This window comes from Streptomyces sp. TRM70350, from assembly GCF_019219825.1.
Classification (GTDB): Bacteria; Actinomycetota; Actinomycetes; order Streptomycetales; family Streptomycetaceae; genus Streptomyces.
On record NZ_JAHUXH010000004.1, the window covers coordinates 1 to 230,686 of the forward strand.

Genomic DNA, 230,686 nt, shown 5'->3' on the forward strand with positions numbered 1-230,686 from the left:
TACACCCGGCGGTGGCCTCACCATGGTCCTCACCCTCCGCGCGGGAACGCGCCCCGAGTTTCTCTCCGTACCTTCAGAAAGGCAGGCCTCATGGTGAGTCTCACTGGGGGTGCTCCCCAGGCCCCCAGAGTGCTCGTGGTCGACGACGAGCCACAGATCGTGCGCGCTCTCGTGATCAACCTCAAGGCGCGCAAGTACGTGGTCGAGGCGGCCTACGACGGGGCCACCGCCCTCCAGCTCGCCGCCGCCCGCCACCCCGACGTGGTCGTCCTCGACCTGGGGCTGCCCGACATGGACGGCGTCGAGGTGATCAAGGGGCTGCGTGGCTGGACCCGGGTGCCGATCATCGTGCTGTCGGCCCGGCACTCCTCCGACGAGAAGGTCGAGGCGCTCGACGCGGGCGCCGACGACTACGTCACCAAGCCCTTCGGCATGGACGAACTGCTCGCCCGGCTGCGGGCCGCCGTCCGCCGCGCCGAGCCCGCCGGGGCCGGTGAGGACGAGGTGGTCGTGGAGACCGACGAGTTCACCGTCGACCTCGCCGCGAAGAAGGTCAACCGGGGCGGGAGGGACGTACGGCTCACGCCCACGGAGTGGCATCTGCTGGAGGTGCTGGTGCGCAACACCGGCCGACTGGTCAGCCAGAAGCAGTTGTTGCAGGAGGTGTGGGGGCCGTCGTACGGGACGGAGACGAACTATCTGCGCGTGTACATGGCACAACTGCGGCGGAAGCTGGAGGCGGATCCGTCGCATCCGAAGCACTTCATCACCGAGCCCGGGATGGGTTACCGATTCGAGAAGTGAGTCGCGCCGGGGTCGGTTCGGACCCTGGCACCGGGGTACGTGACGGGGGGTACGTTGCTGTCGGTCCACCCCGGTAGGCTTCAGACATGAGTGCTGTTCCTCGTTCCGAAAAGCCGGTGGGCCGGTTCCGGCGCATGCTCGACCGGCTCTCCTCTTCGCAGGAGGACCTGGAGTCCGAGGAGCTGCGGGAGGACGCCGAGACCGCGGGTTGTACGCGCATCGGTGACTGTCATGACCGACAGATCGTCACGGTTACTGGTACCTTGCGCACGGTCACGCTGCGTCCGCGCGCGGGAGTCCCGGCCCTGGAGGCCGAGTTGTTCGACGGCTCCGCCGCACTGGACGTCGTGTGGCTCGGCAGGCGCTCCATCGTCGGGATAGAACCGGGGCGCAAGCTGATCGCATCGGGCCGGATCTCGATGAGCCGGGGCCGCCGGGTGCTGTTCAACCCCAAGTACGAACTGAGACCCCTCGGACGGGAGTAGCCGGTGACGTCGCTCGACAAGCCGACTGAGCACACCGAAGACACGGAGCACGACAACCGGGCAGTGACGGAGGCCGCGCTGTTCGAGGCCTTCGGCGGCGTGCGGGGCATGATCGAGACGGTGCTGCCGGGCCTCCTCTTCGTGACCATCTACACGATCAACAAGGACCTGCACCTGTCGGCGCTGGCCGCCCTGGGTGTGTCCCTGCTGCTCGTGGTGGTCCGCCTGGCGATGAAGGACACCGTCAAGCACGCCTTCAGCGGTGTCTTCGGCGTGGCCTTCGGTGTCGTCTTCGCGATGATGACCGGCAACGCCAAGGACTTCTACCTGCCGGGCATGCTCTACACCCTGGGCCTGGCGCTGGCGTACATCATCACCACGCTGGCCGGTGTGCCCCTGATCGGCCTGATGCTCGGCCCGGTCTTCAAGGAGAACCTCTCCTGGCGCACCCGCAATCCGGGCCGCAAGAAGGCCTACGCCAAGGCCAGCTGGGCGTGGGGGCTGATCCTGCTCGGCAAGTGCGCGATCCTCTTCCCGCTGTACTGGTGGGCCGACACCACGCAGCTCGGCTGGGTGCTGGTGGCGCTGAAGATCCCGCCCTTCCTGCTGGCGGTGTGGCTGACCTGGGTCTTCCTGGCCAAGGCGCCGCCGCCCATCGATGTCTTCGCCGAGATGGAGGCGGAGGAGCGGCGCCGGGAGGCCGAGGCGCGGGCGGGGGAGTAGCGGCTTCCGGGACGGGTTTCCGGGACGGGTTTCCGGGACGGGTTTCCGGGACGGGTTTTCGGACGGGCTTCCAGGACGGGTTTTCGGACGGGCTTCCGGGACTGTACGAGCGAGGGCGCCCCGCGATCGCGGGGCGCCCTCGGTGTCGTAGCCGACCGGCCCTAGTCCGCCGGGTGTTCCCGGCGCACCGACAGCAGGTCCTCCAGCTGCTCCTCACGGGCCTGCGCGGCCACGAAGAGCAGTTCGTCGCCCGCCTCCAGCGAGTCCTCCTGGGACGGGGTGAGGACGCGGGTGCCGCGGATGATGGTGACCAGGGAGGTGTCCTCGGGCCACTCCACGTCGCCGACCTGGGTTCCGGCCAGGGCCGACTCCTCCGGCAGGGTCAGCTCGACGAGGTTGGCGTCGCCGTGGCTGAAGCGCAGCAGGCGGACCAGGTCGCCGACGCTGACCGCCTCCTCGACCAGGGCCGACATCAGGCGCGGGGTGGAGACGGCGACGTCGACGCCCCAGGCCTCGTTGAACAGCCACTCGTTCTTGGGGTTGTTGACGCGGGCGACGACGCGCGGGACGCCGTACTCCGTCTTGGCCAGCAGGGAGACGACCAGGTTCACCTTGTCGTCGCCCGTCGCGGCGATCACGACGTTGCAGCGCTGGAGCGCCGCCTCGTCCAGGGACGTGATCTCGCAGGCGTCGGCGAGCAGCCACTCCGCCTGCGGGACGCGCTCGACCGAGATGGCGGTCGGCGCCTTGTCGATGAGCAGGACCTCGTGGCCGTTCTCCAGCAGCTCACCGGCGATCGACCGGCCGACCGCGCCGGCTCCGGCAATGGCGACGCGCATCAGTGACCGCCCTCCTTCACGGGGCCCTCGGCGAACGACGCCTCGACCTTCTCGACATCGTCACTGCGCATCATCACGTGCACCAGATCGCCCTCCTGCAACACCGTCTGCGAGGTGGGCAGGATGGCCTCGCCGAGCCGGGTGAGGAACGCCACGCGGACGCCCGTCTCCTCCTGCAGCTTGCTGATCTTGTGGCCGACCCAGGCGCTGGAGGCGTGCACCTCGGCAAGCTGCACGCCACCGGTGGGGTCGCGCCACAGTGGTTCGGAGCCGGACGGCAGCAGCCGGCGCAGCATCTGGTCCGCCGTCCAGCGGACCGTGGCGACCGTCGGGATGCCGAGGCGCTGGTAGACCTCGGCGCGGCGGGGGTCGTAGATGCGGGCCGCGACGTTCTCGACGCCGAACATCTCGCGGGCCACCCGGGCGGCGATGATGTTGGAGTTGTCGCCGCTGGAGACCGCGGCGAAGGCGCCGGCCTCCTCGATGCCCGCCTCGCGCAGGGTGTCCTGGTCGAAGCCGACGCCGGTGACCCTGCGGCCACCGAACGAGGAGCCCAGTCGTCGGAAGGCGGTGGGGTCCTGGTCGATCACGGCGACCGTGTGCCCCTGTTGCTCCAGGGTCTGGGCGAGAGCGGAGCCCACTCTGCCGCAGCCCATGATGACGATGTGCACGACCGTCCTTCCGAGGGTCAGGAGTTGTTGACTTGGCTTGAAACAGGGTCTCAGACCGCCGACCAAGCTACACACGCACGGTCTACGGAGGGCACCCCCGTGCACGGTTCGGGCAGATCAACGGCGGCTGATGCTCCAGACGCTGAGGACGGTGAGGATGCCGAGGCCGACGAGGGCGGCGGTGGCACCGATGAGCTCTGCGGTCGCGGGCATGGGACCTCCGGAGAACGGGGCAGGAAGGCCGTACGAGAAGGGTTTTGTCATATAGGCATGCAGATGGTGGTGTCCGCCGGATCCGTGGTCTGACCTGCCGGGTATTTCACTCGGGGGGCAGATGCGAGGAGGCCGGTGGGCGACCTCCTGTTCGAAGGCTTACGATCCTCTGTTGTGTCCAAACTGACCGACGTGCCCAAACGGATCCTGATCGGGCGCGCGCTGCGCAGTGACCGGTTGGGGGAAACACTCCTGCCGAAGCGCGTCGCACTCCCCGTCTTCGCCTCCGACCCGCTCTCCTCCGTGGCGTACGCACCCGGCGAGGTGCTGCTGGTCCTGTCCATCGCGGGCGTGTCGGCGTACCACTTCAGCCCCTGGATCGCCGCCGCGGTCGTCGTGCTGATGTTCACGGTCGTCGCCTCCTACCGGCAGAACGTGCGCGCCTACCCGAGCGGCGGCGGCGACTACGAGGTCGCGACCACCAACCTCGGCCGCAAGGCCGGCCTCACCGTCGCCAGCGCCCTGCTCGTCGACTACGTCCTGACCGTAGCCGTCTCCATCTCCTCCGGCATCGAGAACCTCGGCTCGGCGATCCCGTTCGTCGTCGAGCACAAGGTGTTCTGCGCGATGGCCGTGATCCTGCTGCTGACCCTGATGAACCTGCGCGGGGTCAGGGAGTCGGGCACGCTGTTCGCGATTCCGACGTACGTCTTCGTCACGGGCGTCTTCCTCATGATCGCCTGGGGTTCCTTCCGCGGCCTGGTGCTGGACGACACCATGCGGGCGCCGACGGCGGGCTATGAGATCAAGCCCGAGCACGAGGGCCTGGCCGGGTTCGCCCTGCTGTTCCTTCTGCTGCGGGCCTTCTCCTCCGGCTGCGCCGCGCTCACCGGCGTCGAGGCGATCTCCAACGGCGTCCCCGCCTTCCGCAAGCCCAAGTCGCGCAACGCCGCGACCACGCTGGCGCTGATGGGCCTGCTGGCCGTCACCATGTTCTGCGGCATCATCGGCCTGGCCATGGCCTCCAACGTCCGGATGGCCGAGCACCCGGCCCAGGACCTGCTCGACAAGGGCGTCCCGGTCGGCCCCGACTACGTCCAGAACCCGGTGATCACACAGGTCGCCGAGGCGGTCTTCGGCAAGGGCAGCCTCCTGTTCATCATGCTGGCCGCGGCGACCGCGCTGGTGCTGTTCCTCGCCGCGAACACCGCGTACAACGGCTTCCCGGTGCTCGGCTCGATCCTCGCCCAGGACCGCTACCTGCCGCGCCAGCTGCACACGCGCGGCGACCGCCTCGCCTTCTCCAACGGCATCGTGCTGCTGGCCGGCGCCGCCGCGCTGCTGGTGTGGATCTACGAGGCCGACTCCACGCGGCTGATCCAGCTCTACATCGTCGGCGTGTTCGTGTCCTTCACGCTCAGCCAGACCGGCATGGTCCGCCACTGGAACCGTCACCTGGCCGTCGAGAAGGACCCCGCCAAGCGCCGCCACATGATCCGCTCCCGTGCGATCAACGCCTTCGGCGCCTTCTTCACGGCCCTGGTCCTGGTCGTCGTCCTGGTCACCAAGTTCAGCCACGGCGCCTGGGTCGCGCTGCTCGGCATGGTGATCTTCTACGTGATGATGACCGCGATCCGCCGCCACTACGACCATGTGTCCCGGGAGCTCGCCGCCCCCGAGGGCCCGAGCGACGACAGCGTCCGCCCGTCCCGCGTCCACTCGGTCGTCCTGATCTCCAAGATCCACCGCCCCACGCTGCGCGCTCTGGCCTACGCCAAGCTGCTGCGCTCGGACACCCTTGAGGCACTCAGCGTCAACGTCGACCCGGCCGACACCAAGGTGCTGCGCGAGGAGTGGGAACGGCGTGGGATCGACGTACCGCTGAAGGTGCTGGACTCGCCGTACCGCGAGGTCACGCGGCCGGTCATCGAGTACGTGAAGGGCCTGCGGCGGCAGTCGCCGCGTGATGTGGTGTCCGTGATCATCCCGGAGTACGTGGTCGGGCACTGGTACGAGCATCTGCTGCACAACCAGAGCGCGTTGCGGCTGAAGGGGCGGCTGCTGTTCACGCCGGGCGTGATGGTGACGTCGGTGCCCTACCAGCTGGCGTCGTCGGAGGCGGCGAAGAAGCGCGCCAGGAAGCGGCAGGAGTGGAACGCGCCCGGGTCGGTGCGGCGGGGGCCGGCGCAGGAGCGGCCCAGGGAGCCCAGCGGCCGGGACTGAGGGGTGCGGTGAGCACGTAGACTGGTGGGCTGTTGTCCGGTGGTACCTCTCTCGTAGCCGGTGGTACCTCTCCCGTGTCCGGTCGTACCACTTTCGTATCCGGTCGGACCTTCCCTCGTATATGGAGCGCCCCCGCCATGCAGGCTGAATCGAAGAAACCGCAGGTGGGGTCGCTCGTCGGGGAGGAGTACGAGGTCGAGGTCGGCCCCGTCGCCCATGGCGGGCACTGCATCGCGCGCACCGAGTCGGGACAGGTGCTGTTCGTCCGGCACACGCTGCCCGGTGAACGGGTCGTCGCCCGGGTGACCGAGGGCGAGGAGGGCGCGCGTTTCCTGCGGGCGGACGCGGTCGAGGTGCTGTCGGCGTCCAAGGACCGCATCGAGGCGCCCTGCCCCTACGCCGGGCCCGGCCGGTGCGGCGGCTGCGACTGGCAGCACGCCAAGCCGGGGGCGCAGCGACGGCTGAAGGGCGAGGTGATCGCCGAGCAGCTGCGGCGGCTCGCGGGTCTCACGCCGGAGGAGGTCGGCTGGGACGGCACGGTCATGCCGGCCGAGGGCGACAAGCTTCCGGCGGGGCAGGTGCCGCAGTGGCGGACGCGGGTGCAGTACGCGGTGGACGCCTCGGGGCGCGCGGGTCTGCGTCGGCACCGGTCGCACGAGGTGGAGCCGATCGACCACTGCATGATCGCCGCCGAGGGGGTCAGCGAGCTGGGCGTCGAGAAGCGTGAGTGGCCCGGCATGGCGTCGATCGAGGCGATCGCGGCGACGGGGTCGCAGGACCGGCAGGTGATTCTGACGCCGCGGCCGGGGGCGCGGCTGCCGATCGTGGAGCTGGACCGGCCGGTGTCGGTGATGAGGGTCGGCGAGAAGGACGGCGGCGTCCACCGCGTCCACGGCCGCCCGTTCGTCCGCGAGCGCGCGGACGGCCGTACGTACCGGGTCGGGGCCGGTGGCTTCTGGCAGGTCCATCCGAAGGCGGCGGACACGCTGGTGACGGCGGTCATGCAGGGCCTGCTGCCGCGCAAGGGCGACACGGCGCTCGACCTGTACTGCGGCGTCGGCCTGTTCGCGGGCGCGCTCGCCGACCGGGTCGGGGAGAAGGGCGCGGTCCTCGGCATCGAGTCCGGCAAGCGGGCCGTGGAGGACGCGCGACACAACCTCGCCGAGTTTCCGCGGGTGCGGATCGAGCAGGGCAAGGTCGAGACGGTCCTGCCGCGCACGGGGATCACCGAGGTCGACCTCATCGTCCTCGATCCGCCGCGGGCGGGGGCGGGGCGGAAGACGGTGGAGCATCTGGCGTCGTTGGGGGCTCGGCGGATCGCGTATGTGGCCTGCGATCCGGCGGCGTTGGCGCGGGACTTGGGGTACTTCCGGGACGGGGGGTATCGGGTGCGGATGCTGCGGGCGTTCGATCTGTTTCCGATGACCTCGCACGTGGAGTGCGTGGCGATTCTCGAACCTGCCGCAAAGGGCGTCTGACCTGCTAGTTTCTCCGGTTCCCCGGGGAGGGGCGGGGTAGGCCGACCTGTTTTCGTGGCTGCGTGACGTGGAACTTCTCGCGGAACGTGGGCATGCGGCTGGCGTGCAGTCCCGTGGAATGGCGTACGGATGGCGGGCGAATGCGTTCTCGCGACTCGGAGAGGCAGGAGCGGCAACCGTCGCGACGCTCGTTCGACGCCGGTGTTCGGAGCATCAGATGGGCGGCGGACGGCCGGTAGGTCGACGGCCAGGCACGGCAGGGTGAGGCGCGCGCGGAGACGGACGCGACCACGAGGACCAGGACGGCCACCTGGCGAACCGCCTTCCTTGCTGCCCGAATACGGCTGCCTGCAGTCGTCCGAGGAGCGACGTCGCCTGCGGGGGCGTCCCTGCTCGGTCCGGAGCCCGGGACAACGGCAGACGACCGTGCCCTGGACGGGTGTACAAGCCGCCACCTGGGAGCCGCCCACCACACCTGCGCCATTGCCCCGATGCGACCAGCCGAGGCGCCCGGTACGGTCGTCGACCAGTACGGCCGCGTCCACGGCATTTCGGGGCTCCGTGTGGCCGATACGTCGATTCTCCGGCAATCCCTCGCGGGCCTCGGCGGTGCGGTCACGCCTGGGCCCGGTCAGGCCGGGCTGCCACTGCCGGGCAGGCTCGGGGCGGCGGCGCAGAGCTCGACCCACACGGCGCACGATCTTGGAGGACCTGTTCGCGGGGCCTGGGACTGGGTTGCCCGCGGTCGGGGTCTTGGTGGGCCACAGTACAGGGCCTGGCCGAGGTGGTTGCCGAGTTGAGGGCCATCGTGATCGAGGCCGATCTTCGTCCGGTACCGGCGTGCGCCGTCCAGGCCCCCGGTGTGGGGGCTCGCGGTGCAGGCCGAGCCTCCGCCGGAGCCTGGTGCAGGCTGGGTCTTGACAGGAGGCTGCTCTGGAGCTTCCCTCTTCATGTTGCGTATCACGCTACTGTTGTGTGATGAGCAACCATCAGTCATGGTATGGCTCTGATTCCCTACACCGCGGAGTAGCGCTACAGATGACTCGCAAGCCACCTGTTGAGGACCCGGGCGACGGCCGTCTGAGGGTCGAGCCCCCGAAGGAGTACGCCGCGGGCATCCCCGCGGTGACCTCCTCGCTGCGGCACGCCGGCGAGCAGATGGGGGCCCGCCGCAGCCTGCTCACTCTGCTCTGGGTCAATCAGAAGGAGGGCTTCGACTGCCCCGGCTGCGCCTGGCCCGAGCCGGAGCACCGGCACAAGGCGGAGTTCTGTGAGAACGGCGCCAAGGCCGTGGCCGAGGAGGCCACCGTTCGCCGGGTCACCCCGGACTTCTTCGCCGAGAACGCCTTGGAGGATCTGCTGCCCCGTACCGATTACTGGCTCGGGCAGCAAGGTCGCCTCACCCACCCCATGTACCGCCCGGCGGGAGGCGACCGCTATCAAGCCATCTCCTGGGACGACGCGTTCGCCGTGATCGCCCGCGAACTCGCCGCGCTCGACCACCCCGGCCAGGCCGCCTTCTACACCTCCGGACGGGCGAGCAACGAGGCCGCGTTCCTCTATCAGCTCTTCGTCCGGGGCTTCGGTACCAACAACCTGCCGGACTGCTCCAACATGTGCCACGAGTCCAGCGGTTCGGCGCTGACGGAGACCATCGGCATCGGTAAGGGCAGTGTCCGCCTGGACGACCTCTACGAGGCCGATCTCATCCTCGTGGTCGGCCAGAACCCCGGCACCAACCACCCCCGCATGCTCTCCGCGCTGGAGAAGGCCAAGCGGAGGGGAGCCTGCGTCATCGCGGTTAACCCTCTGCCCGAGGCCGGGCTGCTGCGGTTCAAGAACCCCCAGCGGGCTTCCGGCATCATCGGAGGCGGTACACGGCTTGCGGATCAGTTCCTGCAGATCAGGCTGGGCGGCGACCAGGCGCTGTTCCAGGCCTTCAACCGCATGCTGCTGGAGGCGGAGGACGCGGCGCCCGGCACCTGCCTGGACGCCTCCTTCATCGAGCGGTACACCCATGGCTTCGAGGAGTTCGCCGAGCACGCCCGCAAGGCGTCGTGGGACGAGATCCTTCAGGCCACCGGTCTGCCCGAGGAGGAGATCCGGACCGCGTTCCGCCAGGTGCTGGCCGCCGACAAGATCGTCGTCTGCTGGGCGATGGGACTCACCCAGCACAAGCACTCCGTGCCCACCATCCGGGACGTCGTCAACTTCCTTCTGCTGCGCGGCAACATCGGCCGCCCGGGCGCCGGCCTGTGCCCGGTGCGCGGCCACTCCAACGTGCAGGGCGACCGCACGATGGGCATCTACGAGAAGCCGGACGACGCCTTCCTGGACCGGCTTGGCGCCGAGTTCGCCTTCACGCCCCCGCGCCACCACGGCCATGACGCGGTCGACAGCATCCGCGCCATGCGCGATGGTGACGTACGGGTCTTCGTCGCGCTGGGCGGCAACTTCGTCGCCGCAGCTCCCGACACCGACCTGACCGAGCAGGCGCTGCGCCGGTGCCGCCTCACCGTCCAGATCTCGACCAAGCTCAACCGCTCGCACGTCATCGCCGGGGAGCAGGCCCTCATCCTCCCGTGCCTCGGCCGGACCGAGGCCGATCTACGGCCGACCGGGCCCCAGCTGGTCACGGTGGAGGACTCCATGGGCATGGTGCACCTCTCGCGGGGGCGGCTCGCGCCCGCGTCCGAGCACCTGCTGAGCGAGGTCGCGATCATCTGCCGGATGGCACGGGCCGCGCTCGGGGAAGCGGGCCCGCGGGTGCCGTGGGAGGAGTTCGAGGCGGACTACGACCGTATCCGCGACCGCATCGAACGCGTGATCCCCGGCTTTGAGGACTTCAACGCCCGGGTACGGCGGCCGGGCGGCTTCGCCCTGCCCCACCCGCCCCGCGACGAGCGCCGGTTCACCACCGCCACCGGCCTGGCCAACTTCACGGTCAACCAGCTGGAGAGCCCCGAGGTCCCGCCGGGCCGGCTGCTGCTGCAGACGCTGCGCTCCCACGACCAGTACAACACCACCATCTACGGCCTGGACGACCGCTACCGCGGCATCCACCAGGGCCGCCGCGTCCTCTTCCTGCACCCCGACGACCTCACCGACCGAGGCCTCGCCGAAGGGGACCTCGTCGACATCGTCAGCGAGTACGAGGACGGCGTGGAGCGCAGGGCACCGTCCTTCCGGGTCGTGCCGTACCCGACGCCGCGCGGGTGCTGCGCCGCCTATTTCCCCGAGACCAACGTCCTCGTACCCCTGGACTCCACGGCTGCCGTCAGCAACACGCCCACGTCGAAGTCCATCGTCGTCCGACTGGAACCGGTGTCCGCCGACGCCTAGGCCCAGCCGCCCAACGGCGGGCGCGCATCGGCCCGCCGTTCGCACGTTCCCCTCCGGAAAAGTGGTGACCGATGAGCGGACGCCTGTACGACCTCGCCCCGCTGGCCCGCTTCGGCGGGCTCCTCGCCACCGACCTCCGGGACGTGACCAGCGATCCCGCGGCCCTGGAGTCCACCGGGTTCTGGGCCGTGGTCGCCGGCTTCGAGGGGCGCCTGGTCTGCGCGCGCTTCGGTGACGTACGCCGGGCGCCCGTGCCCGCCGTCGAGCCCGGCGCGTGGCGCGGGCCGGACCCGGACGCCTGGACGTCCTCCCTCGACCGGGCCGCCTACACCGCAGGGGTCCGGCGCATCCGCGAGCACATCGCGGCCGGCGAGGTGTACCAGGCCAACCTGTGCCGCGTCCTGTCCGCACCGCTGCCCGACCCGGAGCGCGCCGATGTCGACGCCCTCACCGCCTTAGGGGTCCTTGCACTATGCCCGCCCGGGTCGCGCGGCCTGGCACCGCACCTCGCCGCGTTGCCGAAACGCCCAGGTAGCTCCGCTACCAGGGCGCTCCGGCGCCTTGCGATGCACGGCACCAGACCACGCGACCTGATCGGACGCTCATAGTGCAAGGACCCCTTACTGGCGCACGGTAACCCCGCGCCGTACGCCGGCACCGTGCGCCTCCCCGCGCACGGCGTGGAGATCGCCACTGCCTCGCCCGAGCTCTACCTCAGCCGGGACGGCCGTACGGTCGAGTCCGGCCCGATCAAGGGCACCGGTCGCACCGCCGCGGACCTCCTCGACAAGGACCACGCCGAGAACGTCATGATCGTGGACCTGGTCCGTAACGACCTGGGACGCGTCTGCGCCACCGGCTCCGTGACCGTCCCCGACCTGTGCGCCGTCGAGGCACACCCCGGCCTGGTGCACCTGGTGTCCACCGTGCGGGGCGAGCTCGCCGAACACGCCGGACGGCCGGAGCTGCTCGCCGACACCTTCCCGCCCGGGTCCGTCACGGGCGCCCCCAAATCCAGCGCGCTGCGCATCATCGCGGCGCTGGAGACCGCGCCCCGCGGCCCGTACTGCGGCGGCGTGGGCTGGGTCGACGCCGACCGCGGCACGGCTCAACTCGCCGTGGGCATCCGCACGTTCTGGATCGACCGCACCGCTCCTGGCGGTCCGTTGCTGTGCTTCGGTACCGGGGCCGGGATCACCTGGGGCTCCGATCCCGAGCGCGAGTGGTCCGAGACCCGGCTGAAAGCGCGGCGGCTGCTCACGGTGGCGTCGGATGCGTACCGGCGCGGCCTGCGCATGCCCTCCCGCGCGGGCAGCTGACGGTTCGGCCGGTGGGCGTCGCCGCGCGCGGCCGTCCGTGGTGACGGGTCGGTTGCGGTCGGACAACTCCGCACGCCGACCCCTTGACAGCCCTCCCCGGGACCCAGATGGTTGTTGCCCATAGTGAATGCCGATGCATTATTCGCAACGACGCACCATGGCGGCCGCTTCGCCTCCACTTCTCTCGTCGTTCTCCCATCCGCTCCGGCGTGCCGGGTCAGGCGGAATCACCGACGAGTTCCCCCGTCGTCGTCCGCGACAAAAACTCCACTGCCGTCTGTGGAAAGGACGAGCTGATGTACAAAACCCTCGAAAGGGATGGGAGTCGTAGTCATCCCGTCGAAGCGGATCCGCCAGAAAGCCCGGCGGCATCCGCCGGGCCTGGGACCGACCTGATCGTCTTCGGTGTCGCCGCGGTCATCACGCTCGCCTTCGTCGTGTGGGGTGCCGTCGCGACCGACACGCTGGAGAGCGTGTCCGGGAAGCTGCTGGACGGGACCATCCGCAACGGCGGCTGGGCCTTCGTCCTCGCCGCCTCGGGCTTCGTGGTCTTCGCTCTCTGTCTGGCGATCAGCCGTTACGGGCGGATCACTTTGGGCAAGGAGGGTGAGCAGCCCGAGTTCCGCACGGTCTCGTGGATCGCCATGATGTTCAGCGCGGGCATGGGCATCGGCCTGATGTTCTACGGCGTGAGCGAGCCGCTGTCCCACTTCGTCACGCCGCCGCCGGGCACCAACCCGGCCGACGCCAACGAGGCCATGGAGACCGCCATGGCCACCACCCTCTTCCACTGGACGCTGCATCCGTGGGCGATGTACGCGGTGGTCGGTCTGGCCATCGCCTACAGCACCTTCCGGCGCGGCCGCCGGCAGCTGATCAGTGCTGTGTTCACCCCGCTGATCGGCGAGAAGCGGGCGAACGGGTGGGGTGGCCGGATCATCGACATCCTCGCCATCTTCGCCACCCTCTTCGGCTCTGCGGCCTCCCTGGGGCTCGGTGCCCTGCAGATCGGCAGCGGCTTCACCGGACTGGGCTGGATGGGATCCGTCGGCACCGGCCTGCTGGTCGCCGTGATCGCGGTGCTGACCGTGGCGTTCGTCGCCTCGGCGGTGTCCGGGATCGCCAAGGGCATCCAATGGCTGTCCAACATCAACATGGTGCTGGCGGTGAGCCTGGCGGTCTTCGTGTTCCTCGTCGGGCCGACCATTTTCATCCTCGACCTGCTGCCCACCTCCATCGGCGCCTTCCTCGGCGACCTGACCCAGATGGCAGGGCGAACCGAGGCGTCGAGCGGCGAGGGCGTCGGCGACTGGCTGGCCGGCTGGACGGTCTTCTACTGGGCCTGGTGGATCTCCTGGACGCCCTTCGTCGGCATGTTCATCGCGCGCATCAGCCGCGGCCGGACCATCCGGCAGTTCGTCGGCGGGGTCATCCTGGTGCCCAGCACCGTCAGTCTGCTGTGGTTCGCCGTCTTCGGCGGCTCGGCGATGCACCTCCAGGACGAGAAGCGCCTCAGCGACGCCTCGACCGCCCAGGGCCAGCTCTTCGACGTGCTCCAGCAGTACCCGGTCGCCACGGTGACGAGCGTGGTCGTGATGATCCTCGTCGGGATCTTCTTCGTCTCCGGCGCCGACGCCTCCTCGATCGTGATGGGTACGCTCTCGCAGCGCGGGTCCCTGGAACCGACCCGTGGTGTCGTCGTCTTCTGGGGTGTGCTGACCGGAGCCGTCGCCGCGATCATGCTCCTCATCGGTGGCGGCAAGGGCGACGCGCTCACCGGACTGCAGAACCTGACCATTCTCGCGGCGGCGCCCTTCACCCTGGTGATGGTCGGCCTGTGTATCGCGCTCACCCGCGATCTGCGCCAGGATCCGCTCATCATCCGTGGGCGCAAGGGCAAGGAAGCCATCGAAACGGCCGTCATCACCGGCCACGAGAAGTACGACGGCGACTTCGAGCTGCGCATCGGCCCCGCGGCGTGCAACGACAGCACGGAGTCCACGCAGTCCCAGCAGTCCACGGAGGCCACGGAGGCCACGGAGACGACATCCTCCTCCCCCCGCTGAGGTCGGCGGGACCCGCGCCCGGCGGGGTCGTGAACCGGCATGTGCGGTCACGGCCCCGCCGGGCGTTCGCGCTGTTCCGCCGGAATCACGCCGGCTGAGGGAACCCCGTCGAGCTGCTTGACCCCCGGTCGGCACTCCACGATGCTGTGTTGCGACACATGAGATGTGTGCCGTAATGAGCAACATCAGATGGGTATCTGATTCAAGTCTCGACCAGCCGAGGAGTGGCCATGACGCACCAGGTCCGTGCTGTCGTCGCGCGGGGCAAGGGCGCCCCCGTCAGCCTGGAGACGATCATCGTGCCTGACCCGGGTCCGGGTGAGGCGCTGGTGAAGATCGAGGCCTGCGGGGTCTGTCACACCGATCTGCACTATCGCGAGGGCGGCATCAACGACGACTTCCCGTTCCTGCTGGGCCACGAGGCCGCGGGTGTCGTGGAGTCGGTGGGGGAGGGCGTCGTCGACGTCGCCCCCGGGGACTTCGTCATCCTCAACTGGCGTGCGGTGTGCGGGCAGTGCCGGGCCTGCCTGCGCGGACGGCCGTGGTACTGCTTCAGCACCCACAACGCGAAGCAGAAGATGACCCTGACCGACGGCACCGAACTGTCGCCGGCCCTGGGCATCGGCGCCTTCGCGGAGAAGACGCTGGTCGCGGCCGGGCAGTGCACCAAGGTCGACCCGACCGCGTCGGCGGCCGCCGCCGGTCTGCTGGGGTGCGGCGTGATGGCGGGCATCGGCGCGGCCATCAACACCGGCAACGTCGGCCGGGGCGACTCGGTCGCCGTCATCGGCTGCGGCGGTGTCGGGGCCGCGGCGATCGCCGGGGCGAACCTGGCGGGCGCGGCGAAGGTCATCGCGGTCGACATCGACGACCGCAAGCTGGAGACGGCCTCGAAGCTGGGCGCGACCCACACCGTCAACTCCAAGTCCACCGACGCGGTCGAGGCGATCCGCGAGCTGACCGGCGGCCACGGGGCGGACGTCGTCATCGAGGCGGTCGGCCGCCCGGAGACGTACAAGCAGGCCTTCTACGCCCGCGACCTCGCCGGCACCGTCGTCCTGGTCGGCGTACCGACCCCGGAGATGAAGCTCGAACTGCCGCTGCTGGACGTCTTCGGCCGCGGCGGGTCCCTGAAGTCCTCCTGGTACGGCGACTGCCTGCCGAGCCGCGACTTCCCGATGCTCATCGACCTCTACCTCCAGGGCCGCCTGGACCTCGACGCCTTCGTCACCGAGACCATCCAGCTCGACGAGGTCGAGAAGGCCTTCGAGCGGATGCACCACGGCGACGTCCTGCGCTCGGTGGTGGTCCTCTGATGGCCGCCCGCATCGAACACCTCGTCACCTCGGGGACGTTCTCGCTGGACGGCGGCACCTGGGACGTCGACAACAACGTGTGGATCGTCGGCGACGACACCGAGGCGATCGTCATCGACGCCGCGCACGACGCCGAGGCCATCGCCCGAGCGGTCGGCGACCGGCGCCTCACCGCGATCGTGTGCACGCACGCGCACAACGACCACATCGACGCCGCGCCCGAACTCGCCGCGCGCACGGGTGCCCCGGTCCTCCTCCACCCGGACGACCTGCCGCTGTGGAAGCAGACCCACCCCGACCGGGCGCCGGACGCCGAACTGACCGACGGCCAGGGCCTGTCGGTGGCCGGCATCGAGCTGACCGTGCTGCACACGCCCGGCCACGCCCCTGGGGCGGTCTGCCTGTACGGACCGGCCCTGGAGGCCCTCTTCAGCGGCGACACCCTGTTCGCCGGCGGGCCGGGGGCGACCGGACGGTCGTACAGCCACTTTCCGACCATCATCGACTCGATCCGGGACCGGCTGCTGACGCTGCCGGGAGACACCGTCGTGCACACCGGACACGGTGATACGACGACCATCGCCGCGGAGGCCCCGCACCTCCAGGAGTGGGTCGACCGCGGCTTCTGACGCCCACCGGCGACCCTTGAGTGCCCGCCGTGTCGGCTCGCGGCCATCGCGAGCCGACACGGCGGGCTTCTGTTGTTCTATGTGAGTTGAGTTTCTTTTGGCGCAACAAAATCCACGGCCCAGTGTGCCCTCTGAACGCCTTGACAAGGGTTCTGGGCGACCTCAGACTGATGTTGCGCTTACCGCAATCCGTTTCGCTATACGCACCGAGGTGTCATGATGATTCCCGCGTGCCGTCTCGAGGATCTCCCCCGAGGTGAGGCCCACCGGCTCGACATCGATCCGCCGGTTTCGGTGTTCCACACCGACGATGGCGAACTCTTCGCCATCGACGACACCTGCACTCACCAGGACGCGTCGCTCGCCGACGGCTGGCTGGAGGGCTGCGAGGTGGAATGCCCGCTGCATGCTTCCAAGTTCGACCTGAGGACCGGCGCGGTCGACGCCCCGCCGGCCAAGCTCCCGGTGCGGACGCACGAGGTCGTCGTCGAGGGCGGCGTGATCTACGTCCGGCTGTCCACCGACGCGCCCAACCTGCCGCCCTGCATCTCGGCCCGGCTCGCCGGGGGTCCCGCGTGAGGACCGTCGCCGTGGTCGGCGCCTCACTGGCCGGTCTGTCGGCGGCGCGCTCGCTGCGGAAGCAGGGCTACGACGGGCGGCTCGTCCTCATCGGAGACGAGCTCCACCGCCCGTACGACAGGCCCCCGCTGTCCAAGGAGTTCCTGTCCGGCACCCTCGGCGAGGCCGAACTCGCGCTGGAGGCGGACGACGAGGACCTTGGGGCGGAGTGGCTGCTCGGCGTCCGCGCCACCGGACTCGACCACGCGCGGCGTGCCGTCCGGCTCGGCGACGGACGGGAGGTGCCGGCCGACGGGGTCGTCATCGCGACCGGCGCCGCGGCGCGTACCCTCCCAGGGTCCGAGGGCCTGGCCGGAGTGCACACGCTGCGCACCCTGGACGACGCCCGCGCTCTGCGGGACGAACTGGCCCGCGGCGGACGCCTGGTGGTGATCGGCGGAGGCTTCATCGGAGCCGAGGTCGCCTCCACCGCCTACGCCCTCGGACTCGACGTGACCGTCGTGGAGGCGGCGGCGACACCGCTCGCCGGACCGCTCGGCGAGACCATGGGCGCCGTCGTCTCCGCCCTCCATGCCGACCATGGCGTACGACTGGAGTGCGGCGTGGGCGTCAAGGGGCTGAGCGGGGAGACCCGCGTCGACGCCGTCCTGCTGGAGGACGGCCGCAGCATCCCTGCCGACATCGTCGTCGTCGGTGTGGGTGCCCGCCCGAACGTCGAGTGGCTGGAAGGTTCCGGCATCGCTCTCGACAACGGCGTCAAGTGCGGCGCGGACGGCCGTACCAGCCTGGCCGGCGTGGTCGCGGTCGGCGACTGTGCCAACTGGTACGACCCGCGCGCGGGCCACCATCGCCGTGTCGAGCACTGGACCGGCGCGCGGGAGCGCCCCGACGCCGCCGTCGCCACGCTGCTGGCGGGCGGTGCGGTGGAACCGGGCGTGCCCCGGCCGCCGTACTTCTGGTCCGACCAGTACGGCGTGAAGATCCAGTTCGCCGGTCACGCGGCCGGCGCGGACAGTGTGTCCATCGAGGCGGGCGCCGCGGACGACCGCGACGTTCTGGCCGTCTACCGGCGGGCCGGCAACCCGGTCGCCGTGCTCGGGATGAACCAGCCGCGGCTGTTCACGCGCTGGCGCAAGCAACTCGCCGCCACCGCATCCTGACACCGCCCCGCATCTTGACACCGCCCCAGTGGCATTCCATGCTGCGGTTGCGTAGAGCACGCAGCGTTGCTCCATACACAACGCCGTCCGGAGTCGCTCTTCCCGGCGCGTGAATGACCCCTCCACGACGTTCTCCCGAGGAGTGCACCGTGACCTCGACCAGCCTGCCGGACAGCCTGATCGCCACCCTCCCCGGCTCCTCCTACACGGACCCGGGGATCTTCACCCAGGAGCAGGAGCGCATATTCGAGACCATGTGGTTCTGCGTGGCGCGCGCCTCCGAGTTGGCGAAGCCCGGTGCCTTCCGCACCGTCGACGTGGGCCGCGAGAGCATCCTCGTCACCCGGGCGAGGGACAACAGCGTCCGTGCGTACTTCAATGTGTGCCGGCACCGCGGTGCCAAGCTCTGCACCGAGGAGACCGGCGAGGTCAAGCGGGCCTTCCAGTGCCCGTACCACGCCTGGACGTACGACCTGAACGGCAAGCTCGTCGCGGCGCCCAACCTCACCAAGATGCCCGACGTGGGCCGCACCGAGTACGGCCTGGTGAGCGTGGCCGTACGCGAATGGCTCGGCTATGTCTGGGTCTGCCTCGCCGAGAACCCGCCCTCCTTCGAGGAGGACGTCATCGGTGAGGTCGTCGCCCGCCTCGGCGACGTCGAGTCGATCGAGCGCTACGGCATCGAGAACCTCTCCGTCGGCAAGCGGATCGTCTACGACGTGAAGGCGAACTGGAAGCTCATCATCGAGAACTTCATGGAGTGCTACCACTGCGCCACCATCCACCCCGAACTCACCGAGGTGCTCCCGGAGTTCGCGGACGGTTACGCCGCCCAGTACTACGTCGGCCACGGTGCCGAGTTCGGCGAGGACGTCCAGGGCTTCACCGTCGACGGCTCCGAGGGCCTGGACCGCATCCCGGGCGTCGCTGAGGACCAGGACCGCCGCTACTACGCGATCACCGTCAAGCCCCAGGTGTTCATCAATCTCGTGCCCGACCACGTGATCTTCCACCGGATGTACCCGGTGTCCGTGGACCGCACGATCGTCGAGTGCGACTGGCTCTACCTCCCGCACGTCGTCGAGAGCGGCAAGGACGTCAGCCGTTCCGTGGAACTCTTCCACCGGGTCAATCAGCAGGATTTCGACGCCTGCGAGCGCACGCAGCCCGGAATGAGCTCCCGCATGTACGCCAAGGGTGGCGTGCTGGTGCCCAGTGAGCACCACATCGGCGCCTTCCACGACTGGGTGAACGAGCGCCTCGGTACCCCTCAGGGGTGATTCAGCCCAGGTAGCCCATCCGGTGGCTGATCTCCTCGGCGCCCTTGAGCAGCACGGGGGAGAGCTCGTGCAGACGCTCCTCGGTGAACCGGTATGCGGGCCCGGAGGCGCTCAGCGCCGCGATGACCTCGCCGTCCCGGTTGCGGACCGGCGCGGCCATGGCGTGCAGACCGATCTCCAGCTCCTCCAGGGTGAAGGCGTAGCCCCGCTCCCGCGCCTCGGCGAGGTTCTTCTCGAGCTTCGTCTTCGCGGTGATGGTGTGCGGGGTGACCTTCTTCATGCCGGCGGCGGACAGCAGCGCGGCGCGCTCCTTCGCGGGCATGTGGGCCAGCAGGATCTTGCCGCTCGACGTGGCGTGCAGCGGCGTCAGCTGGCCGACCCAGTTGTGCGCGGTGACCGCGCCCGGGCCGCGCACCTGATACAGGTTGATCGCGTAGTGCTCCTGCATGACGGCGATGTTGACCGTCTCGCCGATCTCCTCGGCGAGGCGCTCGCAGACGGGGCGGCCCTGCTGGGTGATGTCGATACGGCCGGTGACCGCGCCGGCCAGGCGGACGATGCCGAAGCCGAGCCGGTACTTGCCGCGCTCGCCGGCCTGCTCCACCAGACCGCGCGCCTCCAGGGCGCCGAGCAGGCGGAAGGCGGTGGACTTGTGGACGTCGATCTCCCCCGCCACCTCGCTGACGCCCGCCTCGCCACGCTGGGCGAGGATCTCCAGGACGCTGATGGCGCGGTCGACCGACTGCACGCCGCCTGCCTGCGAATTCGACGTTTCTGTATCAGGGCTGTAGTTGCTCACGGTAAAACTATACGCGTAGTAAACAACGCCCCTGCAAGCAACAGGACCGAAACCAAGATGTTGGAAGTTGCGCTTTCCGCAACCTGGTGCGTATGACGCGACCGGGTTTAGCATGCCTCGCATATCTACGGCGCGAGCGAGACGAGGCACCATGGCTCCTGTGCAGTACGACTTCGTCATCGTCGGAGGCGGTTCGGCCGGCAGTGCGCTGGCGAACAGACTCTCCGCTGACCCGGCCAAGCGGGTGCTGGTCCTGGAGGCAGGCCGGTCCGACTACCCGTGGGACGTCTTCATCCACATGCCCGCGGCGCTGACCTACCCGATCGGCAGCCGGTTCTACGACTGGAAATACGAGTCCGAGCCCGAGCCCCACATGGGCGGCAGGCGCATCTATCACGCGCGCGGCAAGGTGCTGGGCGGCTCCAGCAGCATCAACGGCATGATCTTCCAGCGCGGCAACCCCATGGACTACGAGCGCTGGGCCGCCGACCCGGGCATGGAGAGCTGGGACTACGCCCACTGTCTGCCGTACTTCCGGCGGATGGAGAACTGTCTGGCAGCCGACCCGGACGACGAGTTCCGCGGCCACGACGGCCCCCTCGTCCTGGAGCGCGGCCCGGCGACCAACCCCCTCTTCGGCGCCTTCCTCGAAGCGACCCAGGAGGCGGGCTATGCGCCGACTGATGACGTCAACGGCTATCGACAAGAAGGTTTCGCCAGGTTCGACCGAAACGTCCATCGCGGACGTCGCCTGTCGGCCTCGAAGGCGTACCTCAAGCCCGCAATGAAGCGGCCGAACCTCACCGTCAGGACCCGCGCCCTCGTCACCCGCGTCCTCTTCGAGGGCAAGCGCGCCGTCGGCGTCGAGTTCCAGCGCGGCCGGGGAGCGCGCCAGCAGGTCCGCGCCAGGGAAGTCATCCTCTGCGGCGGCGCCATCAACTCCCCGCAGCTGCTCCAGCTCTCCGGCGTCGGCAACGCCGAGGAACTGCGCGCCCTCGGCATCGACGTCGTCCACGACCTCCCGGGCGTCGGCGAGAACATGCAGGACCACCTGGAGGTCTACGTCCAGTACGCCTGCAAGCAGCCCGTCTCCATGCAGCCGTACATGGCGAAGTGGCGCGCCCCCTTCATCGGCCTGCAGTGGCTGTTCAGGAAGGGCCCGGCGGCGACCAACCACTTCGAGGCCGGCGGCTTCGCCCGCAGCAACGAGGACGTCGACTACCCCAATCTGATGTTCCACTTCCTGCCGGTCGCGGTCCGCTACGACGGCTCGTCACCCGCCGGCGACCACGGCTACCAGGTGCACGTCGGACCCATGTACTCCGACGCCATCGGCTCGGTGAAGATCAAGAGCAAGGACCCGCGCGAGCACCCGGCCCTGCGCTTCAACTACCTCTCCACCGAGCAGGACCGCCGCGAGTGGGTCGAGGCGATCCGCGTCGCCCGCAAGCTCCTCAACCAGCCCGCACTCGCCCCGTACAACGGCGGAGAGGTCTCACCGGGACCGTCGGTGGAGACGGACGAGGAGATCCTCGCCTGGGTCGCGAAGGAGGGCGAGACCGCCCTGCATCCGTCCTGCACCTGCAAGATGGGCACCGACGAGATGTCCGTCGTCGACCCGACCAGCATGCGGGTGCACGGCGTGGAGGGCCTGCGGGTGGTGGACGCGTCGGTGATGCCCTACGTCACCAACGGCAACATCTACGCCCCGGTGATGATGATCGCCGAGAAGGCCGCCGACCTGATCCTCGGCAAGCAGCCGCTGGAGCCGTCGAAGGCTGCGTACTACCGCCACCGCGACGCCCAGAAGCAGACGGGGTAGACGTTGGGCACCGCAGGGCTCCGGGCGCTGCTGCACAGCGTCCGCTACGAGGTACTGCCCGCGAAGGCGACCGAGGACAAGGTCCTCGCCCATGTCCCGCGCGACGTCGTCGTCACCGTGACCGCGTCGCCGGTCAAGGGCCTGGAACCGACCCTCGACCTCGCCGCCCGGCTCGCCGCGCACGGCTACCGGGTCGTCCCGCACGTGCCGGCACGGCTGCTGCGGGACGACGGGCATGTGAAGGAGGTCGTCGACCGTCTCCGCGAGGTCGGCGTGGACGACGTCTTCGTGCCGGCGGGCGACGCGGACCCGCCGGCCGGCACGTACGACGGAGCACTGCCGGTGCTGCGCCGGCTGAGCGAGCTGGGCAGGCCCTTCGCTCACGTCGGCGTCACCGGCTACCCCGAGAGCCATCCCCTCATCCACGACGACGTCACCATCCAGGCGATGTGGGACAAGCGCGAGCACGCTACGTACCTCGTGAGCAACCTCTGCTTCGACCCACGGGTGCTGGGGGAGTGGATCGTGCGTGTACGGCGCCGGGACGTCACCCTGCCTCTGTACGTCGGTGTCGCCGGGCCCGTGCAGCGGGCGAAGCTGCTGGCGATGGCCACGAAGATCGGGGTGGGGGAGTCGACGCGCTTCCTGACGAAGCACGCCTCCTGGTTCGTGCGTTTCGCGGCACCGGGAGGGTATGCCCCCGAGAGGCTGCTGACCCGTACGGAGGAGGCGCTCACCGCACCCTCGGCGGGGGTGGCCGGCCTGCACCTGTTCACGTTCAACCAGATCGCCGAGACGGACCGGTGGCGCCGCGCGCTGCTGGACCGGCTGGGCGGCTGAACCAGGACCTGGGACCGGCTGGGGCAGCCCGGCCGGCCGCCGGTCGTCCTTCTGCACGGCACGCCCTTCTCGTCGTACGTCCGGCGTGCCGTCGCCCTGCGGGCGCACCTGCTGCATGGCGCCCGCTGAGCGCTCCGCCGGGCGCCGCGAGGGGCCGTCCGTCGTCTGCGGACTCGTCGTTGCTGGTCGCGCCCGCGCGACCAGCCACATGTCGATACAGCCCCTCGCCCCTTCAGGGCGCTGCCGAACCGCAGTCGACTTCCCCAGGTGTGCTCAGCGGGTCCTCGGCCGGGCTCGGCAGCCGCTGTGACCGAGGGGCGGCGCGCCCTGGGCCGTATACGACGGGGGCGGGACCGGAGTCCGGTCCCGCCCCCGTGTGGGTGCGGCTCAGCGGAAGACCACCGTGCGGTTGCCGTCCACCATCACGCGGCTCTCGCTGTGCCACTTCACCGCGTGTGCGAGCACCTGTGCCTCCACGTCCCGGCCGACCGTGACCAGGTCGCCGGGATCGAGGGAGTGGTCCACCCTGACCACGTCCTGCTCGATGATCTGCCCCTCGTCCAGGTCCGGCGTCACATAGTGCGCCGTCGCGCCGACGAGCTTCACTCCGCGCCGGTAGGCCTGCTCGTAGGGGCGCGCGCCCTTGAAACTCGGGAGGAAGGAGTGGTGGATGTTGATGGCACGGCCCTCCAGTTCCTTGCACAGATCGTCGGAGAGGATCTGCATGTAGCGGGCCAGGACCACCAGGTCGATGTCCAGCTCACGCACCAGCTCCAGCAGTCGGGCCTCGGCCTCGGGCTTGGTGTCCCTGGTCACCGGGACGTGGTGGAAGGGGATGCCGTACGTCTCCGCGAGCCCTTCGAAGTCCCGGTGGTTGGAGACGATCGCGGGGATCTCGATGTTGAGGGCGCCGGTGCGCCGGCGGAAGAGCAGGTCGTTCAGGCAGTGGCCGAACTTGGACACCATGATCAGCGTTCGGGTCGGCGTGGCGGCGTCGCGCAGGCTCCAGGAGATGCCGTAGGCCTGGGCCACCGGACCGAACCGGTAACGCAGTTGTTCCAGACCGGCGTTCGGATCGGAAACGTCGAAGTGGACCCTCATGAAGAAGCGGCCCTGGAGTCGGTCGTCGAACTGCTGGCTTTCCAGGATGTTGCCGGAGTTCCTGACGAGAAAGCCGCTCACGGCGTGAACCAGTCCAGCGCTGTCGGGACAGGAGAGGGTGAGGACGTACTCACGACCAGGTTGCGGTCGGGGGGACATAGGCGGCCTCCGTCGGTGCGTAATGCACAACATGGTGAGTGATACGCAACATGGTCGGCTCGGCGTCGCTCGCGGTCAAGGGTGGCCGGGTGAGTGATCGCATGGTCAAATCGTCACCGGCCAACCTCTTGACGTCTGTCTGGACATTCGCCAGGGTTCCACCACAAGCAATCGGGTGCACGATGCGCAACGAATTTCGGTGGAAGGCTCGGCGCGTGGCAGACCTGTACGTGGATGGCGAATGGCGGGACCCGGTGGCCGGCGGGCACCGGGAGATCCGATGTCCCGCTGACGGCACGCTCGCGGCGACCGTCTCGGAGGCGACACGCCCCGACACCGAGGCGGCGATCGCCGCGGCCCGCCGCGCCTTCGACGAGGGGCCCTGGCCGAGCACCTCCGAGCGGGAGCGCGGCGCGCTGCTGCTGCGCACCGCCGACCTCATCGAGCGCGACGCCAAGGAATTCGCCCGCGCCGAGTCCCTGGACACCGGCAAGCGGCTGGTGGAGAGCGAGTACGACATCGCCGACGTCGTCTCCTGCTTCCGCTACTACGGCGGGCTCGGCGGCACCGACGCCGGCCGAGTGATCGACACCGGCCGCGACGACGCCGTCAGCCGCGTCGGGTACGAGCCGGTCGGCGTGTGCGGGCTCATCACCCCCTGGAACTACCCGCTGTTGCAGGCCAGTTGGAAGGTCGCCCCGGCGCTCCTCGCCGGCAACACGATCGTCCTCAAGCCCAGCGAACTCACCCCCTCCACCTCGATCCTGCTGATGAAGGCACTGGAGGAGGCCGGACTCCCGGCCGGCGCCGCCAATCTCGTCCTGGGCACGGGACACGAGGTGGGCGCACCGCTCTGCGAGGACCCGGCCGTCGACATGGTCTCCTTCACCGGCGGCCTGGAGACCGGCAAGCGCATCATGGCCACCGCCGCCGCGACCGTGAAGAAGGTCGCGCTGGAGCTCGGCGGCAAGAACCCCAACGTCGTCTTCGCCGACGCCGACTTCGCCACGGCCGTCGACTTCGCCCTCACGGCCGTCTTCCTGCACTCGGGGCAGGTCTGCTCGGCCGGAGCCCGGCTGATCGTCGAGGACTCCCTGCACGACCGCTTCGTCGACGAGGTCGTCCGCCGGGCCCGGCGGATCCGGCTCGGCGGCCCCTTCGACCCCGACGCCGAGACCGGAGCGCTGATCTCCGCGCAGCACCTGGAGAAGGTCGAGGCGTACGTCGCGGGCGGCCTCGCCGAGGGTGCCGTACTGCGCTGCGGCGGCGCACGGCCCGACGACCCCGCGCTGGCGAAGGGCCACTACTACCCGCCGACCGTGCTCGACGAGTGCCGGCAGGACATGCGCGTCGTGCACGAGGAGTCCTTCGGGCCCGTCCTCACCGTCGAGCGCTTCACCGACGAGGACGACGCCGTACGCATCGCCAACGACACCGAGTACGGACTCGCCGGAGCCGTGTGGACGCAGGACGCCGGGAAGGCCCAGCGGGTCGCCCGGCGGTTGCGCCACGGCACGGTGTGGATCAACGACTACCACCCCTATGTGCCGCAAGCGGAATGGGGTGGCTTCGGGCACTCGGGCGTGGGCCGGGAGCTGGGACCGACCGGCCTGAACGAGTACCGAGAGCCCAAGCACATCTGGCAGAACATCCAACCCCGGCCGCAGCACTGGTTCCGCGGCTGAACGCCGAAAGAGGGTCGAACGTGACCACACAGACCGAGGTGCCGCAGCGGCGCGGCACGCCCCAGGACTCGGGCTCCACCCCGGTCATATCCGTGCGCAGGCTGTGGAAGGTGTTCGGGCCGAAGGCCGACCAGGTGCCGGACTCCGAGGAGCTGTGCGGGCTCACCCGCCGCGAGCTCATGGACCGCACCGGATGCACCGCGGCCGTACGCGACGTCCACTTCGACGTCTCGCCCGGCGAGGTCTTCGTCGTGATGGGCCTGTCCGGTTCGGGCAAGTCCACGCTGGTGCGATGTCTGACCCGGCTGATCGAACCCACCGCCGGTGAGATCGTCTTCGAGGGCGAGGACATCCGTCAGGCGGACGACAAGCGCCTGCGCGATCTGCGGCGCCGCAAGTTCTCCATGGTCTTCCAGCACTTCGGTCTGCTGCCCCACCGCCGCGTCGTGGACAACGTGGCGTTCGGTCTGGAGATCCGGGGCATGGGCAGAGGCGAACGCACCAGGCGGGCCCAGGAGGTCGTCGAGCTGGTCGGCCTCGCGGGCTACGAGAACTCCTACCCCGACCAGCTGTCCGGCGGTATGCAGCAGCGTGTGGGCCTGGCCCGGGCGCTGGCCGGTGCTCCGGACGTGCTCTTCTTCGACGAGCCGTTCTCGGCGCTCGACCCGCTGATCCGCCGTGACATGCAGAACGAGGTCATCCGTCTGCACCACGAGGTCGGCAAGACGATGGTGTTCATCACCCACGACCTCTCCGAGGCCCTGAAGCTGGGCGACCGCATCCTCATCATGCGCGACGGCAAGATGGTCCAGTGCGGCACCGGCGACGAGCTCGTGGGCGCCCCCGCCGACGACTACGTACGCGAGTTCGTCAAGGACGTGCCGCGCGGCGACGTGCTGACCCTGCGATGGATCATGCGGCCTCTGGAGGACGGCGACGCCCTGGACGGTCCCGAGCTGGGGCCGGACGTCGTGGTGAAGGAGGCCACCCGGGCGGTGCTCGCGGCCGACAAGCCGGTCAAGGTCGTCGAGAACGGCAAGCTGCTCGGCATCGTCGGCGACGAGGAGATCCTCGCGGTGGTCGCCGGGCAGGAAGGCGGCGCGTGATGACCGTCGCCGTCGAGAAACCCGAGAAGACGCGGACAGTCGAGCCGGCCGCTCCTGTCAAAGAGACACGCAAGGTCAGCCGGTCCATGGTGGTCGGCGCCATCCTGGTCGTCTGGCTGGTGCTGTTCGCCGTACTGCGCGGCAAGCAGACCCTCGCCCTGGCAGCGGCCGATCTCACCGATCTGCACCGGTGGTTCAACGACGTCAACGACTCGATCGGCGCGAACCGCAACTCCAACCCCCTCTTCCTGTACTTCTTCAACGAGATCCGCCTGGTCATCGACTCCCTGGTGACCTTCGTGCAGGAGCTGATCTCACAGCCGTCCGCCGACCGCCCCGTCCCGCAGATCGGCTGGCTCGGTGTCGTCGGCATCGCCGGCTATGTCTCCTGGGCCGTGGGCAACTGGCGGGTCGCGCTGCTGGCCGTGGCCGGCTTCACCTTCCTGGGCCTTCAGGGCCTGTGGCAGGAGAGCATGGACACCCTGGCGCTCACCGTCTCCGCCGTCTTCGTGGCACTGCTGTTCGCGATCCCGTTGGGCGTGTGGGCGGGGCTGTCCGACCGGTTCAACCGGATCGTCACGCCCTTCCTGGACTTCATGCAGACGATGCCGACCTTCGTCTATCTGGCCCCGCTGACCCTGTTCTTCCTCATCGGCCCGGCCTCCGCCACCATCGCCACGCTGATCTACGCGGCACCGCCCGCGATCCGCATCACCGCGCACGCCATCCGCTCCGTACCGAAGACCACGGTCGAGGCGGCTGACTCACTGGGCGCCACCCGACGGCAGACCCTGACGAAGGTACTGCTGCCGATGTCCAAGCGGACCGTGGTGATGGGCGTGAACCAGACCATCATGGCCGCCCTGGCCATGGTGACCATCGCCGCCCTGATCGACGCGCCCGGCCTCGGCAAGACGGTCGTCCAGGCGCTGCAGTCGCTCGACGTCGGCACGGCCTTCAACGCGGGCCTGGCCATCGTCGTCATGGCGATCGTGCTGGACCGGGTCGCCACCGCGGCGAGCGGACGCGAGGAGGCGGCCCGGGGTTCGAAGAACCGCTTCCTGACCTGGCGGCGCCCGCTGCTGGGCGCCGGTGCGGCGGCCACGGCGGTTCTGATCTACCTCTCGCACACCTATGTATGGGCGGCGGAGTTCCCCGGCGAGGGAGGCACCGGCAGTGCCATCTCGAGCGGGGCCGACACCGTGACCACCTGGGCGCAGGACAACCTGTCGGGCTTCACCAACGGCTTCCGCGACGCCCTCACCAACGGTCTGCTCAACCCGTTCCAGACCCTGCTCACCGACTCACCGTGGTGGCTCGTCGGCGCCGTCCTGATCGCGCTCGGCGTCGTCCTCGGCGGCTGGCGCGCCGGCCTCACCACGGCCGTGTGCGTCGGCCTGCTGGTCGGCACCGGAGTGTGGTCGGACAGCATGACGACGCTGGCGTCGACCGTCGTCGCCACGGTGCTCGTGATGCTGCTCGGCATCGTCTTCGGCGTGTGGATGGGACGCAGCGCACTCGTGGACCGGGTCCTGCGCCCGTCCCTGGACGCGGCCCAGGTCATGCCGCCGTTCGTCTATCTCGTACCGTTCCTCGCGCTGTTCGGCGCGACCCGCTTCACGGCGATCGTCGCCGCCGTCGTCTACGCGGCCCCTGTCGCCATGAAGATCATCGCGGACGGCGTACGGAACGTGCCCGCCACCACCGTGGAGGCGGCCACCTCGGCCGGGTGCAACACCTGGCAGATCATCACCAAGGTCCAACTGCCGATGGCACGCGGCGCCCTGACTCTCGCCACCAACCAGGGCCTGATCTACGTGCTGTCGATGGTTGTGGTGGGCGGCCTCGTAGGCGCGGGCGCCCTCGGCTACGACGTCGTGGCCGGTTTCTCGCAGGGACAGCTGTACGGGAAGGGGCTCGCCGCGGGGCTGGCCATCGTCCTTCTCGGAGTCATGTTCGACCGGATCACTCAGGCAGCGGCGCGCCGTACCAGCGCGTAAGGAGCACTGACCATGGCAAGGCAAGCAAGACAGTGGAGAGTCGGCGCGGCCGGCATAGCGGTCCTCGGCCTCACCCTCACCGCCTGCGGCGGTGCGAAGGTCGGTGACAGCTCCTCGGACGCCGGTGGCTCGGGCAGCTCCGGCACGTGCGGCACCTTCAACCTCGCGGTCAACCCGTGGGTGGGGTACGAGGCCAACGCGGCGGTCATCGCGTACGTCGCTGAGCAGGACCTCGGCTGCAAGGTCACCAAGAAGGACCTCAAGGAGGAGATCGCCTGGCAGGGCTTCGGGACGGGCGAGGTCGACGCCGTCGTCGAGAACTGGGGCCACGACGACCTGAAGAAGAAGTACATCACCGACCAGAAGACCGCCGTCGACGCCGGCCCGACCGGCAACGAAGGCCTCATCGGCTGGTACGTGCCGCCGTGGCTGGCCAAGGAGCACCCGGACATCCTCGACTGGAACAACCTCAACAAGTACGCGGCCGAGTTCAAGACCTCCGAGTCCGGCGGCAAGGGCCAACTCCTCGACGGCGACCCGTCGTTCGTGACCAACGACGAGGCCTTGGTCAAGAACCTGAAGCTCAACTACAAGGTGGTGTACGCCGGCAGCGAGACCGCCCTCATCCAGGCCTTCCGCAAGGCGGAGAAGGACAAGGAATGGGTGATCGGCTACTTCTACGAGCCGCAGTGGTTCATGTCCGAGGTGCCGCTCAAGAAGGTGAAGCTGCCCGAGTACAAGGAGGGCTGCGACGCCGACGCGGAGAAGGTCGACTGTGACTACCCGGTGTACAAGCTGGACAAGATCGTCAGCGCGAAGTTCGCCAAGTCGGGCAGCCCGGCCTACGACCTGGTGAAGAACTTCACCTGGACGAACGAGGACCAGAACATCGTGGCCAAGTACATCGCGGTGGACAAGATGACCCCCGAGGCCGCGGCGAAGAAGTGGGTCGAGGCCAACCGGGACAAGGTGGAGGCCTGGATCAAGTAGGCCCTTCACGGATGCCCGGTGGGTGGTGCGCACGGACGCGCACCGCCCACCGGGCATTCCCGTTTTCCAGGCCGTTGTCCAGTGCGTTCTCCGCCGTCGACGGACCTCTTGACACCCACCTGCACGGCAGGCACATTGAGTTGCGCAACCTGAATCACGTTGCGCAGAAAGCAACTCAACCGGAGGTGCGGCGATGGCGGGACCGCGTGTGGTCATCATCGGAGCGGGAGTCGTCGGCGCGGCGCTCGCGGACGAGATCTCGGCGCGGGGCTGGACCGAGGTGACCGTGGTCGACCAGGGGCCGCTCCCGGCCACCGGGGGCTCGACCTCGCACGCCCCTGGCCTGGTCTTCCAGACGAACTCCTCGAAGACCATGACGGAGCTGGCCCGCTACACCGTCGAGAAGTTCTGTTCCCTCGACGTCGACGGCAAGCCCTGTTTCCTTCAGGTCGGCGGACTGGAGGTGGCGACCACGCCGGAGCGCCTCGCCGAACTGCACCGCCGGCACGGCTGGATCACCGCGTGGGGCATCGAGTCGCGGATCCTGACCGCCGACGAGTGCGTCGAGAAGCACCCGCTGGTCGACCGTGACAAGGTCCTCGGCGGCCTCCTCGTCCCGACCGACGGCCTCGCCAAGGCGGTCCTCGCCGTCGAGGCGCAGATCCGCCGGGCCACCGAGCGCGGCGTACGCTTCCTCGCCCGTCACGAGGTCCTCGACGTCCTGCAGGCCGACGGCGAGGTGACGGGCGTCCGCACCGACCAGGGCGACCTGGAGGCCGACATCGTCGTGTGCTGCGCCGGCATCTGGGGCCCGAAGATCGCCCGCATGGTCGGCATGAACCTGCCGCTGACCCCGCTGGCCCACCAGCTCGCCTGGACCGGCCCGATGCCGGCCCTCGCCGGCCAGACGGAGGAGGCGGTCCGCCCGATCCTGCGCCACCAGGACGCCGACCTCTACTACCGCGACCGCTTCGACGGCCTGGGCATCGGCTACTACGGCCACCGTCCGATGCCGATCTCCGCCGACGACATCCTCTCCGTGGACGAGGCCGACCAGATGCCGTCGATCCTGAAGTTCACCGAGGAGGACTTCGAGGACGCCTGGACCGAGACCCAGTCCCTGCTCCCCGCGACGCGCGAGGCGAAGATCGAGGAGGGCATCAACGGCCTGTTCTCCTTCACCACCGACAACTTCCCGCTGCTCGGCGAGTCCCCGGACGTCAAGGGGTTCTGGGTCGCCGAAGCCGTGTGGGTCACCCACTCCGCGGGCGTCGGCCGGGCCATGGCCGAGTGGCTGGTCGACGGCCACTGCTCGTCCTTCGACCTGCACGAGTGCGACGTCAACCGCTTCGAGCCGCACCAGCTGTCCCCGGAGTACGTCCTGGCCCGCGACTGCCAGAACTTCGTCGAGGTCTACGACATCCTCCACCCCCTCCAGCCGTCCGGCGCCCCACGCCCGATCCGCACCAGCCCCTTCCACCCCCGCCAGCAGGAGCACGGCGCCTTCTTCCTGGAGGCGAGCGGCTGGGAGCGTCCGCAGTGGTACGAGGCCAACGCGAAGCTGGTCGAGGGCCGTTCCATCCCCACCCCGAACGACTGGGCCGCGCAGTTCTGGTCGCCCATCGTCGGCGCCGAGGCACAGGCCACCCGCGAGACCGTCGCGATGTACGACATGACGGCCCTCAAGCGCCTGGAGGTCAGCGGGCCCGGCTCCGCCGAGTTCCTGGAGCGCCTGTGCACCGGCAAGGTCGCCAAGTCGGTCGGCTCGGTCACCTACACCCTGCTCCTCGACCACGACGGCGGCATTCGCAGCGACATCACCGTCGCCCGCCTCGCCCGCGACCTCTTCCAGGTCGGCGCCAACGGCAACCTCGACCTCGACTGGTTCAGCCGCCACCTCCCGGCCGACGGCACGGTCCAGGTCCGCGACATCACCCCGGGCACCTGCTGCATCGGCCTGTGGGGCCCGCTCGCCCGCAAGGTCCTGCAACCCCTGACGGACGAGGACTTCTCCAACGACGGCCTGAAGTACTTCCGCGCCAAGCGCGCCTACATCGGCAGCGTCCCGGTGACGGCGATGCGCCTGTCGTACGTCGGTGAACTCGGCTGGGAGCTGTACACCACCGCCGACCAGGGCCTGAAACTGTGGGACACCCTGTGGCAGGCGGCGAAGCCGCTCGGCGGCGTCATCGCCGGCCGCGGTGCCTTCAACAGCCTCCGCCTGGAGAAGGGGTACCGCTCCTTCGGCACCGACATGACCTACGAGCACGACCCGTACGAGGCCGGCGTCGGCTTCGCCGTCAAGCTCGACAAGGACGACTTCATCGGCAAGGCCGCACTGGAGCGCCGCAAGGAGAACGTACGGCGCAGGCTGACCTGCCTCACCATCGACGATCCGCATGCGGTCGTCCTGGGCAAGGAGCCGGTGTACGACGGTGACCGAGCGGTCGGCTACGTCACCAGCGCCGCCTACGGCTACACCATCGACAAGGGCATCGCCTACGCCTGGCTCCCGGCCGAGCTGACCACCCCCGGCACGCCCCTGCAGATCGGCTACTTCGACCAGCGCATCGAGGCCGTCGTCGCCGAGGAACCCCTGTTCGACCCCACCATGTCCCGCCTCCGTGGCTGACACCCCGCGTCGACTCCGAGGGAAGGAACACCGCCGGTGAACGCACAGCTGCTCGACGGCAAGGCGACCGCCGCCGACATCCGCCGCGAACTCGCGGAGCGCGTGGCCAAGTTGACGGCCACCAACGGCCGCCCGCCGGGCCTGGGCACCGTCCTGGTCGGCGACGACCCCGGCAGCCATGCCTACGTCGCCGGCAAGCACCGCGACTGCGCCCAGGTCGGCATCGCCTCCATCCGCCGGGACCTGCCCGCCGACGCCTCACAGGAGCAGGTCGAGGAGACGATCGACGAGCTCAACGCCGATCCGGCCTGCACCGGCTACATCGTCCAGCTCCCGCTGCCCCGCCACCTGGACGCCAACGCCGTACTGGAACGCATGGACCCGGCCAAGGACGCCGACGGCCTGCACCCCGTCAACCTCGGCCGGCTCACCCTGGGCGTCGAGGCACCGCTGCCGTGCACCCCGCGCGGCATCGTGGAGCTGCTCCGCCGCCACGACGTACCGCTCGCGGGAGCCCGTGTCTGCGTGATCGGCCGGGGCATCACGGTAGGCCGCCCCATCGGCCTCCTGCTCACCCGCCGCTCCGAGAACGCCACCGTCACCCTGTGCCACACCGGCACCAAGGGCCTGGCCTGGCACGTACGCGAGGCGGACATCGTCATCGCCGCCGCCGGCTCGCCCGGACTGGTCACCAAGGGCATGCTGCGCCCCGGCGCCGCGGTCCTGGACGTCGGCATCACCCGCACCGACCAGGGCCTGGTCGGCGACATCCACCCGGACGCCGCCCAGGTGGCCGGCTGGATCGCGCCCATGCCCGGCGGTGTGGGCCCCATGACCCGAGCGATGTTGCTGGCCAACGTCGTCGAGGCCGCCGAGAGGAACGCCACCGCCGTATGAACGCTCACGCCCCCGAGCACCCCCAGTATCCGCACGTCGCAGAAGCCCTTTCAGAAGACGGAGACGTCCGATGAGCCCCCGCACCCCCGGCGCCGACCTCCCCGACCACCCCGACTGGCTGTGGCGCAATCCCGAGCCCAAGCGGTCGTACGACGTGGTGATCGTCGGAGGTGGCGGACACGGCCTGGCCACCGCGCACTACCTCGCCAGGAACCACGGCATCACCAATGTCGCGGTGCTGGAGAAGGGCTGGCTCGCGGGCGGCAACATGGCCCGCAACACCACGATCATCCGCTCCAACTACCTGTGGGACGAGAGCGCCGGAATCTACGAGCACGCCCTCAAGCTCTGGGAGGGACTGGCGGAGGAGCTGGACTACCCGATCCTGTTCTCCCAGCGCGGCGTGCTGAACCTCGCGCACAGCCTCCAGGACGTCCGCGACAGTGTGCGCCGCGTGGAGGCGAACCGTCTCAACGGCGTGGACGCGGAGTGGCTCGACGCGGACGGCGTCAAGGAAGTCTGCCCGATCGTCAACATCTCGCAGGACGTGCGCTACCCGGTCCTGGGCGCCACGTACCAGCCGCGCGCCGGCATCGCCAAGCACGACTACGTCGCCTGGGGCCTGGCCCGCTCGGCGGACGCCGCGGGCATCGACATCATCCAGAACTGCGAGGTCACCGGCCTCGACGTGGTCGGCAACCGCGTCGTCGGAGTCCAGACCAGCCTTGGCCCCATCGCGGCCGGCAAGGTCGCGCTCTGCTCGGCGGGCCACACCTCGGTCCTCGCCGCCATGGCGGGCATCGAGCTCCCCGTCCAGAGCCACCCGTTGCAGGCCCTGGTCTCGGAGCTCCTGGAGCCGGTGCACCCGACGGTCGTGATGTCCAACGCGGTCCATGTGTACGTCAGCCAGGCCCACAAGGGCGAGTTGGTGATGGGCGCGGGCATCGACGCGTACAACTCCTACACCCAGCGCGGCGCCTTCCACATCATCGAAGAGCAGATGTCGGCGGCCCTGGAGCTGTTCCCGGTCTTCGCCCGTGCGCATGTGCTGCGCACCTGGGGCGGCATCGTCGACGTCAGCCCCGACGCCTCACCGATCATCGGGCTCAGCCCCGTCGACAACCTCTACCTCAACTGCGGCTGGGGAACGGGCGGTTTCAAGGCCACCCCCGGCGTCGGCTGGGTCTACGCCCACACCATCGCCAACGACACCCCGCACGCCCTCAACGCCCCCTTCTCGCTCGACCGTTTCACCACCGGCGCGCTCGTCGACGAGCACGGCGCGGCCGCGGTGGCCCACTAGGGAGCCGAACCAATGCTGCTCATCCCCTGCCCGTGGTGCGGGCCCCGCGACGAGGCCGAGTTCCACTACGGCGGCCAGGCCCACGTGCCCTACCCGGAGGACCCGGCGTCCCTCTCCGACGAGGAGTGGGCCCGCTACCTCTTCTTCCGCGACAACCCCAAGGGCCCCTTCGCCGAGCGCTGGAGCCACGCGGCGGGCTGCCGCCGCTGGTTCAACGCGGTACGGGACACGTCGACGAACGAGGTCCTGGCGGTGTACAGGACGGGAGAGGAACGCCCGGCGACTGTTGAGCCGAGGCCAGTATTTTCAGCCCGTCCGGCGTTTGAGGACGAGGCCTCTTCAGGGCCGACGGGGGTCCAGGGGGCGGAGCCCCCTGGCGGGGTGGAAGGGGCGGAGCCCCTTCGGGATGGGACGGGTAGGGGCGGCGGGGGCGAGGCAACCCAGCCGTTCCGCCACGCGACCCGCGGCCGAATCCACCGCGAGGAACCCCTCACCTTCACCTTCGACGGCACCGAATACCAGGGCTACCGCGGCGACACCCTCGCCTCCGCCCTCCTCGCCAACGGCGTCATCCAGGCCGGCACCAGCATCAAGCTCGGCCGCCCCCGAGGCATCTTCTCCGCCGGCGTCGAAGAGCCCAACGCGGTCATCCAGATCGAGGAGCCCTTCCCGGAGCCGATGCTCCCCGCCACGACCGTCGAGCTCTACGCCGGCCTGGTCGCCAGCAGTCTCCCCGGCCTGGGCCGCCTCGCCACCGACCCGGATCCCGCCCGCTACGACGCCGTGCACGCCCACTGCGACCTGCTGATCGTGGGCGCCGGCCCGGCCGGCCTCGCGGCAGCGGCAGCGGCAGCGAACAGCGGCGCCCGCGTCATCCTCGCCGACGACCAGCCGGAACCCGGCGGCAGCCTCCTCGGCACGGCCGAACACCTCGACTGGGTGCGGGAGGTGACGGAGCAGCTCGACGCCGCCCCAGAGGTCCGCGTCCTGCCCCGCACCACCGTCTTCGGCTACTACGACGACAACCACCTGCTCGCCGTCGAGCGCCGCACCCATCACCTCGGCGCCGACGCCCCCGAGAACGTCTCCCGCGAACGCGTCTGGCGCATCCGCGCCCGCCGAGTCGTCCTCGCCACCGGCGCCCACGAGCGCTCCCTGGCCTTCGCGAACAACGACCGCCCCGGCGTGATGCTGGCCTCCTCGGCCCGCACCCACGTCAACCGCCACGGCGCCCTGCCCGGCCGACACGCGGTCGTCTTCACGACCAACGACAGCGCGTACGCGGCGGCGCTGGACCTGGCCTCGGCAGGCCTGTCCATCGCGGCGATCGTCGACACCCGCCCCGAACCGGGGGAGTGGGCGGACCGCGCAAGAGCAGCCGGCATCGAAGTCCTCCCCGGCCACGCCGTCATCAGCACGGAGGGCGAGGCCCGCCTCACCGCGGTGACCGTCGCGCCGTACGAAGACTCCCCGGAGCGGCGGGAGTTCGCCGCCGACCTGCTGCTGGTCTCCGGTGGCTGGAACCCGGTGGCGCACCTGTTCAGTCAGTCGGGGGGCAAGCTGCGCTACGACGACACGCTGGGCTCCTTCGTCCCCGACACCACCCGTCAGGCGGTCGAGGTCGTCGGCAGCGCGAGCGGTGTCCTCGACCCGGCCACCGTCCTGGCACAGGGTGCCGCCGCGGGTGCCCGCGCCGTCGAGGCCGAGGGCTACACGCCCGAGGCACCGCGCCTCCCGGACGTGCCCGCCCAGCCGCGGCAGACGCCGCCGATGCACGTGTACGTCGTCCCGGGCGACGCGGAAGGCCCCCGCTTCGTCGACCTCCAGCGCGATGTCACCGTCGACGACCTGGCCCGCGCGACCGGCGCCGGCCTGCGCTCGGTCGAGCACACCAAGCGCTACACCACGGCCGGTACCGCGAGCGACCAGGGCAAGACCTCCGGCATCCTGGCCGGCGGCGTCGTGGCCGACCTGCTCGGCGTGGACATCTCGGCGCTCGGCACCACGACGTTCCGCCCGCCGTACACCCCGGTCTCCTTCGCAGCCCTCGCGGGCCGCGACCGAGGCGCCCTGAGCGACCCGGTCCGCACGACCGCCCTCCACGAGTGGCACGTCGCGCACGGCGCCCTGTTCGAGAACGTCGGCCAGTGGAAGCGCCCCTGGTACTACCCGCAGGACGGCGAGGACATGGAAGCCGCCGTACTGCGCGAGTGCCGGGCGACCCGCGAGAGCGTGGGCTTCATGGACGCCTCCACTCTCGGCAAGATCGACGTACAGGGCCCGGACGCCGGTGTCTTCCTGGACCGGCTCTACACCAACATGATGAGCACCCTGAAGGTCGGCATGATCCGCTACGGCGTCATGTGCCGCCCGGACGGCATGGTCTTCGACGACGGCACGGTCATCCGCGTCGCTCCGGAGCGCTTCCTGGTCACCACGACGACGGGCAACGCCGCCGCCGTACTCGACTGGATGGAGGAGTGGCTCCAGACCGAGTGGCCCGAGCTGAAGGTCCACTGCACCTCCGTGACCGAGCAGTGGGCCACGGTCGCCCTGGTCGGTCCGAAGTCCCGCGCGGTCCTCGCCGCGCTCGCGCCCCGACTCGCCGTGGCCAACGACGACTTCCCGTTCATGGCCTGGCGGGAGACGACCGTCGCGGGCATCGAGGCCCGGGTCTGCCGCATCAGCTTCTCCGGCGAACTCGCCTACGAGATCAACGTGTCACCGTGGCGGGCCCTCGCCCTGTGGGAGGCCGTGTACGAGGCCGGCGCCCCCTACGGCATCACCCCGTACGGCACGGAGACCATGCACGTCCTGCGGGCCGAGAAGGGCTACCCGATCATCGGCCAGGACACCGACGGCACCGTCACACCCCAGGACCTCGGCATGAGCTGGGTGGTGTCGAAGAAGAAACCGGACTTCATCGGCAAGCGGTCCTTCGCCCGCGCCGACACCGCCCGCCCGGACCGCAAGCACCTGGTCGGCCTGCTCCCCGAGGACCCGGGCACCTTCCTCCCGGAGGGCACTCATCTGGTCGCCGAGGGTGTGCTGCCGACCCCGCCCGTCCCCATGCTCGGCCATGTCACGTCCAGCTATCGCAGCGCCGCCCTCGGCCGGACGTTCGCGCTCGCCCTGATCAAGGGCGGCCGGGACCGCATCGGCGAGCGGCTGTACGCCCCCGTGGGCGACCAGCTGGTCCCGGTGACTGTCGCCAGCCCCGTCCTCTACGACCCCGAGGGAGCCCGCCGCGATGGCTGAGACCGCCCTTACCGCCCCGCTCCGCAGCCCGCTGTCGCAGGTCGCGGACCACCTGGCCGCCGCGACACGTACGTCCGGGGGCGCGATCCGGCTGGCCGAACTCCCCTTCCTGGCCCAGCTCAACGTGCGCATGGACGCCAAGGGAGCGGCGGCGGAAGCCGTCGGGCTCGCCCTGGACCTGCAACTACCGCTCCAGCCGAACACCGTGGTCCGCGCCGGGGAGTTGACCGCGCTGTGGCTCGGCCCGGACGAGTGGCTGCTGGTGGGACCGCCGGGCAGCGAGCGGGACCTGGAGAGCCGGATCCGTCAGGCCGCGGGCGACGAGTTCGTCTCCGTGATCGACGTCTCCGCGCAGCGCACCACGCTCCTGGTCACGGGCCCGCGCGCCCATGACCTGCTGGCCCACGGCTGCTCGCTGGACCTGCACCCGCGGGCCTTCGGCCCCGGACGCTGCGCCCAGACGACACTGGGCCGCACACAGGTCGTCCTGGTCGCCCGGGACGAATACAGGGCCGGATTCTGGGTCCTGGTGCGCTCGACGTTCGCCGGCTATCTGGCGGACTGGCTGCTCGACGCGGCGACGGAATACGTCTGACGGAACACGCCCGAGTGACAGGGCGGGTTCGCCCGTCCTCCCTGTGGGAGCTCCGCCGAGGGGCTCCCACAGGGCTTTGCGCAGTACCTCATCGTCGTACGTTCGAAGGCTGGACTCCTGTGACCGTCACGGCTCACGCCACCACCTCTCCCCACCCGGGCACGCCCCGTATCCACCCGCACGGGCTGCCGCGGCCCGGCCGGACGCTGGTCATGGGCGTCGTGAACGTCACCCCGGACTCGTTCTCCGACGGCGGGCTGTCGTTCGCCGCGGACGCGGCCGTCGCACATGGGCTCGCGCTGCTCGAACAGGGCGCGGACATCGTGGACGTGGGCGGCGAGTCGACCCGTCCCGGGGCGGCACGCCCGACGGCCGAGGAGGAGCTGCGACGCGTCCTGCCGGTCGTCCGGGAACTCGCCGCGGCAGGCGCGGTCGTGAGCGTCGACACCATGCGGGCCGAGATCGCCGCCCGCGCCCTGGACGCGGGCGTGCGGCTGGTCAACGACGTCTCAGGGGGGCTCGCCGACCCGGCGATGCTGCCGCTGATGGCCCGGGCGGACCTGCCGTACGTGCTGATGCACTGGCGAGGGCACTCCGCCGGCATGCAGGCGAACGCCCTCTACGCCGACGTCGTCACCGATGTGCTCGACGAACTGAGGCTGAGGATCGACGCGGCGCTGGAGGCCGGGATACGGCCCGGCTGCCTGGTCGTCGACCCCGGGCTGGGCTTCGCCAAGACGCCCGACCACAACTGGAAGCTGCTGGGCCGCCTCGGGGACGTCATGGCCCTGGGACATCCTGTCCTCGTGGGAGCGTCACGCAAGTCGTTCCTGGGCAGCCTGCTGGCGGACCGGACGACGGGAGAACCCCGCCCCGCACGGCTGCGCGATGCCGCGACGACGGCTGTCTCCGTGCTGGCCGCCGCACAGGGTGTCTGGTGCCTGCGCGTGCACGACGTCGTCTCCACGGCTGACGCGGTACGCGTGACGGCGCGCTGGGGAGCCGAGGTGCCGGCGCCGGTGGGGTCGCCGCTGGGCTGAGCGCCCCCGTGGAGCCTCAGCCCAGATAGCCCATCCGGCGACTGATCTCGTCCGCGCCGCTGATCAGCACGGGTGCGACTGCGCGGATGCGTTCCTCGGTGAAGCGGTATGTGGGGCCGGAGGCGCTGAGCGCGGCGAGGACCTCGCCGTCGCGGGACCGGATCGGCGCCGCGACGGCGTGCAGTCCGATCTCGAGTTCCTCCAGCGCCACCGCGTACCCACGCTCCCGCGACTCGGCGAGGTCTTTCTCCAGCTTTGTCCTGGCCGTCAGGGTGTGCGGCGTCAGCTTCTGCACCCCCGACTCCGCGAGCACGCGGGCGCGCCCCTTCTCCGTCAGATGGGCCAGCAGGATCTTGCCGCTCGAAGTGGCGTGCACGGGAGTGAGCTGACCGACCCAATTGTGGGTGCCGACGGCGCCAGGGCCGCGTACCTGATACAGGTTGACGGCGTAGTGCTCCTGCAGGACGGCGATGTTGACGGTTTCGCCGATCTCCTCGCTGAGCCGCTCGCACACCGGGCGGCCCTGCTGGGTGATGTCGAGGCGGCCGGTGACCGCGCCGGCCAGGCGCACGATCCCGAAGCCCAGCCGGTACTTGCCCCGCTCGGTCGTCTGCTCGACCAGGCCGCGCGCCTCCAGTGCCCCGAGCAGACGGAAGGCGGTCGACTTGTGGACGTCGATCTGGGCGGCCACCTCGCTGACGCCCGCCTCGCCGCGCTGGGCGAGGATCTCCAGGACGCTGACGGCGCGGTCGACGGACTGCACACCGTTCACCGCCGTACCCGCTGTTTCGCTATCTGCGGCGTAGTTGCTCATAGCGCAACTATACGCAATCGCCGGTGTGCGGGGAGGGGCCGCAGTGACTCGACAAAGGGCCGGTTGGGCGCTTGACGTCAACGGCCTCCCCGCACCCTAGGGCTGTCTGCTCGTCAGCGGAAGACGACGGTGCAGTGTCCGTTCACCAGCACGCGGCTCTCGCTGTGCCACTCCACGGCACGGGCGAGTACCTGAGCCTCGACGTCGCGGCCGATGGTGACCAGCTCGTCGGGGTCGCGCGAGTGGTCCACGCGGACGACGTCCTGCTCGATGATCGGGCCCTCGTCGAGGTCGGGCGTGACGTAGTGCGCCGTGGCCCCGACGAGCTTCACACCGCGCTGGTGCGCCTGGACGTAGGGCCGGGCGCCCTTGAAGCTCGGCAGGAACGAGTGGTGGATGTTGATGGCCTTGCCGTCGAGCTGCTTGCACAGGTCGTCGGAGAGGATCTGCATGTAGCGGGCCAGCACCACCAGGTCGACGTCCAGCTCGCGCACCAGCTCCAGGAGCCGCGCCTCGGCCTCGGCCTTGGTGTCCTTCGTCACCGGGATGTGGTGGAAGGGGATGCCGTAGCTCTGCGCCAGCGGCTCGAAGTCGCGGTGGTTGGAGACGATCGCCGGAATCTCGATGTTGAGCGCGCCCGTGGACTTGCGGAACAGCAGGTCGTTCAGGCAGTGGCCGAACTTCGACACCATGATCAGCGTGCGCGTCGGGGTCGACGCGTCGTGCAGCTGCCAGGTGATGCCGTACGCCTGGCCGACCGGACCGAAGCCGGTGCGCAGGTCCTCCAGGGAGATGCCGGGGTCCGAGACGTCGAAGTGCACCCGCATGAAGAAGCGGTCCTGCAGCCGGTCGTCGAACTGCTGGCTCTCCAGGATGTTTCCGGAGTGGCTCACGAGAAAGGTGGTCACTGCGTGGACGAGGCCGGCCTGGTCGGGGCAGGAAAGGGTGAGGACGAACTCACGGCCGGGCTGCGGTCGAGGAGACATGCCTTCCTCCGTCGGTCGGTGGCGCGAATTACGCAACACGGTGAGCTATGCGCAACATAATTGAATGGGGGTGGCCGAGTGGTCAAGGGGTGATCCGGCGGAAGTGGCCCAGGCGCTCCGAGATCTCCTCGGCGGCCGCCCGCACCACGGCGGAGACCTCTGGCGGTCGCCGCTCGGTCAGCCGGAGGGGCGGCCCCGAGGCGCTGAGTGCCGCCATCACCTCTCCGCTGAAGGTGAAGACCGGCGCCGCCACCGCGTTCACGTCCTTCTCGAACTCCTCGACGCTGTAGGCGCAGCCGTCCGCGCGGGCGCGCTTCAACTGCGCCCGGAGGGTCTCGGGATCAGTGACGGTGTGCGGTGTGTGGCTTTCCGGCGGCCCGGTGAGCCTGCTCGCGAGCTCTGGCTCGGGCGGATGGGGCCGGAGCACCTGGTTGCCGTGGACTTGTGTACGCCGAGTGCGGCGGCCATGTCCGTGACGCCCGCCTCTTCGCGGCGGCCGAGGAATTCGAGAATGCCCGCGGCCCGGTCGGCAGACTGCACCGGGGACTCCGGCTGGTGCGCGTGCTGAGGCTGGTGCAAGGCGTCTGACATCACGCGACCTCATGCAACCGTCCCCCGTGTACATCTACTTGTGGAGTGGGCCGAGAAGACGCGAGGCCGCACCCTGGCGGAGACCAGTGCCGTACCGGGCTCCGCGCCGCCCGTGACCGTGGGCGTTAGGTGTCCGCTTTCCGCCGGGATGACAACTTCGCTCGACCAACCCCTTGACAGTGGGTGTCCGCAGGGAGACAGTTTGATCGGTCGTTGCATATAGCGAAGAAAGTTGCGTAATCCGCAACTATGGCGGCTCGGCCCGGCCCCCCGGGTCTCACCCAGGCCGGGGTGAAGTTCTCTCCCTCCCTCGTCGATCGCTCCGGGGAGCGATCGACGTCCTCCCGCCATCCAGAACATCAGGCCGAAGATCCCGAAGATCGCATTCGGCCGTCCCCTCGACGAGGAGATCGACCGTGACACACGAGGTACGCGCCGTCGTCGCCCGCCAGAAGGGCGCACCGGTCTCGGTGGAGACCGTCCTGGTGCCGAGCCCCGGCCCCGGTGAGGCGCTGGTGCGGGTGCAGGCCTGCGGTGTCTGCCACACCGACCTGCACTACCGGGAGGGCGGGATCAACGACGAGTTCCCGTTCCTGCTCGGCCACGAGGCGGCCGGTGTCGTCGAGTCGGTCGGCGAGGGCGTCACCGACGTCGCGCCCGGGGACTTCGTCGTCCTCAACTGGCGTGCCGTCTGCGGCACTTGCCGGGCCTGCAGCAAGGGCAAGCCGTGGTACTGCTTCGCCACCCACAACGCCGCCCAGCCGATGACCCTGGCCGACGGCACCCCGCTGTCCCCGGCCCTGGGCATCGGCGCCTTCGCCGAGAAGACCCTGGTCGCCGCCGGGCAGTGCACCAAGGTCGACCCGGCCGCCTCGCCGGCCGCGGCCGGCCTGCTCGGCTGCGGGGTGATGGCCGGGTTCGGCGCCGCGGTCAACACCGGCGGCGTGGGCCGCGGAGACTCGATCGCGGTGATCGGCTGCGGCGGCGTGGGCATGGCCGCGATCGCGGGCGCCAAGGTGGCCGGTGCGAGCCGGATCATCGCCGTGGACGTCGACCAGCGGAAGCTGAATTGGGCCGAGAAGTTCGGCGCCACCGACACCGTCGACTCCTCCCGGACCGACGCCGTCGAGGCGATCCGCACCCTCACCGGCGGCTTCGGCGCCGACGTCGTCGTGGACGCGGTCGGGCGCCCCGAGACCTTCAAGCAGGCCTTCTACGCCCGCGACCTGGCCGGCACCGCCGTCCTGGTCGGCGTCCCCACCCCGGAGCCGGCCCTCGACCTGCCCCTGCTGGACGTCTTCGGCCGTGGCGGGGCACTGAAGTCCTCCTGGTACGGCGACTGCCTGCCCGCCCGGGATTTCCCCGCCCTGATCGACCTCTACCTCCAGGGCCGCTTCGACCTGGGCGACTTCGTCACCGAGACGATCAGCCTGGACGACGTGGAGGCCGCGTTCGCCAAGATGCACCACGGCGAGGTCCTGCGCTCGGTGGTGGTCCTGTGACCGCGCGCATCGAACGCCTCGTCACCTCCGGCACCTTCGTACTGGACGGCGGCCGCTGGGAGGTCGACAACAACGTCTGGCTGATCGGCAACGACGACGAGGTCCTCGTGATCGACGCCGCGTTCCCCCAAGACTCCGACAAGCTCCGTTCCGCGGGGACCCCCATCGCCGACGTGATCGCCGCCGCCGTCGGCGACCGGCGTCTGGTCGCCGTCGTGTGCACCCACTCCCACAACGACCACGTCAACGCCGCTCCGGCCCTGGCCGCCCGCTACGGCGCGCCGATCCTGCTGCACCCGGCCGACGCGGTGCTGTGGAAGACGGTGCACGGCATGGGGGTGCCCGACTTCTGGGAGCTGATCGACGGCGAGGACCTGACCGTGGCCGGCACCGCACTCCAGGTGCTGCACACCCCCGGACACTCGCCCGGCTCCGTCTGCCTGTACGTGCCCGAGCTGGGCGCCCTGTTCTCCGGCGACACCCTCTTCCAGGGCGGCCCCGGAGTCACCGGCCGCTCCTTCTCCGACTTCGACACCATCATCGCCTCCATCCGCGACCGGCTGCTCACGCACTCCCCGCCGACACCACCGTCCACACCGGCCACGGCCCCACCATCTCGATCGGGGCCGAGGCGCCCCATCTCGACGAGTGGATCGCCCGCGGCCACTGGCCCGGCCCGTCACCGCAGTACCAAGGCCCGTCACAGCACTACCAACCTGGAGGAAGACCATGGCGGCACAGCCGAGGGTGGTCATCATCGGCGCCGGCATCGTCGGGTGCGCACTCAGCGATGAACTGACCGCACGCGGCTGGACGGACGTCACCGTTCTGGAGCAGGGCCCGCTCTTCGCCACGGGCGGCTCCACCTCGCACGCCCCCGGTCTGGTGTTCCAGACCAACGGGTCCAAGACGATGACCGAGTTCGCCCGGTACACGGTGGAGAAGTACAGCGCGCTGACCCTGGACGGGCAGTGGTGCTTCAAACAGGTCGGCGGCCTGGAGGTGGCCACCAGCCCCGAACGGCTGGCGGAGATCCGGCGCCGGCACGGCTGGCTGAGCTCCTGGGGAGTCGACAGCCGCCTGCTCACGCCCGAGGAGTCCGCCGCACTACACCCCCTGCTGGATCCCGAGCGCATCCTCGGCGGCTTCCACATCCCCAGCGACGGCCTGGCCAAGGCGCTGCGGGCGGGCGAGGCGCAGGCCCGCCTGGCGACGGCCCGCGGCGCCCGGTTCCACGCCCACCACACGGTGACCGGGATCGAGACGACCGGCGACCGGGTCAGCGCGGTCGTCACCGACCAGGGCACCTTCCCGGCGGACATCGTGGTCTCCTGCGCCGGATTCTGGGGCCCGCGGATCGGGCAGATGGTTGGGCAGCCGGTGCCGCTGGTGCCCATGGCGCACCAGTACGCCCGCACCACCGAACTTCCGCTGCTCGCCGGCCGCAACGACGAGCACACCGAGGCGTCCCTGCCGATCCTGCGCAACCAGGACGCCGGCCTGTACTACCGCGAACTCGTCGACCGCATCGGCATCGGCTCCTACGCCCACCGCCCCATGCCCGTCAGCCCGGACCGGGTGGCGCACCCCAGCGACTCCGCGATGCCGTCCTCGCTGGAGTTCACCGAGGCCGACTTCGAGGGCGCCTGGGCCGACTCCCTCGCCCTGCTTCCCTCCCTGGCCGACACGAAGATCGAGGAGGGCTTCAACGGCATCTTCTCCTTCACCTCAGACGGCATGCCGCTGATGGGCGAGTCGCCGAAGGTCCAGGGCTTCTGGCTCGCGGAGGCCGTCTGGGTCACCCACTCGGCCGGCGTGGCCAAGGCCATGGCCGAGTGGCTGGTCGACGGCCGGCCCGGCACCGATGTCCACGAGTGCGACGTCAACCGCTTCGAGGAAGTGCAGCTGGCACCCTCGTACGTGAACGAGCGCAGCTGCCAGAACTTCGCCGAGGTCTACGACATCCTGCACCCGCTGCAGCCCGCGGAACGCCCGCGCCCCCTGCGGACCAGCCCCTTCCACGCCCGTCAGGAGGCCCTCGGCGCGGTCTTCCTGGAGGGCGGCGGCTGGGAACGCCCGCACTGGTACGAGGCCAACGCCGACCTGCCCGAGGTGGCCCGCGTCCCCGGCCGGGGCGACTGGGCGTCCCGCTACTGGTCGCCGATCGCCGGTGCCGAGGCCCTCGTCACCCGCGAGCGCGTCGCCCTGTACGACATGACCCCGCTGAAGCGGCTGGAGATCACGGGACCCGAAGCGCTCGCCTTCCTCCAGAGGCTGACCACCAACCAGCTCGACAAGCCGGTCGGCTCGGTCACCTACACCCTGCTGCTCGACGCCGCCGGCGGTGTCCGCAGCGACCTGACCATCGCCCGCCTGGAGACCGAGCGCTTCCAGATCGGCGCCAACGGCAACCTCGACCTGGACTGGCTGCGCCGGCATCTCCCCGACGACGGCTCCGTGCAGGTACGGGACATCACCGCCGGCACCTGCTGCCTCGGCGTCTGGGGCCCGCGCGCCCGCGACCTCGTCCAGCCGCTGACCGACACCGACTTCTCGCACAAGGGCTTCGGCTACTTCAAGGCCAAGCAGGCCTACCTCGGCGACGTCCCGGTCACCGCGATGCGGCTGAGCTACGTGGGCGAGCTGGGCTGGGAGATCTACACCACCGCCGACCTCGGCGCCAGGCTGTGGGACACCCTGTGGGAGGCCGGGCAGGAGCTGGGGATCATCGCCGCCGGCCGCAGCGCCTTCAACAGCCTGCGCCTGGAGAAGGGCTACCGCTCCTGGGGTCATGACATGACCACCGAGCACAACCCCTACGAGGCCGGTCTCGGCTTCGCCGTCCGCCGCAGCAAGGAGCACTTCACCGGCAAGTCCGCGCTGGAGGGGATCAGCGACGAGACGGTCACCCGCCGGCTCACCCCGCTGGTCGTCCAGGACGAGCAGTCCGTGGTGATGGGGCACGAACCGGTGTACGTGGACGGCCGCCCGGTCGGCTACGTGACCAGCGCCGCCTACGGCTACACGATCGGCGCGCCCCTCGCGTACGCCTGGATGCCCGCCGAACTCGCCGCCCCCGGAACCCCGGTGGAGATCGAGTACTTCGGCGCCAAGGTCGCGGCCGTCACCGCCGCCGAGCCCCTCTTCGACCCCGAGATGTCCCGCATCCGGCGCTGAACCGGCCCGAGCACCGGCAGCACCAACCCTCATCGGCAAGATTCCCAGGAGATGGACACATGGCCACTTCGTACGACGTGATCGTCGTCGGCCTGGGCGGGATGGGCAGCGCGGCCGCCTGTCACCTCGCCGCCCGCGGTCAGCGAGTGCTCGGCATCGAGCGCTTCGGCCCCGCCCACAACCTCGGCTCCAGCCACGGCGGATCCCGTATCTACCGGCAGGCCTACTTCGAGGACCCGGCCTACGTACCCCTGCTTCTGCGTGCCCGCGAACTGTGGGAGAAGCTCGCCGCCGACTCCGGCCGCGAGGTCTTCACCGAGACCGGCGGTCTCGTGATCGGCCGCGAGGGGAGTGAGGCCTTCACCGGCACCCTGCGCAGCGCCCACGCGTGGGGCCTGGACCACGAGGTCCTCGGCGCAGCCGACATACGGCGCCGCTTCCCCACCTTCAACCCGGCGGCCGAGGACGTCGCCTTCTACGAGCGCAAGGCCGGCATCGCCCGTCCCGAGGCGACCGTCACGGCTCACCTGGACCTGGCCCGCGCGCACGGCGCCGACCTGCACTTCGCGGAGATGGTCCTCGGCTGGGAGGCCGACGGCCGGGGCGGCAAGGCCTGGGTGGTCACCGACCGCGGCGCCTACACCGCCGAGCGGCTGGTCATCGCCCCCGGGGCCTGGGCGCCGAAGCTGCTGTCCGGCCTCGGTGTGGGCGTGACGGTGGAGCGCCAGGTCATGTACTGGTTCCAACCCGAGGGCGGAGTCCGCCCGTTCAGCGCCGAACGGCACCCGGTCTACATCTGGGAGGACCCCGACGGCACCCAGATCTACGGCTTCCCCTCGCTCGACGGCCCCGACGGCGGCGCCAAGGTCGCCTTCTTCCGCAAGGGCGTCCCCAGTGACCCCGACCACCTCGACCGCCGGATCCACCCGGACGAGATCGCGGCCATGGCCGACTACCTGCGCCCGCGCATCCCCACCCTGCCCGGCCGCTTCCTCAGGGCCGCGGCCTGTATGTACTCCAACACGCCGGACGAGCACTTCGTCCTCGCCCGGCATCCCGAGCATCCGCAGGTGATCGTGGCCTGCGGCTTCTCCGGCCACGGGTTCAAGTTCGTGCCTGTCATCGGCGAGATCCTCGCCGACCTGGCCACCGTTGGCGCCACCGACCACCCCATTGCCCTGTTCGATCCCCGCCGCGTGCGCGTCTGACATTTCCGAAGGTGACGAGACGACCATGACGAATCTGCCGCCCAGCCTGATTCCCACGCTGTCCGGTGAGTACTACACCGACCCCACGGTCTTCGCCCAGGAGCAGGAGCGGGTCCTCGAGGCCATGTGGTTCTGTGTGGCCCGCGCCGCCGAGCTGGACAAGCCCGGCGCGTTCCGCACCTACCAGGTGGGCCGCGAGAGCGTGCTGATCTCCCGCTCGCGGGACGGTTCCATCAAGGGCTTCCTCAACATCTGCCGGCACCGCGGCGCCAAGCTGTGCACCGAGGAGTCCGGCGAGGTGAAGCGCGCCTTCCAGTGTCCGTACCACGCCTGGACCTACGGCCTGGACGGCAAGCTGGTCGCCGCTCCCAACCTGACGTCGATGCCGGACATCGACCGCAAGGAGTACGGCCTGGTCAACGTTCATGTGCGGGAGTGGCTCGGCTATGTGTGGGTGTGCCTCGCCGACGAGCCGCCCTCCTTCGAGGCGGACGTGCAGGGCGCGGTCGTCGAGCGGCTCGGCGACCTGGAGTCGATCGAGCGCTACGGCATCGACGACCTGAAGCTTGGCCGCCGTATCACCTACGACGTGAAGGCCAACTGGAAGCTCATCATCGAGAACTTCATGGAGTGCTACCACTGCGCCACGATCCACCCCGAACTCACGGAGGTGCTTCCGGAGTTCGCGGACGGTTACGCCGCCCAGTACTACGTGGGCCACGGCGCCGAGTTCGGTGAGGACGTCCAGGGCTTCACGGTGGACGGCTCCGAGGGACTGGATCGCATCCCGGGAGTCGCCGACGACCAGGACCGCCGCTACTACGCGATCACCGTCCGGCCACAGGTCTTCATCAACCTCGTCCCCGACCACGTGATCTTCCACCGGATGTACCCGATGGCACCCGACCGCACGGTCGTCGAATGCGACTGGCTGTACCTGCCGCGCGTCGTGGAGAGCGGCAAGGACGTGGGCCGTTCGGTGGAGCTGTTCCACCGGGTCAACCAGCAGGACTTCGACGCCTGTGAGCGCACCCAGCCGGCGATGAGCTCGAAGGCGTACGCCAAGGGCGGCGTGCTGGTGCCCAGCGAGCACCACATCGGCGAGTTCCACACCTGGCTGCAGAACAAGCTCGAGGTGCGCCCCACGCACTGACCCCACCCCCAGTACTGCCCGCCCACCCGCTGTTGCGGCCCCTCCGGCAGGTGGGCGGGCCATTGGGCTGTCATGTGGAGATCCGGCAGGACAGGGGGGCTACCAGACAATGAGGGCCAATAAATGAGGGCCAATACTTGAAGCACGGAGAGGTTCGGATCGCGGCGACCCTCGGTACGTCTGCCCTCCGTGCTGAGCGTGCACAGCGTCGCGGGCCAGGTCTTCGTCCTCCAGGTGGCCGTCGTCCTGCTGCTCGTGATCGCCGCCGTGACGGCCCTCGTGCTGCAGGCCCGGAAGGACTCCGGGGTGGCCTACATCATCGCGTTCGACACGAAGGGCATCCGCTGGACCCACCCGGACCCGAACCTGATCGGCAAGCCCGTGGTCGGCTCCTACGCCGAGGCACTCGCGGGCCGTGTGCACCAGGAGACCTACGACACGCCCGGTGTCGGCCGTGCCGTGGACACGATGGTTCCCGTCTTCGACACCGACGGCAAGTCGTCGGACCGGTCTCCGTCGGCATCACGCTCCGGAGCATCGACGAGCGGGTGACCGAGCAGCTGCCACTGCTGTCCGGCTCCGCCGTCGGCGGGCTCGCGCTCGTCACCGGCTGATCGGCACGGCAGCAGCACGTCCCCGCATCTGCGCCGCGCGGCCACCACCGACGAGGGCGGCCGAGGGCTGTTCCTCGTCGCGCAGTTCGCCCGGCGCTGGGGCACCCGGTACACCGATCGCGGCAAGGTCATCTGGAGCGAACAGTCCGTGGAAGCCGCCGAGGCAGGGCTCGACGAAGCCATGGGCGGCCTGCTCCTGGACCAGTGGGACGAGCCGACGCCGTAACCGTGGACGCCTGGGTTTCTCCTCACGCGTAGGTTGCGAATCCCGCAACGTCGAGCATCATCAGAAATTGATATGCGACGCCTCCCTTGACAACGCCCGCACTGCACGGAAAGCATGTTGCGTATAGCGAATGTCGTTGTGTCATGTGAGACAACTCCCCATCTGGAGCCGGCATGAGGAGCATCACCGTCGTCGGAGCGTCGCTGGCAGGACTGAGCACGGTCCGCGCGCTGCGCGCAGAGGGCTATGACGGCGAGATCGTCGTCGTGGGGGAGGAGCGCCACACTCCCTACGACCGCCCCCCGCTGTCCAAGGAATTCCTCAAGGGCGACATCGACGCCGAGGGGCTCGCGCTCGGCGACGCCGACGAGTACGAGGTCCTGGACGTGCAGTGGCTGCTCGGCGAGCGCGCCGTGCGGCTCGACCCCGTCGCCCGCACCGTCACCCTGGCCGGAGGACGGCATGTGCGCACCGACGGCATCGTCATCGCGACCGGTGCCGGCCCCCGGACTCTCCCCGGCGCCGACGGGCTGGCGGGCGTCCACACCCTGCGCACCCTGGACGACGCCCAGGCCCTGCGCGCCGAACTGCTCGACGGCCTGCCCCGGGTCGTCGTCATCGGCGCCGGGTTCATCGGCGCCGAGGTGGCCTCCACCGCACACCGGCTCGGGCTCCACGTCACCGTCGTCGAGGCGCTCCCCGTACCCCTGGAGCGCCAATTCGGGCGCGAGATGGGGCTGGTGGTCTCCTCGCTCCACAACGATCACGGCGTTCAGCTGCTGTGCGGAACCGGCGTGGCGGAACTGCTCGGCGAGGGCCGCGTCACCGGCGTACGGCTGGCTGACGGGCGGGTGCTGCCCGCCGACGTCGTCGTGGCCGGTGTGGGCGTGCGGCCCAACACCGACTGGCTCGCCGGCTCCGGTGTGCAGGTGGACGACGGCGTGGTGTGCGACTCCGGCTGCTCGACCGGTGTCCCGGGCGTGGTCGCCGTTGGTGACGTCGCCCGCTGCCCCCACCCGTTCACCGGACGGCACGCCCGCATCGAGCACTGGAGCAACGCCACCGAGCAGGCGAAGACCGCCGCCCGCACGCTGCTGACCGGTGCGTCGGCCCCCGCCCCGCTCACCCCGCCGTACTTCTGGTCCGACCAGTACCAGGTCCGCATCCAGGTCGCCGGACACGTCGCCCCCGGCGCCGAGCCCGAGGTCGTCGGTGGCGACATCGACAGCCGCACCTTCACGGCCGTCTACCGGCGCGAGGGCACCCCCGTCGCCGTGCTCTCCCTCAACCAGCCGAAGTTCTTCAACCGGCTCCGCCGCACCCTCGTCCCCGCCACCGCGGCCGTCGTGTCATGACCTCCGCGCCTCGACTCCCCCTGGAGTGCGAAGGGGAGACCGCCACGAGCATTCCGCGGCACCTGCGGTACACCTGGGACCACGAGTGGCTCGTCGTGGACGAGGGCAACGCCACCGTCGGCATCACCGCGTTCGCGGCGCGGGCCCTCGGTGACGTGGTCAACCTCCGGCTGCCCGAGGTCGGCACCTGGGTCGAGGCAGGGGAGAGCTGCGGACAGATCGAATCACTGACCGGCGTCAGCGGCCTGTACGCCCCCGCCTCGGGCCGGGTCCTGGAAGTCAACACCGCGCTGGCCGACGACCCCGGCGCCGTCAACGCCGCCCCCTACACCGGCGGCTGGCTGTTCCGGCTGCGGGTCGAGAACATCGCCGGCGCGCTGACCCCCGATGCCTACGCCGCCCACTGTGCCCACACCCAAGGAGACCGCCGATGACCCTGTTCAACCAGCCCCTGCACGAGCTCGACCCGGAGGTAGCCGCCGCGGTCGACGCCGAGCTGGAGCGCCAGCAGTCGACCCTGGAGATGATCGCCTCCGAGAACTTCGCGCCCGTCGCTGTGCTGGAGGCGCAGGGTTCGGTCCTCACCAACAAGTACGCCGAGGGCTACCCGGGCCGCCGCTACTACGGTGGCTGTGAGCACGTCGATGTCACCGAGCAGATCGCCATCGACCGCATCAAGGAGCTGTTCGGCGCCGAGTACGCCAACGTGCAGCCTCACTCCGGCGCTTCGGCGAACCAGGCGGCTCTGTTCGCCCTGGCCCAGCCCGGCGACACCATCCTGGGTCTGGACCTGGCCCATGGTGGCCACCTCACCCACGGCATGAAGATCAACTTCTCGGGCAAGCAGTTCAACGTCGTTCCGTACCACGTGGACACCGAGTCCGGTCTGGTCGACATGGCGGAGCTGGAGCGGCTCGCGAAGGAGCACCGGCCGAAGGTGATCATCGCCGGCTGGTCGGCGTACCCGCGGCAGCTGGACTTCGCCGAGTTCCGGCGGATCGCGGACGAGGTCGGGGCGTACCTGTGGGTGGACATGGCGCACTTCGCCGGTCTGGTCGCGGCCGGGCTGCACCCGAACCCGGTGGAGTACGCGGATGTCGTCACCTCCACGACGCACAAGACGCTGGGCGGGCCGCGTGGCGGCATCATCCTCGCCAGGCAGTCGTTTGCGAAGAAGCTGAACTCCTCGGTCTTCCCGGGCTTCCAGGGCGGTCCGCTGGAGCACGTGATCGCGGCCAAGGCGGTGTCCTTCAAGGTGGCCGCGTCGGAGGAGTTCAAGGAGCGCCAGCGCCGCACGGTCGAGGGCGCTCGCATTCTGGCGGAGCGCCTCACCGCGCCCGATGCCCGTGAAGCCGGGGTGAACGTGCTGTCCGGCGGCACCGACGTGCACCTGATCCTGGTCGACCTGCGCCACTCCGAGCTGGACGGGCAGCAGGCCGAGGACCGTCTCCACGAGGTCGGCATCACGGTCAACCGCAACGCCGTCCCGAACGACCCGCGCCCGCCGATGGTGACATCCGGTCTGCGCATCGGCACCCCGGCCCTGGCCACCCGCGGCTTCACCGCCGAGGACTTCACCGAGGTCGCCGACGTCATCGCCGAGGCGCTGAAGCCGTCGTACGACGCCGAAGCGCTCAAGGCCCGGGTGAAGGCCCTGGCCGACAAGCACCCGCTGTACCCCGGCCTGTAACCGACACCCTCCCACAGGGGCGTGCCGTGACCTTTCGTCACGCCCCACCAATCCCACGGAGTATGGCGTGGCAATCAGCGTCTTCGACCTGTTCTCCATAGGCATCGGCCCGTCCAGCTCGCACACCGTCGGCCCGATGCGCGCCGCCGGGATGTTCGTGGCCAGGCTGAAGCAGGACGGCGTGCTCGCCCAGACCGCCGCGGTACGGGCCGAGCTGTTCGGCTCCCTCGGTGCCACCGGCCACGGCCACGGCACTCCCAAGGCGGTGCTGCTCGGCCTGGAGGGCTACGAGCCGCACACGGTCGACGTCGCCCAGGCCGACCTGGACGTCGAGCGGATCCGCAGCACCGGACGCATCCGGCTCCTCGGTGCCGAGATCGGCCCGGCCCACGAGATCGACTTCGACGCCTCGACCCAGCTGGTCCTGCACCGCAGGCGGTCGCTGCCGTACCACGCCAACGGCATGATCCTCTTCGCGTACGACGGCGACGGCGTGCCGCTGCTGGAGAAGACGTACTACTCCGTGGGCGGCGGCTTCGTGGTCGACGAGGACGCGGTGGGCGCGGACCGGATCAAGCCCGATGGCACCGTGCTGGCCCACCCGTTCAGCACCGGCGACGAACTGCTGCGCCTGACGAAGGAGACCGGCCTGTCGATCTCCGCGCTGATGCTGGAGAACGAGAAGGCCTGGCGCACCGAGGAGGAGATCCGCGCGGGCCTGCTGGAGATCTGGCGGGTCATGGAGGCCTGTGTCGCACGCGGACTGGGCCGCGAGGGCATTCTCCCCGGCGGTCTGAAGGTCCGTCGCCGCGCCGCCGCCGCGGCCCGGGCCCTGCGCAGCGAGGGCGACGCGGCGGGCCGCGCCATGGAATGGGTGACCCTCTACGCGATGGCCGTGAACGAGGAGAACGCCGCGGGCGGCCGGGTCGTCACCGCCCCGACGAACGGCGCGGCGGGCATCATCCCCGCCGTCCTGCACTACTTCCTCGACTTCGTGCCGGGAGCCGACGAGGACGGCATCGTCCGCTTCCTCCTCGCGGCGGGCGCCATTGGCATGCTCTTCAAGGAGAACGCGTCCATCTCCGGCGCCGAGGTCGGCTGCCAGGGCGAGGTCGGTTCGGCCTGCTCGATGGCCGCCGGTGGTCTCGCCGAGGTGCTCGGCGGCAGCCCCGAACAGGTCGAGAACGCCGCCGAGATCGGCATGGAACACAACCTCGGGCTGACCTGTGACCCGGTCGGCGGCCTGGTCCAGATCCCGTGCATCGAACGCAACGGCATGGCCGCGGTGAAGGCCGTCACCGCCGCCCGGATGGCGCTGCGCGGCGACGGCCGCCACCACGTCTCCCTCGACAAGGTCATCAAGACCATGAAGGAGACCGGCGCCGACATGAAGGTCAAGTACAAGGAGACCGCCCGCGGCGGCCTCGCCGTCAACGTCATCGAGTGCTGAGGAGACGGACGGAGCGAGACAGGGACGAAGCAGGAGAAAGGGCCGCAGCCATGCTCATCGACACCCACGGTCGCGTCGCCACCGACCTGCGGGTCTCGCTCACCGACCGGTGCAACCTGCGCTGCACGTACTGCATGCCGGAAGAGGGCCTGCGGTGGCTGGCCAGGCCCGACCTGCTCACGGACGACGAGGTCGTACGGCTGGTCCGGATCGCGGTCACCCGACTCGGCGTCGAGGAGGTCCGCTTCACCGGCGGCGAGCCGCTGCTGCGCCCCGGTCTCGTCGGGATCGTCGAGCGGTGCGCCGCCCTCGCCCCGCGCCCCCGGCTGTCGCTGACCACCAACGGCATCGGCCTGGAGCGGACCGCCGAAGCCCTCGAACGCGCCGGCCTGGACCGGGTCAACGTCTCGCTGGACACACTGCGCCCCGCCGTCTTCAAGGCCCTGACCCGGCGGGACCGCCACCACGACGTGCTGCAGGGCCTGGCCGCGGCTCGCGCCGCCGGGCTCGCCCCGGTGAAGGTCAACGCCGTGCTGATGCCCGGAATGAACGACGACGAAGCACCCGAACTGCTCGCCTGGGCCATGGAGAACGACTACGAACTCCGGTTCGTCGAGCAGATGCCGCTCGACGCCCAGCACGGCTGGCGGCGCGACGGCATGATCACCGCCGGGGACATCCTGGAAAGCCTGAGCACCCGCTTCACGCTCACCCCCGAGCCGGACGAGGCCCGCGGGTCCGCGCCCGCCGAACGCTGGCTCGTCGACGGCGGCTCGGCCCGGGTCGGCGTCATCGCCTCCGTCACCCGCCCCTTCTGTCGCGCCTGCGACCGCACCCGGCTCACCGCCGACGGCCAGGTGCGCACCTGCCTGTTCGCCCGGGAGGAGTCCGACCTGCGCGGGGCATTGCGCTCCGGAGCGCCGGACGAGGAGATCGCGGGGCTGTGGAAGCGCGCGATGTGGGGGAAGAAGGCCGGCTCCGGCCTCGACGAGCCGTCCTTCCTCCAGCCCGACCGGCCGATGTCGGCCATCGGCGGCTGACACCCCGGGCGTACAGCGCAACGACGTCCACAGACAGAACCAGGAGTGAGGCCATGGGACGGGTCACTGAGCGACGGCGCGTGGTCCGGGTGCGGGACGGTGCGGTGAGCATGCGTCCGGACACGCTGGTGGCGGAGGAGCCACTGGAGATCCGGCTCGGCGGCAAGCCGTTGGCCATCACCATGCGCACGCCCGGGGACGACTTCGCGCTCGCCGCCGGCTTCCTGGTGAGCGAGGGCGTCGTGAGCCGGGCCGAGGACGTGTCGAACATCGTGTACTGCGCCGGTGCCACGCAGGACGGCTCGAACACGTACAACGTGGTCGACGTGCAGCTCGCCCCCGGCATACCGCTGCCCGACATCACGCTCGAACGGAACGTGTACACCACGTCGTCGTGCGGACTGTGCGGGAAGACGAGCCTGGACGCCGTACGGACCACGGCGCGGTGGCCGATCGCCGACACGCCCCCGGTCCGGGTCACCCCCGAGCTGCTGGCCGCCCTGCCCGACCAACTGCGGGCCGCGCAGAGGGTGTTCGACCGGACCGGTGGTCTGCATGCCGCCGGACTGTTCTCGCCCGAGGGCGAACTGCTGGACCTGCGGGAGGACGTCGGCCGGCACAACGCCGTCGACAAGCTGATCGGCCGCGCACTGCGCAACGGCGAACTGCCGCTGTCCCGGACCGTCCTGCTCGTGTCCGGGCGGGCGTCCTTCGAACTGGCGCAGAAGGCCGTCATGGCGGGCATCCCGGTGCTGGCGGCGGTCTCGGCGCCCTCCTCCCTCGCCGTGGACCTGGCGGCGGAGACCGGGCTCACTCTTGTCGGCTTCCTGCGCGGCGGCTCCATGAATGTGTATGCGGGCGAGCAGCGCCTCGACCTGGATGCCGGGGCCCCGGACGGAGACCCGGCGAGGTGAGCCAGTTCGTGATCCGTTTCGAAGGGCTCCACAACCGTACCCTCAGCCCCACCCACAGCAGCACCCTCGTTGGCCCGCCGCGATCGCGGCCACCCGGCGCTCACAGCCGCCCCCGCCGCGTCGCCATGCTTAGCGTGCACACCTCACCCCTGCACCAGCCCGGCACCGGCGACGCGGGCGGCATGAACGTCTACATCGTCGAACTGGCCAAGCGCCTCGCCGCCATCGACATCGAGGTGGAGATCTTCACCCGGGCCACCTCCGCCGCGCTCCCGCCCAGCGTCGAACTCGCGCCCGGTGTGTTGGTACGGCACGTGGACGCCGGACCCTACGAGGGTCTGGCCAAGGAGGACCTCCCGGCCCAGCTGTGCGCCTTCACGCACGGCGTCACGCAGGCCTGGGCCGACCACCACCCCGGCCACTACGACCTCGTCCACTCCCACTACTGGCTCTCCGGCCGCGTCGGCCGCCTCGCCGCCGAACGCTGGGGCGTCCCCCTCGTCCACGCCATGCACACCATGGCCAAGGTCAAGAACGCCAACCTCGCCGACGGCGACACCCCCGAGCCGGCGGCCCGCGTTCTCGGCGAGACTCAAGTCGTACGGGCCGCCGACCGGTTGATAGCGAACACCGAGAAGGAGGCGGAGGAACTCCTCCGCCACTACGACGCCGACACCGGACAGGTCGCCGTCGTCCACCCCGGTGTCGACCTGGAGCGCTTCCGGCCGGCCGCCCGGGGTGTCGAGGCCGGACGGGCCGCGGCCCGGTCCCGCCTCGGCCTGCCGCAGGACGCGCTGATCCCGCTGTTCGTGGGCCGCATACAGCCGTTGAAGGCGCCGGATGTACTGCTGCACGCGGTGGCTCAGTTGTTGGCGGAGCGGCCGTGGCTGCGTGAGCGGGTCGTGGTGCCGGTCGTGGGCGGGCCCAGCGGCAGCGGCCTGGCCACGCCGGAAGGACTGCAGAAGCTGGCGGCCCGCCTCGGCATCTCCGACGTCGTGCTGTTCCGGCCGCCGGTCGGCCAGGACCAGCTCGCCGACTGGTATCGGGCGGCGTCCGTCCTGGTCATGCCCTCCTACAGCGAGTCCTTCGGCCTGGTGGCTGTCGAGGCGCAGGCCTGCGGCACCCCTGTGATCGCTGCTGAAGTCGGCGGCTTGCTGGTGGCGGTGAAGGACGGGGTGAGCGGCGTTCTCGTACCAGGGCACGACCCGGTGGACTACGCGGAAGCGCTGTCCGGCTTCGCCGACGATCCCGCACGCTCCACCCGGATGGGCGAGGCCGCAGCCCAGCACGCCCGCTCCTTCGGCTGGGATACGGCCGCGGCGACGACGGCGAACGTGTACGCCGCGGTCCTGCAGGAGCGCAGGCTCCGCGCGCCGGCGTGACGCGCACCGGCTGCGGGCGGGCGACTCGCTGGACTTCTGGCGGGTGGAGGAGATCGAGCGGGGGCGGCTGCTGCGACTGCGGGCCGAGATGCGGCTGCCCGGCCTGGCCTGGCTGGTAGACGGCGACGTGGCCAACAACCAGCTCAACTGGCAGTGGGTGGCCGGCACCGGCACCGACAGCCGGCCCAACCGGGTCCTCAACCCCGTCACCCGGGCCAGGCGGTACGACCCCGACGGCACCTACGTCCGCCGCTGGGTGCCCGAACTGGAAGGCCTCGACGCTCCGGCGGCGCACGAGCCGTGGAAGCTGCCCGGCCCGGACCGTGCCGCGCTCGGCTACCCCGATCCGGTGGTGGGGCTGACCGAGGGGCTGGACCGGTTCCGGCGCGCCCGCGACCGGCGGGGCTGAGGGCGGGGCTTCGCCGCGGCCCGACGCACCGCCCCGCTGCTGCGGCCCCTGATGCGAGCCGCTGCGGGCCGGCTGGGGCGCGACGATCTGGCCTACGCGGAGCGCCGCTGGGCCCTGCGCTCTACGGAGCGCTCTCCCGGCTGACCGGCACCTGAGCACACGACCGGGGCATCATCGGCGGGGCCCGGCGCCGCACCGCCCGGCACATCCAACGCTCTGGGCGCCCGTACGCAGGGCGATGAGCCTGTGCGAAAGGGCATCCGCCAGGGGGAGGGCGGCCTCCAGCAGCTCCTTGACATGACCGGCTATCTGGCGGTCGAGATGCAGCGCAACACCCTGCTGCGGGCCGGTGTCCGGCTGGCGGTCGAGCAGGGGTTGGTGGGCAAGCAGGAGTACTCGATATACGAGTGGTGGGCCGACCGCTTCCACCAGGATCTCGTCGTCGCGCGGCAGAAGGGACAGCTGATCGACGGCGTGGACGAGGCCGCCTTCGCCCAGCTCCTGGTCGCCGCGTACACCGGTACGCAAGTCATGTGCCAGCTCTCCACCGGGCGTGCCGACCTGCCGCGCCGGATCACCGACATGTGGCGCTGCCTCCTGCCGGCCCTGGCCCCGGCCGACGTCATCTCCGGCCTGCGGATTCCCGCGGCCGACCCGGATGGCGTCGGGTGAGCCGTCCCCTTCGGGCCGTACTGACCGGGGCCACGGGCTTCGTCGGCTCACGGGTCCTGCACAGACTGGCGGCGTCCGCTCGTGAGACCGGTCGCGAAGTCTCGATACGCGCGCTCGGCCGTTCCGCGCCCCACTCCGCCCCGCCGGGCGTGACGTGGACGGTCGTGGACCTGACGGACCCAGGGTCGCTGCGTACGGCGGCGAGCGGAGCGGACGTCCTGATCCACCTCGCCTCACGCGTCTCCGGCGACGAGGCCCAGCGCGCGGCGGTCAACATCGAGGGCACGACGGCCCTGGTCGACGAGGCCGTCCACTGGGGCGTGGACCGCATCGTCCACCTGTCGACCGCCGCGGTCTACGGACCGGGCCCGCACCGCGGGATCACGGTGAACGAGATCACACCCGCGCCGGTCTCGCCAGCCAGCCGCACCCGGCTGGCTGGCGAGACCCCCGGTGCTGGCCGCGGGCGGGACCGTGCTGCGCTCGGGACTGGTCCTGGGGGCGGGCGACCGCTGGGTGGTGCCCGCTCTCGCGGAGCTGCTGGAGCGGGTTCCGGCCCGGTGGGACGGTGGCCGCGGACTGCTGTCCCTGGTGGACGTGGACGACCTGGCCCGGTTGATCACCACCCTGGCGACGGCTATCGACGCACCGGCGCCCGGCGTGTACCACGCCAGCCATCCCCGCCCCGTCAGCAACGGTGACCTGATGGCGGAGCTGGCGGCGCTGGACGTGCTGCCCGCCGCCGAGGAGGACTGGCCCTGGGAGACCTGCCTCGACCGCCTGCGGAGCACCCCCGGCCGCATGAGCGAGCGTCAGTTCTCGCTGCTCGCCCAGGACCACTGGTACGCGGGCGAGGAGATCTGGCAGGCCACGTCCTGCCCGCCGGGCCCGGGCCCGCTGTCGCGCCTCGCGGCCGCGGCGCCCTGGTACCGCTCGTTCCTCGCGGAGCGGTAGGGGAGCGACGGCGGCAGCGGCCAGTCAGGGGGCACGGTCTCGCGGAACGGGCTCCCCGGCACCTCCGGGAAGAAGACGAAGCCCTCGTTGGCCAGGACGTGTTTGTCGTACGGCTCCGTGTTGTTCGCCGTTCTGCGTCACGATTCGGGCGATCCTCGCAGTCGGGGCCCGGCCTGGTTCCCCAGTGGCTCAGACCTGCGCTGTGTCTTTTGGGTCTCGTGCCAGTCGTTGCAGGGTGCAGAAGACGTGGGCGGCGGAGACGAGGGGTGACGTGGTGGTGCCGGCCGGTCCTGGTACGGCCCTCCAAGTGGGCCAGGCCCAGAGCCTGTCTGATCTCTCGGTAGTCGTGCTCGATGCGCCAGCGGAGCATGGCCAGCCGCACCAACGTCGCCAGGGGCATCCCAGAGGGCAGGTTCGACAGCCAGAACCGCACCGGTTCGCTCTCGCCGGCCGGCCACTCGGCCAGCAACCACCGCTCGGGCAGCTCCGGATCGTCGACGGCCTTGCGGACGCCGCGACCGGCCGCGCGGCCGTCCGGCCAGCCGCGATGACCAGGTCTTTCACGGTCTGCGAGGGCTGGGGATACCGCATCTTCGGTGGACGCCCGGTGCCTCGGGTTTCAAGACGCCCACGGCCACCAGGACGAGTCCTTCGGCGCCGCGTGCGGTATCGACGGCGGCATCACGGCCTGAGGCGACCGTGCCCCGGTCCGCAGGGGGGATCAGGGGACCGCAGCGCACGGAGCCCGCGCCGCCGGGACCGGTGCCGTCAACGAGGCGTGCTCTCCACTCGATCGACCTTCTCCTCGGACAGGGGGTCCCAGGCCTGCTGCGCGGTTGCGGCCTTGGGCAGCCAGCGAAGTGCCAGGATGCCGAGCGCGACGTGCAGGAAGCCGGCCACCGCTACAGCCGCGTGCAGGCCGGTGACGAAGGCCGACTTCGCGTCCGTGACCACCGCGGACGTGAGACCGGGCAGTTGCAGGGTCTCGTCGAGCGTGGGGGCGAGGTCAGGCCCTTGGAGCCGGAAGAGCAGCGCGGCGAGGGAGCCGATGAGCGCGATACCGAGGGCGTTGCCGATCTCGTTGCTGGTCTCGGCGATCGCGCCGGCTGACCCGGCTCGTTCGGCGGGCACCGCGCCGACCGCGGTGTCGGCGACGACGCTGAAGGAGATGCCGTAGCCGAGACCTGCAATGGACGTGGACGCGATGTACCAGCCAACCCCGCCGGTGATGGTGGTGGGGAGCAGGAACAGCAGTCCTGCCGCGATGGAGAAGTGGCAGATGACGAGAATCGTCCGCTTGCCGATGCGGTCGACCACCATGGGCGTGACGACGCAGGTGACGGTGAGGACCACCGCGCCGGGAAGGGCCAGGAGGGCTGCCTGCAGGACAGGAAGGTCCAGAACGGACTGGAGGTAGACACCTGACAGGTAGGCGGCTGCCGACCAGGCTGCCAGCGGCAGCAGGCCGGTGATGATCGCGACGGTGAAGACCCGGTCGCGGAAGAGGGACAAGTCCATCAACGGGTACTCGAGGTGTCGCTGCCGACGCACGAACAAGGCCAGGAGCACGACGCCGCCCAGTCCCACGAGAACGGAGAGCAGCGAAAATCCTTCGGCGGCCGCGTGCTTGAGGGCGTACACGACACCCAGGAGGCCGGCCGCGGAGGCTACGAGGCTGAAGCCGTCGATGCTGCCGGGACTGGTCGTACTCACTTCACGCAGCAGGATGGGTGCGAAGACGAGGAACAGGGCGATGACGGGCAGGTTGATCAGGAAGACCGAGCCCCACCAGAAGCGTTCCAGCAGGACGCCACCTGCGACGGGGCCGATGGCGAACCCTGCCGCGAAGGCCGCGGCGAAGACACCGATGGCCTGCGCCCGCCGCCTCGGGTCGGTGAACAGCTCGCTCAGCACAGCCAGGGCCGACGGCAGAAGAGTCGCGCCGGCCACACCCATCAGAGCGCGGGACGCGATGAGAAGCTCCGCGTTGGGCGCGAAGGCGGATGCCACGGACGCGAGGCCGAAGACGGTCGCTCCGATCATCAGCAACTTCAGCCGACCGTACCGGTCCCCGATGTTGCCGAACGCGATCAGTAGCGAGCCGACCGCGAAGCCGTAGATGTCCAGGGTCCACAGGGCCTGATCGGCCGTGGGTGTGAGGTCCTGACTGACCCGCGGCATCGCCAGGAACAGGATCGACCCGTCCATGGAAACCAGCAGGACGGGCCCGAGTACGACCAGCAGTCCCAGCCACGCACGCAGGCCGGGTGAGTTGTGTGTGTGCTGTTCCGACATGCCTCGACCGTCGGGCACAGCCATGTCGACAGCCACACCCCTGCTGGGGGTACACCTGACAGGTATACCCAGTGGTGCGCACGCTCGGCTTACGCTTGCCGTCGTGGAGAGCCTCGGAACGTTCTTGAAGAGCCGTCGTGACCGGGTCACCCCGGAAGAGATCGGGCTGCGCACACATGGCACAGGGCGCCGCGTTCCCGGGCTGCGACGGGAAGAGCTCGCCCAACTCGCCGGAGTGAGCGCGGGCTACTACACACGGCTCGAACAAGGGCAGGCCGAGACGGCGTCGGAGCAGGTACTCGACGCGCTCGCCCGGGCGCTGCAGCTCGACTCGACCGAGACAGTGCACCTGCACAATCTCGCTCGGCACTCGGCGACGCCACGGCTTGCCGAACCCCCAGCGGAAGAACCCCACAAGCGCGTCCTCGCGCTCCTGGAATCCCTCGGCGAGACCACGCCGGCGATCGTCCTGGGGCGCCGCGGAGACGTGCTCGCGTGGAACCGCAGCGGGCACGCGCTTCTTGCCGAGCACATCGCCTTCGAGACACCGGACGAGCCGGAACGTCGCCCGTCGATTCCCCGCATGTTCTTCCTCGATCCGGTCACGCGTGACCTGTACAGCAACTGGCACACGCTCGCCCGCGCTCACGTCGCGTACCTCCGGCTTACCGCCGGCCGCTATCCCACCGATGCGCGCCTGGCGGGGCTGATCGGCGAACTCACCATGCGCAGCGACGACTTCTCGGCCCTGTGGGCGAATCGGGATGTCGCGGACTGCACCACGGGAACCATGCACATACAGCACACGACCGTGGGCGCCGTGAGTGTCGACTACCAGGTCTGGTTGCAGCCGGACAGCCCTGACCATCGCCTTGAGGTCTACACGCCCAATGACTCAAGCTCCGCCGACGCCTTGCAGATTCTGTCCCACCCGAGCCACCGTTGCGCCGACTCCCTGCGAGACGACTGATCGACGGGCTCACCATCACCGTTATGCCCGCGATCCCATCACCGCCAGGGCACACGATCTGCTGGGCAGTCGCCCTCGTGCGACGGACATGACATAGACGTTCGTCGGCTTTTACCCTGGGGTGCTCAAGTAGGTAGCGTCGAGTCGCGAGCAGGGTGGCGCCCCGGATTTTTCACACGTGTGCGCCAGTACATCGTGCCCGATTTCTATGATCCCCTTCCCGTCCGAAACGGGACGGCGTCGCGGGAAGGCTACCGGCCACCAATCCCTCTCGCTGTCAACCGAGATCAGGTCCGTACACGACGCGGAGAGCAGACATGCGACTTGCGCAAGTGATGGAAAACGTGATGGTGCGCTATGCCGATCGGCCAGCTATCGGTGAACGGGCCAAGGAATTCGTGCAAGACCCCAGGACCGGCCGTGTTTCGTACCGTCTGCTTCACAGTACGAAAAGACCAGCTTCGGAGAGCTGTGGGCGCGTGTACGTGCGGTGGCGAATGAATGGCACACGGACGCGCACCCTCAGTTGAAGCCGGGCGGCCGGGTCGCCATGCTCGGATTCGCCAGCGGTGATTACACCATCATTGATCTGGCCTGCACGTATCTCGGGTGCGTCAGCGTTCCGCTCCAGACCAGTTCGCCTGCGTCACAGCAAAGGGCGATCACCGACGAGACGGAGTCCCGCCTTGTCGCCGCGAGTGTCGAACGCTTGGACAGGGCGGTCGATCTCACTCTCGAGAGCCCGTCGATCGATCGCATCCAGGTATTCGATTTCCACGCGGAAGTCAGTGACCACGTCGACGCGTTGGACGAAGCGCGCAGCCGCGTCAAGAGTGCCGGCCGTGCCGTCAGTGTCGATTCACTTCCCGAGGTACTCCGGCGGGGGGCCGGCCTTCCCTGAAGCGCCGTTGTTCGTCCCGGGTGACGACGACGACCCGCTGGCGATGCTCATCTACACCTGAACGATTACTGCAGCAGTGTCGAGGGCCCGGCGCGACTGGGAGAGGCGCCTCAGGCGGTGAGTCAGGATCCAGTGCTCGCAGAGCGCGGTTCAGGCCACCACTGCCGTGCGGCGGATCGGGTCAGCCAGTAACTGATCGGCCAGGTGCCCTGGCGCGGAGAGCGGTGGTGGTTACCGGACCACGCTCGCGCCCTTGGCCGGAGCACGCCCTTCAGTGGTCCCCGGCGACGGGACTGCCCGATACTCGCCGTACGAATCCGCTGTGCCCGGACTCGCCCCTGAACGTCGGTCCCGCCCTCTACGGTGGGGATCCGGATGCCGCCGAGGCGGTGGGGAGGAGGCCGACGGGCGTGCGCAGGGTTCCACCGGAGATGTTCCGGTTCACGACGGTGGAGAGGTCCGATCTGTACGGGGCGGTGCTGGACGCCTTCGGTGTGGCCGGCGAGCACCTGGAGACGGCGCTGGGGCTCGACGCGGTGCGCGAGCGGCTGCGCGGGGTGGGCTGGGCGGCGGCGGTCGAGGACGAGGAACTGCATGAAGCGCTCAGGAAGCTTGTGCAGTGGGAGCTCCTGGACGTGGTGCACAACCACGCGGAGAACTACCGCACGGCCGAGGAATACGAGCGGCGCAACCTGCAGTACTCGCTGACTCGCAAGGGCGAGGCCGCTCTCGCCGGAGTGCGGCACGCGCTTGAGGTTCTCGCCTCCACGGGCGCGTTGCAGACGGCCGTGCTGGAGGCGATCGCAGACCGGCTGGACGAGCTGTGCCTGCTCTCCGATGAGCCCGCCTCGGCCGATCGGCGGATCTTCAGCACGCTGCGGGAGCTGGAGGGGCATCTGGAGGCCCTGGTGGAGAACACCAAGGCGTTCAACGGCGAACTGCAACGCCTCCTGCGCGCCGAGGGCGCGGATCTGGAGGTGTTCCGCGAGGTCAAGGCCGCGACCGTCGCGTATCTGCAGGAGTTCCTGGTCAACCTCGACCGGCGCGGGCAGACGGTCGCCGCCGCTGTGGCCCGGGTCGAGGAACGGGGGACCGCCGTGCTGCGCGAGCGGGCCCTGCGCGGGGCCGAGCTGCCGCCGGTGGCCGGTGAGGATCCCGCGGCCGGCTGGCTGGAGAGCAGGCGGGCGCGCTGGGCGGGTCTGCGGGCGTGGTTCCTGCCGGACGACGGGGCACGGCCCCGGATCGAGCAGCTGCACGACATCGCCCGGCGGGCCATCGTCTCGCTCCTGCAGGTCCTGGAGCGGATCAACGAGTCACGGCGCCGCTCCTCCAGCGCGGTGCAGGACTTCCGGGAGCTGGCGCGCTGGTTCGCCGCGGCCCCCGCGGAGGAGGATCTGCACCGGTTGTGGTCGGCGGCCTTCGGCCTCGGCCCGGCGCGCCACGCTCACCTCGCCCACCCCGACCCGGAGTTGATCCCGTCGTCCCATTCCTGGTCCGAGGCCCCGCCCGTGGAGGTGTCGGCGCTGCTGCGGACCAGCGGCCGGACAGAGCGCTTCACGCGCACGGCCAGGGTGCGGGACGTCGCGGCGGTCAGGGCCGAGCGCGCGGAGCGGGCCCGCGCGGAGCGAGCGGAACTCGCCCGCGCCTGGCAGGTGTTGGAAACGGACGGCCCCGTGCGCCTGTCCTCCTTCGGCGCGCTGGATCCCGCCGCCTTCGACCGGCTGCTCGACCTGCTGGGCCGGGCCCTGTCCGCCCAGCCGGAGGCGGGCGGCCTGCGGCGTGCCATGACGGGGGACGGCCGGGTGGAGATCGCGCTGTCTCCGCCTCCCGACGAGCGCACCGCCCTACTGCGCACGACGAAGGGCGCACTGGCCGGACCCGACTACGTCGTGCGCATTACGGCGGCGGGCGGAAGGAGCGCCTTTCCCGCCTTCCGCACCGCGCAGCAGGAGGCAGCCGGATGAGTACCCTCGCCAACCAACTCGCAGCGGCGGAGCGGGAGGAGGTCGCCCGTGCCATCCGTCTCCTGCTGGCCCGACCCCTGCTGACCGAGGCCGCCGACCCGGCCGGCTTCGAACTGGTACGCCGCCGTCGCGAGCCGCTGGCCCAGTGGTTCGACTACACCTGCGGCTGGAGCCTGGTGGTGGAACCCCGCCGCGGCTACGCCCGCCTCACCAAGGTCCGTGCCGACCCGGACGGCTCCCGGCCGGCCCGCAGGGCGCGCTTCGGCCGGGCCCCGTTCGACCGCCGGCGTTACGTGCTGCTGTGCGTGACCGCGGCCGAGCTGCTGTCGATGCCGATGACGACCATCGGCATGCTCGCCGACCGTGTCGTGCAGGCCACTGCGGCCGACCGGGCGCTGGCCGCGTTCGACCCGGTCCACCGGCCGGAGCGGATGGCGTTCGTCGACGTCCTGAAGCTGCTGGAGTCGTACGACGTACTGCGTGCGGTGGACGGGACGACTGAGGCGTACGTCGAGTCCGCGGAGGCGAAGGTCCTCTACCGCGTGGACACCACGCTGCTGATGCGGCTGCCCGCCGCGCCCGTCGGCGCCTCCCGGCTCGCCGTGCCCCCGGACGAGGTGCCCGCGCGGTTCGGGGAACTCCTCACGGGTCTTGTGCGAGAGCGTCGCTACGGCGGCGTGGTCGTCGACGGGACGGCGGACGAGGCACCCAGCGAGACCGCCGCCACGGATGCCCAACGCAACCTGAGGCTGCGCCACTCGGTGCTGCGCCGCCTCTTCGACGACCCCGTGCTGTACCGGACGGACCTCACCGACGACGAACTCGCGTACGTCACCTCCCTGACCGGACGCCAGATCCTGCGCCGCTCGGTCGAGCAGGCCGGCTTCCTCCTGGAGGAGCGAGCAGAGGGCTTCCTGCTCGTGGACCCGGACGGGATCGCCACCGATGTCCGCTTCCCCGACGACACGTCCACCGCGCGGGTCGCCGCGTTGCTCCTCCTGGAGCCGCTGTGCGCCGCGCCCGCCGGGCTGCTGCCCGAGCAGCTCGCCGAGGCCGGAGCGGATCTGCTGCGCCGCTTCCCGCGCTGGGCCAAGGCCTATCAGTCCGAGGACGGCGCGGCCCGGCTGTCCGGCGACGCCGTACGCGTACTGCGTGACGTCGGCCTGGCCCGCCGGGCCGGGGGGCGTGTCGTCGCGTGCCCGGCCGCGTACCGCTACCGCCTGACGGAGACGACGCGGTCGGGGCCGGAGAACAAGCCGACGGTGCGCGTCATGGCCTCGGGCGACGCTGCCGCAGAAGGAGAGCAGCAGTGAGTGTGACGGAGCTTCCCCTCCCGCGGCGGCCGGAGCCCACCGAGCAGGCCGGGGCATCGGCACAGGCGGCGGATGCCGCCCGCAGCCGCTGGCAGCCGCACCGCGCGGGCATCCTCAACGTCTGGCGCTACTACGACGAGACCTTCACCTTCCACCAGGGCCGCCTGCTGCTGCGCGGCCAGAACGGCTCGGGCAAGTCCAAGGCCCTGGAACTGCTGCTGCCGTTCCTCTTCGACGCCAGCCTCCGCCCCAACCGCCTGTCCACGTTCGGCGGTTCGGAACGCACCATGCACTGGAACCTGCTGGGCGAGGGCGCCTCCGGCAAGACCCGCGTCGGGTACGTGTGGATGGAGTTCCGCCGCGTCGGCGACGACGGCACCGAGCGGTGGTTCGGCTGCGGGGCGCGCCTGCAGGCGAGCGTGCACACCAGCGCGGTGCACGCCGACTACTTCACCACCGGCTCCAGAATCGCCCACCCCGACGGTGTGCTCCTCGTCAACGAGGCGGGACAGCCACTGACCCGGGCCGCCCTCGCCGAAGCCCTGCGCAACCGCGGCGACGTCCACGCCTCGGCCACCGACTACCGCACCGCCGTACGGCGTGAACTCTTCGCCGGCATGGGGGAGCAGCGTTACGAGTCGCTGCTGTCCGCCCTGCTCCAGCTGCGCCAGCCCAAACTGTCCGAACGGCTCGACCCGTCTCTGCTCTCCACCCTGCTGTCCCGCGCCCTGCCCCCGCTGGGCGAGGGAGAGATCGCCGAACTCGCCGAGGGCTTCGAGCGGCTGGACCGCCAGCGTGAACACCTCAAGCGGCTCGACGACGAGGTGACGGCGGCCGAGACCGTCGCATCCCGGCAGCGCGCCTACGCACGAAGGGTCCTGCGTGCCGCTTCCGCCGCGCTGATCTCGGCGACCACCGAGATGGACAACCTGACCCGCGTTGCCCGCCAGAGCGCCGAGGAGCTCGAACAGGCGCTGGCGGAGCGCGAGTCGGCTCAGCGCCGACGCGAGGAACAGGAGCTGCGCGCACACGCCCTGGAGGAGACGATCGAGGGCCTGCGTGAGAGTGACGCGTACAAGCAGGGCGAGGAACTCGACCGGCTCCGCCGTCGCACCGAAGACGTGACAACCGCCGCCGGGCGGCAGCGAGCCGCTGCCCAGGCCGCTCAGGCCCAGTCCGAGAAGGACCGGCGGCACGCCGATGAGGCGGCGGGCCAGGCCCGCACACTCGACGAGCACGCGCGCGAAACCGCAGGAGAAGCACACAGGTCGGCCCGGGCAGCAGGGCTGGAGTCCATCCACCACGAGGTGAGGACGACCCTCGACGCGGATCCTGCGGTGGCCTTCCCCGACAGCACGGGGCGCGACCAAGGCTGCGGCGCCCCGCGCCCGACGGCCGAGAACGGGGCGCGACAAGCCCGTCGGCTGCTGCGCGGCGCGGCCACCGCCCGGCGGCAGCAGGTCACCCTCGTCAGCGAGGCGATCGACGAGCACGATCGCGCGGTACGCGCTCGGGCCGCCGCCGAGGAACTGCTGGACGAGGCCCGCACCCGACTCGCGGAGGCGATCGCCCGGCGGGACGAGGCGGCCGGCGCCTGGGACGACGCCCTCGCAGCGCAGGCGGAACGGCTGCTCGCCTGGGCCGAGGACTGCACGGAACTGCGCATCACCGACTCCGAGGAACTGGTGGCCGCAGCAGCGGCCGATGCCGAGGTGGCGGCCCTGACCGAAGCCGCCGCGCGTCCGCTGGAACAGGAGATCGCCACGGCGGAGGCCACCACCCGAGCCGCACGTCAGGGCCTGCGGGACGAGCGGAGCCGACTCGAGGAGGAGGTACGACGGCTGAGCGGTGAAACCGACCTGCCGCCTGTGCCCCCACCCACCCGCACCACCGTCCGCACGGCGACGGCCGGAGCACCCCTGTGGCGGCTGGTCGCTTTCCGCGAAGGTGTGCCGCTCTCCGTTCAGGCCGCGGTCGAGGCCGCACTGGAGGCGTCTGGCCTCCTGGACGCCTGGGTCAGTCCCTACGACGGGATCACGCTGCCGGGTCACGACACCCGTGCCGAGGCGGCCCTGGCCGTGACTGCCCCGGGGCCCAGCCTGCTGGAGGTGCTGAGGCCCGAGGAGGACATCCCCGTCCCGGCCGACACCGTGACCCGCATCCTCGCCGGCATCGCGTACGGCTCGACTCTGCCCGGCGGGCACCCCGCGGCCGTCTCCGCAGACGGCGCCTGGCGTCTCGCGCTCGCCACCGGGACCTGGAGCAAGCAGGAACCGGCCCACATCGGCGCCCTCGCGCGGCAGCGGGCCCGGCAGCGCAGGATCGGCGAACTGAGCGACCGCATCAGCGGGACGAACGCAGCCCTCGCCACGCTCGACGACCAGCTGCACGGCCTCGCCGCTCGCCGCGCCCGGCTGGACGCCGACCGCGCCGCCCGCCCCGACCACCGGGAACTCGACGCCCGGCGGCGTGACTGGGACCGCGCCGAGGAAAGGGCGGCGGCCCGGGACGACGCCGTGCGCGACGCCGCCGGGCATCTGGCGCGGCGCGAGAGCGAGGTGGCGGGCGCCCTGCGCACGCTCGACCGCCGGGCCGCGGAACACGGGCTGCCCACCGACCGCGACCGGTTGCGTGAACTCTCCGCCGCCATCGACAGGTTCCGGGACACCGCCGACAGCTGGGTGGACGCCCGCCTCGCCGCGACCGCCGCCGCCGACCGGGCCCACCAGAGGGCCGCGCAGGCAGACCGGTCCCGCCGGACCGCCGAGGAACAGGCCGAGGACGCGGCCGCCGCCGAAGCGGAGGCGGCGGGGCTGAAGGCGCGCCTGGAGGCGGTGGAAGCCACCGTCGGCGAGGACTACCGACAGATCGTCGCACGCGTCGCCGAGGCGCGCGCCGAGCTGCGTCGCTGCCGTGAGGAGGCCGGCCGGGCGGCCGATCTCCTGCTGCGCCTGGAAGGACGCATCGGAGAACTGCGGGCCACCAGCGGCCAGGACGCCGAACGACGGGAACAGGCCGTCGCGACCCGGGACGCCGCGGCACATCGGTTCCGGCACCTGTGCCTGGCCGGGCTGGCCGAGGACGCCGGCATCACACCGGAACTCGACGCCGGTGACGGCACCAAGGCCACCCTGGAGGCCGCCCGCGCCACAGCGGCGAAGTGGCCGAGCGTCCCGCACGCCCCACGCAACCTGGGCGACGCCGCGACCCGTCTCTCCGAAGCGGTCCACGAGGCCCGCCAGCGCCTCGGCGCCCGCGCCGACCTCGACCTGGAACCGGACGACGACGTCCAGCTCTTCACCGCCACCCTGGACGGCGTACGCGTGGGGGCGACGGGCCTGCTCACCACGCTCACCCAGGAGCGCGACCGCAGCCGGGACGACATCACGACCGCCGAGCGGCGCCTCTTCGACCAGATCCTCACCGGCGACATCCGCCGCCACCTCGCGGCGCGCATCCGTCAGGCCGGTGAGCTCGTCGACCGCATGAACGGACACCTGGAGCGGGTCCGCACCGCCTCCAACGTCGCCGTCCAACTCGTCTGGGACGTCCGTCCGGACCTTCCGGACAGCACCCGCACCGCCCGTCAGATGCTGCTGAAGGACCCCGGCCGGGTCACCGAGTCCGACCGGGAGGCCCTGCACGCCTTCTTCCGCGCCCGTATCGAGGAGGCCAAGGGCAGCGACACGGCCGCGAGCTGGGAGGAACAGCTCGGCGAGGTGCTCGACTACACCGCCTGGCACCGCTTCACCGTACGCCTCGACCGGGCGAACGGGACCGGCTGGCAGCCGCTGACCAAGAAACTGCACGGCGCGCTCTCCGGCGGGGAGAAGGCCATCGCTCTGCATCTGCCGCTGTTCGCCGCCGTCGCCTCCCACTACGAGGCTGTGCCCCTGGCACCCCGGCCGATCCTGCTGGACGAGGTCTTCGTCGGCGTCGACACCGTCAACCGTGGGCAGGTCTTCGCGCTGCTCACCGCACTCGACCTGGACCTCATGGTCACCTCCGACCACGAGTGGTGCACCTACGGCGAACTGCCCGGCATCGCCGTCCACCAACTCCTCACCGACGGGGACGACGACGCGGTCACCAGCGCCCGCTTCGTCTGGAACGGCACCGACCTGGAGACTGGATGACCCACACCCACCCGGAACCGGCCCCGGGCGAACGCACCCTGCGCCGTCCCGAACTCCGCCCGCTCTGGCACACGGTCCACGACCGCCTCTCCTCCGGCCGCCCCGTCACACGGGTGCGTCTCGGACCGCTCGACGACGCCCAGCGCGAAGCCCTCGCCGACCTCCTCGGCCTCGATCGTCTGCCGGACCCTCGCCCCTTCGTCCCCCTGGCCCGCCTGGAGGACGCCGTCACCGAACTGTCCGGCCGTACGGTACGCGAAACCGTCACCGAACTCGTCGGCCCTCTCGGCGACCGCGCGGGCGAACGGCGCCGTCAGGAAGGCGAACGCGCCGAGCTGTGGACCTGGCTGGCCGACCACGACACCGTGCGGGCTCAGCCCGCGCTCTCCGACTGGGCTGCTTCCTGCCGAGCCGCCGGCCTGGTCGGCGGCTCACCGGAACGCACCCGATCCCTGCTCACCGACGCGCTGACGGTGCTCGCGGAGCTGCCCGCCCAGGCGGAGCCACTGCCGGTCTTCGCCGCCCGAGTCCTCAACGGCCATTCGCACGCACTCGACGACGGCACCCCTCTGTCCAGCCACGTCCTGCGTGCCCTGGCGACCCTTTACGACACCGCCCCGCCGCAGTCCGCGGCGGACCGGCGCGCCCTGTGGACTCGCGCGGGTGTCGCCGACGACGACCTGTCCGCCACCGTTCTCGTCGGTGGACTGCGCCCGGCCGGCGACGGCCCGCTCGCCCGTGTGGCCCGTGTCTGTGCCGAAGCCGGACAGGCCGCCAGCCTGACCCTCGCCCAACTGCGGGCCCCGAACGAGTTCGCCCTCGCCGCCGACCCCGCACCGGTGGTACACGCCGTGGAGAACCCCAGCATCTTGGCTCTCGCCGTACGCCGCTTCGGCCCGGACTGTCCGCCGCTCGTGTGCACATCCGGCTGGCCCAACAGCGCGGCCATCCACCTCCTGCGCCTCCTCGCGGACCGGGGCGCCACCCTCCGCTACCACGGCGACTTCGATGGTGAAGGTGTCCGGATCGCCGCGTATCTCCTGGACAAGACACCGGCCCGCCCCTGGCGCATGACGGCGGCGGACTACCGTGCCGCGGTCGCCCGCACACCGAACGGCCCTCAGCCCGGCCGCCTCACCGAGGCACCTTGGGACCCTGAACTGACCCCAGCCATGACCGAACACGGCATCGCCGTGGTCGAGGAACTGGTGGCCGACGTCCTGTTGGCAGACCTGGCTGAAGCGATTCGGTCCGATGACTCGTCATGTGGCGATCTGGAGCCCGCGGCGAAGCGTTCCTGACCTGAGGCCGACGATCCAGGCTTTCGTGAATTCACGTTCCTCTGTATCCTCGACTCATGCTGTCCCTCGCCTCCGACATCGACGCCCTGGCCCGCTTCGGTCGTGCGCTCGCCGATCCGATCCGCTGCCGCATCCTCCTCGAACTGAGCAAGGCCCCGGCCCACCCCGCCGACCTCGCCGAGCAACTGGAGATCTCCCGCACCCGGCTGTCGAACCACCTGGCCTGCCTGCGCGACTGCGGCATCGTCGTCGCCGTCCCCGAAGGTCGGCGCGTGCGCTACGAGCTCGCGGACCCCCGCCTCGGTCACGCCCTCGACGATCTGCGCGGCGCGGTCCTCGCCGTCGAGGCCGACCGGGTCTGCCCGGACGCCGAGGAGAAGGGCTGCTGCTGATGACCCTGCAGATGTCCCTCGGCCCGTCCCCGGCCCGCCGCGCCCGGCTGACGCGCCGCATACGCCTGCTGGTCGCCGCCACCATCACCTACAACGTCATCGAGGCGATCGTCGCCCTCACCGCGGGGACCCTCGCCTCCTCCACCGCCCTGATCGGCTTCGGCCTGGACTCCGTCATCGAGGTCTCCTCCGCGGCGGCCGTCGCCTGGCAGTTCTCCGCCACCGACCACGCCGTACGTGAGGCACGTGAGAAGAGGACGCTGCGCATCATCGCGGTCTCCTTCTTCGTCCTGGCCGCCTACGTCACGGTCGGCTCCCTGCGCGCCCTGACCGGCACCGGCGAAGCCGAACACTCCATGCCGGGCATCGTGCTGGCCGCCCTCTCCCTCGCGGTCATGCCCTTCCTGTCCGCCGCCCAGCGCCACGCGGGCCGTGAACTGGGCTCCGCCTCGGCCGTGGCCGACTCCAAGCAGACCCTGCTGTGCACCTACCTGTCCGGCGTCCTCCTCGTCGGCCTGCTCGCCAACTCCCTGCTCGGCTGGTCCTGGGCCGACCCGATCGCCGCCCTGGTGATCGCGGCCGTCGCGGTCAAGGAGGGCCGCGACGCGTGGCGCGGCGACGCCTGCTGCGCGATGCCCGCCGACGCCCTCGCCAAGGGGCCGCAGGACAGGTGCGGCTGCACCCCCGGCTGCTCCTGCTGCGGGCCGACCGGGCAGGCCGACGGGTGCTGATCGGGCAAGGCGACGGGTGCTGATCGGGCAGGGCGACGCGTGGCGACCGGGCAAGGCGACGGGTGCTGATCGGGCAGGGCGACGCGTGGCGACCGGGCAAGGCGACGGGTGCTGATCGGGCAGGGCGACGCGTGGCGACCGGGCAAGGCGACGGGTGCTGATCGGGCAAGGCGACGGGTGCTGACCGGGCAGGCCGACGCGTGGCGACCGGGCAAGCCGATGCGTGACGACCGGGCAGGCCGACGGGTGCTGACCGGGCAAGCCGATGTGACGACCGGCTGGGCGTGGAGCGCGCTCGTCCTGTACCGGGCGTGACGCGCGGCCGACGTCGGGCTGTGCGCGCGCATTCGGCGCCGTCGCCCCCGGCGACCCGGGTGCCCGGGGCCTGTCCGGACCGTCCGGTTCCGCCTCCTGGTGGCCCGATCGCGTCAGTCGCTCGCGGGGAGGGGGCGCTCGGCGATCTCCCGGGCCTCGTCCAGGGGGACCCCCAGCATGCGCAGCACCAGCTCCGCCATGCCCCGGGCGGCCGCGTCGCTGTCGGCGTCCGGCCGGGTGAGGCGCAGATCCAGCAGGGCCAGCAGGCTGCCGCCCAGTGCGGAGAGGGCGATCTCGGGGTCGGTGACGGTGAAGCGGCCGGAGGCTGCTCCCGTCTTGAGGTCACCCAGGGCGCGGGGGGACAGGCCGCGGTCGGAGTGGATGTGCCCGAGGCCGCGGTGGCACAGGATCCGCATGATCTCCGGGTGGGTCTCGGCCATCCCGGCGCTGAGCCGCACGCCGAACGCGACCCGCTCGGCCGGGTCGTCGATGCCTTCCAGACGTTCGTCGATCGCCCGGCCGTACTCGTCGAGGGCGTCGAGCACCGCCGCGTCGAAGAGGGCGGTCTTGGACTCGAAGTGGTTGTAGAAGGAGCCGAAGCCGACGTCCGCCCGGTCCGCGATCGCCTGGATGCTCGCGCCGGTGTCGCCGGACTCGGCCAGGATCTGCCGGGCCGCACGGATGAGTGCCTGCCGCGTCGCGGCGCGGCGGCGTTCGAACCGGTTGCTGGGCGGGGCTGACGTCGGCATGGGGCGAGTCTAACCACGACCACCAATACTGATGGATTCGTCAGAAACCTTGGCTGAGGTCGTTGACGTGGATCGAGTCAGACTTGATGATTTCCTCAAGTAGCAGGGTCGCCGATCGGGGACGCCACGCCCTGCCGCACGAGCCACGGAGGGCGCCATGCCTGACCCCCACAGCATCCACCCCCCCAGCACGACGACCGACGTCAGGACGCCCCACCAGGACCTGCACAGCGAGCAGGGCGCCCAGCGCGGCGAGCACCCCGGGCGCTCCCGCAACCCGGTGATCAAGGTGGCCGATCTGGCCTGGCTGGAGTTCGAGAAGCCGGACCTGGACCGGGCCGAGGTCTTCGCCCGCGACTTCGGCTTCCAGACCGCCGCCCGCACCGAGCGGGAGCTGTGGCTGCGCGGCACCTTCGCCGGCACTCCCTGCACGGTGATCCGCAAGGGGCGCACGTCCCGGTTCATCGGCCCGGCCTTCCGCGCCGCCGAGCGGGCCGACCTGGACCGGCTGGCCCGCGCCACCGGCTCCGCCGTACGGGACGCGCACGTGCCCGGCGGCGGCAAGGCCGTCGACCTGCTGGACCCCTCGGGCTTCCCGGTGCGGGTCGTGCACTGTGCCGAGCAGCTGCCCGCCCTGCCCGAACAGCAGCCGCTGCTCCTCAACTTCGGCACCGAGCACCGCCGTACGAACGCCCCCCAGCGTCCGCCGCGTGAGCCGTCGCGCATCCAGCGGCTGGGGCACGTGGTGCTGGAGACGCGGGTGTTCGCCCGCGCCCTGGACTGGTACCTGGACACCCTCGGCATGATCGTGTCGGACTTCCTGTTCCTGGACGGGCAGCGCGACCGGGGCCCGACGATGGCGTTCGTCCGCTGTGATCTGGGGAGCGTGCCCGCCGACCACCACACGCTGGCCATGCACCTCGGTCCCGGCACCGGCTACGTCCACTCCGCCTACCAGGTCACCGACCTCGACGCGATCGCCACCGGCGGCGAATACCTCAACGAGCGCGGCTACCGGCGCAGTTGGGGCGTCGGTCGGCACATCCAGGGCAGCCAGCTGTTCGACTACTGGCGCGACCCGGACCACTTCATGCTGGAGCACTTCGCCGACGGCGACCTGTTCTCGTGCGACGTCGAGGCCGGGTGGGCGCCCATGTCCGCGAGCGGGCTCGCCCAATGGGGACCGCCGGTCACCCGTGACTTCCTCGGCACGAACCCCTCTCCCGCGAAGGTCCGCGAGGTGCTGCACGCCCTGCGCGGCGACAACGAACTCGACCCGGCGCGTCTGCTGGGCCTGTGGAAGGCGATGAACTCATGAGCACCAACGTCCTGCGCACAGCCGACGGCTGGTGGGTCGTCCGCGGCCACCGTGCCACCCGTATCGAGACCAAGGCGGCCACCACGGCCGAGCTGATCGCCGAACGGGGCGCGGTCCGCGAGGCCGCCGCGAGCGCCGCGACCGGCACGCCCGTCGCCGACCTGGTGGCGCTGTCCCCGGTCACCACCCCCTGCCGTGTGGTCGCCCAGATGGTCAACTACCGCAGCCACGCCCGCGACTCGGGCTTCACCGGCGAGATCCCGCCCACCTTCTTCCGCAAGGCGTCCGGCTCGGTCAGCGGCCCGGCCGACACCGTCGTGCGGCCCTCCCACGTGAAGTTCCTGGACTACGAGATCGAACTCGGCCTCGTCATGGGGGCGCCGCTGCCGCTCGGTACCGTCGTCACGGAGCCGGACCTGCCCTCGTACGTCGCCGGGCTGGTCATCACCAACGACGTCAGCGCCCGCGACGTACAGCTGACCAAGACACAGTTCTACGAGAGCAAGTCGTACCCGAGCTTCACACCCACCGGGCCGTACCTCGCCCTGCTGGAGCAGGAGGACTTCGCCCATCTGCTGAACCTGCGGCTGAAGCTGAGTGTCAACGGCGACCTGCGCCAGGACCGCACCCTGGCCGACATGATCGTCCGTCCCGCCGAGGCGCTGACCCTGCTGGCCCGCTTCCAGACCCTCGACCCGGGCGACCTGCTCCTGACCGGCACCCCCGGCGGTACGGCCCTCAAGGCCCCGCCCAAGCCGGTGGAGAAGATCGGCGCGCTGCTGCCGCCCGCGGTGAAGTGGAAGGCGTTCTTCAAGAGCCAGGCCCGCAACCCGCACTACCTCCGGGCGGGCGACCTCATCACCGCCACCATCGCCACCCCGGACGGGCGGATCGACCTCGGCGAGCAGCGCACCGCCGTGGCGGACGCCGAGTAACGCAAGAAGTGAGCCGCGCATGAAATCGCATCAGGCCGATCCGGGCAGAGCGGCCCGGACCGCGCCGGTGGTCGTCGTCGGGGCGGGCCCGGTCGGTGTCACCGCCGCCCTCCTGCTCGCCCGCCGCGGGGTGCGCAGCATCCTGCTGGAGCGGCACCGGGACGTGTACCCGCTGCCGCGCGCCGTGGCCATGGACGACGAGGTCCGCCGGATCCTCCAGGCCGTCGGCGTCCACGAGGAGTTCACCGCCATCGCCCGGCCCGCGGGCGGCCTACGGCTGCTGGATGCCCGGCACCGGGTGATGGCCGAGTTCCGGCGCGACGACCCGCACGGCCACCACGGCTTTCCGCAGACCACCCTCTTCGACCAGCCCGAACTGGAACGGCTGCTCCGGCGCGAGCTGGCCCGCCGCCCCGAGTGCGAGCTGCGGGGCGGAGTGGAGGTCGTCGCCGTCGAACCGGACGTGCCCGGTGGAGGGGCGCGGGTCACGCTGCGCGACCAGGCCACGGACGGGGTGGAGCACCTGTGGGCGGACGCCGTCCTGGGCTGCGACGGCGCGGGCAGCCTCACCCGCGACGCGATCGGCGCCGTATGGGAGGACCTGCGCTTCGAGGAGACGTGGACGGTCGTCGACGTGCGCACCAGCCTGCCGGTACGCACCTGGGAAGGAGTCGACCAGGTCTGCGACCCCGCCCGGCCCGCGACCTTCATGCGGATCGGCGAGGACCGCTACCGCTGGGAGTTCCGGCTGGGGCCGGGCTCCGGGGACCTGCGTGAGCTGGTCGCCCCCTGGGTGGAGCTGCCGTACGACGACGACGGCCTGGAGGTGATACGGCAGGCGCGGTACACCTTCCGGGCACGCGTCGCCGACCGCTGGCGCCGGGGCCGGGTCTTCCTCCTCGGCGACGCCGCGCACCTGACCCCGCCGTTCATCGGGCAGGGCCTGTGTTCGGGGCTGCGAGACGCCTACAACCTCTCCTGGAAGCTCGCCCGGGTGCTGGAACAGGGCGCGGACGACCGCCTGCTCGACTCCTACCAGAACGAACGCAAGCCGCACGCCCGGCACATGATCCGTCTCGCGATGGCGACGGGCTGGGCCATGACCGGCGGACAGGACAGGGCCTCCGCCCTGCGCCGCACCGCGCTCGGTGCGGTCTGCCGCATCCCCGCGCTCACCTCCTACCTCGCCGAGCACGGCCTCAGCCCGACCCTGGGCCGGGGCCCCCTGGTGCACCACGGCCGCCGCCTTGCGGGCGTCCTCGTCCCCCAGCCGTGGGTGACGACGGACCGTGGGCGCGTCCGCCTCGACGACGTGCTCGGCGACTCCTTCGCGGTCCTGTCCGCCGTACCGCCCGCCCCGGCCGTCCGGGCCGTCGCCCAGGCGCTCGGCGCCCGGATCGTCCGCATCGACGTCCCCGACGGCGCCACTGCCGGGGACACGGCCGTCATCGACGACGGGACCCTCGCCGCCTGGCTGCGCACCGGCCGGGCGGACGCCGTCCTGCTGCGTCCCGACCGCGTCGTGATGAGCACCGTTCCGGCAGGTGGCGGCGGATTCACCGGTACGTCCGCCTGGGCGCCGCTGCTGTGCACGGCCCGCCGCCCCGCCCCCGCACCCCCGTCGAGGAGCACCACGCCATGACCGCGCCGCCCCCGCACCTCCGCCGCGTGATCGGCGGTGCAGGCGTGGCCGACTGGCAGCTTTCGGCGGCGTACTCCAGGCGGCGGGCCTGCTGCTCGCCGCGCCGAACAGGACCTCGTACGACGAAGCCCGTACCCACAGTCGGGCGTCCTTTCGAGACCTTCACCACATCAGCGCAGGTCGTCGCCGCTCGGGGTACCCGGTACGCAACGGCGGCTACAAAGAAACCGTGCCCGACGGGCACGGGAAAGGATCTGCAATGTGTTCCGGTGGACGGAGGTCGCCGACATGGCGGGAGGTTCAGGCGGTCCGGCCGCGAGCGGCGGCGTCGTCGTCGTGTATCCGCGCCGCGGCCACGTCGCAGAACGCCTCAAGCCCCTGCACCAGCGCGATCCGCTGGGCGGCGGGCATCCGGTCCAGCACCGACCGCAACTCCTGTTCCCTGCGCCCGCGCAGATCGGACAGGAAGGCACGCCCCCGGCCGCTGAGATACAGCCGCACCTCCCGCCGGTCCGCCGGGCTCACGCCGCGCTCGACGAACCCGGCCGCCTGCAGCCGGTCGCACAGGCGGCTGGTGGAGGGCGGCGTGGAGGCGAGCGAGTCGGCGAGGGTACGCAGGTTGATGCCCTCGTGGTGTTCGAGGATGAGCATCACGCGCAGCTGGGAGGCGGACACCGGCGCGGTGGACGCCCGGCCCCAGAGGACCTCCAGCAGCTCCGCGGCCGTGGAGGTCACCCGCGCGGCGACCTCGTCCGGCTCGGGGCGGGGGCGGAAGGCAGTCACGGTCACACTCTCGCAGGCACTGGGACTGCCGTCAGCGTACTAGGCGCGCGAGCGGGCCACAGATGCCCTGGAAGGGCGGTGCGGACGGAATTCACCGGCTGTGTCGCGTGAAGAGCCCTGCGAGCGTCAGACGGAGGATGGGGGTGTTGACCATCGTGAACAGATTTGTGGCCGCCGAGCGGGCGTTGCGCACGGCGGCACCCCATGAGTTGCTCGACGCTGTCCGCCGCGTACTGGCCGAGCAGTACACGGCGGAGTCCGTCGAGCTCTACCTGGCCGACTACGGCCTGCGCGTGCTGCAGCCGGTGTCCGTGCCACCGCACACCCTGGAGCCGGTGTCGGTGCACACCAGCCCCGCGGGCCGGGCGTTCGGCGCCCAGGAGCCCTTCGTGGAGGACGTGCGGGACGGGGTGGTGTGCGCGCACCTGCCGGTCACCGTGCGCGGCGACCGGCTCGGCGTGCTGTCGGTGACGCTGCCCGGCGGGGACCACGTACAGCACTGCCTGGGCGAGTTGGCGGAGATCGCGGAGGTGCTCGGGCACGAGGTGGTCGTGGCCGAGCGGGACACCGACGTCTATCTCCAGGCCCGCCGCAAGGACCGGCTGACGCTGGCCGCGGAGATGCAGTGGCAGCTGCTGCCCGGCCGGTCCTGCTCGCGCCCGGAGTACGAGCTGGGCGCCCAACTGGAGCCCGCGTACGCGATCTTCGGGGACAACTTCGACTGGTCCGCGACGGCCGACCGGCTGATGCTGTACGTCACCAACGGCATGGGTGAGGGCATAGAGGCCTCCCTGTTGACGAACCTGGCGATCAGCGCGCTGCGCAACGCGCGGCGGGCCGGCCTCCCCCTCGCCGACCAGGCCGCGCTGGCCGACCAGGCGGTCTACGCCCGTTACCGGGGCCGCAGTTATCTGTCGGTGCTGATGTTCGACTTCGAACTCGCCACCGGCCGCGCCCGCGTGGTGGACGCCGGTTCCCCGCAGCTGCTGCGGCTGCGCGACGGGAAGGTCGAGCGTGTCACCTTCGAGGCCCAACTTCCGTTGGGCATGTTCGAGGAGACCGACTACGTGGCGCAGGAATTCCAGGCCGAGCCCGGTGACCGGCTCGTCTTCGTCAGCGACGGGGTCTACGCCGTGGCCTCCCCGGGCGGGGAGGTGTACGGGGACGCCGCGCTGGCGCGGGCGATCCTGTCCACCCGCCTGCTTCCCGCAGCCGAGGTCCCGCGCGCCATCCTCCGCGAGCTGACCGGCCATCGCGGCCGGCCGGTCCCGGACGACGACGCCCTCGTGGTGTGTCTGGACTGGCACGGGAGATGACCAGGGTCACGGCGAAGGTCCCCTCACGGATGGTGATCGCGTGTTGTTCGTGCCACATCCCCGGCGCTAATGTTTGTCATACGGCAATAAACAGCTGAAGCTGAGCCGCTCGCAAGGCCGCAGGAGCCTGTGCGGTAAGGAGACGATGCAGGTGGAACAGCAGGACGCGGCGAACGAGTTGGCGACGCGGCAGGTGGCCGCCTTCCTCGACCGTTCCCGGGAGCAGATCGCCCAGCGCTGGGCCGACGCCAGCCTTTTCCGTACGGTCTTCACCGTCTCCCGCGACGAGGCCGTGGAGGCCGGCAAGGCCGTGGTCGACGCGCTGGCCGCGGTCGCCGGTTCCGGCAGGCTGGAGGACATCGCGGCGCCCGGATTCGAGGGGGTGCGCGACCAGTTGGGGCGGATGGCCGCCTCCCGGGCCCGTACCGGACTGAGCCCGGCGCAGATCGCCGACGAGGTCGCCGCGCTGCGCGAACCGGCCGTCGCCCTGCTGCGCGGCGGGTTCGCCGACCCGGCCGATCCGCAGGCCGGGGACTGTGTGCTGGCGCTGACCATGCTGATGGGCACCCTGCGGCTGGTGGTGATGGAACGGACGCTCAGCGCGGGCGAGGAACTGATCGAGCGTCAGCGGCAGCAGCTGCTGGAAGTGGCCACGCCGGTGGTCAAGTTGTGGGAGGGCACCGTCGCCGTACCGCTGATCGGCACCCTGGACAGCGCGCGCAGCCAGGTCGTGATGGAGAACCTGCTGGACGCGATCGTCGCCCAGCGCGCCCGGTACGCCATCCTCGACATCACCGGCGTGCCCACCGTCGACTCGCTGGTCGCCCAGCACCTGATGAAGACGGTGGCCGCCGCCCGGCTGATGGGCGCCGAGTGCATCGTCTCCGGCATCCGCCCCGCGATCGCGCAGACCATCGTCCACCTCGGCATCGACCTCGGATCCGTGCTCACCCACGCCACCCTCGCCGACGCGCTCGCCTACGCCATCACCCAGCAGGACGCCGAGCGCTCGACGCGCGCGGCGGCGGGAGCGGGCCCGCGGTGAGCGCTTCCGCCGCCGATCACCCCGCGGCCCCGGTACCCGTACTGGCCCTGGGGGACATCCTGCTCGTCACCCTCCAGGGCGAGTTGCACGACGGGATGGCAGAGCAGCTCCAGCACGACATCACCCAGCGCATCGCGGGCAGCAAGGTGGCCGGGGTGGTCATCGACATCTCCGGCGTGGACATCGTCGACTCCTTCCTCGGCCGCGTCCTCGCCGAGATCGCCTCCACCGCCCGCCTGCTGGCCGCCCGCACGGTGCTGGCCGGCATGCGACCCGCCGTGGCCATCACGCTCGTCGAACTGGGGCTCACCCTGCCCGGTCTGCACACCGCCCTGGACACCGAACGCGCCCTGGAACTCCTCGGCCGCCCCGCGAGCAGGGGGCGACCATGACGCCGACCTCCCGCCACGCCGCCGCGACCACCCTGCCGATCGGCTCGGACGCCGATCTGGCCTGGGTACGGCAGCAGGTGCGGCAGGTCGGCGCCGAACTCGGGTTCGGGCTGGTGCAGTTGACCAAACTGGTCACCGCGGCCAGCGAACTCGCCCGTAACACGCTCGTCCACGGCGGCGGAGGGCACGTGGAGATCACCCCGTTGGACAACGGACAGGACCGGGGACTGCGGCTGTCGTTCGTCGACGCCGGTCCCGGCATCCGGGACGTCGAGCTGGCCATGACCGACGGCTACACCACCGGCGGCGGCCTGGGCCTCGGCCTGAGCGGGGCCAAGCGCCTGGTCAACGAACTGACCATCGACACCGAGCCCGGCCGGGGCACCACCGTCACCGTCGTCGCCTGGAACGCCGTGCTCCCCACCGCCCGGCCGGGGACCGTATGAGCCGGGTCTGGGACATCCCCGTGCACGACTCCACCCGGGTCCGCGACGTCCGGGTCGCCGCCGAGGCGGCCGGCGCCCAGGCCGGGCTCGACCCGCACCGCATCGCGGTGGCCGCCCTGGTGGCCACCGAACTCGCCACGAACCTCGTCAAACACGCCGACGGCGGCCGCATCGTGATCAACCTCGTCGAACGCCCCGCACCCGACACCCCCGTGCCCTCGGTGCAGCTCGTCTCCCTCGACCACGGACCCGGCATCACCGACGTCGAGGCCGCGCTGCGCGACGGCCACACCACCGCCTCCGCCTCCCTCGGCGCGGGCCTCGGCACCTGCCTGCGGATATCCAGCGACTTCGACCTGTACAGCACCCGCGGCCGGGGCACCGTCGCGATCGCCCGCATCGACCGGACGCCCCGGGCCCGGCGGACGGTGCCCTCGTCCGGACCGCGCGTGGGAGGCATCAACATCCCCCTCGCGCAGGCCGAGCACTCCGGCGACGCCTGGAGCTGGGTGCGCACCCAGCGGCGGCTGACGCTGATGCTCGCCGACGGGCTCGGCCACGGCGCCAAGGCAGCCCAGGCCTCCGGCGCCGCCGTCCAGGAACTGCACCGCACCGGACACCTGCCGCCCGTGGAGATCCTGCGGCACCTCAACACCGCGCTGCGGACCACCCGGGGCGCGGCCGTCGCCGTAGCACAGGTGGACATGGACACCGACCAGCTCGGCTTCGCCGGCATCGGCAACATCGGCGCCCGCCTGCACACCGACGGTGCCTGGCAGCCGCTGGTCTCGCATCCCGGCATCGTCGGCGCGCACTTCCCGGCCACCGTGCCGCTGCGACAGCTCCCGTGGCGGCCGGACAGCCTGCTCGTCCTGCACAGCGACGGGCTGCCCAGCCGCTGGACCCCGCCCGGCGACCCCCGTCTCCTCCACCACGACCCCGCGGTGGTGGCCGCGGCCGTCCTGCGCGATGCCAGCAGCGCCGCCCGCCCCCTACGCGACGACACCAGTGTGGCCGTACTGGCCCCCGACAGCCGGATTCGCGCCCATGACCGCCGCCCCTGACATCTGGAAGATCAGCTCGGCCGCCGACGCCGCCCGGGCCCGGAGCGCCGTCGCCCGGCTCACCGCGCACGCCCCGGTCCTCGACCGCGCCCGCTTCCTGACCGACCTCACCGCACAGCTCCGGCGCTGCCTCGACGAAGGCGGCGCGGAACTCGTCCTCGCCGCCCGCAACGCCGACCGGCTCCAGGTCGACGTACGACCGGCGGGCCGACCGCCGCGCCGCCTCACGCTCGCCTGCCCTCGACTTCCCGGCGGGGAGGGCGCCGACAGCACGGACCTCGCCGACGCCCTGCTCGCCGCGGACAAGGACATCGCGGCGGTCCTGGAGTGTCTGGAGGAGAAGGACGAACTGGTCCGCTTCCACCGCGAGGAGCTGCACGAGACCAACCAGGGCGTGCTGGCCCTGCACGCCGAACTGGACGCGGGCGCACGCGCCCAGCGGGAGCTGCTCGACGCCGAGCGGGCCGCGCGCGCCGAGGCCGAGAAGGCACGCCGACTGCTGACCTTCCTCGCCGACGCCAGCGCCGCCGTGACCGCCTCGCTCGACCACGAGGCCATCCTGCGCCGCCTGCCCGAACTGCTCGTCCCCGAGTACGCCGGGCATGTCGACGTCTGGCTCTTCGACGACGAGCAGGTGCCCCGGGGCGGCGGCCGCCCCGGGGCCGCCGTGACCGCCGCCCGCACCGGCCGCCCCCAGCACGCCGCCGACCACCCGGGCGGCCTGCCCGGCGTCGACGACCTGCCCGCCTCCGTGCTGGCCCCGGGCCGGCCGCTGCTGTGCATCCCGCTCACCGGGCACCGGATGCTGGGCGTGCTGACGCTGACCGCTCCCGGCCCCCGCTTCGACCCGGACACCTCCGTCATGCTGGTCGAACTGGCCCGCAGGATCGGCACCGCCCTCGACCACGCCCGCCGCTACGAACAGCACCGCGACATCGCCGAGGCCCTGCAGCGCGCCCAGCTCACCGACCTGCCCGACATCGAGGGCGTCACCCTGGCCGCGCGCTATCTGCCCGCCACACGCGGCCTCAACATCGGCGGCGACTGGTACGACGCCTTCCCGCAGCCCGACGGCAGCCTGCTCGCGGTGATAGGAGACGTCACGGGGCACGGCCTGCGGGCGGCCGTGATGATGGGCCAGTTGCGTACCGCCCTGCGCGCGTACGCCGTGGAGGGTGACGGGCCCGGCCGGATCCTCACGCGGCTGCACCACATGCTCGGCCAGCAGCAGCCCGACCTGTACGCCACCGCGGTCGTCGCCCGCTTCCGGCCCGGCGACCCCACCCTCGTGTGGGCCGCCGCCGGGCACCCGCCCCTCGTGGTGCGCGAACCGGACGGCTCGGTGCGGGTCCTGGACGCCAAGCCGGGGATCATGCTGGGGGTGCCCATCCCGTACGAGTTCCAGGAGCACGCCGTCGACCTCCCGCCCGGCTCGACACTCGCGCTGTACACCGACGGCCTGGTCGAGCGGCGGGCCCTGGGCATCGACCCCGGCATCGAACGGCTCACCGAGGCCCTGGCCGCGCTGAGCGGCACGGAACTGGAGCGGGACCTGGACGCCTCCGCCGAGTCCCTGCTCAAGCCGATGCTGCACGACTCCGAACGCGACGACGACGTCTGCATGCTGCTCTGCCACACCACCCGGACACCGTCCCCGGTGCCCGTACCGTCCCCGAGACCGGACCGAGGCGCCGTGCGGACCGACGTCCCGGACCGGTCGCTGCCGCGATAGCGAGGAGGCGGGTGAAGGGGGACAGCACCGACACAGGCGATCTTCGCGGCAGTACGGCGGCCATGTATGCGCCTCGCGCGGGCCGCACTCATGCGTCGGGTGCCGCGTCCCCCGGAAACGGCGCCTCCCGGGGCCGGGTCGCCAGGAACGCCCGCAGCCCCCGGCTGAGCGCGTCCCGCTCGCCGGGCTCCATCACCGCCAGCGCCGCCCCCAGCGCCCGCGCCCGCCGCTCGGCCACATCGCCGAGCACATGCCGCCCATGGGCCGTCAGACTCAACCGCACCTCACGCCGTCGGCGCGGATGCAGCGCCCGCTCCAGCAGCCCGGCCGCCTCCAGCCGGTCGCACAGCCGACTGGCCGTCGGAAGCCCTATGTCCAGCCGCTCCGCCAGCCCCGTCAGATTCAGCCCCGGCGCCACCTCCAGCGCCCGCAACGCCCGCAACTGGTGCGGCGACAACCGCAGCGCCGCGCCCTGCGCCGACAGCGACCACAGGTTCGCCAGGCTCTCCACGGCATCGGCGATCTCCAGCGCGACGGCCTCCGGACCGTCACCCGATCCCTTCGCCTGATCGTCGCCGGGGCCGCCGAGGTGGGTCACGAAACATCACTTTCAGTAAGCTCGGGGCGTGTGGGTCAGCCTCTCAGAGGCTGTACCCGAAGCGGGCGAGGACAAGCAGCACCGCGCAGACCACCAACCATTGCCGTCCGGAGTCTCGACGCCGGATGCACCGTGCCGCAGACTCACCCCAGAACCGGGTCGTTTCGCGTGCGCCGGGGAGGTGGGCACAGGGTGGACACGACCGTCGAGTCGGCGTCGGGCCCATCGGACGGCGAGAGCCGGGCCGCGCCGGGACCCGTGCTGGGCCGGGCGCTGCGGGTGCTCGGTGCCTTCAGTCCCGCCCGGCCCGCGCTGACGCTGAGCGAACTGTCGCGGAGCTGTGGCCTGCCCACCTCGACCGTGCACCGGATGCTCGGGCCGCTGCTGGAGTGGGGCGCGCTGGAGCGCGGCGCGGACGGGCGGTACCGGGTGGGGCTGCGGCTGTGGGAGCTGGGCGCGCTCGCGCCGCGCGGGCCCGGGCTGCGGGAGCGGGCGCTGCCGTATCTGGAGGACCTGTTCCAGAGCACCGGCGAGAACGTGCAGCTCGCGGTGCGGGAAGGCACCGAGCTGGTGTTCGTGGAGCGGATCCGGGGGACCGGCGCGGTGCCCGTGCTCACCCGGGTCGGCGGTCGCTTCGCGATGAGCGCCACCGGAGTGGGCCTCGTCCTGCTCGCGCACGCGCCGCGCGACGTGCAGGACGAGGTACTGGCCGGGCCCGTGCCCCGCTTCACCGAACGGACCCTCACCGATCCGCAGGTCCTGCGCCGCGTCCTGGGCGACATCCGCCGCGTCGGCTACGCCGTCAGCGACCGGCAGGTCACCATGGACGCCCTCTCCGTCGCGGCTCCCGTGTACGGGCCGGGGGAGGGCGTGGTCGCCGCGGTCTCCCTGGTCGTACGCCACTGCGAGGGCCACCCCCGCTCACCGCACCTGCTGGCACCCCTCGTCTGCACCACGGCCCGAGCCATCACGCGCGCCCTGGGCACCCGGCCCACCGGCGCACCGGCCCGTGAGGCCACACCGTGCCTGGCGGGGGAGGACTGCGCCTGCGGGGCGGCTTCGCCGACTCGGGACGCGTAACGGGCGGTCCCCCCGACTCCTTCCCGGCATCCGGGAAACCCCCTCGCCCCCCGTCGCCCGCCCGGCCAGAATCCCCGCATCCGCCGCACCCCCGGGGCGCGTACGAGCCGCCGTACCGCACCACCGTGCCCCGACCGCCGTGTGCCGGACGCCGGACCGGGCCGTCGACGACGGAGGGCTGCCATGACCTGTCCCCGCGCAGATGTACGCACCGCGTCCCCGGTCCAGTGACCCGCCTTCGCGTGCCTCACGAAAGGAACGCCAGTGACCGCATTCGTGCGCAACCAGTGGTACGTCGCCGCCTACGCCCACGAGGTCGGCCGGGAACTGCTGGGCCGTACCGTCCTCGGTGAGCCGATCCTGCTGTACCGGACCGAGGACGGCCGCGCCGTGGGCCTCGCCGACCGGTGCGTGCACCGCCGCTTCCCGCTGTCGGAGCACCCCAGCCGCCTGGAGGGCGACAAGGTGGTCTGCGGGTACCACGGCTTCACCTACGGCACCGACGGCGTCTGCGTCCGCGTCCCCGGCCAGTCCCGCGTCCCGCGGACCGCCCGCCTCGCCACGTACCCCGTCGTGGAGCAGAACTCCTTCGTCTGGGTGTGGATCGGCGACCGCGAGCCCGGCGACGCCCTCCCGCCCCGCGCCCCCTGGCTCGACTCGCCCGACTACACCACCGTGTGCGGCATGGAGCCGATCGAGGGCGACTACGGCCTCCTCGTCGACAACCTCCTCGACCTCTCCCACGAGACCTACCTGCACGGCGGCTACATCGGCACCCCCGAGGTCGCCGAGACCCCGATCACCACGGAGGTCGACGACAAGTCCGCGATCGTACGGGTCAGTCGGCACATGGACGACGCCGAGTGCCCGCCGTTCTACGCCAACTCCACCGGCATCCAGGGCCGGATCACCCGCTGGCAGGACATCGAGTACCACGCCCCCGCCCTCTACCTGCTGCACTCCCGGGTCGCCCCCGTCGGCACCCCCGCCCCCCGCCCGGACGGCAGCGACCCGGACGCCTTCCACGTCGAGGTGGTGTACGGCATCACCCCGTCCACCGAGAGGTCGACGTACGACTTCTGGGCCGTGGCCCGCGACTTCGCGCTCGACGACCAGGAGGTCACGGACTACCTGCGGTCCAGCAACCACACCGTGGTGATGCAGGACGTGGTCGCACTCAACGCCCTCCAGCGCGCCCTGGACACCGAGAAGCCCGGCTACCAGGAACTGTCCATCAACATCGACACCGGCGGCCTGGCCGCCCGCCGCATCCTGGCCCGGCTCGCCGCCGAGAACACCCCGCAGGCGGCGGCCCGATGAACACCCTCACCGAGGGCGAGGTGTTCCGCATCCACTGGGTCCCCGGCACCGACCGCCTGCTCGCCGTCTGCCACTGCGGCGGCGAGCGGGAGTTCGAGGACCCGGTGACGCTGTGGGACTGGCTGCTCGCCCACCCGGAGGGCCACAGCGGCCCGTACGCCGACGCACCGCCCGCCGCCTCCTGACCGCCCCGGAGATGCACGTGACCACCGTGACCCCCGTGAGTACCGCCCTGCCGACCACCGCGGAGCCCGAGCACGAAGGCGAACACACCCTCGTCGTCGCGGCCCGGGACCACCTCGCCGAGGGCGTCGTCCGCCTCACGCTCACCCGCCCCGACGGCGGTGCGCTGCCCCCCTGGCAGCCCGGCGCCCACCTCGACCTCTGCCTCGCCTCCGGCCTCGTACGGCAGTACTCGCTCTGCTCCGATCCCGCCGACCGCACCCGCTGGCAGGTGGCGGTGCTGCGCGCCCCGGGCGGCCGGGGCGGCTCCGCCGAGGTCCACGACCGCCTCGCCGCCGGCGCCCCGGTGCGGGTCCGCGGCCCACGCAACAACTTCCCGCTGCACCCGGCACCCCGCCACCTCTTCCTGGCCGGCGGCATCGGCGTCACCCCGATCCTCCCCATGGTCCGGCAGGCCGAACAGCTGGGCAGCGACTGGGAGTTGGTGTACGGCGGTCGCAGTCTCGCCACCATGGCGTTCCACGCGGAACTGCGCGAGGCGTACGGCGACCGGGTGCGGCTCGTGCCCCAGGACCGGGACGGACTGCCCGACCTCGACGCCCTGCTCGGCACCCCGCGCCCCGGCACCCTGGTCTACTGCTGCGGCCCCGAGGGGCTGCTGCGGGCGGTGGAGGAGCGCTGCGCGTCCTGGCCGGCCGGTGCGCTGCACGTCGAGCGGTTCGCACCCAAGTGCGCGCCCCGGGAGGTGGAGGGCGAGTTCGAGGTGGAGCTCGCCCGCAGTGGCCGGACCCTCACCGTCCCGCCCGGCACCTCCGTGCTGGACGCCGTCGAGCAGGCCGGCGTCCAGGTGCTGTCCTCCTGCCGCGAGGGCACCTGCGGCACCTGCGAGACCGCGGTGCTGGCCGGAACCGTGGACCACCGGGACTCCCTGCTCACCCCCGACGAGCAGGCCGCACACGACACCATGATGATCTGTATCTCGCGCGCCGCCGGCCCGCGGCTGGTCCTCGACCTGTGAGCGTCGCTCAGCCCTGCTGCCCGCTGATGTTGACCCTCCAGGCGACACCGAGGTGCCACTCTCGCCGTAGGTGACCGAGAGGGTGCCGCCGAAGACCTCCGCACCTGGCCCGGGCCACTGACAACGGCCCGCAGGGACGCCTGCGGTGGCGGACCGTGTCGCTGTTCGGCCGAACGGGTGACATCGCGTAAGAATTGACCGGTGCAGGCGATGAGTGCGAGGCAGATCGGGGGGAGCCGGTGAACAGCCACGATGTCACCGATGAACAATGGGAAGGGCTCGCCCAGGTCGTGCCGCTGCGGGGCCGGGACGCCTGGCCGTCCGCGGTCGACCACCGTGCCCTGCCGGACGCGGAGACCGAGACCCGCCGCCGTTTCGTCGTCCTGCGCGTCAACGTCTTCGCGGACGCCCGCGAGGTCGCCGAGACCCTGATGGCCGGCATTCCGGTGCTTCTCGACCTCACGGGTGCCGAGACGGAAGTCGCCAAGCGGGTCCTGGACTTCAGTACGGGCGTCGTCTTCGGCCTGGGGAGCGGGATGCACCGCGTGGACCGCAACGTGTTCCTGCTGACCCCGCCCGGGACCGAGGTCCAGGGGCTGATGGAAGGGGCGGCGGGCGTTCCCGGGGTGTGAGGGGCAGGCCGGGGTCGCCCGATCGTAGGAAGGTCCGACCGGCGGAACGGTTCGGCCGTGTCCCGGTCTTCTACGGTCCGGACATGGCCGCGCTTCCCACCACCGCCCCGCCCCACACCCCCCTCCCGTCAGGACCGGGGTGTCCGGACCGGCCATGCGTCACGGAGCTGCGGTTGTCCGCGTTCGCCGGGCACCGAGGGGCCCGGTTTCCGCTCGGGCCGTGCACGCTGCTCGCCGGGCCGAGCGGTTCCGGCAAGACCACCGCGCTGCGGGCCTACGAGGCGCTGGCCCGGCTCGGTGGCGGCGCCCGGCTGGGAGAGGTGTTCCCCGACCCGGTCGCCTGCGTGCCGGAGCGGGCACGGCCGGACGCCCAGCGGCGGCGCGGTTTCCGGATCGGCTGTACGGCGGACGGCCCCGAGGGGCCGGTACGGCTCGACATCGCCGTACAGGTCGAGCCCGAACTGCGCATCGTCGGCGAGCGGTTGACGTCCGGTCGGCTCGTCCTGCTGCAGACCGCGCTGCGTGATCCGAGCAGGTCTGCCGTGCAGGCCGCGTGGCACACCGGAGGGTCGGCGCCCGTGACGCGGGCCCCGCTGCCCGACGACCGGCTCGGCACCGCGCTGCTGCCGTTGCGGGTGGCCGGCAGGACCGACGGGCAGCGGCAGGTGCTCGCCGCCGCCGAGCAGATGGTGGTGGCGTTGCGGTCGGTGTTCGCCTGCGATCCGCAGCCCGAGCGGATGCGCACCCCGGTGCCGACCGGCTCCGGGCGCCTCCTCGGCGGCTGCGACAACCTCGCCGACGTCCTGTGGCGCACGCGGGAGGAATGCGCGCGGCGGCACGGGCTGTTCGTCGCGGCGGCACGGGCCGGCTGTGCCGGGAGCGTGGCGGACGTACTGGCCGAACCGGCGGCCGACGGCACGATCCGGGGCAGCCTCGACCGCGGCGACGGACACCGGACCGGCTTCGGGCGGCTGGGCGACGGCGAGTTGAGATACCTGGCGCTCGCCCTGGTGCTGTTCACCGGGCCCGCCGTCCTCGAGGTCGACCCGGTCGGCGAGGTGCCCGCCGCGCTGCAGACCCTCACCGTGCTCACCGACGGGTTCGACCGCTCGCTGGACGTGCCGCAGCGCACCGAACTGCTGCGGCTGGCGGCCCGGATGGGCGAGCGCGGGCACATCCGCTGGGTCGGTGCGGTGAGCGACGCCTCGTCGGCGGCGGGGGAGGACGGGATCACGGTGGTACACCTGGAGCCGTGACAACACCGTCAGCACATCCCGAACCGCCGGACCTCGCCGCTCTCCAGCGCCGGCTCGCCGCGTTCGCCGCCGCGCGCAACTGGCAGCCCTACCACACGCCCAAGAACCTGGTCGCCGCGCTGAGCGTCGAGGCCTCCGAACTCGTCGAGATCTTCCAGTGGTTGACGCCCGAGGAGTCGGCCCGCGTCATGGCCGACCCCGACACCGCGCAGCGCGTCCGGGACGAGGTCGCCGACGTGCTGGCGTATCTGCTCCAGCTGTGCGAGGTGCTCGGCATCGACCCGTTGGCCGCGCTTGCCGCGAAGATCGACCGCAACGAGGAGCGGTTCCCGGCGCCGGAGGGTCCGTGAACACGCGTACCCGGCAGAGCGGAACCGGGAGGGAGGGCACCGCTCCACTTTCACGCTGCGTATCCAAAATCCGAGCTGAATCCGAATTGTTGTCCACAGATTTCCGTCTTCCACTGGCTTTTCGTCTCAGGCGCCCTCACGCTGGGTAGTGAACAAGGGAGTGCGGGCAGACGTGCGGAGAGAGCGCGTCGGGACAGACGGGGGCAGCGCATGGACGCGGTGCGACTCATCCTGACGAGCAGGCGTGCCCTGGCGGGAAGCGGTGAGATACCCGAGATCATGACGGAGGTGTGGCAGGCACAGGCCCTCGCCCAGGCGATCGGCAGCCGCCTCGCCGTCTTCGGCCCGCCCGAACTGCGCGGTGAGGCACTGGGGCTGACCGAGCTGGCGGGCCGCGGCTGCGGCGTGCTGGACGCCCCGGAGCTGGCCCCCGGTGAGCTGCGCGCGGCCCAGCTCACCGAACTGGGCGACGCCCGCCAGGCCCTGCTCTGCCTGGGCAGCCTGCTCGGCGAGGTGGGCATCGCCCTCGTCGGCATCACCTGCGCCGCTCCCGACGAGGGCACGTACTGGCAGTGCATGGAAGCCATTGACGCGGCGGACGAATCGAGGGACCGGGTCCTGGAGATGCTCCGCAAGCTGGCGGACCGGGAGCATGTCGTGCCCGCACGGGAGGCGGGCTAGGGCGTGTTTCGAAAGGAGCGTCGTCCGCCCGAAGGGCGGGCCGGACGGGACTTTCGCAACACGCCACAGGGTTCCCCGTCTCCTAGATCCGCCCCAGCCCCTCCGGAGGCTCGACCCCCCGCTCCTCCGACGTCGCCGGGACCGATCTGTTCGTGCCGGCTGCCTGCAGGTCCGCGTCCAGGGCCGACAGGTCCGCGTTCAGCGCCGCCATCAGCTCCTCCATCTGCTGCAGCAGCCCCTTCGGCTGGGCGTCGCCCCCACCCTGCTGCGGCACGGTCTCTTCGGACATGACGGCCTCCTCGGCCCTGGCCCCCAGGGGAGGCCGGTGCGGGTGTCGCTCCGGCGTTGACGGCGTCGAGCGGCCGGTGCGCGGCGCCGGGCGGTCCGGCTCCGCCCGAGCCAACGATCACCACCTGGGCGGGTCACTGGCACGGGCGCGCACCCGTGCACGGGGTTGACGTGTTTCACCCTCGGCGGGGACGCGTCGGTGCCCCGGGCGACGGCCGCCGGGACCGATGGGGCGCCCGGGATCCCGAACAGGCAGGATGGAGGCATGGATCTTCGAATCTTCACCGAGCCCCAGCAGGGGGCGACCTACGACACCCTGCTCACCGTCGCGAAGGCCACCGAGGACCTCGGCTTCGACGCCTTCTTCCGCTCCGATCACTATGTGAAGATGGGCTCCGTGGACGGCCTGCCCGGCCCCACCGACGCCTGGATCACCCTCGCCGGACTGGCCCGTGAGACCCAGCGCATCCGGCTCGGCACGCTGATGACCGCCGGCACCTTCCGGCTGCCCGGCGTGCTCGCCATCCAGGTCGCGCAGGTCGACCAGATGTCCGGTGGCCGGGTCGAACTCGGCCTGGGCGCGGGCTGGTTCGAGGAGGAGCACACGGCGTACGGCATCCCCTTCCCGAAGGAGAAGTTCGGCCGCCTGGAAGAGCAGCTGGAGATCGTCACCGGGCTGTGGGCCACGGAGGTCGGCCGGACCTTCGACTTCCACGGCAGGTACTACGAGCTCAAGGACTCGCCCGCGCTGCCCAAGCCCACCCAGCCGAAGATCCCGGTCCTCATCGGCGGCCACGGCGCGACCCGCACGCCCAAGCTGGCCGCGAAGTACGCCGACGAGTTCAACATGCCGTTCGCCTCCGTCGAGGACAGCGAGCGCCAGTTCGGCCGGGTCCGCGCCGCCGCCGAGGAGGCCGGACGCAAGGGCGACGACCTCGTCTACTCCAACGCCCTCGTCGTCTGCGTCGGCCAGGACGACCAGGAGGTCGCCCGCCGCGCCGCCGCGATCGGCCGCGAGGTCGACGAACTGAAGCTCAACGGCCTGGCCGGTTCCCCGGCCGAGGTCGTCGACAAGATCGGCCGCTACGCCGAGATCGGCTCCAGCCGCATCTACCTCCAGCTCCTCGACCTCCACGACCTGGACCACCTGGAGCTGATCTCCGCCCAGGTCCAGTCACAGCTGTCGTAAGGCCGGGCCATGTCCTGAGGTCTTCGGGCCCGGATACGTCAACCCCGCCGAGGGCGAGGACCGCGACGGCGGGGTTGACGCACCGACCAGAAGGAAAACCAGTCGTCCATCAGCTCGTCGGCCGGTCCGGCAACTGTTCCTGCTCGTCCTTCTGCCACGCTCCCACCCCGAGCTTCCCCGTCGTCCCCAGGTCCAGCTCCGGTGTCACCGTCACGGGTGCGGCGCCGGGCTTCGCCCATGTCCGTACGTACGGGGCGTTGACCGGCTCGCCGAACTCCGTGGTGTTGCGCCAGACCAGACCGGCCCAGGCGCGCTCGCCGGGCCCCAGGGTCAGCGGCCGGGGCGGGGCGTCGGCCCCCGTGCCGGAGGCGATGGCGTCCCCGCCCTTGAGGATCCGCACGCCCTCGACGGGCTCGTGCCCCTCGTCGAGGATCTGGAGCTCCGGGTAGCCGTTGAGCGGGTACGGCTCACTGCCGCAGTTCTCCAGGTGCAGCCCCACGACCCGCAGCCCCATCGCGGCATCGCCCTGATCGGCGTACACCCGCACCCCGGAGGCCGGGCACGCGCCTCCCCCGGAGGGGGCCTCGTCGGTGGGGACGCTCCTGACCTTGGAGATCGAGACCCGTTCCCCGCCGGTCATGACGACGGTCCGGCGTACCGGGCGACCCGGCTCGACCGACTCCACCGTCTCCTCCCCGGTGGACATCACCTCACCGGTCTCCTTCGCGAAGGCCAAGGAGACGGTGTACGTGAAGGCTTCGGTCCCGTCGTGGGTGACCTCGAACTCGACGCGGTCGCACGTGGCGCCGCGCAGGCCGGTGATCCTGACCCCGTCCCGCTCCGTCCACGACGGGTCGGCGGGGCAGGAGGAGGCCGCACCGCCGCTCGGCGAACCGGCTTGCTGGGTGCCGCACGCGGTGAGCAGCAGCAGGGCGGAGAAGGGGAGAAGGCGGGAGCGCATCCGCCGAGTCGATCAGCACCGGCCCCGTCGAGCTGTGACGGAAGCCACGCCTCCGGTCACAGCCCTGTCACAGCCGAGCAGCGCCCAGCCCCGGCCGGGCGGAAAATTCCAGGTTGTCTCGCTGTGTTGTCTGTACGTTGTCAGGGACCCGCGGGCGCATACCCGCACTTCAGACCCCTTCGAGGCAACCACCGTGTTCCTGACGATCAGTACCACCGGCACCCGAGAACGCCCCGCGACCGACCTCGGCTACCTGCTGCACAAGCATCCCGACAAATCGCAGGTGTTCTCCACCTCCTACGGCACGGCGCACGTCCTCTACCCCGAGGCGGACGCCCAACGCTGCACGGCGGCGCTGCTGCTGGAGGTGGACGCGGTGGCACTGGTCCGGCGCGGCAAGGGCAAGGGCCGGGGCGGCGCACCCGACGCGGCCCTGGCGCAGTACGTCAACGACCGCCCGTACGCGGCCTCCTCGCTGCTCGCCGTGGCGCTGAGTGCCGTCTTCTCCAGCGCGATGCGCGGGGTGTGCAACGCCCGGCCCGAGCGCGCCGCCGAGCCGCTCCCGCTGCGCATCGAGGTACCCGCGCTGCCCGCGCGCGGCGGGCCCGACCTCGTACGACGCCTCTTCGAGCCGCTCGGGTGGGCGGTCACGGCCGAACCCGTGCCGCTGGACACGGAGTTCCCGCAGTGGGGCGACTCGCGGTATGTGCGTCTCGTGCTGGAGTCCGAGGCGCTGACCCTCGCCGCCGCCCTGCGCCACCTGTACGTCCTGCTGCCCGTCCTCGACGACGCCAAGCACTACTGGGTCGCCTCCGACGAGGTCGACAAGCTGCTGCGGGCCGGTGAGGGCTGGCTGCCCGGCCACCCGGAGCAGAAGCTGATCACCAGCCGTTACCTCGCGCGCCGCTGGTCGCTGACCCGCGAGGCGAGGGAACGCCTGGAGCTGGTACGGCTGGCCGAGGCCGACGACAGCGAGGTCGAGGACATCGACAACGCGGTCGAGGCCGAGACCGAGCAGGAGGAGCGGCCGACGCCGCTCGCCGTGCAGCGACGGGAGGCGATCGTGGCCGCGCTCCAGGAGTCGGGCGCCGCCCGCGTCCTCGACCTCGGCTGCGGGCAGGGCCAGTTGGTGCAGACGCTGCTCAAGGACGTGCGGTTCACCGAGATCGTCGGCGTCGACGTGTCGATGCGGGCGCTCACCATCGCCTCCCGGCGACTGAAACTGGACCGCATGGGGGAGCGGCAGGCCGCGCGCGTCAAGCTCTTCCAGAGTTCGCTCGCCTACACCGACAACCGGCTCAAGGGCTATGACGCCGCCGTGCTCAGCGAGGTGATCGAACACCTCGACCTGTCCCGGCTGCCCGCCCTGGAGTACGCCGTGTTCGGCGCCGCCCGCCCCCGCACGGTCCTCGTGACCACCCCGAACGTCGAGTACAACGTCCGCTGGGAGACCCTCCCGGCCGGGCACGTCCGGCACGGCGACCACCGCTTCGAGTGGACCCGCGAGGAGTTCCGCGCCTGGGCGGACGCGGTCGCCGAACGGCACGGATACGACGTCGAGTTCAGGCCGGTCGGACCGGACGACCCCGAGGTGGGCCCGCCCACGCAGATGGCCGTTTTCACCATGCGGAAGGAGGCGAAGGCGGCATGACCGAGACGCACAAGGACCGTGTCCTGCCCGTCACCGACCTCTCCCTCGTGGTCCTCGTCGGCGCCTCCGGCTCCGGCAAGTCCACCTTCGCCCGCAGGAACTTCACGCCCACCGAGGTGATCTCCTCCGACTTCTGCCGCGGCCTCGTCTCCGACGACGAGAACGACCAGAGCGCCACCCGCGACGCCTTCGACGTCCTGCACTACATCGCGGGCAAGCGCCTGGCCGCCGGCCGCCGCACGGTCGTCGACGCGACCAGCGTGCAGTCGGACGCCCGGCGGAAGCTGATCGAGCTGGCCCGGGAGTACGACGTGCTGCCCATCGCCATCGTGCTCGACGTGCCCGAGCAGGTGTGCGCCGAGCGCAACGCGGCCCGCACCGACCGGGCGGACATGCCGCGCCGGGTGATCCAGCGGCACATCCGCGAACTCCGCCGCTCCATACGCCACCTGGAGCGCGAGGGCTTTCGCAAGGTGCACGTCCTGCGCGGCGTCGAGGAGGTCGAGAACGCCACCGTCGTCACCGAGAAGCGCTTCAACGACCTCACCCACCTCACCGGCCCGTTCGACATCATCGGCGACATCCACGGCTGCGCGTCCGAACTGGAGGCGCTGCTGGGCAAGCTGGGCTACGTCGACGGCGTGCACCCGGAGGGCCGTACCGCCGTCTTCGTCGGCGACCTGGTCGACCGCGGCCCGGACAGCCCTGGTGTGCTGCGCCGCGTGATGTCGATGGTGAAGTCGCGCAACGCGTTGTGCGTGCCCGGCAACCACGAGAACAAGTACGGGCGTTACCTCAAGGGTCGCAAGGTCCAGCACACGCACGGCCTGGCCGAGACCATCGAGCAGATGGAGGGCGAGAGCGAGGAGTTCCGGGCGGAGGTACGGGAGTTCCTCGACGGCCTGGTCAGCCACTACGTCCTCGACGGCGGCAAGCTGGTCGTCTGCCACGCCGGTCTGCCGGAGAAGTACCACGGCCGCACCTCCGGCCGGGTCCGCTCGCACGCGCTGTACGGCGACACCACCGGCGAGACCGACGAGTTCGGGCTGCCGGTGCGCTACCCGTGGGCGGAGGACTACCGCGGCCGGGCGGCCGTGGTGTACGGCCACACCCCCGTCCCGGAGGCCACCTGGCTGAACAACACCATCTGCCTGGACACCGGCGCCGTCTTCGGCGGCAGGCTCACCGCGCTGCGCTGGCCGGAGCGGGAACTGGTCGACGTACCGGCCGAGCGGGTCTGGTACGAGCCGACGAAGCCGCTGCGCTCCGAGGCGCCGGGCGGGCAGGACGGGCGTCCGCTGGACCTGGCCGACGTGCAGGGACGGCGGGTCGTGGAGACGCGGCACGCCGGGCGGATCTCCGTCCGTGAGGAGAACGCGGCGGCGGCCCTGGAGGTCATGAGCCGTTTCGCGGTCGACCCGCGGCTGCTGCCGTACCTCCCGCCGACGATGGCCCCGACGGCCACCTCCCACATCGAGGACTATCTGGAGCATCCGGCCGAGGCCTTCGCGCAGTACCGGGACGACGGTGTCGCGCGGGTCGTGTGCGAGGAGAAGCACATGGGATCGCGGGCGGTGGCGCTGGTGTGCCGGGACGCGGAGGCGGCGCGGAAGCGGTTCGGGGTGGACGGACCGACCGGGTCGCTCTACACCCGCACCGGTCGCCCGTTCTTCGATGACGAGACCGTCACCGAGGAGATCCTCGGGCGGCTCAGGTCGGCGGTCGAGTCGGCGGGTCTGTTCGCGGAGCTGGACACGGAGTGGCTGCTGCTCGACGCGGAGCTGATGCCGTGGTCGCTGAAGGCGTCCGGGCTGCTGCGCAGCCAGTACGCGGCGGTCGGCGCCGCCTCCGGGGCGGTGTTCCCCGGCGCGGTGGCCGCCCTGGAGGGTGCGGCGGCCCGCGGCGTCGACGTCACCGACCTGCTGACACGGCAGCGGGAGCGGGCGGCCGACGCGGCGGCGTTCACGGAGGCGTACCGGCGCTACTGCTGGACCACGGACGGCCTGGACGGCGTGCGCCTCGCGCCGTTCCAGATCCTGGCCGGGCAGGGCCGCAGTCTCGCCGCCCTGCCGCACGACGAGCAGCTCGCCCTGCTCGACCGCCTCGTCGAGCACGACGGCACCGGTCTGCTGCAGACCACCCGGCGGCTGTACGTCGACACCGGCGACGCCGAGTCGGTGCAGTCCGGCATCGACTGGTGGCTGGAGATGACCGGCCGGGGCGGCGAGGGCATGGTCGTCAAGCCGCTCGGCGCGGTGGTGCGCACCGAACAGGGCCGTCTGGTGCAGCCGGGCATCAAGTGCCGCGGCCGTGAGTACCTGCGGATCATCTACGGTCCCGAGTACACCCGCCCGGACAACCTGGCCCGCCTGCGCTCGCGGTTCCTGAACCACAAGCGGTCGCTGGCGCTGCGCGAGTACGCGCTCGGCCTGGAGGCCCTGGACCGGCTGGCCGAGGGCGAGCCGCTGTGGCGGGTGCACGAGGCGGTGTTCGGGGTGCTGGCCCTGGAGTCGGAGCCGGTGGACCCGCGGCTGTAGGGCCTGTCCGGCGGATCATCCCGGGGACGCGGGACCTGATCCGCCGGACGGCCCTGGCCGAAAGAGGGGGTGAACAGGAGCGCGAATGGTCAGGATGGAGGCATGGGATTCCACGTCGACTCCGAGGCCGGGCGGCTGCGCCGCGTCATCCTGCACCGGCCCGATCTAGAGCTCAAAAGGCTCACCCCCAGCAACAAGGACGCCCTGCTCTTCGACGACGTCCTGTGGGTACGCCGGGCGCGCGCCGAGCACGACGGGTTCGCCGACGTGCTGCGCGACCGCGGTGTCACCGTCCACCTGTTCGGCGAGCTGCTCACCGAGGCGCTGGAGATCCCGGCGGCCCGCACGCTCGTCCTGGACCGGGTCTTCGACGAGAAGGAGTACGGCCCGCTGGCCACCGACCACCTCCGGGCGGCCTTCGATGCGCTGCCCACCCGGGAGCTGGCCGAGGCGCTGGTCGGCGGGATGACCAAGCGGGAGTTCCTGGACGCGCACGCGGAGCCGACGTCCGTGCGCTTCCACGTCATGGACCTCGACGACTTCCTGCTGGACCCGCTGCCGAACCACCTCTTCACCCGGGACACCTCCGCCTGGATCTACGACGGCGTCTCCATCAACGCCATGCGCTGGCCCGCCCGGCAGCGCGAGACGGTGCACTTCGAGGCGATCTACCGGCACCACCCGCTGTTCCGTGACGAGGGGTTCCACATCTGGTCGGAGGGGCAGGCCGACTACCCGTCGACCATCGAGGGCGGGGACGTGCTCGTGATCGGCAACGGCGCCGTGCTCATCGGCATGAGCGAGCGGACCACCCCGCAGGCCGTCGAGATGCTGGCGCACAAGCTGTTCGCCGCGGGCTCCGCGGAGACGATCGTGGCCCTCGACATGCCCAAGCGGCGGGCGCTGATGCACCTCGACACCGTGATGACCATGGTCGACGGCGATGTGTTCACCCAGTACGCCGGGCTCGGCATGCTGCGTTCCTACACCATCGAGCCGGGCGTCGGCGAGAAGGAGCTGAAGGTCACCGACCACCCGCCGGAGCACATGCACCGTGCGATCGCCGCCGCGCTCGGGCTGAGCGAGATCCGGGTCCTCACCGCCACCCAGGACGTGCACGCCGCCGAGCGCGAGCAGTGGGACGACGGCTGCAACGTGCTCGCGGTCGAACCGGGCGTGGTCGTCGCCTACGAACGGAACTCCACCACCAACACCCATCTGCGCAAGCAGGGCATCGAGGTGATCGAGATCCCGGGCAGCGAGCTGGGGCGGGGGAGAGGCGGACCTCGGTGCATGAGCTGCCCGGTCGCACGGGATGCCGTATAGAAATTCTGGGCATCGTATAGACTTCCATCGCCCTCTGTCCCTGTACTTCTGGAGCGCCCCCATGGCGACAGTCCCGACCGCCCTCGCAGGCCGCCCCTTCCTCAAGGAGCTCGACTTCACCGAGCGGGAGTTCCTTGGTCTGATCGAGCTGGCCGCCGAGCTGAAGGCCGCCAAGAAGGCCGGGACCGAGATCCAGCATCTGCGGGGCCGAAACATCGCGCTGATCTTCGAGAAGACGTCGACGCGCACCCGTTGCGCGTTCGAGGTCGCCGCCGCCGACCAGGGCGCCTCGACCACGTATCTCGATCCCTCCGGTTCGCAGATCGGGCACAAGGAGTCGGTGAAGGACACCGCCCGCGTGCTCGGCCGGATGTACGACGGGATCGAGTACCGCGGGGACAGCCAGGCCAAGGTGGAGGAACTGGCGACGTATGCCGGTGTGCCCGTCTACAACGGCCTCACCGACGACTGGCACCCCACCCAGATGCTCGCCGACGTCCTCACCATGTGCGAGCACAGCGCCAGGCCGCTGAAGGAGACGGCGTTCGCCTACCTCGGCGACGCCCGCTTCAACATGGGCAACTCCTACCTGGTCACCGGCGCCCTGCTCGGCATGGACGTCCGGATCGTCGCCCCCAAGTCCTACTGGCCCGCCCAGGACATCGTCGACCGGGCCCGCGCCCTCGCCGAGACCAGTGGCGCCCGGATCACGCTCACCGAGTCCCTGGAGGAGGGCGTCGCGGGCGCCGACTTCGTCGCCACCGACGTCTGGGTGTCCATGGGCGAGTCCAAGGAGGTCTGGGACGAGCGGATCGCCGCCCTCGCCCCGTACGCCGTGACCATGGACGTGCTGCGGGCCACCGGCAATCCGGACGTGAAGTTCCTGCACTGCCTCCCCGCCTTCCACGACCTCGGCACCGAGGTCGGCCGCGCGATCCACGAGGTTCACGGGCTGGACTCCCTGGAGGTCACCGACGAGGTCTTCGAGTCGGCCCACTCGATCGTCTTCGACCAGGCGGAGAACCGGCTGCACACCATCAAGGCGGTACTCGTCGCCACCCTTGCCTGAGCCGTCCTTGTCCTGACCGCGCCTGATCAGGCCTTATGCCGAACCGCGGCCCCGGAGCCACCCGTTCCGTTCCTCGTCGCCTTCGGCGCGGTCGTTGCCATCGATGTCCCGGGACGGACTCGTCCCACGCGTCTTCGAGAAGGTCTCCGCGCACCGCCACGCCCGTCGCGGGCCCTGATCACCGCGGTCGTCTTCGCCGTCCCGGCGGCCTTCGCGTCGCTGGACTCCGTGGTCAACCTGTGCACCCTCGGCACGCTCCCCGCCATGGCCGCCGTCAGCGTCGCGGTGATCGCCCTGCGTCGCCGCGAGCCGGACCTGCCGCGCACCGTCCGCGTGCCGCTTACGGGCGCCGCGACTCCCGGCTGGCCCGGGTCACGTCGCCGGACGCGGACGCCAGTGAGGCTGACGCTGACGCGGTACCACAGGCAGTCTGAACCACACCGCCTTGCCGGACTCGGTGGGGCGGTGACCGCAGGACGCGCTCAGGGTGCGGATCAGCAGCAGCCCGCGCCCGTGCTCCTGCCAGGGGTCGGGCGCGCGGTCGGCGGGATGTGTGAGGTTGCCGGGCGGCGCCGGGTCGGGGTCGTGCACCTCGACCTTGCAGCCGGTCGGCAGCAGCTCCACGACCAGCTCTATCGGGGTGCCGCCCGCGGTGTGCTCCACGGCGTTGGCGACCAGCTCCGCGGTGAGCAGCTCGGCGGTGTCGCTGTCGGCGCCGTGCTCCAGCTCCGCCAGCGCCGTACGGACCAGTGCGCGCGCCACGGGCACGGCCGCCGTGGAGTGCGGCAGCGTGATGCGCCAGGAGGCGGGGGCGGAGGGGCGTTCGTGCAAGAGCTGGTTCCGTTCATGGAGCAGGCGTGTTTCCGAGTGCCGAGGATTCAGGCCGTCCTGCTTTCAACCTCAGGAATGGTACGACGCCCCTCGGCAGGGTCTCACGAGGGGCGCCGCCTCCTCCTGTCGCGTGATTCTGACGACGGTCACGAATGAGTGATAGCGTCCTGGGGTAGAGGTCAGTGAGGCAGTGCCCGCCCAAGGAGGCCGCACCCCATGAGTCCCTTCACCGGCTCCGCCGCCCCCACCTCGCCCTGGCGCCATCTGCGCGTCGACCGCACCGACGGTGTGGCCACCGTCACCCTGGCCCGCCCCGACAAGCTCAACGCCCTCACCTTCGGCGCCTACGCCGACCTCCGCGACCTGCTCGCCGAGCTGTCCCGGGAGCGGTCGGTGCGCGCCCTGGTGCTGGCCGGAGAGGGCCGCGGCTTCTGCTCCGGCGGGGACGTCGACGAGATCATCGGCGCCACGCTGTCCATGGACACCGCCCAGCTCCTCGACTTCAACCGGATGACCGGGCAGGTGGTGCGGGCCATACGAGAATGCCCGTTCCCGGTGATCGCGGCGGTGCACGGCATGGCGGCGGGCGCCGGGGCGGTGCTCGCGCTGGCGGCCGACTTCCGCGTCGCGGACCCCAGCGCCCGCTTCGCGTTCCTCTTCACCCGGGTCGGCCTGTCCGGCGGCGACATGGGCGCCGCGTACCTGCTGCCCCGTGTCGTCGGTCTCGGCCACGCCACCCGCCTCCTCATGCTCGGTGAACCGGTCCGCGCCCCCGAGGCCGAGCGCATCGGCCTGATCAGCGAGCTGACGGACGAGGGCCGAGCCGACGAGGCGGCCCACCGCCTGGCCCACCGCCTGTCCGAGGGCCCGGCCCTGGCGTACGCCCAGACGAAGGCCTTGCTGACGGCGGAACTGGACATGCCGCTGGCGGCAGCGGTGGAACTGGACGCATCAACGCAGGCCCTCTTGATGAACGGCGAGGACTACGCAGAGTTCCACGCGGCGTTCAAGGAAAAGAGGCCCCCAAAGTGGCAGGGGAGGTAGGGGTGGTGTTCTCGACTCAGGGGACTGTCCCAACCTCAGGGGCGCGGGGCTGTACTGAATTTGCGGCTACCGCCGCGTGGGCGCGATCAACCACACGGCACCCGCAGTCGCCCACAAAGACCAGTCACCCCCTACGAGTCGCGATCCTCGGCGGCGGCCCCGGCGGCCTCTACGCCGCGGCCCTCCTCAAACGCCTCGACCCCACCCGCGACATCACCCTCTGGGAACGCAACGCCCCCGACGACACCTTCGGCTTCGGAGTCGTCCTCTCCGACGAAACCCTCGGCGGCATCGAGCACGCCGACCCACCCGTCTACGAGGCCCTGCAACAGCACTTCATCCGCTGGGACGACATCGACATCGTCCACCGAGGAGTACGCCACACCTCCGGAGGCCACGGCTTCGCCGCCCTCGGCCGCAAACGCCTCCTGGAGATCCTGCACGCCCGCTGCCACCACCTCGGCGTGGACCTCCGCTTCCGCACCGAGGCCCCACCCCCGGCCACACTCGCAAGCTCCCACGACCTCGTCATCGCCGCCGACGGAGTACACAGCACCACCCGCGAGACCTACGCCGACGCGTTCCGCCCCCACATCACGACGCACCGCTGCCGCTACATCTGGCTCGCCGCCGACTTCCCCTTCGACGCCTTCCGCTTCGAGATCGCGGAGACCGAGCACGGCGTGATGCAACTGCACGGCTACCCCTACGCCCCCGACGCCTCCACCGTGATCGTCGAGATGCGCGAGGAGGTCTGGCACGAGGCCGGTTTCGACGAACTCGGCGAGCACGAGTCCGTCGAACGCTGCGCCAAGATCTTCGCGGACGCGCTCGGCGGCCGCCCGCTGAAGTCCAACAACTCCACCTGGACCACCTTCCGCACGGTCGTCAACGAGAGCTGGTCGCACGGCAACGTCGTCCTCCTCGGCGACGCCGCCCACACCGCCCACTTCTCCATCGGCTCCGGCACCAAGCTCGCCGTCGAGGACGCCCTCGCCCTGGCCGCCTGCATCCAGGAACAGCCCTCGATCGAGAGGGCCCTGACCGCGTACGAGGAGGAGCGCAAGCCCGTCGTCGCCTCCACCCAGCGCGCGGCGCGGGCCAGCCTGGAGTGGTTCGAGAACCTCTCGCTGTACCTCGGCCAGCGCCCCCGTCAGTTCGCCTTCAACCTGCTCACCCGCAGCCGCCGCGTCACCCACGACAACCTCCGGCTGCGCGACGCGCACTTCACCGAGGCCGTGGAGCGCGAGTTCGGCTGCCCGCCCGGTACGCCCCCGATGTTCACCCCGTTCCGGCTGCGCGGCCTGACCCTGCGCAACCGGGTCGTGGTGTCGCCGATGGACATGTACTCGGCGGTCGACGGCGTCCCCGGCGACTTCCACCTCGTCCACCTCGGCGCCCGCGCGCTCGGGGGCGCCGGGCTGGTGATGACCGAGATGGTGTGCGTGAGCCCCGAGGGCCGGATCACTCCCGGCTGTGCGGGTCTGTACACCGGCAAGCAGGCCGAGGCGTGGCGGCGGATCACCGACTTCGTGCACAGCCGGGCACCCGGCACCGGCATCGGCGTGCAGCTCGGTCACAGCGGGCGCAAGGGCTCCACCAAGCTCATGTGGGAGGGGATGGACGAGCCCCTCGACGACGGCAACTGGCCGCTCGTGGCCGCCTCCCCGCTGCCGTACAAGCCCGGCAGCCAGATCCCGCGCGAGCTGTCCCGTGCCCAGCTCACCGACATACGAGAACAGTTCACCGCCGCCGCCTGCCGTGCCGCGCGGGCCGGTTTCGACCTGCTCGAACTGCACTGCGCCCACGGCTATCTGCTCTCCGGCTTCCTCTCCCCGCTGACCAACCGGCGCACCGACGCCTACGGCGGCTCGCTCGCCAAACGGCTCCGCTTCCCGCTGGAGGTCTTCGACGCCGTACGGGCCGTGTGGCCGGAGGAGCGGCCCATGACCGTGCGGATCTCGGCCACCGACTGGGCCGAGGGCGGCACCACGCCGGAGGAGGCCGTCGCGATCGCGCGGGCCTTCGCCGCGCACGGTGCCGACGCGATCGACGTGTCGACCGGGCAGGTGGTGGCCGAGGAGCGGCCGGAGTTCGGGCGGTCGTACCAGACGCCGTACGCGGACCGGATCCGGCACGAGGCGGGCGTCCCGGTGATCGCGGTCGGCGCGATCTCCTCCTGGGACGACGTCAACTCCCTGATCCTGGCGGGCCGCACGGACCTGTGCGCGCTGGCCCGCCCGCACCTGTACGACCCGCACTGGACGCTGCACGCGGCCGCCGAGCAGGGGTACGACGGTCCGGGCGTCGTCTGGCCCGCTCCCTACCGGGCGGGCAGCCGACCACCCCGCACCGGACGCACCGACGCCCCCAAGCCCCGGTTGACGCTCAGCAGCTGAGGCGTGGTGGTCAGGTGCGGTCAGAGGCCCGCGAAGACCGCCCCCGCGTCCCGCAGCCGTTCGTGCAGCCCCTGGAACACCGCCGCCGAGCGGACACCCGGCCAGTTCGCGGGCAGCAGGCTCGCCGGCAGGCCGGGGTCGGCGTACGGCAGATGACGCCAGGAGTCCAGGGCGAGGAGGTAGTCGCGGTAGGCCTCCTCGGGCGGGGTGTCCGTGCGCCGCTCCCACTCGTGCAGCACGCGCGCGTGCCGGTCGAGGAACGCCTCGTGCTGCTTGGCGATCGCGGCCAGGTCCCACCAGCGGGCGACCGCCTCGACGGTCGGCGCGAAGCCCAGGTGCTCGCCGCGGAAGAGGTCGACGTACGCATCGAGGCGCAGCCGCTGCAGAGTGTGCCGGGTCTCCTCGTAGAGCCGGGCGGGGGCGATCCACACGCCGGGTGAGGCCGTGCCGAAGCCGAGCCCGGCCAGGCGGGAGCGCAGCACGTGCCGCTTCTGGCGTTCCGACTCCGGCACGGAGAACACCGCGAGCACCCAGCCCTCGTCCTCGGGCGGCACGGTGGCGTAGATGCGCCGGTCGCCGTCGTCGAGCAACTGACGGGCGTCCGGGGAGAGTTCGTAACCGGCCGCGCCCTGTTCGGTGCGGGCCGGGACGAGCAGGCCGCGCCGCTTGAGCCGGGACACCGACGAGCGCACCGAGGGCGCGTCCACCCCGACCGCGGCCAGCAGCCGGATCAGTTCGGCGACCGGCACCGGGCCGGGCATGAAGCGGCCGTACGCGCCGTAGAGCGTGACGATGAGAGACCGTGGAGCGTGCTGGTCGGACACGTTGATCATCTTAAGTCGTACGGATCACTGCTGGTCACCTTCGGTGCGCAGCCGGAACCGCTGAAGCTTTCCGGTCGCGGTGCGCGGAAGGGCGTCCAGGAAGACCATCTCACGGGGGCATTTGTAGGGCGCGAGTTCCGACCTGACGAAGGCGCGCAGGGCCTCGGCGTCCCGTTCGGCGCCCTCCTTGAGCACGGCGTACGCCACCACCGCCATGCCACGCTCCTCGTCGGGCCGGCCGACGACCGCCGCCTCCACCACGTCCGGGTGCCGCAGCAGCGCGTCCTCGACCTCGGGTCCGGCGATGTTGTAACCGGCCGAGATGATCATGTCGTCGGCGCGGGCGACGTACCGGAAGTAGCCGTCGGGCTCGCGGACGTAGGTGTCGCCGGTGACGTTCCAGCCGTCCCGCACGTACTCCCGCTGCCGTGGGTCGGCGAGATACCGGCAGCCGACCGGGCCGCGCACGGCCAGCAGCCCCGGCTCGCCGTCGGGCAGTTCGCGCCCCTCGTCGTCGACCACGCGCGCGTCCCAGCCGGGGACGGGGACACCAGTGGTCCCGGGCCTGATGTGCTCGTCGGCCGCCGAGATGAAGATGTGCAGCAGCTCGGTGGCGCCGATGCCGTTGATGACGCGCAGCCCGGTGCGCTCGTGCCAGTCCTGCCAGGTGGCCGCGGGCAGGTTCTCCCCGGCCGAGACACAGCGGCGCAGGGACGTCAGATCGTGGCCGTCGAGCTCGCCCAGCATGGCGCGGTACGCCGTCGGCGCGGTGAACAGCACCGACACCCGGTGCTCGGCGATCGCGGGCAGCAGCTGCTTCGGGCCCGCCTGTTCGAGCAGCAGCGCACTGGCCCCGGCCCGTAACGGGAAGACGACGAGACCGCCGAGGCCGAAGGTGAAGCCGAGCGGGGGACTGCCCGCGAAGACGTCGTCGCTGTGGGGGCGCAGCACATGCTTCGAGAAGGTGTCCGCGATCGCCAGCACATCCCGGTGGAAGTGCATGCACCCTTTCGGGCGGCCGGTGGTGCCGGAGGTGAACGCGATCAGCGCCACGTCGTCGGCCGCGGTGTCCACGGCCGGGTACGGCGTGCCGGGCGCCGGGAGGTTGAGGAGGTCGTCGGGCGCGTCACCGTCGTACGTCGTGATCCGCAGATCCGGTATCTCCGCCTTGGCGAGGTCGTCGACGGCCCGGATGTCGCACAGCGCGTGCCGGACGCGGGCGATCTCGCAGATCGTGCTCAGCTCGTGCGGGCGCTGCTGGGCCAGCACGGTGACGGCGACCGCGCCCGCCTTCAGCACCGCCAGCCAGCAGGCGGCCAGCCAGGGCGTGGTCGGGCCGCGCAGCAGGACGCGATGGCCGGGGACGATGCCGAGACCGGTGGTGAGGACGTGCGCGAGCCGGTCCACGCGGGCGCGCAGGTCGCCGTACGTCCAGGCGGGGCCGTGCGGGGTGTGGAACACCGGGCGGTCGTCGGGTGGGCCGTGGAGCAGTTCGGCGGCGCAGTTCAGCCGTTCGGGGTAGCGCAGCTCCGGCAGGTCGAAGCGGAGTTCGGGCCACTCGTCGCGCGGGGGGAGGTGGTCGCCCGCGAAGGTGTCGACGTGGGCGGAACGGATCGGACGGTCGTCCATGGTGGTTCGCCCCCTTGCCTGGTGGGCGTCGTGGCGGGCGTCGTGGTGCGCTCGCACCAGGAGCGTATCGTGTTGGTGACGGCAGTCAATGGGACGCGATACCGTCGGGTGAGACCGCTCCGGAGGGAGGACCGGCAGTGCCCGCATTCTCACTCGAACCGGAACAAGCCGCCTGGTGCGCGGAGCTGCGCACGCTCGCCGCCGAACGGCTGCGCCCGCTCGCCGAGAAGGGCGAACCCGGCCACGTCAACCGCCTCCTCGTCACCGAACTCGGCCGCCTCGGACTGCTGGACCGCCTCTTCACCTCCGGCGCCCTCGACCTCTGCCTGATGCGCGAGTCCCTCGCCTACGCCTGCACCGAGGCCGAGACCGCCCTCGCCCTCCAGGGCCTGGGCGCCCACCCCGTCCACGCCCACGGCACACCGGAACAGCGCGACCGCTGGCTGCCCGGGGTACGCGAGGGCAGCGTGGTGGCGGCCTTCGCGCTGAGCGAGCCGGGCGCGGGCTCGGACGCGGCGGCGCTGTCCCTGAGGGCCGAGCCGGAGGAGGCCGTCGCGGGAGGCCCACCGGACGACGACGCCCGCGACGCCCGCTCCGCGTGCTCCTCCGCGGAGGCCGGTGGTCCGGCGCGTGGTGGTGGTTCGGTGGGTGAGCCCGGTCGTCCGGCGCGTGGCGGGGCTTCGGGGGTTGGGGTCGGTGGTCTGCCGCGAGGTGCCGCTTCGGGGGGCGAGCCTGGTGCTCTGCCGCCTGGCGGCGCTTCGGGCGGTGGGGCCGGTGATCTGCCGCGCGGCGCTGCATCGGTGGGTGGGTCCGGTGGCGTGGGGCCTCGTGCCGCTGCGGTCGCGCAGCCGCGTGTTCCGCCGCCCGGCGCTTCGCTCGCCGCCGAGGCCGACGGCTCCCGTCGGTGGCGGCTCAGCGGTGAGAAGTGCTGGATCTCCAACGCCCCCGAGGCCGATTTCTACACCGTCTTCGCGCGTACGACTCCGGACGCGGGCGCCCGCGGAGTCACCGCCTTCCTCGTGCCGGCCGACCGGCCCGGCCTCACCGGCACCGGGCTCGACATGCTCTCCCCGCACCCCATCGGGACCCTGCACTTCGACGCCGTGCCCGTCACCGCCGACGACGTGCTCGGTGAGGTCGACCGGGGCTTCCGGGTCGCCATGGGCACGCTCAACCTGTTCCGGCCCAGCGTCGGCGCCTTCGCCGTCGGGATGGCGCAGGCCGCGCTGGACGCCAGCCTCGCGCACACCGCCCGACGGGACGCGTTCGGCGGCAAGCTGAGGGACCTTCAGGCCGTCGCCCACCAGGTCGCCGAGATGGCCGTACGCACGGAGGCCGCCCGCCTGATGGTGTACGCGGCGGCGACGGCGTACGACGAAGGCGCGGACGGCGTCCCGAAGCGGGCCGCGATGGCGAAACTGCTCGCCACCGAGACGGCGCAGTACGTCGTCGACAGGGCGGTCCAGTTGCACGGCGCGCGGGCGCTGCGCCGCGGCCATCTGCTCGAACACCTCTACCGCGAGGTGCGCGCCCCGCGCGTCTACGAAGGGGCGAGCGAGGTCCAACGCGGCATCATCGCCAAGGAGTTGTACGCCACCCCGGAGGCCCGACCGTGACCGCCGAGCGCATCGACCCGCCCGGCCTCTCCCCGGCCACCGGCTTCTCGCACGCCGTCGTCGCCACCGGCTCCCGGCTGGTCTTCCTGGCGGGCCAGACCGCCCTCGACGCCGACGGCAAGATCACCGGCGACACCCTGCCCGAACAGTTCGAGCGGGCGCTCGGCAACCTGCTGACCGCCCTGCGCGCGGCCGGCGGCACCCCGTCCGACCTCGCTCGCGTCACCGTCTACGCCACCGACGTCGCCGCCTACCGCGCCCACGCCCCGGAACTGGGCCGCGTCTGGCGGAGCCTGGCCGGACGGGACTACCCGGCGATGGCGGTCGTGGAGGTCGTACGGCTGTGGGACGAGGCGGCGATGGTGGAGCTGGACGGATTCGCCGTGCTGACGTGACGCCAGGGCGCGACCACGCGGCACCGTCGGGCCGGGAGCACGAAGGCCGGTGGGGACACCTGGCGCACCTCCACGGTCGTACGTCCGTCCGTAAGCCCACGCCACCCGGACGGCGACCGGACGGCCGGGTGGACTCGCCACCGAAGGGGTGACGGTCACGCCCCCGGGCGCGCGTGCCCGGTACCAGTGGAAGCCCCACTTCAGGAGGTCCTTCCATGTCCCTGCGCCTTGCGCTCGGCGCGGCCGCCACCGCCGCCCTGGCCCTGTTCGCCGCCGCTCCCTCGACATCGGCCGCCGCCGACCCGCCCGAGTCGGTCACCGCCGACCCCAAGGGCCGGATCGCCACCGACCCGCCCGAGTCGGTCACCGTCGACCCCAAGGGCCGGATCGCCGCCGACGGCACGATCACCCTCACCGGCACCTACCGCTGCGTCGGCGGTACCGGACCGGTCTTCGTCAGCTCCTCGATCGCCCAGAGCGACCAGTCGGTCCGGCACGGCATCGGCGGCTCCCTCGCCGTGTGCGACGGCAAGAAGCACCGCTGGGAGAACACCGGCAAGCCGTACAACCGCGTGCTGAAGGCGGGTGCCGCCCAGGTCGAGGCCACGCTCATGGAACTGCGCCCGCAGGGCGGCCTGCCGCTGCCCACGTTCCACGCCGCGCAGCGGCAGGACGTCACGCTGGCCAAGAGCTGACCGGACTCCGCGCTCCCGGGTGCGTCCGCGCCTGCCGCCGGACGGCACGCTGCGGTGCCACGGCAAGAGCCCCCGAAGGCCGAAGCCTTTCGGGGGCTCTCGCACGGTTCCGGCGGAGCAGCCGACGAGGGTGATGTGCCCGTCGCCGCGGCCGCGGCCGGAGTGCGCCTTGACCATGCATCAGATAGGGGTGCGGAATTTATGTGATCATGCTGCGGCGAATTCCGTCGGTGGTCCGCACCGACACACAAGGGAGCCCATTTCTGTGATATTCCCCCGAAGACTGCTACGGCGGCATGCCCCGAGGCAGGGCCGTGCCCTGTGGCGGGCCGCCGTCACCTGCGTCACCACGCTGACACTGACCGCCGGAACGCTGAGCCTGACCGCGAGCGCCGACGACACCGCCCCCGCCGACCGGGCCGAGGTGCTCGCCCTGTGGCGCGTCGGAGGCAAGGCCACCAAGGCCGCCGCGGCGCAGGCGCTCGCCGGTACCGACGCCGACGTACAGAAGTTCCTCAGCACCGAGCGGGCCGCCGTCGTCGAGGAGGACAACCGCTTCGCCGTCCTGCGGCTGCTCAACGACGCCGGCCCCGGCGTACGCCAGGCCGCCCAGCAGGTCCTGGGCGGGACACCGGCGGAGATCGCGGCGTTCCTGGAGACCGGCTGGAAGGCGCCGCACCTGGACGACCAGCGGGTCGAGGTGCTCCGCGTGATGAACGCGGGCGGCACGGCCGTGCGGCGAGCGGCTCAGACCGCGCTCGACGCCGGTACCGAGCAGGCGCTCGCGGACTTCCTCACCACCGGCCAGTACGTCGCGCGCGCCGAGGACGAGCGCGTCGAGACCCTTTCGATCATGAACCTGGGCGGACCGCAGGTGAAAGCCGCGGCGCAGGCCGCGCTCGGCGGAACGGACGCCGACATCCACGAGTTCATCGAGTCCGGCCAGCACGTCGCGCGCGCCCGCGACCAGGAGATGATGTCGGTCGCCGAGCTGGCCGCCCTCGCCAAGAAGGCCGGCAGCAAGGCCAAGGCGGAGACCGAGAAGGCCAAGGAGACCTCCGCGCGCGCGGTCCTCGCCGCCCAGAAGGCCAAGGAGGCCGCCGAGAAGGCGGCCGAGGAGACCGCGGCCGCCAAGGACTCCGCCGCCAGGGCGTCCGCCGCCGCCGGACGCGCCGCCGACGCCGCCAACGCGGCGGCCAGCGCGGCCAGCACCGCGATCCGCGCCGCCAACGAGGCCACCAACGCGGCCCGCACCGCGGCCAACGCCGCCTCCGCCGCGGCCGCCGCCGCGGCCGCCGCGGGCCAGGCCGCCGCCCGCGCCTACAGCTCCGCCACCGCCGCGTCCAAGGACGCCGGACAGGCCGCCGCCGCGCGCAAGGCCGCCGACGACGCCAACAAGGCCGCCGCCAGCGCCCGCAACGCCGCCACCGCGGTCGGCCACGCCCTGGACGCCGTACTGGAAGCGGTCAAGGCCGCGCTGTCCGCGGCGAGCGCGGGCCAGCACGCGGCCGCCGCCGCGACCGCCGCCGCCGAGGCCGGACAGCACGCCAACGTCGCCGAGTCCGAGGCCCGCCGCGCCTCGGAGGCGGCCGCCCGGGCCCGCCGCGCCGCGGCCACCGCCACCCATGCGGCCAACGCCGCCGAGGGCTTCGCCCACCAGGCGGCGAGCGCCGCCCGCGCGTCGCGTGACGCGGCCAACGAGGCGGCCGCCCACGCCGAGGCCGCCGCCAGGGCCGCCAACGAGGCGGCCGACAACGCGGGCCTGGCCCTGGACTACGCCAACAAGTCCACCGCGCACGCCAACGCCGCGCTCGCCGCCGCGAAGGTCGCCACCGCCGCCGTCACCAAGGCCCGCACGGTCGAGGAGACCGCACGCGCCACCGAGCAGGCCCGGCTGAAGAACGACACCGAGCACGCCCTCCAGGTCGCCGAGGAGCGCAAGCAGGCCTACGACGCCGAGCAGCAGCGCAAGGAGGCCGAGCGGATCGAGGAGGACAAGCGGGACGCCGAGACCAGGCAGCTGCTGCAGGAGGCCGCCGCGCCGGGCACCGAGCGCGCCGTCGCCGTCGCCAAGGGCCGCCAGGCCGCGCTCCGGCTCCTGCAGAAGGGCGGCTCGTGGACCCAGCGGGCCGCCGAGGCCGCGCTGACCGGCACCGACGAGGACGTCCTCGCCTGGGTGCGCACCGGCTGCGCCGACGCCGCCGAGATGGACGACCGCAGCACCGCCGCCCATCTCGCGCAGACCGGCCCCGCCAAGCTCAAGGAGGCCGCCACCGCCGCGCTCGCCGGCACCCACCAGGACGTCATCGCCTTCCTGGAGGAGGGTCAGCACACCGCGCAGGCCGACGAGTACCGGGTACGCGTCCTGGAGCTGTCCGAGCAGGGCGGCCCCGCGGTGCAGCAGGCCGCGAGCGCGGCCATCGACGCGGGCACCACGGCGGCGCTGCGCGAGTTCCTGCTGGTCGGCCAGTACAAGGCCCGCGAGGAGGACGACAGGGCCACCGCCCTGTCGATCATGAACGAGGGCGGGGCGCAGACCGAGGCCGCCGCCCGGGTGGCGCTCGCCGGGCCGCGCCCGATGCTGCGCGACTTCGTGGCCACCGTGCAGTACAAGACGGCCCGTCAGGACTACGAGCACGCCACCCACGTGGCCGGTGTGCAGAAGCTGATCGCCCAGGCCGCGAAGACCGCCGCGACCGCCAACCAGAACGCGGCCATCGCGGCCAAGGCCGCCGCCGACGCCCGCAACGCCGCCGCGGAGGCCGCCGAGTACGCCGAACAGGCCGACAAGTCGCGCCTTGAGGCCGCCGGGTACGCCACCGACGCCGACAACTTCGCCGACCAGGCGGAGGCGTCCGCGGTGCAGGCCCGCGCGTCCGCCGACCGCGCCAGGAGCGCGGAGGCCGCCGCCTGGCAGGCCGCCGCCGAGGCCAACGCCTCCGCCAACGCCGCCGCCACCTCGGCGACCCGGGCCCGGGCCTCCGCCGACTACGCCTACCAGCAGGCCGCCGACGCCGAGGCCTCGGCCATCGCCGCGGGCCAGGACGCGGACGCCGCTTTCCAGGCCGCCGCCGAGGCCCTCGCCTCGGCCGTGGAGAAGATCATCGCGGAGCTCGCCACCGAGGCGGAGGCCCCGGCCCAGGAGGGCGACGGCACCCAGGCCTACCCCGACTCGGGCGAGGACCTGGCCGGCGAGGGCGGCCTGTCGGCCTCCGACAAGGCGCAGCTCGTCCTCGACGTCACGGGCCTGTTCGACCCGACGCCCGCGAGCGACGGCGCTTCCGGCCTGCTGAGCCTGTTCAAGGGCGACTGGTCGGGCGCCGGGCTGTCGCTCGCGGCCATGGTTCCCTACGTCGGCGACGCGCTGGCCAAGCCCGCCAAGTTCGCCAAGTACCTGGAGAAGTTCGAGTACCTGGCCAAGCACGTCGACGACCTGGGCTGGGTCGAGCGGGCCGCCAAGAGCGTGAAGCACCTGCAGCCCACCCAGTGGCACGACGCCCTGACGAAGATCAACAAGCTGGCCAAGGACTCCGCGAAGGCCTACGGCAACAAGCAGTGGCTGGCCACGGCGAAGAAGCACGGCCTGCCGACGTCGGGCCCCATCCCCTTCGTACCGCCCAAGAAGTGGGACCCGAAGCGCCCGCAGGTTCCCGGCGGCGGATTCAAGGACGCCTACGACAACATCTGGACCCGGGCCAAGGACGGCAAGCAGGAATGGGACGTCCAGATCCCCAAGGGGAAGGGCTTCGAGATCTTCGCCGGAAGCAAGAATCAGGGCAAGGACTACTCGCATGCCAACATCTCGCCCGAGGGGCACGTGACGCACTGATGGATTACACGAAGGTGTTCGAGCCGGACCAGGTGGTCTTCCGGATCGATCTGAACCTGGCGCACGTCCGCACCCCGGACGAGGCCGTGCGCGCCTGGCTGCCGCTGGTCACCGAACTGCGGCCGGTGGCGATGGAGTTCAGCGAGGCGCACCCCGACGGGCTGCGCGAGGGATTTCTGGCGCAGCTGCTCGTGGCGGTCCCGCTGCCCGAGGGCGCGGCTGCCGGGGACGGGCCCGCCGGTGCCCTGCGCTCGCTGCTCGGGACCCTCGGCGCGCCGGACCTGCGGGTGACCGAGGAGGCCCGCCCCGAAGGCAGGGAGGTACAGGCGGAGGCGGCCGGCGCCTCGGGGCCCTACGGCGTGTACCTCGTCCTCGCCGCCGTGGGGTACGACCCGCTGCACCCGGAAGGGGGCCGCCAGGACTACCCCGACTCGGGCGACGACCTGTGACCCCCGCTCCGGGGCCGGACCCACCGTCCGGCCCCGGAGCCGTCTCTGTCCGTGTGTTCCGTGGTGATTACCTCATCGCACCTGCCGCGCGTACGGCGCGACGGTGATCCGGTCGATCAGCGGAGCGTGGCGGGAGCGGAGCAGCACGCCGGGGAAGGTGTCCGAGGCGTAGGTGGTGCCGTCAAAGTTGGGCTGTTCCTCGGAGCGGAAGGTGATCGTGTTCTGCCCCTTCTTGAGGTGGACCGGGACGGTCAGCTCCCAGAAGTTGTTCTGGTGGAAGCTGTGCGGGAAGCCGACGCGCCGCTCCTCGCCGCCGTTGACGGTGATGTCGGCGTGGCGGGCGAGCGGGTCCGGGTTGTAGTGGGTGGCTTCCGACTGCTCCGGGTTGGAGTAGCGGATCCGCAGCGCGTACAGGCCGCTCCGGTCGGCCTTCACGGTGAAGGTCGCCGTGTTGCCGTTGCCCGGGTCGCCGCCGATGCCGGTGATCGCCGTACCGCCGGTGGCCAGGGAGAGCGGGGTGAGCGTGGCCGAGCCCGCGAGTTCGGCGTCCTGTGCCTCGTACGTACGCGCCGGGAGCGCGCCCCGGGTGGGCGTGACCGTGATGCGGTCGACGAGGGTGGCGGACGACCCCCCGGTCACCGTCACCTTGTTGACGCCGCCCGACAGGGAGACCGCCACGCCGCGCTTGCCGTTGGTCACGTGCAGGACCTGCTGCCCGTTGACGGAGAGGCGGGCGTTCGCGCCGCCGAGGGTGTCCACCTTGAGCGTGGCCTCGCGGTCGGCGGGGGAGTAGACCCAGAACGTGGCGGTCCCCTTCTTCGGGAGCCGGACCGCGCCCGATCCGGTGGCGGGGGTCCTGGTGTGCCTCGGCAGGTCGTAGACGGGCCGCGCGCCGCCGTCCAGCCAGGCCAGCTCGCCCTCGTACACCTGGGTGTCGGCCGAAGCCTCCGGGAGGGAGAGCGTGAGCCGGTCGATGATGGCGTCGCCCTTGGTGGCGCGCTCGCCGTCGAGGCTCTTCGCGGCGAGCGTGATGGTGTGCCTGCCCTTCGTGAGCTGCACCTTGGTGTCGGTGTGGTCCCACACCACCCACTTGTAGCCCAGCGGCAGATACAGCTGCTGCTCGCTGTCCGCCGTGCCGTCCACCCGCAGGAAGACGTTGGTAGGGCCCTGTTCCCTCACCTTGTCGAAGGTGTTGAGGGAGTTGGCGAAGACGCTCAGGTCGTAGGTGCCGTCCTCGGGCACGTCCACGGTGAAGTCGAGCGTGACGTCGGAGCCGGTGCGCAGGCCGCCCACGTTGTAGCCGCCGGACGTGTAGAACTTCGACACGTCGCGCGGCGAGCCCTCCGGGCCGTTCTTCGAGTAGCCGGAACCGGTGTGCGCGGCGTCCTCCGCCTCGTAGGAGCCCTGCCAGCGCACGGGCGGTGACTGCGTGCCCTCCGCCTTCCCGGCCGGGCTGAGGACGATCTCGTACGCCGAGGACTCCTTCAGCGTCGGCAGCCCCCCGTCGCCGAAGTCGACGACGACCGTGCCGTCGTCACCGACCTTCAGGTTCGTCTCCGTGAGCAGCTTCGGGCCGGAGTTGTCGCCCACCTGCCCGCTCCACTCGATCTCGCGCACCCAGGCGTGCACCCGGTCCCCGAAGACCTTCTTCGGGACCCCCGCGAAGGTGATGTGGCCCTTGCCGGTGGACCCGCCGAAGATCAGCCGGGCCTGCTTCTTCTTCTCGTCGAGCGTGGCCACGCCCTGCATGGTGTAGTTCTCGCCCGGGAACGGCGGGGTCACCCGCACCGTGTGCCCGCTCATCGAGGCGTACGAGTTGAGCAGCCACCACTGGCCGTTGCCGCGGCCCGACTGCACCGCCGAGTCGGAGAGGTTCCCGTCGATGTTCCAGTACGCGATGTCGGCGTCCACCTTGGACTCCTCGATCGCGGACACCCACTGGATCATCTGGCCGGGGACGGAGGTGTGGTAGTTGAAGGCGTACTCGTTGATGTTGACGGGCAGTTGGGTGCCTTCACGGTCGGTGCCCCGGAACAGCTCCTTCTCCCACGCCCGGTACTTGGCGACGCTCTCGCGCACCGCCTCCGGGTGGCTCAGCTCGTGCCAGGTGATGACGTCCGGGAGGGTGCCGGCGGCCAGGGTGTGCGTGAGGAAGCCCTTCACCTGGTCGTAGAGGATGCTGGTGTTGGGGCCCGCGATGCGGGCGTCCGGCATCTTGCCCTTGATGAGCCGGTAGAAGTCGTCCCAGGCGGCGAAGTAGTCGTCCGGGTCGTTCAGCCAGCTGACCTTGTTGTAGCTCCACTGGCCGGTGCCGAACATGTTGCCCTCGGGCTCGTTGAACGGCACGAACACGATGTTGTCCTGGTACTGCTTGGGCAGCTGCAGGACCTGGTCGACCTGCCCCGCGATCTTCTCCCGGTAGAGCTTCAGCTTCTCCTCGGGGGTGTCGCCCGGCCACTGGTACGGGAAGCCGCGGTGGATGTCGGTCATGTAGATGTACACGTCACCGTCGGTGGAGTCGGCCAGCGGCTTGACCACCTCCAGCGCGTCGGCACCCGGGTGCTGCGGACCGTCCTGCGCCTTCGTGGAGACGGTGCGCAGGCCCATGCCCTCGATGAGGTTGTTGGTGGGCACGTCCGGTCCGTACAGGCCGTAGAGGGTGCCGGAGGCGCCGCCGTGGAACGCGCCGGTGTCCGAGCCGAGGTCGACGGTGAGCTGCCCCTCGCGGACCACGGTGACCGTCGCCTGCACGGCGCGCCCGGCCGCGGTGCCCGCCACCGCGAAGGTCCCCGGCCGGGCGTACTTCTCGGGTGGTACGGCGTCCCAGGTGATCGGCGTGTCCCGGTCGTAGCCGTCCGAGAAGGACGAGCGGACGGCGGCCGGGAGGGCCGGGGCGGTCCCGGTGGTCGTACGGACCTCGAAGGACGTCTTCGACAGCTCCTGGACGGTCGGCACGGTCTCGACCGTACCGGCCACCTGCTCGGCGCTCAGCGCCGCGTGCCACACGGTGAAGTCGTCGATCGCGCCCTTGAGCAGCGGGTCCGGCCAGAAGGACTTGCCGAGGTAACCGGCGGCCGTGGCCGAACCGTCCAGCAGTTCGCTGGCCTTGATGCCGGTCGCGGCGGAGGAGACCGCCACGCCGTCGAGGTAGGTGGTGAGCCGGCCGGCGGCGGTGTCGAGGGTGACGGTCACCGTCCGCCATTCGTCCGCGGGAAGCATCGCGTAGCCGCGGACCTGCGCCTCCGCCCCGCCCCCGCCGGTGGTCACGGACGTCTGGAACAGCCCGCTGTTGTTGTACGGGGTGGCGAAGAGGTACTTGGTGGTGTTGGTGCCCAGGTCGAAGATCCGCTGCCAGGAGGCTGTGGCGCCGCTCCACTTCACGCGCGCGGAGACCGTCAGGTCGGCGGTGTCGCCGAGGACTTCGCGCGGCAGACGGACGTACGCGCCGTCGGAGGTGGGCGCACCGCCGGGCAGGGCGAGCGCCTTGCCTCCGTCGGTGCCCGCGACGGACTGGGCGGTGGAGCCGTTCACCAGGCTCGCCGTCAGGCCGTTGCCGGAACTGTCGGTGATCCTGCCGGAGGCGAGGTCGTCCTGGTCGAAGGTGTAACGGGCGGCGGGCCGGGGCGTGTCGGCCGCCTGTGCGGGGGCGGCCGGAGCGGCCAGCAGGCCCGCGCCGAGAGTCAGGGCCACGGCGGCCGGGGCTCGGCGCCGGGCGGATCTGTCAGCGGATGGCATGGATGTGTCCTCGTCTCGAACTCGCGAAGTCTCGAACCGATTCGGTTGGGGGCGGTTGCCCTGGCGTGGGGTTCTTCTTGAGATGCAAGGGACGACCGGTTCTGCGCTCCGAGGCGCGCGGGGCGGGCGTTCGGCTGCCGGAAGGATCAGCTCGTCGAACCGGTTCGGCGAAGCTAGCACCGGGAGACCCGACCATCAATCCCTCCGGAGCGAGCATCTCGCTGCCATTTGAGCGGGTTGGGAAGTGGTGTTCAGAGTATTGACAGCCGTTCGCGTGCTTCCTAGGTTCACTTCACGCGAACCGGTTCGACGACCGGCCGGAGCTCTTCCTCCACACCTCGCAAGGAGTTGCCGTGAACATCGGTGAGATCGCCCGGCGGGCCGGTGTCTCGCGGAGCACCGTGTCCTACGCGCTGAGCGGCAAACGCCCGGTGTCGCAGGACACGCGCCGGAGGATCCAGCAGGTCGTCGACGAGTTGGGCTACCGGCCCAGCGCCAGTGCGCGCGCCCTGGCCAACGGCCGGACCAGCACCCTCGGCCTGGTCTTCCCACCGGCCGGGAACCACTACACGGGGATGCAGCTGGACTTCATCGGCAGCGTGGTGGAGGCCGCCGCGGTCTACGACTACGACGTGCTGCTGTCCCCCAGTGGCGTGGACAGCGACCGCTCCTTCCAGCGGCTGCTGGGGGAGCGGCGGGTCGACGGGGCGATCCTGATGGAGATCAGGCTGGCGGACGACCGGGTGGACCATCTGGCCGCTGTGGACTTCCCCTCCGTCGCCATCGGCCGTACCGCGCATCCCGAGGGCGGCTGGTGGGTCGGCCTGGACCACACCGCGCTGGCGGCGGCGTGCGTCCACCATCTCGCGGACCTCGGCCACCGCAGGGTCGCCTTCGTGAACCGTCCCGAACAGCTGCTGCGCGCCGGGTACGAGTCGGCGCACCGCGGCCTGGACGGTTTCACCAAGGCCGCGGCCGAGCGCGGACTGACGGTCCGGACGTACTGCTGCGGGGACGACGCCGCCTCGGGGCAGAACTGTGTGGAACGGATCCTGTACGACGACCCGGCCACCACGGCCCTGGTCACGCTGAACGAGGCCGCTCTGGGCGGCCTCTACCGGGGGCTGGCCAAGGCCGGCCGCCATGTGCCGCGCGACTTCTCCGTCACCGGGATCGTGGCCAGCCGCTGGGCGGAGACGGTGACCCCGCAGCTGACGGCGGCCGACGTACCGGCGGCGGACATGGGCCGTCTCGCCGTCGATCTGCTGGTGGAGCGGCTCGACCATCCCGACGCGCCGCCCCGGCACCATCTCCTCACGCCCCCCATCTCCCTGCGGGCCAGCACCGGGCCCGTGGGCACCACCCCCGGCACCGACACCGCACCCTGACCGCCCCCGTCTCCCCTCTTCACCGCCCGCAGGCCCGAACCGCACGTCGGCAGTCTCGGCGTGCCCGCCCCCAGTACCCCACGGCCTCGGCACCCGCATGCCGGAAACAAAAAGGACCCACCGATGAACAGTTCCTCCAGACGCCGCCGCCTGACCGCCGCCGCCCTGACCGCCCTCACCGTCGCCACCACTGCCACCGCCTGCGGCTCCGGCTCGGCAGGCACCGGAACGAACGCGGCGGACGACGGCACCTACACCGTCTGGGACCCCTACCCGCAGTTCGCCAAGGGCTCGGCGTGGGTGAAGCTGCTGGACGCCTGCGGCAGCAAGGCCGGCGTGAAGGTCGAGCGGACCGGCTTCGACACCAGCGACCTGGCCAACAAGACCCTGCTCGCGGCCCAGCAGGGCAACTCCCCGGACGTCCTCGTCGTCGACAACCCCGTGGTGTCGACCCTGGCCGAGGCGGGCGTGCTCACCACCACCGACGACAACCAGCTCGACACCTCGAAGGTGGACCCCAACCTCCTCGCGGCCGGCCAGTCGGGCGGCAAGACCTACGGCACCCCGATCGGCGCCAACACCCTCGCCCTCTACTACAACAAGAAGGTCCTGGAGGAGGCCGGGGTGGACATCGCCTCGGTCAAGGACTGGACGTCGCTGACGGCGGCCCTCGCGAAGGTGAAGGCGGCGGGCAAGAAGGGCATCACCTTCTCCGCGATCGGTACGGAGGAGGGCACGTTCCAGTTCCTGCCGTGGTTCTGGGGCGCGGGCGCCGAGCTGACCGCCCTCGACTCGGCCCAGGCCGCCTCGGCCCTGTCGCTGTGGAAGGACTGGCTGAAGCGGGGATACGCCCCCAACTCGGTGCTCAACAACACCCAGACCACCAGCTGGCAGGAGTTCGCGACCGGCGACTACGCCTTCGCCGAGAACGGCACCTGGCAACTCGCCAACGCCGAGAAGGCGGGCTTCGACTACGGCGTCCTGCCCATCCCGGCCGCCGACGGAGGCGACGCCGCCGCCCCGACCGGCGGGGAGTTCGTCACCCTCCCGGTCCAGGACGACACCGGCCGCTACGCCACCTCACGGAAGCTGGCGGCCTGCCTGACCAGCACCCAGAACCTGTACGACACCGACACCACCCTGTCGTACGTGGCTCCCATCGGTGAGGTCCAGGACAAGCAGGTGGCGGCGAACCCCAAGCTGAAGCCGTGGGTCGACGCGGTCAAGGCGGCCAAGGGGCGCACCAGCGACGACCTGGGCACCAAGTACCCCAGGATCTCCGAGCAGTTGTGGAAGGCCGTCCAGTCCGCCCTCAGCGGCTCGAAGTCCCCGAAGGACGCGCTCGCCTCCGCTCAGGCGGCGGTCAAGTGACGTGGCTCCGATGAGACAGCGGCCCCATCCGCAGTGGGCCGCCTGGGCCTTCCTCGCCCCGGTGACCCTCTACCTCGCCCTCTTCTACGCCTATCCGCTCTACCGCAACCTCGACCTGAGCCTGCGCAACTACACCGTCCGCTCCTTCGTCCAGGGCGACGCGCCGTTCACGGGCCTGCACAACTACCGGACCGTCTTCGACGACCCCACCTTCGCCCCCGCCCTGCTCCACACCGTGGTGTTCACCGCCGTGTGTCTGGTCTTCCAGTACGCCATCGGCCTGGCGCTCGCGGTCTTCTTCAACCAGCACTTCCGGCTCTCCGCGACCCTGCGCGCCCTGTTCCTGGTGCCCTGGCTGCTGCCGCTGATCGTGTCGGCCTCCACCTGGTCCTGGATGCTCAACAGCGAGTCGGGCGTCGTCAACGCCGCGCTGCACGCCGTCGGCATCGACCCGGTGAACTGGCTGACCTCGCCGTCCTGGTCGCTGACCTCGGTGATCATCGCCAACATCTGGATCGGCGTGCCGTTCAACCTGGTCGTGCTCTACAGCGGCCTGCAGTCCATCCCGGCCGGCCTGTACGAGGCCGCCGCCCTTGACGGGGCGGGTGCCTGGCGCCGGTTCTGGAGCATCACCTTCCCGCTGCTGCGCCCGGTGTCCGCGATCACCCTGCTGCTGGGCCTGGTCTACACGCTCAAGGTCTTCGACATCATCTGGATCATGACCAAGGGCGGCCCGGCGGAGTCGTCCACCACCTTCGCCACCTGGTCCTACCAGCTCGGCTTCGGCAACCTGCTGCCCGCCTTCGGCCCGGGCGCGGCCGTCGGGAACCTGCTCGTGGTCGCCGCCCTGGTCTTCGGCCTGGTGTACGTCCGGGTGCAGAGAAAGCAGGCACTGTCATGAGCCGAAGCGGCAAGCGCACGGGGTGGAAGACGGCCGTTGGTCTGCTGCTGACCGGGATCATGCTCTTCCCGGTCTACTGGATGCTGAACGTGTCCTTCACCCGCGACCAGGACATGCGCAAGAGCCCGCCCGACCTGTTCCCCGTCCACGGCACCCTGGCCGGCTACCGCACCGTCCTCGACGAGCAGTTGCCGTACCTCGGCACCAGCCTCGTCATCGGCCTCGGCACCGTCGTGCTGACCGTGGCCCTGTCCGCCCCCGCCGGATACGCCCTGGCCAAGCTGCGCCCGCGTGGCGGCGGCCTGCTCGGCTTCGTCCTGCTGGCCGCCCAGATGATCCCCGGCATCATCATGGCGATGGGCTTCTACGCCATCTACCTCCAGCTCGGCCTGCTCCAGTCCGTCCCCGGCCTGATCGTCGCCGACTCCACCCTGGCCGTCCCCTTCGCGGTGCTCATCTTCACCGCCTTCATGTCCGGCATCCCCGGCGAACTGCTCCAGGCGGCCAGGACGGACGGCGCCGGGCCGCTGCGGACCTTCTGGTCGATCGTCCTGCCGATGAGCCGCAACGCCGTCGTCACGGTGTCCCTGTTCGCGTTCCTGTGGTCCTGGTCCGACTTCGTCTTCGCCAGCACCCTGGTCAACGGCGGCGCCCACGAACCGATCACCCTCGGCATCTACCACTACATCGGCAACAACAACCAGGAGTGGAACGCCATCATGGCCACCGCCGTCGTGGCCTCGCTGCCGACGGCGGTCATCCTCGTCCTCGCCCAGCGCTACGTCGCCGCCGGCGTGACCGCCGGTGCCGTCAAGGACTGAGTTCCCTTCCCTCTGTTCGAGTCCTGTGCTCGAGAAACGAGTCGCGCTTCATGACCGCCGCCCTTCCCGGCCCGGCCTTCTCCGTCCACGACATCCCGTTCAGCACGCACGGATCCTGGTTCGACGTCTCACCCGTGGTGGCGGAGAAGACGTACGCCGAGGACCTCCACCTCGTCTCGCACCAGAACGGCATGCACGCCGTCCTGCGTCTCGTACCGCTCGACGCCACGACGGGCGAGCGGGCGGAGACCCGGGTGGAGGCGACACCGAGCCTGCTGAGCTGGATCGGCGCGGCCGGCCGAGTCGACCTCGCCTACGAGTCGCCGGACACGGTACGCCTGCGCGGCGCGGGGCTGTCCCTGCGGGTCTGCGCGGCGGCCCCGACGCTGACCCCGTTCAGCGGCACCTACTTCTTCCACGACGCGGTTGCCGAAGCGTACGTGTTCACCTCGTACGAGACCGGACGCCGCTACCGCGTCACCGTGCTCTGCGGAACGGTGGCCGATTCGTTCGGCAGCCAGGCCCTCGGCCGCGCCGACCGCGGCCTCACCCTCGCCGCCGACACGGACGGGTCCTGGGAGATCGCGGTCGAGGAACTCGACACCGCCCGTCCGCCCTACACGTCGACGGCCGTCTTCGGCAAGATCGTCGAGGCCGCGCGGACCTCCTTCGCGGACTTCGCCGACACGGTGGCCCCCTGGCGCTCGTCCGCCACCCCGGCCGCCGAGCTCGCCGCCTACGTCCTGTGGTCCGCGACCGTACGCCCCGCGGGGCTGGTCACCCGGCCCGCCGTACTCATGTCCAAGCACTGGATGGACAAGGTCTGGAGCTGGGACCACTGCTTCAACGCCCTGGCCCTGGCGCCAGGAGCCCCCGAACTGGCCTGGGACCAGTACCACCTGCCCTTCGACCACCAGGACGAGACCGGGGCGCTGCCCGACTCGGTCACCCACTCCGAGGTTCTCCACAACTTCGTCAAGCCGCCCATCCACGGCTGGGCGTTCGGTCACCTGCGCCGCCGGCTGGCCACGCCTCCGGACCGGGCGCAACTGGCCGAGACGTACGACCGGCTGAAACGCTGGACGGACTTCTGGCTCACCGCACGGCGCGCCCCCGGCGCCGCACTGCCCCACTACCAGCACGGCAACGACAGCGGCTGGGACAACGCCACCACCTTCGACCCCGAACGCGTCGTCGTCACCGCGGACCTGGCCGCCTTCCTCGTCCTGCAGCTCCGCGAACTCGCCGAGCTGGCCGAGCACTTGGACAGACCGGACGAGGCCCGCCAGTGGACGCGAGCGGCCGGGACGACCCAGGCGGCGGTGCTCGACCACCTCTGGACCGGTGACCGCTTCGTCGCCCGCGGAGTCGCCGGCGGGGACACCTGGCACACATCGAGCCTGCTCGACCTGATGCCCATCGTGCTGGGCGAGCACCTGCCGGACGACGTCAGCGGCGTCCTGGCCGCCCGCGTCGAGGCCCATCTGACCCCGCACGGCCTGGCCACCGAACTGCCGACCTCGCCGCACTACCTCCCCGACGGCTACTGGCGCGGCCCGATCTGGGCCCCCGCCACGGTCCTCATCGAGGACGGCCTGCGCCGCAGCGGCCACCACCGACTGGCGGACGAGATCAGCGCCCGCTTCCGCGCCCTGTGCGAGACCCACGGCTTCGCCGAGAACTTCGACGCCCTGACCGGAACGGGCCTGCGCGACCGCGCCTACACCTGGACCGCCAGCGGCTACCTCCTCCTCGCCGAGGCACACGCGCGCCGAGCCGGCCACTGATTGCCCACCCCCTCCCGCCCATGGCGCGCGATGGGTGCACGAGCCGCGCCGGACGGGCTGAGGGAGAATGAGAGGGCGGCGTCCTGGCGCGCTGAAGGCGGTGGGAATCATGGTGCTGCCCTTGGTCGTGGGTGTCGACGGCTCGGAGCCCAGCCTCGACGCCGTCGACTGGGCCGCGGACGAGGCGGCCCGCCACGGTCTCCCGCTGCGGATCGTCCACGCCTCGCTGTGGGAGCGGTACGAGGGTGCGGCCCTGGAGGACACCCCCGGGGCCGAGCCGGATGTGGTGACCGAGCACGAGCTCGCCGTGAGTGTCGTGGCGGGAGCGGCCCAGCGTGCCCGGCAGCGCGCGCCGACGCTGAGGATCAGCACCGACGTGGTGCCGCAGGATGCCGTGTCGGCACTGCTGCACGAGGCGCGCCTCGCCCGTGCCGTCGTGACCGGGGTACGGGGCAGGGGCCCGATCAGGGAGCTCCTGCTCGGCTCGGTCAGTCTCTCCCTGGCGGCCCGGGCCCCCTGTCCGGTCGTCGTCGTCCGCGGCCGGGCGGAGAACAGACAGGCCGCCAACGGACGCATCGTCGTGGGCGTCGGCGACGCCACAGCCCCGGCAGCGGTCCGCTGTGCCTTCCGGGAGGGCGCGGCGCGCGGGTGCGAGATCGAGGCCGTACGGGCCTGGCGTCGCCCGGCGCACAGGCCCGCGCCGCACCCGCTGCTGACCGGGGATCCCGCCCATGCCGAGGAGGCCCGTGCCTCGGTTGTGCTCGACGAGGCATTGGAGGGCGTCGCCAAGGAGTACCCCGGCGTGATCGTGCACCGCGCGCTGGTCGAGGGCTCCGCACGCCATGCCCTGGTGGCCCGGTCGTCGGCGGCCGACCTCCTGGTCATCGGGGCCCATCGGCGTCGCGGCCACCTCGGTCCGCAGCTCGGCCTGGTGGGACACACGGTGCTGCACCACTCCGAGTGTCCGGTGGCGGTGGTTCCGCAGCAGGAGTGACATCGGCGCTGTCCGCGTCGGGCATCGAGGCCCTGCTGGGCAGCACGTGTCGGCGTCTCGGGCCGCTGAACTCTCGTCAGGGCAGGAGAGGCCCCGTGGTGACAGGGAGGACTGCGCCGCCGGCGATGCCGAGGGCGAGGGAGACCATTGCGGCGGTGTAGGCCGTGGCGGCGGCCCAGCGGCCGAGGACAGCCTGGGCATGGGCAGGTGCGGGACCGGTGGTGGTGAAGAGAGGGCCGAGCCAGCGCAGGTAGTAGAAGAGGGAGGCGACGGTGTTGGCGACGGCGAGGGCGGCGAGCCAGGCGTAGCCGCCGTCGACGGCGGCGCTGAAGATCTCCAGTTTGCCGAGGAAGACGCCGGTGGGTGGGGTGCCGACGAGGCCGAGCAGGCAGACGACGAGGACGGCGGCGAGGCCGGGGTGACGGCGGGCGAGGCCGCGGTAGTCGTCGAGGGTGCGGGCGTGCGGGAGTTCGGTGACGACGGCGAAGGCGGCGAGGTTGGTGGCGGCGTAGGCGGCGAGGTAGAACAGCAGGCTCTGTTGGGCGAGGTCGGTGCGGGTGGCGACGGCCAGGGCCATGAGCAGGTAGCCGACCTGGCTGATGGTGGAGTACGCGAGCAGGCGTTTGACGGAGGTCTGGAAGAACGCGGCCAGGTTGCCCAGCGTCATGGTGACGGCGGCGATGACGGCGAGGAGCAGGGGCCAGTTGACGTCGCTGTCGGGCAGGGCCTGGTGCAGCAGGCGGTAACCGGCGATCAGCCCGCCGATCTTGGGCAGGGTGGTGACGTAGGCGGCGACGGGGGTGGGGGCGCCGTCGGTGACGTCGGGGACCCAGAAGTGCGCGGGGACCGCTCCGGCCTTGAACAGCAGCCCGGCCAGGACGCCGACGAGTCCTACGGCGACCAGTCCGTAGGCGGCGGAGGGCAGCGCGCTGTGCAGTTCGCGGTAGAGGGTGGCGTGGCCTGCCGCGTAGAGGAGGGCGGTGCCGGCGAGCATGATGGTGCCGAGCAGGACGCCCATCAGGTAGTACTTCAGGGCGGCTTCGGTGCCGCGTTCGTCCTTGGCGAAGGCGGCGAGCGCGTAGGCGGGGATGCTCGCGAGCAGGTAGGCGGCGAACAGCGTCAGCAGATCGTTGGCGCCGATCAATGCGAGGGTGCCCGCCCCGGTGAGCAGGAGCAGCACCCAGTACTCGGTTTCCCGTCGGTGGCCGCGGACGGTTTCCACGGACATGCCGGTGATCAGCAGCAGGGCGCCGAGGACGGTCAGGCGGCCCATGCCGGTGGCGGTGTCGACGGCGAAGGCGTGATGGAAGACGGTCTGTTCGCGGTCGGTGACCATGGTGATGCCGGTGGCGATCAGTCCGGTCACGCAGGCGGTGGCCGCCAGGACAGCGATGGTCCACTGGCGGCGGCGGGGCAGCCAGGAACCGGCGAGCAGGCCGATGACGGCGGCGCCGAGCAGGGCGAGTTCGGGGATGAGCGCGGCGAGGTTCTCGTTCATCGGGTCACCAGTCCGATCACCGTGCGGCTGGCGGGTTCGATGACGTCCAGCAGCCAGCGCGGCATGACGCCGATCACCAGCGCGACCGCCAGCAGCGCCACGGTGGGGACGGTTTCTGTGCCTTTCAGGTCGCTGATGCCTCCCGTGGGGATGGTCCGCGGCAGACGTGGGACGCCCAGGAACATCGAGCGCATGGCGCGCAGGAACAGGGCGGCGGTGATCAGGATGCCGGTCAGGGCGATGGCGGTGGCGATCGTCTGGGAGGCCAGGGAGCCGGTGAAGATCTGGAACTCGGCGATGAACCCGGAGAAACCGGGGATGCCCAGGCTCGCGAAGGCCGCGACGGCCGTGAGGCCGGCGAAGCGCGGGGTGTGCGCGGCGAGCCCCGAGTAGGCGTCGATCGCGTAGGTCCGCCCCCGGTCGTAGAGCATGCCGGACAGCAGGAACAGGGCGCCGGTGATCAGGCCGTGGCTGACCATCTGGGTGACGGCACCGGTGACCGCGAGGGAGCGGGCCTGGGCGTCGGTGCCGGCGAGGGTTCCGGCGGCACCGACGGCGAGGACGATGTAGCCCATGTGGTTGACCGAGGTGTAGGCGATCATCCGCTTGAAGTCGGTCTGCGCCAGGGCGACCAGGGCGCCGTACACGACGGATACGGCGCCGATGACGACGATGACCAGGGCGTACTGGCGCCAGCTGCCCGGCAGCAGCGGCATGGCGATGCGGACGAACCCGTAGGTGCCCATCTTCAGCAGGATCCCGGCGAGGATCGCCGAGCCGGCGGCGGGGGCGTCGGTGTGGGCGGGCGGCAGCCAGGTGTGGAACGGCACCGTCGGGGTCTTGACCGCCAGCCCGACGCCGATCGCGAGGAGCACCAGGCCGGCGTACAGGCCGCGACCGGCGAGCGGGTTGCCGCGGGTCAGGTCGACGAGGTCGAAGGTGTGGGGGTCGGCGGCGAGGTACAGGCCGATGAAGCCGAGCAGCAGGGCGAGGGAGCCGACGAAGGTGTAGAGGAAGAACTTCAGCGCCGCCGCCCGGGCGCGCTCGCCGTGGCCCCAACCGGCGATGACGAAGAACATGCCGACGATCGACAGGTCGAAGAAGACGAAGAACAGGATCAGGTCGAGGGCGACGAACAGGCCGAGGCTGACCGTCTGCAGGAACAGGAACAGGCACACGTAACTGCGCACCCGCCGCCCCTCCTTCAGCGAGTACACGGCGACGGCCAGGAACAGCAGGCAGGTCAGCGCGACCAGGGGCAGGGACAGGCCGTCGACGCCGACGTGGTAGCCCACCCCGGCGTTGGGGATCCACCGCACCCGCTGCTGGTACTGGATCCCCTCCCCTGGGTCGAAGCCGGTCCAGACGGCGACGACCAGGGCGAGGTCGACGGTGGCGGTGGCGATCCACACACAGATGTACGCCCGGTCGGGGAGCGTGCGGGGCCAGAGCAGCAGAACCGCGCAGACCAGCAGGGGCAGGAAGACAATGACAGTCAGCACAAGGGCTACCTCACCAGCAGCACGATCAGAATCAGCACGGCGAAGCCCACGGCGGCCTGGGCGTAGTACTGGTGCAGCAGTCCGGTCTGCGGACGGCGTGCCCACCGGCCCAGGCTCCGGGTGCCGGCGGCCACCGTCCCGACGGCGGCGTCGATGCCGCCGTCGTCCAGCCGCCCGGCGAGCCGGGCGGTGGCCAGCCCGCCGCGGGCGGCCTGCCGCACGGCACCGTCGACGACGCGGTCGTCGAAGACGGCCAGCGCCCGCGCCAGCCCCAGGACGGGCCGCACCACCACGGCGTGCGCGGCCCGCTCCAGACACAGCCACCCCCGCGTCCACCGCACCACCGGGCGCGGTACGGGCGCGGGGCGGGATCCCCACCACCAGGCCAGGCCCGCGGCGGCGAATGCGACACCGGCGGACAGGACCAGCTCCCACGGCTTGGGCGACGGCTCACCCACCGCGCCGACCAGTTGCTTCAGCCAGGACGCCGGTCCCGGCAGGGCCAGCACGCCCAGCACGGCCGCGACGAGGGTGAGGGCGAGCAGCGGGGCCGACATGGTGCGGGCGGTGCGCCGGGTGCCGTGGCGCTCGGTGTCGTACCCGGCTTCCCGATCGTCGGGCAGCGGCCGGGTGACGTACCACAGGGCCTTGACGCTGTAGACGGCGGCGACGGCGGCCGCCGCGAGTCCCACGGCGTACAAGGCGGTGCTCTCGGCGCGGGCGGTGGCGAGGACCTCGTCCTTGGCCGCCCACAGGGACAGCGGTGGCAGCCCGGCCAGCGTCAGCGCGCCGACGGCGAAGGCGGTGCCGACCAGCGGGTGGGTGCGGGCGGCGCCGCGCAGTGCGGGCAGTTGCTTGGTGCCGAGCGCGGTCAGCCAGGCCCCGGCAGCAAGGAAGAGCGCTGATTTGGTGGCGGCGTGCGCGACGAGCTGGGTGGTGCCCGCGGCGATGCCGCCGCTGCCGGCGGCCAGCACCATGAACCCGATCTGGGCGGACGTGGAGGCCGCGAGCAGCTGCTTCAGATCGCGCTGCGCGACGGCGACCACTCCGAGCGCGAGGGCGGTGACGGCGCCGGTCCAGGCGACCAGCGGGCCGCCCCAGCCGGTGGCGGCCGACAGCGGATGCAGGCGCAGCAGCAGGTAGGCGCCGGCGGCGACCATGGTCGCCGAGTGCAGCAGCGCCGAGACGGAACTGGGGCCCTGCATGGCCCGCGACAGCCAGAAGGAGAAGGGCAGCTGCGCCGACTTGCCCAGGGCGGCCACGACCACGCCCGCGGTGATCACATGCAGCCACGGCGAGGCGGCGTCCGGCAGGGCGCCCAGACGCAGGGAACCGGCGCCGCCGGCCATCGCCGCACCGGCGGCCAGGTACAGGCCGAGGTCGGCGGTGCGGGTGGTGAGGAAGGCGACGTCCGCCGCCCGTGCCCGCTCCGGCTGGTGCCACCAGTAGCCGATCAGCGCCCAGCTGGTGGCACCCATCACCTCCCAGGCCATCAGCAGCAGCGGCAGCGTGGTCGCGGTGACGGTGACCAGCATGGATCCGGCGAAGACCAGCATCAGCCCGAAGAACCGCCCCCGGTTCTCGTCCCGTCCGAACTCGCCCGCGGCGAAGGCGAGGACGGCGGTGGTGACCGCGGCCACGGTGACCACCATGACCGCGGACAGTCCGTCCACCGCCAGGCCCGCCCGCATCCCGGCGAACAGCGGCGCACTCGCGTGGGGCCGGGCCAGCGCGGCGGCGACGGCCACACCGAACGTTGCCACGGCCACGGTCACACCGAGAGCGGGAACCAGCCGGTTGCAGCGCGATCCCGTCAGCCCGAGGACCGTCCCCGCGCCGAGGGGGAGGGCGATCAGCAGCCAGATCATCGCGCTCATCCCTTGAGGTCCGCGGCCATGTCGGCCATGTCGACCTGGCGGGCGCGGTAGATCGCGGTGGTCACGGCGAAGCCCATGGCCATCTCCACCGCCATCGCGACCACGGCCGCCACGATCACCACCTGGCCGCTGGGCGCCGAAGGGGCGAGGAAGTGCCAGAAACCGGCGGCCGCGACGATGACCCCGCCGATCATCAGCTCGATCCCCATCATGATCATGACGATCGACTGCTGGGACAGCGCACCGAACAGGCCGACGCAGAACAGGCCCGCGGCGAGCACCAGGACGAGTTCGAACGTCATCGGCCCACGCCTCCGCCGACCGGATCCTTCGCGGGCCGCTGGTCGAGGTCGTCGCCGAAGCGGTCGTAGCGCCCCCGGTGGGTGGCCAGCACGGTGGCGGCCACCATGGTGGCCAGCAACACGAACCCGAGGACGACCATGGTCAGCATCTGCTCGGCCATCAGAGCCCTGCCCACCTGGAAGGTGGTGTCCCCGGGCCGGGACGCGGCCCGGTCCGGCCACGGCACCAGGAAGATCCCGGCGACCAGCGCGGCGAACACGGTGCCCGCGATGGCCAGCGCGCCGCGCTGGTTGTGCAGCATGGACATCGGCATCAGACCGGCCGGATTCATCATGTAGGCGATCATGAACACCGCCATGATCACCATCTCCATGACCATCATCAGCACGATCACCACGCCCAGATAGGGCAGGCCGAGGACAGTCGTCACACCTCCCACGCACACCAGGGACGCCAGCAGCGAGAAGGTGACCCGGGCCATCGAGTTCAGCGTGAACACCAGCACGCCGAAGACCAGGGCGAGCACACCCAGAACCACCAGCAGCACGGTGTCGGTCGCGCCCATGACGCGGTCCCTCCCTTTCCAGCGGTTGAGGTTCTAGCGGTTGAGGTTGACCAGGGCCGGAACCAGGGTCTGCACGATCGTGAGCGGGATGAGCACCACCCACGCGAACTCCACGTACCGGTCGGCGCGGACCACCGGCAGCCGCCGCAGCACCCACACCAGCAGACCGAGCACCAGCAGCGTCTTGACCAGCGACCACGCCCAGGCCGGCAAGCCCGGCCCGGCGCCGCCGCCCAGGAACAGCGGTACCGCCATGGCCGCACCCGAGGCGAGCCACAGCCACCGGCCGGCCTGCAGCAGCAGCCGGTCCACCCCGGACGTCTCGCCCAGCACACCGCCGGAGACGTCGCGACCGGCCGGATAGGCGAAGGGACCCAGAAAGCTGAACGCCAGCACACCGGCCAGGTAGGCGGCGAAGGCGACCGGCATCCACACCGCGTACCACAGCCCGTGCTGCGCGGCGGCGATGTCACCCACCCGCAGCGACTGCGCCCCGGTGGCGGCCGAGATCAGCGCGAACATCAGCGGCAGCTCGTAGGCCAGGCCCTGGGCGAGGAACCGATACCCGCCGACCAGGGAGAACGCGGAGTTGGGGCCCCAACCGGCCAGCCACAGCCCGGCCCAGGTCAGCACCTCCATGGCGTTGAACCACACCACCCCGACCGACAGGTCGGCGACGGCGTGGTGGCCGAAGGGGATGACCAGCGTGGACAGCACGGCGGCCACCGGCACGGTGACCACACCGGTCCGCCACAGCAGCCGGTCCGGGGCGGGCAACCGGCGTGGCTGCGTCACCAGCGCCCGCGGCACATCGAGAAACGGCCGCACCGCGGTGGCGAGACCGACCGGCCGTCCCGCGCCCCGGGCGTCCAGCACCGCATTCCCGGCCACCGCCAGCACCGCCGAGCCGAGCAGCAGTCCCGGGGCGGCCAGCAGCGTCCACCACGCCCCCGCCTCAATCACGCGCCACCTTCCCAGCGCGGACGGCCAGTTCGTCCGGGTCCGGGTCGAGACCGGCCACGATGAGGCGGGCCGCGGCCAGCTCGGCTCCTTCCAGCAACCCGGGCAGCAGTGCGATCAGGGCCGCCGACGGCGGGCGCTCGGCACTCCAGTGGCCACGCGGGCTCTCCTCCACCGCCGCATCCAGGGGCGCGGAGTCCTCCAGCCGCAGCAGGTCATGCCGGATGTCGGTGAGCCACTGCCGGTAGCGGGCCGTCACATCCCCGCCCGCCCGCGCCGCCGGACCACTCACCCCCGCCTCCCGCGCCTTCTGAACCGTCACCACGCCCAGGCCGCGCGTCAGCCACGCCAAGGTCCACGACCGGCCGACCCTGCGAGCGAGACGCTCCAGCCGCGGCGTGACCGCGGCACCGGGCGCGCCGGACAGCAGGTCGTCCCGCAGCCGACGGGCCGCCACCGCCTCGGCGGGCCAGCCCGCCACCGCCAGCAACCGGCCCAGGCTGTCCAGACGCGCTGCCGCGCGCCGGCGCACCGCCTCTCCCACGGGCACCGGCTCCCCAGCGGCCGCCCGCAGCCACGGCTGCACCCAGAACGGCTCAACTGCCCCGATGCCGACGGGCGTTGCCGGTTCGTCGAGGTCGGCCTGCTGGATGACATCGCCCTGCAGCACCAGTCGGATCGTCAGGCCTGTGGGCCAGTCGGCCAGGAACGGCCCCAGCGGCACATGCAGCTGATCCAGCGCCAGGCCGTCACGGTCCGCACCCTGCTCGGCCATCGGCAACCCGCCCGGCATCTCCATCTGCCCGCCGCCGTGACCGCCATCGCCGTGATCTGCCATGTCCTGGCCACCCTCGTGCTGGGCGTGCTCACCGTCGGGCCCGCCGTGGGCGTCATCCGCCGGGCCGTCCTCGCCATGCCCGCCGCCTGCACCGCCCCCACCCGGGTGGTTTCCCCGCGCGGGGCCGGGAGCCTTGCCATCACCCTCGTGCCGCTCCTGCGGGCCGTGCTCTCCCTCCTGGCGCCCGCCTGCCTCAGCCGGGGGCGCGGCCACCCCGTGCTGGACGGCCGGTGCACCGAGGAGGGCGCGGCCGGTGTCCAGCGCGGCCTCCACCTGATCGGCGCCGCGTGCGTGCACGCGGGCGCGCGGGGCGGGCAGGTCCTGCCACAGCCGCTCCAGCGCCCCCTGCAGGCCGGGGCAGTCGGGACCGGCCACGAGGAGGAGATCGGCCTCCGCCGGAGTGGGCACCTGTGGCCAGTCGCGCAGCCGCAGCAGCCGCTCGGCGGCCAGCCGTACCGCCGCCCCGCCCGGCACAGCCGCGAGCAGCACGCGCGGTCGCGCCGCGGTGGCGCGCAGGGCCAGGCCGGTCACGTCCATCGCAGCGCGCCCTCCCGCCACGCATAGACGACCCCGGCGACCAGGACGGCGAGGAAGACGAACATCTCGATCACCGCGCTCGGCCCCATGGCGGAGATCACGCGCGTCCACGGATACATGAAGACCATCTCCATGTCGAAGGCGAGGAAGATCATCGTCACCGTGTACCAGCGCACATGGAACCGGCTCACCGCGTGCTCCACCGGCTCCAGCCCCGACCCGAACGGCGCCGCGTCCAGGGCCTCCGAACGGATCCGCACCGCCCACGCCGCCCCGTACAGACCGGCGACAGCGAGCAGGACGACGCCGAACAGGGACAGCGCCGCCGTCGTACCGCTCATAGGTCCTCACCACCTCAGCCGGTGCCCGCCCGGCCGCACCCGCCCGGCCGGGACCCGGTCGTCTCGCGCCGCGCGCGCCGAGGTCTCACTCACCGACATGCGCTGTCTCCCTTCCCGGCCGTGACTGGAGCCGTGGGGTACCCCCGTAGGGGCACGAACAATCCAGCAGGGTGAACGGTGCCCCACCACGCGACGGCCACCGTTCACCCTGCTGGAGCAGGACGAACGGGCCGTATGTCACCCCAACGAACCGAGCAGGTCGTCACACGCCTGCTCGCAGCGACGGCACGCCTGAGCGCCGGTCCACCCGGTCCATCCGGCCCAGATCGGCCGGATGGGTGTCGAGCATGTCCTTGACGGCAGTGGTCATGGAGGTCCTCCATCGATGCCGGTGGGGTGAGGGATCGGATGTACAGGTAGCACCATCCGAAGTGCCGCAAACCGACGGCGTCCATGGCCGACTGCGCACGGGGGCTTGCGCGAGCGACTGCCCTGGCACAGTCCGCCGGGTCACGTCCCGTCGCGTGGGGTAGCCGGGCAGCGTTCCTTGCCCGCAGGCAATCCGCCCGCCAACGGTCCATCCGGACCGGCGCGGTCCGGATGGCTGGACTACTCGGCGGACGCCATGGCAACGCTTTCCGGAGGGGCGGTAGGGACGGGGCGCGGGGAAGGGCTGAAGGCGGGCCGTTCCCCGCGCCAATAGGAGTTCTGCTCGTATCTGCGGTGAGGGAGGCCGATGTGCTGAGGCTCACGCGTACCCCGCTCCCGACCTGCACAGGGCACGCCACGACCCCGCCGACGCGTCAGCCGGTGTCGACCTGCCCCTCGCGTCGGCCGGCGCCGAACTGGTCGACCTCGTCGACGCCGCGGCCGTCACCCTCGACGGCGACCGCCTCCCGCCCGGCGGACCGCCGCCAGCCGTTGATCCCTTGCTGCTCGACACCGCATCGCTCTCGTACGGTGCGCCCCCACGAAACTGTGGACGACTGGCTGTGGCGCCAGGGCCGCGGCCTGGTGGCATCCGCACGCCCGCACCCCGATCCGCTGCGTCGGACACGGCCGGTTCCGGCGGACTCCCCGGCGGACGACGGTGCGCCGAGCGACGCGCTCGCCGGTCCGGCGGACGAGCACGGCGCCGTGCCGACCGGTGCCCACCGCGCAGTCACTGAGCCGGCCGCGGTACGGCAACGCCCGCCCGGCTCCTCGGCGCACACCGGCGGCCGGTGGCATGTGTTGCCAAGCCCACCGGGCAGTGGTGGGATGGAGGTGCTCTCGCGTCCGACCGCGGGAGGACGTGACCGCCGGGCGATGCCTGCCGCCCCACACGCCACCGCCCGACTCGACGGCCGTGGTAGCGGTCCGGCGCACAGGCCCGCCCCCTCCATCCCCCTTCAAGGTGCGGTTGACCCGCAGTCGTTCCCTGCTTCGAGGGCCGCCGCTCCTGGTCCCGGAGACACGCATGAACACCTATCGAGCCGCGCAGGTCGCCACCGCGAACGGGCCCTTCGAGATCGTCGACCGCGAGGTGCTCCGCCCGGGCCCCGGCCATGTACGGATCGCCGTCGAGGCCTGCGGAATCTGCCACAGCGACGACTTCTTCGTGAGCGCCGGGATGCCCGGCGTGCGGTTCCCGCTGGTTCCCGGGCACGAGGTCGCCGGGCGCATCGAGGAACTCGGCGAACGAGCCGAGGACAGCAACTGGACCGTGGGGGACCGGGTGGCGGTGGGCTGGTTCGGAGGCAGCTGCGGTCACTGCACTCCCTGCCGGCAGGGCGACTTCGTCGTCTGCGACAACCTCGAGATTCCCGGCTGGGCCTACGACGGAGGCTTCGCCGAAGAGATGATCGCGCCGATCGACGCCCTGGCCCGGATCCCCGAAGCTCTGACGGCGACCGACGCGGGACCCATGGCCTGCGCGGGCGTCACGACGTACAACGGACTGCGGCGCAGCTCAGCCCGGCCCGGCGACCTGGTGGCCGTACTGGGCATCGGCGGTCTCGGCCACCTGGGGGTGCAGTACGCGGTGGCCATGGGGTTCGAGACGGTGGCCATCGCCCGAGGCGCGGAGAAGGCCGAGTTCGCCAAGCAACTCGGCGCGCATCACTACATCGACAGCACGGGGGCGACCCCGGTCGCGGAAGCCCTGCTGTCCCTGGGAGGCGCCAAGGCCGTCCTGGCCACGGCCGGAAGCTCCGACGCCATCGCGGCGACGGCCGACGGCATGACGCACCGGGGCGAACTCGTCGTCATCGGAGCGAGCCCCGATCCACTGGGCATCAGCCCGTTCCAGCTGATTCAGCGAGGCCGGATTGTGCGGGGCCACCCGTCCGGTACCGCACAGGACGTACAGGACGCCATGGCGTTCAGCGCCCTGCACGCAATTCGTCCCATGGTGGAGACCGTGCCCCTGAGCGAGGCCGACCGGGCGTACCAGAAGATGCTCTCCGGCGCCGCCCGCTTCCGCATGGTGCTCACCACCGGCTGACCGGTGGTCCGTGATCCGCAGATCTTGCCTCCGCGAGCGTCACCGTTCAGAATGGTGACATGAGGCATGCATTTCCCGGTGGCACCCCGGCGCTCGACTTTCCCGGAACACTGCGCTACAGGCATCGCTCGGAGCCCCGGGAAGACCTCAACTCACCGGACAGTCTCAGTGCGTGGTTCCAGCAAGCCGGGATCACGGAGCAGGAGATTCCTTGCGGGCCGGAGGACCTCGACGCGGCCATGGCGTTGAGAGAGGCGATCTATCAGCTCGTCCTCGCCAGGATGTCGGGCACGGCATACGACCGGGACGCGCTGGCGCGGGTGAACGAGTACGCCCGCAAGCCGACCCCCGTGCCGCAGCTCACCGAGGCCGGGCGCGAGGTGGAAGCCACCGTCGAGCAGGCGCTCGCTCACGTGGCGCGGGACACCGTCACGGTCCTCAGCGGCCCGGAGGTGTCGCTGCTCAAGGAGTGCGGCAACCCCGAGTGCTCACAGATCTACCTCGACCGTTCCCGTGGTGCACGACGGGAATGGTGTGCCATGGATCCGTGCGGTAACAAGATCAAGGCCGCCGCCTATCGCGCCCGCAAGCGGGCGAGCGAACGCAAGGCGCGCCACTGAAGGTGACGTCCGCGAAGCCGTCGGCGTCTCTCAGGGCCCCCGCGTCGATGCCGCCGCAGACCCGGGCTGCCTCCTCACCAGGATCTTTCCACTTCAAGCGCATATGCGCTTACTGTGGCCGCCGAAGCTTCGGAGAAGATCATGACCCAGACACCCGCCACGGACCCCGCAGCCGAGTGCAACAACCTCACGTTGCGCAAGGCGGCCCGGTATCTCGGCGCGACGTACGACAAGGCACTCGCTCCCACGGGCCTCCGCGCGACACAGTTCAGCATCCTCCAGAAGCTCAGTGCCCACGGCGAAACGACGATCACCAGCCTCGCCGACATGACCGCCATGGACCGTACGACGAAGGCGTCCAACCTCAAGCCGCTCGCACGCGACGGCCTGGTCACGGTCGAGCCCTCGGCCTCCGATCGGCGAGCGAGGGTCGTCACCATCACCGAGGACGGCCTGTCCCGGACGAAGACGGCGCTGCCACTGTGGCGCGAGGTGCAACAGCGCTTCGAGGAGCGCTTCGGGACCGAGGAAGCGGCGCGGCTGCGCGCACTCCTCGACGGTGTTCTCGGCACTGGCTTCGAACCCTGGGCGGAATGAGGACAACCACTTCTGGGGTGCCTCATGGGGTGACCTCGTTTCCAGCGTGTGCGCCGGGAGTGGTGCGCCGGAGGGCCGGGAGCACACTGGCCGTCACCCTCTTGACAGGTGACGCTGAGGGTGTGACCATCGACTGCATCGAGTCGTGGGAGTCCAACGGGAGGAGATGCCGAAGTGGGACACGAAGGCAAGGCCGAGGATCCGGCGCAGGAGATCCGGCACCTGCGGTTCGGCAGGTTGCCGGAGCGCATCCGCCCGGAGGACATGATCGAAGAGCGGCCGGCTGTGGCGCACGATCCGGCGAGGGAGGCGTACAACGCCGACGAGTGGCTTGTGCGTGTCTGCCTCTGAGAGAGCCCCAGGAGTCCCGGTGAAGATCCGGAAAACCCTGACCGCCCTCGTGTCGGTGTCCGCCGCCGTGGTGATTGCCTGCGGCTGCTTCCTCCAGGCCTTCTGACGGCCGAGCAGGACGACCACGTTCTTGCCCGTGCGGGCCCGCCCCAGGCATCTGCGCACGTCAGTGACTAGATGTCCCGGAAGATCTCAATCTGCGCCCCAATGGAGTTGAGCCGCTCCGCCAGATCCTCGTACCCCCGGTTGATGACGTACACGTTCCGCAGCACGGACGTCCCCTCCGCCGCCATCATCGCCAGCAGGACGACCACGGCGGGGCGCAGGGCGGGCGGGCACATCATCTCGGCGGCGCGCCAGCGGGTCGGGCCCTCGACCAGGACGCGGTGGGGGTCCAGGAGCTGGAGTCGGCCGCCGAGGCGGTTCAGGTCCGTGAGGTAGATCGCGCGGTTGTCGTACACCCAGTCGTGGATGAGCGTCTTGCCCTGCGCGACCGCCGCGATCGCCGCGAAGAACGGGACGTTGTCGATGTTCAGGCCGGGGAACGGCATCGGGTGGATCTTGTCGATCGGCGCCTCCAGCTTGGAGGGCCGGACGGTGAGGTCCACCAGCCGGGTACGGCCGTTGTCGGCGACGTACTCGCGCGTGCGGTCGTGGTCGAGGCCCATCTCCTCCAGGACCGCGAGCTCGATCTCCAGGAACTCGATCGGCACCCGACGCACCGTCAGCTCCGACTCCGTGACCACCGCGGCGGCGAGCAGGCTCATCGCCTCGACCGGGTCCTCGGAGGGGGAGTAGTCCACGTCGACGTCGATGGTCGGCACGCCGTGCACGGTGAGCGTGGTGGTGCCGATGCCCTCGACCTTGACGCCGAGCGCCTCCAGGAAGAAGCAGAGGTCCTGGACCATGTAGTTGGAGGAGGCGTTGCGGATGACGGTCACGCCGTCGTGCCGCGCGGCGGCGAGCAGCGCGTTCTCGGTCACCGTGTCGCCGCGCTCGGTCAGCACGATCGGCCGGTCGGGCCGCACGGAACGGTCGACGACGGCGTGGTACTGACCCTCCGTCGCCGCGATGTCCAGCCCGAACCGGCGCAGCGCGATCATGTGCGGCTCGATGGTCCGCGTACCGAGGTCGCAGCCGCCGGCGTACGGCAGCTTGAAGCGGTCCATACGGTGCAGCAGCGGACCGAAGAACATGATGATGGAGCGGGTCCGTACCGCGGCGTCGGCGTCGATCGCCGCCATGTCGAGGTCGGCCGGCGGCACGATCTCCAGGTCCACGCCGTCGTTGATCCAGCGGGTGCGGACACCGATGGACCCGAGCACCTCCAGGAGGCGGTACACCTCCTCGATGCGGGCGACCCGACGCAGGACCGTGCGCCCCTTGTTGAGCAGCGAGGCGCACAGCAGTGCCACGCACGCGTTCTTGCTCGTCTTCACATCGATGGCCCCGGACAGCCGACGACCGCCCACCACCCTGAGGTGCATCGGGCCCGCGTAGCCCAGGGAGACGATCTCGCTGTCGAGAGCTTCACCGATTCGGGCGATCATCTCAAGGCTGATGTTCTGGTTGCCGCGCTCGATGCGATTGACGGCGCTCTGGCTGGTTCCGAGCGCCTCGGCGAGCTGCGACTGTGTCCAGCCACGGTGCTGCCGGGCGTCACGGATGAGCTTGCCGATGCGTACGAGGTAGTCGTCTGCCATGGGGTTGAGGTTATCTCAGATATGAGATGGCGCCTGTTGGGGGGTCCATTCGGGTGACGGCCCGTCAACGCCGCCGCGCCGAACGGGTTCGACGCCACCCGAAAGGTCCGGGCAAATCCACCGATGTCGTACGACGTCCGGTGCTGCCGTGCGTGTGCCGCGGCCCGCGCTTGCCGCCTGTCGTGATGGACCAGGAGCGCCGGTTGATGTTCAACCGCACCCCGGGCAGGAGTTGGAAACTCTTACGGAACGTCAGCGGCATGTGGGCCTCCCTTCGGTGCGTCGCCGGGTTTCCCGGCTCGCTCCTCTTCGGTTACCCCGACTTTCCGTACTGATGGCTGAAGGGGATGCTTCGTCGAAGGGGGTGCCGCCGGGCGAAGGAGATCACACCGAGTCCGGGCATGACCATCCAGCCCGCATGTACTAGAGTTATCTCGACATCGAGATATCTGCCGAGGCGCACTGCGGTCGCCACCCAGTAAGGGTTACCTAACTTAGCCTTACCTTAGCGGATCGGCCAAGACGGCGTGGCGGCAGGATGCGGTGGTACGCGCACATGAATGAAGGAGACTGTCGTGTCGGCGAACAGCTTCGACGCCCGCAGCACGCTGCGGGTGGGCGACGAGTCGTACGAGATCTTCCGCCTGGACAAGGTGGAGGGCTCGGCCCGGCTCCCCTACAGCCTTAAGGTCCTGCTGGAGAACCTGCTCCGCACCGAGGACGGCGCGAACATCACCGCCGACCACATCCGCGCCCTCGGCAACTGGGACTCGCAGGCCCAGCCCTCGCAGGAGATCCAGTTCACCCCGGCCCGCGTCATCATGCAGGACTTCACCGGCGTGCCCTGTGTCGTCGACCTCGCCACCATGCGTGAGGCCGTCAAGGAGCTCGGCGGCGACCCGGCGAAGATCAACCCGCTGGCCCCGGCCGAGCTGGTCATCGACCACTCCGTCATCGCCGACAAGTTCGGCACCAGCGACGCCTTCAAGGTGAACGTCGACCTGGAGTACGGCCGCAACAAGGAGCGCTACCAGTTCCTGCGCTGGGGCCAGACCGCCTTCGACGAGTTCAAGGTCGTCCCGCCCGGCACCGGCATCGTCCACCAGGTGAACATCGAGCACCTGGCCCGTGTGGTGATGGTCCGCGACGGCAAGGCCTACCCGGACACCCTGGTCGGCACCGACTCCCACACCACCATGGTCAACGGCCTCGGCGTCCTCGGCTGGGGCGTCGGCGGCATCGAGGCCGAGGCCGCGATGCTCGGCCAGCCGGTCTCCATGCTCATCCCGCGCGTCGTCGGCTTCAAGCTGACCGGCGAGCTCCAGCCGGGCACCACCGCCACCGACCTGGTGCTCACCATCACCGAGATGCTGCGCAAGCACGGCGTCGTCGGCAAGTTCGTCGAGTTCTACGGCGAGGGTGTGGCGGCCACCAGCCTCGCCAACCGCGCCACCATCGGCAACATGTCCCCGGAGTTCGGCTCCACCGCCGCGATCTTCCCGATCGACGACGAGACGCTGAAGTACATGCGCCTCACCGGCCGCTCCGAGCAGCAGGTCAAGCTGGTCGAGACGTACGCCAAGGAGCAGGGCCTCTGGCTGGACCCGGCCGCCGAGCCGGACTTCTCCGAGAAGCTGGAGCTGGACCTGTCGACGGTCGTCCCCTCCATCGCGGGCCCGAAGCGCCCGCAGGACCGTATCGTCCTGGCCAACGCCGCCGAGCAGTTCAAGCAGGACGTCCGCACCTACGTCAACGACGAGTACGAGGCCAGCAAGGAGTCCTTCCCGAGCTCCGACGCCCCCTCGTCGATCCCGAACGGCGCCCCGTCCAACCCGGTCCCGGTGACCGCCCCCGACGGCACCGCCTACACGCTGGACCACGGTGCGGTGACGGTCGCGGCCATCACCTCCTGCACCAACACCTCCAACCCGTACGTCATGGTCGCCGCCGCGCTCGTCGCGAAGAAGGCGGTGGAGAAGGGCCTGACCCGCAAGCCGTGGGTCAAGACCACCCTCGCCCCGGGCTCCAAGGTCGTCACCGACTACTTCGACAAGGCGGGCCTGACCCCGTACCTCGACAAGGTCGGCTTCAACCTCGTCGGCTACGGCTGCACCACCTGCATCGGCAACTCCGGCCCGCTGCCGGAGGAGGTCTCCAAGGCCGTCAACGACCACGACCTCGCCGTCACCTCGGTCCTCTCGGGCAACCGCAACTTCGAGGGCCGTATCAACCCCGACGTCAAGATGAACTACCTGGCGTCCCCGCCGCTGGTCGTCGCGTACGCCCTCGCGGGTTCGATGAAGGTGGACATCACCAAGGAAGCCCTGGGCACCGACCAGGACGGCAACCCGGTCTTCCTGAAGGACATCTGGCCCTCGGAGGCCGAGGTCAACGACGTCGTGGCGAACGCCATCGGCGAGGACATGTTCTCCAAGTCCTACAGCGACGTCTTCGCGGGCGACGCCCAGTGGCAGGCGCTGCCGATCCCGACCGGCAACACCTTCGAGTGGGACCCGGAGTCGACGTACGTCCGCAAGCCCCCGTACTTCGAGGGCATGACGATGGAGACCACCCCGGTCTCCGACATCTCGGGCGCGCGCGTCCTCGCCAAGCTGGGCGACTCGGTCACCACCGACCACATCTCCCCGGCCGGTGCCATCAAGGCCGACACCCCGGCGGGCAAGTACCTCACGGAGCACGGCGTCAAGCGCGCCGACTTCAACTCGTACGGTTCCCGCCGCGGCAACCACGAGGTCATGATCCGCGGCACGTTCGCCAACATCCGCCTGCGCAACCAGATCGCGCCGGGCACCGAGGGCGGCTACACGCGCGACTTCACCCAGGAGGGCGGCCCGGTCTCCTTCATCTACGACGCCTCCCGCAACTACATCGAGCAGGGCGTCCCGCTGGTCGTCCTCGCGGGCAAGGAGTACGGCTCCGGCTCGTCCCGCGACTGGGCGGCCAAGGGCACGGCCCTGCTCGGCGTCAAGGCCGTCATCGCCGAGTCGTACGAGCGCATCCACCGCTCCAACCTCATCGGCATGGGCGTCCTGCCGCTGCAGTTCCCGGAGGGCCAGTCCGCGTCCACCCTCGGCCTGACGGGCGAGGAGACGTTCACCATCACGGGCGTGACGGAGCTGAACGAGGGCACGACGCCGCGCACGGTCAAGGTCACCACCGACACGGGCGTCGAGTTCGACGCGGTCGTCCGCATCGACACCCCCGGTGAGGCCGACTACTACCGCAACGGCGGCATCATGCAGTACGTGCTGCGCAGCCTGATCCGCAAGTAACGGATCCGGTACGGCGGCCCGGCCGCATCCCCGGTCGACGGGGGTGCGGCCTTCGTCGTGCACGGCCTGAATTTTCGGTGCGGAGCGGCCGTTTACAACCGAGCCGCTCCGCGCTAGCTTCCGGAACAGGACGGGTGGGAGCGCTCCCATATGACGTGCGCGGACCGGAACCCGCCGCGGCAGGGTCCGCTCCCGCCCTCGTCCACCACACCTGCGTACGGTTTCTGACGACCTTTCAGTGAAGGGACGTAGGTCTGTCATGCTCACGACACTTCCCGAACCGCCCGCCCCCGACCGGCGATTACCACGCCGGTCCTTCCGCCCCACCGCCCTCCTGCTGGTCCTGCTCTCCCTGCTCGCGACGATCCCCGCCCTCGGCCTGATCGTGGTCAGCTCGGGCAGCCCGGCGGAGGCCCACGGCACGCCCATGAAGCCGGGCAGCCGTACCTTCCTGTGCTGGCAGGACGGCCTCACCGACACCGGTGAGATCAAGCCGGTCAACCCGGCCTGCAAGGCGGCACAGCAGGTCAGCGGGACGACCCCGTTCTACAACTGGTTCTCCGTGCTGCGCTCGGACGGCGCCGGCCGCACCCGTGACTTCGTGCCGGACGGCGAGCTGTGCAGCGGCGGAAACACCAACTTCACCGGTTTCAACCTGCCGCGCGACGACTGGCCGCTCACCCACCTCACCTCGGGCGCGACCGTCGACTTCTCCTACAACGCCTGGGCCGCGCACCCGGGTTGGTTCTACGTCTACATCACCAAGGACGGCTTCGACCCGACCCAGACCCTCACCTGGGACGACATGGAGGAACAGCCGTTCCTGAGCGTCGACCACCCGCCGCTCAACGGCAGCCCGGGCACGGTCGAGGCCAACTACTCCTGGACCGGCAAGCTCCCCGACGACAAGTCGGGACGCCACATCATCTACATGGTCTGGCAGCGCTCCGACAGCCAGGAGACCTTCTACTCCTGCTCGGACGTCGTCTTCGACGGCGGCAACGGCGAGGTGACCGGTGTCAAGGACCCCGGCAACCCGCCGACCGAGCCCCCTCCCGGCACCTGCACGGCCACCCGTACGACGACCGGCAGCTGGAACGGCGGTTACCAGTCCGAGGTCACCGTCACCAACACCGGTGACGTTCCGATGCTCGGCTGGATGGTCGACTGGACCCTGCCGAGCGGCCAGAAGGTGGACAGCCTGTGGAACGGCAGTCCGACCTACAACGGCCAGGCCGTGATGGTGCACAACGCCGGCTGGAACGGATCGCTGGATCCCGGAGAGAGCACCACATTCGGTTACGTCGTCTCCGGCTCCGGCGGCGACACGACGACGACCCTGCCCTGCCGGGTCGGCTGAGCCGACGCCGCCCCGGGCGGACCCGGTGGCCGCCGAGCCGACGTCCACCGGGTCCGACGGTTGCGCAGGATCCGCCGGATCAGGCGGGCTTCGAGTCGTCGCCGAGCGGCTCCTGCTCGCCCATGGTGCCGCTGCCTCCGCAGCTTCGCCGTCGTATCCCCCGGGGGGACAGGCGTACCTCCCGCGCAAGCACGGCCCGCTGACCGCGATCCTACGGCGGCCGCGCCCGGCCCGGGCCGCGACGGACGCGACCTCCGAGCCGGGCGCAGGCCCCTTTACCGGCCGAGCAACTCGACCTCCGACAGCGACGCCTCACCGCCGCTGAAGACCAGGCGGTACCTCACGTATGCACCAGCCCGCGCCACGGAGAACACCCGAGTCTGCCTGTCCCACCGGAAGGTTTCACCCGCACGCACGTCCAGGGTCCGCCACCTCCTGCCGTCCACCGACCCCTGGAGCTTCCACCCGGTCGGGGCCTTCACGCGGTCGGACGAGGTCAGCGTGTACTGCACGGCTTTCGCCCGCTCGGACACCGGCAGCTCCACGGATGCCGCGCTCGCGTCCGTCGCCGACGTGTTGTCGAAGAGGGCGCCCTCGCCCGTGATCAGGTCCGCCCGCGGCGTCGGAACCTTGTCGTCCCTGGTGATCGACACCGGTGCCGCGTTCTTGCCCGTGCCCCACTTCGACGGCCTCGGCCCCATGTCGAACTCCAGCACCCCACCCTTGGCGAGCAGCGAGTGCGGCAGCGAAGTCGACGGCCAGCTGCGGCCGTTGACCTTCAGACCCTGCACATAGACGTTCTGCGCGCTGTTCTTGGGCGCCCGGACCACCAGGTCCCGGCCGTTCTCCAGATGGACCGTCGCCTTGGTGAACAGCGGTGAGCCGACCGCGTACTCGCCACTGCCCATCACCAGCGGGTAGAAGCCGAGCGCGGAGAACAGGAACCAGGCCGACTGCTCGCCGTTGTCCTCGTCACCGTGGTAACCCTGGCCGATCTCGCTGCCGGTGTAGAGACGGGACAGCACCTCACGCACCTTCGCCTGCGCCTTCCAGGGCTGACCGGCCGCGTCGTACATGTAGATCGCGTGGTGGGCGACCTGGTTGGAGTGCCCGTACATGCCCATCCGGACGTCCCGCGCCTCCGTCATCTCGTGGATGACACCGCCGTACGAGCCGACGAACTCCGGCGAGGCCGTCTCCGGCGTCGCGAAGTACTCGTCGAGTTTCTCCGCGAGGCCGCTCCGGCCGCCGTACAGGTTGGCGAGCCCCCGGCTGTCCTGCGGGGCGGTGAAGGCGTAGCCCCAGCCGTTGGTCTCGGTGTAGTCGTAGCCCCACACGCGCGGGTCGTACGTCGAGGACTCGACCCGCCAGTCGCCCCGCGCGGTGCGGCCCTGGAAGAAACCGGCTTCGGAATCGAAGAGGCTGACGTAGTCCTGGGCGCGGTCGAGGAAGTACTCGGACTCCTCCTCGTAGCGCTTCTCCCCGGTTTTCTCGTACAGCGCCCGGCCCATCCGCGCGATGCCGTAGTCGTTGAGGTAGCCCTCCAGCGCCCACGACAGGCCCTCGTGCGTGTCGGTGCTGGTGTAGCCGAGGAAGGGCGAGGTCGCCATGCCCTTGCGGCCCACGCCCGACGACGGCGGCACGACCGTCGCGTTCTTCACCGCCGCGTCGTACGCCGCCCTCTCGTCGAAGTCGACGCCCTTGACGTACGCGTCCGCGAAGGCGACGTCCGACGAGGTGCCGGTCATCAGGTCGGCGTACCCGGGCGACGACCAGCGCGAGGTCCAGCCGCCGTCCTTGTACTGCTGCACGAAACCGTCGACCATCTCACCCGCCTGGCGCGGCGTCAGCAGCGCGTACGCCGGCCAGGTCGTCCGGTAGGTGTCCCAGAAGCCGTTGTTGACGTACACCTTGCCGTCGACGATCTTCGCACCGGTGCGGGTCGGGGTGTCCGGACCCGTCATCGGGGAGAACGGAGAGGCGTACCGGTACCCGGAACCGACCTTCTCGAAGCCGGAGTTCGGGTACAGGTACAGCCGGTACAGGCTGGAGTACAGCGTGGTCAGCTGGTCCGGCGTCGCGCCCTCGACCTCGACCTTGCCGAGCAACCGGTCCCACAGCCGTTGCGCCTTGGCCTTCACCGCCTCGAAGGAGGTGCCCTGCGGGATCTCCTGGCGCAGGTTGTCCTTGGCCTGGTCCACGCTGATCAGCGAGGTCGCCAGGCGCAGTGCGACCGTGCGGTCGGCGCCCGCGTCGAACCGCAGGTAACCCCTCACCCCGCTCGACGAGCCGTCCGTCACCGGCTTGTCGAACTCGCCGTAGACGAAGAGCCGGGTCGCGCCGGTGGACAGTCCCGACTTCACGTCCGAGTACCCGGTCACCACACCGCTCGCCGTGTCGAGGCTCAGGCCCGCCTGGTCGGTCACGTTGTCGAAGAGGACGCTCGCGTCGTCGCCGGGATAGGTGAACCGGAGCATGGCCGCGTGGTCCGTCGGGGTCATCTCGGCCTGGAGACCGTTCTCGAACCGCACCCCGTAGTAGTGCGGCCGCGCGACCTCGTTCTCGTGTCTGAAGGCGAGGGCCCGTGCCGTCCGCCCGATGTCCGGGGTGCCGGTGGCGGCGGACGGCATCACCTGGAAGGTCTGCCGGTCGCCCATCCAGGGGCTCGGCTCATGACTGGCGCTGAACGCCTGGATCGTGGGCAGGTTGTCCGCGTTGTTGGCACGGGCGTAGTCGTACAGCCAGCTGAGCGAGCCCGCGTTGGTCACCGGCGTCCAGAAGTTGAAGCCGTGCGGCACGGCGGTCGCGGGGAAGGTGTTGCCGCGCGAGAAACCGCCGCTGGAGTTGGTGCCGCGCGTGGTGACCGCGTAGTCCGACAGATGCGCCTTCGGCTTCTCGGGAGCCTTGACGGCCAGGGACACGTCGTCCACCCAGCCGCGGAACTTCGCCGGTCCGGTGGGGGAGTCGTACGCCACCAGGATCCGGTCGACGGTCTTGCCGGTAGCCACCGAGCCGATCCGTGAGACGACGTTGTTCCACTGGTTGACGTACAGCACCTTGGCCTCGCCCTGCCCGCGCGGAGAGAGCCGGAAGCCGTGCTGATCGGTCGCCCCGAGGTCGCTCAGACGGGTGCCGTCGGTGAAGGCGAGGTCGACGGAGACGTTCGTGGCGTCGTAGTCCCGGTCCCCGTCCGCCATCGAGGGGAAGATCCGGTACGACAGCTCGGTGTCGCGGCCGACGGCCACGTCGACATCGAAGATCTTGTTGTACGAGTACGCCCGGCCCTCCGCGGTGTGGCGTCCGGCGTACCGCAGCGCCCGCTTGCCGGTGAAGCCCGCGCCCGCCTTCGCGGTGGGCGAGCCGCTCGGGCCGCGGTCCACCAGCGACAGCATGTCCTGCGGGACCGGGCCGTCGCTGCCGCCCGTGGCGAACTGCACATCCGCGAGCTGCAGGATGCCCCCGCCGTTGTTTCTGGTGATGTCCAGCCGGTAGTGCGAGAACTCGGCGGACGCGGTGTCCGCGATGTCGTACGTCTTCGTCTGGAAACGTGCCGAGAACGCCTCACCGGCGCGGCTGTCGAGCGTCTTCCAGTCCTTGCCGTCGGTGGATCCCCGCAGGGTCCAGTCCACCGGGTCGCGCTCGGCGTGGTCGTTGGCCGAAGTAAAGGCATACCGAGCGAGTTTCACCGGTTTGTCCAGGTCGAACTCGACCCAGCCCGTGGGGGTGAACGTCAGCCACTTGGTGCTCGGCTCGGTGTCGACGAGGTTCTCCTTCACCTCGCCGGCCCCGGTGTTCTCGCCACTGGCCCGTACGTCCGTGACGTGGTCGGTCACATTGCCCGGAATGCCGCTGCTGTAACCGCCGTCCACACCGGCCGCCCGCTTGCTGCCGTCCGGTGCGGTGTCGACGGTGTTCAGCCAGTCCGGTGCGGGCTCCCCGGTCTCGAACGAGGACATGAACTCCCGGTCCGCGGCCGTCGGCGCGGCGGGCAGGGCGACCGCCGCGCCCTGCGAGCCCACGGCCAAAGCGAAGGCGGCCACCGTCACGACCGCCGAACCCCATCTGTGCCGAGCTCTCTGCTGCTTCAACGGGTACCTTCCCTGCGCGCCGGACAACGTTGTCAACTTCACTGCGCAAGGACCAGTTGAGGCTCAAGTGTCAAGCATTGTCAAGGGTGTTGTCCGTGGCATTCGGGGCCTTTGTCGCGGACTTTTCCGGCAAGGCGCCCACAGGCCGCTCATATTTCCGCGAGGTCTCAACTCGGAAAAGACCGTTGGCCAACCTTGCATTCGATCTTGCTCCGCCGGCGGGAAGTGGACTATACCTGTCGGCACTTCACATGATTCCGCACTTCCTGCACGACCCCAGCTTGACCCGACCGCGGTGCCGGGGAGGATCCGGTTCACCGCCTGAGTCCTGGAGAAGGCGAGGACTTGAGCATGGGATCCACTTCTGCCGAGAACGCCGCGAGCAACGGCTTCGCAGACGTCGGCCGCCGCGCACTGATCAAACGGTCGGCCGCGCTCGGCCTGGTCTCCGTACCCGCGATGAGCTTCCTGTCCGCCTGCGCCAGTGGCGGCGGGGGTGACGACTCGTCCGACGACACCCAGGGCAAGACGTCGAAGGACAACCCCTTCGGCGTGAAGGAGGGCAGCAAGCTCGACGTCGTCATCTTCAAGGGCGGTTACGGCGACGACTACGCCAAGGCGTGGGAGGCCGCGTTCCAGAAGAAATGGGGCGTCACCTCCACGCACACCGGCACCCAGGAGATCACCGGCAAGCTCCAGCCCCGTTTCAACGCGGGCAACCCGCCGGACATCGTGGACAACTCCGGTGCCCAGAAGATCAAGATCGATGTGCTGTACAAGAATGGTCAGCTGCTCGATCTCGCCGAGGTGCTGGACGCGCCGAGCGTGGACGACCCCTCGAAGAAGGTCCGCGACACCGTCATCCCCGGCACGCTCGATCCGGGTCTGCAGGAGGGCAAGGTCGTCGCCCTCAACTACATCTACACGGTGTGGGGGCTTTGGTACTCCGGCAAGCTCTTCAAGGAGAAGGGCTGGGGGGAGCCGAAGACCTGGGACGACTTCCTCGCCATCTGCAGGGACGCCAAGTCCGAGGGCATCGGCGGTCTCGCGCACCAGGGCAAGTACCCCTACTACATCAACGTCGCCATCATGGACCTGATCGCCAAGAAGGGCGGCCTGGACGCCATGAAGGCGATCGACAACCTCGACCCGAAGGCGTTCGTCGGCTCCGACGCGGCCCAGGCCGCCGTCGAGGCCATCTACGAAGTCGTCGAAAAGGGTTACCTGATGCCCGGCACGAACGGGTTGGAGCACACCGAGGCGCAGACCCGGTGGAACCAGTACAAGGCCGCGTTCATCACCAGCGGTTCCTGGCTGGAGAACGAACAGCTGAAGCAGACACCGTCCGACTTCGACATGAAGTTCCTGCCCATGCCGCTGCTGCCGGACAGTGTCATGCCGTTCGAGGCGATCCGGGCCGGCTCCGGTGAGCCGTTCATCATCCCGGCCAAGGCGAAGAACCTGCCGGCGGCCAAGGAGTTCATGCGGATGATGCTGTCGCGGGAGTGGTCGACGCTGTTCGCCAGGGAGGCGAACTCGCTGACCATCCTGCAGGACGGTGTCGACCCCAGTGTCCAGCTGCGGCCCGGTACGCAGTCCACGGTCGAGGCGTCGAAGGCGGCGGGGGACAACACGTTCCGGTTCCTGTACACCGAGTGGTACAGCGAGATGGACACCGCGATTCAGAACGCGTCCAACGAGCTGATGGCGCAGCGGATTCAGCCGAAGGAGTGGTTGAAGCGGGCGCAGGCTGCGGTGGACAAGGCGGCGAAGGACCCGGCGTCCAAGAAAAACCGGCGCGAGTAGATTCCCGGAGCGCCGTAGGGGTGCGATGGATTGCGGGGTGCGGGGCCGTGTGTGGCTTGTCGCGCAGTTCCCGCACCCCTGAGGGCGTTGCGGTGACCGTCGGGAATGAGACCAGGGGCAGGAAACGCCAATGCGCAAAGGGCAGTACCGGTTCGTCGCGGGGTTTCTCTTCGTTCCCGTGGCGCTTTATCTGACGTTCGTGATCTGGCCGTACATCCAGACGTTCGGGTACTCCCTGACCGACTGGAAGGGGCAGTCGCAGACCTTCAACTTCGTCGGGCTGGACAACTACAAGGCGTTGCTCCAGGACGACATCTTCATGAGCGCCATCTGGCACAACATTCTGTTCCTGGTGTTCATTCCGGTGATCACCATTCTGCTCGCGCTGTTCTTCGCCTTCATGCTGAACGCGGGCGGGCGCAGCCGGGCCGGTGGGGTCTCGGGCGTGGCCGGGTCCAAGTTCTACAAGGTGGTGTACTTCTTCCCGCAGGTGCTGTCGCTGGCCATTCTCGCGGTGCTGTTCGGCGCCGTGTACCGCAGTGACAGCGGCGGCATGCTCAACGGGCTTCTGGTGAAGCTGGGGCTGGTCGACGCGAACCGTCCCGTCGAGTGGCTCAACGAACCGGACGTCGTGCTGTGGGCGCTGATCCTGGTCGTGGTCTGGCACGGGGTCGGGTTCTATCTGGTCCTGTTCTCCGCCGCGATGCAGTCCATCCCGCGGGACATCTACGAGGCCGCGCTCATCGACGGTGCCGGGCGGGCCCAGTCCTTCTTCCGCATCACACTGCCGTTGCTGTGGGACTCCGTGCAGACCGCGTGGGTCTACCTGGGCATCGTCGCGATGGACATGTTCATCCTGGTGTCCACCATGACCTCGGGCGAGTTCGGCGGTGGACCGGACCACGCCAGCGAGGTCATGTCGACCGTGATGATGCGCAACTTCCTGATCTACGGGAAGAGCGGCTACGCCTGCGCCATGGGCGTGGTCATGCTGCTTCTCACCCTGATCCTGTCCGTGGTCATGCTGCGCGCCACCCGCCGCGAGCGCGTCGAGTTCTGAGCGGGAGTGACGACGATGAGCGCACCCATCAAGGAGACCGCCCCGACCTCCGTCGAGAAGTCCGGGTACCGGCCTCCGGCCCGGGCGGGAGAGCGGCGGGGCGAGGGCGTGGTGCTGAACGCGTTCTCGCACGGGTTTCTGGCCCTCTGGGCCCTGATGATCGTCCTGCCGCTGCTGTGGCTGGTCCTCAGTTCCTTCAAGACCGACGCGCAGATCGCGGGCTCGGCCTTCGGCTGGCCGCAGAACTGGTCCTTCGACGTGTTCACGCGCGCGTGGGAGAAGGGCATCGGCGACTACTTCCTCAACACGGTCGTGGTGCTCGCCTTCTCGGTGCCGCTCACCATGCTGTTCGGCTCGATGGCCGCGTATGTGCTGGCGCGCTACCAGTTCTGGGGCAACCGGCTGCTGTACTACTTCTTCGTGGCCGGCGCGATGTTCCCCGTGTTCCTGGCCCTGGTCCCGCTGTTCTTCATGGTGAAACGGCTGGACATGCTCAACACGTACCAGGGACTGATCCTGGTGTACGTCGCCTACTCGATGCCGTTCACCGTGTTCTTCATGCACGCCTTCTTCCGGACCCTGCCGACGGCGGTGTTCGAGGCGGCGATCCTGGACGGGGCCTCGCACACCCGGACCTTCTTCCAGGTCATGCTGCCGATGGCCAAGCCCGGCCTGATCAGCGTGGGGATCTTCAACACGCTCGGGCAGTGGAACCAGTTCATCCTGCCCACGGTCCTCATGCAGCCGCAGAGCGGTGACGATCCCGAGCGCTATGTCCTCACCCAGGGGCTGATCCAGCTCGAACAGCAGCAGGGCTACGCATCCGACCTGCCCGTGCTCTTCGCAGGTGTGACCATCGCGATGATCCCGATGCTGGTCGTGTACCTGTCCTTCCAGCGCCAGGTGCAGGCGGGGCTGACCTCGGCGACGCTGAAGTAAGGGGAGTAGCGCTCGGTAACCGAATGCACGCACACCGCTTCCTCGTCCGGGAGCGGTGTGCGTGCTGTGCCCGCCACCCCTGAAACAGTTCAACCTCTTGACGGGAGGCACCCCGTACGGCTCAGCTTAGAGTTCACTAGTTGGACATAGACGGGGCCTCGTCGAAGCGGTCCCGCGCGCAGGAGGTCGTCGTGGAGACTCCGGGGTCGCAGTCGTCGCTGCACCGAGCCAACCTGGAGCGGGTGGTCCGAGCCGTACGGCTGGCCGGATCCCTGACCCAGGCGGAGATCGCAAGGACGACCGGTCTGTCCGCGGCGACGGTCTCCAATATCGTCCGTGAGCTCAAGGAGGGCGGAACGGTCGAGGTCACGCCCACGTCGGCGGGTGGCCGCCGGGCCCGCAGCGTCTCACTCAGCGGCGACGCGGGCATCGTGATCGGCGTCGACTTCGGGCACACCCATCTGCGCGTCGCGGTCGGGAACCTCGCCCACCAGGTGCTGGCCGAGGAGTCCGAGCCGCTGGACGTCGACGCCTCCGCCGCGCAGGGCTTCGACCGGGCCGAAGAGCTGGTCAACCGGCTGATCGCGGCGACCGGGGTGGACCGGGCCAAGATCGCCGGGGTGGGCCTCGGCGTGCCCGGGCCGATCGACGTGGAGTCCGGGACGCTGGGCTCGACCGCCATCCTGCCCGGCTGGACCGGCGCCCGGCCCGCCGAGGAGCTGCGGGGGCGGCTCGGCGTACCGGTGCACGTGGACAACGACGCCAACCTCGGCGCCCTCGGCGAGCTGGTGTGGGGCAGCGGCAAGGGCGTGCGGGACCTGGCGTACATCAAGGTCGCCAGCGGTGTCGGCGCGGGCCTGGTGATCGACGGGAAGATCTACCGAGGCCCCGGCGGCACAGCCGGGGAAATCGGACATATCACACTCGATGAATCCGGCCCCGTCTGTCGTTGCGGAAACCGGGGCTGCCTGGAGACCTTCGCGGCCGCCCGCTATGTGCTGCCGCTGCTCCAGCCCAGCCACGGCAACGACCTGACCATGGAGGGCGTCGTACGGCTGGCGCGGGACGGTGACCCGGGCTGCCGTCGGGTGATCGCCGACGTCGGCCGCCACATCGGCAGTGGAGTCGCCAACCTGTGCAATCTGCTGAACCCGAGCCGAGTGGTCCTGGGCGGTGATCTCGCCGAGGCCGGTGAGCTGGTGCTCGGGCCGATCAGGGAGTCCGTCGGCCGCTACGCCATCCCTAGCGCCGCGCGCCAACTGTCCGTTCTCCCCGGGGCACTTGGCGGCCGTGCGGAGGTGCTCGGAGCGCTCGCCCTCGCCCTCAGCGAGATGGGCGATTCAACACTTTTGGACGGAAGTGCCGCCGGGGCGCTCCCGGCCGCCGCACCTGCCTTCACTTAGAGAACGGATGGCACCGTTGCCAACCCGTTAAGGATTTACTTCTTGACGTCGCACGTGTGGCCGAGTTGACTTCCAGCCACCTCGGCCGCAACGACGCGGCCTCGTCAGGGAGGTTATGAAGTGAACACGCGTATGCGTCGTGCTGCCGTTGCCATCGCCGCCGGTGCGATGGCCGTCTCGCTCGCCGCCTGTGGCAGCGCTGAGGAAGCGGGCGGCGACAACGCCGCCACCGGCTCCCCCGCCAAGGGCGACAACATCAAGGTCGGCCTGCTCCTTCCGGAGAACAAGACCGCGCGTTACGAGAAGTTCGACCGGCCGCTGATCGAGAAGAAGATCAAGGAGCTGACGAACAACAAGGCGGAGATCCAGTACAACAACGCCCGCCAGGACGCCAACCTGCAGGCGCAGCAGGTCGACACGATGATCACCAACAAGGTGGACGTGCTGATCCTGGACGCCGTGGACGCCAAGGCGATCAAGAACTCCGTGCAGAAGGCCGCGGACGCCGGCATCAAGGTCGTCGCCTACGACCGCCTGGCCGAGGGCCCGATCAGCGCCTACACCTCGTTCGACAACGAGGAGGTCGGCCGGACCCAGGGTGAGGCCCTGCTGAAGGCCCTGGGCGACAAGGCCAAGGACAGCCAGATCGTCATGATGAACGGCTCGGTCACCGACCCGAACGCCGCCCAGTTCAAGAAGGGCGCGCACTCCGTCCTCGACGGCAAGGTGAAGATCGGCCGCGAGTTCGACACCAAGGAGTGGTCGCCGGACAACGCCAACGCCAACATGGAGTCGGCGATCTCGGCGCTCGGCAAGGACAACATCGACGGCGTGTACTCCGCCAACGACGGCATGGCGGGCGGCATCATCACCGCCCTGAAGGCCGCCGGCATCGCCGACATCCCGGTCACCGGCCAGGACGCCGAGCTCGCCGCCGTGCAGCGCATCATCACCGACCAGCAGTACATGAGCGTCTACAAGTCCTACCCGCAGGAGGCCGAGGTCGCCGCCGAGATGGCGGTCGCCCTGGCCAAGGGTGAGGACCTGAGCGCCATCGCCAAGGACAAGGTCTCCAGCGCCAGCGCCAAGGACGTCCCGTCGGTCCTGGTCCCGGTCGTCTCCCTGACGAAGGACAACATCAACGACACCGTGATCAAGGACGGCATCTACACCGCCGACGAGATCTGCACCGGCAGCTACAAGTCGGCCTGCGACAAGCTCGGCATCGGCGCCTGAGACGGCCTCAGTCGCGCTCACCGTACGGGAACCCGTCACTGAGTTCCCGTACGGACGGCCGTACCCGAAGGCTCCGCCGGCGCCCCGCGTCACACAGCCCCGCAAGCTCGTCCCGGGGCGCCGGACGGAACATCCCCGCGGGTATCCCCCGCCCCCCACGCGGGTATCCCCCGCCCACCCACGCGGGGGTTCCCCGCCCACCCACCCAGCCTTTCTGCACAACCTCCCGCCGGGTCAGGCGGCGAAGGAGATGGTTCACGTGTCCGCTACGCCCGTGCTGGCGTTGCGCGGGGTCTCCAAGCGGTTCGGTGCCGTTCAGGCACTCACCGACGTAGAGCTTGAGATCCACGCCGGTGAGGTGGTCGCCCTGGTCGGCGACAACGGCGCCGGAAAGTCCACGCTGGTCAAGACGATCGCCGGCGTGCACCCCATCGATGAGGGCGTCATCGAATGGGAAGGCAAGGCCGTATCGATCAACAGGCCGCACGACGCCCAGGCCCTGGGCATCGCGACCGTCTACCAGGACCTCGCGCTGTGCGACAACATCGACGTCGTCGGAAACCTGTTCCTCGGCCGTGAGCTGAGGAAGTGGGGCGTCCTCGACGAGGTCGAGATGGAGCGCCGCTCGCGCGAGCTGCTGCAGACGCTGTCGATCCGCATCCCCAGCGTGCGCATCCCGATCGCCTCGCTCTCCGGCGGTCAGCGCCAGACCGTGGCCATCGCGCGCTCGATGCTCGGCGAGCCCAAGCTCGTCATCCTCGACGAGCCGACCGCCGCCCTCGGCGTCGAGCAGACCGCCCAGGTCCTCGACCTGGTGGAGCGGCTGCGCGAGCGCAACCACGCGGTCATTCTCATCAGCCACAACATGGCCGACGTCAAGGCCGTCGCCGACAAGGTGGCGGTGCTGCGCCTCGGCCGCAACAACGGCGTCTTCGAGGTCAAGACGACCTCGCAGGAGGAGATCATCTCCGCCATCACCGGCGCCACCGACAACGCCGTGACCCGCCGTGCGGCGCGCACGACCGGGGAGGTTTCCAAGTGAGCATCGACAAGACCTCCACGCCCGCGGCGGACGAACACGCCGTCGAGAACCCCGAGGCGGCCGCCGCCGCGGTGACCGCCGTCGACCCCCGGCTGCTGGTGCGCGAGCAGGGCCTCGCGGGCTACCTCGGTGAGTTCAAGCGCAAGATGAAGGCGGGTGAGCTGGGCTCCATCCCGGTCGTCATCGGCCTGATCGTCATCTGCGTCGTCTTCCAGAGCCTGAACTCCGCGTTCCTGTCCGCCCAGAACATCAGCGACATCACCGTCACGATGGTCGGTACGGGCATGATCTCGGTCGGCATCGTCTTCGTGCTGCTGCTCGGCGAGATCGACCTGTCCGTCGGCTCCGTCAGCGGCGCGTCCAGCGCGATCGCGGCCGTGCTCGCGGTGAACCAGGGCTGGCCCGAGTGGGTGGCGGTGCTCTTCGCCGTCGGCGCGGGCGCCCTCATCGGCGCGGCGCACGGCTTCTTCTTCGCCGTCCTCGGCGCCCCGGCGTTCGCCGTCACGCTGGCCGGTCTGCTGTTCTGGCTTGGCTTCATGCTCCAGACGCTGGGCGAGAACGGCACGATCAACCTCGACAGCGACGGGTTCATCGGCAAGCTGACGACGTACTTCTTCACGGACATCGCCGCCGCGTACGGCCTGGCGGCCGTGGTGACCACGGTCTTCTTCATCACCTCCTTCCTCGGCAACCGGCGTCGCGAGGCGGCGGGCGTTCCGTCGCGGCCGCTGAGCGACACGCTGCTGCGGACGGGGCTGCTCGCGGTGATCTCCTTCGCCGCGGCGTTCATGTACAACCAGTACAAGGGTCTGCCGCTGGCGACCGTCATCTTCCTGGTGTTCCTGGTGGGCACGGACTTCGTGCTGCGCCGGACCTCGTACGGCCGCAAGGTCTTCGCGCTCGGCGGCAGTGTCGAGGCGTCGCGGCGTGCGGGTATCAACGTCACGGCGGTACGGATCTCCGTGTTCGCGATCTCCGGTGGGTTCGCGGCGATCGGTGGTCTGTTCCTGGCGTCGAAGATCGCGTCCGCGAACCAGAGTGCGGGCACGGGTGACCTGCTGATGAACGCGATCGCGGCGGCGGTGATCGGTGGTACGTCGCTGTTCGGTGGGCGGGGGCGTACATGGAACGCGCTGCTCGGTGTGCTGGTGATCGTCTCGATCCAGTACGGGCTTCAGCTGGAGTCCATCGCCGAGCCGGTGAAGTACATGATCACCGCGGGTGTGCTGTTGACCACGGTGGTCATCGACTCGATCACCCGCAAGACCCAGAAGACGGCGGGTCGAGCGTAGGGGCCGCGCCCCTGCAGGGCGTTGTCGTGCCCGGTGCCTCATGGGTGCCGGGCACCGTCGTGTCGTAGGTTGGCGGAACATTAGACTCGACGAGCCCGGCAACAGCTCGAACAGCTCTACTGCAAGGAGGCACGGGTGCCGCTGCTGACCCGCATCAGGGGACCGCGCGATCTGGACCGGCTCAGCCTGGAAGAGCTGGACCAGCTGGCGGAGGAGATCCGGACCTTCCTCGTCGAGGCCGTCTCCAAGACCGGCGGCCACCTCGGCCCCAACCTCGGGGTGGTCGAGCTGACCATCGCCCTGCACCGGGTGTTCGACTCGCCGAAGGACAAGGTGCTGTGGGACACCGGCCACCAGGCCTACGTCCACAAGCTGCTCACCGGCCGTCAGGACTTCTCCCGGCTGAAGATGAAGGGCGGCCTGTCCGGCTACCCCTCGCAGGCCGAGTCCGAGCACGACGTCATCGAGAACAGCCACGCCTCCACCGTCCTCGGCTGGGCCGACGGCCTCGCGAAAGCCAACCAGCTGCGCCAACGCGACGACCACGTGGTCGCCGTGATCGGTGACGGCGCGCTCACCGGCGGTATGGCCTGGGAGGCGCTGAACAACATCGCCGACGCCAAGGACCGCCCGCTCGTCATCGTCGTCAACGACAACGAGCGGTCGTACGCGCCGACCATCGGCGGTCTCGCCAACCACCTCGCGACGCTGCGGACGACCGACGGCTACGAGCGGTTCCTCGCCCGCACCAAGGAGGTCCTGGAGCGCACCCCGGTCGTCGGCCGACCGCTGTACGACACCCTGCACGGCGCCAAGAAGGGGCTGAAGGACTTCATCGCGCCGCAGGGCATGTTCGAGGACCTCGGCCTGAAGTACGTCGGCCCGATCGACGGCCACGACATCGAGGCGCTGGAGTCCGCGCTGGCCCGCGCCAAGCGGTTCGGCGGCCCGGTGATCGTGCACTGCCTCACCGAGAAGGGCCGCGGCTACCAGCCCGCCCTCCAGGACGAGGCCGACCGCTTCCACGCCGTCGGCAAGATCCACCCCGACACGGGCCTGCCGATCGCCTCCTCCGGCGCCGACTGGACCTCCGTCTTCGGCGACGAGATGGTCAAGCTCGGCAAGGAGCGCGAGGACATCGTCGCCATCACCGCCGCGATGCTCCAGCCGGTCGGCCTGGACCGGTTCGCCAAGATCTTCCCGGAGCGGGTGTACGACGTCGGCATCGCCGAGCAGCACGGCGCCGTCTCCGCGGCGGGCCTGGCCACCGGCGGACTGCACCCCGTCTTCGCCGTGTACGCCACCTTCCTCAACCGCGCTTTCGACCAGGTCCTGATGGACGTCGCCCTGCACAAGTGCGGCGTCACCTTCGTGCTGGACCGGGCCGGCATCACCGGCACCGACGGCGCCTCCCACAACGGCATGTGGGACATGTCGATCCTTCAGGTCGTCCCGGGCCTCCGGCTCGCCGCCCCGCGTGACGCCGAGCAGGTGCGCGCCCAGCTGCGCGAGGCCGTCGACGTCGACGACGCGCCGACCGTGGTGCGCTTCTCCAAGGGCGCCGTCGGTCCCGCCGTACCCGCCGTGGGCCGGATCGGCGGCATGGACGTGCTGCGCGAGCCCGGCACCACCACCCCGGACGTGCTGCTCGTCTCGGTGGGCGCCCTCGCGCCGATGTGCCTGGAGATCGCCTCCCTCCTCGACAAGCAGGGCATCTCCACCACCGTCGTCGACCCGCGCTGGGTCAAGCCCGTCGACGAGGCCATGGCCCCGCTCGCCGAGCGGCACCGCGTGGTCGTCACCGTCGAGGACAACTCCCGCGTCGGCGGCGTCGGATCGACCATCGCCCAGGCCCTGCGGGACGCGGGCGTCGACGTACCGCTGCGCGACTTCGGCATCCCGCCGCGCTTCCTCGACCACGCCTCCCGCGCGGAGGTCATGGCGGAGATCGGGCTGACCGCCCCGGACATCGCCCGCCAGGTCACCGGCCTGGTCTCCCGGCTCGACGGGCGGTACGAGCGGACCGCCGCCGACGAGATCGAGGCCGCGCGCGACTGACTCCCGCACGGGACCGAAGGCCTCTGAATGGGCCGGTTCCACCACTGCGAAGGGTGGTGGAACCGGCCCGTTCGCGTGAGACGGCTCGCGTCGGGGCATACGCACTACGCCCCCTCTCGATCATGTCGAGGACGACAAGCGTGGGAGGTACGCCGTGAGCAGTACCCTTTTCCGGACGAAGAAGGTCGAGCAGTCCATCCTCGACACCGAGGAGCCAGAGCACGCGCTCAAGAAATCCCTGTCCGCCCTGGACCTGACGGTCTTCGGCGTCGGTGTGATCATCGGCACCGGTATCTTCGTCCTCACCGGCGCGGTCGCGAGGAACAACGCCGGACCGGCCGTCGCGCTGGCCTTCGTCGTGGCCGGCGTCGTCTGCGCCCTCGCCGCGCTCTGCTACGCCGAGTTCGCCTCCACCGTCCCGGTGGCCGGCTCCGCGTACACCTTCTCGTACGCGTCCCTGGGTGAACTGCCCGCCTGGATCATCGGCTGGGACCTCGTCCTGGAGTTCGCGCTCGGCACGGCGGTGGTCGCCGTCGGCTGGTCGGGCTACGTCGCCTCGCTGATGGCGAACGCGGGCTGGCACATGCCCGAGGCGCTCGGCACCCGGGAGGGTGCCGACGGTTTCGGATTCGACATCCTCGCCGCCGCCCTGGTGTTGGTGCTCACCGGCATCCTCGTACTCGGTATGAAGGTTTCCGCGCGGGTCACCTCCATCGTGGTCGCCGTCAAGGTGACCGTCGTCCTCGTCGTGATCATCGCCGGTTCCTTCTTCATCACGGGCAGCAACTACGACCCGTTCATCCCCGAGCCGCAGCCCGTGGAGGCGGGCCAGACGCTGGACTCGCCGCTCATCCAGCTGATGTTCGGCTGGGCGCCGTCCAACTTCGGTGTGATGGGCATCTTCACCGCCGCCTCGGTGGTCTTCTTCGCCTTCATCGGCTTCGACATCGTCGCCACCGCCGCCGAGGAGACCAGGAACCCGCAGCGCGACATGCCCCGCGGCATCCTCGGCTCCCTGTTCATCTGCACCGCGCTGTACGTGGCGGTGTCGATCGTCGTCACCGGGATGCAGCACTACAGCGAGCTGTCCGTGGACGCCCCGCTCGCCGACGCGTTCAAGGCCACCGGACACCCCTGGTACGCGGGCTTCATCAGCTTCGGTGCCGCCGTCGGCCTGACCACGGTCTGCATGATCCTCCTCCTCGGCCAGACCCGTGTCTTCTTCGCGATGAGCCGCGACGGCCTGCTGCCGCGCTTCTTCTCCCGTGTCCACCCGCGGTTCAAGACCCCGCACCGGCCGACGATCCTGCTCGGCGTGCTCATCGCGATCCTCGCGGGCTTCACACCCCTTCAGGAACTCGCCGCGCTGGTGAACATCGGCACCCTGTTCGCCTTCGTGGTCGTCGCGATCAGCGTGATCATCCTCCGCAGGACCCGCCCCGACCTGCACCGCGCCTTCCGCACCCCCTGGGTGCCCGTACTCCCGATCGTGTCCGTGCTGGCCTCGCTGTGGCTGATGCTGAACCTGCCCTCCGAGACCTGGATCCGCTTCGCCATCTGGATGGCGGCCGGTGTCGTCCTCTACTTCCTGTACGGCCGCTCCCACAGCCGCCTCGCCCGCCATCGGGAGACCGCGGTCGAGGACGTCATGAAGCCCGAACGCGGCGACGAAGCGTGAGTATCCCGTTCTGAACACCCGGCCTCGTATGTCCTGTTTCAGTCAGACATGCGAGGCCGGATAGCGTACGGCCCATGCGCGCCGAGCCCCTCGCACCGCCACGCTCCGTAGCCGCACCGCGGGTGGCGCACCGCTACTGGACCCGGCTGCTGCCGCTGCTGGCCGCGCTGGCCTGCCTGACCCGCGTTCCCTCCTTCGTGCGGCCGCTGTGGAACCCCGACGAGGGCTATCTCGCCGTACAGGCCCGGATGCTGGCGCACGGCGGAGAGCTGTACGAGACGGTCGTGGACCGCAAGCCGCCGCTGGTGCCGTGGCTGTACGAGGGGGCGTTCGCGCTCGCCGGGTCCGAGTCGCTCGCGCCGGTGCGGGCGCTGGCGGTGCTCGCACAGCTGCTCACCGCCGTCCTGCTCGCCTCGTTCGCGCGGCGCAGGTGGGGCGATGGCGCGGGCCGTACCGCCGGGGTGCTGTACCTGCTGGTGTCCGTCGGGCTCAACCCGGAGGACGCGCAGGCCGCGGGCTTCGAGGTGTTCATGCTGCCCTGCACGGCCGCCGCGATGTGGTGCGCGGACCGGTGCCGGTGGGGCGCGGCGGGCGCAGCCGTCGCCGGGGCCTTCCTCGCCAAGCAGACCGGGGCGGCCGTACTGCTGCCGGTGATCTGGCTGTACGTCCGTACGGGCGGAGGCTCGCGGGGTGGGCTGCTGTGGCTCGCGGCCGGGGTCGTCGTGCCGGTGCTGTGCGCGGCCCTGGTCACCGATCCTGCGGGCTTTGTGTTCTGGACGGTGACCGGATCGAGGGCGTACGCCTCCTTCACCGGCTCCGAACTGCACGTCCTGGCCCGCGGACTGGCCAACACCGCGATCCTGGCCGTCGGGTGCTCGGGGCTGCTGCCGCCGCTGGTACGGGCGCTGCGGGTGGCCCGCACCGGGGCGGGGGAACTGTGGCTGTGGCTGGCCGCGTCCGCCGGGGCGGTGCTGGCCGGGTTCCACTTCTTCGGCCACTACTACCTGCAACTCCTGCCGCCGCTCGCCCTGTTGGCGACGGCCGCCCTGCAGATCCTGCCCCGCGACCGCCTGGTGACCGCCGTTGTCACCTCGGTCTGCTGCTGCGGCCTCTTCCTCGCCTGGGGCCTGCTCGCCCCACGCCCCGAACTGGCCCACGTCCAGCGCCTCGCGGAGGCCACCGCCCGCCGCACCGATCCCGGCGACCGTGTCCTCGTCTGGGGCATGCACCCGGAGACGTACTGGCTCGCCGACCGCACCCCCGCCAGCCGCTACCTCACCGCCGGTCTCCTCACCAACTACAGCGGCGGCCGCGACGGCCCCCAGGTCGGCGAGAAGTACGGCGTGGAGGGCGCCTGGCCGACCTTCCGCGCGGAACTCGCCGCCCACGCCCCGGCCCTGATCGTGGACGACTCCCGGGGCAGGCCGTACGCGCCGGAGCGGGTGCCGAGTCTGCGGAAGGTGCTGGTGGCGGGGTACGAGGAGGTGGGGGAGGTGGAGGGAGCGGTGTTGTACGCCCGGGTGGGGGTCGAGGGGCGGCCGTAGGGCCCCGCCCTAACGGTTCACCGTCCGTGGTCCCGCCACCTCCGCGCCCAGTGCCGTCACCCGGCGCCTGAGTTCGCGGTCGGCCGTGACGACCAGGCAGGGACGGTCACCGGCCTCGGTGACCAGCTCGACCATGCGGTCGTCGCCGCTGCCCGGTGCCGCGTCCACGCGTACGCCCGGCACGGACTCCACTGCACGGGCCGCGCCCTCCACCACGAGCACGATGTCCACGGGCCCCGCGTGACCGGGCACGCCGTCCGCCGCCAGCCGGTCGCGCAGGCGTTCGGCCGCGCCGTGCCGGTCGCGCCACCAGCCGTCGGGTACCGAGCCGACCACGTTGGCGGCGTCCACGATGACCAGGAGCGGGGCAGTCATGACACCCAGGGTCGCACGAGCCGCCGAGGGGGAACCCGGGGGGATGCCCGATTAAAGTAGGAGCGTGTCAATGGTCCCTGCGGTGAACGGCGACTGGCTGATACGAGGCCGGGACGGGCGGCTCAGTGCCTACGCCCCGAGCGGCGAGGCCATCCATTGCCGGGCCGAGCGCCGACCGGGCGGCGCCTGGCTGCCGTCCCGCAAGGCGGGCGGCGAGCAGCGGCTGCTGCCCGGTCTCGCGGTCGGTCAGGGAGCCGACGGTTACGCGCACCTGGTCGCCTGGCGGCCCACCCCGGGCGGTGAGGCGGGCCTCGTGCACTCCACGCACTTCCGCCCGCATCTGGCCCCGCTGGACTGGCTTCCGATCGGCCACCCCAACAAGAAGGGCGAGCGGACCGGGATGCCCGCCGTGGCCGTGGACGCCGAGGGGCGCGCCTACGTCTTCGTACGCAACCGCGGCAGGGGCGTGCAGACCATCAACCAGAAGGAGCGCGGCGGCTGGAACGGCTGGCACGACCTGAGGGGCTCCAGGGTGGACGAGGAACTCGTCGCCGTCACGGGGGAGTCGGGCCGGGTCGAGGTGTACGCCACCAACCCGGACGGCATCCTGCGCTGGTGCCAGCAGGAGCCCGGCGCGCGCCCGGTCGCCGCCGACCCGCTGCCGGTGCGGGTGGCGCCGGGTTCGCTGAGTGCGCTGCCCACCTCGAAGGAGTACACGACGCTGTTCTTCGCGGACCCCGAGGGCACGCTGTACGCCTGGCGTCCCGGCGGTGACCCGATCGCGCTGATCGCCGCGGCCGGACCCGGGCCGGTGGCGGTCCAGCGCTGTGTGCTGGACGGTCACGACTGCACGCTGCTCGCCCAGCGTTCGTCCTCCGGGCGGGTGGCCTTCGCGGCGTATCCGACTGAGCAGGAGTCGGCGGGCCTGTGGTGGACCGAGTCCGGGCCCCAGCTGCCGGTGGGCTCGCGGGTCGCGCTGGCGGAGGACGCCGAGGGCCGCGTCGTCGCCGCGACGGCCACACCGGACGGCCACCTGCGCCTGTCCCGACAGAAGGACGAGCCGGGGCTGGCGCTGACGGCCTGGCAGGTGGTCTGAGGGCGGCCAGTGAGCGATGATCACCCCGTACGCCCGGGATCGGACGTACTTTCGATACGAACAGGGGAGGAACGCATGCCACTGGCACGCAGATTGTTCTTGGGGGGCTTCACGGCGGGGGCGGTGACCGTCGCCGTCAGCGGGACGGAAGCGGTGGCGGTCGGCGAGTACACGGACTACACGGCTCCGGCCAACTTCCTCAGCACCTCGTCGACGGCCCACACCGTCACCATCAACCAGAAGGCGACGTCGGGTGAGGCGGTGGCACTGAACGTGACCTCGGCCAACCCGGACACCTCGGCCATGTACCTGAGTGGCAGGGAGACCGGCCGCGGAACGCTGAAGATCTCCCACAACGGGTACGCCGACGGCTCCGACGCGAACGCCTCCGCGCTGTCGATCGACCTCAAGGTCAGCGGTACCGCCTCTCAGGGCATCTACCTGACCGCGACCGACGGCCCGACCAAGGGCGCCCTGCTGGTCCTGCGGAACAACGACGGCCTGGACGACTTCGTGGTCAAGGGCACCGGCCGCACCGGCATCGGCATCGCGCGTGGCGCCACGCCGCAGTCGCAGCTGCACGTGGTGCAGTCGGCCGGCGCCCCGTCCGCCCTCCTCGCCGAGGGCGCGGTGCGGCTCGCGGACGTCGACTCGGCCCCGACCAACGCGCCCGCCTCGGCCGGCGGCGGCTCCCTGTACGCCCAGAACGGCGCCCTGTACTGGAAGGGCGGCAACGGCACCGTCACCCAGGTCGCCTCGGCGTAAAGGGCGTTGAGATGCAACTGACCCCCGAAGAACTCGTCGCCGAGTTCCACGACGCCGTCATGGAGCTGTACTTCGCCCGCAAGCGCATCGCCGCCCTGGAAGCGGAGAACGCCGAGCTGAGGGCCAGGCTGGAAGCCGCCGCACAGACCGACGCATGACAGAGGGCCTCCGCCGTGGTGGAGGCCCTCTGTCGTATCAAGTCGTATCAAGCGGTTACGCCGGGACGCTCGCGACCCCCGCCGGAAGGAACCGCTTCCCGTTCACCCGCTCGGAGACGCCCTCGCGGTCCAGGTACGGCGTGATGCCGCCCAGGTGGAAGGGCCAGCCGGCGCCGGTGATCAGGCACAGGTCGATGTCCTGCGCCTCGGCGACGACACCCTCGTCGAGCATCAGCCCGATCTCCTGCGCCACCGCGTCCAGTACCCGCGCCCGCACCTGCTCCTCGGTGAGCACGGTGTCGCCCTGCTTCAGCAGCGCGGCGACCTCCGGGTCCAGCTCGGGCTTGCCGCTGTCGTAGACGTAGAAGCCGCGCTTGCCCGCCTCGACGACCGCCTTGAGGTTCGGGGAGACCGTGAAGCGGTCCGGGAACGCCTTGTTGAGCGTCTCGGAGACGTGCAGCCCGATCGCCGGGCCGACCAGCTCCAGCAGCACCAGCGGCGACATCGGCAGGCCCAGCGGCTCGACCGCCTTCTCCGCCACGGGCACCGGCGTGCCCTCGTCGATGACGTTCTGGATCTCGCCCATGAAGCGGGTCAGGATGCGGTTCACGACGAACGCCGGGGCGTCCTTGACCAGCACCGCGGTCTTCTTCAGCTTCTTGGCCACCGCGAAGGCGGTCGCGAGCGAGGCGTCGTCGGTCTTCTCGCCGCGGACGATCTCCAGCAGCGGCAGCACCGCGACGGGGTTGAAGAAGTGGAAGCCCACGACCCGCTCGGGGTTCTTCAGCTTCGACGCCATCTCCGTCACGGAGAGGGACGAGGTGTTGGTGGCGAGGATCGCGTGCGCCGGGGCGACCGCCTCGACCTCCGCGAACACCTGCTGCTTGACACCCATCTCCTCGAACACGGCCTCGATGACGAAGTCCGCGTCCGCGAAGCCCTCGGCCTTGTCCAGGACACCGGTCACCAGCGCCTTGAGGCGGTTGGCCTTGTCCTGGTTGATCCGGCCCTTGCCGAGCAGCTTGTCGATCTCGGCGTGGACGTAGCCGACACCCTTGTCGATGCGCTCCTGGTCGATGTCCGTGAGGACGACCGGGACCTCCAGGCGGCGCAGGAAGAGCAGCGCGAGCTGAGAGGCCATCAGACCGGCGCCGACGACACCGACCTTGGTGACCGGGCGCGCCAGGTTCTTGTCCGGGGCGCCCGCCGGGCGCTTGCCGCGCTTCTGCACCAGGTTGAACGCGTAGATGCCGGCGCGCAGTTCGCCACCCATGATCAGGTCGGCGAGCGCCTTGTCCTCGGCGTCGTAACCCTGCTGGAGGTCGCCGTTCTTGGCGGCGGCGACGATGTCCAGGGCGCGGTAGGCGGCCGGGGCGGCGCCGTGCACCTTGGAGTCGGCGAAGGCGCGGCCGCGCTCGACGGCCTGGTCCCAGGCCTCACCGCGGTCGATCACCGGGCGGTCGACCTGGATCTCGCCCTTGAGGACGGACGCCGTCCAGATGAGCGACTGCTCCAGGAAGTCGGCGCCCTCGAAGAGGGCGTCGGCGATGCCCAGTTCGTAGACCTGCCGGCCCTTGAGCTGCTTGTTCTGGTTGAGGCTGTTCTCGATGATCACCGAGACGGCCTTGTCGGCGCCGATCAGGTTCGGCAGCAGGGTGCAGCCGCCCCAGCCGGGGACCAGGCCGAGGAAGACCTCGGGGAGGGAGAACGCCGGGACGGCCGCGGACACCGTGCGGTAGGTGCAGTGCAGGCCGACCTCGACGCCGCCGCCCATCGCGGCGCCGTTGTAGTACGCGAACGTCGGAACGGCGAGGCCCGCGAGGCGCTTGAAGACATCGTGGCCGCCCTTGCCGATGGCGTAGGCGTGGTCCCACTCCTTCAGCAGCTCGACACCCTTGAGGTCGGCGCCGACGGCGAAGATGAACGGCTTGCCGGTGATGCCGACGCCGACGATGTCGCCGTCCGCGGCCTCCTTCTCGACCTGGTCGAGGGCGGTGTTGAGGTTCGCCAGCGACTGCGGGCCGAAGGTGGTCGGCTTGGTGTGGTCCAGGCCGTTGTCCAGCGTGATCAGGGCGAATCGCCCGGCGCCGAACGGCAGGTCGAAGTGGCGTACGTGCGCCTGGGTGACGACCTCGTCCGGGAACAGCTCGGCCGCGCCCTTCAGGAGCTCAGCGGTGGTGCTCACTTGTTGCCTCCGTCGAAGTGCGGGTTCTCCCAGATGACCGTCGCGCCCATGCCGAAGCCGACGCACATGGTGGTCACGCCGTAGCGGACCTGAGGCTGCTCCTCGAACTGGCGGGCGAGCTGCGTCATGAGACGCACACCCGACGAGGCGAGCGGGTGACCGAACGCGATGGCGCCGCCGTACTGGTTGACGCGCGCGTCGTCGTCGGCGATGCCGTAGTGGTCGAGGAAGGCCAGGACCTGTACGGCGAAGGCCTCGTTGATCTCGAACAGACCGATGTCGGAGATGGACAGACCCGCCTTGGCGAGTGCCTTCTCGGTCGCCGGGATCGGGCCGTAGCCCATGACCTCCGGCTCGACGCCCGCGAAGGCGTAGGAGACGAGGCGCATCTTCACCGGGAGGCCGTTCTCGCGCGCGAAGTCCTCGGAGGCGATGACCGAGGCGGTGGCGCCGTCGTTCAGACCGGCCGCGTTACCGGCGGTCACCCGGCCGTGGACGCGGAACGGCGTCTTGAGGTTCGCCAGGTTCTCCAGGGTGGTCCCCGGGCGCATCGGCTCGTCGGCGGTGACCAGGCCCCAGCCCGTCTCGCCCGCCTCGGGGTTCGTACGCCGTACGGAGATCGGCACCAGGTCCTGCTGGATCTTGCCGTTGGCGTACGCCTTGGCGGCCTTCTCCTGGGAGCGCACCGCGTACTCGTCGGCGCGCAGCTTGGTGATGTGCGGGTAGCGGTCGTGCAGGTTCTCCGCGGTCATGCCCATGAACAGGGCCGACTCGTCGACCAGCTTCTCGCTGACGAACCGCGGGTTCGGGTCGACGCCCTCGCCCATCGGGTGACGGCCCATGTGCTCGACACCACCGGCGATGACGGCGTCGTACGCGCCGAAGGCGATGGACCCGGCCGTGGTGGTCACGGCGGTCATCGCGCCCGCGCACATCCGGTCGATGGAGTAGCCGGGGACCGACTGGGGGAGTCCGGCGAGAATGCCCGCCGTACGCCCGATGGTCAGGCCCTGGTCACCGATCTGCGTGGTCGCGGCGATGGCGACCTCGTCGATCTTCTTGGGGTCGAGACCGGGGTTGCGGCGCAGCAGCTCCCGGATCGCCTTCACGACAAGGTCGTCGGCGCGGGTCTCGTGGTAGATGCCCTTCGGGCCCGCCTTGCCGAACGGGGTGCGGACGCCGTCTACGAAGACGACGTCCCTGACGGTACGAGGCACGATGGCTCTCCTCCAGGGTGCGGGATGGCACTGCTGCGGTGCGCTTCGCTGAGCGCGCGCTCAGAACCCATGCTACTTGTGGGTAACGTGGCTGCCCAGTCCCCCCGGGTCGAGCGGCGAAGGTCACACCTTCGGCGGAGCCGTCGAGCCGCGCGGCGTCAGTACCGGGGTCGGCACGGGATGCGAGCCGGACCCCTCGCCGGTGATCACACCGAACAGCGTCCGGGCGACGTCCGCCCCGAACCCGTGCACGTCATGACTCATCGCGGACAACGTCGGATGCGTGAACCGGCACAGCTGCGAGTCGTCCCACGCCAGCAGCGACACGTCGTCCGGCACCTTCAGTCCCATCTCGGCGGCCACCGACAGTCCGGCCACCGCCATGATGTCGTTGTCGTAGACGAGGGCCGTCGGCCGGTCCGGCGCGGACGCGCTCAGCAGTGACCGCGTGGCCCGCGCGCCCGCGTCGCCGGAGAAGTCGGTGGCCACCTGCCAGGCCCCGGCCAGCTTCAGCGCCCGCGCCGCCTCGTCGAACGCGGCCGTGCGGATCGCCGTGTGCCCGAGGGCCGCCGCACCGCCGACCCGGGCGATCCGCCGGTGCCCGAGCGCGGCCAGATAGCGCACCGCCTCGGTGACGGCGGTGGCGTCGTCGGTCCACACGGAGGTCAGGCCCCCGGTCAGCGACGGGTGCCCTACGGCCACCACCGGCAGCCCCAGCCGCTCGGCCACGGCCACCCGGGGGTCGTCGGCCTGGAAGTCCACCAGGATCGACCCGCCGATCTGCCGCCCCTTCCACCACGACTCCAGCAGCCCGGCCTCCTCCTGGAGGTCGCGCACCAGCCGCAGCAGCAGCGAGCAGGAGTGCTCGGTCAGCACGCTCTCCACACCCGAGACGAACTCCATGTAGAACGGTTCGAGCCCCAGCATCCGCGCCGGCCGGCAGATCGCCAGCCCCACCACGTCCACCCGGGCCCCCGCCAGCGACCGCGCGGTCAGATTCGGCGCCCAGCCCAGCTCCCGGGCCGCCCGGAAGATCCGCTCCCGGGTCGCCTCCGACAGCCCCGGCTTGTGGTTGAAGGCCAGCGACACCGCTCCCTTGGACACCCCGGCGCGCGCGGCGACGTCCTTGATGGTGACGCGGGGTGCGGTCATCGCGCGGGCTCCACGCAGTACAGGGCGGCCCGGGCGGCGTCCGCGTCCGGAGCCCGCCAGCCGCTGACCCCGATGGTCACCCGCTCCCCGGGCAGCAGCGTCACCAGCCCGCGGTCGGCCCGCGCGTCCGGGTCCAGACGGTCGGCCTGCACCAGCAGATCCCGTACGAGGGTGTGGGCCGTCACCGCGATCCCGCCCGGCACGAGGTCGACGTCGAACTCCGGCCACGGGTAGGGGATCTGACGGTCCGGCGCCGGAAACCGCAGCGCCCGCAACCCTTGCGCGTCCGCCACCAGGAACTCCTTCGCCCCGACCGGCTCCAGCTCCCTCGGCACCCGCACCAGGGCCACCTTCCGCGCACCGGCCGAGAACCGCAGGCTCGCCCCGCCGAGCACCCCGCCGTCGACCGACATCCGGCGCAGCGTCACCGCACCGGCCCACTCCCGCGCCGCCTGGTTCACGACCGCCACCACCAGCCCGCCGCCCCGCTCCTGCACGGTGAGCAACCGGTCCGCGTACAGCCGCCGCAGCTCGTGGTACAGCGGTTTCTCCCGCCCGTCGCCGTCGATCGCCGCCCAGGACGTCACCGGCCAGCAGTCGTTCAGCTGCCACACGACCGTGCCCGCGCACACCGGCCAGTGCGACCGCCAGTGCTCGATCCCGGCGGCGATCGCCCGCGCCTGGTTGACCTGCGTGAGGTAGTGCCACCGGTCGAAGTCGCCCGTGGGGAAGGCGAAGTGTCGCTCCAGCCCCCGGCGCAGCTTTCCGTTGCCGTCCTCCGCCTTCTGGTGGTGCAGCATTCCGGGGGAGCCGGCGGCGAGCTCCTCACCCGGCAGCGACCGCCGCAGCGTGGCGTACGCGGGCGGCGCCTGCCAGCCGAACTCCGCGACGAACCGCGGCACCTGGAGCCGGTAGTCGGCGTAGTCGGCCCGGTTCCACACCTCCCAGGAGTGATGGGTCCCGTGCGCCGGATCGTTCGGGTGGTGCCGCCAGGATCCGGACCACGGACTCCCCGCCGCGTACGGCCGCGTCGGGTCCAGCTCGGCCACCACCCGCGGCAGCAGCCCCAGATAGTAGCCCTCGCCCCACGACTCCCCGGCGAGCCGCCGCTCCCAGTCCCAGTCCCGGAAACCCCACAGGTTCTCGTTGTTGCCGTTCCACAGCACCAGCGACGGATGCGGCATCAGCCGTACGACGTTCTCCCGGGCCTCGGCCTCCACCTCGCCCCGCAGCGGCTGCTCCTCCGGGTAGGCCGCGCACGCGAACGGGAAGTCCTGCCACACCAGCAGCCCGAGCTCGTCGCAGGCGGTGTAGAAGTCCTCGCTCTCGTAGATCCCCCCGCCCCACACCCGCACGAGGTCCACCCCGGCAGCGGCGGCCTGCCGCAACCGCTTCCGGTAACGCCCCCGCGTGATCCGCGAGGGAAACACGTCGTCCGGAATCCAGTTCACACCCCGCGCGAAGAGCCGCTCACCGTTGACGGCCAGCGTGAAACCGGTTCCGTACGCGTCCGCCGACGTGTCCAGCTCGACGCTGCGAAACCCGATCCGCCGCCGCCACACGTCAAGGGCCTCGTCCCCGTGCAGCAGCGTCAACTCGACGTCGTACAGCGCCTGCTCCCCGTACCCGCGCGGCCACCACAGCTCGGCATCCGCCACTTCCAGCCGTACGACCCCCTGCGAACCGTCGACCTCCGCCCGCGCCCGCGCCCCACCCACCCGGGCCTGCAGGACCAGCTCCGCCTCGACCCGCGTCCGCTCCACGTCGACATGCAGCTCGACCCGCCCCGTGCCCTCCTCGACCGTCACCAGCGGGCGCACCCGGGCGATCCGGGCCGTCGACCAGTGCTCCAGCCGCACCGGCCGCCAGATTCCGGCCGTCACCAGGGTGGGCCCCCAGTCCCAGCCGAAGGAGCAGGCCATCTTGCGGACGTACTGGTACGGCTCGGCGTAGGCGCCCGGCCGCTCACCCAGCCGCCCGCGCACGGCCTCGGCCTCGGTGTAGGCGGAGGCGAAACGGACGGTGAGCCGCCCATGGAGACCGGTCACGTCGAAGCGGTACGAACGGTGCATGTTCCGTACGCTGCCGAGGCGTTGCCCGTCGACCAGGATCTCGGCGGCCGTGTCGAGCCCCTCGAAGACGAGGTCGGTCTGCTCCTGCGCGGAGCCCGCGTCCAGCTCCCGCTCGTACGTCCACTCCCGCCGCCCGACCCACGCCACCTCCGCCTCGTTCCGCCCGAGAAACGGATCCGGGATCACGCCCGCGGCCAGCAGATCGGTGTGCACACAGCCGGGGACGTCGGCGGGGAGGGCGTCTCCCCCGTGCCGCAGGATCCATCCGTCGGCGAGCGGTGTGGCCTCCAGCATGCGCTCTCTCCCTAAACCGGTCTACTCCAGGTCCTCCGCAGTGCCACCAGCCTTGGCGAGATTGGGACTTTACCGGTTGAGAAAGCGCTGTCAGAGTGCCGAATCAGCCAACCCGCAGTGCTCGTCCGGTCCGGCTTTCGAGAACGGAGCTGATGCACATGAACCGCCGTACAGTCCTCGCCGCGGCGACGGCCGCCCTGCTGCTCTCCGCCTGCACCGGGACAGGGGGCACGTCCAAGGGCGCGGAGGCGAAGGCGCCCGACGACCCGTCGAAGGTGAGCGGGACCATCACGGTCCTCACCCAGCGGACCGACCTCGTGCAGAACGGCACGATGGAGAAGTACGCCGCCGAGTTCAACAAGACCCATCCCCGGGTGAAGGTCGAGTTCCAGGCCCTCACCAACTACGAGGCCGAGGTCAAGATCCGGATGAACACGGAGAACTACGGCGACGTCCTGATGATCCCCGTGGTGATCAAGAAGGACGACTACCCGACGTTCTTCGCCTCACTCGGCACCGAGGCCGAACGCAGCGAGAAGTACCGTTTCACCGACTTCACGGCCGTCGACGGCAAGGTCTACGGGCAGAGCCCGATCGGCGTGATGCCCGGCTTCGTCTACAACAAGCGGGTCTGGCGCGAGGCAGGGATCACCGACTGGCCCACGACTCCCGACGCGTTCCTCGACGGCCTCGAGGCGATCAAGGACAAGACCGACGCCGTCCCGTACTACACCAACTTCGCCGCCGGATGGCCGCTCACCTCCTGGACGTACGTCAACGGCTCGGTCCACTGCGACACCGCGGCGACCACGAAACTCGCCGAGGGCGACCCGTGGGCCGAGGGCGCCGACCTGCGCGTGGGGGACACGCTGCTGTACGAGATCGTGCGCCGGGGCCTCGCCGAGAAGGACCCGACGACCACCAACTGGGAGGAGTCCAAGCCCCGCTTGGCGAAGGGCGAGATCGCCACGCAGTGGCTCGGCACCTGGGCGATCACCCAGTTCCAGGACGCCGCCCGGCAGGCCGGGGTGAACCCCGACGACATCGGTTTCATGCCGTTCCCGGCCCAGACGGACGGCCGGTTCTGCGCCGCCCTCAGCCCGGACTACCACCAGGCCGTCAACATCCACTCCGAGCACAAGGAGGCGGCCCGCGCCTGGATCGACTGGTTCACCGACAAGTCCGGCTACGTCGAGGACAACCTGGCCATCTCCCCGCTCCAGGGCGCCCCGCTGCCCGAGGTGCTCAAGCCGTACGAGGACGCGGACGTCAAGCTCATCGAGCTGGACGACGCGGCGGGCGCGCAGGTCAAGGAGATCGACGCCCGGTCGGAGGTCGGCATCTACGCCCCCGACTACCGCCAGGACCTGGTCGACCTCGCGCGCGGCGCCCGGCAGGGCAGCCTGGACGGTTTCCTGGACGACCTCGGCGAGAAGTGGACGGCGGCGCGGGCGAACGCGGGGTCGTGATGACGGACACGACGCAGCAGGCGGCGCGGCCCACGCCGGTCGCGCCCCCGGCCCCCGTACCGGCCAAGGCCCCGCGCGGCGCACACCGGTGGCGGGGCCTGACCCCCTGGCTGTTCCTGCTCGCCCCGCTGGCGCTGCTGCTGGTCTTCACCTACGCGCCGATCGTCAACATGGTCGCCTACAGCTTCACCGACTGGGACGGCGTGAGCCCGGAACTGCACTACACGGGCGTCGGCAACTACGTCGAGATCTTCACCCGAGAGGACCTCTTCCAGGTCTTCTTCGTCTCCGGCTACTACCTCGCCGCCTCCGTCGTACAGATCGCCGCCGCGCTGTACTTCGCGACGATCCTGAGCTTCAACGTCCGCTTCCGGAACTTCTTCAAGGGCGTGCTCTTCTTCCCGTACCTGATCAACGGGGTCGCGATCGGTTTCGTCTTCCTCTACTTCTTCCAGGACGGCGGCACCCTCGACTCCGTCCTCGGCCTGTTCGGCGTCCACACGGACCACGCCTGGCTCGGCACGCCGACGTCGGCGAACACCTCTCTGGCGGCCGTGTCCGTCTGGCGCTACCTGGGCCTGAACTTCGTCCTGTTCCTGGGCGCGATCCAGTCCATCCCGTCCGAGCTGTACGAGGCGGCCGAACTGGACGGCGCCAACCGCTGGCAGCAGTTCCGCCACATCATCGCGCCCGGCATCAAACCGGTCCTGACCCTGACCGTGATCCTCTCGATCTCCGGCTCGCTGTCGGCCTTCGAGATCCCCTACATCATGACCGGCGGCGCGACCGGCACCGAGACCTTCGTGATCCAGACCGTGAAGCTGGCCTTCCAGTTCAACAAGACGGGACTCGCCTCGGCGGCGGCCGTCGTGCTGCTGCTGATCATCCTGGCGGTGACCTGGGTGCAGCGGCGGCTCGTTCCCGACGAGAGGGTGGACCTCGTATGACGCGCCGCGCGGTGGCCCGCACGCTGGTGTACCTGTCGCTGCTCGGGGCGACCGTGGTCGTCCTGCTGCCGCCGGCCGTGGTCTTCCTGACGTCGCTCAAGTCGGACGAGGAGATGGCGAACGGCGGCGGCGCCCTGACCCTCCCCGAGAACCCGCTCCACTTCGGCAACTACGTGACGGCGTTCCAGGACGGCCGGATGCTCGCGGCGTTCGGCAACACGGCCTTCATCCTGCTGTTCGCCATCGGCGGGACGGTCCTGATCGGCTCGATGACGGCGTACGCGATCGACCGCTTCACGTTCCGCTTCAAGAAGCTGGTCGTGGCGTTGTTCCTGATCGCCGCTCTGGTCCCCGGGGTGACGACCCAGGTGGCGACCTTCCAGATCGTCAACAGCTTCGGCTTGTTCGACACCCGGTGGGCGCCGATCGTGCTCTACATGGGCACGGACATCGTGTCGATCTACATCTTCCTGCAGTTCGTCCGGTCCATCCCGATCTCCCTGGACGAATCGGCCCGCCTGGACGGCGCCAACGCCTTCACCGTCTACCGCAAGATCATCTTTCCGTTGCTGAAACCGGCGATCGCCACCGTCGTGATCGTGAAGGGCATCACCGTCTACAACGACTTCTACATCCCCTTCCTCTACATGCCGTCGGAGGACCTTGGCGTGATATCGACGTCCCTGTTCCGCTTCCGCGGCCCGTTCGGAGCGCACTGGGAGACGATCTCGGCGGGCGCGGTGCTGGTGATCCTCCCGACGCTGGTCGTGTTCCTGCTGCTGCAGCGCTACATCTACAACGGCTTCATGAAAGGAGCGACCAGGTGAGGTGCGCTCAGGGGCGCGCGGAGGACTGCGCGAGAACACCCACGACCCGCACCCGCCGTACGAGAGAACCCGCTACGGCGCTTCGGCGGACAGCGCAGCCACCAGAACCGGCGTGACAAGCTCCACCTGCCACGCCCGAGCCCCGTACCCGCGCAGCACCGCGACAACGGCCTCCACGTCGGCAGACGGCGGCTCCCAGCACACCCGCCGCACCGTGTCCGGCGCGATCAGGTTCTCCTGCGGCAGACCGAGCTGCTCGGCCAGCGCGGACACGCCGGCGCGAGCCGCCGACAGCCGGGCGGCGGCCGCCGGGTCCTTGTCGGCCCACGCCCGCGGCGGCGGAGGCCCCGCGAGCGGCTGCCCCGGCTGCGGCAGCTGTGACTCGGGCAGCGCCTTGGCGCGATCCACCGCGGCCTGCCACTGCTCCAGCTGCCGCCGCCCCATCCGATGCCCGAACCCGTTCAGCGCGGACAGCGCGTGCACCGTGCCCGGTAGCGCGAGCGCGGCCTCGACGATGGCCGCGTCCGACAGCACCTTGCCCGGTGAGATGTCTCTGCGCTGCGCGATCCGGTCGCGGGTCTGCCACAGCTCGCGCACCACGGCGAGCTGCCGCCGCCGGCGCACCTTGTGCATCCCGGACGTACGGCGCCACGGGTCCTTGCGGGGCTCCGGCGGCGGCGCGGCCACGATCGCGTCGAACTCCTGCTGGGCCCACTCCAGCTTGCCCTGCCGGTCCAGCTCCTTCTCCAGCGCGTCCCGCAGATCGACGAGCAGCTCGACGTCGAGGGCCGCGTAGCGCAGCCAGGGCTCGGGCAGCGGGCGGGTGGACCAGTCGACGGCGGAGTGGCCCTTCTCCAGGACGAAGCCGAGCACGCTCTCGACCATGGCGCCCAGGCCGACCCGCGGGAAACCGGAGAGCCGCCCGGCCAGCTCGGTGTCGAACAGCCGCGTCGGCACCATGCCTATCTCCCGAAGGCACGGCAGGTCCTGGGTGGCGGCGTGCAGCACCCACTCCACGCCGGACAGCGCGTCACCGAGCGCCGACAGGTCGGGGCAGGCCACCGGGTCGATCAGCGCGCTGCCCGCGCCCTGGCGGCGCAGCTGTACGAGGTACGCGCGCTGTCCGTAGCGGTAGCCGGAGGCGCGCTCGGCGTCGACGGCGACGGGGCCGGAGCCCGCGGCGAAGGCGGCGATCACCTCGGCGAGGCCTGCCTCGTCCGCGATCACGGGCGGAATGCCGTCACGCGGTTCCAGCAAAGGGATCGGCGCCTCCGTAACAGAAGATCCGCCGTCTTCCGGAGGAGCGCCCCCGGTGATGCGCAGTGAACTGTCTGCTGCGGTTTCTTGGGCGTCGGTCACCTGTCAAGGGTATCTGTGGATGGACAGCGCCCGCCGACGGAACGTTCCGTCGACGGGCGCGCGAGGGTCGCAAACGAGTCAGGTCCATGTGGGATCCCGGTCACGACCGGGAGGGGGACGCGGGCGGGCTGCGGCGGCTCGATCCCGTTCACGTCAGTGAATGCCGAGGTGAGTCGCCAGGGGGGCGGCTCGGGGAGGGGCGTGGGGAGGGCGTGGGGGAGGGTGGGGGGAAGCGGGGAACAAAGCGGGGAACGGGGAGTGGGCTGGGAGTGGGAAGTGGCGGCTCGGAGCGTGGGGGTGCGGTGCGGTCGTCAGTGGATGATGCCGGTGCGCAGGGCCACGGCGACCATCCCGGCGCGGTCACCCGTGCCGAGCTTGCGTGCGATGCGGGCGAGGTGGCTCTTGACGGTCAGTGCGGACAGGCCCATCGAGACGCCGATCGCCTTGTTCGACTGGCCTTCGGCGACCAGGCGCAGCACCTCGACCTCGCGGCCGGACAGCTCGCGGTAGCCACCCGGGTGACTCGGGGCACCCGGGGGGCGGCGGTGCAGGCGGGCGGCGGCCGCGCCGATGGGGGCGGCACCGGGCCGGGTGGGGAGCCCGACGTTGGTGCGGGTGCCGGTGACGACGTAGCCCTTCACGCCGCCCGCGAGGGCGTTGCGCACGGCGCCGATGTCGTCGGCGGCGGACAGGGCGAGCCCGTTGGGCCAGCCCGCGGCGCGGGTCTCGGACAGGAGCGTCAGACCGGAACCGTCCGGCAGATGGACGTCGGCGACGCAGATGTCGCGGGGGTTGCCGATGCGGGGACGAGCCTCGGCGATGGACGAGGCCTCGATGACATCGCGCACACCGAGCGCCCACAGGTGGCGGGTGACGGTGGAGCGGACGCGGGGATCGGCCACGACCACCATCGCGGTCGGCTTGTTCGGGCGGTAGGCGACCAGGCTTGCGGGCTGCTCTAGGAGAACGGACACCAGGCCTCCTGGGTGCGGGACGGGTCGGCTCGTGGGGGGTGAAGCCGGGACGAACCGTGCTTTCAAGGTCACAGTCGTCTTCGGCACCAAACCGGTCCGCCTTTAGAGAATGATCACGATCTGGTGAGTAACAATCCGGGCAATTCGGACGCGCGATCGATCGCCCGAAGATCGAACGGTTTCGGTTCGATTCGCTGTCCGGTCGAAAGTTTCCGTATCGACAAAGAGATCAGCCCAAATGGGTGTATAAGGGTTTGACGAGTCGCCCCGTGGGTCAGCGGGACTGCGGCCCCCGCCGCTGTGGCAGGGTCACCACGGACGCGTCGCCCGGCCCCGCCGGCGGCAGACCCGCGACCTGGGCGAGCAGGTCGCACCAGGAGGCGAGGTGGGCCGCGGTGTCCGGCACGCCGCCCAGGCCCTCGCGGGGCGTCCAGGAGGCCCGGATCTCGATCTGCGAGGCGGCGGGACGAGCGGACAGCCCGCCGAAGTAGTGCGAACTCGCGCGCGTGACCGTGCCGCTCGGCTCGCCGTACGTCAGCCCGCGCGCCTGCAGCGCACCGGTCAGCCAGCTCCAGCACACCTCGGGCAGCAGCGGGTCGGCGGCCATCTCCGGTTCCAGCTCCGCCCGGACCAGCGTCACCAGGCGGAAGGTGCCGCGCCAGGCGTCGTGCCCGGCGGGGTCGTGCAGCAGCACCAGGCGCCCGTCCGCGAGGTCCTGGTCGCCGTCGACGACGGTGGCCTCCAGCGCGTAGGCGTGCGGGGCCAGCCGCTGGGGCGCGCGCGTGGGCTCGACCTCGATCTGCGGCCGCAGCCGTGCGGAGCGCAGCGCCTCGACGGCGGCCCGGAAGGGCAGCGGAGCCGTGTCGCCCGTATGCAGGTCGCCCTCCTTCGGGTCGTCCATTCCGCCAGCGCCGTCCGACAGTCGTCCCTGAGCCGCAGCCATGCGGGGAAGATTAAGCGGAATGGAAGCCGAGCGCAGGGTAGACACCCCGCCTGTCGGTGCCGGCCTCGCCGGGGGGTGCCAGGGCACCGCCGGCGCTGTCCCACCGCCGTGCGAAACTTTCCCCGTGAGTGCCAACGCAACCCCCACGGGCCAGCAGCCGACAGCGACGTACGACTCCGCCTTCCTCAAGGCGTGCAGGCGCGAGCCCGTGCCGCACACGCCGGTGTGGTTCATGCGGCAGGCCGGGCGCTCCCTGCCCGAGTACCGCAAGGTGCGCGAGGGCATCCCGATGCTGGAGTCGTGCATGCGGCCCGACCTGGTCACCGAGATCACCCTGCAGCCGGTGCGCCGGCACAACGTGGACGCGGCGATCTACTTCAGCGACATCGTCGTCCCCCTCAAGGCCATCGGCGTCGACCTCGACATCAAGCCCGGCGTCGGCCCGGTCGTCGAGCGCCCGATCCGCTCCCGCGCCGACCTGGCGCAGCTGCGCGACCTGACCCCCGAGGACGTCTCCTACGTCACGGAGGCGATCGGCCTGCTGACCGCCGAGCTCGGCGAGACGCCCCTGATCGGCTTCGCGGGTGCCCCGTTCACCCTCGCGAGCTACCTCGTGGAGGGCGGCCCGTCCCGCACGTACGAGAACGCCAAGGCGATGATGTACGGCGACCCGCGGCTGTGGGCCGACCTCCTCGACCGCCTCGCGGACATCACCGCCGCCTTCCTCAAGGTGCAGATCGAGGCCGGCGCGAGCGCCGTCCAGCTCTTCGACTCCTGGGCGGGCGCCCTCGCCCCCGCCGACTACCGGCGCTCCGTGCTGCCCGCCTCCGCGAAGGTGTTCCGCGCGGTCGAGGCGTACGGCGTCCCGCGCATCCACTTCGGCGTCGGCACCGGCGAGCTGCTCGGCCTGATGGGCGAGGCCGGCGCGGACGTCGTCGGCGTCGACTGGCGCGTCCCGCTCGACGAGGCCACCCGCCGCGTCGGCCCCGGCAAGGCGCTGCAGGGCAACCTCGACCCGACGGTCCTGTTCGCCCCGCAGGAGGCCGTCGAGACCAAGACCCGCGAGGTCCTGGACGCGGCGGCGGGCCTGGAGGGCCATGTCTTCAACCTCGGCCACGGCGTCCTGCCGTCCACCGACCCGGACGCGCTCACCCGCCTCGTCGAGTACGTCCACTCGCAGACCGCCCGCTGACGGCTCACCACGTCTGACGGGGCCGTGCCTGCCTGCCGAACAGCAGACCGGGCGGCTCCGGCGGCGGTGGCGTGCCCGGCTTCAGGGGCCAGGCGAGCAGCATGCCGATGAGGAAGCCGACGATGTGCGCCGCGTACGCCACGGCGCCCGCGTCGGAGACGCCCTCGCCGGCCGAGTACACCGCCTGGAGCCCGAACCAGGAGCCCAGCACCAGCCAGGCCGGCAACCTCAGCGGCAGGAAGATCAGGAACGGGACCAGCACCCACACCCTGGCCTTCGGATACAGCACCAGATACGCGCCCAGCACACCGGCGATCGCCCCCGAGGCGCCGATCAGCGGCTCGGCGGACTCGGCGTTCAGCAGCGCGAAGCCGTACGCCGCCGCGTAGCCGCAGGCGCCGTAGAACAGCGCGAAGCGCACATGCCCCATGCGGTCCTCGATGTTGTTGCCGAAGATCAGCAGGAAGAGCATGTTGCCCAGCAGATGCAGCCAGCTGCCGTGCAGGAACAGGGAGGTGAGCACGCTCAGTTCGGGCGACTTGTCGTACGTCGGCGGGGCCACCACGCAGCCCGGGCCCTGCGGGCCGACCGCGACCTCTCCCGTGGGCACCATGCGGGGCATCTGACGGTGGATCAATTCCTGGGGCACCGCCGCGTACCGGTCCAGGAACGCCTCAAGATGGCACAGTTGCGCCAGGCTGCTCTCACCCGCCACCGAACCGGCGAGGCCGGGCATGAGCAGGAACACGACGACGTTCGTCGCGATCAGCGCGTACGTCACCCAGGCCGTGCGGCGCGCCGGGTCCGTGTCATGGACGGGGATCACCACGTGGAAGTAGTGCCCTCGATGCGCTCGCCGAATCGGTGAACGCGACCGGCCGGGCGTGCGTATGTCTTCTCGACCGGCCGCGGCACGGCGTCGCGGGACGACGTGAGGAACAGGCGATGAACGACCGAGTGACTCCTCCGATGCAGGCCAACCCCGACGGCGAGGCGCAGCTCGCGCTGGTGATCCACCTCCCCTGGGAGGACGTCGCCCGGCTCGGCCAGGAGGCCGGCCGCATGGCGGCGCAGTTGCAGCGACCGGTGACGCTGGACGAGGCGGTGAGCAACCGGTTGCGGTCCGTCTCCCCGGGCGCGCACGCGAAACCGGCGGGGGCGCAGCCGAGTGCCATGCCGACCGCTGCTTCGGTGTCGTCGCTGCCGTCGCGACCGCCGTCCGAGCAGGCACGGCAGGCGATCGACAGGATCAACGGCACGGCGTAGCGGCGGCGGGACAACGCCCCCCAGGGGCGCGGGGAACTGCGCGACCAGCCCCCCACCCCGCACCCCGCGGAAACCCGCATCCCTATGGCGCCCCCCGTACCTTCCCCGCGGCCTTCCGCGCAGCGACCAGCACCGGATCCCACACCGGCGAGAACGGCGGCGCGTACCCCAGGTCCAGCGCCGTCATCTGCTCCACCGTCATCCCGGCCGTGAGCGCCACCGCCGCGATGTCCACCCGCTTGCCCGCCCCCTCCCGGCCCACGATCTGCACGCCGAGCAGCCGCCCCGTGCGGCGCTCGGCGAGCATCTTCACGGTCATCGGGGAGGCACCGGGGTAGTACCCGGCCCGGCTCGTCGACTCGATGACCACCGTCTCGAACCGCAGCCCCGCCCGCCGCGCGTCCTTCTCCCGCAGCCCGGTACGGGCGATCTCCAGATCGCACACCTTGCTCACCGCGGTGCCGACCACTCCGGGGAACGTCGCGTAACCGCCTCCGGCATTGGTGCCAATGACTTGTCCCTGCTTGTTGGCGTGCGTGCCGAGCGCGACATGCCGCTCCTGCCCGGCGACCAGATCGAGGACCTCCACGCAGTCACCGCCGGCCCAGATGTTCTCGTGACCGCGGACCCGCATCGCCAGATCGGTGAGCAGCCCGCCGTGCTCGCCGAGCGGCAGCCCCGCCGCCTCGGCGAGCGTCGTCTCGGGGCGTACGCCGATGCCGAGGACGACCACGTCCGCCGGGTACTCGGCGTCCTCCGTGGCCACCGCCCGCACCTGCCCGTCGTCACCGGTGAGGATCTTGGTGACCTCGGCGTCGTTGACCATGGTGATGCCCATGCCCTCCATGGCCTCGTGCACCAGCCGCCCCATGTCCGCATCGAGCGTGGACATGGGTTCCGCGCCCCGGTTGACGACCGTCACCTCGTAGCCGCGGTGGATCAGCGCCTCGGCCATCTCGACGCCGATGTAGCCCGCCCCGACGACCACCGCACGCCGCCCCCGCGCGCGCGTGAGGGTGTCCAGCAGCTCCTGGCCGTCGTCCAGGGTCTGCACCCCGTGCACGCCCGGGGCGTCGACGCCCGGCATGTCGGGGCGGATCGGCCGGGCGCCGGTGGCGATCACGAGCTTGTCGTACGACGTCCAGGACTCGGCCCCCGAATCGACGTCACGCGCGCGTACCCGCCCCCCGCCGACGTCGATCTCCACGACCTCCGTCCGCAGCCGCAGGCCGATGCCCCGCGAACGGTGCTCCTCGGGCGTGCGGGCGATCAGCTCGTCGCGGTCGGAGACCTGACCGCCCACCCAGTACGGGATGCCGCACGCCGAGTACGAGGTGAAGTGGCCGCGCTCGAAGGCCACGATCTCCAGCTCGTCCGGGCCCTTCAGCCGACGAGCCTGGGACGCCGCGGACATGCCCGCGGCGTCGCCGCCGATCACGACCAGTCGCTCTCTCGTACCGCTTGCACGGCTTGTACCGCTGGCACCGCTCGCACCGCTCGCACCGCTCGCACCGCTCATGCTCATGCGAACACGTTACGGCGGCGGGGCATTTCAGTCCTGCTCCTGCTCCTGCTCGCCCCGCTCCTCCTCCCGCGCGGTGCCGGGCGCGGGCTGCGGTGCCCGCCGGGCCGTCGGCAGCGGTCCCGGCGCGGTCGTCGCGGACGCCGTGGCGGGGCGGCGTGCCCTGCGGGGGCGTACGAGACGCAGCCAGACCAGGACGAGCAGCGCCGCCAGCGCGGCGAACGGCAGCACCGCGCCCACGGCCACGACGATCCACCGCAGCATCGTCACGAAGGCGCCCCAGCCGCCCGCCAGGGCGTCCGTGAACCCGGGGTCCTCGTCCTCCTTGGGGGCCTTCTTCACCGGCGTCTCGGACAGCGAGAGCGTGATGGTGGCCAGGCTCGTGCGGTCCTTCAGGGACGCCTGCTGGGCGAGCAGCGCCTCCAGGTCGGCCTGGCGGCTGCTCAGCTCGCCCTCCAGCTCCACCACGTCGCTCAGCCGGGTCGCCTGGTCCATCAGCTCGCGGATCCGGGCGACGCTGGCGCGCTGGGTCTTGATCCGGCTCTCCACGTCGACGACCTGGTCGGTGACGTCCGTCGCCTTCGCGGTGCGGTCGAGGAGCTTGCCCGCGCCTTCCAGGTCGGCGAGGACGTCCTCGTACTTGTCGACGGGCACCCGCAGGACGACCCGGGTGCGCTCGTTGCCGCGCTCGTCCCGGGTGGTGGTCTCACTGCCCACGAAGCCGCCCGCGGTCTCGGCGGTCGTACGGGCCTCGTCCAGGGCCTTGGGCACGTCCTTGACCTGCACGGTCAGGGACGCGGTGCGGATGATGTGGCTCGCGGGGAGCCGGGGCGCGTCCGGGGCCTTGTCGGCGCCGGACCTGCTGCCGCTGCCGAAGGCGCCCTCCTTGGCGCCGGGCCCGACGGCGGCCTGGTCCTGGGCGGCGGCCGCGTCTCCGCCCGAGGCGGAGGTGGTGTCGGCCGCGCCGCTGCAACCCGTCAGCGCCAGCGCGGCGGCGAGCAGGATCCCGGCCAGGGCCGGAACGGGGCGTGGTGCGGAGTGTCGTGCGGAGCGTGCTGCGCGCATGCGGTGAACCCCCGAGGGTCGTGACAACTGACGCTCCTTCGACGCCGGGGCGGCCCGGGACGTTGGACCCGTGCGGTCCCGATGCGGTCACGGTCCGGACTCGGCGGGGCCACGGGCCGCGGAGGGGCTGTCAGTGGCGTCTGAGAAGGTGGAGTCATGAACGCAGCACGCACGGACGGCGGACAGGTCGTCGTCATCGGAGCCGGGGTCGCCGGGTTGGCCGCCGCCCACCGGCTGCTGGGGCGCGGCGCGCGGGTGACCGTGCTGGAGGGCTCCGACCGGGTCGGCGGCAAGCTGCTGCCCGGCGAGATCGCGGGCGTGCGCGTGGACCTGGGCGCCGAGTCGATGCTGGCCCGCCGCCCCGAGGCGGTCGCCCTCGCGCGTGAGGTGGGCCTCGACGACCGGCTCCAGCCGCCGGCCACCGCGACCGCCTCCCTGTGGACCCGCGGCGCCCTGCGCCCGATGCCCAAGGGCCACGTGATGGGCGTGCCGGGCACCGCGGCCGCGCTCTCGGGCGTGCTTTCCGAGGAGGGCCTGGCGCGCATCGAGCGCGACGCCGACCTGCCCCGCACGGAGGTCGGCGACGACGTGGCGGTGGGGGAGTTCGTCGCCGCGCGGCTCGGCCGCGAGGTCGTCGACCGGCTCGTGGAGCCGCTGCTGGGCGGTGTCTACGCGGGCGACGCGTACCGCATCTCGATGCGCTCGGCCGTCCCCCAGCTGTTCCAGGCCGCCCAGACGCACGACTCGCTCACCGAGGCGGTCCGGGAGATCCAGGCCAGGGCGGCGGCCGCCCCGCAGACGGGTCCGGTGTTCATGGGCATCGAGGGCGGTGTCGGCAGCCTGCCGCTCGCCGTCGCCGAGTCGGTGCGGGCGCGCGGCGGCGACATCGTGACCGGCGCCCGCGTGACGCGGCTGCGCCGCGAGGGCCGTACGGGCTGGCGGGTCGTGGCCGGCGACCGGGTGCTGCACGCCGACGCCGTGATCGTCGCCGTGCCCGCGCCCGCCGCCGCCGAGCTGCTGCGCGCCGAGGCCCCGGCGGCCGCGACCGAACTGGCCGCCGTGGAGTACGCGTCGATGGCGCTGGTCACCCTCGCCTACCGCAGGTCCGAGGCGCGCCTGCCCGAGGGCAGCGGCTTCCTGGTGCCGCCGGTCGACGGGCGGACCATCAAGGCGTCGACGTTCGCCTCCCAGAAGTGGGGCTGGATCGCCGGCGAGGACCCGGACCTGATCGTGCTGCGCACCTCCGTCGGGCGGTACGGCGAGACGGAGATCCTCCGCCGCGACGACGCCGACCTGGTGGCCGTCTCCCGGCGCGACCTCGCTGCGGCGACGGGCCTGGACGCCACGCCCGTCGCCGCCTGCGTCACCCGCTGGGACTCGGGCCTGCCCCAGTACCCCGTCGGCCACCACGCGCGCGTGGCCCGCATCCGCGAGCACGTCGGCAAGCTCCCGGGCCTCGCCGTGTGCGGCGCGGTGTACGACGGGGTGGGCATCCCGGCGTGCGTCGCGAGCGCGTACGCGGCGGTGGACCAGATCCACGGCGACCTGGATGCTGTGCAGCAGCTCACCGCCCACCCGGTGCAGAGCCTGCACGGCGGAGCGGGAGAATAAGGGACATGAGTGACGACGCCTCCACCCCCGCCCCGGCCCGGATCCCGAACAAGGGCAAGCTGGCCAAGGACCTCAACGAGGTCATCCGCTACACCCTGTGGTCCGTGTTCAAGCTGAAGGACGTGCTGCCCGAGGACCGCGCGGGCTACGCCGAAGAGGTCCAGGAGCTGTTCGACCAGCTCGCCGCCAAGGACGTCACCGTCCGCGGCACCTACGACGTCTCCGGGCTGCGCGCCGACGCCGACCTGATGATCTGGTGGCACGCCGAGACCAGCGACCAGCTGCAGGAGGCGTACAACCTCTTCCGCCGCACGAAGCTGGGCCGCGCCCTGGAGCCGGTGTGGTCCAACATGGCGCTGCACCGCCCCGCCGAGTTCAACCGCAGCCACATCCCGGCGTTCCTCGCCGACGAGACGCCCCGCGCGTACGTCAGCGTCTACCCCTTCGTGCGCTCCTACGACTGGTACCTGCTGCCGGAGGAGGACCGGCGCCGGATGCTCGCCGACCACGGCAAGATGGCCCGCGGCTACCCCGACGTGCGCGCCAACACGGTCGCCTCCTTCTCCCTCGGCGACTACGAGTGGCTCCTCGCCTTCGAGGCCGACGAGCTGTACCGCATCGTCGACCTCATGCGCCACCTGCGCGGCTCGGAGGCCCGGCTGCACGTCCGCGAGGAGGTCCCGTTCTTCACCGGCCGCCGCAAGGAGATCACAGAACTGGTCGCGGGCCTCGCCTGAGGGCCGGGGGCCGCGGGGTTGTTCCTGCGGGCCGGTTGGCAGGCGTCGTTCGACCGGCGGGCTGCCGCGAGGGGCCCCGGACTCGCCGGTCGGCGGGCCCCGCCCGGTCAGCGCAGCTCCGGGCGCCTGGTCAGCGCGCGCTCGCCGCAGCCTCGGCCTTCCGTGCGGGATCTTCCTGGCGCGCGGTCGCGCCCGGCTTTGGCTCCGGGTGTGGTGCGCAGGACGCGTGGCGGGTCGGGAGGCGGCCCTGGAGCAGGTAGGCGTCCACGTGGGCGTTGACGCACGGGTTGGGGCCGCCCGCGATGCCGTGCGTGCCGGAGTCCCGCTCGGTGACCAGGACCGAGCCGGACAGTCGGCGGTGGAGTTCGAGGGCGCCGTCGTAGGGGGCGGCGGCGTCCCGCTCGGCGGCCAGGATCAGCGTCGGTGGCAGCTCGCCCGGCCCGGTCCGCACGTCGAGCGGCCGCTGACGCGGCGCCTGCCAGTACGCGCACGGCAGGTTCAGCCACACGTTGTTCCACGTCTCGAACGGCGCCACGCGCGCGAGCCGCGTGTTGTCCCGGTTCCAGACCTTCCACTCCGTCGGCCAGGGCGCGTCGTTGCACTCGACGGCCGTGTAGACGGCACGGGAGTTCTCCGCCTCCACGGCCGCCTTCTCGTCCGGCGTGGCCAGTTCGATCAACGGCTGCGGATCGCCCTTGAGATACGCCGACAGCGCCTCGGCCCGCCCCGGCCAGTAGTCGTCGTAGTAACCGGCCTCCAGAAACGCGCTCTGCAACTGCCCCGGCCCGACCTTCCCGCCCGCCGGTTTCCGGGCGAGCCGCGCCCGCGCGGTGTCATAGCCGCGCTGCACCTCCTGAGGCGTGGCGCCCAGCCCGTACACGCCGTGATGCCTGGCGATCCACTCCTTCATGTCCGCCCAGCGGCCCTCGAACGCCGCCGACTGGGCGAGGTTGTTGCGGTACCAGATCTGCGCCGGATCGGGGTTCACCGCCGCGTCGAACACCATCCGCCGTACGTGCGTGGGGAACAGCGTCGCGTACAGCGCCCCGAAGTAGGTGCCGTACGACGCGCCCATGAACGTCAGCTTCACCTCGCCCAGCGCGGCGCGCAGCACGTCCAGATCACGGGCGTTGTTCAGGGAGTGGTAGTGCCTGAGCACGCTGCCCGACCGCTGCGCGCACCCGCGCGCGTAGGCCTTCGCCTGCGCGATGCGCTCCTGCTTGTACGACTCCGAGGGGTGCGTCGGCTCGGGCGTGGGCCCCTTGAAGTGCTGCTTGGGGTCCTGGCAGGACAGCGGCGCGGACCGGCCGACCCCGCGCGGGGCGTAGCCGACCAGGTCGTACGCGGCGGCCAGGCGCTTCCACTCGGGGAGCAGGCCGACCAGCGGGAAGAGGAGACCGGAGGCGCCCGGACCGCCGGGGTTGTAGACCAGGGCGCCCTGACGGGGCACCCTGCGCTTGCTGTTGTGCGGGTCGCGGTGGGTGGCCCGCACCCGGCTGACGGCGAGCCCGATCTGCTTGCCGTCGGGCCGCGCGTAGTCGAGGGGGACGGTGACCGTGCCGCACTCCATGTCCTTCGGCAGGTCCTGCGCGTCGGCGCACCGGCCGAAGTCGATCCCGGCGGCCGCGGCACGCGCGGCGGCCACGGCGGTGCCGCGCAGCTCGGCCGCCGCCTCCGGGTGGGCCGGTGCGCCGACGGCCGGGGCGGAGACGACGGTGGTGAGGAGCAGGGAACCGGCGGCCGTGTAGAGGGCGGCAGTTCTCATCGCGTATCCCTTCGGTGCGCGGCAGCGACAGAAGGGATGCTTCGTAGGGTCGTCGGCGAAGGCAAGCACAGGCGGCCGGTGTCGGCCCCAATGCGCCCGTACGCCGCGCGCACCCTCGGATCTCGTGTCAGACGCCCGTACGGCCCGCGATGCGCGAAGGCCGCGCGCAGGTCCGGCTCGCCGACCGCGCGGATGCCGCGTACGGCGACCGAGGTGAGGCAGGCGCGGTCGTCCCCGGTGTCGCCCGCGTGCCGGGCCGGCGCCCCCAGCAGCCGCTGCCCGGCCGGGGAGGCCCAGCGCGCGTACGGGGGGCCTCGATCCGGGCCAGGACGAGGCAGCTCAGGCAGAGGACCAGCGGCAGGGCGAACCAGAGGGCGATCAGATGCCGGGGCACCTCGTCCTGAGCCGGCATCAGCAGCGCGGCCACGCCGAGCGCCGGCACGGCGGCCGCGGCGAGCCGCACCTGACGCACCCCCGCACCAACGGTGGTCCTCGCCCCGGCCGGCACGGCGAGACCGGCGCTGACGAGCCGGTCGGCGAGGCCGTGCACCGCGTCGGTGGCGGCCGCCGCGGCCCGTACCGGCGCGATGGGGGACTGCCCCTCCGGCCCGATGGCCCCTATCACCGACCGCTCGATGTCGTCCCGGCCGCGCGGGTCCACGACGGTCGCCCAGCCCGTGTGCGCGAGGAGCAGCCGCCGCTGGCGCGCCATCGACACCAGCGGCAGATCGGTGACCCGCGCCGGACCGCCGGACAGGAACGCGGCCTCGTACAGCGTCAGCTCGTACAGCGTCGGATCGTGGTGCGCGCCCGCTTCCGCGTCGACGTCCGCGGCCCGTACGGCGGCCAGGCACAGCCGGGTGCAGGCGAGACCGGCCAGGGCCAGGCCAGCAGGAGAAGGAGGACCCAGAACATGCCGTGGCCAGGGCATGTCGTTCCGGTCAGCGGCGCAGCAGCACCCGGCGGGCCCGCGCCATCCGCGAGCGCGGACGCGGCGCAGAACCGGACCGCTCCAGCCACCACTCCCGCAACTGACGCCGTGCCCGCGCCTCCTGCGGCCGCCCGGCGAGCAGCAACTGCTCGGCGAAGTCCAGCGCGTCCCGCCGGTAGCCGCCGGTCATCGGATGCCGCTGGGCGTACGCCAGGAAGGCGGGCCGGTAGGCGGCCCCCAGGATCACCGGCAACTCCGGTGCGACCTTCGCCACCACATCCGCCCGCTTTCCGGCCAGGGCCCGTGCCTGCACCCCGAGTCGCACTCGGTCGAACCCTTCGGGGACGGGGGTACCGGCGACCAGCGCGGAGAGCAGCGCCGCCTGGGCGAGGGCGAGGCGCTGACGGGCGGGCTCCGGGGCGGAGTCGTGATGCGTGGGGTCGGCAGGCTCGGACGCGGAGTCGGCGGAATCGCGCGCTGTCGCGCGAGCCGTGACGGTGGAAGCCCCGGAAGCACCCGGTATCGCCGCCCGGGCCCGCCGTCCCTCCTCCAGCGCCGCCCGGATCTCCGCCAACTCCCGCTCCAGCTCTGCCGGTTCGGGAAAGTTCTCGTCCCTCTCCAGCAGGACCCCCGGCGGGGACACACGGGCCGCGAGGTCGGTCAGGACGGCGAGGACCGGCCGGGGGACCGGGTGGGCGTGGCTGTCGTGCCAGACGCCGTCGCGTTCGAAGCCGCCCGCGACATGGACGTACGCGATGGCCTCCAGCGGGAGTTCGGCGAGCGCCTTGGCCGGGTCCTCGCCGCGGTTGACGTGGTTGGTGTGCAGGTTCGCCACGTCGATCAGGAGCCGTACGCCGGTCCGGTCGGCCAGCTCGTACAGGAACTGTCCCTCCGTCATCTCCTCGCCCGGCCAGGAGATGAGCGCGGCGACGTTCTCCACCGCGAGCGGCACGGGCAGCGCGTCCTGGGCGATGCGGACGTTCTCGCACAGCACGTCGAGGGCGTCCCGGGTGCGCGGTACGGGCAGCAGGTGCCCGGCCTCCAGGCGTGGGGAGGCCGTGAGCGGGCCGCCCGCCCGGACGAAGGCGATGTGCTCGGTGACCAGAGGGGAGCCGAGCGCCTCCGCCCGCTCGGCGAGGGCCGAAAGGCGCGCCGGGTCGGGCCGGTCGGCGCCGCCGAGGCCGAGGGAGACGCCGTGCGGGACGACGGTCAGTCCGCGTTCGCGCAGCCGCAGCAGCGCGTCGGGAAGGTGCCCGGGGCAGACGTTCTCGGCGACGACCTCTACCCAGTCGATGCCCGGCATGCGCTCCACGGTGTCCGCGATCTCCGGCCGCCACCCGATTCCGGTTCCCAGTCGCTCCATGACCCCCTCCTTCACCTCTGTCGTGCACCTGGATCCGCTGTGTCGTCTCCTTCGACGGACCGCTGTTTCCGGCGTGAGGGGGGTATGGCCCCGGCCCCGGGACTCCAACCCTGCTGCGTGCGCCTTCAGAGCAACATTTGAGGTTGCCAGGAGGTACGCGGGACCGGCCCCGGATGTTCAAACACCCTGGTTCAGCGCAGCGCCGGATGGTCGGCGACGACGGTGCAGCTGCCGGCGGCGATCTCGGTGTACCCGGCGTCACGCACCAACGGCAGCCCGGATGTGGTGAGTTGACGCCAGCGGGTCGGCTCCGCGGTCCGGACGGCGAGCGGGAACCCCGCCTCGCGCCAGGCCGCGCGCTCCTCGTCCGGCAGTTCCCACCAGGCGAGTTGAGCGCCGTGCCCGGCCTGCGCCATCGCCTTGCCGGCCGACATGTCGACCTCCGGGTTCAGCCACAGCACCGGCGCGCTCGTGTCCGCCTCGACCGGCGGCTCCGGATCGTCGAGATCGGTTCCGGAAACCTGCAGCCGCGCCAGCTCCTTGGGCCACCCGTCCAGCGGGACGGGCGGAAACACCCTCACTTCCGCGGACTTCCCCGTCACCGTGATCCCGGGCAACGCCTCGGCCCGCCGCCACTCGGCGCCCCGGGCCCGCCGCACCACCTTCCGAATCCGCGCGTCCTGCCAGTCCCGCATGGCCTGGGCCCACTCCCCGTCGCCCCGCGAGCGCTCATCACTGAGCATGACGAGCACGGCACGGGCGGCGGTTTCCAAGGCGTCGGTACGGGCGGGAGGCGCACCCTTTTCGATCCGCACCACCAGAGGCAGTACGAACTGAGGCGCGGTATCGCGTGCGCTGGGCTCGGACCGGAAGGGACTGTCAGTCGGTTCGGTAGTCACGCCGTCCAGTCTGCCAACTCGAGGGGCGCGGCGAACTGCGCGATCAACCCACTACAACCCGCACCCCGAAACCGAACCCACTACCCCGAACAAGCCGTACGCTGCGCCTCCAACCACTCACACTGCGGACACAACGTGATCCCCTTGTACGACTCCGGATACTCCGTAGGCTCCCGGCACAGCACGCACTCCGCGTACGGCGGCCCGTCCGCCTTGGGCGGCCTGCTCGCGTCGATCAGACAGTAATCGTCACCGTCGCTCATACCTCCAGCGTATGCCGCTCATGACAGCCCGCCGGAGGCCGTCGCTCCGATCAGTTCGGACACCTTCACGAACCGATACCCCTGCCGCCGCAGCTCCGGCACGATTCTCCGAATCGCCCGCTCGGTCGTCGGCGCCGCACTCCGCGTGCAGTGCAGCACGACGACCGACCCCGGCCGCACCCCCTGAAGCACCTGCCGGGCCACCGCATCCGCGTCCGTCGCGAACGCGTCCCCGCCCACCACGTCCCACTGCACCGCCGTCACGCCGGTGGCGCTCAGTGCCCGCAGCGCCCGCTGGTCGTAGCAGCCACCGGGGAACCGGAAGTACGGCTTGGCGTCCGGCACCCCCGCCCGGCGGAACGCCGTGTACGCCCGCTCCACGTCCGCCCGCATCCGCTCCTCCTCGATGGTCGGCAGGCCGTAGCAGTCGGCGGTGAAGGCGTAGTGGCTGTAGGAGTGGTTGGCGACCTCGAAGAGCGGGTCCCGGCCGATGCCGCGGGCCTGGATCGGGTACTCCTCCGCCCACCGGCCCGTCATGAACACGGTCGCCGGCACCTTCAGCGCCCGCAGCGTCGCGATCAGCTGCGGGTTGTCGAAGCGTTCACCCTGGGCTGCCCGTGGCCCCTGGTCGGCGGTCATGTCGGCGTCGAAGGTGAGCGCGACGGTCTTGTCCCCGCTGCGCGGGCCGCTGGTGAACACCGGCGTGAGACCCGCGGGGCCGGGGGCGAGGGTGGGAGGCGCCGAGGGGGAGGGGGCGGGCGTCGAGGGGACCGCCGTACGGCCGCCGCCCCGTGGCGCCTCGGCGGTGCCGCAGGCGGCGAGGGCGGCGCTCAGGACACAGACCGTGATGACGCTGCGTGCATGTGTGATCACCGTATGAAAGTATGACGTTCAGGTCGGCGCGGTCGCCGACGCGACCGCCGGGTCACCCGGCCGGCGGCCTCCGCCACGGACCGCGCACCGCGAACGTCGTCCCCGGCGTGTAGCAGTTGACGTTCCTGCTGGTCACGGAGCGTCGGTACGGCCCGGGGTGGGGTGCGGTTCCTGGGTGAGGCCGGGGGTGCCGTCGGGTTGCTGGATGAAGCTCGCGGTGTCGTCGGGTTGCTGGGTGAGGCCCGGGGTGCCGTCCGGCTGCTGGGTGAGGCCGGGGATGTCGTCGCGTTGCTGGGTGAGGCCGGGGGCGTCGCCGGGTTGCTGGGTGAAGCTCGCGGTGTCGTCGGGTTGCTGGGTGGCGCCCGGGACGAGGCGGGGGTCCCGTGCGAGACCCGTCGCCTGGTTCGGTCCCTGGGCGGTCTGGCCTTGGGCGTGGCCCTGTGTGTGGTCCGCCGGCAGCGGTGCCCTCTCCAGGAAGCGCAGCAGCTCCACCGGGAACGGGAGCACGAGCGTCGAGTTCTTCTCGGCGGCGACCGCCACGACCGTCTGGAGCAGCCGCAGCTGGAGCGCGGCGGGTGTGTTCGCCATCTGCTGGGCCGCCTCGGCCAGCTTCTTGGACGCCTGGAACTCGGCGTCGGCGTTGATGACCCGGGCCCGGCGCTCGCGGTCGGCCTCGGCCTGGCGGGCCATGGAGCGCTTCATCGTCTCCGGCAGTGACACGTCCTTGATCTCGACCCGGTCGACCTGCACGCCCCAGCCGACGGCCGGGCTGTCGATCATCAGCTCCAGACCCTGGTTGAGCTTCTCGCGGTTGGACAGCAGGTCGTCCAGGTCGCTCTTGCCGATGATCGAGCGCAGCGAGGTCTGGGCCATCTGGGAGACCGCGAACTTGTAGTCCTCGACCCTGATCAGCGCGCTCGCCGCGTCGACCACCTTGAAGTACACGACGGCGTCCACGCGCACGGTCACGTTGTCGCGGGTGATGCCCTCCTGGGCCGGCACCGGCATGGTGACGATCTGCATGTTGACCTTGTTCAGCCGGTCCACGAACGGAACGATCAGCGTGAATCCGGGCGCCCGTACGTCCCTGAGCCGACCGAGCCGCAGCACCACACCGCGTTCGTACTGCTTGACGACGCGGGCCGCCGCGGACAGGTACACGGCGACCGCGGAACCGCCCATGGCGACCGCCACCAGGAGATCTTCGAGCATGACGACCCCCTCATCAGAGGCCCGTGATGTCTGTTCCTGTAACGATATGCCCGGTGCCCGGTCCGGGGCCATGGGGCTGCGGACCGGGCACCGGGCGAACGGCGTGGGTCAGGTGGCGGTGACCTTCACCGGATCGATGCCGGAGGTGCTGTGCCGCTCGGCCCAGTTCTCCAGCGCCGTACGGCACGCGTGGTCCAGGTGGTGCAGACCGGACAGGTCCAGCTCGATGGGCCGGTCCTTGGGGAGTGACTCCAGGCTGTCGAGTATCTTCGGCAGCCTGAGGAAGGTCGCGTTGCCCGACAGGTAGACCTGGATCGGGCCGGCGCCCTTGTCTATGACCTCCATCTTGAGGTGCGAGGCCTCCCAGGCGGTCTTGACGACCGCCAGGGCGAGACCGATCAGGACGCCCTCGAACATGTTCACGGCGACGATGGAGACCGCGGTGATCACCAGGATCAGGGCCTCACCCTTGTGCGACCGCCACAGCCCGGTGATCTGGCGGAACGGGATCAGCTTCCACCCCGCGTGCACGAGGATGCCGGCGAGGGCGGGAACCGGGATCAGCGCCAGGGCGGACGGCAGCGCGGCCGCGAACAGCAGCAGCCACACACCGTGCAGCACACGCGACGCCTTGGTCTTCGCGCCCGCGTTGACGTTGGCGGAGCTGCGCACGATCACCGCGGTCATCGGCAGCGCGCCGAGCAGACCGCACACGGTGTTGCCCGCGCCCTGGGCGATCATCTCCTTGTTGTACTGGGTGCGCGGACCGTCGTGCAGCCGGTCCACGGCCGCCGCGCTGAACAGGCTCTCCGCCGAGGCGATCAGCGCGAACGCCACGATGGTGCCCCAGATGGCCGGGCCGGCCAGCTCACCGAACGCCTCGGACCCCGGCGGCTGGATGACACCGAGCAGACCCTCCACCTGGACGGTGGCGACCGGAAGGTTGAAGGCGAGCACGGCGACCGTGGCCAGGATCACCGCCGCGAGGGCGCCGGGCACGGACCGCACCGCCTTCGGCATCTTCTTCCACAGCACGATGACGGCGACGGTGCCCACGCCGATCGCGAGCGAGGCCAGAGCCTCGGTGCTGCCGAGCGCGTCGGCGAAGGCTCCGGGCAGGCCCACGATCTTGCCCAGACCGCTCTCCGGGGCCTTCAGGCCCGCGGCCGCGTACACCTGGCCGGCGATGATCACCAGACCGATGCCGCAGAGCATGCCCTCGACGACCGAGAGGGATATGGCCCGGAACCAGCGGCCTATCCCGAAGAAGCCCATGGCGAGCTGGAGCAGACCGGCCATGAGCACGATCATGCCGAGCGTCGCCACGCCGAACTCGCTGACGGCCTCGAAGACCAGCACGGTCAGGCCCGCGGCCGGGCCGGACACCTGAAGGCTGCTGCCGGGCATGAGCCCGGTGACGATGCCGCCCACGATGCCGGTGACAAGGCCCAGCTCCGCGGGGACGCCGGAGGCGACCGCCACACCGACGCACAGCGGCACGGCGACCAGGAAGACGACGATGGAGGCGAGGAAGTCCTGCCTCAGATAAGGGAACTTCGACAGCATGGTCACCGGTCCCCTCAGAGCGTCTCGAACGTGTCGGTCTCCGCGCGGTGTTCCCGCACGGTTCCGGTGTGGACTTCGTAGTACCAGCCGTGCAGCTGGAGTTCACCGGATCCGAGGCGCTTGCCGATGCCCGGGTAGGAGCGCAGCCGCTGCAGCTGCGCGAGGACGTGGTTCTGCACGGCCTCGGCGACCGTCGGGTCGCTGGGGTCCGAGCACTTGGGCTCGTCCGCCGCGTGCGCGAGCCAGTCGCGTACGGCGGGTACGGCCGTCAGGTCGTCGTGGCGCACCACCGCGCCGACGGCGCCGCAGTGCGAGTGGCCGCATACCACGACGTGCTGGACACCGAGCACCTCCACCGCGTACTCGATGGTGGCCGCCTCGCCGGTGGGGGTGCCGGAGCCGTACGGCGGGACGATGTTGCCCGCGGTGCGCAGCTCGAACAGCTGGCCGGGGCGGGCGCCGGTGATCAGGGCGGGGACCACCCTGGAGTCGGAGCAGGTGATGAACAGGACTTCAGGGGACTGGCCCTGGGCCAGTCGAGCGAACTCCTCAGGGCGCTGTCCGAACGTGCGGGCGTTGTCGATGAGGGGCTGCATGGTTGTGGTGACTCCTCCTGGCGCGCAGTGGGGGCGCGTCGGGCGTGCATGACAAAGGGTCAGAGGTGGGGGGGTACTGCTCTGCTCTCAGCAGCGGAAGACCTGAAGTGCCGCCGGAGAGTGGGCGGTCGAGGGTCTCGACATGCGGCCGTACGCTGCGCTGGGCACGACCGCGTCGGATTCGGCCCGCTGGTCCCGCGCCGGCTGCGGGCGCTGGGCCGCGCAGGACGCGGAGTCGACCGCGCGGTGGCGGTCGCGTATGTGCAGGGGACCGGTCGGGTCCCCCGAGTGGGTGGGGCTGTGGAACGCGGCGAACTCGGCATGCGGTGCGGTCCCGGAGGGCTTTGTTCCGGGCTGAGCTTTGGCCTCAATGTGACGGGCCGTATACGCAGCTGCGAAGGATGCGGGAGGTGTGAAGAACGAGAGGGTGAACAGGACGGCGGTGAGGACGGTGAACAGGGTCCGGGTCGTCGTACCTGGAAACATGAGCCCCCCTCCGTTCGGCGCACCTCTAGACCGTACCAACGATTGGTCAACTGCTGGTCAAGAAGGACATTAACCCTGCAAAGTTGTTTGCAGGGTTAACTTGGCGTTGCGGAGCCGAAGAGAGCCTCAAAAGTGAGGTTGAGCTGGCGTGATCCGTACCTTGATCTTGGGCCCGGCGTGGCGCTACTGAGGTTCGGTCAGACGCTGGGCGTCGCGGGCCAGCGCGGTCAGCCGGGAGATGGCCCGGAAGTACTTCTTGCGGTAGCCGCCCTTCAGCATCTCCTCGCTGAACAGCTGGTCGAAGGGCAACCCCGAGGCCAGGACGGGCACTTCACGGTCGTAGAGCCGGTCCGCGAGCACCACGAGCCGCAGTGCCGTCGACTGGTCGGGGATCGGCCGCACATCGGTCAGGCACACCGCCTTGACGCCGTCCGTCAACGCGCCGTACCGGCTGGGGTGAACGCGTGCGAGGTGCTCCAGCAGCCGCGGGAAGTCGTCGAGGGAGGCGCCCTCGGTGGCGCGCGCCGTCCGTGTCACCTGCGCGTCGCTGCACGGCGCCGGTGCCTGGGGCAGGCCGCGGTGGCGGTAGTCCTCGCCGTCGATGCGCAGGGTGCGGAAGTGGGCCGACAGGCCCTGGATCTCACGCAGGAAGTCGGCCGCCGCGAAACGGCCCTCGCCGAGCTTGCCCGGCAGCGTGTTCGAGGTGGCGGCGAGTGCGACGCCCGCGTCGACCAGCTTGCCGAGCAGGGTGGAGACCAGGACGGTGTCGCCCGGGTCGTCCAGTTCGAACTCGTCGATGCACAGGAGGCGGTGGCCGGAGAGCGTCTGGACGGTCTGCTGGAAGCCGAGGGCGCCGACCAGGTTCGTGAGCTCCACGAACGTGCCGAACGCCTTGAGGGCGGGTTCGGCGGGGGTGGCGTGCCAGAGGGAGGCGAGCAGGTGGGTCTTGCCCACGCCGTAGCCGCCGTCGAGGTAGACGCCGCGGGGCCCTGCCGGGGGCTTGGGCGCCTTGGCCCTGCCGAACCCGAAGAACCCGCGCCTGCCCGCGCCGGGCACCGGGCCGAGGCCGGACGCGAAGCCCTCCAGGACCCGTACCGCCTCGGTCTGGCTGGGCTGGTTCGGGTCCGGGATGTACGTGCTGAAGCGCACCGAGTCGAAGCGGGGCGGGGGCACCATCTCGGCCACCAGGCGGTCCGCGGGGACGTGCGGCTCTCGTGCGCAGAGGGAGAGGGGGGCTGTTTCGGCGGCTATGGGGCTTCGGCCGGCGGCGGTGGAGGAGGACACGCTTACCCATGCTAAGGGGTGGTCCGGGGGCCGCTTTGGTCACGGGCTGATCGGCTGATCGGGGGCGCCGCGCAGGCGGGGCCGTGGGGGTGCCGATGCGCGGGTTCGGGTGGTGATGGGGCTGTGGGGCGTGGGGCGGTGCGGCCGTGTGGTGGTGGGGCGGTCCTGGCCGTGGGGCCGGGCTGCCGGACCACACCGGGCCCACGCCGTACCGCAGGGCCACACCGGGCCGCCGGACCACGCCGGGCCCAGTCTCACGGCCTCGCCCGTGCGCTCGGCTGTGGTTGGGTCGGATGGATCCTCGGCCGCGTGGAACACTGCACGGCATGCGACGCCTGTTTCCTGTGACCGACGCGACCGTGGATCCGGACGACCGTGAGTGGGGGCTCGCGGAACTGGCCGAGGCCTATGCCTATCCCGAGCCGGAGCCGGGGGAGCCGGTGGCGTGGCTGCGGGCCAACATGGTCTCCACGCTCGACGGGGCCGCTCAGCACGGCGGGAAGTCGCAGCCCATCTCCAACGCCACGGACATGCGGATCTTCGGCACGCTGCGAGGGCTCGCGGACGTGGTGCTGGTCGGTGCGGAAACGGTCCGCCAGGAGGGCTACCGCCCCGCACGCGCGCGTGCGGAGTTCGCGGCGCGGCGCGAGGCCGCCGGGCAGGCCCCCGCGCCCGCGATCGCCGTGGTCAGCGCCGGCCTGGGCCTGGACTTCTCGATGCCCCTGTTCACCTCGCCCGTGGTCCCCACGCTGATCCTCACCGGCGCGGCCGCGCCGCCGGACCGGGTGGCCGCGGCCGAGAAGGCGGGCGCGCGGGTGGTGGTCGCCGGGGACGGTGTCGGCGTGGAGCCCGCACGGGCCGTACGGGCGCTCGCCGAGCTCGGTCACACCCGGCTGCTCACCGAGGGCGGGCCCCGGCTGCTGGGCCAGCTGGTGGCGGCCGGGGTGCTCGACGAGCTGTGCCTGACCGTCTCCCCGATGCTCACCGCGGGGGGCGCGCAGCGGATCGCCGGGGGGCCGTCGGTGGCGGTCCCGCAGCAGTTCGAGCTGGTGTCCCTGCTGGAAGAGGCCGGGTTTCTGTTCTCCCGCTACCGTCGATCCTGAGATCGGCGGAATATGCCGTTCCGTTTAGCGTCGGGCGGGCACACTAGGACTCGCACCACCCGTGCGATCGCGGGGCAGGATGGTTTCCGCGGGGCCAGGCACGGCCCACGGAGGACGGAGGGCCCGCGGGCCCTCGAAGGAGATAGGGGCGCCTGGTGTTCACAAGCGTTTTGATGATCGAGAAGGCCCTGACGTCCGCCGACGTGGAGTTCGTCACCACCTTGCACGGGGACGAGCCGGTCAGTTTCCACGTGTTGCTCCAGCCGCGCGGCGAGCAGGCGGACCGATTGCTGCGCGCCATCGACGACCTCGCGATGGGAGCCATCGACGAAGCGGCGCGGGAAGGGGAGACGCCGGAGGGCGAGGCGGCGAAGAGCGAGGGGCAGCGGGCGCTGGAGGTGTCCCTGCAGGCCCTGCGGGCCTCCGGCAGCGCGGCGGAGGGGCAGCTGATCGAGGACCATCCGCTGGACGCGCTCAAGGGCGTGGTCGAGGAGGTCGGGGCCGACGAGGTGATCGTGCTGACGGATCCCCACTACGTGGAGGAGTTCTTCCATCGGGACTGGGCTTCTCGGGCCAGGCACAAGGTGGGGGTGCCGGTGCTGAAGCTGTTCTCGCACAGTAAGGCGTAGGGACTTGCCGCAATTCCCCGCGCCCCTGCCCGCGTGACCGGACCGCCCCCTTACAAGGCGCCCCACGCCGTACGGAATAGGCTGGGGCCGCGCCTCCCTCACTCGGGATGCGCTGATCGTCGTACCGGATCTTGGGGAGAACACGCATGGCACCCGGCCTTCCTACCGCCATGGACCGACCGCACTTCATCGGCATCGGTGGGGCCGGGATGTCCGGTATCGCGAAGATTCTGGCGCAGCGCGGGGCCAAGGTCGCCGGCAGTGACGCCAAGGAGTCGGCGAGCGTCGAGGCGCTGCGGGCGCTGGGCGCCACCGTGCACATCGGGCATGCGGCGGAGCACCTCGCGGACGACGCCAGCTGTGTGGTGGTCTCGTCGGCGATCCGGGCCGACAACCCGGAGCTGGCCCGCGCGGCCGAGCTGGGTATCCCGGTGGTGCACCGGTCCGACGCGCTGGCCGCCCTGATGGACGGGCTGCGGCCGATCGCGGTCGCCGGTACCCACGGCAAGACCACGACCACCTCGATGCTGGCCGTGTCGCTGTCCGAACTCGGGCTGCGGCCGTCGTACGCGATCGGCGGTGACCTCGACGCGCCCGGCTCCAACGCGCTGCACGGCGAGGGCGACATCTTCGTCGCCGAGGCGGACGAGAGCGACCGCAGCTTCCACAAGTACGCGCCCGAGGTCGCCATCGTCCTCAACGTGGAGCTCGACCACCACGCCAACTACGCCTCGATGGACGAGATCTACGAGTCCTTCGAGACCTTCGTCGGCCGGATCGTCACCGGCGGCACCCTGGTGATCTCGGCGGACCACGAGGGCGCGCGGGAGCTGACGCGGCGGGTCGCGGCCTCCGGCGTCAAGGTCGTGACGTACGGCGCGGCGGACGACGCCGACGTGCGGGTGCTGTCGGTCGTGCCGCAGGGGCTGAAGAGCGAGGTCACCGTCCTGCTGGAGGGCCGGGAGCTCACCTTCGCCGTCTCCGTTCCCGGCCGGCACTACGCCCACAACGCGGTCGCCGCCCTCGCGGCCGGCGCGGCCCTCGGCATCCCGGCCGCGGAGCTGGCACCGGCGCTGGCGGCGTACACCGGCGTGAAGCGGCGGCTGCAGCTGAAGGGCGAGGCGGCCGGGGTGCAGGTGATCGACTCCTACGCCCACCACCCGACCGAGATGACCGCGGACCTGGAGGCGATGCGGGCGGCGGCCGGCGGCGCGCGGATCCTGGTGGTCTTCCAGCCGCACCTGTTCTCGCGGACGCAGGAGCTGGGCAAGGAGATGGGCCAGTCCCTCGCCCTCGCGGACGCCTCCGTGGTGCTGGACATCTACCCGGCCCGTGAGGACCCGATCCCGGGCGTGACCAGCGAGCTGATCATCGAGGCGGCCCGGGCGGCGGGCGCGGACGTGACGGCGGTGCACGACAAGGGCGAGGTGCCCGAGGCGGTCGCGGGAATGGCCGGGGCCGGTGATCTCGTTCTCACCATGGGCGCGGGCGATGTCACCGACCTCGGGCCGCGCATCCTGGACCGCCTGTCGAAGTGAGGGGCTGACACCCATGTCGTACGACGTCGAGAAGCCGGACGAGCAGTGGCGCGCGGAGCTGACGCCGGCCGAGTACGCCGTGCTGCGTCAGGCCGCGACGGAACCCGCGTTCACCGGTGAGTACACCAGCACCAGGACCAAGGGCGTGTACTCGTGCCGCGCCTGTGGTGCCGAGCTGTTCACCTCGGACACCAAGTTCGAGTCGCACTGCGGCTGGCCGTCCTTCTACGACCCCAAGGACAGCGACGCGGTCGAACTGGTGGAGGACCGCTCGCACGGCATGGTGCGCACCGAGGTGCGGTGCGCGCGGTGCGGGTCGCACCTCGGGCATGTGTTCGAGGGTGAGGGGTATCCGACGCCGACGGATCAGCGGTACTGCATCAACTCGATCTCGTTGCGGTTGGCGCCGGACGACGAGTGACGCGGGCTTCATCGTAAAAAGGGCCGGAACGCGGTCGACCCGCCCCGCCGAGCGGGATACTGGTGCCTTCTCACGACGGGCGACCAGGGGGGGGCGGATCGGTGAACTCTGCCGGAGAGACAGGCCGTTGGGGCGAGGGCGGCGGCCGGGGCGGGCGGCATGCGGTCGTCGTGGGCGGGAGCCTCGCGGGGCTCCTCGCGGCGCACGTCCTGGCCGGGCACGCCGACCGGGTGACGGTCGTCGAGCGCGACCGGTTCCCGGACGGCGGCAAGCCGCGGCCCGGCGTACCGCAGGGCCGGCATCCGCATGTGCTGCTGGAGGGCGGGCAGGTGGCCCTGGAGTCGCTGCTGCCGGGCTTTGTGGCGGAGCTGCGGGCGGCGGGGGCGCCGCGGGTGGGCATGCCGTCGGACATGGTGCTCTGGCAGAGCGGCCGCTGGTTCCGCCGGACGCCCGCGACGACGCACATCTACACCGGTTCCCGCGCGCAGCTGGAGGAGCTGGTGCGGCGGCGGGTTCTCGCGAACCCGGTGATCAGCGTGGTCGAGGCCACCGATGCCGTCGGGCTGGTCGGCGACGCCTCGCGGGTGCGGGGCGTGCTGCTGCGGGACCGCTCCGGCGATGCCCGCACAGAGCCCCGGGCGCTTGAGGCCGACCTGGTCGTCGACGCCTCCGGCAGCGGCACGAAGGCTCCGCAGTGGCTCACGGCGATCGGCGCCGACGCCCCGCACGAGGAGACCATCGACACCGGGCTCGCCTACGCCTCCCGCGTCTACCGCGGCAAGAGCGGCGTCCTCGACGGCGAGACCCTCGGCTACTACGTCTACCCCGACCCCGGCCAGGTCCACGCCGGCGGTGCGCTGCCGCTGGAGGACGGCAGCCACCTGGTCATCGTCTCCGGGCTGCGCGGCGACGAACCGCCCACGGACGACGACGAGTTCGTGACGTACACCAAGAGGCTGCCGCATCCGCTCCTGCACCGGTGGCTGGCCGACGCCGAACCGCTCTCGCCGGCGTTCGGCTACCGGCGGACCGCGAACATCCGCCGCCGCTACGACCTGCCCGGCCGCCACCCGGCCGGATTCCTCGCCACCGGCGACGCCCTGTGCACCTTCAACCCGATCTACGGACAGGGCATGGCCGTCGCCGCGATGAGCGCCGTCGCCCTGCGCGACGCGCTGGCCGATCCGCGCCGGACGCCCACGACGCGGCGTGTGCAGCGGGCGCTCCTCGCGGCGTCCCGGCAGGCGTGGGACATCTCCGCCGGGGCGGACCGCTCGATGCCGGGCGCGGTCGGCACCGCGGTCGCGGGCGGCCCTGCGGACCGGGTCGCGGGCTGGTATCTGGGCCGGGTCCAGGAGCGGTCTCCCGGCGACCCTGTCGTGGGGCGCGCCTTCCGTGCCGTGCTGACCCTCTCCGCGCCGGTCACCGCCCTGTTCGCCCTGCCCGTGGCCCGGGCCGCCCTCTTCGGTCCGCCCGCGCCGACGCCCACCGAGCCACCGGCGGCACCGGAGGAGCCGGGCGCCTGAGCGAGGTCAGCTCGTCGGCCGGCCGTCCGTCCCCTCGAACGCCCGCAGGATCCGCTCCGCCGCCAGCGTCGCCGTCACCTCCCCGTCCCGCACCTGCTGTTCGAGGTCGGGCGCGAGGGCGCGTACCGCCGGGTGGGCGTGCAGGCGGCCCAGCAGGTCGTCGCGGACCATCGTCCAGGTCCAGTCGACCTGCTGGTCGCGGCGCTTGGCGGCGAGGCGGCCGGTGGAGTCCAGCAGCGAGCGGTGCTGTTCGAGGCGCTCCCAGACGGTGTCCAGGCCGGTCGACTCGCGGGCGCTGCAGTGCAGCACCGGCGGCGTCCAGACGGCGTCCTTGCCGTGCATCAGCCGCAGCGCGCCCGACAACTCCCGTGCCGCCGCCTGCGCGTCGCGTTCGTGCGGGCCGTCCGCCTTGTTGACGGCGATCACGTCGGCCAGCTCCAGGACACCCTTCTTGATGCCCTGCAGCTGGTCGCCGGTGCGGGCGAGGGTGAGCAGCAGAAACGAGTCGACCATGTTGGCGACGGCGGTTTCCGACTGGCCCACGCCGACCGTCTCGACGAGCACCACGTCGTAGCCCGCCGCCTCCATCACCACGATCGACTCGCGGGTCGCCTTGGCGACGCCGCCGAGGGTGCCCGCCGTGGGGGAGGGGCGGACGAAGGCCGCGGGGTCCACGGCCAGCCGCTCCATCCTCGTCTTGTCGCCCAGGATCGAGCCGCCGGTCCGGCTCGACGACGGGTCGACGGCGAGCACGGCGACCCGATGGCCGAGGCCGGTCAGCATCGTGCCGAACGCGTCGATGAACGTCGACTTGCCGACTCCCGGCACCCCGCTGACGCCGATCCGCCGCGCCTTCCCGCTGTACGGCAGCAGCTCGGTCAGCAACTGCTGTGCCAGCACCCGGTGTTGCGGCCGGGTGGACTCGACGAGCGTGATCGCGCGCGCCACGATCGCCCGCTTCCCGTCGAGCACGCCCTTCACATACGCGTCAAGGTCGATCACAGCTCGTGCCCGAGGCCGGCCGCCAGCCGCTTGACCAGGTCGTGGGCCGCGTCCGGGATCACCGTCCCGGGCGGGAACACGGCCGCCGCACCCATCTCCAGCAGGGTCGGCACGTCCTGCGGCGGAATCACCCCGCCGACGACGATCACGATGTCCTCGCGTCCTTCCGCGGCCAGCTCCTCGCGCAGTGCCGGTACGAGCGTGAGGTGACCGGCGGCCAGCGAGGACACGCCCACGATGTGCACGTCCGCCTCCACCGCCTGCCGGGCGACCTCGGCGGGCGTCTGGAACAGCGGGCCGACGTCCACGTCGAAGCCGAGGTCGGCGAAGGCGGTCGCGATCACCTTCTGGCCGCGGTCGTGGCCGTCCTGGCCCATCTTGGCGACCAGGATGCGCGGACGGCGGCCCTCCGCCTCCTCGAAGGCGTCCACCAGGGCGCGGGTGCGGTCGACGGACGGGGACTCGCCTGCTTCGTTGCGGTACACGCCGGAGATCGTACGGATCTGGCTCGCGTGCCGCCCGTACACCTTCTCCAGAGCGTCCGAGATCTCCCCGACGGTCGCCTTCGCGCGGGCCGCGCGCACCGCCAGCTCCAGCAGGTTGCCGTCGCCCCCGGCGGCCCGGGTCAGCGCGTCCAGCGCGTCCCGGCAGGCGGTCTCGTCCCGTTCCTCACGCAGTCGCCGCAGCTTGTCGATCTGCTGCGCGCGGACGGCGGAGTTGTCGACCTTGAGCACCTCGATCTGCTCGTCGGAGTCGACCCGGTACTTGTTCACGCCGATCACCGGCTGCCGCCCGGAGTCGATGCGGGCCTGCGTCCGCGCCGCGGCCTCCTCCACGCGCAGCTTGGGAATACCGGCGTCGATGGCCTGCGCCATGCCGCCCGCCTGCTCGACCTCCTGGATGTGCTGCCAGGCGCGGCGGGCGAGGTCGTACGTCAGCTTCTCGACGTAGGCGCTGCCGCCCCACGGGTCGATCACCCGGGTGGTGCCGGACTCCTGCTGGATGAGCAGCTGGGTGTTGCGCGCGATGCGTGCGGAGAAGTCGGTGGGCAGCGCGAGGGCCTCGTCGAGGGCGTTGGTGTGCAGCGACTGGGTGTGGCCCTGGGTGGCGGCCATCGCCTCGACGCACGTACGCGTGACGTTGTTGAACACGTCCTGCGCGGTCAGCGACCAGCCGGAGGTCTGCGAATGGGTGCGCAGGGAGAGCGACTTGGCGTTCTTCGGGTCGAACTGCTTGACCAGCTTCGCCCACAGCAGCCGGGCCGCGCGCAGCTTGGCGACCTCCATGAAGAAGTTCGTGCCGATCGCCCAGAAGAACGACAGGCGCGGTGCGAAGGCGTCCACGTCCAGGCCCGCGTCCCGGCCCGCCCGGATGTACTCCACGCCGTCGGCGAGGGTGTACGCCAGCTCCAGGTCGGCCGTCGCGCCCGCCTCCTGGATGTGGTAGCCGGAGATGGAGATGGAGTTGTAGCGGGGCATCCGCTGCGAGGTGAAGGCGAAGATGTCGGAGATGATCCGCATCGACGGCTTCGGCGGATAGATGTACGTGTTGCGGACCATGAACTCCTTGAGGATGTCGTTCTGGATGGTCCCCGCCAGCTTCTCCGGCGGCACACCCTGCTCCTCCGCCGCCACGATGTACAGCGCCAGCACCGGCAGCACCGCGCCGTTCATCGTCATCGACACGGTCATCCGGTCCAGGGGGATGCCGTCGAACAGCTGCCGCATGTCGTAGATCGAGTCGATCGCCACGCCCGCCATGCCGACGTCACCGGTCACGCGCGGGTGGTCGCTGTCGTAGCCGCGGTGCGTGGGCAGGTCGAAGGCGACGGACAGGCCCTTCTGACCGGCCGCCAGGTTGCGCCGGTAGAAGGCGTTGGACTCCTCGGCGGTGGAGAAGCCCGCGTACTGGCGGATGGTCCAGGGCTGGTTGACGTACATCGTCGGGTACGGGCCGCGCAGATACGGCGCGATGCCCGGGTAGGTGTCCAGGAAGTCCAGGCCCTCCAGGTCCTGCCCGGTGTAGAGCGGCTTGACCGCGATGCCCTCCGGGGTCTCCCAGAGCAGGTCGTCACCGGCGGCCGCCTTCTTCACCGCCGTACGCCACTCGTCGGCGGCGCCGGCGGTGGCCGGGGTCCCCAGCTCGATCCCGGAGAAGTCGGGGACGGACATCAGGACACTCCCATCCGGTCGAGGGTCGCGGAGAGCACGGCGACCGCGTCACAGCCCGCGAAGACGTAACTGTCGACACCCGCGTACCGCCCCGGCCGACCCGCGAGGAACACATGCGTGGCGCCCGCCGCCGTCAGCTCGCGGGCGCGGGCCTCGGCCTGCTCCGCGTACAGTTCGTCGCTGGAGCACAGGCAGACCTCGCTCGCCCCGCTCTCCTCGAACGTGCCCTCGGTGACGGGCTCGATGCCGCCCGCCTGGAAGAGGTTCGCGGCGAAGGTGGCGCGCGCGGTGTGGGCGGCGGCCGGGCCGAGGGTGGCCAGGAAGATCCGTGGGCGGGCGCCGGTCGCGGCGAGGTGGGCGTCCGAGCGGGCGCGCAGCGCCTCGTAGGCGTCGTCGCGGCGCACCCGCGGCAGGCCGCCGGTGGGCGGCTCGGGGGCGGGCTCGCGGACCACGGGCTTCTCGGCCAGGTGCGGGAACTCGCTGACGCCGGTGATGGGTTCACGCCGCCTGGCGAGCTGCGCGGCGCGGGCGGCCCAGGTCTCGGCCAGCCGCTCCCGGACCATCCCCGAGCGCAGGGCCGCGGCCTGGCCGCCCGCCCGCTCGATCGTGCGGAAGAACTCCCAGCCCGCGTGGGCGAGTTCGTCCGTCAGCCGCTCCACGTACCAGGAGCCGCCCGCCGGGTCGATCACCCGGGACAGATGCGACTCCTCGATGAGGATCGTGGAGGTGTTGCGGGCGATACGGCGCGCGAACGCGTCCGGCAGGCCGAGCGCGTGGTCGAACGGCAGTACGGTCACCGCGTCGGCACCCCCGACACCGGCCGCGAGCGTGGCCACGGTGGTGCGCAGCATGTTCACCCACGGGTCGCGGCGCGTCATCATCACCGGCGAGGTCACGACGTGCTGCACCTGAGCCCCGGGCCCGCCGCAGACCTCGGCGACCCGCGCCCACAGCCTGCGGGCCGCCCGCAGCTTGGCGATCGTCAGGAACTGGTCGGCGGTGGCCGCGTACCGGAACTCCAGCTGCGCACAGGCCTGTTCGACGCTCAGCCCCGCCTCGGTCAGCGCCCGCAGATACGCGATGCCGGTCGCCAGCGAGCACCCCAGCTCCTGCGCGGCCGAGCCACCGGCCTCGTGGTACGGCAGCGCGTCCACGGTCAGCGCCCGCAGCCCCGGGTAGTCGTCGGCGCACCGCCGCGCCAGCCCGGTCACGACCGGGAAGTCGTACGACTGCCCGGTGCGCGCCTCGAACCCCAGCGGGTCGGCGCCCAGGTTGCCGCGCGCCGCCGCACGGGCGACGCCCCGCTCCTCGTACAGCCGCAGCAACTCCCGCGCCGCGTCCTCGACCTCGCGTCCGGCGTCGAGGACGACGGGCGCCAGGTCGAGATAGACGCCGTCGAGGACGCGGCCGAGCGAGGACACCGGCAGGCCGCCCTCGCCGGTGACCAGCCAGAGCGAGGTGACGCCGTTCTCCAGGTCGGCGAGGACCGCGCCGCTGTCGACGGTCGCGTGCCGCTGTCGTACGTCCCAGCCGCCGAGGGTGTTCCCCTCGGCCCGGGTACCCCGTACAAAGGGCGCGAAGCCGGGGAAACCGGGCTCGGGCGCGGCATCGTGGGCGGTGTACAGGGGGCGGACGCGGAGTCCGTCCTCCAGCGTGGTGGTCAGGGCGTCCTCGGCGGCCGCGCCCTCGACGTCCTTGCCCGACTTGCGCAGTACGCCCGCCACAAGGCGCTGCCACTGCTCACGGGTCGCGTCGGAGAACTCGGCGGCCAGAGTAAGCCCGTCGTCGGGCAGGACCGTCATGCTCGGATGCTAGGCCAGGTCAACAAAGGAGCAGCAGGGGGCACGGCTGTGACCTTGCCCTCCCCGGGTGGGCCTTGAAGGGGCGGCGGATTCCGTACTACGCCGGGGTGTGACCGCCTTCACGCGGCGCCGGTCGCGGTGCGGCCCACAGGCCGCGGACGTGGCCGAGGTGGCGCGTCATGACGGTGTGCACGGCCTGCTCGTCGCGGGCGAGCAGGGCGTCCAGGAGTTCCAGGTGCTCCTCGGCCGACGCCTGCAGGCGGCCCTGCTCGGCGAGCGCGGTCAGCCCGTAGAGGCGGGCGCGGCGGCGCAGGTCGCGGACCACCTCGACGAGGTGCTCGTTGCCCGCGAGGGCCAGCAGGCCGAGGTGGAAACGCAGATCGGCCTCGACATACGCGATCAGGTCACCGGCCACGGCCGCGCCGACGATCTCCTCGGCGACCGGACGCAGCTCCGCCAGCGCCACCGGGTCGGCGGCGCGGGCCAGTTGGACCGTGGTCGGGATCTCGATCAGCGCACGGATGTGGGTGTACTCGTCGAGCTGTTTCTCGGAGACGGCCGTGACCCGGAAGCCCTTGTTGGGCACCGTGTCGACCAGGCCCTCCTTGGCCAGGTCCAGCAGCGCCTCGCGCACCGGCGTCGCGGAGACCCCGAAACGGGCGGCGAGCGCGGGCGCCGAGTAGACCTCACCGGTGCGCAGCTCACCGGCGATCAGCGCGGCGCGCAGGGCGTCGGCGACGCGCTCGCGGTAGCTGCTCTTCCTGCCGCCGAGCGTGGGCAGGCCGGGGGTGGGGGCGGTCATGGGGTTTCTCTCCTCGATCTTCACCGATCCTCACCATCAGAGCACGAACCCGGCGGGGAACGGGTCCTCCGGGTCCAGCAGATACTGGGCCGTGCCCGTGATCCACGCCCGCCCCGTGAAGCTGGGCAGCACCGCCGGGATCCCGGCCACCTGAGTCGTGCCGAGCAGGCGGCCGGTGAAGTGGGTGCCGATGAAGGACTCGTTGACGAACTCGGTGTGCAACGGCAGTTCACCACGGGCGTGCAGTTGCGCCATGCGCGCGCTGGTGCCCGTACCGCAGGGGGAGCGGTCGAACCAGCCGGGGTGGATCGCCATCGCGTGGCGCGAATGGCGGGCGGTGGCGTCCGGGGCGAGCAGGTGGACGTGGTGCAGGCCGTGGATCGACGGGTCCTCGGGATGCACCGGCTCCTCCTCGGCGTTGACGGCCTCCATCAGCGCCAGGCCCGCCTTCAGGATGTCGTCCTTGCGGGCGCGCTCGAAGGGCAGGCCGAACTCGGCCAGCGGCAGGATGGCGTAGAAGTTGCCGCCGTAGGCGAGGTCGTACGTGACCGTCCGCCCGTCGGCGAGCGTGGCCTTGCGGTCGAGGCCGACGGCGAAGGACGGAACGTTGCGCAGGGTGACGTTGCGGGCCGTGCCGCCCTCGACCGCGACCTCGGCGACCACGAGACCGGCGGGGGTGTCGAGGCGGATGGTGGTGACCGGCTCGGTGACCTCGACCATGCCGGTCTCCACCAGCACGGTCGCCACGCCGATCGTGCCGTGCCCGCACATCGGCAGATAGCCGGAGACCTCGATGAAGACCACGCCCCAGTCGCAGTCGGGGCGGGTGGGCGGCTGGAGGATCGCGCCGCTCATCGCCGCGTGGCCGCGCGGCTCGTTCATCAGCAACTGCTTGATGCCGTCGCGGTGTTCCCGGAAGTACAGCCGCCGCTCGTTCATGGTCGCGCCGGGGACGGTGCCGATCCCGCCGGTGATCACGCGGGTGGGCATGCCCTCGGTGTGCGAGTCGACGGCGTGCAGGACGAGTGAGCTGCGCACGGCCAACCTCCTTGTGCGAGATACGAGTGATACGAGCCCTGCCGCTTATGCGAGCCCTGCCGCTTGTCCGAGCCCCGCCGCGACGGCCTTCTCCGTCGCCCCCCGCACCGCCGCCTCCTGCTCCGGCGCCAGCGGCACCCGCGGGGGCCTGCACGGGCCGCCGTACCGTCCGACGATGTCCATCGACAGCTTGATGGCCTGCACGAACTCCACGCGCGAGTCCCAGCGCAACAGCGGGTGCAGCTGCCGGTACAGGGGCAGCGCGGTGTCCAGATCGCCGGACACCGCGGCCCGGTACAGCTGGACCGAGGCCTTCGGCAGCGCGTTCGGATACCCGGCCACCCAGCCCTTGGCGCCCGCGATCGCCAGCTCCAGCGCGACATCGTCGGCGCCGATCAACAGGTCCAGTTCGGGGGCGAGTTCGGTGATGCGGTACGCCCGCCGGACGTCGCCGGAGAACTCCTTGACGCCTCGGATCAGCCCCTCGCCGTGCAGCTTCGCCAGCAGCTCCGGTACGAGGTCGACCTTGGTGTCGATCGGGTTGTTGTACGCCACGACGGGCAGGCCCGCCCGGGCGACCTCGGCATAGTGCGCGAGGACGGACCGCTCGTCGGCGCGGTAGGCGTTGGGCGGCAGCAGCATCACCGCGCCGCAGCCCGCCTCGCGTGCCTGTTCGGCCCAGCGCCGGGCCTCCGCCGCACCGTAGGCGGCGACCCCGGGCATCACGCGCTCGCCGCCGACCGCGGCGACGGCGGTCTCGACGACCCTGGCGCGCTCCTCGGGCGTGAGGACCTGGTACTCGCCGAGCGAGCCGTTCGGTACGACGCCGTCGCAGCCGTTCGCCACCAGCCAGGCGCAGTGCTCGGCGAACGCGTCGTAGTCCACGGCCAGGTCGGCGGTGAGGGGGAGCGCGGTGGCGACGAGGACGCCGCGCCAGGGGCGGTGCTGGTCAGTCGTCATGGGGATCCTTCCCGTCCGGGGGGTTGTCGGGTGGTCCGGTCCGTGTGTCGGGGCCCTGACCGGCCAGCACGCCGAGCGGTACCGGCCGGGCGAACGGTGTGCGGGCCGGGGTCTGGGGGCAGCCGGTGAGGGCGGCGACGGCGGGGCCGCACATCCGGCCCTGGCACCAGCCCATCCCGGCGCGGGTGAGCAGCTTCACGGTGCGTACGTCTCCGGCGCCGAGCTCGCCGACGGCCGTCCGGACGGCGGACGCCCGGACCTCCTCGCAGCGGCAGACCAGGGTGTCGTCGGTGACCTGCTCCGCCCAGTGCGCGGGCGGCGTGTACACCGTGTCGAGCGCGGCGAAGAACCCGCGCAGCGCCGCCCGGCTGCGCGCCGCCTTGGCCCACGTCCGCGCGTCGGGCCGCCGCCCGGTCAGCCGTGCGGCGGCGGAGCGGCCCGCGATGTGGCCCTCGGCGAGCGCGAGGTCCGCGCCGCCGACGCCGGTGGCCTCGCCCGCCGCCCACACGCCGGGCACGTCGGTGCGCTGCTCGTCGTCCACGCGCACCGCGACCCCGTCGAGGCCGCAGCCCAGGGTGGCGGCGAGGTCGGTGTGCGGCAGCATGCCGTGGCCGACGGCGAGCGTGTCGCAGGCGATACGGCGCCGGGTGCCCGGACGGACCCGGCCGTCGGCGTCGAGGGCGGCGACCGTCACGGCGTCCAGCCGTTCGTCGCCGTGCGCCTCCACCACCGTATGGCGGACCAGCACGGGGACTCGGTGGCGCAGCAGCCGGGCCGCGTATCCGGCACCCTCGGCGAGCTTGACCGGCAGCGCGGACAGCGCCCGGGAACGGCGCACGGGGGCTTCCGGGGTGGTGGACTGGGCCGGGGCGGCTGCGGGGGCTTTCGGGGTGGTGGACTGGGCCGGGGCGGTGGACTGGGCCAGGGCGGCGACGAGGGCCTTCGGGTCGGCGGACTCGACCAGTGCGGCGACGTGCGCGCCCGCCGCGGCCAGCCCGGTCGCGACGGGCAGCAGCAGGGGTCCGGACCCGGCGACCACGGCGGTGCGTCCCGGCAGGACGAGCCCGCCCTTGAGCATGGCCTGGGCGCCACCCGCGGTGACCACGCCCGGGAGCGTCCAGCCGGGGAACGGCAGCACCTTCTCGTAGCCGCCGGTGGCGAGGACGACCGCGTCGGCGTCCACGGTCACGCCGTCCTCCTGGAGCGGCCCGAGCAGCGCGTGCACGGTGAAACCGCCCGAGTGCCGCTCGACACACCAGACATGATGGTCTGTCAGGTGGGTGGCGTGGCCTGCCGCGAGCTGCCGGTCGAGGCCCGCGCGCAGTCGCTGCCAGGTGCGCCAGTGGTGGTGCAGCGTCTGCGGGCGGCGGGCGCCGAGCCCGGGCGCGGGCTGCCGGTAGAACTGGCCGCCCGCCTCCGGGGCGGCGTCGACGAGGGTGACCCGGAGGCCCGCGGCGGCTGCCGCCAGGGTCGCCGCGAGCCCCGCCGGGCCCGCGCCGATCACCGCGAGACGGGGACGGTCAGTCATCGTGTCCCGTCCCCTCCTGCGTACGGATCGCGTCGCCCGGCCGTGCGGGGACCAGGCAGGCGCGTTGGTTGGGGCGATCGTTGACGGTCACCAGGCAGTCGAAGCAGACGCCGATCCCGCAGAACACCCCGCGCGGCCGCCCGGCGCCCCGCGTGCTGCGCCAGGACGTGACACCGGCCGCCCACAGCGCGGCGGCGACGGTCTGGCCGGGCAGCGCGTGGATCTCCCGGCCGTCGAAGGTGACCGTGAAGGCGGGGCCGGGCCGGGCGTCGGTCAGCTTCAGTGGGTTCATCTCGCGTTCCCCTCGCATGGGGCCTCCCCGGTGAAACGGTCGGGACGAAAAGGCGCCAGGTCCAGCTCCGGCGGCCGTCCGCTCAGCACCTGGGCGATCAGATACCCGGTCCCGGTCGCCAGCCCGATGCCGGCGCCCTCGTGCCCGCACGCGTGCAGCAGGCCGGGCACGCGCGGATCGGGGCCGATGGCGGGCAGGTGGTCGGGCAGATACGGGCGGAATCCGACGTACGCCCGCACGGCCCGCACCCGCACGAGGAACGGGAACAACCGGACCGCGTCCGCCGCCAGCGCCCGTACCACCGGCAGCGAGAAGGACCGGTCGAAGCCGACCCGTTCGCGGCTCGCGCCGATCAGCACCGGCCCGGCCGCCGTGCCCTCCACGACGGGTGAGGTCCGCAGGGCCGCCGAGTCGCTGGCCACGTCGGCCACGTAGTCGGCGGCGTACACCTTGTGCCGTACCAGGCGCGGCAGCGGCTCGGTGACCAGGACGAACCCACGCCGGGGGCGGACGGGCAGGTGGACCCCCGCCAGCGCGGCGACCCCGCCGCCCCAGGTCCCGGCGGCGTTCACGACAGCGGGCGCGTGGATCTCGCCCCGGTCCGTGCGAACGCCGCGCACGGCACCGTCCCGGCCGCGCAGGACACCGGTCACGGTCCGGCCCGTTTCCAGCCTGGCGCGGGAGGCCCGTACGAGGTGGGCGGCGGCGAGGGAGGGCATGACCTGGGCGTCCTGGGGGTAGTGCATGCCGCCCGGGAGACCGGGGGCCGAGTGCGGCTCCAGCTCCCTGAGTCGGTGCTCATCGACGGGTACGGCGTCGACGCCCGCGGCCCGTTGACCGGTCGCGAACTCCTCCAGGGCGGTCAGGCCCTCGGGCGACGACGCGACGACCACGCCGCCCTTGGGTTCGTACTCGACCGCCGTGGCGAACTCCTCCGCCAGCTCGGCCCACAACCGGGCCGACAGCAGGGCGAGTCGCAGCTCGGGGCCGGGTTCCTTGTCGGAGACGAGGACGTTGCCCTCCCCGGCGCCGGTGGTGCCGCCGGACACGGGGCCCCGGTCGACCAGCGTGACGTCCAGGCCCGCCCGGGCAGCGTGGAAGGCGCACGCGGCGCCCACCATTCCGGCTCCCACTACCACGACATCGCAGGTCAACTGGTTGGCCACAGCAGTAATATGTCACATAGTGCGGTGCGTCGGAAGACGGCCGACGCGGATTCCTTCCTCTTGTGGTCGCAGGCAACGGGAAGATGGAGCCTTTGGTGAATTCCCCGTCGCCGAGGAGGTCGCTCTGTCGTCCCCGCCGCCCCGAGCGGGACGGCCGGGGTGCCGGGCAGCCGCTGCGTGTCCATGTCGGTTTATCACCCCTTTAAGGTGTTCTGTGTGGCGCGATGGCTCCAGTCGTTCCGAAAACCACCGACGGCCGGTGCCGTCGGCCGTACGAACACGCCCGTACCGGGACCCGGCGTGTCGTCGCGGCTGACGGTGCTGCGGTCCGCCGTGGCCGGGATCGGGACGACGCTCGACGAGAAGACCACCTGCGCCGAGCTCACCAAGGCGGCCGCCGAGCACACCGGGGGTACCGCGGCGATCGTGCGGTACGGCGCGGAGGAGGGCGAGGCGGAGTACGAGGCCGTCAGCGGCGACCGCACGCTGCTGCCCGACCTCCGATGGGCCGTGGACGTGGCGCGCCGGGCGGACAGCCGGGTCGGGCACGAGCGGCGCGGCCCCGCGCTCTGCGTGCCCCTCGCCACCGGCGAGGACCGCTACGGCGTCCTGGTGTGCGTCCGGGACTACGGGCCCTTCACCCCGTCGGAGGCGGACGTGCTGGCGCTGCTCGCCGAGCGGGCCGCCTCGACCATCCGGCACGCCCGGGAGCACGACCGGATGAGCCGGATCGTCGGCGATCTCCAGCGCGCCCTGCTCGCCGAGCCCGGCCGACCGCACCCGAACCTGGACGTCGCCATCCGCTATCTGCCGGTGGGGCAGCGCGCCCTGGTCGGCGGCGACTGGTGCGAGACCGTCCGGCTGCACTTCGGGCGGACCCTGCTCGTCGTCGGCGACGTGATGGGCCACGGCCTGGAGGCGGCCGTCGACATGACCGCCTACCGGTCCGCCCTGCGCTGCATCGCCTCCTCCGACCTCCCGCCGCACCGCGTGCTGCGCCAGCTCGACGACCTCGCCTCCAGCGAGTCCGACCGCCGGCCGGCCACCTGTCTGATCGCCCGCGTCGACCCCGTGCGCAGTCAGGTCACGCTGGCCAGCGCCGGTCATCTGCCGCCCGCCGTGATCGGCGGCAAGGGCGACACCTCGCTGCTGCCGGTGCCGGTCGGCCCGCCGCTGGGCACGGGGCTCGGCGGCTACGAGCCGGCGACGTACCAGCTGGCCGCCGACGAGACGCTCCTGCTGTTCACCGACGGGCTCGTCGAGCATCGCGGCGAGGACATCGACCAGTCCCTGGACCGGCTGGCCAGGCTGCGGTTCACCGTCTCTCAGGGCGTGGAGACCATCATCGACACCGTCCTCGCCAGCCTCGACGCCCGCCACGCGGAGGACGACGTGGCCGTCCTGGCGTCCCGGCTGCGGCACCGGCCGCACGTCGAGGAGGAGGCCGTGGCGTTCGGCAGGTGAACGCCGCCTCCTGAGGAGCCTTTCTTACGGATCGGGGACATTCGGGGCCGCCGACCCCGCACTCGTGCGCGGGGTGCGAGGCTGGCGGCATGGAACAGCAGCCGTACGGGGCCCGGGTCCTGGTCGTCGACGACGACCCGACCGTCGCCGAGGTGGTCTCCGGGTATCTCGACCGGGCCGGATACGTCGTGGACCGGGCCGGTGACGGCCCCGACGCGCTGGCCCGGGCCGCCGCGCACTGGCCGGACCTGGTCGTGCTGGACCTGATGCTGCCCGGCATGGACGGACTGGAGGTGTGCCGGCGGATGCGGGTCCGCGGGCCGGTGCCGGTGATCATGCTGACCGCGCGCGGGGACGAGGACGACCGGATCCTCGGCCTGGAGGTCGGCGCCGACGACTACGTCACCAAGCCCTTCAGCCCCCGCGAGCTGGTCCTGCGGGTGGAGTCCGTCCTCCGGCGGTCCCGGCCCGCCCCGCACGCCACGGGCACCCTGAGCGCCGCCGGGCTGACGGTCGACCCGGCCGCCCGGCGCGCCACCAAGAACGGCGCCGAACTCGCCCTCACCATCCGGGAGTTCGACCTGCTCGCGTTCCTCGTGCGGCACCCGGGGCGGGCGTTCAGCCGGGAGGAGCTGATGCGTGAGGTGTGGGGGTGGGACTTCGGCGATCTGTCGACCGTGACCGTCCATGTGCGGAGGTTGCGCGGGAAGGTCGAGGACGATCCGGCCCGGCCGCGGTTCATCCAGACGGTGTGGGGCGTCGGCTACCGCTTCGACGCGGGCGACGGGGAGGCGTGAGTCGTGCGGGACACCCTGCTCATCGCCCTGTTCGCCTTCCTCGGCGCCGCCGCGGCCGGGCTGCTCGGCGCCGGGGTGCTGCTGCTGATCCGGCGGCGTTCGCTCACCGCGCACATCACGGTGGTCGCCGCCGTCGCCGTCGGCGCGATGTTCGCGGGCACGCTCGCGGTCGCGCAGGCGATGTTCCTGTCCGCGCACGACCTGACCGTCGTGACCACCGTGGTCGCGATGGCCGCCGTGGTCTCCCTGGTCACCGCGCTGCTGCTGGGCCGCTGGGTCGCCGCCCGCAGCCGCGCCCTCACCCTCGCCGCCCGCTCCTTCGGCGACGGCGGCGACTTCACCAGCCCCTCCGGCCCCGCCACCGCCGAACTGGCCGCGCTCAGCCGCGAGTTGGAGGCGACCAGCCGCAAGCTCGCCGAGTCACGGGACCGCGAGCGCGCCCTGGAGAGCTCCCGGCGCGAACTGGTCGCCTGGATCTCGCACGACCTGCGCACCCCGCTCGCCGGACTGCGCGCCATGTCCGAGGCACTGGAGGACGGCGTCGCCGCCGACCCCGCCCGCTACCTCCGTCAGATCCGCGCCGAGGCCGAGCGCCTCAACGACATGGTCGGCGACCTCTTCGAACTCTCCCGCATCCACGCGGGCACGCTGGCGCTCAGCCCGAGCCGGATCTCGGTGTACGACCTGGTCGGCGACGCCCTCGCGGGCGCGGACCCGCTCGCCCGGGAGCACGGCGTACGGCTCGTCGGCGACCGGGTCGAGCCGGTGCCCGTCGAGGTGGACGGCAAGGAGATGAGCCGGGTGCTGGGCAACCTGCTCGTCAACGCGATCCGCCGGACGCCCGCCGACGGCACGGTGGCGGTGGCCGCCGAGCGCTCGCCCGACGGCGTGGTCCTGTCCGTGACGGACGGCTGCGGCGGGATCCCGGAGGAGGACCTCCCGCGCGTCTTCGACACCGGCTGGCGCGGCACCGACGCCCGGACACCACCGGCCGGGGCCGGGCTGGGGCTCGCCATCGTGCGGGGCATCGTGGAGGCCCATCACGGGCGGGCCGCGGTACGCAATGTCTCCGGCGGTTGCCGTTTCGAGGTGACGCTGCCGATGGCGGACGCCTGAGGCGCAGCATGGCAGAGCCCCGCGCCCCTTCAGGGCGCTGCCGAACCGCGGTGGACTTCGCCCGACCCGCTCAGAGCGCCTCGGACGCCGCACGCTCCCGCACCTTCGACGTCACGTCCTGCCGAACCACCACGCCGGCCGGCAGCCGGACCGTGAACACCGTCGCGCCCGGTTCGCTGGTCAGCTCGATCGTGCCGCCGTGGGCCCGCACCAGCGAGCTCGCCACCGACAGGCCGAGCCCGCTGCCGCCGCGGTCGCGGCTGCGGGCCTTGTCGACCCGGTAGAAACGGTCGAAGACGCGTTCCCGGTCGGCGGCCGGTATCCCGGGTCCCGCGTCGGAGACCCGCACCAGCGCCGCCCCGGCCGCGACCGACACCGCCACGCCCACCTCCGTCCCGGCCGGGGTGTGCACCGCGGCGTTGGTGAGCAGGTTGTCCAGCACCTGCCGGATCCGCTGCGGATCCAGCCGGAGCTCCACCGGCCGGTCCCCGGTGGTCACCGTCAGCGGATGGCCGGGGTGCGCGGCGCGGAAGGCGTCGGCGGCCTGCTCGACCAGCTCCACCAGGTCCGCGTCCGCGAGCCGCAGCGGCGTCTCCACCTCGGCGGCGTCGAGCCGGGCGAGCAGCAGCAGGTCGTCCAGCAGGAAACCCATCCGGGCGGCCTCGGCCCGCAGCCGCGCCAGGTGCCTGTCCCGTTCCTCGGGCGCGTTGGCGGCCGCGTACTGGAAGAGGTCCGCGTAGCCGCGTACCGACATCAGCGGCGTCCGCAGCTCGTGCGAGGCGTCCGCGACGAACCGGCGCAGCCGCTGCTCGGCCTCGGCGCGCACGGCGAGGGAGTCGTCGATGTGCTCCAGCATGGTGTTGAACGCCGTGCGCAGCTCCTCCACCTCCGGGCCGCCGCCCCGGCGGTCGGCGCGCAGCGGCAGCCGGGCCGCCGACTCGGTCAGATCGTGCGAGGCGATGCCGTGCGCGGTGTGCGCCATGTCGCTGAGCGGTTGCAGCCCGCGCCGCAGCATCTTCCGGCCGAGCACCACCAGCGCCAGCAGCGCCAGCCCGAAGGTGACCACCTGGATCGTGATCAGTTGCCGGACGGTGTCCTCGATGTCGTCCATGGGGGCGGCGCTGACCAGGACCACCCCGGGTTCCACCTCGCAGGCGCGCAGCCGGTAGGTGCCCGCGCCCCTGATGTGCTCGGTGCGCAGCAGTTCCGTCTGCGCGGCGGCCTGGGCCCTGGCCAGGGCGGTGAAGTCGTCGACGTCCGCCGGCAGGTCGGCGGGGTCCTCTGGCTTGCGGAGCACGGCGGCGCCGTCCGACACGTCGTACACGGCGTAGTACCAGCTGTAGTACTTCTTGCCCGCGAGCGTGCCGTAGTTCGCGATGTTCTTGGACTGGGCGATCTGGGCCTGCGCCAGCTGGGTGTCCAGCTGGGCCGACAGGTAGTCCCGCATGTACGTCGTCAGGGCCGTGCCCACCACGGAGAACACCACCAGCGACAGCGCGCCCAGCCCCAGCGCCAGCCGGGTGCCCAGGCGCAGCCTGCCGTAGCCGTGGCGCAGTCGGCCCAGCGCTCGCCTCACTCGGCGGCCTGCCGGATCACGTAACCGAAGCCCCGCACGGTGTGGATCAGCGGTGCGGTGCCGTCGTCGGGCTCGTCGAGCTTGCGCCGCAGACGGCTCACGACCAGCTCCACCACATTGGAACGGCCGCCGAAACCGTACTCCCACACATGATCGAGGATCTGCGCCTTGGTGAGCACGGTCGGCGACCTGCGCATGAGGTAGCGCAGCACCTCGTACTCGGTCGGCGTCAGCGTCAGCAGCCGCTCGCCGCGCCGCACCTCACGGGTGTCCTCGTCCATGGTCAGGTCCCCCACCCGCAGGACCGACCGCTGGTACCCGGGCCCCGCGGCGCGCCGCAGCACCGTGCGCAGCCGGGCCATCAGCTCCTCGACCGCGAACGGTTTCACCAGGTAGTCGTCCCCGCCCCGGGTCAGCCCCGCCACCCGGTCGGAGACCGCGTCGCGCGCGGTGAGGAACACCACCGGCACCATCGTCCCCGAAGCGCGCAGCCGGTCCAGCACACCGAAGCCGTCCACGTCCGGCAGCATCAGGTCGAGCACGACGATGTCCGGGCGGAACTCGGTGGCCCGGCGCAGCGCCTCGTCGCCGGAGTTGGCGGTGACCGCCTCCCAGCCCTCGTAGCGGGCGACCGTGGCGACGAGGTCGGCGATGGGCGGGTCGTCGTCCACGACCAGCAGTCGTACTTTTTCCACCCGTTCATAGTGCGGCAACGGCCGTCCACCGCCAGACCCGGTCACCATGCGGACGCACATCGATATCCACTTGAAAGTTGTACGACAGGGAAACGACAGCTCCGGCCAGCCAAGCTCGGTGTCCCAAGGCCCCGACCAAGGAGTTGCCGTCCGTGACGACCGTCCAGTCGCCTGCCGCGCCCGTCGCGGCGATACGTCCCAAGGTGGTGGCCCGCACCGGCCTGTACGCCGTGCTGGCCGCCAACGTGGCCGTGGTCACGTACTTCTTCGTCCAGGCCGGATTCGCCTCCAACGCGCTGATCGTCCTCGGCCGCCTCACCGGGCTGTACGGCGCCCTCCTCATGGCCTTCCAGCTGGTGCTGGTGGCCCGGCTGCCCTGGTTCGACCGGCGGATCGGCATGGACCGGCTCACCCTCTGGCACCGCTGGATCGGCTTCTCGCTGCTGTGGACGCTGCTCGCCCACGCGGTGTTCATCACCTTCGGCTACGCCGACTCCTCCGGTCTGGACCCAGTCAACCAGCTGGTCGACCTCGCCGAGACGGTCGAGGGTGTGCTGCGGGCGGTGGTCGCGCTGGCGCTGGTCATCGTGGTCGGCACGGTCTCGGCGCGGTTCGCCCGGCGCCGGCTGGCCTACGAGACCTGGCACTTCATCCACCTCTACACCTACCTCGCCGTGGTGCTGGCCTTCTCCCACCAGGTCGCGGTCGGTACGACCTTCGTCGCCTCGCCCGTGGCCACCGGTTACTGGTGGACCCTGTGGACCGTCGCCCTCGGCTCGGTGTTCGTGGGCCGCCTGGTGCTGCCGCTGTGGCGGAACTGGCGCCACCAGCTGCGTGTCTCCGCCGTCGTCCCCGAGAACGACAACGTCGTCTCCGTCTACGTCACCGGCCGCGACCTCGACCGGCTGCCCGCCCGCGCCGGCCAGTTCTTCCTGTGGCGGTTCCTGACCCGCGGCCGCTGGTGGCAGGCCAACCCCTGGTCGCTGTCGGCCGCGCCGGACGGCCGGTCCCTGCGCCTGACCGCCAAGGCCGTCGGTGACGGCAGCGCCGCCCTGCGCCACCTCAGGGTCGGCACCCGCGTCTTCGCCGAGGGCCCCTACGGCGCCTTCACCACCCTGCACCGCACCCGGCCGGACGCCGTGCTGATCGCCGGTGGGGTCGGCATCACGCCGATGCGGGCCCTGCTGGAGGAACTGCACGGGCACGCCGTACTGATCTACCGGGTGGCCACCGACCAGGACGCCGTGCTCTACGACGAGCTGCGCGAACTCGCCCACGCCAAGGGCGCCGAGCTGTACCTGGTCACCGGCCCCGCCCAGCCCGACCGGCTGTCCCAGGGCGAACTCGCCCGGCTGGTGCCCGACATCGCCGACCGCGACGTCTATCTGTGCGGACCGCCCGGAATGACCCGCGGGGTGCTGCGCAGCCTGCGCGAGCTGGGCGTGCCCAAGGCGCAGATCCACCACGAGCGCTTCAGCCTGGCCGGCTGACGGACCGACGGGAACGAGGGAAACACCGTGAAACGAGCACTGCCTGTCCTGGTCCTGACCGTCGCGGGCCTGATCCCGGTCTGGCGCTACGCCCCGTCCGAGACCACGACGACCACCGAGGCGACGCAACCGGCCTCGACGCCGTCTTCTTCAGGGACTTCCACCTCGCGCGTCGTCGCGGGCCCGACGGTGAACACCGAGAAGGGCCCCGTGCAGGTGGAGGTGACCTTCGAGGGCGGTGAGATCACGGCTGTGCGGATGCTGCAGCAGCCGGACCACCCGCAGACCACGGCCGCCGTGCCGACGCTGATCGAGGAGACGCTTCAAGCCCAGAGCGCGGACGTCGACTCGGTGTCCGGTGCCACCATCACCAGCGAGGGCTACAAGGAGTCGTTGCAGGCCGCCATCGACGCGAGGGGCGCCTGACATGCACCGCGTCGAACACGTCATGGGCTTCCCGGTCTCCCTGCGGATCGACGACCAGCACGTCCCCGAGGGGCTCGCGGACGCCGTGTTCGGCTGGCTGCGGGAAGTGGACGAGCGATTCAGCCCGTTCAAGCCGGACAGCGAGGTGTCCCGGCTGGACCGGGGCGAGATCGGCCCCGGCGAGATCAGCACCGACCTCGCCGAGGTCCTCGACCTGTGCGAGCAGTACCGGATCGCGACCGGCGGCGCCTTCGACGCCCGCCTGCCCGGCCGTGGCCTCGACCCCTGCGCGGTGGTCAAGGGCTGGTCGGTGCAGCGGGCGGCCGAACTGCTGACGGCCGCCGGGGTGCGGCGTTTCTGCCTGAACGCCGGGGGCGATGTCGTCGTCGCGGGCGGGCCGTGGCGCGTGGGGGTACGGCACCCCGAACACGCCGATCAGGTGTGCACCGTCCTGGAGTTGACCGACGGGGCGGTGGCGACGTCCGCGTCGTACGAGCGCGGCGAGCACATCGTCGACGGGCGCACCGGACGTCCGGCGACCGGCCTGCTCAGCGTCACGGTCGTCGCGCCGACCCTGACGGAGGCGGACACCGCGGCGACGGCGGCGTTCGCGATGGGGGCGGAGGGCGTTGCCTGGGTGGCCGCGCGGGAGGGGTGCGAGGTGTACGCCGTGGACGGGGGGCGGCGGGTGCGGCGTACGGCTGGGTTGCCTGTGGCCTGATAGCTCGGTCGCTGAGTGTGTCTGGCGGCTGCGGGTCGTGGGTGGCTTGTCGCGCCCACGCGGCGGAGCCGCACATCGACACAGCCCCGCGCCCCTTGGGGCGTTGCTCGAATCTCGGCCGCAACACGAGCGGTCTAGACTCTCCCCGCAACGGCCCGCCCCCAACACCCGAAGGGCGTTCGGCGTCTTGATACGGATAGATTCAGTCACCAAGCGGTATCCCGACGGCACGGTGGCGGTCGACCGGCTGTCACTGGAGATACCCGACCGTTCGATCACCGTTCTCGTCGGACCCTCGGGGTGCGGCAAGACCACCACCCTGCGGATGATCAACCGGATGGTCGAGCCCAGCGAGGGCAGGATCCTGCTCGACGGCGTCGACATCATGCAGCAGCCGGTGAACACCCTGCGCCGGTCCATGGGTTACGTCATCCAGAACGCCGGCCTCTTCCAGCACCGCACGATCGTCGACAACATCGCCACCGTGCCCCGCATGCTCGGCTGGGGCAAGGACAAGGCCCGCTCCCGGGCCCGGGAGCTGATGGAGCGCGTCGGGCTCGACGCCTCCCTCGCCAAGCGGTACCCCTACCAGCTCTCCGGCGGCCAGCAGCAACGCGTCGGTGTGGCCCGGGCGCTCGCCGCCGATCCGCCGGTGCTGCTGATGGACGAGCCGTTCTCCGCCGTCGACCCCGTCGTCCGCAAGGGCCTGCAGGACGAACTCCTCCGTATCCAGGGCGAGTTGGGCAAGACCATCGTCTTCGTCACACACGACATCGACGAGGCCGTCAAGCTCGGCACCATGGTCGCCGTGATGCGTACCGGCGGCCGGCTCGCCCAGTTCGCCCCGCCCGCCGAACTGCTGTCCAGCCCCGCGGACGAGTTCGTCGAGGACTTCCTCGGCGCCGACCGGGGCATCCGGCGGCTGTCCTTCTTCCCGTCCGCCGGACTGGAACTGCTCACCACGCCGATCGTCGCCCTCGACGCCCCCGCCGAGCAGATCGCCGCCCGCGGCTCGGCCGACGTCCCCTATCTCCTCGTAACGGACCTGGACGGCAGGCCACTCGGCTGGGGCGCGCCGGGCGACCTCACCGCCGGGCGGATCGAGGCGGAGCGACTGCTGCCGTACGGGCGGCCGTTCGTCGCCGGACGGGACTCGCTGCGGGCCGCGCTCGACGGTGCCGTCCTGTCGCCCACCGGCTGGGCCGTCGCGGTGGACGGCGAGGGCCGGGCGGCCGGGGTCGTCTCGCAGCAGACCATCGGCGAGGCGATCCGGGGCGCGCACGCCGCCGCACCCGCCGCACCCGCCGCGGTCGCGAAGGCCGCGCGATGACCGAGCTGTTCGACATGCCCAGCGACCTCCAGCACACCTACTGGGGCCTGGTCGCCCTCCACCTGCGCGAGGCGCTGATCCCGGTGCTGGCCGGGCTGCTGGTGGCGCTGCCGGTCGCGCAACTGTGCGTGCGCCTGCGCTGGCTGTACCCGCCCGTGCTGTGGGTGACGACCGTGCTGTACGCGATCCCGTCGCTCGCCTTCTTCGTCGTCCTCATCGACTACACCGGCCTGAGCGAGACCACGGTGATGATCCCGCTCGCCGTCTACAGCCTGGTGGTGTTCGTCCCGGCGATCGTGGACGGCGTCCGCTCGGTGCCCCGCGAGACCCTCGACGCCGCCACCGCCATGGGCTTCGGCCCCGTACGCCGCTATGTCCAGGTGCAGTTGCCGATCGCCGCGCCCGCGATCATCGCGGGGCTGCGGGTGGCGTCGGTGTCGAGCATCTCCCTGGTCAGCGTCGGCATGCTGATCGGCAACCAGGGAGCCCTCGGCAACCTGCTCAACAGCGGCATGATCTACAACCAGCCCCGCCTGGTGTGGCTCTCCGTGGTCGGCACCGCCGTCCTCGCCATCCTCGTGGACGCTCTGCTGATCGGCCTGCGTCACCTGGTGACGCCCTGGATGCCGCGCGACACCCGTGGGAACGCGCGCCCGACCGCCCTGAAGGACGCCGCCCGGTGAACGTACTGAACTTCATCAACGCCTTCTTCAGCGACAGCGCCCACTGGCGGGGCTACGACGGCATCCCCACCCGCGTCCTGGAACACATCCTGTACACACTGATGGCGCTCGGCATCGCCGCCGCCGTAGGCCTCCCCGTCGGCCTGCTGACCGGGCACACCGGGCGCGGCGGCAACACCCTCGCCCTCATCGCCACCGCCGCCCGCGCGCTGCCCAGCTTCGGCCTGATGGTGCTGATGTTCGTGCTGCTCGGGCTCGGTCTGGCGCCGGTGATGATCCCACTGGTCGTGCTGGCGATCCCGCCGATCCTCGTCACCACCTACGAGGCGATGCGCTCGGTCGACCCCGCCCCCGTGGACGCCGCGCGGGGCATGGGCATGGCCGAGACCGAGGTGCTGTTCCGGGTCGAACTCCCCGTCGCGCTGCCGCTGATCCTCAGCGGTCTGCGCTCGGCGGCCATCCAGATCGTCTCGACGGCCACCATCGCCGCGTACGTCAGTTTCGGCGGCCTCGGCCGCTACATCGTCGACGGCCTCTACCAGCGCGACTACGAGAAGGTCGTGGGCGGCGCCACGCTGGTCGCCGTGCTGGCGCTGGCGACGCTCGGCGTGTTCTGGGCGGTCGGGCGCCTGACGGTGTCACGCGGGGTCCGCCGGGGCGCCTGACCCGGCTCACCCCTCGGTGCGGGCCAGCGCCAGCTCCAGTACGACGAGCAGCGCGTCCCGCACCGAGCCGCGCTCCCGGGCGTCGAACACGACGAGCGGAGTGTGCTCGGCGACGTCGAGCGCCCAGCGCACCTCCTCCAGCGCGTGCTCGACCCGCCCGTCGAAGGCGTTGATCGCCACCGCGAACGGGACCTGCCGGTGCTCGAAGTAGTCCACGGCCGCGTAGCAGTCGTCCAGCCGGCGCGTGTCGACGATGACCAGCGCGCCGACCGCGCCCTCGACGATGTCGTCCCACATGAAGCCGAACCGGTCCTGTCCGGGCGTACCGAACAGATACAGCTTCAGCGTCGGGTCGATGGTGATGCAGCCGAAGTCCATCGCGACCGTGGTCGTCGTCTTGCGCGGGGTGTGCGACAGGTCGTCCACCCCGGCCGCGACCTCCGTGATGGCGGCCTCGGTGGTCAGCGGCTCGATCTCGGAGATCGACCCGACGGCGGTGGTCTTGCCCACGCCGAAGCCGCCCGCGATCACCAGCTTCACCGGCAGCGGCGGCCGTACGGCACTTGGCGCGGCCACGCCGACGGCGAGCGGTTCAGTCGGTGTCACGGAGTACCCCCCGGGAGTCGGGGATGGCGCGGAGGCCATCGATAACCCTTCGCAGGACGGACGCGTCATGGGTGACGGCGGCGTTCGGCACGTACACCGCCAGATGCCCGGCGGTGCGCAGGTCCTCGGCGAGGACCCGGACGACATTGAGGTGCAGCCGCAGCAACGCGGCGATCTCCGCGATGGACTGGGGCTGCTTGCAGGCGGCGACGATGTCGTGCCGCTCGAAGGAGAGCCGGTCGAGCGCGTCGAGGCCCTCGGCGGTGGAGACCACCTGGGTCTCGACGGGCATCGCCCGGGCGGACGCGGCCTCGCCCCCGCCCGCCACCCGGCCGGCGGTGACGAGGAACGGCCGCACGGCGGGGACGGGGCCCACGGGGGCCGGGTCCGGGCCCGGGGGCGTCAGGTCGTCCGCCATGGGGTGTCTTCCTCCTCGACCGGGCGGTGACCGGTCAGCCCGTCGACCCGACGCCGACGCTGTTCTTCAGTTCGAGCACGAGCTGAGGGCTGAGCGCGGCACCGGCGCGGTTCGCGAACAGCGTCATCTCGTAGGCGATGTTGCCCAGCTTGGCCTCCTTGTCGGCGACCACGCCGAGCACGGCGCCGCTGCCGATCGCGGAGACCAGGACGTGACCGCCCTCCAGGTCGATGATGACCTTGTTCAGCGCGCCGAGGCCGTAGTTGCCGGAGGCGCCGGCGGCCAGGCTGGTGAGGCCGGAGACGATCGCCGCCAGCCGCTCGGAGTGCGCGCGCTCGCGCAGCTGCGCGACGGCGATCAGCAGTCCGTCGGAGGACACCGCGATGGCGTCCACGACACCCGCGGTCTCGGTCGCGAAACGGTTGAGCAGCCACGTGAAGTCGGCCGCGGCGGCCCGCAGTTCGTCCGGCGTGGTGCCTCCCGTCGGAGTACCACCTGTCGACGTGCTCACTGCTCCGCTCCTTCCGGGAGGTGGTGGGGGTCTTGCGGGTCGCTGTCGCGCGGGCCGCGGTTGTTTCCGTTGTTCCTGGGCGCTCGGCTGTCGCCGTCGGCGCGGCGGTCGTACGGCGATCGCGTGCCGTCGGCGCGTCGGGCGTCGCGATGGGCGCGTTCCACGGCCGCCTCGAACTCCTCCAGGGCGTTGCGGACGGCTTCGGCGTCGGCGGGCGCGGTGGCCTGTCGCACGGCCCGGCGCTCGGCCTCGGCGCCGGCCGTGGTCTTCAGGGTCGCGCCGCGGACGCGGCGGCGCAGCGGGCGGGCGCCGATCGTGGGCGCCTCGGTGCGGGCCCGGGGGATGAGCGGGGCGTCGGCGTCACCGGGCGCGGGATGCCGCTGTGGGACGCGGCGGGGGAGCGGTGCGGAGCCGTCCGCGGGGGCGTCGTGCCGCGCCCGCACGGTGTCCGTCGCGGCCACCATCGGGTTGGCGGACAGGGCGGGTTCGGCGGCCGGGGGCCGTGGCCCGGACGCCGGGGCCGAGGCGGCCGCCGTCTCGGCGCCCGCACCGTCCCGCCCGTCCGCGTCGCCGTCTCGGGCCGTGCCGCCGGATGCCGTCGTGTCGCCGGAGGCCGACGTGCCGTCGCCCGCCACACCGCCGGAGGCGACCGGGCTCATCGTCAGCAGCAACGTCGACGGGATGGTCACCTCGGCCGTGACACCGCCGCCGGGCGTACGGGAGAGGGTCACGCCGATCTCCCAGCGGCGGGCCAGGTTGCCCACCACGAAGAGGCCCAGCACCTTGGTGGGGACCAGGTCGAGGCGTTCACGGCGGATCAGACGGGCGTTCTCCTCGGCGAGCCGCTCGGCGCTCATGCCGAGGCCGTGGTCGGCGATGGTGATCGTCGCGCCCTCGTCACCGGCCCGGACGGTCACCTCGACGGGGCTGCCCGAGGGCGAGAACGACACGGCGTTCTCCAGGAGTTCGGCCACCATCAGCGTGAGGTCGCCGACGATGTCCGGCTCGACCATGATCTCGGTACCGGCGTGCAGCTCGACCCGCTGGTAGCCCTCGATCTGGCCGAGCGCGGCCCGTACGACGTTGGTGAGCGCGGTCGGCCCGGCGTCCAGGACGGTCTCGCGGATGCCGGCCAGCAGCATCAGGCTGTCGGCGTTGCGGCGCAGCCGGACCGCGATGTGGTCGATGCTGTACAGCTGTTCGAGCAGGGCGGGGTCGGTCTCGCCGCGTTCGACGGCGTCGATGAGCGCCAGCTGCCGGGTGGTGAGGTTGCTGACCCGGCGGCCGACGTTGCCGAACATCTCGGCGACGTTGCGGCGGCTGAGCACCTGCCGCTCCAGCAGCGCGGCCGCAGTGGTCTGCACCTGGTTGAAGGCGTCGGCCAGGTCGCCGATCTCGTCCTGGGCGGTGACCGGGATCTCGCGCAGCCGCGGCGGCGCGTCGTCCTCCGTGTCGTCGTCGGCCACGCGCGCGAGCTCACGTCCGGCCACGTCGGCGACCTGCCGGGCCGCGCCGGTGAGCGCCTGCACCGGCCGGACCACCGAGCGGCGTACCGCCACCGAGAGGGCGCCCCACAGCAGGAAGCCGAACAGGGCGAGGGCCAGCAGCCAGGCGGCGTTCCACCAGGCGTCGTCGGAGGCGTCGCCGGCCCGGTCGGCGATCTGGTCGATGAGCGAGCCGATGATCGCCAGCCGGGTGTCGGACTGCTCGCCGTAGGTGGGGTAGTTGGACAGGGCGAGGGTGAACTTGGCGCGGATCACGCTCGGCGTCGCGGCCTGCAGCGCGCTCGGGTCGATCTGCAGCTCGGCGTACTGCCGCAGGATGGCCGCCTGGGCGGGGTTGTGCTCGATGCCGCGCAGCTCGGCCGCCTGCTCCTCGGTGGCGAACCGGCTGAACCGCTCGGCCTGGTGCTCGTACAGCTCGTAGGCGCCGACCGCGCTGATGAACTGGGTCAACGCGTTGGAGTCCCCGGTGGTGGCCGCGAACACGTTGGTCTCGAACGAACCGTGGGCGGCGTCGACACGCAGCAGGGAGTCCAGAAGATTGCCGGTGAAGGTGGCCGCGAGGGCCGGGTTGCGGTCCAGGCCGAGGCCGTCGATCAGGCCCTGGGCGGCGTTGTGATAGGCCGGGTCGATGTTGTCGGCGGGCAGATAGCCCTGCTCGATGGTCCGGCGCAGGCTGCCCAGGCCGTTGACCTCGCGCAGCGCCTGCGCCTCGGTCTCCGGCAGCCGGTCGCCGAACGTGCCGCGCACCTTCTCGACCTGGGCGTCGACCTCCCGCTGCGCCGCCCGGTAGTCGGTCAGCGAGGGCTTGGCGCCGCTGCCGCCGGCCTCGTACCGCACGGACAGCAGGATGGCCTGCTGATGCTCGGTCTCCACCCGGTCGACGAGTTCGGCGACCTGCGCGCTGTCCCGGACGAGGGCGGCGGCCTCGGCCGCGCTGCGGGCCTGGGTCACCTGGCCGGAGATGAGGTACGTGAGCAGTACCGCGAGTCCGGCCAGCGGCACGCCGACCAGGACGTTGAGCTTCTGACGGAACGGCAGGCGATCGGCGAAGCCGCGTATGCCACCCCGGGGCGGCCCGGGGGAGGGCGCGCCCACCTCGTTCGTGGACACCGAGCCTCCTTCGTGACCGGAGAGCAACTGCGGTGAGACTATCGCCTCCTGGGAGGGCGGACAGCGCGACTCCACGTCAAGAATCCGTTACAACCTGCTCCTCGGGCAGCGGAAATCGTTCGTGTCTCCTTCACAACTGGTCACTCATCGAAGCCGATTGGTGACCTGGCTGCTCTTGACTGAGCGAGAACCGGCTGGATTGGATCAGTGAGTGCGGTATGCGCGCCGCGTCCCAGATCGCCATGCTCCGCCGCCACATCCTCACATCCTCAAAGCCGGAACGGGAACCGTGACTTCAACCGTGAAGAGCACCTGGTCCAGTACGAGACACCGCGGCGCGGCCGCCGTCGCCCTCGCCGTCGCGGCGGCGCTGGTCGCCGGTTGTGGCTCGTCCTCCGACGACACGACCGACAACCCGCTCTCCGAGGGCACCTCGGACGGCAAGACCGTCGTCGTCGGTTCCAACAACTTCGCCGAGAGCATCCTCCTCGCCGACATCTACGGCGAGGCCCTCAAGGCCAAGGGCATCAAGGTCGAGTACAAACCCAACATCGGCAGCCGCGAGACCACGTACGGCCTGCTGAAGAACGGCTCCATCACCGTCCTGCCCGAGTACAACGGCTCGCTGCTGGCCTACCTCGACCCCGACGCCGAGCAGAAGTCGACCGAGGCCGTCAACGCGGCCGTCAAGGCCAAGCTGGACCCCAAGCTGACGCTGCTGGAGTCGGCGCCGGCCGAGGACAAGGACTCGGTGTCCCTCAACGCCGAGACGGCCGCGAAGTACGGCCTCACCGCCCAGTCCACCCTCGCCGACCTCAAGGACATCGCGCCCGAGCTGGTCATCGGCGGCTCGCCGGAGTTCCAGACCCGGCACCAAGGGCTGGTCGGGCTGGAGAAGGAGTACGGCCTGAAGTTCAAGTCCTTCAAGGCCCTCGACGCCGGTGGCCCGCTGACCCAGGCGGCGCTGACGAAGAACACCGTGCAGGCCGCGGACATCTTCACCACCGACCCGACCATCACCAAGGAGAAGTTCGTCGTCCTGCAGGACCCGAAGAACCTCTTCGGCTTCGCGAACGTGACCCCGCTGGTGTACAAGAGCGGCCTCCCCCAGGAGGGCGTCGACGCGCTCAACGCGGTCTCCGCCAAGCTCGACACCAAGACGCTGCTGGACCTGGACACCCAGGTGCAATTGGAGAACAAGGACCCGCTGGACGTGGCGAAGGCCTGGTTGAAGTCGGTCGGCCTGGACTGACCGTCCGCGGCCCTCGCCGAGGGCCTCACCCCACCTCATGTGCCCCGCGCGGCCTTCGAGCCGCGCGGGGCACGCACGTGTCAACCCTCGGACAACAAGGGGGAGTTTCCGGCCGGACAAAGGGTTTCCCCTGTATCCCTCCGGCCTCCCCGTTGCCTATCGTTCCAGCACAGCTGACCCACAGGTAACCCCTGACGGATCGGCATCGCGCCAGGCCGGCCTCCGCACGCCGCTTTTCGACATCACCCCCCTCCGCTTCGACGACGAAGCGCATCGACCGCCCCTCCGCGCTGTCCGGAGTACGGCCACGAAAGGCAAGCCCTTGCGAACCTCCCCTGCCATCAGACGCAAGCTGATATCCGTCGCCGCCGTTTCCGCGGCGCTGCTCACCGCCGCTGCCCCGGTCGCCGCGGCCCAGGACGCCTCGCCCAGCGAAGCCGCCGTCCCCACCGCCCAGACCGAGGCCGCCCCCGGCACCCCCGCCGAGCGCCTCATCGTCGGCTACAAGTCCGGTGCCGCCGAGGCCAGGTCCAACAAGGCCGCCGAGGCCGACGCCGAGGCCAAGGGCGAGGAGGCCGGCGAGAACCTCGACTTCCAGCGCCGCCTCGGCACCGGCGCCGCGCTGGTCGACCTCGGCGAGAACCTCACGCAGTCGGACGTCGCCGACGTCGTCGCCGAGTACCAGGCGGACCCGCAGGTCGCCTATGTCGTACCGGACCGCCTGAACCAGCCGCAGGCCGACCCGAACGACACCGACTACGCCAAGCAGTGGGACCTCTTCGAGTCCACCGCCGGCATGAACGTGCCCGGTGCCTGGCCGACCTC

Annotated in this window: 189 protein-coding genes and 11 pseudogenes (1 of these 200 cut by a window edge); 134 read left to right on the plus strand and 66 right to left on the minus strand. The window is 71.3% G+C overall.

Features of this window, described 5'->3' with window-relative positions:
- Nucleotides 1–90 precede the first annotated feature (90 nt).
- The 3 genes from KWI83_RS08055 to KWI83_RS08065 all read left to right on the plus strand — a co-directional run bounded on the left by KWI83_RS08055 (nucleotide 91) and on the right by KWI83_RS08065 (nucleotide 2,012).
- Nucleotides 91–804, plus strand: a complete 714-nt coding sequence (locus KWI83_RS08055) for a response regulator (RefSeq protein ID WP_218513602.1) — start codon at nucleotides 91–93, stop codon at nucleotides 802–804.
- 86 nt (nucleotides 805–890) lie between these two features.
- A complete protein-coding gene (locus KWI83_RS08060; RefSeq protein WP_105968602.1) occupies nucleotides 891–1,289 on the plus strand; it encodes an OB-fold nucleic acid binding domain-containing protein in 399 nt (132 codons plus the stop codon).
- A gap of 3 nt (nucleotides 1,290–1,292) precedes the next feature.
- Entirely contained in the window at nucleotides 1,293–2,012 is a 720-nt protein-coding gene (locus tag KWI83_RS08065; protein WP_218513603.1) for a DUF3159 domain-containing protein, read from the plus strand.
- A gap of 161 nt (nucleotides 2,013–2,173) precedes the next feature.
- Here the strand turns inward: KWI83_RS08065 and KWI83_RS08070 are convergent, their stop codons facing one another.
- Entirely contained in the window at nucleotides 2,174–2,851 is a 678-nt protein-coding gene (locus KWI83_RS08070) for a TrkA family potassium uptake protein (RefSeq protein WP_218513604.1), read from the minus strand.
- On the minus strand, nucleotides 2,851–3,522 hold the full coding sequence (locus KWI83_RS08075) for a TrkA family potassium uptake protein (protein WP_196458503.1): 672 nt from the start codon (nucleotides 3,520–3,522) through the stop codon (nucleotides 2,851–2,853). Before KWI83_RS08075 ends, KWI83_RS08070 begins: the two co-directional genes overlap by 1 nt.
- A gap of 387 nt (nucleotides 3,523–3,909) precedes the next feature.
- Here KWI83_RS08075 and KWI83_RS08080 point away from each other — a divergent pair, with 387 nt between their 5' ends.
- From KWI83_RS08080 to KWI83_RS08135, 12 genes and pseudogenes are all read left to right on the plus strand, one after another.
- Nucleotides 3,910–5,958: an APC family permease gene (locus tag KWI83_RS08080; RefSeq protein ID WP_218513605.1), complete on the plus strand. Its 2,049-nt coding sequence runs from the start codon at nucleotides 3,910–3,912 to the stop codon at nucleotides 5,956–5,958.
- 137 nt (nucleotides 5,959–6,095) lie between these two features.
- On the plus strand, nucleotides 6,096–7,436 hold the full coding sequence (locus KWI83_RS08085) for a class I SAM-dependent RNA methyltransferase (protein ID WP_218513606.1): 1,341 nt from the start codon (nucleotides 6,096–6,098) through the stop codon (nucleotides 7,434–7,436).
- A 389-nt stretch (nucleotides 7,437–7,825) separates the two neighbouring features.
- Nucleotides 7,826–8,236, plus strand: a complete 411-nt coding sequence (locus KWI83_RS08090) for a GMC oxidoreductase (protein WP_374106284.1) — start codon at nucleotides 7,826–7,828, stop codon at nucleotides 8,234–8,236.
- Nucleotides 8,237–8,474: 238 nt separating this feature from the next.
- Nucleotides 8,475–10,778: an FdhF/YdeP family oxidoreductase gene (locus KWI83_RS08095; protein WP_218513607.1), complete on the plus strand. Its 2,304-nt coding sequence runs from the start codon at nucleotides 8,475–8,477 to the stop codon at nucleotides 10,776–10,778.
- Nucleotides 10,779–10,849: 71 nt separating this feature from the next.
- Nucleotides 10,850–11,233 (plus strand): annotated as a pseudogene (locus tag KWI83_RS08100) (anthranilate synthase component I family protein); the annotation flags it as partial.
- A gap of 165 nt (nucleotides 11,234–11,398) precedes the next feature.
- Nucleotides 11,399–12,097: pseudogene (locus KWI83_RS08105) on the plus strand (chorismate-binding protein); the annotation flags it as partial.
- 296 nt (nucleotides 12,098–12,393) lie between these two features.
- Complete coding sequence (locus KWI83_RS08110; protein ID WP_218513608.1) at nucleotides 12,394–14,163, plus strand: BCCT family transporter; 1,770 nt, start codon at nucleotides 12,394–12,396, stop codon at nucleotides 14,161–14,163.
- A 230-nt stretch (nucleotides 14,164–14,393) separates the two neighbouring features.
- A complete protein-coding gene (locus tag KWI83_RS08115; protein ID WP_218513609.1) occupies nucleotides 14,394–15,479 on the plus strand; it encodes an S-(hydroxymethyl)mycothiol dehydrogenase in 1,086 nt (361 codons plus the stop codon).
- Entirely contained in the window at nucleotides 15,479–16,108 is a 630-nt protein-coding gene (locus KWI83_RS08120; protein WP_218513610.1) for an MBL fold metallo-hydrolase, read from the plus strand. The genes KWI83_RS08115 and KWI83_RS08120 overlap by 1 nt, the downstream gene beginning before the upstream one ends.
- A gap of 216 nt (nucleotides 16,109–16,324) precedes the next feature.
- Entirely contained in the window at nucleotides 16,325–16,687 is a 363-nt protein-coding gene (locus KWI83_RS08125) for a bifunctional 3-phenylpropionate/cinnamic acid dioxygenase ferredoxin subunit (RefSeq protein ID WP_218513611.1), read from the plus strand.
- The gene (locus tag KWI83_RS08130) at nucleotides 16,684–17,847 is read left to right on the plus strand and encodes an NAD(P)/FAD-dependent oxidoreductase (protein WP_218513612.1); all 1,164 of its coding nucleotides are present in this window, start codon (nucleotides 16,684–16,686) and stop codon (nucleotides 17,845–17,847) included. Before KWI83_RS08125 ends, KWI83_RS08130 begins: the two co-directional genes overlap by 4 nt.
- 149 nt (nucleotides 17,848–17,996) lie before the next feature.
- Entirely contained in the window at nucleotides 17,997–19,127 is a 1,131-nt protein-coding gene (locus KWI83_RS08135) for an aromatic ring-hydroxylating dioxygenase subunit alpha (protein ID WP_218513613.1), read from the plus strand.
- A gap of 1 nt (nucleotide 19,128) precedes the next feature.
- On the opposite strand, the gene KWI83_RS08140 is transcribed toward KWI83_RS08135, so the two are convergent.
- Nucleotides 19,129–19,875: an IclR family transcriptional regulator gene (locus tag KWI83_RS08140; protein ID WP_218513884.1), complete on the minus strand. Its 747-nt coding sequence runs from the start codon at nucleotides 19,873–19,875 to the stop codon at nucleotides 19,129–19,131.
- Nucleotides 19,876–20,077: 202 nt separating this feature from the next.
- Here KWI83_RS08140 and betA point away from each other — a divergent pair, with 202 nt between their 5' ends.
- The 3 genes and pseudogenes from betA to KWI83_RS38185 all read left to right on the plus strand — a co-directional run.
- Complete coding sequence (gene betA, locus KWI83_RS08145; protein ID WP_218513614.1) at nucleotides 20,078–21,748, plus strand: choline dehydrogenase; 1,671 nt, start codon at nucleotides 20,078–20,080, stop codon at nucleotides 21,746–21,748.
- 3 nt (nucleotides 21,749–21,751) lie between these two features.
- The gene (locus KWI83_RS08150) at nucleotides 21,752–22,588 is read left to right on the plus strand and encodes a 5,10-methylenetetrahydrofolate reductase (RefSeq protein ID WP_218513615.1); all 837 of its coding nucleotides are present in this window, start codon (nucleotides 21,752–21,754) and stop codon (nucleotides 22,586–22,588) included.
- A 9-nt stretch (nucleotides 22,589–22,597) separates the two neighbouring features.
- Nucleotides 22,598–22,684 (plus strand): annotated as a pseudogene (locus tag KWI83_RS38185) (alpha/beta hydrolase); the annotation flags it as partial.
- Between the two features lie 291 nt (nucleotides 22,685–22,975).
- On the opposite strand, the gene purU (KWI83_RS08155) reads toward KWI83_RS38185, so the two are convergent.
- Nucleotides 22,976–23,848, minus strand: a complete 873-nt coding sequence (gene purU, locus KWI83_RS08155; RefSeq protein WP_218513616.1) for a formyltetrahydrofolate deformylase — start codon at nucleotides 23,846–23,848, stop codon at nucleotides 22,976–22,978.
- Between the two features lie 215 nt (nucleotides 23,849–24,063).
- On the opposite strand from purU (KWI83_RS08155), the gene KWI83_RS08160 reads away from it, so the two are divergent.
- From KWI83_RS08160 to folP, 10 genes are all read left to right on the plus strand, one after another.
- A complete protein-coding gene (locus tag KWI83_RS08160) occupies nucleotides 24,064–25,533 on the plus strand; it encodes an aldehyde dehydrogenase family protein (RefSeq protein ID WP_218513617.1) in 1,470 nt (489 codons plus the stop codon).
- Nucleotides 25,534–25,553: 20 nt separating this feature from the next.
- Nucleotides 25,554–26,639 carry a glycine betaine/L-proline ABC transporter ATP-binding protein gene (locus tag KWI83_RS08165; RefSeq protein ID WP_218513618.1) on the plus strand — a complete coding sequence of 362 codons (1,086 nt, stop codon included), beginning with the start codon at nucleotides 25,554–25,556 and terminating at the stop codon, nucleotides 26,637–26,639.
- Nucleotides 26,639–28,639, plus strand: coding sequence for a proline/glycine betaine ABC transporter permease (locus tag KWI83_RS08170; RefSeq protein ID WP_218513619.1), 2,001 nt, complete (start codon nucleotides 26,639–26,641; stop codon nucleotides 28,637–28,639). The genes KWI83_RS08165 and KWI83_RS08170 overlap by 1 nt, the downstream gene beginning before the upstream one ends.
- Before the next feature lie 12 nt (nucleotides 28,640–28,651).
- The gene (locus KWI83_RS08175; RefSeq protein ID WP_218513620.1) at nucleotides 28,652–29,629 is read left to right on the plus strand and encodes an ABC transporter substrate-binding protein; all 978 of its coding nucleotides are present in this window, start codon (nucleotides 28,652–28,654) and stop codon (nucleotides 29,627–29,629) included.
- A gap of 193 nt (nucleotides 29,630–29,822) precedes the next feature.
- The gene (locus KWI83_RS08180) at nucleotides 29,823–32,261 is read left to right on the plus strand and encodes an FAD-dependent oxidoreductase (RefSeq protein WP_218513621.1); all 2,439 of its coding nucleotides are present in this window, start codon (nucleotides 29,823–29,825) and stop codon (nucleotides 32,259–32,261) included.
- A 36-nt stretch (nucleotides 32,262–32,297) separates the two neighbouring features.
- Nucleotides 32,298–33,158: a bifunctional methylenetetrahydrofolate dehydrogenase/methenyltetrahydrofolate cyclohydrolase gene (locus KWI83_RS08185; protein ID WP_218513622.1), complete on the plus strand. Its 861-nt coding sequence runs from the start codon at nucleotides 32,298–32,300 to the stop codon at nucleotides 33,156–33,158.
- Between the two features lie 70 nt (nucleotides 33,159–33,228).
- The gene (locus KWI83_RS08190) at nucleotides 33,229–34,461 is read left to right on the plus strand and encodes a sarcosine oxidase subunit beta family protein (RefSeq protein ID WP_218513623.1); all 1,233 of its coding nucleotides are present in this window, start codon (nucleotides 33,229–33,231) and stop codon (nucleotides 34,459–34,461) included.
- 12 nt (nucleotides 34,462–34,473) lie between these two features.
- Nucleotides 34,474–37,719 carry a sarcosine oxidase subunit alpha family protein gene (locus tag KWI83_RS08195; RefSeq protein ID WP_218513624.1) on the plus strand — a complete coding sequence of 1,082 codons (3,246 nt, stop codon included), beginning with the start codon at nucleotides 34,474–34,476 and terminating at the stop codon, nucleotides 37,717–37,719.
- Nucleotides 37,712–38,314: a sarcosine oxidase subunit gamma gene (locus tag KWI83_RS08200; protein ID WP_218513625.1), complete on the plus strand. Its 603-nt coding sequence runs from the start codon at nucleotides 37,712–37,714 to the stop codon at nucleotides 38,312–38,314. The genes KWI83_RS08195 and KWI83_RS08200 overlap by 8 nt, the downstream gene beginning before the upstream one ends.
- A gap of 119 nt (nucleotides 38,315–38,433) precedes the next feature.
- On the plus strand, nucleotides 38,434–39,354 hold the full coding sequence (folP, locus tag KWI83_RS08205) for a dihydropteroate synthase (RefSeq protein WP_374106281.1): 921 nt from the start codon (nucleotides 38,434–38,436) through the stop codon (nucleotides 39,352–39,354).
- Between the two features lie 16 nt (nucleotides 39,355–39,370).
- Here folP and KWI83_RS08210 read toward each other — a convergent pair whose 3' ends face one another.
- The 4 genes from KWI83_RS08210 to KWI83_RS38195 all read right to left on the minus strand — a co-directional run bounded on the left by KWI83_RS08210 (nucleotide 39,371) and on the right by KWI83_RS38195 (nucleotide 41,745).
- A complete protein-coding gene (locus tag KWI83_RS08210) occupies nucleotides 39,371–40,168 on the minus strand; it encodes an IclR family transcriptional regulator (RefSeq protein ID WP_218513626.1) in 798 nt (265 codons plus the stop codon).
- A gap of 113 nt (nucleotides 40,169–40,281) precedes the next feature.
- Entirely contained in the window at nucleotides 40,282–41,154 is an 873-nt protein-coding gene (gene purU, locus KWI83_RS08215) for a formyltetrahydrofolate deformylase (protein ID WP_218513627.1), read from the minus strand.
- Between the two features lie 82 nt (nucleotides 41,155–41,236).
- The gene (locus tag KWI83_RS38190) at nucleotides 41,237–41,581 is read right to left on the minus strand and encodes an IclR family transcriptional regulator C-terminal domain-containing protein (protein ID WP_374106282.1); all 345 of its coding nucleotides are present in this window, start codon (nucleotides 41,579–41,581) and stop codon (nucleotides 41,237–41,239) included.
- A complete protein-coding gene (locus KWI83_RS38195) occupies nucleotides 41,470–41,745 on the minus strand; it encodes a helix-turn-helix domain-containing protein (RefSeq protein ID WP_256361970.1) in 276 nt (91 codons plus the stop codon). The genes KWI83_RS38190 and KWI83_RS38195 overlap by 112 nt, the downstream gene beginning before the upstream one ends.
- A 416-nt stretch (nucleotides 41,746–42,161) precedes the next feature.
- Here KWI83_RS38195 and KWI83_RS08225 point away from each other — a divergent pair, with 416 nt between their 5' ends.
- The 19 genes and pseudogenes from KWI83_RS08225 (at nucleotide 42,162) to KWI83_RS38220 (ending at nucleotide 59,491) form a co-directional block, all read left to right on the plus strand.
- Nucleotides 42,162–43,247, plus strand: a complete 1,086-nt coding sequence (locus KWI83_RS08225; RefSeq protein ID WP_218513628.1) for an S-(hydroxymethyl)mycothiol dehydrogenase — start codon at nucleotides 42,162–42,164, stop codon at nucleotides 43,245–43,247.
- A pseudogene (locus KWI83_RS08230) lies at nucleotides 43,244–43,914 on the plus strand (MBL fold metallo-hydrolase); the annotation flags it as partial. The gene KWI83_RS08225 and the pseudogene KWI83_RS08230, both read left to right, overlap by 4 nt.
- A gap of 62 nt (nucleotides 43,915–43,976) precedes the next feature.
- Nucleotides 43,977–46,424, plus strand: coding sequence for an FAD-dependent oxidoreductase (locus KWI83_RS08235; protein WP_218513629.1), 2,448 nt, complete (start codon nucleotides 43,977–43,979; stop codon nucleotides 46,422–46,424).
- A gap of 59 nt (nucleotides 46,425–46,483) precedes the next feature.
- Nucleotides 46,484–47,632: an N-methyl-L-tryptophan oxidase gene (gene solA, locus KWI83_RS08240; protein ID WP_218513630.1), complete on the plus strand. Its 1,149-nt coding sequence runs from the start codon at nucleotides 46,484–46,486 to the stop codon at nucleotides 47,630–47,632.
- Nucleotides 47,633–47,657: 25 nt separating this feature from the next.
- Nucleotides 47,658–48,785 (plus strand): aromatic ring-hydroxylating dioxygenase subunit alpha, encoded by a 1,128-nt coding sequence (locus KWI83_RS08245; RefSeq protein WP_218513631.1) that lies wholly within the window; start codon nucleotides 47,658–47,660, stop codon nucleotides 48,783–48,785.
- A 198-nt stretch (nucleotides 48,786–48,983) separates the two neighbouring features.
- Nucleotides 48,984–49,337: a hypothetical protein gene (locus KWI83_RS08250; RefSeq protein WP_218513632.1), complete on the plus strand. Its 354-nt coding sequence runs from the start codon at nucleotides 48,984–48,986 to the stop codon at nucleotides 49,335–49,337.
- A gap of 69 nt (nucleotides 49,338–49,406) precedes the next feature.
- A pseudogene (locus KWI83_RS38200) lies at nucleotides 49,407–49,625 on the plus strand (ATP-binding protein); the annotation flags it as partial.
- Nucleotides 49,626–49,798: 173 nt separating this feature from the next.
- Complete coding sequence (locus KWI83_RS08255; RefSeq protein WP_218513633.1) at nucleotides 49,799–50,980, plus strand: NAD(P)/FAD-dependent oxidoreductase; 1,182 nt, start codon at nucleotides 49,799–49,801, stop codon at nucleotides 50,978–50,980.
- Nucleotides 50,977–51,414: a glycine cleavage system protein GcvH gene (gcvH, locus tag KWI83_RS08260; RefSeq protein ID WP_218513634.1), complete on the plus strand. Its 438-nt coding sequence runs from the start codon at nucleotides 50,977–50,979 to the stop codon at nucleotides 51,412–51,414. Before KWI83_RS08255 ends, gcvH begins: the two co-directional genes overlap by 4 nt.
- Nucleotides 51,411–52,670, plus strand: a complete 1,260-nt coding sequence (gene glyA / locus KWI83_RS08265) for a serine hydroxymethyltransferase (protein WP_218513635.1) — start codon at nucleotides 51,411–51,413, stop codon at nucleotides 52,668–52,670. The genes gcvH and glyA overlap by 4 nt, the downstream gene beginning before the upstream one ends.
- Nucleotides 52,671–52,737: 67 nt before the next feature.
- Entirely contained in the window at nucleotides 52,738–54,120 is a 1,383-nt protein-coding gene (locus tag KWI83_RS08270; protein WP_218513636.1) for an L-serine ammonia-lyase, read from the plus strand.
- 50 nt (nucleotides 54,121–54,170) lie between these two features.
- On the plus strand, nucleotides 54,171–55,160 hold the full coding sequence (gene moaA / locus KWI83_RS08275) for a GTP 3',8-cyclase MoaA (protein ID WP_218513637.1): 990 nt from the start codon (nucleotides 54,171–54,173) through the stop codon (nucleotides 55,158–55,160).
- Nucleotides 55,161–55,213: 53 nt separating this feature from the next.
- On the plus strand, nucleotides 55,214–56,074 hold the full coding sequence (gene fdhD, locus KWI83_RS08280) for a formate dehydrogenase accessory sulfurtransferase FdhD (protein WP_218513638.1): 861 nt from the start codon (nucleotides 55,214–55,216) through the stop codon (nucleotides 56,072–56,074).
- On the plus strand, nucleotides 56,071–57,456 hold the full coding sequence (gene mshA / locus KWI83_RS08285; protein WP_308121997.1) for a D-inositol-3-phosphate glycosyltransferase: 1,386 nt from the start codon (nucleotides 56,071–56,073) through the stop codon (nucleotides 57,454–57,456). The genes fdhD and mshA overlap by 4 nt, the downstream gene beginning before the upstream one ends.
- A gap of 103 nt (nucleotides 57,457–57,559) precedes the next feature.
- Nucleotides 57,560–57,865 (plus strand): annotated as a pseudogene (locus KWI83_RS08295) (FAD-binding domain-containing protein); the annotation flags it as partial.
- A gap of 3 nt (nucleotides 57,866–57,868) precedes the next feature.
- Nucleotides 57,869–58,009: pseudogene (locus KWI83_RS38210) on the plus strand (DUF5914 domain-containing protein); the annotation flags it as partial.
- Between the two features lie 102 nt (nucleotides 58,010–58,111).
- Entirely contained in the window at nucleotides 58,112–58,537 is a 426-nt protein-coding gene (locus tag KWI83_RS08300) for a hypothetical protein (protein WP_218513640.1), read from the plus strand.
- Nucleotides 58,534–58,926: pseudogene (locus KWI83_RS38215) on the plus strand (NAD-dependent epimerase/dehydratase family protein); the annotation flags it as partial. The gene KWI83_RS08300 and the pseudogene KWI83_RS38215, both read left to right, overlap by 4 nt.
- Nucleotides 58,927–58,990: 64 nt before the next feature.
- Complete coding sequence (locus KWI83_RS38220; protein WP_256362036.1) at nucleotides 58,991–59,491, plus strand: hypothetical protein; 501 nt, start codon at nucleotides 58,991–58,993, stop codon at nucleotides 59,489–59,491.
- A gap of 189 nt (nucleotides 59,492–59,680) precedes the next feature.
- Here the strand turns inward: KWI83_RS38220 and KWI83_RS38225 are convergent.
- Nucleotides 59,681–59,984, minus strand: a pseudogene (locus KWI83_RS38225) (transposase); the annotation flags it as partial.
- A 275-nt stretch (nucleotides 59,985–60,259) separates the two neighbouring features.
- Nucleotides 60,260–61,786 (minus strand): MFS transporter, encoded by a 1,527-nt coding sequence (locus tag KWI83_RS08310; RefSeq protein WP_218513641.1) that lies wholly within the window; start codon nucleotides 61,784–61,786, stop codon nucleotides 60,260–60,262.
- A 103-nt stretch (nucleotides 61,787–61,889) separates the two neighbouring features.
- On the opposite strand from KWI83_RS08310, the gene KWI83_RS08315 reads away from it, so the two are divergent.
- From KWI83_RS08315 to KWI83_RS08355, 9 genes are all read left to right on the plus strand, one after another.
- Nucleotides 61,890–62,756 carry a helix-turn-helix transcriptional regulator gene (locus tag KWI83_RS08315; protein ID WP_308121998.1) on the plus strand — a complete coding sequence of 289 codons (867 nt, stop codon included), beginning with the start codon at nucleotides 61,890–61,892 and terminating at the stop codon, nucleotides 62,754–62,756.
- A gap of 394 nt (nucleotides 62,757–63,150) precedes the next feature.
- Complete coding sequence (locus KWI83_RS08320; RefSeq protein WP_218513886.1) at nucleotides 63,151–63,657, plus strand: AMP-binding protein; 507 nt, start codon at nucleotides 63,151–63,153, stop codon at nucleotides 63,655–63,657.
- Between the two features lie 410 nt (nucleotides 63,658–64,067).
- On the plus strand, nucleotides 64,068–65,621 hold the full coding sequence (locus KWI83_RS08325; protein WP_218513643.1) for a TIGR02677 family protein: 1,554 nt from the start codon (nucleotides 64,068–64,070) through the stop codon (nucleotides 65,619–65,621).
- Entirely contained in the window at nucleotides 65,618–66,934 is a 1,317-nt protein-coding gene (locus KWI83_RS08330; RefSeq protein WP_218513644.1) for a TIGR02678 family protein, read from the plus strand. The genes KWI83_RS08325 and KWI83_RS08330 overlap by 4 nt, the downstream gene beginning before the upstream one ends.
- Nucleotides 66,931–71,070, plus strand: a complete 4,140-nt coding sequence (locus tag KWI83_RS08335) for a TIGR02680 family protein (RefSeq protein ID WP_218513645.1) — start codon at nucleotides 66,931–66,933, stop codon at nucleotides 71,068–71,070. The genes KWI83_RS08330 and KWI83_RS08335 overlap by 4 nt, the downstream gene beginning before the upstream one ends.
- A complete protein-coding gene (locus KWI83_RS08340) occupies nucleotides 71,067–72,371 on the plus strand; it encodes a TIGR02679 family protein (protein ID WP_218513646.1) in 1,305 nt (434 codons plus the stop codon). The genes KWI83_RS08335 and KWI83_RS08340 overlap by 4 nt, the downstream gene beginning before the upstream one ends.
- 56 nt (nucleotides 72,372–72,427) lie before the next feature.
- Complete coding sequence (locus tag KWI83_RS08345) at nucleotides 72,428–72,763, plus strand: helix-turn-helix transcriptional regulator (RefSeq protein ID WP_218513647.1); 336 nt, start codon at nucleotides 72,428–72,430, stop codon at nucleotides 72,761–72,763.
- On the plus strand, nucleotides 72,763–73,494 hold the full coding sequence (locus tag KWI83_RS08350) for a cation transporter (protein WP_218513648.1): 732 nt from the start codon (nucleotides 72,763–72,765) through the stop codon (nucleotides 73,492–73,494). Before KWI83_RS08345 ends, KWI83_RS08350 begins: the two co-directional genes overlap by 1 nt.
- A 108-nt stretch (nucleotides 73,495–73,602) precedes the next feature.
- Complete coding sequence (locus KWI83_RS08355) at nucleotides 73,603–73,809, plus strand: hypothetical protein (RefSeq protein WP_218513649.1); 207 nt, start codon at nucleotides 73,603–73,605, stop codon at nucleotides 73,807–73,809.
- 113 nt (nucleotides 73,810–73,922) lie between these two features.
- Here the strand turns inward: KWI83_RS08355 and KWI83_RS08360 are convergent, their stop codons facing one another.
- A complete protein-coding gene (locus KWI83_RS08360) occupies nucleotides 73,923–74,558 on the minus strand; it encodes a TetR/AcrR family transcriptional regulator (RefSeq protein ID WP_218513650.1) in 636 nt (211 codons plus the stop codon).
- A gap of 157 nt (nucleotides 74,559–74,715) precedes the next feature.
- Here KWI83_RS08360 and KWI83_RS08365 point away from each other — a divergent pair, with 157 nt between their 5' ends.
- The 3 genes from KWI83_RS08365 to KWI83_RS08375 are packed head-to-tail and all read left to right on the plus strand — an operon-like array spanning nucleotide 74,716 to nucleotide 78,453.
- Nucleotides 74,716–75,876, plus strand: coding sequence for a VOC family protein (locus KWI83_RS08365; protein ID WP_218513651.1), 1,161 nt, complete (start codon nucleotides 74,716–74,718; stop codon nucleotides 75,874–75,876).
- Nucleotides 75,873–76,811: a fumarylacetoacetate hydrolase family protein gene (locus KWI83_RS08370; protein WP_218513652.1), complete on the plus strand. Its 939-nt coding sequence runs from the start codon at nucleotides 75,873–75,875 to the stop codon at nucleotides 76,809–76,811. Before KWI83_RS08365 ends, KWI83_RS08370 begins: the two co-directional genes overlap by 4 nt.
- A 19-nt stretch (nucleotides 76,812–76,830) precedes the next feature.
- On the plus strand, nucleotides 76,831–78,453 hold the full coding sequence (locus KWI83_RS08375) for a bifunctional 3-(3-hydroxy-phenyl)propionate/3-hydroxycinnamic acid hydroxylase (RefSeq protein WP_218513653.1): 1,623 nt from the start codon (nucleotides 76,831–76,833) through the stop codon (nucleotides 78,451–78,453).
- Between the two features lie 300 nt (nucleotides 78,454–78,753).
- Here the strand turns inward: KWI83_RS08375 and KWI83_RS08380 are convergent, their stop codons facing one another.
- On the minus strand, nucleotides 78,754–79,242 hold the full coding sequence (locus KWI83_RS08380; protein WP_218513654.1) for a MarR family winged helix-turn-helix transcriptional regulator: 489 nt from the start codon (nucleotides 79,240–79,242) through the stop codon (nucleotides 78,754–78,756).
- 149 nt (nucleotides 79,243–79,391) lie between these two features.
- Here KWI83_RS08380 and KWI83_RS08385 point away from each other — a divergent pair, with 149 nt between their 5' ends.
- The 6 genes from KWI83_RS08385 to KWI83_RS08410 all read left to right on the plus strand — a co-directional run bounded on the left by KWI83_RS08385 (nucleotide 79,392) and on the right by KWI83_RS08410 (nucleotide 85,231).
- The gene (locus KWI83_RS08385) at nucleotides 79,392–80,552 is read left to right on the plus strand and encodes a PP2C family protein-serine/threonine phosphatase (RefSeq protein WP_308121999.1); all 1,161 of its coding nucleotides are present in this window, start codon (nucleotides 79,392–79,394) and stop codon (nucleotides 80,550–80,552) included.
- 145 nt (nucleotides 80,553–80,697) lie between these two features.
- Nucleotides 80,698–81,597: an STAS domain-containing protein gene (locus KWI83_RS08390; protein WP_218513656.1), complete on the plus strand. Its 900-nt coding sequence runs from the start codon at nucleotides 80,698–80,700 to the stop codon at nucleotides 81,595–81,597.
- On the plus strand, nucleotides 81,594–81,989 hold the full coding sequence (locus tag KWI83_RS08395; RefSeq protein ID WP_218513657.1) for an STAS domain-containing protein: 396 nt from the start codon (nucleotides 81,594–81,596) through the stop codon (nucleotides 81,987–81,989). Before KWI83_RS08390 ends, KWI83_RS08395 begins: the two co-directional genes overlap by 4 nt.
- The gene (locus KWI83_RS08400) at nucleotides 81,986–82,435 is read left to right on the plus strand and encodes an ATP-binding protein (RefSeq protein WP_218513658.1); all 450 of its coding nucleotides are present in this window, start codon (nucleotides 81,986–81,988) and stop codon (nucleotides 82,433–82,435) included. The genes KWI83_RS08395 and KWI83_RS08400 overlap by 4 nt, the downstream gene beginning before the upstream one ends.
- Nucleotides 82,432–83,499, plus strand: coding sequence for a SpoIIE family protein phosphatase (locus tag KWI83_RS08405; RefSeq protein WP_218513659.1), 1,068 nt, complete (start codon nucleotides 82,432–82,434; stop codon nucleotides 83,497–83,499). The genes KWI83_RS08400 and KWI83_RS08405 overlap by 4 nt, the downstream gene beginning before the upstream one ends.
- On the plus strand, nucleotides 83,483–85,231 hold the full coding sequence (locus KWI83_RS08410; protein ID WP_218513660.1) for a PP2C family protein-serine/threonine phosphatase: 1,749 nt from the start codon (nucleotides 83,483–83,485) through the stop codon (nucleotides 85,229–85,231). The genes KWI83_RS08405 and KWI83_RS08410 overlap by 17 nt, the downstream gene beginning before the upstream one ends.
- Before the next feature lie 88 nt (nucleotides 85,232–85,319).
- On the opposite strand, the gene KWI83_RS08415 is transcribed toward KWI83_RS08410, so the two are convergent.
- On the minus strand, nucleotides 85,320–85,829 hold the full coding sequence (locus tag KWI83_RS08415) for a MarR family transcriptional regulator (protein WP_218513661.1): 510 nt from the start codon (nucleotides 85,827–85,829) through the stop codon (nucleotides 85,320–85,322).
- A gap of 192 nt (nucleotides 85,830–86,021) precedes the next feature.
- Between KWI83_RS08415 and KWI83_RS08420 the strand changes: the two genes are divergently transcribed.
- The 8 genes from KWI83_RS08420 (at nucleotide 86,022) to KWI83_RS08455 (ending at nucleotide 92,349) form a co-directional block, all read left to right on the plus strand.
- Nucleotides 86,022–86,909: an IclR family transcriptional regulator gene (locus tag KWI83_RS08420; RefSeq protein WP_218513662.1), complete on the plus strand. Its 888-nt coding sequence runs from the start codon at nucleotides 86,022–86,024 to the stop codon at nucleotides 86,907–86,909.
- 264 nt (nucleotides 86,910–87,173) lie between these two features.
- Entirely contained in the window at nucleotides 87,174–88,229 is a 1,056-nt protein-coding gene (locus KWI83_RS08425; protein WP_218513663.1) for an aromatic ring-hydroxylating dioxygenase subunit alpha, read from the plus strand.
- The gene (locus tag KWI83_RS08430; RefSeq protein WP_218513664.1) at nucleotides 88,226–88,414 is read left to right on the plus strand and encodes a hypothetical protein; all 189 of its coding nucleotides are present in this window, start codon (nucleotides 88,226–88,228) and stop codon (nucleotides 88,412–88,414) included. The genes KWI83_RS08425 and KWI83_RS08430 overlap by 4 nt, the downstream gene beginning before the upstream one ends.
- Before the next feature lie 11 nt (nucleotides 88,415–88,425).
- The gene (locus tag KWI83_RS08435; RefSeq protein ID WP_218513665.1) at nucleotides 88,426–89,430 is read left to right on the plus strand and encodes a PDR/VanB family oxidoreductase; all 1,005 of its coding nucleotides are present in this window, start codon (nucleotides 88,426–88,428) and stop codon (nucleotides 89,428–89,430) included.
- A 239-nt stretch (nucleotides 89,431–89,669) separates the two neighbouring features.
- Nucleotides 89,670–90,062, plus strand: a complete 393-nt coding sequence (locus KWI83_RS08440) for a cell division protein SepF (RefSeq protein WP_218513666.1) — start codon at nucleotides 89,670–89,672, stop codon at nucleotides 90,060–90,062.
- An 83-nt stretch (nucleotides 90,063–90,145) separates the two neighbouring features.
- Nucleotides 90,146–91,318, plus strand: a complete 1,173-nt coding sequence (locus tag KWI83_RS08445; protein ID WP_218513667.1) for an ATP-binding protein — start codon at nucleotides 90,146–90,148, stop codon at nucleotides 91,316–91,318.
- Nucleotides 91,315–91,668 (plus strand): nucleotide pyrophosphohydrolase, encoded by a 354-nt coding sequence (locus KWI83_RS08450; RefSeq protein ID WP_218513668.1) that lies wholly within the window; start codon nucleotides 91,315–91,317, stop codon nucleotides 91,666–91,668. The genes KWI83_RS08445 and KWI83_RS08450 overlap by 4 nt, the downstream gene beginning before the upstream one ends.
- 210 nt (nucleotides 91,669–91,878) lie before the next feature.
- Nucleotides 91,879–92,349: a DUF6099 family protein gene (locus tag KWI83_RS08455; RefSeq protein WP_218513669.1), complete on the plus strand. Its 471-nt coding sequence runs from the start codon at nucleotides 91,879–91,881 to the stop codon at nucleotides 92,347–92,349.
- An 82-nt stretch (nucleotides 92,350–92,431) separates the two neighbouring features.
- Here KWI83_RS08455 and KWI83_RS08460 read toward each other — a convergent pair whose 3' ends face one another.
- Nucleotides 92,432–92,638, minus strand: a complete 207-nt coding sequence (locus KWI83_RS08460) for a hypothetical protein (RefSeq protein ID WP_218513670.1) — start codon at nucleotides 92,636–92,638, stop codon at nucleotides 92,432–92,434.
- Between the two features lie 264 nt (nucleotides 92,639–92,902).
- Between KWI83_RS08460 and KWI83_RS08465 the strand changes: the two genes are divergently transcribed.
- Nucleotides 92,903–93,826 carry an LLM class F420-dependent oxidoreductase gene (locus tag KWI83_RS08465; protein ID WP_218513671.1) on the plus strand — a complete coding sequence of 308 codons (924 nt, stop codon included), beginning with the start codon at nucleotides 92,903–92,905 and terminating at the stop codon, nucleotides 93,824–93,826.
- A 109-nt stretch (nucleotides 93,827–93,935) separates the two neighbouring features.
- Here the strand turns inward: KWI83_RS08465 and KWI83_RS08470 are convergent, their stop codons facing one another.
- Nucleotides 93,936–94,787: a DUF4232 domain-containing protein gene (locus KWI83_RS08470; RefSeq protein WP_218513672.1), complete on the minus strand. Its 852-nt coding sequence runs from the start codon at nucleotides 94,785–94,787 to the stop codon at nucleotides 93,936–93,938.
- Nucleotides 94,788–94,980: 193 nt separating this feature from the next.
- On the opposite strand from KWI83_RS08470, the gene KWI83_RS08475 reads away from it, so the two are divergent.
- The 5 genes and pseudogenes from KWI83_RS08475 to KWI83_RS40215 all read left to right on the plus strand — a co-directional run.
- Entirely contained in the window at nucleotides 94,981–96,438 is a 1,458-nt protein-coding gene (locus KWI83_RS08475) for a 3' terminal RNA ribose 2'-O-methyltransferase Hen1 (RefSeq protein WP_218513673.1), read from the plus strand.
- Nucleotides 96,435–98,975, plus strand: a complete 2,541-nt coding sequence (locus tag KWI83_RS08480; RefSeq protein ID WP_218513674.1) for a polynucleotide kinase-phosphatase — start codon at nucleotides 96,435–96,437, stop codon at nucleotides 98,973–98,975. Before KWI83_RS08475 ends, KWI83_RS08480 begins: the two co-directional genes overlap by 4 nt.
- Nucleotides 98,976–99,077: 102 nt before the next feature.
- Nucleotides 99,078–100,301: an arginine deiminase gene (locus KWI83_RS08485; protein WP_218513675.1), complete on the plus strand. Its 1,224-nt coding sequence runs from the start codon at nucleotides 99,078–99,080 to the stop codon at nucleotides 100,299–100,301.
- A 61-nt stretch (nucleotides 100,302–100,362) separates the two neighbouring features.
- Complete coding sequence (gene argF, locus KWI83_RS08490; protein ID WP_218513676.1) at nucleotides 100,363–101,370, plus strand: ornithine carbamoyltransferase; 1,008 nt, start codon at nucleotides 100,363–100,365, stop codon at nucleotides 101,368–101,370.
- 88 nt (nucleotides 101,371–101,458) lie between these two features.
- A pseudogene (locus KWI83_RS40215) lies at nucleotides 101,459–101,712 on the plus strand (amino acid permease); the annotation flags it as partial.
- A 30-nt stretch (nucleotides 101,713–101,742) separates the two neighbouring features.
- Here KWI83_RS40215 and KWI83_RS08495 read toward each other — a convergent pair.
- The gene (locus KWI83_RS08495; protein WP_218513677.1) at nucleotides 101,743–102,201 is read right to left on the minus strand and encodes an ATP-binding protein; all 459 of its coding nucleotides are present in this window, start codon (nucleotides 102,199–102,201) and stop codon (nucleotides 101,743–101,745) included.
- Nucleotides 102,202–102,417: 216 nt separating this feature from the next.
- On the opposite strand from KWI83_RS08495, the gene KWI83_RS08500 reads away from it, so the two are divergent.
- The gene (locus KWI83_RS08500; RefSeq protein ID WP_218513678.1) at nucleotides 102,418–103,245 is read left to right on the plus strand and encodes an enoyl-CoA hydratase family protein; all 828 of its coding nucleotides are present in this window, start codon (nucleotides 102,418–102,420) and stop codon (nucleotides 103,243–103,245) included.
- A 5-nt stretch (nucleotides 103,246–103,250) separates the two neighbouring features.
- Nucleotides 103,251–105,644, plus strand: a complete 2,394-nt coding sequence (locus KWI83_RS08505; RefSeq protein WP_218513887.1) for a bifunctional salicylyl-CoA 5-hydroxylase/oxidoreductase — start codon at nucleotides 103,251–103,253, stop codon at nucleotides 105,642–105,644.
- 20 nt (nucleotides 105,645–105,664) lie between these two features.
- On the opposite strand, the gene KWI83_RS08510 is transcribed toward KWI83_RS08505, so the two are convergent.
- Nucleotides 105,665–106,477, minus strand: coding sequence for a PaaX family transcriptional regulator C-terminal domain-containing protein (locus KWI83_RS08510; RefSeq protein ID WP_218513679.1), 813 nt, complete (start codon nucleotides 106,475–106,477; stop codon nucleotides 105,665–105,667).
- Nucleotides 106,478–106,492: 15 nt separating this feature from the next.
- The gene (locus KWI83_RS08515; RefSeq protein ID WP_256361972.1) at nucleotides 106,493–108,097 is read right to left on the minus strand and encodes an AMP-binding protein; all 1,605 of its coding nucleotides are present in this window, start codon (nucleotides 108,095–108,097) and stop codon (nucleotides 106,493–106,495) included.
- 137 nt (nucleotides 108,098–108,234) lie between these two features.
- Here KWI83_RS08515 and KWI83_RS08520 point away from each other — a divergent pair, with 137 nt between their 5' ends.
- The 5 genes from KWI83_RS08520 to KWI83_RS08540 all read left to right on the plus strand — a co-directional run bounded on the left by KWI83_RS08520 (nucleotide 108,235) and on the right by KWI83_RS08540 (nucleotide 115,081).
- Entirely contained in the window at nucleotides 108,235–109,713 is a 1,479-nt protein-coding gene (locus KWI83_RS08520; protein WP_218513681.1) for an acyl-CoA dehydrogenase family protein, read from the plus strand.
- Nucleotides 109,710–110,108, plus strand: coding sequence for a RidA family protein (locus KWI83_RS08525; RefSeq protein ID WP_218513682.1), 399 nt, complete (start codon nucleotides 109,710–109,712; stop codon nucleotides 110,106–110,108). The genes KWI83_RS08520 and KWI83_RS08525 overlap by 4 nt, the downstream gene beginning before the upstream one ends.
- A 215-nt stretch (nucleotides 110,109–110,323) precedes the next feature.
- Complete coding sequence (locus KWI83_RS08530; protein ID WP_218513683.1) at nucleotides 110,324–110,803, plus strand: DUF6299 family protein; 480 nt, start codon at nucleotides 110,324–110,326, stop codon at nucleotides 110,801–110,803.
- A 265-nt stretch (nucleotides 110,804–111,068) separates the two neighbouring features.
- Nucleotides 111,069–114,632, plus strand: coding sequence for a polymorphic toxin type 17 domain-containing protein (locus KWI83_RS08535; RefSeq protein WP_218513684.1), 3,564 nt, complete (start codon nucleotides 111,069–111,071; stop codon nucleotides 114,630–114,632).
- Complete coding sequence (locus KWI83_RS08540; RefSeq protein WP_218513685.1) at nucleotides 114,632–115,081, plus strand: hypothetical protein; 450 nt, start codon at nucleotides 114,632–114,634, stop codon at nucleotides 115,079–115,081. Before KWI83_RS08535 ends, KWI83_RS08540 begins: the two co-directional genes overlap by 1 nt.
- Before the next feature lie 72 nt (nucleotides 115,082–115,153).
- Here KWI83_RS08540 and KWI83_RS08545 read toward each other — a convergent pair whose 3' ends face one another.
- Nucleotides 115,154–118,816, minus strand: coding sequence for a LamG-like jellyroll fold domain-containing protein (locus tag KWI83_RS08545; protein WP_256361973.1), 3,663 nt, complete (start codon nucleotides 118,814–118,816; stop codon nucleotides 115,154–115,156).
- 353 nt (nucleotides 118,817–119,169) lie between these two features.
- On the opposite strand from KWI83_RS08545, the gene KWI83_RS08550 reads away from it, so the two are divergent.
- The 6 genes from KWI83_RS08550 to KWI83_RS08575 all read left to right on the plus strand — a co-directional run bounded on the left by KWI83_RS08550 (nucleotide 119,170) and on the right by KWI83_RS08575 (nucleotide 126,078).
- Entirely contained in the window at nucleotides 119,170–120,204 is a 1,035-nt protein-coding gene (locus KWI83_RS08550) for a LacI family DNA-binding transcriptional regulator (RefSeq protein ID WP_218513686.1), read from the plus strand.
- A gap of 123 nt (nucleotides 120,205–120,327) precedes the next feature.
- Nucleotides 120,328–121,575 (plus strand): extracellular solute-binding protein, encoded by a 1,248-nt coding sequence (locus tag KWI83_RS08555; RefSeq protein WP_218513687.1) that lies wholly within the window; start codon nucleotides 120,328–120,330, stop codon nucleotides 121,573–121,575.
- A 10-nt stretch (nucleotides 121,576–121,585) separates the two neighbouring features.
- Nucleotides 121,586–122,476 carry a carbohydrate ABC transporter permease gene (locus tag KWI83_RS08560; protein WP_218513688.1) on the plus strand — a complete coding sequence of 297 codons (891 nt, stop codon included), beginning with the start codon at nucleotides 121,586–121,588 and terminating at the stop codon, nucleotides 122,474–122,476.
- Entirely contained in the window at nucleotides 122,473–123,297 is an 825-nt protein-coding gene (locus KWI83_RS08565) for a carbohydrate ABC transporter permease (RefSeq protein ID WP_218513689.1), read from the plus strand. The genes KWI83_RS08560 and KWI83_RS08565 overlap by 4 nt, the downstream gene beginning before the upstream one ends.
- Before the next feature lie 50 nt (nucleotides 123,298–123,347).
- Entirely contained in the window at nucleotides 123,348–125,084 is a 1,737-nt protein-coding gene (locus tag KWI83_RS08570) for an amylo-alpha-1,6-glucosidase (protein ID WP_218513690.1), read from the plus strand.
- A 109-nt stretch (nucleotides 125,085–125,193) separates the two neighbouring features.
- On the plus strand, nucleotides 125,194–126,078 hold the full coding sequence (locus KWI83_RS08575) for a universal stress protein (RefSeq protein ID WP_218513691.1): 885 nt from the start codon (nucleotides 125,194–125,196) through the stop codon (nucleotides 126,076–126,078).
- 76 nt (nucleotides 126,079–126,154) lie between these two features.
- Here the strand turns inward: KWI83_RS08575 and KWI83_RS08580 are convergent, their stop codons facing one another.
- From KWI83_RS08580 to KWI83_RS08615, 8 genes are read right to left on the minus strand one after another with little or no spacing between them, the layout of a single operon-like run.
- Nucleotides 126,155–127,576, minus strand: coding sequence for an NADH-quinone oxidoreductase subunit N (locus KWI83_RS08580; RefSeq protein WP_218513692.1), 1,422 nt, complete (start codon nucleotides 127,574–127,576; stop codon nucleotides 126,155–126,157).
- The gene (locus KWI83_RS08585) at nucleotides 127,573–129,078 is read right to left on the minus strand and encodes a NuoM family protein (RefSeq protein ID WP_218513693.1); all 1,506 of its coding nucleotides are present in this window, start codon (nucleotides 129,076–129,078) and stop codon (nucleotides 127,573–127,575) included. Before KWI83_RS08585 ends, KWI83_RS08580 begins: the two co-directional genes overlap by 4 nt.
- Nucleotides 129,079–129,083: 5 nt before the next feature.
- A complete protein-coding gene (locus KWI83_RS08590) occupies nucleotides 129,084–130,955 on the minus strand; it encodes an NADH-quinone oxidoreductase subunit L (protein WP_218513694.1) in 1,872 nt (623 codons plus the stop codon).
- Nucleotides 130,952–131,257, minus strand: a complete 306-nt coding sequence (locus KWI83_RS08595) for an NADH-quinone oxidoreductase subunit K (protein ID WP_218513695.1) — start codon at nucleotides 131,255–131,257, stop codon at nucleotides 130,952–130,954. Before KWI83_RS08595 ends, KWI83_RS08590 begins: the two co-directional genes overlap by 4 nt.
- Nucleotides 131,254–131,823 carry an NADH-quinone oxidoreductase subunit J gene (locus tag KWI83_RS08600; protein WP_218513696.1) on the minus strand — a complete coding sequence of 190 codons (570 nt, stop codon included), beginning with the start codon at nucleotides 131,821–131,823 and terminating at the stop codon, nucleotides 131,254–131,256. Before KWI83_RS08600 ends, KWI83_RS08595 begins: the two co-directional genes overlap by 4 nt.
- 33 nt (nucleotides 131,824–131,856) lie before the next feature.
- Nucleotides 131,857–132,786 (minus strand): NADH-quinone oxidoreductase subunit H, encoded by a 930-nt coding sequence (locus KWI83_RS08605; protein WP_218513697.1) that lies wholly within the window; start codon nucleotides 132,784–132,786, stop codon nucleotides 131,857–131,859.
- Nucleotides 132,779–134,158, minus strand: a complete 1,380-nt coding sequence (locus KWI83_RS08610) for a hypothetical protein (RefSeq protein ID WP_218513698.1) — start codon at nucleotides 134,156–134,158, stop codon at nucleotides 132,779–132,781. Before KWI83_RS08610 ends, KWI83_RS08605 begins: the two co-directional genes overlap by 8 nt.
- The gene (locus tag KWI83_RS08615) at nucleotides 134,149–134,499 is read right to left on the minus strand and encodes an NADH-quinone oxidoreductase subunit A (RefSeq protein ID WP_218513699.1); all 351 of its coding nucleotides are present in this window, start codon (nucleotides 134,497–134,499) and stop codon (nucleotides 134,149–134,151) included. Before KWI83_RS08615 ends, KWI83_RS08610 begins: the two co-directional genes overlap by 10 nt.
- A gap of 1,459 nt (nucleotides 134,500–135,958) precedes the next feature.
- Here KWI83_RS08615 and KWI83_RS08620 point away from each other — a divergent pair.
- From KWI83_RS08620 to KWI83_RS08635, 4 genes are all read left to right on the plus strand, one after another.
- Nucleotides 135,959–136,984: an alcohol dehydrogenase gene (locus tag KWI83_RS08620; RefSeq protein WP_218513700.1), complete on the plus strand. Its 1,026-nt coding sequence runs from the start codon at nucleotides 135,959–135,961 to the stop codon at nucleotides 136,982–136,984.
- A gap of 59 nt (nucleotides 136,985–137,043) precedes the next feature.
- Nucleotides 137,044–137,604 carry an ABATE domain-containing protein gene (locus KWI83_RS08625; protein ID WP_218513701.1) on the plus strand — a complete coding sequence of 187 codons (561 nt, stop codon included), beginning with the start codon at nucleotides 137,044–137,046 and terminating at the stop codon, nucleotides 137,602–137,604.
- 141 nt (nucleotides 137,605–137,745) lie between these two features.
- Entirely contained in the window at nucleotides 137,746–138,201 is a 456-nt protein-coding gene (locus KWI83_RS08630; RefSeq protein WP_218513702.1) for a MarR family winged helix-turn-helix transcriptional regulator, read from the plus strand.
- Nucleotides 138,202–138,375: 174 nt separating this feature from the next.
- The gene (locus KWI83_RS08635; RefSeq protein ID WP_218513703.1) at nucleotides 138,376–138,552 is read left to right on the plus strand and encodes a hypothetical protein; all 177 of its coding nucleotides are present in this window, start codon (nucleotides 138,376–138,378) and stop codon (nucleotides 138,550–138,552) included.
- Between the two features lie 173 nt (nucleotides 138,553–138,725).
- Here the strand turns inward: KWI83_RS08635 and KWI83_RS08640 are convergent, their stop codons facing one another.
- A complete protein-coding gene (locus KWI83_RS08640; protein WP_218513704.1) occupies nucleotides 138,726–140,255 on the minus strand; it encodes a UDP-N-acetylglucosamine 1-carboxyvinyltransferase in 1,530 nt (509 codons plus the stop codon).
- Nucleotides 140,256–140,319: 64 nt separating this feature from the next.
- On the minus strand, nucleotides 140,320–140,517 hold the full coding sequence (locus KWI83_RS08645; RefSeq protein ID WP_218513705.1) for a DUF4236 domain-containing protein: 198 nt from the start codon (nucleotides 140,515–140,517) through the stop codon (nucleotides 140,320–140,322).
- Nucleotides 140,518–140,830: 313 nt separating this feature from the next.
- Between KWI83_RS08645 and acnA the strand changes: the two genes are divergently transcribed.
- Both acnA and KWI83_RS08655 read left to right on the plus strand, forming a co-directional pair.
- Nucleotides 140,831–143,548 carry an aconitate hydratase AcnA gene (acnA, locus tag KWI83_RS08650; RefSeq protein ID WP_308122001.1) on the plus strand — a complete coding sequence of 906 codons (2,718 nt, stop codon included), beginning with the start codon at nucleotides 140,831–140,833 and terminating at the stop codon, nucleotides 143,546–143,548.
- 259 nt (nucleotides 143,549–143,807) lie between these two features.
- On the plus strand, nucleotides 143,808–144,908 hold the full coding sequence (locus tag KWI83_RS08655) for a lytic polysaccharide monooxygenase (RefSeq protein WP_218513707.1): 1,101 nt from the start codon (nucleotides 143,808–143,810) through the stop codon (nucleotides 144,906–144,908).
- Between the two features lie 275 nt (nucleotides 144,909–145,183).
- Here KWI83_RS08655 and KWI83_RS08660 read toward each other — a convergent pair whose 3' ends face one another.
- Nucleotides 145,184–148,933, minus strand: a complete 3,750-nt coding sequence (locus KWI83_RS08660) for a GH92 family glycosyl hydrolase (protein WP_218513889.1) — start codon at nucleotides 148,931–148,933, stop codon at nucleotides 145,184–145,186.
- Nucleotides 148,934–149,347: 414 nt separating this feature from the next.
- Between KWI83_RS08660 and ngcE the strand changes: the two genes are divergently transcribed.
- From ngcE to KWI83_RS08710, 10 genes are all read left to right on the plus strand, one after another.
- Nucleotides 149,348–150,802, plus strand: a complete 1,455-nt coding sequence (gene ngcE, locus KWI83_RS08665) for an N-acetylglucosamine/diacetylchitobiose ABC transporter substrate-binding protein (protein ID WP_218513708.1) — start codon at nucleotides 149,348–149,350, stop codon at nucleotides 150,800–150,802.
- 130 nt (nucleotides 150,803–150,932) lie between these two features.
- Nucleotides 150,933–151,862: a carbohydrate ABC transporter permease gene (locus tag KWI83_RS08670; protein ID WP_218513709.1), complete on the plus strand. Its 930-nt coding sequence runs from the start codon at nucleotides 150,933–150,935 to the stop codon at nucleotides 151,860–151,862.
- A 15-nt stretch (nucleotides 151,863–151,877) separates the two neighbouring features.
- Nucleotides 151,878–152,801, plus strand: a complete 924-nt coding sequence (locus KWI83_RS08675; protein ID WP_218513710.1) for a carbohydrate ABC transporter permease — start codon at nucleotides 151,878–151,880, stop codon at nucleotides 152,799–152,801.
- A gap of 191 nt (nucleotides 152,802–152,992) precedes the next feature.
- Complete coding sequence (locus KWI83_RS08680) at nucleotides 152,993–154,204, plus strand: ROK family transcriptional regulator (protein WP_218513890.1); 1,212 nt, start codon at nucleotides 152,993–152,995, stop codon at nucleotides 154,202–154,204.
- Between the two features lie 132 nt (nucleotides 154,205–154,336).
- Nucleotides 154,337–155,440, plus strand: coding sequence for a substrate-binding domain-containing protein (locus KWI83_RS08685; RefSeq protein WP_218513891.1), 1,104 nt, complete (start codon nucleotides 154,337–154,339; stop codon nucleotides 155,438–155,440).
- Nucleotides 155,441–155,690: 250 nt separating this feature from the next.
- The gene (locus KWI83_RS08690; RefSeq protein ID WP_218513711.1) at nucleotides 155,691–156,482 is read left to right on the plus strand and encodes an ATP-binding cassette domain-containing protein; all 792 of its coding nucleotides are present in this window, start codon (nucleotides 155,691–155,693) and stop codon (nucleotides 156,480–156,482) included.
- Complete coding sequence (locus KWI83_RS08695; RefSeq protein WP_218513712.1) at nucleotides 156,479–157,774, plus strand: sugar ABC transporter permease; 1,296 nt, start codon at nucleotides 156,479–156,481, stop codon at nucleotides 157,772–157,774. The genes KWI83_RS08690 and KWI83_RS08695 overlap by 4 nt, the downstream gene beginning before the upstream one ends.
- A gap of 135 nt (nucleotides 157,775–157,909) precedes the next feature.
- Nucleotides 157,910–159,832, plus strand: coding sequence for a 1-deoxy-D-xylulose-5-phosphate synthase (gene dxs, locus KWI83_RS08700; RefSeq protein WP_218513713.1), 1,923 nt, complete (start codon nucleotides 157,910–157,912; stop codon nucleotides 159,830–159,832).
- 154 nt (nucleotides 159,833–159,986) lie between these two features.
- Nucleotides 159,987–161,510 (plus strand): amino acid permease, encoded by a 1,524-nt coding sequence (locus KWI83_RS08705; RefSeq protein ID WP_218513714.1) that lies wholly within the window; start codon nucleotides 159,987–159,989, stop codon nucleotides 161,508–161,510.
- A gap of 74 nt (nucleotides 161,511–161,584) precedes the next feature.
- On the plus strand, nucleotides 161,585–163,054 hold the full coding sequence (locus KWI83_RS08710; RefSeq protein WP_218513715.1) for a glycosyltransferase family 39 protein: 1,470 nt from the start codon (nucleotides 161,585–161,587) through the stop codon (nucleotides 163,052–163,054).
- A 9-nt stretch (nucleotides 163,055–163,063) separates the two neighbouring features.
- On the opposite strand, the gene KWI83_RS08715 is transcribed toward KWI83_RS08710, so the two are convergent.
- Complete coding sequence (locus KWI83_RS08715) at nucleotides 163,064–163,429, minus strand: NTP pyrophosphohydrolase (RefSeq protein ID WP_218513716.1); 366 nt, start codon at nucleotides 163,427–163,429, stop codon at nucleotides 163,064–163,066.
- A 70-nt stretch (nucleotides 163,430–163,499) separates the two neighbouring features.
- Here KWI83_RS08715 and KWI83_RS08720 point away from each other — a divergent pair, with 70 nt between their 5' ends.
- The 3 genes from KWI83_RS08720 (at nucleotide 163,500) to KWI83_RS08730 (ending at nucleotide 165,448) form a co-directional block, all read left to right on the plus strand.
- On the plus strand, nucleotides 163,500–164,525 hold the full coding sequence (locus KWI83_RS08720) for a hypothetical protein (protein ID WP_256362005.1): 1,026 nt from the start codon (nucleotides 163,500–163,502) through the stop codon (nucleotides 164,523–164,525).
- Between the two features lie 123 nt (nucleotides 164,526–164,648).
- Nucleotides 164,649–165,290, plus strand: coding sequence for a hyaluronoglucosaminidase (locus tag KWI83_RS08725; protein WP_308122002.1), 642 nt, complete (start codon nucleotides 164,649–164,651; stop codon nucleotides 165,288–165,290).
- Nucleotides 165,291–165,301: 11 nt separating this feature from the next.
- Nucleotides 165,302–165,448 (plus strand): hypothetical protein, encoded by a 147-nt coding sequence (locus KWI83_RS08730; RefSeq protein ID WP_218513718.1) that lies wholly within the window; start codon nucleotides 165,302–165,304, stop codon nucleotides 165,446–165,448.
- Between the two features lie 55 nt (nucleotides 165,449–165,503).
- Here the strand turns inward: KWI83_RS08730 and KWI83_RS08735 are convergent, their stop codons facing one another.
- The 4 genes from KWI83_RS08735 to KWI83_RS08750 all read right to left on the minus strand — a co-directional run bounded on the left by KWI83_RS08735 (nucleotide 165,504) and on the right by KWI83_RS08750 (nucleotide 172,368).
- A complete protein-coding gene (locus tag KWI83_RS08735; protein WP_218513719.1) occupies nucleotides 165,504–167,633 on the minus strand; it encodes a 3-hydroxyacyl-CoA dehydrogenase NAD-binding domain-containing protein in 2,130 nt (709 codons plus the stop codon).
- Nucleotides 167,630–168,850 carry an acetyl-CoA C-acyltransferase gene (locus KWI83_RS08740; RefSeq protein WP_218513720.1) on the minus strand — a complete coding sequence of 407 codons (1,221 nt, stop codon included), beginning with the start codon at nucleotides 168,848–168,850 and terminating at the stop codon, nucleotides 167,630–167,632. Before KWI83_RS08740 ends, KWI83_RS08735 begins: the two co-directional genes overlap by 4 nt.
- Before the next feature lie 123 nt (nucleotides 168,851–168,973).
- Entirely contained in the window at nucleotides 168,974–170,002 is a 1,029-nt protein-coding gene (locus KWI83_RS08745) for a LacI family DNA-binding transcriptional regulator (RefSeq protein ID WP_218513721.1), read from the minus strand.
- The gene (locus tag KWI83_RS08750; protein WP_218513722.1) at nucleotides 169,999–172,368 is read right to left on the minus strand and encodes a glycoside hydrolase family 2 protein; all 2,370 of its coding nucleotides are present in this window, start codon (nucleotides 172,366–172,368) and stop codon (nucleotides 169,999–170,001) included. Before KWI83_RS08750 ends, KWI83_RS08745 begins: the two co-directional genes overlap by 4 nt.
- A gap of 158 nt (nucleotides 172,369–172,526) precedes the next feature.
- Here KWI83_RS08750 and KWI83_RS08755 point away from each other — a divergent pair, with 158 nt between their 5' ends.
- The 3 genes from KWI83_RS08755 to KWI83_RS08765 are packed head-to-tail and all read left to right on the plus strand — an operon-like array spanning nucleotide 172,527 to nucleotide 175,611.
- Entirely contained in the window at nucleotides 172,527–173,837 is a 1,311-nt protein-coding gene (locus KWI83_RS08755; protein WP_218513723.1) for an ABC transporter substrate-binding protein, read from the plus strand.
- Nucleotides 173,837–174,784 (plus strand): carbohydrate ABC transporter permease, encoded by a 948-nt coding sequence (locus tag KWI83_RS08760; protein ID WP_218513724.1) that lies wholly within the window; start codon nucleotides 173,837–173,839, stop codon nucleotides 174,782–174,784. Before KWI83_RS08755 ends, KWI83_RS08760 begins: the two co-directional genes overlap by 1 nt.
- Entirely contained in the window at nucleotides 174,781–175,611 is an 831-nt protein-coding gene (locus tag KWI83_RS08765) for a carbohydrate ABC transporter permease (protein WP_218513725.1), read from the plus strand. The genes KWI83_RS08760 and KWI83_RS08765 overlap by 4 nt, the downstream gene beginning before the upstream one ends.
- Before the next feature lie 72 nt (nucleotides 175,612–175,683).
- On the opposite strand, the gene KWI83_RS08770 is transcribed toward KWI83_RS08765, so the two are convergent.
- From KWI83_RS08770 to KWI83_RS08780, 3 genes are all read right to left on the minus strand, one after another.
- Complete coding sequence (locus tag KWI83_RS08770; protein WP_218513726.1) at nucleotides 175,684–176,970, minus strand: ribonuclease D; 1,287 nt, start codon at nucleotides 176,968–176,970, stop codon at nucleotides 175,684–175,686.
- Between the two features lie 311 nt (nucleotides 176,971–177,281).
- Nucleotides 177,282–177,944 (minus strand): response regulator transcription factor, encoded by a 663-nt coding sequence (locus tag KWI83_RS08775; protein ID WP_003993737.1) that lies wholly within the window; start codon nucleotides 177,942–177,944, stop codon nucleotides 177,282–177,284.
- 274 nt (nucleotides 177,945–178,218) lie between these two features.
- The gene (locus tag KWI83_RS08780) at nucleotides 178,219–178,887 is read right to left on the minus strand and encodes a DUF3000 domain-containing protein (protein WP_218513727.1); all 669 of its coding nucleotides are present in this window, start codon (nucleotides 178,885–178,887) and stop codon (nucleotides 178,219–178,221) included.
- 124 nt (nucleotides 178,888–179,011) lie between these two features.
- Between KWI83_RS08780 and hemE the strand changes: the two genes are divergently transcribed.
- The gene (gene hemE, locus KWI83_RS08785; protein ID WP_218513728.1) at nucleotides 179,012–180,079 is read left to right on the plus strand and encodes a uroporphyrinogen decarboxylase; all 1,068 of its coding nucleotides are present in this window, start codon (nucleotides 179,012–179,014) and stop codon (nucleotides 180,077–180,079) included.
- A 4-nt stretch (nucleotides 180,080–180,083) separates the two neighbouring features.
- Here the strand turns inward: hemE and KWI83_RS08790 are convergent, their stop codons facing one another.
- Nucleotides 180,084–180,908 carry a rhomboid family intramembrane serine protease gene (locus KWI83_RS08790; protein ID WP_218513729.1) on the minus strand — a complete coding sequence of 275 codons (825 nt, stop codon included), beginning with the start codon at nucleotides 180,906–180,908 and terminating at the stop codon, nucleotides 180,084–180,086.
- Between the two features lie 116 nt (nucleotides 180,909–181,024).
- Between KWI83_RS08790 and KWI83_RS08795 the strand changes: the two genes are divergently transcribed.
- Nucleotides 181,025–181,345, plus strand: a complete 321-nt coding sequence (locus KWI83_RS08795; protein ID WP_218513730.1) for a hypothetical protein — start codon at nucleotides 181,025–181,027, stop codon at nucleotides 181,343–181,345.
- A gap of 82 nt (nucleotides 181,346–181,427) precedes the next feature.
- Here the strand turns inward: KWI83_RS08795 and KWI83_RS08800 are convergent, their stop codons facing one another.
- Together KWI83_RS08800 and KWI83_RS08805 are read right to left on the minus strand one after the other, a co-directional pair.
- The gene (locus KWI83_RS08800; RefSeq protein ID WP_256362009.1) at nucleotides 181,428–182,864 is read right to left on the minus strand and encodes an FAD-dependent oxidoreductase; all 1,437 of its coding nucleotides are present in this window, start codon (nucleotides 182,862–182,864) and stop codon (nucleotides 181,428–181,430) included.
- A 33-nt stretch (nucleotides 182,865–182,897) separates the two neighbouring features.
- Nucleotides 182,898–183,932, minus strand: coding sequence for a DUF4349 domain-containing protein (locus tag KWI83_RS08805; protein ID WP_218513731.1), 1,035 nt, complete (start codon nucleotides 183,930–183,932; stop codon nucleotides 182,898–182,900).
- 156 nt (nucleotides 183,933–184,088) lie between these two features.
- Here KWI83_RS08805 and hemG point away from each other — a divergent pair, with 156 nt between their 5' ends.
- Both hemG and hemQ read left to right on the plus strand, forming a co-directional pair.
- Nucleotides 184,089–185,543, plus strand: a complete 1,455-nt coding sequence (gene hemG / locus KWI83_RS08810) for a protoporphyrinogen oxidase (RefSeq protein WP_218513732.1) — start codon at nucleotides 184,089–184,091, stop codon at nucleotides 185,541–185,543.
- A 5-nt stretch (nucleotides 185,544–185,548) separates the two neighbouring features.
- A complete protein-coding gene (hemQ, locus tag KWI83_RS08815; RefSeq protein ID WP_218513733.1) occupies nucleotides 185,549–186,280 on the plus strand; it encodes a hydrogen peroxide-dependent heme synthase in 732 nt (243 codons plus the stop codon).
- A gap of 130 nt (nucleotides 186,281–186,410) precedes the next feature.
- Here hemQ and KWI83_RS08820 read toward each other — a convergent pair whose 3' ends face one another.
- The 10 genes and pseudogenes from KWI83_RS08820 to zapE form a co-directional block, all read right to left on the minus strand.
- Nucleotides 186,411–188,045: an alpha/beta hydrolase gene (locus KWI83_RS08820; RefSeq protein ID WP_218513734.1), complete on the minus strand. Its 1,635-nt coding sequence runs from the start codon at nucleotides 188,043–188,045 to the stop codon at nucleotides 186,411–186,413.
- 140 nt (nucleotides 188,046–188,185) lie between these two features.
- Nucleotides 188,186–188,960, minus strand: a pseudogene (locus KWI83_RS08825) (TIGR04222 domain-containing membrane protein); the annotation flags it as partial.
- 26 nt (nucleotides 188,961–188,986) lie between these two features.
- Nucleotides 188,987–190,339, minus strand: coding sequence for a DUF692 domain-containing protein (locus KWI83_RS08830; RefSeq protein WP_218513735.1), 1,353 nt, complete (start codon nucleotides 190,337–190,339; stop codon nucleotides 188,987–188,989).
- Between the two features lie 191 nt (nucleotides 190,340–190,530).
- Nucleotides 190,531–191,247 (minus strand): peptidyl-tRNA hydrolase, encoded by a 717-nt coding sequence (locus tag KWI83_RS08835; RefSeq protein ID WP_218513894.1) that lies wholly within the window; start codon nucleotides 191,245–191,247, stop codon nucleotides 190,531–190,533.
- 71 nt (nucleotides 191,248–191,318) lie between these two features.
- A complete protein-coding gene (locus tag KWI83_RS38230; RefSeq protein ID WP_256361975.1) occupies nucleotides 191,319–191,501 on the minus strand; it encodes a hypothetical protein in 183 nt (60 codons plus the stop codon).
- 18 nt (nucleotides 191,502–191,519) lie between these two features.
- Nucleotides 191,520–192,374, minus strand: a complete 855-nt coding sequence (locus KWI83_RS08840) for a polysaccharide deacetylase family protein (protein ID WP_218513736.1) — start codon at nucleotides 192,372–192,374, stop codon at nucleotides 191,520–191,522.
- A gap of 132 nt (nucleotides 192,375–192,506) precedes the next feature.
- Entirely contained in the window at nucleotides 192,507–193,586 is a 1,080-nt protein-coding gene (locus KWI83_RS08845) for a slipin family protein (RefSeq protein ID WP_256361976.1), read from the minus strand.
- A gap of 108 nt (nucleotides 193,587–193,694) precedes the next feature.
- Nucleotides 193,695–195,152, minus strand: a complete 1,458-nt coding sequence (locus KWI83_RS08850) for a SulP family inorganic anion transporter (protein ID WP_218513737.1) — start codon at nucleotides 195,150–195,152, stop codon at nucleotides 193,695–193,697.
- A 14-nt stretch (nucleotides 195,153–195,166) separates the two neighbouring features.
- Nucleotides 195,167–195,748, minus strand: coding sequence for a carbonic anhydrase (locus KWI83_RS08855; protein WP_218513738.1), 582 nt, complete (start codon nucleotides 195,746–195,748; stop codon nucleotides 195,167–195,169).
- A gap of 669 nt (nucleotides 195,749–196,417) precedes the next feature.
- Nucleotides 196,418–197,518 carry a cell division protein ZapE gene (zapE, locus tag KWI83_RS08860; RefSeq protein ID WP_218513739.1) on the minus strand — a complete coding sequence of 367 codons (1,101 nt, stop codon included), beginning with the start codon at nucleotides 197,516–197,518 and terminating at the stop codon, nucleotides 196,418–196,420.
- A 326-nt stretch (nucleotides 197,519–197,844) separates the two neighbouring features.
- On the opposite strand from zapE, the gene KWI83_RS08865 reads away from it, so the two are divergent.
- From KWI83_RS08865 to KWI83_RS08885, 5 genes are all read left to right on the plus strand, one after another.
- Nucleotides 197,845–198,621, plus strand: coding sequence for a pyrimidine reductase family protein (locus KWI83_RS08865; RefSeq protein ID WP_218513740.1), 777 nt, complete (start codon nucleotides 197,845–197,847; stop codon nucleotides 198,619–198,621).
- 155 nt (nucleotides 198,622–198,776) lie between these two features.
- Nucleotides 198,777–199,250 (plus strand): indole-3-glycerol phosphate synthase, encoded by a 474-nt coding sequence (locus KWI83_RS08870; RefSeq protein WP_218513741.1) that lies wholly within the window; start codon nucleotides 198,777–198,779, stop codon nucleotides 199,248–199,250.
- Nucleotides 199,251–199,396: 146 nt separating this feature from the next.
- Nucleotides 199,397–200,788 (plus strand): UDP-N-acetylmuramate--L-alanine ligase, encoded by a 1,392-nt coding sequence (gene murC, locus KWI83_RS08875; protein ID WP_218513742.1) that lies wholly within the window; start codon nucleotides 199,397–199,399, stop codon nucleotides 200,786–200,788.
- Nucleotides 200,789–200,801: 13 nt separating this feature from the next.
- Nucleotides 200,802–201,209 carry a peptide-methionine (R)-S-oxide reductase MsrB gene (msrB, locus tag KWI83_RS08880; RefSeq protein ID WP_218513743.1) on the plus strand — a complete coding sequence of 136 codons (408 nt, stop codon included), beginning with the start codon at nucleotides 200,802–200,804 and terminating at the stop codon, nucleotides 201,207–201,209.
- Nucleotides 201,210–201,379: 170 nt separating this feature from the next.
- Nucleotides 201,380–202,735, plus strand: a complete 1,356-nt coding sequence (locus KWI83_RS08885; protein ID WP_218513895.1) for an NAD(P)/FAD-dependent oxidoreductase — start codon at nucleotides 201,380–201,382, stop codon at nucleotides 202,733–202,735.
- A 6-nt stretch (nucleotides 202,736–202,741) separates the two neighbouring features.
- Here the strand turns inward: KWI83_RS08885 and meaB are convergent, their stop codons facing one another.
- The 9 genes from meaB to KWI83_RS08930 all read right to left on the minus strand — a co-directional run bounded on the left by meaB (nucleotide 202,742) and on the right by KWI83_RS08930 (nucleotide 213,496).
- Nucleotides 202,742–203,737, minus strand: coding sequence for a methylmalonyl Co-A mutase-associated GTPase MeaB (gene meaB / locus KWI83_RS08890; RefSeq protein WP_218513744.1), 996 nt, complete (start codon nucleotides 203,735–203,737; stop codon nucleotides 202,742–202,744).
- A complete protein-coding gene (gene scpA / locus KWI83_RS08895) occupies nucleotides 203,734–205,908 on the minus strand; it encodes a methylmalonyl-CoA mutase (RefSeq protein ID WP_218513745.1) in 2,175 nt (724 codons plus the stop codon). The genes meaB and scpA overlap by 4 nt, the downstream gene beginning before the upstream one ends.
- Nucleotides 205,908–207,710: a methylmalonyl-CoA mutase subunit beta gene (locus KWI83_RS08900; RefSeq protein ID WP_218513746.1), complete on the minus strand. Its 1,803-nt coding sequence runs from the start codon at nucleotides 207,708–207,710 to the stop codon at nucleotides 205,908–205,910. Before KWI83_RS08900 ends, scpA begins: the two co-directional genes overlap by 1 nt.
- A gap of 97 nt (nucleotides 207,711–207,807) precedes the next feature.
- Entirely contained in the window at nucleotides 207,808–208,512 is a 705-nt protein-coding gene (locus KWI83_RS08905) for a GntR family transcriptional regulator (protein WP_218513747.1), read from the minus strand.
- A gap of 36 nt (nucleotides 208,513–208,548) precedes the next feature.
- Nucleotides 208,549–209,550 (minus strand): proline racemase family protein, encoded by a 1,002-nt coding sequence (locus KWI83_RS08910; protein ID WP_218513748.1) that lies wholly within the window; start codon nucleotides 209,548–209,550, stop codon nucleotides 208,549–208,551.
- Between the two features lie 45 nt (nucleotides 209,551–209,595).
- Nucleotides 209,596–210,510, minus strand: a complete 915-nt coding sequence (locus KWI83_RS08915) for a dihydrodipicolinate synthase family protein (RefSeq protein ID WP_218513749.1) — start codon at nucleotides 210,508–210,510, stop codon at nucleotides 209,596–209,598.
- A complete protein-coding gene (locus KWI83_RS08920; RefSeq protein WP_218513750.1) occupies nucleotides 210,500–212,038 on the minus strand; it encodes an NAD(P)/FAD-dependent oxidoreductase in 1,539 nt (512 codons plus the stop codon). The genes KWI83_RS08915 and KWI83_RS08920 overlap by 11 nt, the downstream gene beginning before the upstream one ends.
- Nucleotides 212,031–212,330 (minus strand): (2Fe-2S)-binding protein, encoded by a 300-nt coding sequence (locus tag KWI83_RS08925; RefSeq protein WP_218513751.1) that lies wholly within the window; start codon nucleotides 212,328–212,330, stop codon nucleotides 212,031–212,033. Before KWI83_RS08925 ends, KWI83_RS08920 begins: the two co-directional genes overlap by 8 nt.
- Nucleotides 212,327–213,496 carry an FAD-binding oxidoreductase gene (locus KWI83_RS08930; RefSeq protein WP_218513752.1) on the minus strand — a complete coding sequence of 390 codons (1,170 nt, stop codon included), beginning with the start codon at nucleotides 213,494–213,496 and terminating at the stop codon, nucleotides 212,327–212,329. The genes KWI83_RS08925 and KWI83_RS08930 overlap by 4 nt, the downstream gene beginning before the upstream one ends.
- A 216-nt stretch (nucleotides 213,497–213,712) precedes the next feature.
- On the opposite strand from KWI83_RS08930, the gene KWI83_RS08935 reads away from it, so the two are divergent.
- The 3 genes from KWI83_RS08935 (at nucleotide 213,713) to KWI83_RS08945 (ending at nucleotide 216,873) form a co-directional block, all read left to right on the plus strand.
- Nucleotides 213,713–214,960, plus strand: a complete 1,248-nt coding sequence (locus KWI83_RS08935; protein WP_308122003.1) for a SpoIIE family protein phosphatase — start codon at nucleotides 213,713–213,715, stop codon at nucleotides 214,958–214,960.
- Nucleotides 214,961–215,049: 89 nt separating this feature from the next.
- Nucleotides 215,050–215,757 (plus strand): response regulator transcription factor, encoded by a 708-nt coding sequence (locus KWI83_RS08940; RefSeq protein ID WP_218513754.1) that lies wholly within the window; start codon nucleotides 215,050–215,052, stop codon nucleotides 215,755–215,757.
- Between the two features lie 3 nt (nucleotides 215,758–215,760).
- On the plus strand, nucleotides 215,761–216,873 hold the full coding sequence (locus tag KWI83_RS08945; RefSeq protein WP_218513755.1) for a sensor histidine kinase KdpD: 1,113 nt from the start codon (nucleotides 215,761–215,763) through the stop codon (nucleotides 216,871–216,873).
- Nucleotides 216,874–216,943: 70 nt separating this feature from the next.
- On the opposite strand, the gene KWI83_RS08950 is transcribed toward KWI83_RS08945, so the two are convergent.
- Together KWI83_RS08950 and KWI83_RS08955 are read right to left on the minus strand one after the other, a co-directional pair.
- Nucleotides 216,944–218,449, minus strand: coding sequence for a HAMP domain-containing sensor histidine kinase (locus tag KWI83_RS08950; RefSeq protein ID WP_308122004.1), 1,506 nt, complete (start codon nucleotides 218,447–218,449; stop codon nucleotides 216,944–216,946).
- Nucleotides 218,446–219,144, minus strand: coding sequence for a response regulator transcription factor (locus KWI83_RS08955; protein ID WP_308122005.1), 699 nt, complete (start codon nucleotides 219,142–219,144; stop codon nucleotides 218,446–218,448). Before KWI83_RS08955 ends, KWI83_RS08950 begins: the two co-directional genes overlap by 4 nt.
- Nucleotides 219,145–219,296: 152 nt before the next feature.
- Here KWI83_RS08955 and KWI83_RS08960 point away from each other — a divergent pair, with 152 nt between their 5' ends.
- From KWI83_RS08960 to KWI83_RS08985, 6 genes are all read left to right on the plus strand, one after another.
- Nucleotides 219,297–220,634 (plus strand): ferric reductase-like transmembrane domain-containing protein, encoded by a 1,338-nt coding sequence (locus KWI83_RS08960; RefSeq protein WP_218513757.1) that lies wholly within the window; start codon nucleotides 219,297–219,299, stop codon nucleotides 220,632–220,634.
- A gap of 27 nt (nucleotides 220,635–220,661) precedes the next feature.
- Complete coding sequence (locus KWI83_RS08965) at nucleotides 220,662–221,060, plus strand: FMN-binding protein (RefSeq protein WP_218513758.1); 399 nt, start codon at nucleotides 220,662–220,664, stop codon at nucleotides 221,058–221,060.
- A gap of 1 nt (nucleotide 221,061) precedes the next feature.
- The gene (locus KWI83_RS08970; RefSeq protein WP_218513759.1) at nucleotides 221,062–221,781 is read left to right on the plus strand and encodes an FAD:protein FMN transferase; all 720 of its coding nucleotides are present in this window, start codon (nucleotides 221,062–221,064) and stop codon (nucleotides 221,779–221,781) included.
- A 187-nt stretch (nucleotides 221,782–221,968) separates the two neighbouring features.
- A complete protein-coding gene (locus KWI83_RS08975) occupies nucleotides 221,969–223,111 on the plus strand; it encodes an ABC transporter ATP-binding protein (RefSeq protein WP_218513760.1) in 1,143 nt (380 codons plus the stop codon).
- Nucleotides 223,108–223,794: an ABC transporter permease gene (locus tag KWI83_RS08980; protein WP_218513761.1), complete on the plus strand. Its 687-nt coding sequence runs from the start codon at nucleotides 223,108–223,110 to the stop codon at nucleotides 223,792–223,794. The genes KWI83_RS08975 and KWI83_RS08980 overlap by 4 nt, the downstream gene beginning before the upstream one ends.
- The gene (locus KWI83_RS08985) at nucleotides 223,791–224,459 is read left to right on the plus strand and encodes an ABC transporter permease (RefSeq protein ID WP_218513762.1); all 669 of its coding nucleotides are present in this window, start codon (nucleotides 223,791–223,793) and stop codon (nucleotides 224,457–224,459) included. Before KWI83_RS08980 ends, KWI83_RS08985 begins: the two co-directional genes overlap by 4 nt.
- A gap of 6 nt (nucleotides 224,460–224,465) precedes the next feature.
- Here the strand turns inward: KWI83_RS08985 and KWI83_RS08990 are convergent, their stop codons facing one another.
- Genes KWI83_RS08990 through KWI83_RS09005 form a run of 4 tightly spaced genes read right to left on the minus strand, consistent with a single transcriptional unit; the run spans nucleotide 224,466 to nucleotide 228,609 of the window.
- Nucleotides 224,466–225,065, minus strand: a complete 600-nt coding sequence (locus KWI83_RS08990) for an ATP/GTP-binding protein (protein WP_218513763.1) — start codon at nucleotides 225,063–225,065, stop codon at nucleotides 224,466–224,468.
- Nucleotides 225,052–225,483, minus strand: coding sequence for a DUF742 domain-containing protein (locus tag KWI83_RS08995; protein WP_218513764.1), 432 nt, complete (start codon nucleotides 225,481–225,483; stop codon nucleotides 225,052–225,054). Before KWI83_RS08995 ends, KWI83_RS08990 begins: the two co-directional genes overlap by 14 nt.
- A gap of 34 nt (nucleotides 225,484–225,517) precedes the next feature.
- Entirely contained in the window at nucleotides 225,518–225,994 is a 477-nt protein-coding gene (locus KWI83_RS09000) for a roadblock/LC7 domain-containing protein (protein ID WP_218513765.1), read from the minus strand.
- Nucleotides 225,991–228,609, minus strand: a complete 2,619-nt coding sequence (locus tag KWI83_RS09005) for an ATP-binding protein (protein WP_218513766.1) — start codon at nucleotides 228,607–228,609, stop codon at nucleotides 225,991–225,993. Before KWI83_RS09005 ends, KWI83_RS09000 begins: the two co-directional genes overlap by 4 nt.
- 289 nt (nucleotides 228,610–228,898) lie before the next feature.
- Here KWI83_RS09005 and KWI83_RS09010 point away from each other — a divergent pair, with 289 nt between their 5' ends.
- Both KWI83_RS09010 and KWI83_RS09015 read left to right on the plus strand, forming a co-directional pair.
- Entirely contained in the window at nucleotides 228,899–229,861 is a 963-nt protein-coding gene (locus KWI83_RS09010; protein WP_218513767.1) for an ABC transporter substrate-binding protein, read from the plus strand.
- A 322-nt stretch (nucleotides 229,862–230,183) separates the two neighbouring features.
- Nucleotides 230,184–230,686, plus strand: the beginning of a protein-coding gene (locus KWI83_RS09015) for a S8 family serine peptidase (RefSeq protein ID WP_218513768.1). 1,294 nt of this gene lie beyond the right edge of the window; the window shows 503 of its 1,797 coding nt (coding positions 1–503); it begins with the start codon at nucleotides 230,184–230,186; the stop codon falls past the right edge of the window.

Coding starts and splice junctions, on each gene's coding strand:
- argF (WP_218513676.1), top strand. CDS start 100,363: ATGGCGACAGTCCCGACCGCCCTCGCAGGCCGCCCCTTCCTCAAGGAG.
- KWI83_RS08690 (WP_218513711.1), top strand. CDS start 155,691: ATGGTTCACGTGTCCGCTACGCCCGTGCTGGCGTTGCGCGGGGTCTCC.
- KWI83_RS08780 (WP_218513727.1), bottom strand. CDS start 178,887: ATGGCTGCGGCTCAGGGACGACTGTCGGACGGCGCTGGCGGAATGGAC.
- fdhD (WP_218513638.1), top strand. CDS start 55,214: ATGGGACGGGTCACTGAGCGACGGCGCGTGGTCCGGGTGCGGGACGGT.
- KWI83_RS08855 (WP_218513738.1), bottom strand. CDS start 195,748: ATGCAGCCCCTCATCGACAACGCCCGCACGTTCGGACAGCGCCCTGAG.
- KWI83_RS08455 (WP_218513669.1), top strand. CDS start 91,879: ATGGACGCGGTGCGACTCATCCTGACGAGCAGGCGTGCCCTGGCGGGA.
- KWI83_RS08235 (WP_218513629.1), top strand. CDS start 43,977: ATGGCGGCACAGCCGAGGGTGGTCATCATCGGCGCCGGCATCGTCGGG.
- KWI83_RS08540 (WP_218513685.1), top strand. CDS start 114,632: ATGGATTACACGAAGGTGTTCGAGCCGGACCAGGTGGTCTTCCGGATC.
- KWI83_RS08310 (WP_218513641.1), bottom strand. CDS start 61,786: ATGTCGGAACAGCACACACACAACTCACCCGGCCTGCGTGCGTGGCTG.
- KWI83_RS08055 (WP_218513602.1), top strand. CDS start 91: ATGGTGAGTCTCACTGGGGGTGCTCCCCAGGCCCCCAGAGTGCTCGTG.
- KWI83_RS08720 (WP_256362005.1), top strand. CDS start 163,500: ATGGTCCCTGCGGTGAACGGCGACTGGCTGATACGAGGCCGGGACGGG.
- KWI83_RS08900 (WP_218513746.1), bottom strand. CDS start 207,710: ATGACGGTCCTGCCCGACGACGGGCTTACTCTGGCCGCCGAGTTCTCC.
- KWI83_RS08820 (WP_218513734.1), bottom strand. CDS start 188,045: ATGAGAACTGCCGCCCTCTACACGGCCGCCGGTTCCCTGCTCCTCACC.
- KWI83_RS08465 (WP_218513671.1), top strand. CDS start 92,903: ATGGATCTTCGAATCTTCACCGAGCCCCAGCAGGGGGCGACCTACGAC.
- purU (WP_218513627.1), bottom strand. CDS start 41,154: ATGTCTCCTCGACCGCAGCCCGGCCGTGAGTTCGTCCTCACCCTTTCC.
- solA (WP_218513630.1), top strand. CDS start 46,484: ATGGCCACTTCGTACGACGTGATCGTCGTCGGCCTGGGCGGGATGGGC.
- purU (WP_218513616.1), bottom strand. CDS start 23,848: ATGTCCCCCCGACCGCAACCTGGTCGTGAGTACGTCCTCACCCTCTCC.
- KWI83_RS08195 (WP_218513624.1), top strand. CDS start 34,474: ATGCTGCTCATCCCCTGCCCGTGGTGCGGGCCCCGCGACGAGGCCGAG.
- KWI83_RS08410 (WP_218513660.1), top strand. CDS start 83,483: ATGACCGCCGCCCCTGACATCTGGAAGATCAGCTCGGCCGCCGACGCC.
- KWI83_RS08530 (WP_218513683.1), top strand. CDS start 110,324: ATGTCCCTGCGCCTTGCGCTCGGCGCGGCCGCCACCGCCGCCCTGGCC.
- KWI83_RS08545 (WP_256361973.1), bottom strand. CDS start 118,816: ATGCCATCCGCTGACAGATCCGCCCGGCGCCGAGCCCCGGCCGCCGTG.
- KWI83_RS08685 (WP_218513891.1), top strand. CDS start 154,337: ATGCGTCGTGCTGCCGTTGCCATCGCCGCCGGTGCGATGGCCGTCTCG.
- KWI83_RS08500 (WP_218513678.1), top strand. CDS start 102,418: ATGAGTCCCTTCACCGGCTCCGCCGCCCCCACCTCGCCCTGGCGCCAT.
- KWI83_RS08085 (WP_218513606.1), top strand. CDS start 6,096: ATGCAGGCTGAATCGAAGAAACCGCAGGTGGGGTCGCTCGTCGGGGAG.
- KWI83_RS08865 (WP_218513740.1), top strand. CDS start 197,845: ATGCGACGCCTGTTTCCTGTGACCGACGCGACCGTGGATCCGGACGAC.
- KWI83_RS08845 (WP_256361976.1), bottom strand. CDS start 193,586: ATGCTCGAAGATCTCCTGGTGGCGGTCGCCATGGGCGGTTCCGCGGTC.
- KWI83_RS08060 (WP_105968602.1), top strand. CDS start 891: ATGAGTGCTGTTCCTCGTTCCGAAAAGCCGGTGGGCCGGTTCCGGCGC.
- KWI83_RS08435 (WP_218513665.1), top strand. CDS start 88,426: ATGCACGTGACCACCGTGACCCCCGTGAGTACCGCCCTGCCGACCACC.
- KWI83_RS08375 (WP_218513653.1), top strand. CDS start 76,831: ATGAAATCGCATCAGGCCGATCCGGGCAGAGCGGCCCGGACCGCGCCG.
- KWI83_RS08915 (WP_218513749.1), bottom strand. CDS start 210,510: ATGACGACTGACCAGCACCGCCCCTGGCGCGGCGTCCTCGTCGCCACC.
- KWI83_RS08070 (WP_218513604.1), bottom strand. CDS start 2,851: ATGCGCGTCGCCATTGCCGGAGCCGGCGCGGTCGGCCGGTCGATCGCC.
- KWI83_RS08805 (WP_218513731.1), bottom strand. CDS start 183,932: ATGCGCGCAGCACGCTCCGCACGACACTCCGCACCACGCCCCGTTCCG.
- KWI83_RS08570 (WP_218513690.1), top strand. CDS start 123,348: ATGACCGCCGCCCTTCCCGGCCCGGCCTTCTCCGTCCACGACATCCCG.
- KWI83_RS08510 (WP_218513679.1), bottom strand. CDS start 106,477: ATGATCAACGTGTCCGACCAGCACGCTCCACGGTCTCTCATCGTCACG.
- murC (WP_218513742.1), top strand. CDS start 199,397: ATGGCACCCGGCCTTCCTACCGCCATGGACCGACCGCACTTCATCGGC.
- KWI83_RS08560 (WP_218513688.1), top strand. CDS start 121,586: ATGAGACAGCGGCCCCATCCGCAGTGGGCCGCCTGGGCCTTCCTCGCC.
- KWI83_RS08360 (WP_218513650.1), bottom strand. CDS start 74,558: ATGCCGACGTCAGCCCCGCCCAGCAACCGGTTCGAACGCCGCCGCGCC.
- KWI83_RS08795 (WP_218513730.1), top strand. CDS start 181,025: ATGAACGACCGAGTGACTCCTCCGATGCAGGCCAACCCCGACGGCGAG.
- KWI83_RS08925 (WP_218513751.1), bottom strand. CDS start 212,330: ATGAACCCACTGAAGCTGACCGACGCCCGGCCCGGCCCCGCCTTCACG.
- hemG (WP_218513732.1), top strand. CDS start 184,089: ATGAACGCAGCACGCACGGACGGCGGACAGGTCGTCGTCATCGGAGCC.
- KWI83_RS08485 (WP_218513675.1), top strand. CDS start 99,078: ATGGGATTCCACGTCGACTCCGAGGCCGGGCGGCTGCGCCGCGTCATC.
- KWI83_RS08970 (WP_218513759.1), top strand. CDS start 221,062: ATGCACCGCGTCGAACACGTCATGGGCTTCCCGGTCTCCCTGCGGATC.
- KWI83_RS08670 (WP_218513709.1), top strand. CDS start 150,933: ATGCGCAAAGGGCAGTACCGGTTCGTCGCGGGGTTTCTCTTCGTTCCC.
- KWI83_RS08175 (WP_218513620.1), top strand. CDS start 28,652: ATGGCAAGGCAAGCAAGACAGTGGAGAGTCGGCGCGGCCGGCATAGCG.
- KWI83_RS08555 (WP_218513687.1), top strand. CDS start 120,328: ATGAACAGTTCCTCCAGACGCCGCCGCCTGACCGCCGCCGCCCTGACC.
- KWI83_RS08940 (WP_218513754.1), top strand. CDS start 215,050: ATGGAACAGCAGCCGTACGGGGCCCGGGTCCTGGTCGTCGACGACGAC.
- KWI83_RS08760 (WP_218513724.1), top strand. CDS start 173,837: ATGACGGACACGACGCAGCAGGCGGCGCGGCCCACGCCGGTCGCGCCC.
- KWI83_RS08765 (WP_218513725.1), top strand. CDS start 174,781: ATGACGCGCCGCGCGGTGGCCCGCACGCTGGTGTACCTGTCGCTGCTC.
- KWI83_RS08595 (WP_218513695.1), bottom strand. CDS start 131,257: ATGACGTTCGAACTCGTCCTGGTGCTCGCCGCGGGCCTGTTCTGCGTC.
- KWI83_RS08460 (WP_218513670.1), bottom strand. CDS start 92,638: ATGTCCGAAGAGACCGTGCCGCAGCAGGGTGGGGGCGACGCCCAGCCG.
- KWI83_RS08350 (WP_218513648.1), top strand. CDS start 72,763: ATGACCCTGCAGATGTCCCTCGGCCCGTCCCCGGCCCGCCGCGCCCGG.
- KWI83_RS08115 (WP_218513609.1), top strand. CDS start 14,394: ATGACGCACCAGGTCCGTGCTGTCGTCGCGCGGGGCAAGGGCGCCCCC.
- KWI83_RS08620 (WP_218513700.1), top strand. CDS start 135,959: ATGAACACCTATCGAGCCGCGCAGGTCGCCACCGCGAACGGGCCCTTC.
- KWI83_RS08470 (WP_218513672.1), bottom strand. CDS start 94,787: ATGCGCTCCCGCCTTCTCCCCTTCTCCGCCCTGCTGCTGCTCACCGCG.
- KWI83_RS08850 (WP_218513737.1), bottom strand. CDS start 195,152: ATGCTGTCGAAGTTCCCTTATCTGAGGCAGGACTTCCTCGCCTCCATC.
- KWI83_RS08580 (WP_218513692.1), bottom strand. CDS start 127,576: ATGAACGAGAACCTCGCCGCGCTCATCCCCGAACTCGCCCTGCTCGGC.
- KWI83_RS08590 (WP_218513694.1), bottom strand. CDS start 130,955: ATGAGCGCGATGATCTGGCTGCTGATCGCCCTCCCCCTCGGCGCGGGG.
- KWI83_RS08255 (WP_218513633.1), top strand. CDS start 49,799: ATGAGGAGCATCACCGTCGTCGGAGCGTCGCTGGCAGGACTGAGCACG.
- KWI83_RS08200 (WP_218513625.1), top strand. CDS start 37,712: ATGGCTGAGACCGCCCTTACCGCCCCGCTCCGCAGCCCGCTGTCGCAG.
- KWI83_RS08095 (WP_218513607.1), top strand. CDS start 8,475: ATGACTCGCAAGCCACCTGTTGAGGACCCGGGCGACGGCCGTCTGAGG.
- KWI83_RS08655 (WP_218513707.1), top strand. CDS start 143,808: ATGCTCACGACACTTCCCGAACCGCCCGCCCCCGACCGGCGATTACCA.
- KWI83_RS08210 (WP_218513626.1), bottom strand. CDS start 40,168: ATGAGCAACTACGCCGCAGATAGCGAAACAGCGGGTACGGCGGTGAAC.
- betA (WP_218513614.1), top strand. CDS start 20,078: ATGGCTCCTGTGCAGTACGACTTCGTCATCGTCGGAGGCGGTTCGGCC.
- KWI83_RS08995 (WP_218513764.1), bottom strand. CDS start 225,483: ATGGCGGACGACCTGACGCCCCCGGGCCCGGACCCGGCCCCCGTGGGC.
- KWI83_RS08755 (WP_218513723.1), top strand. CDS start 172,527: ATGAACCGCCGTACAGTCCTCGCCGCGGCGACGGCCGCCCTGCTGCTC.
- msrB (WP_218513743.1), top strand. CDS start 200,802: ATGTCGTACGACGTCGAGAAGCCGGACGAGCAGTGGCGCGCGGAGCTG.
- hemQ (WP_218513733.1), top strand. CDS start 185,549: ATGAGTGACGACGCCTCCACCCCCGCCCCGGCCCGGATCCCGAACAAG.
- KWI83_RS08750 (WP_218513722.1), bottom strand. CDS start 172,368: ATGCTGGAGGCCACACCGCTCGCCGACGGATGGATCCTGCGGCACGGG.
- KWI83_RS08920 (WP_218513750.1), bottom strand. CDS start 212,038: ATGACTGACCGTCCCCGTCTCGCGGTGATCGGCGCGGGCCCGGCGGGG.
- glyA (WP_218513635.1), top strand. CDS start 51,411: ATGACCCTGTTCAACCAGCCCCTGCACGAGCTCGACCCGGAGGTAGCC.
- KWI83_RS08330 (WP_218513644.1), top strand. CDS start 65,618: ATGAGTACCCTCGCCAACCAACTCGCAGCGGCGGAGCGGGAGGAGGTC.
- scpA (WP_218513745.1), bottom strand. CDS start 205,908: ATGTCCGTCCCCGACTTCTCCGGGATCGAGCTGGGGACCCCGGCCACC.
- KWI83_RS08445 (WP_218513667.1), top strand. CDS start 90,146: ATGGCCGCGCTTCCCACCACCGCCCCGCCCCACACCCCCCTCCCGTCA.
- KWI83_RS08905 (WP_218513747.1), bottom strand. CDS start 208,512: ATGACCGCCCCCACCCCCGGCCTGCCCACGCTCGGCGGCAGGAAGAGC.
- KWI83_RS08600 (WP_218513696.1), bottom strand. CDS start 131,823: ATGGGCGCGACCGACACCGTGCTGCTGGTGGTTCTGGGTGTGCTCGCC.
- KWI83_RS08715 (WP_218513716.1), bottom strand. CDS start 163,429: ATGACTGCCCCGCTCCTGGTCATCGTGGACGCCGCCAACGTGGTCGGC.
- KWI83_RS08980 (WP_218513761.1), top strand. CDS start 223,108: ATGACCGAGCTGTTCGACATGCCCAGCGACCTCCAGCACACCTACTGG.
- KWI83_RS08645 (WP_218513705.1), bottom strand. CDS start 140,517: ATGCCGCTGACGTTCCGTAAGAGTTTCCAACTCCTGCCCGGGGTGCGG.
- KWI83_RS08245 (WP_218513631.1), top strand. CDS start 47,658: ATGACGAATCTGCCGCCCAGCCTGATTCCCACGCTGTCCGGTGAGTAC.
- KWI83_RS08430 (WP_218513664.1), top strand. CDS start 88,226: ATGAACACCCTCACCGAGGGCGAGGTGTTCCGCATCCACTGGGTCCCC.
- KWI83_RS38230 (WP_256361975.1), bottom strand. CDS start 191,501: ATGAGCGACGGTGACGATTACTGTCTGATCGACGCGAGCAGGCCGCCC.
- KWI83_RS08125 (WP_218513611.1), top strand. CDS start 16,325: ATGATGATTCCCGCGTGCCGTCTCGAGGATCTCCCCCGAGGTGAGGCC.
- KWI83_RS08405 (WP_218513659.1), top strand. CDS start 82,432: ATGAGCCGGGTCTGGGACATCCCCGTGCACGACTCCACCCGGGTCCGC.
- KWI83_RS08625 (WP_218513701.1), top strand. CDS start 137,044: ATGAGGCATGCATTTCCCGGTGGCACCCCGGCGCTCGACTTTCCCGGA.
- ngcE (WP_218513708.1), top strand. CDS start 149,348: ATGGGATCCACTTCTGCCGAGAACGCCGCGAGCAACGGCTTCGCAGAC.
- KWI83_RS08800 (WP_256362009.1), bottom strand. CDS start 182,864: ATGAGCGGTGCGAGCGGTGCGAGCGGTGCGAGCGGTGCCAGCGGTACA.
- KWI83_RS08120 (WP_218513610.1), top strand. CDS start 15,479: ATGGCCGCCCGCATCGAACACCTCGTCACCTCGGGGACGTTCTCGCTG.
- KWI83_RS08370 (WP_218513652.1), top strand. CDS start 75,873: ATGAGCACCAACGTCCTGCGCACAGCCGACGGCTGGTGGGTCGTCCGC.
- KWI83_RS08610 (WP_218513698.1), bottom strand. CDS start 134,158: ATGGACGTGACCGGCCTGGCCCTGCGCGCCACCGCGGCGCGACCGCGC.
- KWI83_RS08615 (WP_218513699.1), bottom strand. CDS start 134,499: ATGAGCGGTACGACGGCGGCGCTGTCCCTGTTCGGCGTCGTCCTGCTC.
- KWI83_RS08190 (WP_218513623.1), top strand. CDS start 33,229: ATGAGCCCCCGCACCCCCGGCGCCGACCTCCCCGACCACCCCGACTGG.
- KWI83_RS08515 (WP_256361972.1), bottom strand. CDS start 108,097: ATGGACGACCGTCCGATCCGTTCCGCCCACGTCGACACCTTCGCGGGC.
- KWI83_RS08345 (WP_218513647.1), top strand. CDS start 72,428: ATGCTGTCCCTCGCCTCCGACATCGACGCCCTGGCCCGCTTCGGTCGT.
- KWI83_RS08575 (WP_218513691.1), top strand. CDS start 125,194: ATGGTGCTGCCCTTGGTCGTGGGTGTCGACGGCTCGGAGCCCAGCCTC.
- KWI83_RS08365 (WP_218513651.1), top strand. CDS start 74,716: ATGCCTGACCCCCACAGCATCCACCCCCCCAGCACGACGACCGACGTC.
- KWI83_RS08180 (WP_218513621.1), top strand. CDS start 29,823: ATGGCGGGACCGCGTGTGGTCATCATCGGAGCGGGAGTCGTCGGCGCG.
- KWI83_RS08830 (WP_218513735.1), bottom strand. CDS start 190,339: ATGGAGCGACTGGGAACCGGAATCGGGTGGCGGCCGGAGATCGCGGAC.
- KWI83_RS08340 (WP_218513646.1), top strand. CDS start 71,067: ATGACCCACACCCACCCGGAACCGGCCCCGGGCGAACGCACCCTGCGC.
- KWI83_RS08390 (WP_218513656.1), top strand. CDS start 80,698: ATGCAGGTGGAACAGCAGGACGCGGCGAACGAGTTGGCGACGCGGCAG.
- KWI83_RS08565 (WP_218513689.1), top strand. CDS start 122,473: ATGAGCCGAAGCGGCAAGCGCACGGGGTGGAAGACGGCCGTTGGTCTG.
- KWI83_RS08400 (WP_218513658.1), top strand. CDS start 81,986: ATGACGCCGACCTCCCGCCACGCCGCCGCGACCACCCTGCCGATCGGC.
- KWI83_RS08640 (WP_218513704.1), bottom strand. CDS start 140,255: ATGGCAGACGACTACCTCGTACGCATCGGCAAGCTCATCCGTGACGCC.
- KWI83_RS08630 (WP_218513702.1), top strand. CDS start 137,746: ATGACCCAGACACCCGCCACGGACCCCGCAGCCGAGTGCAACAACCTC.
- KWI83_RS08745 (WP_218513721.1), bottom strand. CDS start 170,002: ATGACCGCACCCCGCGTCACCATCAAGGACGTCGCCGCGCGCGCCGGG.
- gcvH (WP_218513634.1), top strand. CDS start 50,977: ATGACCTCCGCGCCTCGACTCCCCCTGGAGTGCGAAGGGGAGACCGCC.
- moaA (WP_218513637.1), top strand. CDS start 54,171: ATGCTCATCGACACCCACGGTCGCGTCGCCACCGACCTGCGGGTCTCG.
- KWI83_RS08710 (WP_218513715.1), top strand. CDS start 161,585: ATGCGCGCCGAGCCCCTCGCACCGCCACGCTCCGTAGCCGCACCGCGG.
- KWI83_RS38195 (WP_256361970.1), bottom strand. CDS start 41,745: ATGTCAGACGCCTTGCACCAGCCTCAGCACGCGCACCAGCCGGAGTCC.
- KWI83_RS08730 (WP_218513718.1), top strand. CDS start 165,302: ATGCAACTGACCCCCGAAGAACTCGTCGCCGAGTTCCACGACGCCGTC.
- KWI83_RS08480 (WP_218513674.1), top strand. CDS start 96,435: ATGACCGAGACGCACAAGGACCGTGTCCTGCCCGTCACCGACCTCTCC.
- KWI83_RS08170 (WP_218513619.1), top strand. CDS start 26,639: ATGACCGTCGCCGTCGAGAAACCCGAGAAGACGCGGACAGTCGAGCCG.
- KWI83_RS08110 (WP_218513608.1), top strand. CDS start 12,394: ATGTACAAAACCCTCGAAAGGGATGGGAGTCGTAGTCATCCCGTCGAA.
- KWI83_RS08675 (WP_218513710.1), top strand. CDS start 151,878: ATGAGCGCACCCATCAAGGAGACCGCCCCGACCTCCGTCGAGAAGTCC.